Origin of the sequence: Bacillus sp. FSL M8-0071 (genome assembly GCF_037975455.1) — a bacterium.
Taxonomy (GTDB): Bacteria; Bacillota; Bacilli; order Bacillales; family Bacillaceae; genus Bacillus; species Bacillus subtilis.
In genome coordinates this window covers 1,573,769-1,804,454 of record NZ_CP150256.1, presented here as the reverse complement: position 1 = coordinate 1,804,454, position 230,686 = coordinate 1,573,769, and the positions used below count along the sequence as shown (strand labels likewise).

Here is a 230,686-nt window from a genome sequence, read left to right as displayed (position 1 = left end):
ACGCCAGCCGTTCGTTCATCGCTTCCCGGCCGACTTGCAGCGTATAGGCAATTCGGTGTAAATCTGCTTCAACATATGTTTGTTCACGAATGGCATGCAGCAATCGCTCCGCGCGTTTCTGAAGTCTTTCCTCATTTTTTGCTGAGAGCACAATGACAGCCGGCTGTTTCCTCGCTGGTAAACGTTCCTCCACAGGTTCCGGAGCATACTCTTCTATTAAAATATGGGCGTTCACACCCCCGGCACCAAATGAAGAGACTCCTGCGATTCTCGGTAATTCGATGTCTTTGCCATTGACACTGATGATCGGCCTCTTCCACTCTTCTAGCTCTTGCTGTACTTTAAACGGCGAGTTAAGGAAATCAATATTCGGGTTCAGCACGTTTGAATGCAGGGAAGGCGCAAGCTGCCTGTATTTCATTTGGAGCAATACCTTCGTTACTCCTGCGATACCTGCCGCACTTTCACAGTGCCCGATATTTGATTTGGCTGACCCTATTGCACAAAATTGTTTGTCATCGGTTTCTTGCGTAAACACTTTGGACAGCCCTGTGATTTCAATAGGATCACCGAGAGAGGTTCCCGTGCCGTGGGCTTCGATGTAACTGACTGTCCGCGGATCAACCTTCGCTTCCACAAACGCCTTTTTGATGACATCTGCTTGGGCATTCGGATTGGGCACTGAGTACCCGTTTGTTTTTCCCCCGTGGTTGATGGCTGTCCCCTTAATGATTCCATAAATGTGATCACCATCTTCAACTGCTTTAGACAATGGCTTCAGAAGCACTGCTCCAACGCCTTCCCCCGGCACATAGCCGTCTCCGCCCTGTCCGAAGCTTTCACACCGGCCTTTGCTGGACATAAATTTGTTCTGCCCGAGCATCAAATATTTATTTGGATGGATTGACACATTCACGCCGCCCGCGAATGCCGCCTCACACTCTCCGCGCTGCAGGCTTTGGCAGGCCAAGTGGATAGCCGTTAAAGAAGAAGAACACATGGTGTCTAATGCAATACTCGGTCCGTGAAAATCAAAATAATAAGATACCCGGTTCGCGATGGATGATGGATTTCCCGTTAAAGCCAGAGACCTTCCCCGCACCTGCTCTTGTGCCCCGTACAGCTGATATTCTTCGTACATGACACCGACGTAAACACCGACGCTTCCGCCAAGCTCAGCATCACGCTTACGGCCGAGGTGCTCTCTTGTATAGCCTGCGTCTTCCATCGTTTCATACACGCACTGCAAAAATAAACGCTCTTGCGGGTCCATTAATTTTGCCTCACGCGGCGATATATGGAAAAACTGCGGATCAAACTTGTCTACATCCTTCAAGAAGCCTCCCCACTTGCTGTAGGTTTTTCCAGGCTTGTCTTTATCTTCATCATAATAAAGACTGTGATCCCAGCGGTCTGCAGGAATTTCAGTAATACAGTCTCGACCGTCTCTCAGGTTTTCCCACAATTCATTAATGTTGTCTGCCTGCGGATAGCGACCTGAGATACCGATGATCGCGATTTCTTCCGTTTCCTTCTCTCTTAACTGCTTCTGCTCTTTATCTCGCAAAGGAAGAAATCCAGACTTTCTTAGGGTAACTGGGATTTCTTGTTTTTCAGGTTCTGATTTTCTTTCAACAGAAGGTTTTCCTGTTTCAATTCCCAAGATGTCCAGCAGTTTTTCTCTGCGGGAATCAATAAAATACCGTGTTAATGAGCGAATATCCTGATATTCAAAGAACAACGTCTTGGACAAAGAACCGAATACTTTTTCTAATTGACCCGTTACATGCATGATCATGATAGAATCGATCCCGTAATCCTCGAGAGGAGCTTCAGCATCAATCTGGCCGGCTGGCAGCTTAATCACCGAAGAAAGCACCTGTTTAAAATAGTTCTCCGCTTTTTCTCTTAGTATCTCTTCATCAATTTCCCCGATCATGTCTGCTTTTTCTGCCTCCTGATTGAGACTGCTTTTTTTGATATCGTGAGATTGGCCTTTGCCATGTCCCGTTTCATGTAAAAATGCACGAATCCGATCAGTAACACCGGAAGCAACTAACACTTGCGGCTTTCCTGACGTCCAGCCATGATATAGCGCCTGAATCCCACGATCTGTTTCCATGGCCACCATGCCTGTTTCTCTTTTCAGCATCCTTGCAGTTTCCGCATCAATTTGCATGCCCCCGTCTTTCCACAGCGGCCAGCACACTGAAAGAGTTTTTCCGTAACGCTTGTGCAGCTCTGCTTGGCCATTGCGATATTCGCTGAATGCATTCATAAATGCATTGGCCATTGCGTAATCAGCCTGTCCCGCGCTTCCTACTGCTCCGGCACCTGAGGAAAAAAGGATAAAGAAATCGAGCGGAATATCTTTCGTTGCTTCGTCAAGGTGAATCAGTCCTGCTACCTTTGGAGCAAGAACGGTTTGAACCTCTTCTTTCTTTTTCTTCATAATGAAATTATCTTTTATTAAACCGGCGCTGTGAATGATGCCATCTAAGTCTCCATAAACGTTTTGGGTTTCTTTTAATAAGGCATCAACCGTTTGTTTGTCAGCCAGATCAGCTTGTCTGTAAATCGCTTGGATGCCAAGTTTCTGTAAGGCTTTAAGCTTCTTCTTCTTCCTTTCATCAAGCGGAGAGCGTCCTGTCAGGATCACAACCGCATCATTCGTTTGGTTTGCAATTTCAGTTGCAAAGATGGATCCAAGACCGCCCGCACCGCCTGTGATCAGATACACGCCTTTATCCTTCCATGGCATGTCAGCACTTAGGTGCTCACCAGACACTTCTTTCCACTTGCTTACAAATCGCTTCCCTTGCCAGTGCCGGATATGCGTGTCACGCGGATAGCGTCTGTTTTCCTCCAATATTTCGAATAGGTCACCAGCTGACATCCCGGTTTCTATTTCGATCAACTGTCCTGTCAGTTTTGGATTTTCCAGTTCAGCCGTTTTGAGCAATCCAGTTAAGCCGCTTAATAGCTGAGGCTCGTCCAACGCAGGCACCGCCACTTGAATGAATGTATGTCCCCCTGTTTTTGAGTGCATTAGCTGTTTGATTTCTTCAAATAACTGTATGGCATAACCTTCAAACCGTTCATCAATTGTCTCTGTATCATGCTGCAGAACTGTACAGTCAAGATGATTTTGGAGGCTTTCCATTTGTTCTCCAACATCACAGACAACGACTTTATGTGTGTCGTACTCTATGAGCTCTTGCCTCTCTGCAGCACGTTCTTCCCAAATATGTTCGAACAATAGCGTGTCAGTCGCTTCAGAAGAACCTTCTTGATCTATTTCTAACACTCTTGCAGAATAGCCCGTCAATCGCACGCAAACCTGCCCCTCTTCATTGCATAAATCGATATCAAGCTTCTGCATACGATCCCCAGCTGTACTGCCCTCGCTATATGTGATCCGCGCCCACATAGATGCCTCGCAGCCTTTGAAGATTTGGACATCCTGTATGGCAAAAGGCAGCATTGCCTTTCTGTCTTCTAAACTCGTAGCTCCTCCCAGCCTCAAACCGATAGATGCTTGAAATGCCGAATCTATCATGCTCGGATGCAGAATATAATGGTCTTCTGTATCAGAGATTACAGGAGGCATCGTCAATTTCACTAGAACTCCGTTTTCGCCGGCATATAGGCTGTCGATCGCTCTGTGGCTGTCACCATAATGAATACCCATTTCTGTATAAGCCTCGTAGCAATCAAAAGGTGACAGCGTCCGGCCATTATAGCTTGCCTTCAATTCTTCAATGTTGATAACCGGATTTTCACCAGCCTCACAAAGCACTGCACTCCCTTGCCCATATACAATCGGCGACTCCTCTGCGCTTTCAGGGTCCCGGCAGATTTCAAATGTAATCTCACCATTGTCCTCAGGATATAGACGTACGTCTATATCTTTCTGCTGTTCCGTGACGGCGAACGGCCGGACCCAGACGATATTCCGGAGCCGGAATCCTGTCGGGAACTGATCCGCAGCTGCCCTTTCCACAGCTTCCCGAACCATCTCCAATAAAGCTGCGCCAGGTAAAACGTGTTCGCCCTTTATGACATGATCCTTCAAGAAAAATTCACGGCCTGTAAACGCTGAACGGAAGCGGACACCCGATATGTCGGACACATTTTGATGCAGAAGAGGATGCAGGATGTACCGCTCCTGTATTGAACGATCAGTCTTTTTCTCCGCTTTCGGCACCCAATAACGCACCCTCTCAAATGGGTAAGTCGGCAGGCTGATCCGCTTTGGTTTGTTTCCCTCGTAAAGCAGCTTCCAGTCAACACCAGATCCGTTCGCCCACTGCTCCGCAATTTGATCAAGTTTTCTTTGCTCCAGCAATTTATGTACCGATTCGGCGGGACGCGATGGTTCGCTTCCTCTTGACACGCGGCCCTTCCAGCAATGCTGAATGGTTTTTCGTCCTTCTATAAAAGCCTTCAATTGGTCGCTCAATTCTTGAATTCCGGATGCTAAGAAAGAAACCCGTTCTTCCATCGGTTCACGGCCTACCTGCAATGTATACGCCAAATCTCTAATCTGAATCCCATCATGAAGAAAATCCAAGAGACGTTTTGCATATACACGAAGACGTTCTTGATTACGGGCAGAAAGCGGAATAACTGCGGATATGTCAGAATCTGAGGACAAAGAAACGTCCTGCTCCGCTGTTTGAGGAATATGTTCCTCAAGGATAATATGTGCGTTTGAACCAGTTGCTCCGAAGGAACTGATACCCGCCCGCCGCGGATAAGGGACCTCTTCCCCATTCTCCTTGATAACAGGCTGCTTCCACGTTTCTGTTTCATGCTGTACATAAAATGGAGACTTTTCAAAATCAACGTACGGATTCAGTTCTTCCGAATGCAAAGAAGGCACAAGTTTTTGATGGTGAAGCTGAAGGGCAACCTTGCTTAAACCGCTGATCCCCGCGGCGGATTCGGCGTGCCCAATGTTTGACTTTACAGAACCGATTGAACAGAACTGCCGATCCTGCGTATATTGGCGGAACGCTTTCACTAATCCCTGTATTTCGATCGGATCTCCTAAGGACGTGCCGGTTCCATGGGCTTCCACATAACTGATCGTCCGCGGGTCGATTCCCGTTTTCTCCAAGCATGTCTCAATCAGATCAGCTTGAGAAACAGGGCTCGGCACTGAAATGCCGCTTACAGTGCCCACATGATTCACAGCACTTCCTTTAATAACTGCATAAATGCGATCTCCGTCTTTCTCCGCCTGGCGCAAAGGCTTTAATAAAACCGCGCCTATACCCTCGGCAGGCACATAACCGTCCCCATCCTTTCCAAACGTACGGCAGTGCCCGTCAGTGGAAAACATATCCCAGACCCCGTATGTCATATATTTATTCGGGTGCAAAGACAGGTTCACTCCGCCTGCTAACGCAACATCGCACTCACCGTGACGTATGCTTTCCAACGCCAAGTGCACTGCGGTCAAAGAGGATGAACATACCGTATCGACAGCCATACTCGGACCGTGGAAATTACAAAAGTAAGAAACACGGTTGGCGATTTGCGCATAGTTGAGCGAGAGAGGAAACACGTTTTCTGCTGATGCTTCTTCAGCTCCGACTAATGTATAATCCTTGTGCATGACACCGGCAAAAACTCCTACATGCTGCCTTTTATTTCGTCCTTTAGGCTTCGCCAACGTCTTTGGCGTATAGCCCGCATCCTCAATCGTTTCCCAGCATGTTTCTAAAAACAGCCGCTCTTGAGGGTCCATTGTCTCCGCTTCTCTTGGCGTGATTCTGAAAAATTGAGGATCGAAGCAGTCGGGGTCATCAATAAATCCTCCCCATTTGGAAATGTCCTTACCCGAAGGAGATGTGATTCCTTCAAGTCGCTGCCAATCCCAGCGCGACTCAGGAATCTCGCTAACACAGTCCTTTCCCTCTTTCAGATTGTTCCAAAATTCATGAATATTGGCTGCCTTCGGATACCTGCCCGCCAAGCCGATAATCGCAATATCGCCTGCTGCCTCAATAGGTGCAGGACGAGAGCCTTCAACAGTCTTATGGTCGTTTATGCTGTCGGAAACGCGTGCTCTTTCATTCTGGCCAAGAGAACCAGCGGCACTAAAATGCTCAGCATATTCCTCGGCAAGAAACGCTGACAGTTCCGCTATGGTGGTATGCTCAAACAGAAGAGTCGGCGAAAGGCTCTCACCGATCTTATCACTGATCGTTTCTACCACCTCAAGCAAGCCCGATGAATTCAGTCCCATTTGGTAATAACCGACCTGTTTTTCAACTTGTCCTACCGGCTTATTGATTTTCTCTGCGATTAATTGGCTTACGAACTGTTCAGCCTCACTATAGGAATTAACGGGAGAAGATACCATGTCAGCAGGTTTATCACGCTCAGCAGTGTCCGCTCTTGTCATCTGTGTCTCCTGTGCACCTTGATGTTTTCCGCTAATCAGCTCCGCTTCTCGCACCAATTTGCTTGTAAAGTTCTTCAACTCAGCCACTTTTTCTCCCGACGCATTAAAAAATTCAAGTGTTACATAAATCAGCTCTTTTTCCCGCCGGACGGAGGAGCGCTTAATTCTCGTCATGCAATCCGACTGCAAAAGTGCAGAAGCGGAAAAGGATTCATAGAACAGAGGCAAATACAGCCTCTGTTCTCCTTTAAGCAAAGATGTGAGCAAATGATTGGCACCCACCCCGCTCCCGTCTATGAGAGTCGGGTGAAACATAAAGCCTTCTGCGTGAAGCATGGCTTCCGAACCGAGAGAAAGCTCAAGAAGGACGCCATCTTCCTCTTCATAGATGCAGCCACTTGCTTTCATATATTCGCTGTGCACCAATTCCTGACGTCTGCATTGTTCATATACATCATCAAGCTGAACAACGTTCTGTGCAGATGCTTTGATTTGACTGAGATCCAGTGTTTCTTCAAATATGGCTGGGGAGTCTGCGTGCATGTCAGCCTTCATATAGAGCTTTTCTTCTGAAACTTCTTTCCCATCACGTTTTTCAATTCCCTTGGCTGTGATTTGCCACTTTCCTTCTTTTTTCTCCGCGCATTGGATATTCAGAACAATTACTGCATCCTGTTCCGCCCTCAATGGCTGATAGATGGATAAATTCCGCAGCTGAAGCTCTGAGCAGGAGAAGCCGTGTTCTCTGAATATCTGGTAGATTATATCGATATAAGCCAATCCCGGCAGGACATTTTGTCCGTAAACCACATGGTGATAAATAAACGGATTTTTTAACGATAATGTGAGTTGTTTCGTTATCTTTTTCACGTTAGACCTCCACCTCATAAGTATCCCATATGTTTGCCGCAGTCATTTTCGAAGTCTCCGCTTCCAGCTTTGTCTCGCCTGGCGAAAGCATTCGTTTCTTTAATTGAGGAGGCGATTTTGGACTGCGCTTGATGGCGTGTTTTTCATCTTTTTCCCACGCCTCTACGATGACATGGACATTCGTCCCCCCATCGGCAAAGCAGTTAATAGCCGCAGTAGGCTGCGAATCTGTCCATTTTTCCAGGGCTCGGCTGAACGTGATGTTCGCTTTCTGTTGATCGAAATGCGCCATCTCTTTTTCACCTGATAAAAATGGGACAAAGCGGCGCTCTTTCAGCATCAGCACAACCTTAATGAAGCTGGCGATCCCTTCAGCACATAGCGGATGCCCGATGTTCGGCTTGATTGAGCCAAGAGAAAGAGGCGATGAGTGCCCAGAACGGTACACTGATTGGATCGCTTTTAGCTCAAGGAGATCGGTTACGATTGAACCTGACCCGTTTGCCTCAAGGTAGCTGATGTCCTCTGGTTTTTTTCCGCTTTTGAAAAGCGCATCTTTCATGACTTCCTTTTGCGCCTCAAGATTAGGTGTTGCAGGCCCCGCCGTTCTTCCGTCGTTATTGACCGAGGCCGCTTTGACGACAGCATATATGGTATCTCCGTCTTCCAGTGCCTGTTTTACGGTTTTTAGCATGACCATTCCGACGCCTTCACCTAACACAACTCCGTCAGCACGCTCATCAAACACATGGAAGGATGAATGCTTGCTTAAAATGCCGCGCCGGTCAAACAGCCTGTGAGAGGCATCTGAGCTCAGCAAACTGACACCGCCGACTATGGCGGATTGAATATCTCCGCCACGCAGCGCCTGAATGGCCATATTCATGCCGACCAAAGCTGACGAGCATGCAGTGTCAACTACAACACTTGGGCCGCGGACATCAAAAAATTGTGAAAGATTAGCGGCTAAATAATTTTGGCCGACTGTCACGATCGGATTCTTGGCATGATCAAGGCTGTCTTCATCAGGTTTGTGCTGGCTTCTGCCTCCGATATAAACACCGACGGGCTTGCCCTTTATTTCCTCAGGTGTATAACCGGCGTGATACAAGAGCTTCAGACACTCTTCCAACACGAGCAGTGCTTGCGGATCCATCGCCCTTACGTCTTCTTCGTGAAGCAAAAAGAAATCAGGATCAAAATAGCTGACGCCATCAATCACGCCGGCATAATATGGTGTCTTACAGCCCCAACGCTCTGCCGGAATCGGGCCGATTGACGAACGCCCCTCGGATAGTAACGACCAATATGACTCCAATGTCTCTGCCCCAGGGAATCGGCAAGAGAGTCCGACAACGGCAATACCTTCTGCATGAGAGTCCGGTGACAAAATCGCTGGTGCCTGAATCTGAGGTGTAAGAGCTCGATCCTTCGCAGGAACAGGTGCCTCCACCTCTATTTTGTTCTCCAAAGGTGCTGATGCATCCGATATCCTGCCTCCGAATAAAGCGGACAGCCTTTCGGAATAAGAACCGATCAGCCAATCTGTGAATCTTTGAATTGTCGGGTATTCATATAGAATCGATGGATCGAGCGCTGCCTCTAATTTGCGGTTTATACGCTGGAGCACCTGTGCCAAAATGATCGAATCCACGCCATAATCCTGAAACAACCCGTCAATCTCGAAGTCTTCACGATCTATTCTCAGCTCTTCGGTAAACAGATCAATAAGCCAAGACTGTGTTTCAGATAATAATCCATCACATTTGGAAACTTCATCGGCCTCTTCAATGTCTCTGGCTGGCGGGCTCTGTAAAGCAGCTTCCTGCAAACCGCCCTCATGCGGTTTCCTCCTCTTCATCAGCAGTTCCGGCTCCCAGTTTGTTTGATTCGCCATTGCAGGGAGAACAACCGGTCCGAACATTTTCGATACAATTTGATCTAGAAAACGTAAGCCTTCTGAATTCGTAATGCTGAACAAGCCGCTTTCCCGATACGCTTGATTTGTCACTTCACCCATACCGGTTTCTTTCCAGTTCGGCCACTGAACACTGATGATCGGCACATGTTTCTGATGTGCTTCTGCAAAATAATCCATATAGCTATTGGCCATCGCATAGTCAGCTTGTCCCGCCGAAAGCTCCGGAATAATGGCTGAAACAGAAGAAAATAAGACAAAAAACTGTAAAGGCTCGTTACACACATGGCGATATAACGTTGTAAGACCTGACACCTTAGGTTCCATCACCCGCTGGATATCATCTGAAGTTTTTCGGATAAATGCCAGCGTATCCATATCCGTCAGACCTGCACAATGAATGACACCGCCAATCGGTCCTAATGTTCGCTTGATATGTTGCAGCGTTTGCTCAACCTGAGCATCATCAGATAACGTCAGCGACAGCATCTCCACCTGTACACCCTTCGCTTCCAGCTCCCTCACTGCCTGGATTTTCTCTGCCAATGATGTGTTTGATGTCTTAAAACGCGCCCACTCCTCTCGCGGAGGAAGCTGTTCTCGTCCGGTCAGCACCAGTTTTTTCACTCCATAGCACTCTGCAAAATGACGGGCGCATAATAGTCCGATGCCTCGTGTGCCGCCTGTAATGAGAAGCACATGATCTTTCGGGAAGACCGCGCTCTGTTCCGTGGCCTTACCTGTTTCCGGATGAGCTTTTAGAAAAGATTGATACCGTAAACCATCCCTGTAGCAAACCTCCGCATCATAAGATTCGGAATAAAACTCATCAGCGATCAACTTCGCGAGACGGGGATGATCAGTAACCTCCTCAGCATCCATATGCCTTGATATAAGATGGCTGTACTCGCATTGGAGCATTCGATACAACCCAGCCCGTGAGGCGCCAGCCATCCGGACAGATGTGTTTTGAAACGATTCGAGCCCCTTCGTCACACAAAGCAGCCTGAGCCCCTCTTTATGCCCGAATTCAACCAGTCTTTGCACCCATTCAATCCAATCCAGCCGGCCCTCATCATCCCAACCGCATCCGATGACATCCACTAGGCCGTCAAACTCTTTCCAATCAATGTCTGACTGATCATTTTCTATCCGGCTCACATCTATTAAGAGATGATTCGGAAAATACGAAGACACTTCTGCTGCTAAATCTGCTGTCTCTTGACAGCACAGGATGGCAACAGTTCTTGTCCCCGGCACTGCTGATCCAATTGGACTCAAACTCCATTGTTTCGTCAAAAAGCATGCGGCGCGATCTTCAATCGCATTAACCAGTTCTTTTTTGTCTCTTTCTGAATGTTCCTTTGCCGGCACCCAATAGTGATCCTTCGCAAACGGATATGAAGGGAGGCTGATCAGGCGCGGTTTGGTCTCTCCGTATAATGTGTTCCACTGGATTGAGACCCCTTTGACCCATAAATCAGCAAGTTTGGCGTATTTTCTTTTTCTGATCCAAGCATCAAGTGCCAACGCCATATCTTCATCCGCTGTAAAAATAGTCTGGGTCTCTTTATTTCGATGAGACTGTCCCCGGAAAAATTCGTCTGTTTCTTCCTTACCGTCAACAAACGCCTGCAGTTTCTCTTCAAGTTCCTGCATCGTCCCCGCAACACACGCCAGACGCTCATCCATTTCCTCGCGCCCGACCTGCAGGGTGTAAGCGATGCGGTGCAACTCCTGATCTGTATATTTTTTATTGCGAATCGCCTCAAGCAATTGCGAAGCACGATCCATCAGCCTGCTTTTATTTTTAGCCGACAGTACAATCACGTTTGGCTGTTCTGTAGCCGTGTGTTCTGAATTGGCTTTTGGCATATATTCTTCAACCACAATATGCGCGTTTACTCCGCCAATCCCAAACGAACTGATTCCCGCACGGCGTGGAAGCTCGTTTCCGTCACAATCTGTGACAGACTTCCATTCCTGTTTTTCCTGAACGATGTAAAACGGACTGTCAGTCAGCTGAAGATAAGGATTAAGCGTCTCGCAATGCAGGCTTTTCACTAACGTTTTATGCTTCATTTGCAAAAGCACCTTGATCAAACCGGAAATACCTGCTGCTAGCTCTAAATGACCGATATTGCTTTTAACTGAGCCGATGCCGCAACGGTGATCCGGAACATCCGGCTGGCTCTCGCCTCTCATATTGGATAGTTCCTTAAACGCGGCTTTCAGCCCATTTATTTCAATCGGATCGCCCAATTCCGTCCCTGTTCCATGTGCTTCGATATATGTGACAGTGCTTGGATCTATGCCTGCTTGGCGATATGCACGCACCAACAAATCAGCTTGTGCTTTCGGATTAGGCGATGTCAGGGTATTGGCTCTTCCGCCGTGATTTTCCGCTGTCCCCCGAATAACGCCGTAAATATGATTTCCGTCGCGCTCGGCATCTTCCAGCTTTTTCAACATGACCATTCCGACCCCTTCGCCTCTGGCATAGCCATTCGCATCGGCGGAGAAGGTTTTACACCTGCCGTCTTTGCTGAGCATACCCGCCTTGCTGTAGCTAATATGCGCCTCCTCGGTTAAGATCGTATTCACGCCTCCAGCGATCGCCATCTCACAATCACCGTTTTGCATCGCAGTCACAGCACGGTGAATGGCTACAAGAGAACTGGAACAGGCCGTCTCTACTGGTTCGCTCGGACCATGAATATTTAAAAAATAACTCATTCTATTCGGGCCTACCGAAGGAATCATATGACCTGTAGCAGCATGGCCTTCAATTGGAAGATTCGCTCTATGGAATAGATCTTTATAACCGGTGTTTCCCGTACCGATAAAGATACCGGTCCCTGTACCCGAAAGGCTTTGCGGCGAGCAACCCGCATCTTCCAGTGCCTTCCACACGTATGTCATTAACAAGCGCTGCTGAGGGTCTACATAATCAGCTTCTCGCGGCGAAATACCAAAAAACAACGGATCAAACTCAGCGACACCGTCAATAAATCCGCCCCATTTGATGTCGGTTTTATTGACGTCAGTGTCTGGGTTTCCATAATGCTCCCGCCAATCCCATCGATCTTTTGGAACTTCTGTGATGCTGTCTTTCCCTTCTTCTAGGTTTTCCCAAAATTCATCTATATCCATAGCGCCAGGGAATCGGCCGCTGATGCCGACTATTGCAACCGGCTCAAAATCGGCAGCCTGCTTTTTGTTTCTTTCTGCTTTTGCAATAACAGGCTGTGTAAAGCGGCGCTTTCTACGTGATGTGATTTTCGGCGCTTCAGGGGATTTTGTCTGTAACTCTTCCTGCCCCTCTGGTTTTTCGCGCTCCTGAACCAGGGTGTCCTCATGTTCAGCAGTCAAATACTCAGCCAGGCTTTGGATACTTCCATATTCAAAGAAAATGGTCGGCGTTAGCTCCAACTGAAATTCTTCGTTAATCTTGTTTGTAAAGACCGTAAATGTAACGGAATCAAATCCGTATTCACTCAGCTCTGTATTGACATCAATATCTTCACTATTTACTTTTAAAATTGCACTGACCATGTTGCTTAATGATGCCTCCAGGCTGTTTAAACTGTGCAATGAGTTTGTTCTTTCATCTATGCCTTTAGCAGTAGCATCTTGATTCCATTCGCCCTGATACGCAGCAACTACATATTCAGCCAGGCTTTGGACGCTGCCATATTCAAAGAAAATGGTCGGTGTTAGCTCCAACTGAAATTTTTCGTTGATCTTGTTTGTAAAGACAGTGAATGTAACTGAGTCGAATCCGTACTCACTCAGCTCTGTGTTGACATCGATATCGTCAGTGTTTACTTTCAAAATTGCGCCAACCATTTGGATTAAGGCTGCTTCCAATTTTCTAGTTTGTCCTTGATCCTGATCCGCCTTTCTCTGATCGTTCCGCTTGGCTTTCGATCCTGCGGAAAGCAGTTTTTGCTTCATTTTCTGAAGCTGTCCTTCCATCACAAAAACTTGCGGCTTATCAGATACTATCCCTTGATAAAATGCTTTCAAGCCACTATCTGTCGGCATCGGGACCATTCCCGTGGTTTTCAGCATTCTCTTTTCATCTTCAGCGCCGACTTGCATACCGCCTTCTTCCCATAACGGCCAATTGAAGGAAATGGTGGAGCCGAATCTCTTTTTTGATGCCGCAAGAGAACGGCGGTATTCAGCAAATGCATCCATAAACGAATTGGCTGCCGCATAATCGGCTTGTCCAGCGTTTCCTAAACATCCCGAAACAGATGAGAAGAAAATGAAAAAGTCCAATGGGAAATCCTTGCTGCATTCGTCTACATGTAACAACCCGCTCACTTTTGGCTGCAACACTTCTTGAAACTCTTCATTCGTTTTATGAATGATGAAGCGATCTTTAATGCTGCCTGCACCGTGAATAATTCCATTGAGAGTGCCATATCTTTCTTTGATTTCCTCAAAAAGATGACGAGCCGCATGCTGATCACTTACATCAGCCTCTCGATAGACAACCTCCGCTCCGATGCTTCGAAGAGCCTCCAGTTCGTTTTCCTTATCCTCACTTAAAACAGATCGTCCCGTCAGCACAATAGTAGACCGGCTAGTTCGATTGGCAATTTCCTTTGCAAACAGAAGGCCTAAGCTTCCTGCTCCGCCTGTGATTAGATAAACACCTTCGTCTCTCCACGGCATGTGAAGCGTATCAGCTGAAGGAAGCACCATTTCCCTCCAGCCTTTCACAAAACGGTGTCCAGCCTCATATCGAATCTGTTTGTCAAATGGTCTCCGGCTGTCGTCTTTCAGCTTGAGGTGAAGGTCTATCATCTCTTCAGGTTTCTCAATTTCGATGATCTGAGCAGTCAGTTTGCTGAACTCTATTTCTGCTGTTTTAAACAGACCGGAAACGCCGGCAAACAATTGCTTCTCTTTTTCCAGCGGAACAATCGCTTGAATGATGATACGGCCTGCAGAAAGCTCACGGACCTTGCTTTGCAGGAGTTCAAAAATGTTCTGAGTGTAACATTGATAACGTTCAGCAATATGTCCTACAGCTTCGTTTAGAGTAATCACACGGGCATCTTTCATGTGGGAGGCAATGCTGTCTGTGACACTTCGTTCAGTTTCGAAGAGAACAATGATATGCTCCGTGTACGAAGGATCTTCGTCCTCTCGTTCTTCATTCTGTTTTTCCCACACCGGTTCAAGCATTAAGCGTTCGTGCCGTGTTGAAGGCTTTGAAGGATGAACCTCCCCTTCTAATACTCTCGTTGAGAATCCTTTGATCCTGACACATACGCTTCCACCCTCGTCAATGACATCGATATCCGCTTTCTGAACAACCCCTCCGGAGTGATCGCTGTCACTTAAGCGAGCATAAGCCCACATAGAAGAAGAACACCCTTTGATCACCTCAAGCTCCTCAAGCGCAAATGGCAAAATCAGCTTTTGATCCGTCAATTCCTGCATGATGCATATTGTTGCTGTCTGCAAGGCGGAGTCCATGATACTTGGGTGCAGCACAAACTGTTCATTCGTTCCAGAAACGATTTCTGGAAGCTGCAGCTGCGCCAAAACCTCTCTGTTTCCTATATTCACATTCTTAATTCCTTGAAAGGCCGGGCCATGGAACATTCCTCTGCTTCTGCCTTCTTCGTAAAATTGATCAGGCGACATCTTTCCTTTGCCGCAGCGGCGTGATATTTCAATGAGATCTGCGACTGGCGTTTCGGCAGCAGATGCCAGCTCCGCACTGCCTTGACTATGAATAACAGGGTCGTCCCCGTCTTCCTGTATACTGTAAATGTCAAAGGTGATTTTTCCATCTTCTTCAGGAAAGAGACTGATATCCACTTGAGCTGAATGTCTGTCAACCACAACAGGCTGAACCCAGACTGTATGATTCAATCTGATTCTGACATCTTGGCCAATTTCACTTCCTGCCGCCTGGTTTATAGCCGCGTACACCATTTCAAGGTACGCAACACCAGGAAGCACAGGCTTTCCTCTTACCACATGGTCTCTCAGGAAGAATTCGTCACCAGTGAAAACCGAACTGAATTTCTGTTCAGAAAAATCAGATGTATTCTGATGAAGCAATGGATGAATAGAGCCGATCCCTGTCTGATTTCCGGATATCTGCGCCACCGGTTTGCGGTCATCCTGCGACGGCCAATATCGTTCCTTTGCAAATGGATAAGTCGGCAGACTCATTCTGTTTGGGCGCTCACCCTTGTAAAGCTGCATCCAATCTATATGCGCTCCCTTGCTCCACATTTCTGCAAGCTTGTTTACTTTTCCTTTGGCCATCCACTTACGTATGAGTTCAGCGCTGTCCTCATCCTCCGTCAGCCATGAAACCTCCCTGGCATTGTGCTTACTTCCTTGAAAACAGCCTTCAATCGCTGTTTTTCCATTGATAAAATCTGTGAGCCTCTGTTTTAACTCATTTACATGATCGGCAATAAAGACAACGCGATGCTCCATCGCTTCGCGCCCCACCTGAAGGGTATACGCAAAATCAGGCAGCTGGCTGTTCTCAAGCCCTCTTCTTTCCAAATAGGCCAGAATGTCTTCTGCATACTCTTGCAGCCTCTCTTTATTTTTCGCCGAGATCGGGACGATGCAGGTTCCGTCTATCTTTCTCTTATCTGAATCCCTTTTGAATTGTTCAAAAATGGCATGGGTATTTGTCCCGCCAAGCCCGAACGAGCTAAGTGCAGCCCTGTGCGTTTTGATCTCACGGCTTAACGTTTTCTTTTGATCGACGACGTAAAAAGGAGAGCTGGCTAAGTCTGTATTTGGATTCGGCTCCCTATAATTAATACTCGGTGCAAGCTCTTGATGATAAAGACTCATCACGACCTTAATGCAGCCCGCAAGACCGGCGGCTGTATCTAAATGTCCGATATTGGTTTTCACCGACCCAATGCCGCAAAATTGCGTTTTATTTGTATATTGCCTGTAAACGTTTGTTAAAGCCGCCAGCTCGATCGGGTCCCCCAGCTTCGTTCCGGTCCCGTGTGCTTCTACATAGCAGATGGATTCAGGCTGTACCTTCGTTTGATTCATGACCTGTTGGACCACGTCAGCCTGGCCTTTAACGCTTGGAGCATAAAAGCCGACTTTGTCAGCGCCGTCGTTATTTACACCAATGCCTCTCAGCAAGGCATAGATATGATCCCCGTCCTTTACTGCATCAGCTGCTTTTTTCAGCAATACAACAGCAACGCCCTCACCGCCTATCATTCCGTCAGCTGAAGCGTCAAAAGCTTTAATATGTCCATCACTCGAAAAGTTCAGCCCCGGCTGATGCACATATCCGATATTTGACTCGGTATGCAGCGTTGCACCGCCAACTAAAGCATAATCAGATTCACCCGACAGGAGGCTCTTATAGGCAGAATGCAATCCAATCAGAGATGATGAGCAGTTGGCATGAACGAAATAGCTTGGCCCTCTCAGCCCGAGCTTATGAGAAATCATTGTCGGAATCGTCCCACTCTGTGCAAGCACCCACGAAACATAGCCGTCCGGCGTCTCCAAGCTCTCTGTTGTATCTGACGGCAGCAGCGCGCGATAAGAATTATTGCTTGCCGACATAAAAACACTGGTTTGCGGAATCTGCCTCGCAGCATAACCGGCATCTTCTATTGCTTTCCATGAATGAGTCAGCAGCATCCGAAGCTGAGGGTCCATAAATTCAGCGTCTTTAGGAGAGATTTGAAAGAAGCTTGGATCAAATCTGTCTTTCCCCTCAATTGAAGCTTTAGCAGGGACATAGTCGGCATTCTCCGCTATCTCCTTTGAAATGCCAAAGCGCTGAAGCTCTTCTTTATTGAAAAACGCAATGCTTTCCTTGCCGTCTCTGAGGTTCTCCCAAAATTCATCATGATTTTTTGCCCCTGGAAATTCACACGATATGCCAATAATCGCCACACTATCGTCATAATAGTCCGGGAGATCACTCATCTCGTTAGACTGATCTTCTATATGAGCTGGCGGTTCTATCGGCACATGGTCACTTGCATCGCCCATTCGCTGTTCAGTGATGTACTGGCTGATATTTTTAATCGTTGAATACTCAAACAGGTCTGTGACAGAAAACTCACAGGATAGTTCATGTTTGATGCGATCAGCCATATTGACCGCGAGAAGCGAATCCCCGCCCACATCGAAAAATCCGTCATCCCATTCAATGTCACTCGTTTTCAGCACTTCCTGCCAAATGGTAAAAACAGTATCCTGAATGTTCTTAGGAGAGGTCTGCCTTTGCTTTAGCTGCTCCCCTGATAAATCGATATTCTTAAGGCTGTTTCTATCTATCTTTCCGTTCGGAGTTAACGGCATATGATCAAGCTGAATAAAATAAGAAGGCACCATATAGGCAGGCAAAGCGTTTTTCACAAAATGACGCAGCTCTCTCGCTGTGAGAGAAGCATTTGCATGTTTAGCTGTATAATAGGCAGCTAGGTTATCCATATCTGCGACCACAACGCATTCCAGAATGCCGGGATGCTCACTAAGCCTGCTTTCAATATCACCAAGTTCAATACGGAATCCGCGGATTTTTACTTGATTATCGATGCGGCCTATATATTCAATTCGCCCTCCCGGAAGCCAGCGGGCCATGTCTCCCGTTCTATAAAGCTTAGACCCAGGCTCAAAAGGGTTGTCAATGAATCTAGAATCCGTTAATTCTTCCTTTTTGTAGTAGCCCTTCGCCACACCGTCTCCTGCAATGCACAGCTCACCTGGGACACCTGCCGGCACTGGCGCGAGCTGAGAATCCGTAATATAGATTTGTGTATTGGCGATTGGCCTTCCTATCGTGGCATGAGAGCATTCAACGTTAATGCGCTGAACCGCTGACCAGATAGTTGTTTCGGTTGGCCCAAACATATTCCAGGCTTCGCTGCCCGTATCTAAGAAATATCGTTTTAATGTCTCAGGCAATGCTTCGCCACCGCATAAAATTTTCACGCTCTCTTCATTTTCCCAGCCTGAATAAAAGAGCATCTTCCACGTAGCGGGGGTTGCCTGCATCACTGTCGGTTTGATCGTGCGGATGTCCCGTTTCAGTTTTTCAACGTCTTTTGTATGCTCCGTTTGACAAATATAGCAGTGTGCGCCCTTTATTAAAGGCAAAAATAATTCCAGAGCTGCGATATCAAAACAGTAGGTTGTGACAGCAAGCATTTTATCCTCTGCCGTAAGACCTGGTGTTTCCCCCATCGAAACGAGAAAGTTTGTCAAAGCTTTATGCGGTATCATGACACCTTTTGGCTTTCCTGTGCTGCCGGATGTATAAATGACATATGCCAAGTTCTCTTGCGTGACAGTGCGTGTAAGCACTTTTCGATCAGAGGCTGTTTGAGCAATTTCATCCCAATCTTGATCTAAAAGAGCTGTTGTGACACCGTTCCAACTCAACGTATTTACTAATTCCGATGTCGTCAGTGTAATGAAAACTTCACTGTCCTCAAGCATGTATTCTAATCGTTCAGCCGGATAGGACGGGTCTAGCGGCACATACGCTCCCCCAGCCTTGAGGATCGCTAATAAACCCACTAGCATGTCCAGCGATCGATCCACATAGATCCCCGCCAGACGGTCAGGACCCACTCCATGCGCCTGCAAATAAATGGCCAGCTGTGTGCTTCTTTCATCAAGCTCCCGATACGTCAATGTTTGACCTTCATAGCTGACAGCCGCTCTATCAGGCGTCTTTTTCGACTGCTGCTCAAACAACTCATGAAAAGTTATATATGGATACGTTTTTCCTGTGGCGTTCCATGTTTTGAGAATCATCTGCTTCTCTGCCTCAGGTAATAAAGAATACTCTTTTAAAGGCTGAGAAGGATTCAACATCGCCTGCTCTGTTACATAAACAAAATGGTCGAACATGGCGGATATAGAAGCCGCATCAAACAGCCCAGTATTGTACTTGATGTTCAGCTCCATTTTTTCTTCTGTTTCCCACAGTTCAAATACTAATTCGTATTCGCCCTCTTGGTGAATATACTCAACGAAATCGACAGAAAAGAAGTCAGCATAGCGGCTCAGCAAGCTTTGATAGCTTCCGGATTGAAGAAAATTCTGATAGAAAAAAGCGGTTTGAAATACCGGTGAACCTGCTTGACTGCGAGGAATATTCAGATCCCTCACCATTTTTGGAAAAGGATATGCTGCATGATCAAGCCCATCCAATATCGTTAATTGCAATTTTGATATAAAGCTAGAAAAAGTGTCTGCCGGGTTCAGCTCACTCCGAATCGGGAGCATATTGAGAAAATGTCCAATGGCATCATCAAATCTTTCTTCCGGCCTCACCATGGCCGGCATGCCGACGATCTGTTCCTTTTGGCCGGTGTAACGGCCAAGCAGCATCATATAGCAGCTTAAGAATACCGTCGTGACATTTACAGAATGCTCTTTCGCAAACATTCTGACCTGATTCATGAAGCCGCTGGACAGCCGCCTGGTGTATGTATCCTCTCTAAACTCAGACACTGAACTTGCGCTGACCTTAGGCAGCTGAAGATTCGGCAAAGTTCCCGATAGCTGTTTCTGCCAATATGTACGATGCTTCACACCGTCTTTGCCGGCAAGCATGTTTTTCTCCCATGCCGCAAAATCATGATAAATGGCAGGAGAAACAGCTATTTCCGGCTGCTGTCCTTTTAAAAGAAGCTGATAGGTATCAAACAGACTGTGTATAAATGTGACAGACGAAACTCCGTCAAAAATCAAATGGTGAATGACAACTAATAAAAAATGCTCTTGTTCAGATCTGGAAAAGCTCATGACACGCACTAACGGGCTGTTTTCCTTTACATACGGTTCCTTTACTTTCTTTCTAAGAAAAGCAGGAATATCAGACTCTTTCATACTTGAGATGTTTTCTGTCTTGATTTCAATTGAAAGTGCTGGCTCATTTTTAAGAAATGGCACTCCGTCTTTCTCTTGGATGACGTGCTTTAAGATTGGGTGCTGATTCAATACAAGGCCGAAAGCCTGCTGTAATGTTTCAAGGTGAAGCCCTGACGAAAATTTAAAACAGAGAGGTACGTGATATGCACTTTTTTCGGGTGACATTTTTTGCAATGTCCATAATCCTTTTTGAACCTCAGAGAGAGGCTGAAAAGTTGCCTGACTCCTTTCCGGTTCGGTTTTATATGTATCCGTGCCCTTTTTGTCAGCAGACAAGCTGCTGAGGTCTTCATGTTCTGATAGATAGCTGGCTAAGCGTTCAATTGTAGGATATTGATGTATCTCTCTGGCTGTTAGTTTGATATGGTAGTTTTTCTCGATCGATCGAATGAGCTTCATCAACTTGATAGAATTCACACCAAGACTTTGGATATTTGCATTTGGCTCCACCCAATCGCGGGAAACGTGCAGCTCCTCAGTCAAACAGGTGAGCAGATGCTTCTGTATTTCTTCCCTTACTCTTTTCACCTGGTCTGCTTGCTGTATCTCCTCATCCTGGACCGCATCGTTCATCCGATTGGGTTTATGTAGCAAGCGGTCGAACTCTCCATTTTCAAATGAAGTTTTTAGCTGGGTGCGCTGGATCTTTCCGATAGCCGTTTTTGGAATCTCTTCTTTTTGTACAGGCAGCAAATATTCCGGGGTGACTCCGATCACCTGTGAGACATGGGATTGTATGTTTCTAAGAAGCTGAGACATCTGCTCATCATTTAATTTTGCGGAAGTAACAAAGAAGATAGCCAGCTGATCTGTTGAATTCTGGCCCAGACGGACAGCGCAAGCAGCAGTATAAGAAGTTTCAATTTCAGATAATTCTTCAACTGCAGACTCAATTGCATGACTGTAATAATTAATGCCGTTAATGATAATTGCATCTTTCGTACGGCCTGTTATGGTTAAGCGCCCGTTTCGCAAAAAGCCAAGATCTCCGGTTTCAAACCAGCCGTCTTCTGTAAACACACTCTCATTCAAATCAGGTCGCTGGTAATAACCGCTAGTAACAGAAAGACCCGAGACTTGAAAACGGCCGATCTCGCCCTCTTCAACCAATTCATTATGGTCATTCACAATTCTCATAGAGAAGCCGGGGATTGGAGAGCCTATTTCAACAAAATGATCATCATCACTTGTTCCAGCCCGGGTAAATTCCTGAGAAAAAATAACACCCGATGAAGTTTCGGACATTCCCCATGCAGGTCGGATGGCGTCAGCAGGCAGTCCATGTGGTTCTAAAAGCTCAAGTATTCTGCGCCCTACCTTGGCTACCATTGCTTCACCGCCATTGAGCATGTATCGCATTGAAGACAGATTCCATTTCCTATCTTTTATTTCTTCTGCAAAATCAGTAACCAGACCAAACGCAAAATTCGGCGCCCACGTAACAGAAGCACGGTAATGATCAATCCAATCCAGCCATTTTAACGGCTCCATTAAGATTGTTTCACTTGAGACGTTAATTTCCTGACAGCCAAGATAAACATCCCGCAAATGTAGCATTCCGATCCCTCCGACATGGTCAAACGGCATCCAGTTAAACGTAATATCCTCTCTGGTGAAGCCTTGCATTTGAATAATCCCTTTCACCATGCTCATAATGTTACGATGATTAAGCATAACTGCTTTGGGCGTACCCGTACTGCCTGAAGTCAGCAATAAAAGCGCTAAGTCTTCAGGACTGGATTGATGCCAATCTGAGTCCGCTTCAGCGCTGAGCAGATCCTCTACAGCAATTGCCCTGAACCCTTCAAGCCCTTGTTCTTTTGCCCAATCGAGCATTTCCTGGTGTATCCCCCGGTCCGTAATCACCGCCGGCTTGTCAAGAAGCGTCCATGCGTCTTTCAGCTTTTGAGTGCCGCTGCTCGATTCAGCATACGTTGGCGGAACGGCTAACGGAGCCGGAACAATCCCTGTTAACACACACCCCCAGAACGCAGGGAGAAGCTGTGAATTGTCACCAAGCTGCAAAATCACGTTTTGTTTTGCTTTCAGGCCTGATTGGCGAAGCCCCTTCACAATGCGCAGTCCATCATCCCATAATCGTCTGTATGATTGGTAAACTTCAGTTCCATCCGGCTGCAAATAAATGATTCCCTTTGTATCCCCAAGCTCCGCCGCCGTTCTGTATAAAACTTCAGGTATTGTTGCCGGCTGCTTTTCAGATATATGTAAAGGCTCACCATGACTGACAGAAGGATTAGCTAATATGCGGATATTATCATTATTTCTCATCACGCTGCCTCCATTTCACCTGCAAAATTTATATATATTTTCAGTTAATTACCATATAAACCTTTGATTCTACTTTTGACTTCTTCATGATGAAATGTTTTCTCATGCATCATCAATTCCTGTTCAATGACGCGCGGCAGCTGATCGCGAAGCGGGGCAACCAAATGATCTTTCAGTGTAACCAGTGAGTTTCTCGGCTTTTCCGCCAATTCTTGCGCCAGCTCCACTGCATAATCTAACACTTCTGCACGGGGCAGCACCTTAAAGGGAACCCCTCTTTTTTCAAGATCAGCTCCACGGTAGCTGCCCGCATTCAATAATATTTCCTGGGCCAGGCTGAAACCCAGTTTTTTAGGAACGATAAAGGTAGCGCCCATTCCAGGAGTAAATCCGTATTTCATAAAATTAGCCGTATACACGCTTTCCCTGCTCAGAATGACTATGTCAGCAAAGAGCCCCATGACAAAGCCGCCTCCAATTCCATGGCCCTGCATTGCCGCAATAACTGGAATCTCACAATCCAGCGCCAGAGAATAAAGATTGTCATCAGTGAACTTGGTCAATCCCTGTTGAATTCGAAGCAGTCCTTCTTGCGTTCCTCCTGAAGCAAAATAATTATCATATCCTGTCAAAATAACCGCTTTGTATTTGGGGTTCTGCCGTATGTATTCAAACGCTTGAATTAAACCATCTGTAAGTTCTTGTGAAAACGCGTTTTTATGAGTGCGATCTTGCATCTTTACCTGAATAATGGCGGATTCAATTTCGATAAGCTCTACAACAGAATGCGTCATGATGTCCTCCTAATGGTTCTGATTGAAACGGTTACTGATCCTCCCATGGGAATTGTCCTGTTTCAACATACCTGATGATTCCCATTTGGTTTTGAGGATCAGAAAACATATTTTGATTTGCAGTTAAAGCGGTGGCTTTCGCACGACTGACTTGATGATCAAGTGAGCTCATAAACTGTTTATAATGTGCGATTCCTTTTTTATTCAGCCTCCGCAAACGCAATAAATGCTTTCTCAGCAGCACGTCACTTTCAGCATCAAAAGCATCTATTAACCCCCATTCACTGGCTTCCTGAACGGAAATCGGCTTTGTCATAAGCGTCATATAATGCGCTTTCTGCCGGCCGATACGGCGGATCAGAAACGGTAAAACACAAGCAGGGTACAGGCCGAATAGCAGCTCAGAGAGACTGAATGACGCCGTCTGATCAGCAATGGCAATATCTGTGGCAGATACAAATCCAAGACCGCCGGCATTCACTTTTCCCCTGACATGCGAAATCGTGACATAAGGGCCGGTCTGCAATTTCATCCACAAATCATAGAGAGGCTCTTGGGAGCTTGCCTGTTTTCTGCCCCTTTTCATTTCCTGATAGATTTCTTGAAAATCCGCTCCGAAACAAAACACCTCGGGAAGCCCCTCTAAAACGACAACCGTCACCGTTGATGTTTCACATTGGTTTAACACTTGCATGCATTCTTCTATCAGCGTGTCATTAATCGTATTATTCGCTTCAGGACGGTGAAAGGTAATATAGCAAACCGACGCTTGAAAGCGGACCTTTATCGTTTGATAGGTCACGAGATCCACCTGTACTTCCGATGAAACTCAGAAATTTCTTCTAAAAACAAGCGCGGCTTCTCTTGAGTGGACTGCATGATGCCCGGTATCATCTCAAAGTCCAGCTTTACATTGCGCGTCCCAAACCGCACCATCCCGCTCCCCTTAAACAATAGCTCATACTCTTCCATGGAGAGCTGATACCGGCGATCCAAATGCTTCTCAATACCAAATGTTCGCTGACGCTCCTGGCCTTGCGGAGTTGTAATTCCGCTGTAAAATTCAGAACAGCAGCCGGATCCGTAGGAAAAACAGCCAATTCGTTTAGGCGTATCAAATCTCCCTTGGTCTATCGTGCTGGCCAATGCCAGAAACAAGGCTGCCCCCATAATATTTCCAACTCGTTGACAGTAGTTTAAACCTGGTTTTACCCGAGTTAAAAAATCCGTCTCAATCCCGGATGTTTTCACCTTCGCCACCTTACGCATCATTGTCCGGTGCGCACCTTTCACCATCCCGCCAAAGGGCGTATGGTAAGCAAGATATTGAAACGTGTCCTGATAATTGGCACCCGGTACACGCTTTTGATATTCCAGAAAGGTCTGTTCGCAGCAATCCAAATATGACATTAAAGACAGATCAGAATCTCCCGCTTCACTGTCGGGAATGGGGCGGCACGTGTCCATCACTTCATAGCCGTAATAACCATTTGCTCCGGGATCTATTTGAAACACCTCGGGATTTTCGCCAACTAAAACGGCCACCGCTCCCGCTCCGGCGCTCGGTTCCGCATAAGACCAATCTTCGCTTAAAGCGTCTCCGCCCTCAGCGATTAAAAAACGTGAAATATCACTGGCGATAACCAGTGCTTTGGCACCCGGAGAAGTTTGGGATAATATAAAATTCACCGCCATCTGAAATCCCGCTGTCCCTGAATAACACGCCTGTTTAACCTCAAACAAACGGCAGTTGCGGTTGAGACCTAAATATTCATGGATATATGTACTTAACGATTTCCCAAAGTCGATCCCGGATTCAGAGCAAGTGATCAGCAATTCAATCCGGTCCTTCTCTGCTTCAGATAAAGCATCAATAATCGGCTTAGCTGCATTGACTCCGAAGGTCACGGGATCTTCATAAGGCAGTGCTACCGCTTTTTCTTTCATTAATAAGTTTTCAAATCTCGCAGTATCTAAGTGTCTGTATTTGGCCAGCTCCATGACATCAAGGTATGCCGTTCCGCCAAAGACATTCATCGCTTCTATTCCGGCTGAAACCATTTATGATTCGCCTCCACATTTCTCAATGTTTTGTATACAAACCGCGGTGTTCATTCCGCCAAACCCCATGCTTAAACTCAGCGCATTTTTGATGCGGTATGAAATCGATTTCTCATTTACCCAATGAAAGGAATCATCGATTGGATGATCCAAATTCCTGCTCGGATGCAGGGCAGATTTTTTCATTTGCAGCAAAACAGAAATAATCTCTACGATGCCCGCCGCACTAAGCCCGTGTCCGGTTATCGATTTTGTTGCATTGATATAAGCATGGGAAAGCCGGCATGCACGGAGCGCCTTTAATTCTATTTCATCTCCAATAAAAGAGCCTGTTCCATGAGGATTAATATAATCAATATCTTCTGGTAAAAGCCTGGCACGCTCCAGTGCCTTCTGGATGACATGAATCTCTCCTTCTAATGAAGGATCAGGATTCCGGTTTCCGTCCAGTTTGATTGACCAGCCAGACAATGCTGCATAAGGTTTGAGACCTCTTCGTAAAGCCGTCTCCTTTCGTTCTATTACCAATGCACCGCACGATTCTCCATAGATAAACCCGTCTCTGTTTTGATCGAAGGGACGGCACGCTTTTTCAGGTTCATCAGCATATTTGTCCGTCCCCATAGCGCCTAAAGCCCTTAGCGCCTCGCATTCCATATAAGAAAGATCCATTAAAGCACCAAGTGCAATGCAAGTATCAACTTCGCCTGAAAGGACTTGCTGAATCGCATGAATGACCGCTAACTGGCCGCTGGCCGAGGCTCCTCCCACCGTATATGCTAATCCCGTGATGCCAAACTGATCTGTACATATCCCGCAAAGATCGCTGTCCATGAAAGACAGGCCATACGCCGGAGAAATAAAACCGGAGCGGTCTTGATACCTTTCATAAACTTCAAAGTTTTCTCTCTGCTGAAAATTTGACCCACCAACAACCAGTCCGATACGTGAGGAATCTGCATCGTCCAATTCAGCCTCCTCCCAAGCTTCTGTGAGAGTTACCAATGCAGCGCGGCTGGAGAATGATGCTTTTCGCAACATTTTTTTAGAGAGTCGGTCAGGATAAGACAATGACGCAATTTCGGCTCCGATAAACCGGCTGTCTTTTTGTCTGCCTGAACGCTTCATGACATCAAAGGCATGTCTGCCGGACAGCAGCGAGGAAGCAAAGTCCTCTTTCCCTTGACCGATAGAGGCCGTAACGCCTACACCGGTCACCACCACCTCAGGCAGATTGCACTTTGTCATAAAGCACCTCAGCTAATTCACCGATGTTTTTCACCCCGGATAGCTCAATGCGAGGGATTTTTAGCGATAAATCCTCTAGCACCATCGTGATAATTTCAGCTCTGTCTACAGAGTCAGCTCCTAGCTCAACTAACTGATCTTCAGGCTCAAATCTGTGTCCGTCTAATTCAGGAAGCACCTCGCAAATATTGGTGATTAGTACTTCAAAGATTCTCTGTTTATCCATAATGCGCTCTCTCCTTCGAGGGATGATTTTTATAGGTATATTTTCATAATATTCAAACTTTTATTTTTATGTTGTCTGTTGCATGCGACGGCTGATACATCGATTGCATCCGTTCATGAAGCAATACTGCCGTTTCTGTCATTAATTTTTTCCCGATTTCATCCACATGGCGGTTTCGCCAATTTTCAAATTGCGACCCTTTAACCCATTGATTAAAGGCTCCCAGCGCGGGACCGCAGTGAATTTGATAATCGACCTTCGAATGTTCGCTTCCGCTGATTGCCAATTTTGAGCTGTATCTGAAGTACCATCGGAAAATCAAAGCCATTTTATGCTTCGGGTTTTGTTCAGCCTTCTCAATGTCTGCCGCGGGATAATGCAATGCAATATCTTTATATATGTCTTCTATACTGCGTTTAAAGTATTTCTCCTCAAGCTGCGCCAGCATCTTTGCATCCAGCTCACGTATAGACCCATACCGCTGGTACAGTTCATATAACTTGTTTGCCCGTGCGGGAAAGAACACGCCTTTCTTTAGCACCTGCACTTTACTGCCCGATTCAAACATATCACCTGCAGGCGCATAGGCTGTATCTTGTACATTCATCTGCTGAAGCAAATCCTTTACTTTATCACTTGTTGCCGCCTCAACCGTACATTGATTGATTGAGCCTGTTAGAATAAAATCAGCCCCTAGCATAAAAGCCGCCATCGCTGCCTCAGGTGTTCCAATTCCTCCAGCTGCACCAACTCTTATTTTTTTCCGGTATTGATATTTTTTCATCATTTCATCTCTTAAAGATGTCATCGCCGGCATCAGGCTGTATGCCACACCGCCATCTGTATGACCGCCTGAATCAGCTTCTACACAAATATCGTCAGCCATCGGAATGCACCGCAACAACTCAGCTTCGTTCATAGTGATTTTATTTTCTCCTAAAAGCTTTTGCAGCATATTCTCAGGCGCAGGACTCAGAAATGATTCTGCAACTTCCGGCCGTGATATTTTTGCTAAGAGACGATTTGAGCATATAACGTCACCATTTTGATTTCGTTTCACTCCTTTTGCGCGGTACCTTACTAATGCAGGAGTGACACTTAAAAATGCTGAAGCCTCCACAATGCTCACTTGATTCCTCAATAAAAGATCGATCATTTTTTCTTCTGATTCAGCATGTTTCATATTGTGGACCAGATTGATGCCGTAGGCTTGTCCTTCCCCTAATTCACCTTGTATAGCATGGATCGCATCTTCAACCTCTTTCAGGCTCAGACCTCCTGTGCCAAAGAACCCCATCATTCCCGCTCTTGACAGCTTTACTACCATTTCTTTCGAAGCAATGCCGCGGTACATTCCTCCTGCAAGATAAGCATATGTAAGATGATAATCTTGTTTAAATTCAGCACTTCCTAAAGATTCTGCCGTAATCCCGGCTTGAACATTGCGTTGCTCCTTTAGATGCGCACTGATCGCGGGGTTCTTTTTCGGTATATATGTCAATGGTTCAGCTTCATTTTTAATCCGATGAATGAGACCGGTTAAAACAGTTCCAGGCCCAATCTCTTCAAATTCCATTTCTCCTCTTCCCATCAGGAAACGAATGCTGTCCGTCCATTTCACTGTGTTGTCCATTTGTTCAGATAATGTATCTTTTAATCTGTCTTGATGGTATGGCTCTGCGTAGACATTGGAGATAACCGGGATCGCCAAAGGTGCAAACTGGAATGAGTCAATATATTGCTTAAATACCTGTTTGGCTTCATTCATATATCTGGAATGAAAAGCTCCGCTCACATTTAATGGATGAAACAGCTTTACATCCTTGGTGTTTTCAAAAACAGCCCGAGCTTTTTCAATCTCTTTTTTCGGGCCAGAAATCACAATTTGCCGGGGCGTATTTTCATTTGCCACATCAATGTCATGAAGACGGTGCTCTTCTAAAACGGCTGTAACTTGTTCCTTACTCAGGCCGATCACAGCAGCCATTCCGCCCCCTGTAATTCGTCCCATCAATTCTCCTCTTTTTTTGACGAGCCTTAATCCGGTTTCAAAATCAAATGCACCGGCTGCCATCAGCGCATTGTATTCTCCTAAGCTGTGTCCTGCCGCAAAATCAGGTTTTCTGCCGGTCTCCTCCACTCTCTTCAAGTAACTGAGTGCATTAACAACGTACAAAGCCGGCTGCGTGTATTCAGTATGATTTACATCCAGATATGATTTTTCGGTACATAGCTTCTCTATTGAATAGCCCAATATTTGATCTGCTTGATCAGTCAAATGCTGATATTGTTCAAATAGGCCTTGTCCCATCCCCTTTTGCTGGGAGCCTTGCCCTGGAAAGACATATGTAATCATCTTGTAAACTTCCTTTCTGGTGTACGGAAATACTCAACCGTATTCAGATTTTTCAGCTCCTGATGAAATGGTGTTATGATTGAGCAGCAACGGTCAGCTGAATCACCCGGAATCAGCTGTTTCACAAAAGCAGCTAAGGTGCCGGATGGCCCTAAATCGATAAACTTGCATGTATGCTGGCTTTCCAAATATCGAATCGCTTCACGAAACATCATTGGCTTTCTGACCGCATTCCAAAAGAAATTCTCGTCCATTACGTGAAGGCAGCTTCCCGTTAAGCTCGATACAATCGGTATTGACGGTTTTTGAAAAGATTTTGATCTTAAAAATTCTGCATAGGCACTCTCTGCCGGATCAATAAGCGAAGAATGAAAGGCATAGGACACAGGAAGCAGCTGGCAAAGAATCTGCTTCTCCTTTAAATCCTCCATAATCTTCCTTATATGATCTTCTTCACCAGAAATGACGAAGTGCGAATCATAATTGATAGAAATGAGTTCACTATTTCCAAACAGTTGCGGATGATCATTCAACAATTGCGGTTTGTCAAGAATGGCCAGCATTTTTCCTTTATCGCAGGAATTCTGGATGATAATAGCCTGTTCAAGTATGCAATCCAGTATATCCTCTGCGTCTGACACACCAGAAACTGCCGCTGCTGCGAATTCTCCCAGACTTGATCCCAATACGTAATCAGGATAAATTCCCCTGTCTTCCAAAACCTTATATAAGGAATACTCAATCATAAAAATGGCGGGGTGGGAAAAAAGAATACTGTCAAACGGATCTGACACACGTTTACCTGGATGGTAGATTTCTTCAACAATGGATGTGCCGATTCGCCGTGCTGCAATGGCATCCATTTCAAGCATTGATTGGCGAAACACGGTATTTTCCTTAAATAGTTCTTTCCCCATGTGATAGTATTGGGAACCTTGCCCGGAAAACATAAAAACAAGCGGTTCATTCATGTGTATAACCTTCTTTTTTTATATTTATGACGGCTATTGGATTTCTTATTTCCATGTATGTTGTAAAAGCACATAGCAGCGATTGAAATGAAATTAATAAATGGAAAAGACATATGTGAAAAAGTAAAGGAGATTCAACTTGGAAGGATTGCTATTGGTGCTCTGGATGCGGTTCATTTATGACGTGATCGTAGATGTATGTTGATATCTCAAAATTGATGTAACATAATAACAGGATCAGCAAAGAACATCGACTCTATGATTGGTGGGTGCGGTTAAAAAATGGACCATCTAGATGTGGGAGCGATGGTTTGACAGACCGGCTGACATAGTTCAAATGTCTAACTTAATTTATCAGCCTCTTTATGTAACAGTATATAAAGTTATTCAATTAGAAACAGTGTCAATCGAACGATTGAATCTTTAAAACTTTATACCCTAAATGAAAGGAAATCTGTGTTTAAACCTGATTGATGAGGTACACGGCCATAGGGGCAAATGCTTTAGCGGGGCATTGCTTCCGCATCTTTCTTTATGCGATGAATTAACCCAGTTAAAACATTTCCAGGCCCTACCTCCTCAAACTCCATATGGCCTTTTTTCATTAAGTAGCTTATGCTGTCAGTCCATTTCACTGAATGATTAATTTGATCAGCCAGCGTCTGTTTCATGAATTCGTATGTATACGGTTTGGCATACACATTAGAAATAACCGGGATAGACGGAGGCGAAAAATAAAAGGCATGAAGGAACTCATCGAATTCTTCTTTTGCTTTATTCATGTATCTGGAATGAAACGCGCCGCTTACGTTTAAGGGGAGTACCATTGTAACTTCAGTCATCGTTTCAAAAAGAGATGCGGCTTTTTCAATCTCATCTTTTTTTCCTGAAATTACAATTTGATATGGGGCATTCACATTAGCGATATCAACATCATGTAAATGATATTTTTTCAGAGCCTTTGCAACCTGCTCTTCATTTAGTCCCATAACAGCTGCCATACCGCCGTTGCTTATCAGACTCATCAGCTCGCCTCTTTTTCTGACAAGCTGTAACCCTGTCTCAAAATCAAAGGCTTCAGCTGCAAATAACGCATTGTATTCACCCAAGCTGTGCCCGGCGACAAAGTCAGGTTTAACTTCTTCATCCTTGATTTTTTTCAGATAGCTTAGTGCGTTTACCACATATAACGCCGGCTGAGTAAATTGCGTTTTGTTTAAATTGGAATAAGGATTTTCCAGGCAAAGACGTTTGATAGAATATCCTAAGATCTCATCTGCCTGATCCGTCAGTTCTTTAAATTCATCGAATAGGCCGCTGCCCATTCCCTGTTTTTGTGAACCCTGACCTGGAAAAACATATGTGATCATTCTCTCAAAGCCACCCTTCCGATTAGTAAATGTGTTTCACTTCTGTATGATTTTATAATAGTGATGACCGGATAAATAGTAGCATGTTCATGTTGATGGTAACCTCTGTAAATATTATCCGTCAAGTTAATTTTTCCTACAGTTTGCTCCATTGTTTTTCTGCTTTTTTCCATTGAGGAATAAAGGATCAGGAGATATAACAGAACATAAGAAAAAAGACCCGGATTACGTATAGGGCGCCATATCATGATAATACGCTTCATTTTCTTTCAAATGAGTTTTCAAAATAAATAACACCTTCTATATAATCATTTTCGAAAATAAAAATCATTTAGATATTCGAAGAAAAATAGGATAATAGATTCAGAAGGATTATTTAAAATCAAAAATACCTTTTTGGTTTTTACGAGTGCGAAATTTCACAAAATATTCTTTCTTATCAATTTGAAAGTAAATATTATGCTGATAAAGATCCTTTATCGAATGGCCGGGCGATTTGCCAAATGAGTGACCAGGATACACCCGTACATGGGGTGAAACCTCCGACTTTATTCTTTGAATACTATCAAACATCTCTTCCGCAGAGCTGCCATCATCCTCACATATGCCGCACCCTTCTGTAAACACCGTATCTCCGGTAAAAATACTCTCAGAAAACAAATAACACATTCCGCCGGCTGTATGCCCCGGTGTGAGAAGGCATTGTGCTCTTGTGTTTCCTATGCTGATTGTCTGATGATCATCTAGGCTAATTAAATTTCTGCATCGGAATTGATAATAATCAATTTCTTTTTTTGACATATAAACTTGAGCGTTAAACATCTTCGTCAGCGGGTCTACCAGATTTACATGATCATAATGAGAGTGTGTCAATGCGACTGCCTTTAATTCCGCTTCAAGTTCGGAAAGTGTAGTGGTTATCTTACTCAATTCCCATGAGGGATCAACAACAATTGCAGATCTGCTTACAATATCTTCAATGATATAGCAATAATTCGTCCAGCCCTGATACCTTGTTTTAATTGGATGCACCTTGTAAGTAAGATTCATTTATACCATCCCTATCATGTAAAGTTCTTAAACGATGGACCAGTGTTCATCCCTCAGTCCGTCTTTCATTCCACTTTACCAAACAGCATGATTGTTTTCCATTTTTTTCAGAGATCCTTGTTCTTTGAAAATAAAAAAGCGACTCTTTTGGACGCATGCCCAACAAGAATCGCTTTTCGCACTAGTGCCTTAAGGATGTCGTTTTTGTGTCTCACGTGTATCTTCCACGCAAATTGACTCTACATGCTGCATAATGACCCGCTTAATTCGGTCTTTATTCACTCGCACAGGGTCAAGCATGGCATGTAAAGCCAAGCCGTCAACAAGCGCGTAAAGTCTCTCAGTTTCAATGTCTTTATCAGCATTCTGCTTCAGTAAATCGGATTCATCTAAATAGGCAATCAGATTCCGCATGCCGCTGAAAATCCCGTCATGATTCGCATCAAACATATCCTTTTTATGTCTGGCGTAAGCAGTAAAAGCAAACCAAACCTCCATCTCTCTAATCGTTTCTTCATTCGTTGGGACCATTTCAAGCAAAATTTGCAACACTTTTTCCTTAGGGAGCAAATCCCTCACTGTAATGTCCTTAATTCGGGCCGTCACCTTTTCTTGGACAAGTTTCATTGCAAAAGCAAGCAATTCATCCTGTGTAGAGAAATAATGGCGCAGCGCACCTAATGACAATCCTGCTTCCTTTGCAATATTTCTGGCTGATGCTCCCTCCATTCCTCGTTCTAAAATGACGCGCCACGTTGCTTCTGCAATTTGTTTTCTTCTTTTCTCATGGTCAATTTGTTTTGGCATAGCTTTATTGTAACAAGAAAAAAATGAGAGAGCAATTTTTATAATACAGTTGTGTTACAAAAACAAAGATGGTAACATATTATTTAAATAATACAACTGTATTGAAAAGAGGGGAATGGATTGAACGGTATCGCATGGATGATTGTTTTCTGTGAAATTGCGTTTTGGGTTGTCATTGTTTTGGGGCTTGCTGTACGCTACGTATTCAAACGACATACATTAGGACTGCTATTCCTTGCCTTAACTCCAGTTATTGATTTGATCTTGTTAGCGGCAACTGGTGTGGACCTTTACCGCGGAGCCTCAGCGACCGCAGCCCATGGGATTGCAGCTGTTTACATCGGTATATCGATCGCTTATGGGAAACAAATGATTCAATGGGCAGATGAAAAATTTCAATATTATGTGACAAAAAAAGGCGCAAAACCGCTGAAACGTTTTGGAATGGACCATGCCAAGCACGGTGCGAAAGGCTGGCTAAGACATGTGCTGGCCTACTTAATTGGTGCGGGACTATTGGCAGGGATGATCTATTTTATCAATGACTCTGCCCGAACCGAAGCATTGAGCGGCATTCTTAAACTGTGGACTGTCATTATAGGAATTGACTTTCTCATTACAGCCAGCTATTTTATTTGGCCAAAAAAAGAGAAAGCTTCGGCGAATCTCAGGAGTTAACATGATGAAAAAGGCCCTTCCCCAGTGGAAAGGGCCTTTTTTGGTTTTGTTAAAATATGCTATACTATTTTCGTCAGAAAACAGACTTATAGATATTTTGGGCTGATTCAAGGGTGCTGTTTGTATGAGTAAGCAGGTGAAGGGAGTGTCATACATGAACCAAAAAGAACAGAACGAGCACTCTAAAGATTTTAACCTGAGATCAAAATTAATCGGAATTGTATCTATTACTTTTATCGCGGCCATCGCGCTTGCAGTCATCTTCGGCGGCTTTTTCTTCGGGATGAAAGGCTTATTCTCCATACTTGGCATCACATACGCTTCCAATCAAACATTAGCTTTATTTATTTTAGCCTGCTTTGCTGTAGGTTTAATCATAGACCCACTCACAAAGATTATCTCTATCATTTTGGCAAAATCACTTTCATTGAAAAAGACTGCACTTTTTGCTTTTATACTGTATTTTATCAGCAATCTTATAACGATCTGTTTTGCAGATTACTTTATGCAGTCTATTTATATTCCAGATGTCTTGCTTGTTGTGATATCAGCTTTCATGGCTATCATTGAACTTGCTTTTGAAAACCAGCCTAATAGAGAAGCAGCTTAAAGCCGATGGCAGATATGGAAAATTCATAACACCCTATATTTGGACATCACCAGTTATATAAACGAAAAAATCTCCCTGTTCACACGAACAGGGAGCAAAACACAATGTTGTAATTTAAATTCTGCATTCTAAAATGATTCTCACATTTGGATCATCAAGTTCATCCAAAAAGATAATGATCTTCGGACCACATGCCATATGTTTCCACCCCCTCACCCAAAATATACATTAATCCCAATTGCCTGTAAATGGAAATTTTGTTATACGGAGGAACCATGAAGTATAATGCGTTAACACTGCTCACACGTTTACAACCGTTTCTTATAATCTGACACTCGAAGGAGTACAAAAAAAGCATTGATCCATTCAGAGAATGGATCAATGCCTACCACCCCCGCTACATCACGCGTTTGAACATCTTTTCCATCTCATATGTCGAGTGGTGAATGATGATCGGGCGGCCGTGCGGGCATGTAAATGGGTCTGATGTGCTTCGGAGGTCGTCCAGAAGCGCTTTGATTTCATCGTTTCTGAGGTGGCGATTTGCTTTGATGGAGCCTTTGCAGCTCATCATAATCGCCGCTTCCTCGCGAAGTTTTTTAATATCTATATTTTTGGAGTCGAGCACCTGCTGAATGATTTCTTCTATGAGCTCTGCTTCTTCTCCCTTTGGAAACCAGGCCGGGTGGCAGCGGACGATGTAACTGTTAGAGCCGAATGACTCTAAAAAGACACCGACGCTTTCGAGCTCTTGTTTGTGCTGTTCAATAATCAAAGCCTCATTTGTGGAGTAGTGGAACGTCAGCGGTACAATCATATCCTGTACCTCAGGCTCAACCTCCCCCACCTTTTCACGAAAGTACTCATATTTAATACGTTCTTGGGCGGCGTGCTGGTCAATAATATACAAGCCGTTTTCGTTTTGTGCCAATATATAAGTCCCGTGCATCTGGCCGATCGGGTACATAATCGGAACCCGCTCAGACGCTGGCTGCTGCGGTTCCTCATGGCATTCCTGCTCAAATGTTTCAGGCAGTTCTTCTGAAACATCGGACACCTCAAGGGTTTGTTCCTGATCAACGATAGGAGGAGCATCAAATTGGAGAGGAGGCAATTCTTCCTCCGCATCAATCGGCTCTTTCACGACTGAGCTGAGCTTCATTGGTGAATAAGATGGCGCATGCGCTTTTTCCGGTACTTTTCTTTCCGGAGGCTTTTCATCAAAGGTTATGAACTGCTGCTCATTTTTGATAACAGGTGGCGATTTTTTCGGAAGCTGGGCACTCGGAATCAGCTGCTGCTGTTTAAATACATCTTTAATTCCGTCACGAATTAAGTCATGAAGCTCTGTTTCCTTGCTGAGCCGGACCTCAAGCTTCGATGGATGCACATTGACATCGACTAAAATCGGGTCCATCGTAATTTCTATAAAAGTAATCGGATGGCGTCCGATCGGCAGAAGCGTATGATAGCCTTCATGAACCGCTTTGACGAGCGGGAAATTTTTAATGTAACGGCCATTGACCACAGACGACATATAGTTCCTCGACGCCCGTGTAATCTCTGGGAGGGCGATATATCCCTTTACTTCAAAATCCAAGGAGCTCACATGCAGCGGAAGCATTTTTTTGGCGACAGCCGTGCCGTAAATCGCTGCCAGTACATGGCGCACATCTCCGTTTCCGTTCGTTTGAAGCAGGTTTTTCCCATGATGGCGCAGGCGGATCGATACCTCTGGATGCGCCAGAGCAATACGGTTAACCACATCCGTAATGTTTCCAAGCTCTGTATGAACGGTTTTCATATATTTCAAACGGGCCGGTGTGTTAAAAAACAGGTTGGAAACGACAATTTCAGTTCCCTTCCTGCTTGAGGAACGCGATTCGGAAATGATGTTTCCTCCTTGGAGGACGAGCTTCGTCCCAGCTCCTTCACCAGTGCTTGTTGTAATCTCCAGATGAGAGACTGACGCGATACTCGGCAGGGCTTCTCCCCTGAAACCGAGCGTTCTCACCCTGAATAAATCATTTTCATCTTTTATTTTACTCGTTGCGTGGCGGCGGAAAGCACGCTTACAATCTTCATTCTCCATTCCTTCGCCGTTATCCAAGACCCGAATGGATGCAAGGCCTGCTTCCTCAATATCGATTTCAATGACTGTGCTGTCAGCGTCGATCGCATTTTCCACCAATTCTTTGACGACTGAGGCGGGCCGTTCCACAACCTCGCCCGCCGCTATTTTATTCGAAAGCTCATCTGACAGCTGGATGACTTTTGCCACATTCATCACCCCGTTTTAATGTAATTTCTTTTGCAGCTTGTACATTTCATTCATCGCTTCAAGCGGTGTCATATCCAGTATATTAAGTGATTTGAAGGCATCGATCACTTGCTTTTCTTTTTTTGAAAGCTTTGGTGTTTCAGCCGGCTTTTCCGCTTCGTCAAAAAAGGACAGCTGTGCCGGCTCTTCTTTCACCTGAGGTTTCTGCACCGGCACTTCCGGTTTGTTTCCTGAATGCTCAAGCTCTTTTAAAATATCTTGGGCGCGGGCAATCAGATCTCCCGGCAGTTCGGCAAGCTGAGCTACATGGATACCATAGCTTTTATCAGCGGCACCTTCTTTGATTTGATGAAGAAAGACAACCGTTCCGTTATATTCTTCAGCGCGAACATGAACGTTTTTCAGCTGGGGCAGCTTGTCCTCAAGAACGGTCAGCTCGTGATAGTGTGTGCTGAACAGCGTCTTGGCGCCGATATGATCGTGAACATATTCAATAATCGCCTGTGCCAGCGCCATGCCGTCATAAGTGGACGTTCCCCGCCCGATTTCATCAAACAGAATGAGGCTGTTTTTCGTCGCGTTGACAATCGCATTTTTCGCTTCAAGCATTTCTACCATAAATGTACTTTGTCCGGAAATCAAATCATCTGCAGCGCCGATTCGCGTAAAAATTTGATCGAAAATCGGAAGCACCGCTTTTTTCGCGGGTACAAAGCAGCCGATTTGCGCCATAATGGAAATGAGCGCGATTTGTCTCATATACGTGCTTTTCCCTGACATGTTTGGACCTGTAATGAGAAGCATTTGTCTGTTATCGCCCATCATACAGTTGTTCGGGACATATTCCTGGCTGTCCATGACTTTTTCAACAACCGGGTGTCTGCCTTCAATCACTTCGACTTCATCTTTAGAGAACTCCGGTTTCGTGTAGTGACGATTTTCACTGATTGTCGCAAAGCATTGCAGTGCGTCCAGCTCGCTCATCTGTTTTGCAAGCTGCTGTAGCCGCGGAATATACTGCTTCACCTTCTCGCGCAGCTCGGTAAACAGCTCGTACTCCAGTTCACAGATGTTATTTTCCGCCTCTAAAATGAGCGCTTCTTTTTCTTTTAATTCAGGTGTAATGTAGCGCTCTGCATTGGTTAACGTCTGCTTCCGCTCATAACGCCCTTCCTCAAGCAAGTGCAAATTTGCTTTTGTCACTTCAATGTAATAACCGAAAACTTTATTAAAGCCAACCTTTAAAGAACGAATGCCTGTGTATTCCCGCTCCTGCTGTTCCAGGCGGGCAATCCAGTCTTTTCCGTTTCTGCTTGCATCACGATATTCATCAAGCTTTTGATTATAACCATCTTTAATCAGATTCCCTTCTTTTACCGATAAAGGAGGGTTTTCGTACAGCGCTTCTTCCAGCAGTTCAAGTACATCCCCGCAAGGGTCAATGCGCTCTGCACGTTCCTTGGCCTTGTCATGAGCCAGTGAAGCAACCAGCTGTTTGATGCCAGGAACTTGCTTTAACGATTCCTTCAGCTGAATCAAATCCCGGGCATTGACATTTCCGAATGCAACGCGTCCGGCAAGGCGTTCTAAGTCATATACTTCTTTTAAACGTTCACGCAGATCTTCCCGTTCAAAGAAATGGGACATCAATGTTTCCACCATTTCTTGGCGCTCTTCGATTTGATTGACTCTGATAAGCGGCCGGTCAATCCACTGTTTAAGCAGCCGGCCTCCCATTGCCGTTTTTGTTTCATCCAGCAGCCACAAAAGGGAGCCTTTTTTATTTTTCGAACGGATCGTTTCGGTCAGCTCCAGATTACGCTTTGAGTACAAGTCAATTTTCATCGCTTCCTCAAGCTCATACACCTGCACGGGCTGAAGATGATCAAGGCTGCGCTTTTGGGTTCTTTTCAGATACGTATATAAGCGCAGAAATGTTTTTGTTATATCTTCATTATTTAAGTGCTCAATGATCGTTACGTGTTCGTCTGTTTCTCCGTCTTCAATTGAAATCGTTGCACCGCACCGCTCTCTCAGCTGTGCCACTGTATCGGCATCCAAGCTTCCTGAAACCACGATTTCCCTTGCGCCGACTGAATAAATTTCTGATATGACGTCTTCAAGCCGTTCAATCAAAACAGCCAAATTTTCTCCCGTTGTTAAATCAGACAGCGCAAGTCCGTATCCGTTCGAGCAGGCTGAAACAGATGCGATAAAGTTATTTTCCGATTCATGGATGCCTTTGCCGTCCATTACAGTTCCGGGCGTAATCAGCTGAACCACTTCTCTTTTCACAACGCCCTTTGCGGCTTTCGGATCTTCCGTCTGTTCACAGATCGCCACTTTGTATCCTTTTTTAATAAGCTGTTCGATATACGCGGAAGCAGAATGATACGGCACACCGCACATCGGTATTTTTTCAGCCGCACCGCCATCTCTGCTCGTTAACGTAATTTCCAGCTCTTGTGACGCTTTTTTGGCGTCCTCAAAAAACATTTCATAAAAATCACCCAGGCGAAAAAATAAAAAGGCATCCTGGTGCTCTGCCTTTATTTTTAAATATTGCTGTATCATAGGCGTATAACCGGCCATTGTTTAATCCCTCACTATGTATCAACGTTTCTATTTTCCAACCTTCATTATAACATAAACAAAAAGTGATAAAAGAATGATATATCAATATAAAAAAGAGACTTGGGGGTACTGTCTCCCCTAGTCCCTTTTTTATTCTTCAGGATCTCCCACTAAAAACTCCGGGTTGATGTCTTCAAGCTCTTCATCAAGCTCATCTTCCCAATCTTCCTCGTCATCCTCTTCCCAGTCAGGATTGACCTCAACAACTACCTTTGTTTCCCCTACCACTTCCGCCAAAAATTCTCTTTCTGCCTGCACAACGATTTTATTTCCATTCGGCGAAATGGTCACTTCAAGGCAGTTTGGCTGCTGAAGCACTTTGGCAATCACTTCATGCTCATCATCTAAGTAATTATTGTCTCTGTATCTGAGTTTAATGACATCTACATATTTTACCCGTTCTGTGACAACCTCTGTCTTTGTGTTGTCCGCGTAAGAGTACCATACGTTTATATCATAATACCCTTCAATTTCTACCGTTTTTCCAATTTTTTCAGCGTCATACTTGTGGTTAATAATCCAACCACCCAAAATGCTGCTCGGTTTTTTCTCAGGCGAGATGGTGTTGGTGCATTGGGTGAATTTTCGGCCTTTCGCTACTACTGCCTTCGTAATAATTTCCCTGTATTCAGACATTCCGGCATGCCTCCTTGTTCTTCTTCGTGTTATCTTATGCTGGGCATTTGTCTAGTGTGCATTTTTATAAATAAAATATAAAAATACAAAGTTTCTGTTCCATTGTATGCAGGGGTGCCTAGAAACTTTACTTATAAGTGCGATAAAGTTTATACGCGGCTGAGCACAGAAAAACCAATTGAACATTTGGTACATAGATTATTTAGTTCATTTTTAACCGCACAAATGATAAAAAAACACGGGCCTGTAAAGGCACCGTGTTTAGAGAGAACAGCTGTTATTTGAATGCTTCACCTTTGAACCGGTTTCCCCTTTCAGCAGGTCGCCTCCGGTTGATGTGATGATTTCATTTGTGACTTGGTTGGAAATGGTGTGTGCAACGAGCTGCAATAGGTCATTTACTTCCATCTGCGAGTCTCTGAATTCCTGGATAACAGGAATCTCTTCAAGCTCTTCTTGCAGCGCGTCAATTTTTGCTTCTACTTGTTTGAGCGCTTCATGCTTTTCATAATGCTTCAGATTGACAGCCTGCTTTTGCAGGGCTTTAATCTGATTAACGATTGTGGACACTTTGTCATTCTCATTGATTTGCGCTTCAGCCCGTTTGAAAAAATCAACCTCTTCTGTTTCAGAAATCATTTTTGCAAGGTTTCGAGCCTGCTGCACAATGTCTTTTTTTGAGTAGAGCGTCATCTCATTTCACCTCGATTGCTTCTCCTACCATTTCTCCGTCAAGCGACCATGTTTTCGCTTGCTGGATTTTCACGCGGACGATTTTGCCGATGGCTTCCTTCGGCCCTTTGAAATTGACAAGCTTGCTTTTTTCAGTATAGCCCGCAAGAATATCAGGGTTATTTTTGCTTTCACCCTCAACTAATACTTCGACAACCTTGCCTTCGTATTCCTTCATTTTTTTAGCAGAAATTTCATTCACCAGTGCGTTTAGACGCTGCAGGCGTTCTTTTTTCACACGCATCGGTACATTATCTTTCATCTTAGCAGCCGGAGTGCCTTCACGCGGAGAGTAAATGAACGTATAGGCGCTGTCAAACTCCACTTCACGGTATAGAGAAAGCGTTTCTTCAAACTGTTCGTCCGTTTCATTTGGAAATCCGACGATAATGTCCGTTGTCAAAGAAGCGTTTGGCATTGCTTCTTTAATTTTTCGCACCAGCTCCATGTAACGCTCTCTGTCATATTTGCGGGCCATCAGCTTGAGAACTTCTGAGCTTCCTGATTGAACCGGAAGATGAATGTGATCAAGCAGATTTCCGCCTTTTGCCAGCACTTCAATGAGGCGGTCGTCAAAGTCGCGCGGATGACTCGTTGTAAAACGGATTCTCGGGATATCGATTTTTCTCAGTTCATCCATCAAATCACCAAGTCCGTACGTCATATCTTCAAAGTCTTTTCCATACGCGTTTACGTTTTGGCCTAACAGAGTAATTTCCTTATAGCCTTCACTTGCGAGCCTTCTCACTTCCTGAATGATATCCTCAGGGCGGCGGCTTCTTTCTTTTCCGCGTGTGTAAGGCACAATGCAATACGTACAGAATTTGTCACAGCCGTACATGATATTGACCCAGCCCTTAATTTTTCCATTTCGGACTTTCGGAAGGTTTTCAATAACGTCCCCTTCCTTAGACCAAACTTCTACAACCATTTCTTTTGAAAGGTATGCTTCTGACAAAAGCTCCGGCAGGCGATGAATGTTATGCGTTCCGAAAATCATATCGACAAACGGATGTTTTTTCAAAATACGGTTCACGACTGATTCCTCTTGGGACATACAGCCGCACACACCTAAAATCAGATCGGGATTGTTTTTTTTCAGTGCTTTTAAGTGCCCGAGCTCACCAAACACCTTGTTCTCAGCATTTTCACGGATTGCGCATGTATTTAACAAAATGACATTGGCATCGTCAACAGAGTTTGTCGCTTCATAACCTAGCGCCATAAAGATCCCTGCCATAACCTCTGTATCGTGTTCATTCATTTGGCAGCCGTACGTACGGATATAGAACTTTCTTCCGTCTCCCAATCCTTTAAATTGTTCAGAAATTTTAAAGTCATTATGATAAGTAACGGCTTCCTTGCCTCGTTTTTTCGCGTCTTTTAAAGAAGGCGGAATGTAAACAGCTTCAAAGTACTTGCTGTAATCCTTCTCGGATTTTTTGTCCGATGGATTAACTTGTCCGCTCTCTAATTTTTGTTTTTCATTCATGTCATATTTTCTCCTTTCAAACCAAACTTCCACCCTTCAGTATAAAGGTTATTGAAGCTCTGCACAACTGGCAACCTATCATTGTACACTCATTGAGAATAATAATCAATAAGGAATCAAAAGAGGAAGAGTAAACTCTTCCTCTTGTTACAATAGCTGGAGCTCCTTTGCCGTCTTTTCGATGACATCAAGCGCCTGATCCAGTTCATCCTTGGTGTGCTCTGCTGTTATAATCGTGCGAATTCTGGCTTTTCCCTTTGCTACAGTCGGGAAAACGATACTTTGGGCAAAAACACCGTGAGAAAGGAGCTGATCTGAAAATTGCTTTGCCACACCTTCATCACCTATTAAAATAGGAAGAATCGGCGTTTGACTCTCTGTGAGAGTCAAACCCATTTTCACAAGCATTGCTTTAAAATAGGCAGTATTCTCCCTCAAGCGCTCCATATGCTCCGGCTCTTCAAGCAAGACATCAATCGCTTCCATACAAGCTGCAGTGACAGCCGGCGGATGAGATGTGCTGAATAAAAATGGACGGCCTTTATGGCGCAAATAATCGATCAGCACCTTTGAACCTGCAGCGTAGCCGCCGAGCACTCCGATTGCCTTGCTTAATGTTCCGACCTGAATATGCACTCTGCCGTCAAGACCGAAGTGATTTACCGTTCCCCTGCCTTTTTCGCCAAGTACTCCGGATGCATGGGCGTCATCCACCATCACAAATGCGTCATATTTCTCAGCGAGCTCTACAATATCAGGCAGAGGAGCTATGTTGCCATCCATGGAAAATACACCGTCTGTCACAATCAGACGCATCCGATAATTCATTGACTTTCTCAGCACCCGCTCTAAATCACTCATATTGACGTGCTGATACACCTTTTTATCCGCCTTTGTCAGTCGAATTCCGTCAATAATAGAGGCATGGTTCAATTCATCTGAGATGACAATGTCCTCTTTTGATAGAATACTTGAAAGTACGCCTTGGTTTGTTGTGAAGCCTGATTGGAATACAAGTGCCGCCTCCGTTTTTTTAAAGGCTGCCAGCTTTTTCTCAAGCTCTTGATGCATTGTAAATGTACCCGCAATCGTTCTCACTGATCCGGTGCCGGCTCCATACTGCTGAACGGCCTCCTGTGCGGCGTTGATGAGTCTAGGATGTGAAGTGAATCCGAGGTAATTATTAGAAGATAGCTGAATGACTTTTTGGTGATTCACTGTGACAGATGGGCCCTGCATAGATTCAAGCTGTTTTATGTCTTGCCATGTATGGTTTTCTTTCATACTATTAAGCTCTGCTTTTAAAAACTCAAATTCCTTCGTCATGTTTATCCCCCTTTATGGAATTAAAATTACTTTTCCGCACTGCCCGCTTCTCATCAGTTCGAAACCTTTTTCAAACTCCTCTAATGGAAACTGATGGGTAATAACAGGTGCAAGATCGATCACGTTTGAACTGATCAACTGAGACACCTGGCGCCATGTTGAAAACATTTTTCTTCCTGTGATTCCTTGGATGGTAAGCCCTTTAAATACCACTTTATTCGTCAAATCAATTGTCACCGGATGTTCCGGCAAGCTGAGAATATGAAATCTTCCGCCATTCGCAGCCATCGCAAGACCTTGGGCAATCGCTGAGGGATGGCCCGACATCTCACAAACAAGATCTGCTCCTTCTCCACTCGTTAAAGCGCTTACAATTTTGAGCGGGTCTTCTTTTTCAATAGAAACAGTACAAGTCGCTCCCATTTGTTTTGCAAGCCTCAGCCTGTATTCATTCTTATCAATCGCTATCACCTGAGAAGCTCCTGCTGCTTTTGCAACCGCAACAGCCATAAGACCAATCGGTCCGCATCCAATGACTGCAGTCGTTCCTCCTGCAGGCTGGCTCTCGAGTACGGTATGAACTGCATTTCCTAAAGGCTCTTGAATGGAAGCAATCGACGGGTCCATATCAGCGGGATTTCTCCAAATGTTATCAGCTGGAACTTTTACATACTCCGCAAAACAGCCTGCCGTGTCCACTCCGATTATAGCAGTATTGGTACACACATGAGATTTTCCTGTTAGGCAAGGGACACATTCACCACAGACAATGTGTGTTTCCGCAGACACATACTCTCCCACTTTTACACTGCTGACATTCTCTCCCACGCCCTCTACGATGCCGCTGAACTCATGGCCGAAAACATAGGGTGTTTTGATTCTCTGACGTGCCCATTGATCCCAATTATAAATGTGGACATCCGTGCCGCATATGGAAGCGGCTTTCACTTTTATGAGGACTTCATGTTTATCAATCTCAGGAATGGGAACTTCAGTCAGCACAGCACCGAACGCCCCGTCCTTTTTCATTAGAGCTTTCATCTTTCCACTCTGCATGTACAATCCTCCTTGAAAAATTCTTGTTATATTCGGATTGTACCATGATATGGAATAAGCGTAAACAGAACTGTCTTTTCCAGAAGGACAAAAGTATCTGTCTTGAAAAATGGGCGGAAATTTTTTTTGAAACGTTTTAGCTCATTTCTGATTTTGTATATTCGCTCATTTATGTGCTAAAAATACTATCGGGAGAAAATATCACAATAAATGAAAAACAACCTGTTTGCATTACGCAAACAGGTTGAGAATGCTTTATTTGTTTTTAGCGAGGCTCCACGATTAATTTAATCGCTGTTCTTTCTTCCCCATCGATTTGAATATCTGTAAAAGCCGGAATACAAATCAAATCAACGCCGCTTGGCGCCACAAATCCCCTGGCAATCGCCACAGCTTTTACAGCCTGGTTTAATGCACCCGCTCCGATCGCTTGAATCTCGGCGGCTCCTCGCTCTCTCAACACGCCTGCAAGCGCACCTGCCACTGAATTTGGACTCGATTTTGCTGAAACTTTTAAGATTTCCATTTCTGCTCCCCCTTAGTTTTACAATGGATAAGTGAGTGTTCATTAGAACAATCATTATTAGATGTTGCTATCCAAAAAGCCATCCCCACAATGCTTTTCAAAAATAGCGGGCTACCTTCCATTTTTACTATATTCACTAAGGAGTTGCTATATTCCTGCTTTTCTTTTTAATATTTTTATAAAATAACCATATGTTCAACTATTCAAAGAACATGTGATCATCGTTGATTAAAATACGCTCAATTTTCACGGCTTTTTTCGTTTGATCGTCAATGTCAATGACAACTCCGCTGAGCGTTGTTTTTCCTTCAGCGACAGTAAACCGGACTGGAAGGTTCGTTTTGAATCGCTTAATAATCGTCTCTCTGTCCATCCCCAGTATACCGTCATACGGGCCAGTCATTCCCACATCAGTAATATATGCCGTTCCCTTCGGCAAAATGCGGTTATCCGCTGTTTGCACGTGTGTATGAGTTCCTACTACAGCCGATGCCCGTCCATCCGTGTACCAGCCAAGTGCGAGCTTTTCACTTGTCGCTTCGGCATGAAAGTCAATAAAAATGTACGGTGTTCTTTTCGCAGCTTCTGCGATCAATTCATCCGCTTTTAAAAACGGGTCATCAAGCGGCGGCAAAAACGTACGTCCCTGCAAATTAATGACTGCTAGTTCTTTGCCGTTTGCTTTCACATATGTGATCCCTTTCCCCGGTGTTCCTTCAGGAAAGTTTGCCGGGCGAACCAAGTTCGGAACGTCATCTATAAAATCAAATATTTCTTTTTTGTCCCATGTGTGGTTCCCCATTGTGATTGCATCTGCGCCGGACTGGATTAAGCTGTGATAAATTTTTTCCGTCAGGCCTTTTCCATGTGCGGCGTTTTCACCATTAATAATGGTAAAGTGAGGCTTATATTTTGTTTTTAGCTTTGGTACATATTCTTTGACCATGTCACGGCCCGGTGAACCGACAACATCTCCGATAAATAAAATTCTCATTTTGTAAATCCTTTCTTCTTGAAAATTCCTTGCCGTCAAAAAAATAAAGTGATGCTTAGCGCATCACTTTATTTTGCATACTCTACGGCTCGAGTCTCTCTGATTACTGTCACCTTAATATGACCTGGATAATCGAGCTCGTCCTCAATTCGCTTGCGGATATCTCGCGCCAGTCGATGAGCCTCAAGATCATTAATTGAATCCGGCTTCACCATAATTCGCACTTCGCGTCCAGCCTGAATGGCAAATGATTTTTCAACACCTTCGTAGGACTCAGAAATTTCTTCGAGTTTTTCAAGTCTTCGAATATAATTCTCGAGCGTCTCACTTCTTGCGCCAGGTCTTGCAGCGGAAAGCGCATCTGCTGCAGCTACCAGTACAGCAATAATGGAAGTCGGCTCCTCGTCCCCGTGGTGTGATGCAATACTGTTAATCACGACTGGGTGCTCTTTATATTTGGTCGCAAGCTCTACCCCGATCTCAACGTGGCTTCCTTCTACTTCATGGTCAATTGCTTTCCCGATGTCGTGAAGAAGACCCGCACGTTTAGCAAGCTTTGCGTCTTCACCAAGCTCCGATGCCATTAGACCGGCCAAGAATGCGACTTCCATGGAATGCTTAAGCACATTTTGACCGTAGCTTGTACGGAACTTTAAGCGGCCGAGGATCTTGATGAGATCTGGGTGGAGGCCATGAACGCCAACCTCAAATGTCGTTTGCTCACCCATCTCACGAATATAGTCATCGACCTCGCGGCGAGATTTTTCAACCATTTCTTCAATCCGTGCCGGATGAATACGGCCATCCTGAACGAGTTTATCAAGAGCAATTCTGGCTGTCTCACGTCTGATCGGATCAAATCCGGAAAGAATGACAGCTTCAGGCGTATCATCAATAATCAGGTCAATTCCTGTCAGCGTTTCAAGCGTACGAATGTTACGCCCTTCCCGTCCGATGATACGTCCTTTCATCTCATCATTTGGAAGATTGACAACTGATACCGTTGTTTCGGCAACGTGGTCCGCTGCGCAGCGCTGTAAGGCGAGTGAAAGAATGTTTTTCGCTTTCTTATCCGCCTCTTCTTTCGCACGGTTTTCAGTTTCTTTTGTCATGATGGCGATGTCATGTGAAAGCTCGTTTTCAACCCGCTCAAGAATGATTTGTTTCGCTTCGTCACGAGTTAGACTCGAAATTCGTTCCAACTCAGACTGCTGCATACGAATCATCTCATCCACTTTGCTTTCCATCTCTTCAATATGTTGTTGTCGTTCATTCAGAGAATGATCTTTCTTCTCCAACATCGCTTCCCGTTTATCAATTCCCTCATGTTTGCGATCAAGGTTTTCCTCCTTTTGGAGTAAACGGTTTTCTTGTTTTTGAAGCTCATTTCGTCTTTCACGAACTTCCTGTTCAGCATCTATTCGAAGTTTGTGGATTTCATCCTTTGCTTCAAGCAGAGCTTCTTTTTTCAGTGCTTCAGCATCACGCTTCGCATCTTCAAGAATTTGCTCGGCTGCACCGCGTGCGCCCGCAATTTTCGCTTCGGCAATGGTTTTACGAACAAAGTAGCCAACAACTAAACCGAGTAGAATCAGCAAAATGGAGATGAGAACCATCATAATTGGGGTCATACTTTCACCTCCTCTTGCTATGAACTTGGTTGTTGCTTAAAAAGTGTCGGCATGTACATTGTCTAGTTTTCTCAACATACAGAACCTTCACAGGGAATGAGTGTGTTCATCGCCCTTGTCAAGTTTAAATGGTTTAACAATCATGTTAAAAAAACAAATGTTACAACTTCATTGTAAATGTGTCGGAAATACTTGTCAAGCTTGCCATCTTAACGTTTGCAGGCCAGTCTTCTTTTCACGTGCCGAATGCAATTCATCCAAAAGAAGATCGCCAATCATTCTTGATTTAGAAGCTGGTATATTTTATTGTTCACTTGGCCCAATTTAGCATTATTTTGAATGTTTGAGAACAAAATAACAATGGTTTGCCCAGATTTGCTAAAGCTGTTCAAGATATTGAAGCCCGGCATAACACCATGGTTTGAATAGCTTCCTGGAGCAACATAAAATCCCATGCCGTATGTGGAGCTGCTCCCTGGCGTAAACATCTTTTCATAGCTTTTTTGCGAATACAGTTTTCCGTCTATCAGCGCTTGGTCAAATTTGTACATATCTATAGCGCTCATATAAATATCACCCGCTCCATACAGCTGGGATAAATCAGGTATATACGGTGTAACTGTTTTGCTGCCCTCCATCTTATACCCGACGGCAGGATAAGGTTCTTTTTCATATGTTTTGTAAAAGCCTGCATGCGTCATTCCCGCAGGTTTAAAAATATGATTCTTTATGTACTGTTCATAGGGCTCACCGCTTACTTCAGCAATAATATAAGCAAGAACAGAATAGTTGGAATCCTTGTAGTCCCATACGCCCGGCTGACGTTTGATTCCCTGAAGTTCTATATCTTTTATTAAATCGTCCGGAGTAATGGCGCCGTTTCCTTCAATATGTCCGTTTATCCCCGATGTATGTGTAAGCAGATTCTTCAAAGTAATCGTTTGTCCGTTGGGAAAATGAGGTAAATACGTGCTTACCGGATCACTTGTCTGAAGTTTCCCCTTTTCCTCAAGCTGCAAAATAGCAGTTGCAATCAGCGCTTTTTGTGATGAACCGACATAAAAAGATGTCAATGGATTATTTTGAATGTAGTGTTTACGGTCAGCATAGCCAAAACCTTTATTTGTTACGATTTCTCCATTTCTGACAATCATGGCTGTTCCGCTGAAACCGATCTCTTTTAAATAATTGCTGATTTTTTGGTTTCGATCCACTGTTTTGATTTGTTCCTCTGATTTTTTGGCAGTTTTCTTTTTGACCTCTTTTTTCTGATCGGTATTTGAAACCGCTGCAGTTTCTTGAGATGGTTCGTTTTCTTCACTATTTCGATGAAGAGCATTCCAAATCGTAATGCAAACCATCACTGCTAAAAGACCAAACAACAGTTTTCCTCTTTTATTTAGTTTTCTCCGTCTGCGTTTCGCAGTTCTTCTGCGGGTTGGGCTTGTCATTCATTTTTTCCTCCCAAAATAAATTCCATTTTGCACACGTTTTGTTAGACGAATAAAGCCCTAAAAAAGTTGTCAAAAAAAGCAATATTTTTATCATTTTTTTGCAAAATACAAAAAAGCTGAGTTTTTCACTCAGCCTTTTGTATCATTTGAAACTTATTTTATTTTTATTCTTCAAATTCGAGTTCTTCTTGTGTCTCTTCAGCTTGCTGCTGCACTACTCCGTTATTATCCAAGCCGTAATGTTCGCGAATTTGCTCCTGGATCATCAGCATGATATCTTTATTTTCTTTCAGGAATTGTTTTGCATTTTCACGGCCTTGGCCAAGACGCTCTTCTTCATAAGAGTACCATGAACCGCTTTTTTGCACGATATCAAGTTCAGTTCCTAGATCAATGATTTCGCCTTCTTTTGAAATGCCTTCTCCGTACATAATGTCAACCTCGGCTGTACGGAACGGCGGAGCCACCTTGTTTTTCACGACTTTGATTTTCGTTTTGTTCCCCATTACGTCGTTGCCTTGTTTCAGCTGTTCAGCACGGCGCACTTCAAGACGCACGGAAGAATAGAATTTCAACGCACGGCCGCCAGGTGTTGTTTCCGGGTTCCCGAACATAACACCGACTTTTTCACGAATTTGGTTAATGAAAATCGCGATTGTCTTCGATTTGTTAATGGCCCCTGAAAGCTTACGAAGCGCTTGAGACATTAAGCGTGCTTGTAAACCGACATGCGAATCTCCCATGTCGCCTTCAATTTCCGCTTTCGGAACGAGAGCGGCTACAGAGTCGACAACGACAATGTCAACTGCCCCGCTTCGAACCAATGCTTCCGCAATTTCAAGCGCCTGCTCGCCTGTGTCAGGCTGAGACAGTAAAAGCTCTTCGATGTTAACACCGAGCTTTTGCGCGTATACCGGATCTAACGCATGCTCCGCATCGATAAACGCGGCTTGTCCGCCCTGCTGCTGAACTTCAGCAATCGCATGAAGCGCCACAGTTGTTTTACCTGAGCTTTCAGGACCGTATACTTCAATAATCCGTCCGCGAGGATATCCGCCAATTCCCAGTGCTGTATCAAGAGCGAGGGAGCCGCTTGGTACAGTAGAAATTCTTGTATCTGTCTTTTCTCCCAGTTTCATAATGGAACCTTTGCCGAACTGTTTTTCTATTTGTTTAAGAGCCATATCTAAGGCTGCCTGACGATCACTCATTCTATTTTTTCCTCCTTTATGTTACCACTACATATACTATACCCTGTTTGAAGGGATTTGCCAAGAAAAAAGCGAACGCATATTCGGATTTTTTCTTGGCGTGATTCCTATCAAAATATCATAATGTATCAGAGAAATCATGTTTTCTTAGGAGGATAATGTGCTGAAAATATTATTTTTGCTCTAAAAGCTTTAAGATTAAATGGCAGCCGTATTTAGCGCCGCGTTTTCTGATCCCCGTTCTGGAGCCCGCAAAGTGAAACTCGTGAACCTCTTCTTTACCATTTGCGGAAATGCCGATAAACACATGCCCAGGCTCATGCCCTTCTTGAGCATCAGGTCCTGCTACACCAGTAAAGCTAATGCCGATATCGCTGCCAGTGAGTTTTTGAACACCCTTAGCCAGTTCGGATGCGCACTCCTTGCTGACCGCCCCAAAACGATCTAATGTTTCCTTCTTGACACCAAGCACATTCTGCTTCACGTCGTTTGTATAGCAAACAACGCCCCCGGCAAATAATTTTGAGGCACCGCTATGATCCGTCAGCCATTCAGAAAACAGCCCTCCGGTAAAGCTTTCTGCCGCAGAAATTGTTATGCCTTTTTCCTTACACGCTATAGATAGCTCTTTTACAAGAGAAGTATCATCGTAACCATAGAAAAATTCACCGACACGCTCTAAGATAACGGCCTCTGTTTCTTTTAACAGACGCTCTGTTTCCTTTTCATCGGCGTGTTTGGCTGTCAGACGCAGCGTCACCTCTCCATCAGCCGCCAAAGGCGCAATTGTCGGATTGGTTTGTGCATCAATAATATCTTCCAAATCGGCTTCAAGCTGAGATTCACCGATACCGAAAAAGCGAAGAACAGTTGACACAATTTTTTCATTTGAACCCATCTTTTTCAGCAGAAGAGGCTTTGCCTCGTTTTCAAACATTGGACGCAATTCGCTCGGCGGTCCAGGAAGAAGCATATAATAGCGCGATTCATGCTCTGTGAGCATTCCCGGGGCCATTCCAAAGTGATTCGCCAGCACGTCAGAGCCTTCGATCACAAGCGCCTGTTTTCGGTTATTAGGTGACATCGTGCGTTTTGTTCGTTTGAAATAGTCCTCAATGGATTGGAATGCCTCATCATTTAACACAAGCGGACGTCCCAGCGTATTTGCAATCGTTTCTTTCGTCAGATCATCTTTTGTGGGTCCAAGCCCTCCTGAAAAAATAATGAAGTCAGAGCGTTCTTCAGCAATGCGGATGACCTGCTTCAGCCGCTCCGGGTTATCTCCGACCGCTGTATGATAAAATACGTTGACCCCGATTTCAGCGAGCTGTTTGCTGATAAATTGAGCATTTGTATTGGCGATTTGACCAAGCAGCAACTCTGAACCGACTGCAATTATTTCTGCTTTTTTTGGAAATTCCATGACGAAGTCCTTCTTTCTTAGTTAGATGTTTTTAACGCTTCCCAATTTTTAGAGAAATATTCCCAGCCTGAGACGACAGTAAAGAAGACGGCTACCCACAGCGCCAAGTCTGCAAACGGGAATGACACAAGTTCAAATGGAAGATTATGAAGAAGCAATGCAGATACCGCAATAATCTGTGCCCAGGTTTTGATTTTACCAAGCATGTTAGCAGCTACGACTTCTCCTGTTCCGGCTAAGACAAGCCTTAAACCTGTCACGGCAAACTCCCTGCTGATAATCACAATGACCATCCAAGCTGGAGCGAGATCAAATTGAACAAGGATAATTAACGCTGCGGATACGAGCAGTTTGTCCGCAAGCGGATCAAGAAATTTCCCGAAGTTTGTTACGAGATTTAATTTTCGGGCATAATACCCGTCCACCCAGTCTGTTGTAGATGCAATAATAAATAGAATGGCCCCCGCCAAATGTGCGACCGGGATGGATTCGTCTCCAACTTCGAGCCTGCCCCAGTCAAACGGCGCCAGCATGATAATCATGAAGATTGGGATTAATGCGATTCTAGCTAGTGTGATTTTATTTGGTAAGTTAAACATAAAGCCCCTCCAATTTCATACTCGGACGTGAAGAAAAGTCATCTGGTAATTAAGATGACTTTTCTTCCTTTTTATTTACAATCTTTATGGTTTGTGCCATCACTTTTTTCGGATCAAGTTCATATGAAAGAACCTTACCGTTGATTTTTATTTTCAGATTAGGTGCATATCCGGTGCGGATATCAACTTGTTTCTGATCAGTTATGTCTTTTTTATAGGTTTCGTCTTTTTTCAGCGTTCCTTCTTTTAAAGAGCTGCTGTTTTCATCGCGCACTCTAATCCAGGAGCTGTCTGATGCCTTCAGTTCCAGCTCGATTTTATCAGCGCCGGACACTTCATAAGTCGTTAACGATCCTTCAGTGCCAGCAGCTTTAATCTCCAGCTTCTCACTGTCATTTTCTTTTTTCTTATCTTCGTTTTCTTTCGTTTCTTTTTTAGTGTCTGTCTCTTTTTCAGAGCTGTTATTTTGATTCTCTTTCAGCGTTGAATCTTTAGGGATTTCGTACTTGCTCTCACTTTGCGTAATTGCTTTTTCTGATGCCGCATTGTGATCATCACTGTTTTTGTGATTGGCAAATTGAATGATCGCGTACACAATGGCAATCACGACAATCACGCCGAGAATAACAAGTATTGTTGGCAGCAGCTCCAGCGCCTTAGATGCTGGCTTTGGCATTTCCTTTTGAAGATTCATGCCGGAGATCTTTTCAGACACATCATCATGATACGTATTAGGGATATCTTTTTTATGCTCCTCAAACAGCTGATCCGCATCAAGCCCAACGGCTTCTGCATATTGCTTGATGAATGCCCGAACATAAAACTTCCCCGGAATAATGTCATAGTTTCCTTCCTCCAAGGCGGTTAAATACCTTTTTTGAATCTTTGTTGCCGCTTGGAGATCATCCAATGACATTGCTTTTTCCTCTCTGGCTTCTTTGAGCCGGATTCCTAGTTCAGTCACAACAAACACCTTCCAATTTTAAAAATCAAAGCTTGAAAACCCGGATTGATCAAACATTTGGGGTTCCTCGGCATGTTCATATGTAATAACCTCATCAGGGTCATTTCTCAGTTCAATAATATAATCAAAGTCATCTAGTGTATACTCTGTATTTTGAACGAATATGTCCGGATGCTCCACCACTTTTGTTGCAGGCAGCCGCATGATTTCTCGGACCAGCTGGAGATGGCGTTCTGACCCTCTTCGTGTTGACACAATTCCGTCAACGATAAAGACATTTTCAGTGCTGTATTCATCGGCAATCAGCTGGCTTCTTATCGTCTGCTTCAGCAAGGTTGATGACACAAACAGCCACCTTTTGCTCGCACACACACTAGAGGCTACAATCGATTCCGTTTTCCCGACACGCGGCATACCTCTGATTCCGATTAATTTATGGCCTTCTTTTTTGAACAATTCGGCCATAAAATCGACTAATAAGCCAAGCTCGTCCCGTTCAAAGCGGAACGTTTTCTTGTCATCGGCATCCCGTTGAATATAACGGCCGTGGCGTACGGCAAGACGGTCGCGAAGCCTCGGTTCTCTAAGCTTCGTTACTTTAATTGTTTCCATCGTTTTTAAGATTGATTCTAATCGTTTAATTTGATCTATATGGCGGCACCTGAGGAGCATTCCCCTTCTGGAAAGATCGACGCCGTTTATCGTTACGATGTTGATAGAAAGCATCCCAAGAAGAGATGAAATATCCCCGAGCAGTCCGGGGCGGTTCACTTGAATTTCATATTCAAAATACCATTCGAGCTTTGCCAAATGATATACCCCCTTCATTGTGGCAAAATTTTACCTTCCTTTATCATAAAGCATTTTTCTCTAATTAGAAAGAAGAATGTTGCTGTGATGAGGAAAACATAAAAAAGAGAGGAAAAATCCCCTCTCTTCCTAGTGAGTGCTGTTATTTTCAACAAGCTTAACCATCATATTGGCAATGGCGTGCTGTTCATCTTTTGATGCTACACTCCAAAGATCTGCCAGCACTTTTTCCTGCTCGTTCTTAGATTCCACTTCATTAGCCAAGTAGCTGCCGATTTCTGTCGCAAGATCTGTAATCGTATCCTGGCTCATACCTTTATCTTGCGCATAGTTCAGACGGTCGCCAAGGAAGTTTTTCCAGCTATCCCAGTTTTCTAATACTGACATGCTTGTTTCCTCCATTTCATGTGAAGTTACAAGATTATTGTGTCCTTCGCAAAAGAAACTATACACCGAATATTTTCGGATCAGCAGTGCCAGCCGCCATTCACCGACAGAATTTGGCCGGTGATATATGACGCTTTTTCAGACAGGAGAAAAGCTGTTGCATCCGCAATTTCTTGCGGCCGGGCCAGCCGGCCGATCGGAATCTCATCAGCGATCTCTTCTTTTTCAGCCGGGGTAAATTGATTCATCATATTTGTATCAACTGCACCCGGCGCTACGGCGTTTACTCTGATTCCGCTTGGCGCCAGCTCCTTAGCCAATCCTTTTACAAATGAATGCTGAGCTCCTTTTGCCATGCTGTACAACACTTCACAGGATGCTCCAGTCTCTCCCCAAATCGAGCTGACAGCCACAATCGCTCCCGATTTATTCCGAATCATGCCTGGCAGAAGGTTTCTCGTCAGCATATACGGACTCGCCACATGAAGCTGAACCATTTCCTGGACCGTTGCGTTATCTACATCCGTAATCAGCCCAAAATGGCTTCGTCCGCTGTTTAAAACAATCGCATCAATCGGCTGAACAATTGAACTTGTCAGCTTATCTGCTCCATCTTGCGCGGACAGGTCAGCTTGTAATATCTCCGCATTTACGCCAAACATCTGACTTAGTTTTTCAGCAAGCTCCGCTGCCGCGTTTTGATTTGTATTGTAATGCAGCAGCAGATTGTATCCTCTAGCTGCAAGGGTTTCGCTGATGCTTTTGCCAATGCCGCCGCTTGCTCCGGTGATTAGTGCTGTTTTGTTCATCCTCTTTCCTTCTTTCCGCAGAAAAACACCCCTCACACTGGAGGGATGTTTTGTTTATGATTTAGGAACAACCTTGCAGACAGTCAGTCTGTCTGCAGCGATTTCCTCTTGTATTACGTTCTGGACATCCTCGAGGGTAATCTGCTCGAGTACCGTTACAACATCAAACAGGCTCATATCCAAGAACGCATAACGGGTAAATTGATTGGCGATGTATTCAGGGGAATTCAGCGCTTTTAAGAATGTGCCGATCTTTTTCTTTCTGGCAAGTTCAATCTTTTCAGCAGTAATCAGTTCACCGGCGCGCAAAAGCATGCTTGAAATGTCTTCAGCCAATTGATCAGGCTCAGGCGTATCTCCGCCGATCGCCGCAAAACCGAACCCATATTCAGCAGTAAAATCAAAGCTGAACGTTTCGTCAATATATCCTTTTTCATAAAGTGATTCATACTGGGCAGAGCTTTTGCCAAAAAGAGCTTCAAGCAATAAGTTCATTGAAAGTTCATGCTTTAAGAGCTCTTTGCCTAATTTAAACGGATTTTTGGATTTCAGCCCAACAAGACATTTCGGTCCCTGCACGTTCATTTTGATCTCTTTTTCTTTTCGGAAAACCGCTTCTTGCTCTTTCACTTCTTCTCGTTTGATCTCCGGCTGATCAGTATACGGCTTTTTCCCCTGGTTTTCTCTTACCTGAGAAATAATCGCTTCAGGATCTACAGGGCCGACAATGAAAAGGAGCATGTTACTCGGGTGATAAAACGTTTCATAGCATTCATAAAGAAGGTCTTTTGTAATATGTGAAATGCTTTCCACTGTTCCCGCTATGTCAATTCTGACAGGATGCTCTTTGTACATGTTTTCAATGACCCCGAAGTAAAGCCTCCAATCAGGGTTATCGTCGTACATATTAATCTCCTGCCCGATAATCCCTTTTTCCTTTTCAACCGTTTTTTCAGTAAAATATGGGTCCTGTACGAAATCGATAAGCGTCTCTAAATTGCGTTCAACATTTGATGTGCTTGAGAAAAGGTAAGCCGTTCTTGTAAATGACGTAAACGCATTGGCAGAAGCCCCCTGTTTGCTGAAATCTTGAAAAACGTCTCCGTCCGCTTTCTCAAACAGCTTGTGCTCAAGAAAGTGCGCAATCCCGTCCGGCACGTGAACCATCTCGTTTTTACCTAAAGGGACAAACCGGTTATCTATCGAGCCGTACTTTGTTGTAAAGACTGCATATGTCTTGTTGAAGCCTTTTTTCGGCAAAACGTAAACATCAAGGCCGTTGGACATTTTTTCATGGTACAGCGTCTCCTGAAGCTGTTCATATTCGATTGGTTTGATCAAGATGCACCCTCCGTCCCTTTTAAGAAATAAGTCGTATCAAGCTGAATCTTTTCGCCGGCTTTAATGATATCCTCTTTTGTGACATTCTCAATATTGGCAAGAAAGTCTTCGATAGGAATCTCGACTTGAGCAGCGGCCTGCTGATATAAAAACTCAGATAAACCGTATGCTGTATCAATCGTTTCCAGCACTTGATTTCGAATAACGGCCTTTGTCTGTGCTATATCCTGCTCATTGAAATCGCCATTTTTCATTGCCTGGAATTGCTCAGCAATAATCGAAACAGCCTGTTCAAAATTTTTCACTTCAATGCCTGACATCACCATTAACAAGCCTTTAAAACTTTCTATACGCGAAGCCGCGTAGTAAGCAAGACTGGCTTTTTCCCGAACATTAATGAAAAGTTTAGAATGAGAGAATCCGCCGAACAATCCGTTAAACACTTGTAAAGCAGGATAATCCTGATCTGTATAAGTGATGCTGGTGCGGTAGCCGATATTCAGTTTTCCTTGCTTGACATCCTCTTCATCAATTACTTCTTTTGGCTGAACTTTTTCATCAGCGTGATTGTTTTCAATCGTGCCAAGAGTGCGCTCTTCTGTTTTGAAATACTTATCAATTGCCGATTGTACCTGGTTACTGTCCACGTCGCCAACAACATATAGATCAAGCTGGTCTTTTTGGATAGCGCTTTGGTATGTTTCGTATAATTGCTCTGCCGTAATGTCATCAACATCGTCGATTTCACCATTGACATGAAGCGCGTAAGGCTCATTTTTGCACATTTCCTGTATCAGCCTTAAATTCGAATAGCGCATTTTATCATCATAGACGGCTTGGATTCTTTGCTTAAGCGTCCGTTTTTCTTGAGCCACATATTGTGACTGAAAAGCGTCTCCCTCTAAAGCAGGTGAAAAGACGATTTCTGCGAGAAGCTGGAGCCCTTTCTCAAGTAGCGGCGTTTGGTCTTTTAAATATTTTTCATTCGGAATTTCAAGCCTGAACGTAATGACGTGCCGCTCTCCTTTTTTCGTAAGATCAGCCGATACTGACGTGCCGTACAGCTCATCCAAGTATGAACGCAATTCTGCGGTTTTCGGATGGCTTTTCGTTCCGCGAAGAAGCACATGCGGGAGAAGCGCTCTTTTGGTGACTTGATCCTTTGTCAGCGGCGCAAGCATCTTAAAAATAAGCGAGACGGTTTTGAATTTTTCTGTTTTTACAATATGTGCGGTTAAACCGCCGTGCTTTGATTTGAGTTCATTAACATATGACATATGGAACCTCCTTCGTTCATTTCTTAATTAGTATGTATTATGACCAATTTTCAGCATCCGCAGAAACACTCTTTCATGTAATTATAGCAACTGTAGGATTTATAAGGAAACAATAACCTCCGCATGCTGTATAGGTACAGTTGTAAACTGTGCAAGGAAGCGCAAAAAAAAGACGGCTGGCTAGACCGTCCCTAAGTTTTTTTCTTCTTCTTCACTTTTTTTAGCATCTACAGTAAAGAGCACTAAAAATAAAGAAACGATGCTGCAAAACGCCGAGAGTATGAAAATAATCCAGTTTGCATTAGACATTAATGCAGCAAAAACAGGTGGACCGAGAGCTACTCCTATAAAGCGCATGCTATTGTAGAAGGAGGAAATGGTTCCGCATTGTTCACTTTCAATCCCTTCGGTTATTAATGCATCTAAAGCAGGAAGAGCCATTCCAATCCCAATCCCGCCAAAGCTTAAAAAGACAAATAAAAAATAAAAACTGTGGTTCCACCACAAGGCAATAAACGAAAGGGTTAACAGAATCATTCCTGTAACAACGCAAAATTTCATTCGGCCTTTATCTTTACCGATCTTTTTGCCAGCTATAAAAGAACTGGTTGACAAAAACAAAAGTGGGATTGCCAGTAATCCGCCTTTAGCTACTCCGTCAATAGCATACTTGTTCTCCAGCGTATCTGATAAATAAAATAATACGCCAAATAACAAAAACATAATGACACACCCGATAATGAAGACCGTATAAAGCCAGCGACCATCCTGTTTAAAAATTTTCTTCACACTCTTAATAAACTCAGAAACAGCAGGCGCATCTTCATCTTCTTCAGGCTTGGCCACCAAAAACAATACGAGCAAAAAGCTGATCAAACAGAAAAACGGAATAAACCAAAATGGTACAAACCAATACCAAGAAGCCAGTAAGGCTCCAAGTATGGGACTCAGTACCTTCCCTGACGTGTTGGCGGTTTCAATATCGCCAAGACCCGCGCTGACCTTTTCATCGTCTCCTTTAAACAGGTCGCCGATAAACGGCATGACAATCGGAGCGGCACCTGCAGAACCAATGCCTTGAAGAACCCGCCCCGCCAAGATCATAGCATAAGGATTTTTCATATAGGTCGAGGCAAAAGCAGCTACGGCTCCCCCCAATCCTGCAATGAGGAGGCATGGAAGCAATATTTTTTTTCTCCCGAAACGATCCGACAAATATCCGGCAATCGGAATGCAAATAATTGCTACTACTGAGTATACAGTAATGATTAAAGACACTTGAAATGAAGTCACAGACAGCTTTTTCTCCATCATCGGAAGAACAGGAATCAGCATGGAGTTCCCGAGTGTCATCACAAGCGGGACGGAAGACAATGCAATAATATTTTTCATTCCATTTTTCTCTCTCAACATTTTCACCCATTCACTTTCTTGTCATCTCTTATATATTGCGTTAACCGGAATGAAAGTATGTACAAAGAAACATGAATCAGTGCAAATAAAAAAACAGACACATACAGGCGTCCGTTTTTAGAATCGTTTACGCAAAACATGAAATCTGAATTTATCCGCTCTAAAATAATTTAAAGAATAAAGCACCGGTTTATCGTGCTGATCGTAATGGGTTTGTTTTAACAGCAAAAGAGCTGTTTCCGGATCGCATTCAAGCACTGGAGAAATGGTATCGTGATAGCCGATCGGTTCTATATCAGTTACTGCATAGCTGATTACGGAGCCTGAATTTTTCTCAAGCAGGTCAAACATAGATTCTTGCTGATGAGAAAAAGAATTCGGCAAAATATTCATCGGAATTTTGTCTATACAATACACAATCGGCTGTCCGTCAGCTGTCCTGACTCGTTCAAGGTAAAAAAGTTCTTGCCCTTCTGCCAAGTGAAATCTCTTCGTATCATCTTCAGACGGCATAAGCACTTGTGATGATAGAAAAATCGTGCCAGGGGTCATATTCGCCTGTTCTATCATCTTGGTTACACTGTTCAGCTGTTCAATACCCGAAAGAAATAACGGCTTAGAATGGACAAAAGTGCCTACACCATGCCTTCTGATAATCACATGCTCTTCTTCCAGTATCCGCAAGGCTTCTCTTAGCGTCGCTCTGCTGACACCAAGCTTTTTGGAAAGCTCAAATTCAGAAGGCAGCTTTTCCTTCTCAGTGTAGATCCCATTTTTTATATCCTCTTTAATTCGTTCAATTACTTTCAAATACAAGTGCCGATTATCAGCTTTTGTAGACATGTTTCCCCTCCGTAAACCACTTTCGATAAAAATTATTGAACAATTGGGACAACTATATCATGTTTTGTCGAAAAAATAAATAGAAAGGTGATCAGTTTACATAATATCATTATTGACAACTATAGAAAGCGGAACTCCCTTCATTAAGAAGAGAGCTCATCATATTTCTCTTTTGATAATAATACTTCCCTAGGTTTGCTGCCTTCATACGGTCCGACAACACCGCGTTCCTCCATTGCGTCAATCAGGCGCGCCGCTCTCGTATAGCCAATTCTGAATCTTCTTTGCAGCATTGAAACAGATGCCGTCTGCATGCCGACGATTAATTCAACAGCTTCATCATAAAGTTCATCAGTAACCTCGGAATGAGTTTCCGTCGTCTCCTCAGGAATCATTTCTTCTTGATATTGCGCTTTCTGCTGTGTAATCACATGGTCGACGACCTTCTCCACTTCGTCATCCGACAAAAATGCTCCCTGCACACGGACAGGTTTGTTAGCCCCTACAGGTAAAAACAGCATATCGCCGCGGCCAAGAAGCTTCTCAGCGCCACCCATGTCAAGAATGGTCCTTGAATCCGTCTGTGAAGATACGCTGAACGCGATTCGTGACGGAATGTTCGCTTTGATCACCCCTGTGATAACATCCACCGATGGCCGCTGTGTCGCAATAATAAGATGGATGCCGGCAGCCCGCGCCATTTGGGACAATCTCGTAATCGAATCTTCCACATCAGATGAAGCGACCATCATGAGATCGGCAAGCTCGTCCACAATGACAACAATATAGGGCAGCTCTGGCTGTTTCGCTCCTTCTTCATTGTTGGCGCGTTTTATATAATCATTGTATCCTTCAATATTTCTTGTACCCGTATGAGAAAATAATTCGTACCGCCGCTCCATTTCATTGACAACCTTTTTCAAAGCCTGCGACGCTTTTTTCGGATCGGTTACAACAGGAGCAAGCAAATGCGGAATCCCGTTGTAGACATTTAGCTCTACCATTTTAGGATCGATCATCATCATTTTCACTTCATGCGGTTTCGCCCGCATTAAAATACTTGTAATAATGCCGTTGACACAGACACTTTTCCCGCTACCGGTTGCGCCTGCGACCAAAAGGTGGGGCATCTTGTTTAACTCAGCCAATACAGCTTCACCTGAAATATTGCGGCCGAGTCCAATTAACAGCTTCGCATCCGGTCTGTCATTCAATTTAGACTCCAGCACTTCCTTCAGCGAAACCATTGCCACTTCTGCGTTTGGAACTTCAATTCCGATTGCTGATTTGCCTGGTATAGGCGCTTCGATCCTGATATCCTTCGCAGCAAGCGCAAGCGCTAAATCATCGCTTAAATTGACAATTTTGCTAACCTTCACTCCGACATCAGGATATACTTCATATTTTGTTACGGCCGGTCCGAGATGAACCTGTGTGACTTTCGCCTTTACGCCAAAGCTTTGGAATGTGCGTTCAAGCTTTCTCGCATTTTCATAAATATTCTTTTTATCAGCCTGCTGGCCGGTATGCTTCGGATCTGCCAGCAAATCCAGTGACGGCATCTCGTAATCCTTATTTTCGAGCTCTGTAAAGGTCATAGGAGGAGCAGAAACAGTTTCCTGATCACCTGTCTCCGGTTGGATGTCCTGAAGCGGCTTCGACACAGGTTCGGCGCGCTTTTCTATAACTGGAGACTCTTCCTCTTCATTACGATCAGAAAAGCTTGAGATAATCGGCTCTGAATGAATAAGAGGCGATACTGTTTCATAATCCCCCTCTTCATCAGGAGGCTCCGGTTCCATTTGCTGTTTTTTGCGGGCCGGTTTTTGTTTTTTGCTCGGCGCTTTCGTTTTTTTCGATGACTGCATATTTGATTTGAAGGATTTCATATCATCAATAAATGCTAACCATTGTTCTTTTATAAAACGTCCAATCGGGCTCATCCACTTTTTTAGCGTTTCTTGTAGCGAGCGTCCTGTTACTAAAATCATTCCGATCAAAATCATGACAATTGCCATGATCTGAGAACCAGTCGACGCAAACAAAAAGTGTGAAGCCGCAAACAGCAGCGCACCGATCATCCCTCCGCCTAAATCAGGTGAAGCAGAGCTGCCATTCATGTCCATTAAAAATAATTCCCACGTATTGCGCACCACGCTTGCAGACTCAATAGACCCTTTGTGCGTCAAATTTTTAAATAGCTGCACGTGAGAAAGCAGCAATATGCTTGCGATAATACAGTACAACCCGGCCTTTCGTCTCGTTAAAAGGCTTGGGGTTTTTTTCTTCCAAAACAGTGAGACTCCTAACACCAATAAACCTAACAAGCATAAAATAAACCACTCTCCAGCAAAAAAGCGGAACAAATAGATAAACGTTTGCCCGACTACCCCCAGCTGCAAGATTGCGATAATTGAAATGGCTATACACAGCAATCCGTTGAGCTCGTATTTTATATTGAGCTGTTTCGCCTGTTTTTTTCTTGATTTTCGTTTTTTCTTTGCCACACTCATCACCTTACTGCGTTAAAAAATGTAAGTTCATACATAATGAAGAAAGCAGCCGTTTACAGGCTGCGTTTTTTCTGTAGGATTCCCCTATTATAGCATATTTTGCCCTTAAAAAAGGGTTGGATTCTTATACGTTTAATTTCAGCTTTTGTCCCGGTGAAATGTCCGGATGCAGAAAATGCATTGGATTGGTGCTCATGATTTGAATGACTTCCGCTTCATTCCCTTTCATTTCGACTAGAAGCGGTACACCTTTATATTCAATTTGCTCATGTGCGCTTTTCTCTTGGTTCTGTTCTGCAAACACAATTTCCTGCGGCATCACGGTATAAAGAATCATTGAATCATCCGTCCTTCTTCTTTCCTTGCTTCATCGATGAGCTCATTCAGTTTATTGATTGCCTGTCCGACACCGCCTGCGTGATCGATCAATCCGTATTTAACTGCATCCTTACCGACCACATTTGTTCCGATATCGCGTGTTAAGTTTCCTTTTGAAAACATTAGCTCTTTAAACTTCTCTTCGGTTATATTGGAATGGCTTGTCACAAATTTAACAACTCTTTCTTGCATCTTATCCAGGTATTCAAACGTTTGCGGCACCCCGATGACCAGCCCGGTGAGCCTAACTGGATGAATCGTCATCGTTGCTGTTTCGGCGATATAGCTGTAATCACAGGATACAGCAATCGGAACGCCGATGGAATGTCCCCCGCCAAGCACGATAGAAACGGTCGGTTTCGATAAAGATGCAAGCATTTCCGCTATGGCAAGACCAGCTTCAACATCTCCTCCGACAGTATTTAATATGATCAGCAAGCCTTCAATTTTAGGATTTTGTTCAATTGCCACAATCTGCGGGATGACATGTTCATATTTTGTTGTTTTGTTTTGCGGAGGAAGCTGAACATGGCCTTCAATTTGTCCGATAATGGTCAGACAATGAATATTTGTATCTTGGGGCAGCTGCGGAAGCGTCGTTTCACCAAGCTGCTGTATTTTATTCATAATGCTGTCCTTCGCATCATTTTTTTCAGGACGCTCTTCTTCTGTGTTTTCCATACGATGATCCATCTCGCTTTCATCCTTTCCGAGTTTCTCTTTGTATTATGAACAAAGATACTTCATTCAATCCCGGCTTGAAGGACAAAAAATAAAGACCGGAGCAGCTCCGGTCTTTAGTCAGTCATTATACTTCCATAATAATTGGGATGATCATCGGTTTACGTTTCGTTTTTTCATAAAGGAATTGGTTCAAAGCATCCCGCATTGCCTGCTTCAACGTTGACCATTCGACATTTGATGTTTCAGTCGCTTCTGTCACGATGGACCGAACAAGCTCAGTAGCCTGTACGATAAGACCTTCAGACTCTCTTACATAAACAAAGCCGCGAGTGATAATTTCTGGTCCTGATACAAGATGTTTCTTTTGTTTATCAAGTGTAATGACAACGATTAAAATTCCGTCCTGTGAAAGCAAGCGGCGGTCTCTCAATACGATATTGCCGATATCACCGACACCTAAACCATCAATTAAAATATTGCCGTAAGGAACTTTATCCCCAATTTTTACGTTTTGGCCGCGGAATTCAACGACGTCGCCTTTTTCAATTAAGAAGATGTCACTGCGCTTCATGCCGGTTTCTTCAGCGATTTTTGAATGAGCTTTTTGCATTCTGTATTCGCCGTTTACAGGAATCAAATATTTTGGTTTAAGCAGGTTGATCATCAGCTTTAACTCTTCTTGTGAGCCGTGGCCTGATACATGAACACGCTTTTGGGCAAAGATGACTTGTGCACCGGCTCTCGCAAGAAGATCTACTGTTTTAGAGTAAATGAGTTCCTGCCCGGGAATCGGAGTTGACGCAATGACCACCGTATCCCCTTCTTCAATGTTCAGCTGTTTGTGAGCTTTGTTTGCCATTCTTGTCAAAGCAGCTAATGGTTCACCTTGGCTTCCGGCTGTAATAATAGCCACTTCGCGCTTCGGATATTTTTTGACATCCTGTACAGAAATAAACAATTCATCATCTGCTTCAATGTATCCTAACTTTCTCGCCAGCTGCAGGACAGATTGAAGATTTTTTCCGGCTACGGCAATCTTTCTGCCATTTTGAGCCGCTGCATGAATGACTTGCTGAATCCGGTTAATATTGGATGCGAAAACAGCAATAATCACCCGGTTCTGTGAATTATACAGCGCATCCGAAATTTCTCCGCTGACAGCCGCTTCCGAAGGGGTGTAACCCGGCCGTTCCGCATTTGCACTGTCAGAAAGCAGAGCGAGCACGCCGCTATTGCCGATCTTGGCGATCTCGCCAATGTCGCACGTCTGATTAAGTGCAGGTGTTTGGTCAAATTTGAAGTCTCCCGTGCATACAATAGATCCAAGTGATGTTTTAAAGCTCACACCTACAGAATCAGGAATGCTGTGAATCGTTCTAAAGAACGATACTTTTGTTGATTCAAATGTAATGACAGATTTGGAGTGAATTTCTCTTAAATCAGTTTTTCGGTTATGTCCGTATTGTTTTAATTTCTCTCTTAACAGTGCAAGCGTCAATTTTGTTCCGTACACTGGAACGGACAGCTTGTTTAATAAGTAAAAAACGCCGCCGATATTTTCATCGTGCCCGTGCGTTAAAAAGATTGCCTTGACGCGGTCAGCCCGTTCAATCAAATATGATATGTCAGGAATCACTACATCAATACCGAGCATTTCGTTTTCTGGATGCATAAGGCCGGCATCAACGACAAATATGTCTGAGTCAATTTCAATGACATAAAGGTTCTTCCCAATCTCTCCGACACCGCCAAGGGCGATAATTCTAACGTTTTCTGTATTTTTCTTTTTCAAAATCTATATCCTCCTAGTCTCATACCCGTCCATCATCACTTGTTCCTATTATAACTGAAAGTAAATTTAGAAAACAAGATAAAGCAGAAGGTTTAGGGAAAACCAATATGTAAAAGAAACGGTCAAACTCAGCTGAATGTGAGAATGACCGCGTTTGTTTCACTGTATGAAATTTTCTTACAGTTCGCTGATCGTGCTGCTTAAGCTCAGACGTTCATCCTCAGTTAACGGGACTAGAGGCAGACGCACAGAACCGACATCAAGACCTCTCAGCTGAAGCGCTGTTTTGACTGGAGCAGGATTAGGCGCTTTAAACAGTTCCTTCATAATCGGCAGCAGTTTCTGATGGATCAGTGCCGCATTAGCTGTTTGCCCATTCGTATAATTTTTGATCATTTGCTGCATATCAGAGCCTGCAATATGGCTCGCCACTGATACAACTCCTCTTCCTCCAACTGAAAGAATAGGAAGCGTCAGAGCGTCATCCCCTGAATAGACATAGAAGTCTTCCGGTGTTTCTGCAATAATTTTTGTAATCGCTTCTAGGTCTCCGCTCGCTTCTTTAATCGCAACCACATTCGGAATGTCCGCAGCCAAACGAATCGTCGTTTCAGGAGCAAGAGAAGCAACCGTACGGCCAGGAACATTATAGAGCATAACCGGAAGAGATGTCTCTGCCGCAATTGCTTTAAAATGCTGGTACATTCCCTCTTGAGAAGGTTTATTGTAATACGGGGTAACAAGCATAACAGCGTCCACGCCCGCTTCCTCAGCTTTTTTTGTCAGCTTAATGGAATCTTTCGTGTTGTTGCTTCCAGTACCAGCGATAACGGGCACCCGTCCGTTTACTTCTTTTACCGTATATTCAAAAAGCGCAATTTTTTCTTCAGTTGAAAGGGTCGGAGATTCTCCAGTTGTTCCCGCTACTACTAAAGAATCCGTTCCGTTTTTCAACAAGTAATCAATCAGTGTAGACAGTTTTTGAAAGTCTACGTTCCCTTTATTGTCAAAGGGTGTAATCATCGCTGTAGACACATTTCCGAAATTCATTTTATTCACCTCATCATGATTCAATCACATTTACTTCGAAAGTTCAAACACTTCATGCAAAGCGTTTACAGCAGGAACCATATCCGCTTCATGGACGAGCACCCATATCGTCGTATGGCTGTCAGCCGACTGAAGGATCGGAATTTCTTTTTCTGAAAGAGCCGATACAATTTTGGACGTAACACCGGGAACACCCATAATGCCCGCGCCGACCGCCGATACCTTCGCGCAGTTTCTCGTCACCATTGGATCATAGCCCATATCCATTAAAATACGCTGAGCTGTTTCTGTTTTATTTCCGGCTACCGTATAGACGATTTCACTAGGTGTAATGTTAAAGAAATCGACACTGATTCCAGCGTTTGCCATAGCCTTGAACACTTCAGTCTGAACGTTATACTGGCCGATTTTCGCAGGCACTTTGAACTGCGTGACATCTTTGACATGGGCGATTCCCGTAATCAGCCTTTCAAAAACATCACTGCCGACCTTGGAAGAGTGATGTGATGTCACCAATGTACCTTTATCATTCGAATAAGTCGAACGGACGCGGATCGGAACCTTGGCCTGCATTGCGATTTCCACAGCACGTGGATGAATGACCTTGGCCCCCTGATACGCCAGGTTGCAGATTTCCGTATACGTCACAACAGGAAGCGGTTTTGCATTTTCCACCACTCTTGGGTCAGCAGTCATCACGCCTTCTACATCGGTGAAAATATCGATGTATTCCGCATCAACAGCTGCTCCGAGTGCGGCTGCAGACGTATCGCTGCCCCCTCTGCCGATTGTTGTTGTATCACCCTTTTCAGTTGCGCCCTGGAAGCCTGCGACGACTACCGCATCATGATTGGCGAGCACACTGAATAAACGCTCCGGTTTCATTTCAATGATTTTCGCATTGGTATGCTGATCATTCGTTAAAAAGCCAGCCTGAGCCCCTGTCAGCGCAGCTGCTTTCACACCGTTATCAAGCAGCATGCTTGTAAAGACGACAGAGGAAATAGTCTCTCCGCAAGATAAAAGCAAATCCTGCTCCCTAGGAGAAATCGCTGACTGATCGCCGTAAAGCAGCCCGAGCAAAGAATCTGTTGCATACGGGTCTCCTTTTCGGCCCATCGCTGAAACGACAACGACAACCTTATATCCTTCACTGATTGCTTCTTTAATATGCCCTAAAGCCAGTTTGCGGCCTTTATCATCTTTTACTGATGTTCCGCCGAACTTTTGAACAATTATCTTCACTGTTTTCACTCCAAATTATTCGGACGTAACAGAAGAGAGCAGGCTGATAGCGCCTTACTCTCTTCTATTCGTCTTTAGAAAATTCTCTCTTTTATACGAGGTTTAGTTTTTTCAGGCTTTCTGCAATTTGAACAGAGTTCCATGCCGCGCCTTTTAATAGGTTATCAGAAACAACCCATAAATGAAAACCGTTTGCTCTGTCCAAGTCTTTGCGGATGCGGCCTACAAACACATCGTTTTTGCCGACAGCATCAGCAGGCATCGGATAAAGCTGCTGGCTTGGATCATCCTGAAGTGTCACGCCCGGAGCTTCTTTCAATAGATTTTTAATATCTTCAACTGTAGCGTCATCACGGTCTATTTCGATGTAGACGGACTCTGAGTGCCCAGTTTGGATTGGCAGTCTCACACATGTAGCCGCTACTTGAAGGTCAGGCATGTGCATGATTTTTTTCGTTTCATTTATCATTTTCATTTCCTCAAACGTATAGCCGTTATCTTGGAATTTATCGATTTGCGGAATCGCGTTGAAGGCGATTTGATAGTGTTTTTTGTCACCTTTTACAGGCATGATCTCAGGCTCTATTTCTTCTTTATTTAAAATCGCCTGTGTTTGGCTGTAAAGCTCTTTTACAGCTTCATTACCCGCTCCTGATACTGCCTGGTAAGTTGATACGATGACCTTGTTTAAGCCATATGCTTTGCGGATCGGTTCAAGTGCCGCAACCATTTGGATTGTAGAGCAGTTTGGATTGGCAATAATGCCGTTGTGTTCATGCAAGTCTGCCTCATTCACTTCTGGCACAACAAGCGGTGTATTTTCATCCATGCGGAACGCACTCGTATTATCTATAACAATAGCGCCGCGTTTTACAGCTTCTGGTGCCAATGCTTGTGATACGCTTCCGCCGGCGCTGAACAAAGCAATATTTACCCCTTCAAAGCTCTCAGGAGAAGCTTCCTGAACAGTCAGCTCTTGGCCTTTAAACGTGACTTTTGTCCCCGCAGAGCGTTTTGAAGATAGCAATGTAAGTGTGTCCATTTCAAAGTTTCTGTCTTCAAGTGTTTTAAGCATTTGTTGTCCCACAGCCCCTGTCGCTCCGACAACAGCTACGTGTAAACCTCTTCCCATCTGTAAAACTCCTTCCGCCAATCAGCTTCATTGAATTGATTTGACTATGATTTTACGTTTTATTTTACCATAGAATATGCGGGTGATGACCGAATTTTTTAGTTTGGGAAAGATTTTCTGTAAATTTAGTCATTTCCCTGATAATTCTCAACTAGAATCGGCTGAAGCTGCTGGTGCATGAGTGCCTTTTCAATCGTTTGCGGAAGCAGATCCATTTTGGCTACCATTGAATTCGGTTTTTTAAATGGATCATCTTGCCCGAATGGAATAAAAAAGATATTTTTTGTTGACATGAGCCTCATTAAATTTGTTCCGTTTAAACCAAGAGCATCATTTGTCGAGATACCCAGAACGACAGGCCGATTGTTCCGGATTGTCGCTTTTGCCGCCATCAGCACCGGGCTGTCCGTCATGGCATTTGCCAGCTTGCTCATTGAATTGCCTGTTAAAGGCGCAATGACCATGCAGTCAAGGGGCAGCTTCGGCCCAAGAGGTTCTGCCTTTACAATCGAATCAATGGCCTCATATCCAGTCAGGTCTTCAATTTTTTTAACCCATTCTGCGCCCTCTCCAAATCGGGTATTTGTAGATTTTACATTAAATGTGACAACCGGACGGACTTCAGCTCCTTCGTTGACCAACTCCTCAATTTGCGGGAAAACCGCTTCATATGTGCAATGCGACCCGGTCAGCCCAAACCCGATTCTTTTTCCTTTTAATGACGACATCCTTATTTCCCCTCCTCAGCTTGTATTTCAGCCAAAAGCTTGCTCAAGACGTTTGCAAGGATTTGCCCAGCTGTTTTAGGAGCGACAATCCCTGGAAGCCCGGGAGCAAGAAGTGCTTTAATCCCTTGTTTCTCGGCATATTTAAAATCCGTTCCCCCGGGACGTGAGGCCAGATCCAATATTAAGGTTTTTGGTGTCATGCTAGAAAGTACCGTTTGATTTAAAATCATACTCGGTATGGTATTAATGCAAATATCTATATCTTTTACATGCTCTTTCAGCTCATCGGTATGAAAAGGAACGAGCCCCATTTCAGTGATACGTGCCAGATGCGCTGAACTTCTTGCCCCCACTTTTACATTCGCCCCGAGCGCGGCAAATGTACGGGCAATCGTCATCCCGGTGCGCCCCAGACCGAGAACGGCCACCTGTGATCCGTGTATCGTATAATCCGTGTGCTGAATAGCCAGCATGATCGTTCCTTCTACTGTCGGAATAGAGTTGTATATCGCAATGTCATCCCGCTCAAACAGTTTTACAAGTTTTCTTTTTGCCTGAGCTGCAATGTTTTCTAAATAGGCGTTAGAAATTCCTGAGAAAATGACACAATGTGCAGGCGTTCTGTCGAGATGGTCCTGTTTTAACACAACTTCTTCATTAGAAAATACAGTTGATACGACACCTTCTCCTGTTGTCGCGGATACTGGAAGAATGATGCTGTCTATTTGCTGAAAAGGAATTTCATCAATATTGCATTTTACTGCCCCGGTAAAACCGTGATCCAATTGGTCAAAACCGACAAGATAGATGTCAGCCTGCTGTTCAGTGAGCTTTCTTATAATTTCGAGCTGTCTTGCGTCACCGCCGATAACTGCAATTTTCAATCCGGTTAACATTCTAAACGTTCACCTTCTTTGTATATACTGGATCTCTAGTTGTTAAGCTCCCCTTCATCTTATGATCAAAAGGAAATACCGGTGAATATAAAAGATGCGCTTTTTCCATATAAAAAAACATCGGCTCCGGCAGCCGATGTTTCAGATGTTTTCTTTAGAGCCCGCTTCACAGGCAATTGGGCTATTTACTCTTGTCGAGGAGGCATTTCCTCAGGTACATCTAATATAATCATATCTGAACCGATCTTTTGAATATGGTGCCATGGGACACGAATGTCATGACCTTGCTTTCTCAAACCAAACCACTTAACTGTGGGAATGAGGAGTGCTGTAATCTGTCCATCCTGTTCATTGATTTCCAAATCGGTCTGGCCGAGCACTCCGAGCCGTTCAGCTCTTTTGATGTCTACAATTTCCTTTCCTGATAATTCACTGAGCCGCATGTCTGTCACCCCCTTGTACTATGTATGATGAAAGGGATTAAAAAATGCCTGCTCCATTATGGAGCAGGCTTTCCTTTTTAAGACGGCATATTGCCGGAAGGGCTGATAAGTGCTAATGCATAGTCTTCGGTAAACAATTGTCTGGCAAGGCCGTTAACACGCTCTAAGTTCACGGCGTTTAATTCATTGATGATTTCATCTAATGTTTTATGTTTGCCGAGCAGCAGTTCATTTTTTCCGTTTCGGCTCATTTTGCTGTTTGTGCTTTCTAAGCTCAGCATTAAGCTTCCCTTCATTTGCTCTTTGCTGTTTTCCAGTTCTTTCGAGGTAATGCCGTCACGTTTTAATGTGGCAAGGGTTTCTTGAATTGTTTCCGACAGCTGCTGAAGCTGATTTGCCCCCGTTCCGCCGTAAATCGTTAGCATTCCGCTGTCCTCATATGAGCTGTGATAGCTGTAAACAGAATAAGCAAGTCCTTTATCTTCACGCACATCTTGGAACAGCCGGCTGCTCATGCTGCCTCCGAGCACATTATTGAGGACGATTAAATCATAAATACGTTCATGGCCAACCTCTAAGCCTTTAAATCCAAGGCACAAATGAGCCTGCTCTGTTTCTTTTTTTCTCGTCAGTTTTTCCGTGTGGAACTCAGGCTTCTCAAGGCCTGTTGCTTTACCTTTCGCCTCGTATGACCCGAACCATTTTTCTACATCTTTGATAAAACTGTCAGATATATTGCCCGCTACCGAAATCACCACTCGGTCCGGCGTATAGTAATCATGCATGTATTGTCTGAGAGAGTCACCGTTAAAGGAAGCAAGCGTTTCTTCCGTGCCTAGAATTGGGTAGCCTAAAGAATGATTGCCGTAAGTGGCTTTGCTCAATAAATCATGTACAATGTCGTCCGGCGCATCTTCATACATTTTAATTTCTTCATATACTACATTTTTCTCTTTTTTCAGCTCGTTTTCATCAAACGTTGAATGAAAGAACATATCTGCTAATACGTCCAGCGCGTAATTCGCATGCTCGTCAAGCACCTTTGCATAGTAGCAGGTATATTCCTTTGAAGTAAACGCATTGACCTGGCCGCCAATACGATCAAAAGATTCTGCTATCTCGCGTGCAGATTTTGTGCTCGTCCCTTTAAAGAACATGTGCTCTAAAAAGTGAGAAATTCCGTTTATCTCCGGCGTTTCATGTCTCGAACCTGTGCCGATCCATACGCCGATCGCAACAGAACGGACTGTCGGGTTATTTTCCAGCACAATTCTTACACCATTTTGACACGTATATCGTTTAATCAAATTTGTTCCTCCTATTCAAAGACAAGCTGCCTTCATCTGTTACTTCAATAGTCTTGTTTCATCCATTAGTTCAGTGACTGTTCCAAGCGCATACCCTTTGTCTTTTATCTTTGTAATCAGCGCTTCAAGACTTTCCGCCGTAGGGTCAGTCGGATGCATTAAAATCATAGCACCATTATGTATCTTGCTTAACACTCTCGTCTGAAGTACAGACGGAGCCGGCTTTTGCCAATCGATTGTATCAACTGTCCACATGACTGTTCCCATCTGTTTCTCTGCTGCAATGTCGATAACCGCTTTTCTGAAACTTCCGCTCGGCGGAGCGAACCACTTTGGCTTAACGCCGATCGTTTGTTCTATTTGTTCATTAGTCTTGTCGAGCTGCTCGGAAATTCTTCCTGTAGTCAGTTTGCTCATATCCGGATGATTGTATGAATGATTTCCGATTTCATGTCCGTCTTTTGCAATCTTCTTAGCGAGCTGTACATTGTTTCTCACCCAATTGCCTTCTAAAAAGAACGTAGCTTTAACCTGGTGCTTTTGCAGAATAGGGAGCATTTTTTCCAAATACTCATTTCCCCATGCCACATTGATTAAAAAAGCCACCATCGGTTTGTCAGGATTTCCTTTATAAATAGGCTCAGGCTGAAGTGACTCAAGATGAACACTTGGTTTTACTTGACTGTACACCAAATCTTTTTCCCGAAACTCACCATGCTTTTTCATTTTTTTATATGATTGTTCAATATTGACCTTTAATCCATTGTAGCCTGGAATGCTTTTCCACACTTTATCAATTCTTGCATTCTGGGGCTTAACTTCGTATTCCGGCGCTTTTTGAAGCAATTCTTCATATAATTGGTCTTTTGACGCCGTGACAGTCACCGTATCTTTTTTCATTGCCCCTATATAATCAAGTGCATGCGGATTTTCCATCATCTCAAATGAGACAAAAAAAAGAAATAAAAAAACGGCAAACGGTACAAATTTTTTGTACATGTTCTGTCCCCCCTCATTTCACATTATGAAGGAGAGGGACAAGGTAGAACCCGCCTGCTTTTGAAAAGCTTCAAAATAAAGAAGCCGGGTCTCCCAGGCTCCTTTTATGTTTTCATTTAAGATTGTTGTTCTTCTTTTTCTTTCTCTTCACGGAGCACCGCTTTGCGGGATAAATTCACTCGTCCTTGTTTATCAATTTCAGTGACTTTGACAAGAATCTCGTCTCCGATTTTCACAACATCTTCAACTTTCCCTACGCGTTCAAGCGCAAGCTCTGAAATGTGCACCAAACCGTCTTTTCCGCTGAAAATTTCAACGAAAGCCCCGAATTTTTCAATCCGTTTCACTTTACCTAGGTAAAGTTGGCCGACTTCAACCTCTCTAACAAGGTCTTCGATGATTTTTTTCGCTTTTTGGTTGCCGCTTTCATCTGTAGAGGAAATAAAGATTGTGCCGTCCTGCTCAATATCAATTTTAACACCGGTTTCTTCGATGATCTTATTGATTTGTTTCCCGCTTGGTCCGATGACATCGCGGATTTTATCAGGATTAATGGTCATTGTTAAGATCTTAGGCGCATATCGAGAAAGCTCTTTTCTTGATTCGCTTAATGTTGCAAGCATGCTGTTGAGGATTTCCATTCTGCCCTTTTTCGCCTGCTGAAGCGCTTCTTCAAGAATCTCTCTGGAAAGGCCTTCAATTTTAATGTCCATTTGCAGGGCCGTTACGCCTTTTTCAGTTCCCGCTACTTTAAAGTCCATATCTCCGAGCGCGTCTTCCATGCCTTGGATGTCAGTCAAGACAGTGTAATGTTCGCCTGATTTGACAAGACCCATCGCAATACCAGCAACTGGCGCTTTAATCGGTACACCGGCATCCATCATTGCAAGTGTGCTTGCGCAAATGCTTGCTTGAGATGTAGAACCGTTTGATTCAAGCACTTCTGAAACAAGACGGACAGTATAAGGGAAGTCTTTTTCAGACGGAATAACTGGCTCAAGCGCACGCTCACCCAGTGCTCCGTGTCCGATTTCACGACGTCCCGGTCCGCGCATCGGTCCTGTTTCCCCAACGCTGAATTGCGGGAAGTTGTAATGATGCATAAACCGTTTCGACTCTTCGACACCTAAGCCGTCAAGGATTTGCACATCTCCCAGAGCACCTAGCGTACATACGCTGAGGGCCTGAGTTTGTCCCCTTGTAAATAGACCTGAACCGTGCGTTCTTGGCAAGAGGCCAACCTCTGAAGAGAGCGGGCGGATTTGATCGACACCGCGGCCGTCCGGTCTTACTTTCTCTTCAGTAATCAGGCGGCGAACTTCATTTTTCACCAGCTTGGATAAAATCTGCTTCACTTGCTTGATTGTGTCTTCATCATGTTCTTCATCCTCGAATTTTGCCACAACTGCGTTCTTCACTTCGTTAATGGCATCTTCACGGGCATGCTTTTCATGAACTTGGATGGCTTTCAGCAGATCCTCTTCTGCCAAAGCTTTTACTTTTTCATTAAGCTCTTCATCAATTTCAAAGAGCTTAATTTCAGATTTCTCTTTGCCGACTGCTGCAACAATTTCTTCTTGGAATGCAATCAGGCGTTTAATCTCTTCATGGCCGAACATAATGGCTTCAAGCATGATTTCCTCAGGAACTTCGTCCGCTCCCGCTTCTACCATGTTAATCGCATCTTTCGTGCCGGCAACGACAAGATTGATGTCGCTTTTTTCAAGCTGATCGACTGTCGGGTTAATGATAAATTGATCATCAATGCGTCCGACAGTAACCCCTGCAATCGGTCCTTCAAACGGAATATCCGATACAGAAAGTGCAAGAGATGAACCGAACATGGCAGCCATTTCTGAAGAGCAGTTTTGGTCAACACTCATGACAATGCTGATGACCTGAACTTCATTACGGAATCCATCGGCAAACAAAGGACGGATCGGACGGTCAATTAAACGGCTGGCAAGAACCGCTTTTTCACTTGGACGTCCTTCTCTTTTAATAAATCCGCCCGGAATTTTCCCTACCGCATATAATCTTTCTTCATAGTTTACAGTAAGAGGGAAGAAATCAAGCGGTTTAGGTTCTTTTGAAGCGGTTGCTGTACTAAGTACTGCTGTATCACCGTAGCGGATCATCACAGCACCATTTGCCTGTTTGGCAAGCTGGCCGGTTTCAACAGTTAGCGTTCTTCCGGCCCAATCTATGGTAAAGACATGTTTTTCTTGTCCCATACAATTACGAACTCCTCTCTTCGTTGTGTGAAATAATCAATTACTCCTATTATGAACGAAATGAATTGAACATATCAATGTCAAAGTAGTATGTAAAAGGATTTCAATGATTTGTTATAAGAAATTTCGCTTTAATACGATAAAAAAGCGGGAATCCTCCCGCTTTTTACGATTATCGACGTAAGCCTAGTTTGTTAATTAACTCACGGTAACGAGTTACGTCTTTATTACGCAGATACGTAAGAAGATTACGACGCTTACCTACCATTTTAAGAAGACCGCGACGTGAGTGGTGGTCTTTCTTGTGAGTACGTAAATGCTCGTTCAAGTTGTTAATTGAGTCAGTTAGGATAGCGATCTGAACTTCTGGAGATCCAGTATCAGATTCGTGTGTTTTGAACTCATTGATGAGTTGGTTTTTACGCTCTTGAGTAATTGCCATCCTGTTTCACCTCCAAATCATATTTAGCCCCAGTTACCTAGCAACCGTCGGTGACTTCGGATTGCCAAGCAATGGTTTTAAGACTACGAAAACTATCATACTAAAAATCGTGCCTATATGCAAATATTTTAGAATAAAATTTGCGTGCGTTGCAAGTTATTTCCGCAAATTGCTGAAATAACGAATGGCTTCCTGCTTATCTTTCTCAATTTGCTCAGTTAATTCTTTGATGCCATTGAATTTCCGCTCGCTCCGAATCCGTTTATACCATTCGATTTTTATAGCGGCTCCATATACCTCCTGATCGAAATCAAACAGATTGACCTCGATGGAAGGCTGCTCAGGGCGCTTTTCATAAAACGTCGGCTTATAGCCAATATTGCAAACACCATTGTAAACTTCGCCGTTCACTTCCGCTTTTACGGCATATACACCTGTGGGCGGAACGATATAGCTGTTATTTAAACCCACATTTGCTGTCGGAAACCCGATGGTCCGCCCTCTTTTATCACCATGAATGACAATTCCTTTAATAAAATAAGGCTGTCCAAGCAAGACATTCGCCAATTCAACATCTCCGTTTTGAAGCGCGGTACGGATATACGAAGAACTGATTTTTTTATCCTGCTCCGTCAATTTTTCTACCATTGTGCACCCAGCTTTTCCGTCTAAATCATCCGGCATGGTCTCCATTGTCCCCTTGCCGTATTTGCCGTACGTAAAGTCAAAGCCTGCCACTGCGTGCTGCACATTAAGACCGATAATATACTGGTCTATAAACTGCTTAGGAGAAAGAGAAGCAAACACTTCATTAAATTTAACGACATACAGAACTTCTGTGCCTAATTGTTCAATTTGGTTTATTTTGTCTTCAAGAGGCGTAATCAGATCCTTTGGTTCCTTATCTCTGCCCAACACGTGGGAAGGATGGGGGTGAAAGGTCATCACAGCCAATGTCAGACCTTTTTCTTCGGCTATTTGCTTCGCTGTGCCGATTACCTTTTGATGCCCGAGATGAACGCCGTCAAAATATCCTAACGCCATCACTGATTTTGCCTGCTCCTCTTTTATTAAATGATGAGGATGTGTAATATGTATCGTCTTCACAGAACGGTCACCTTTTTTCTATTGTTCGCTTTTTTGCATCAATACTTTTGCCGGCTTTAACAGCCCTTTTTTTGCAGGATGAGGGAAATAGATCGCCAAACAGGTTCCGGATTCAGTAAAGACGGCGATACGGTCTTCACTTGTCATTTCAGAAAACTGCTCGGGCGTCTCAAGCAAAGCCCCATTTTCTACTTTCTTAGCTAATGTATCACTTATGATCCATTTCGGCAAATGATTGAGCGCACGTTCAATAGGAACTGTATGCTCTTCCACGGTTCCGGATTGGGCCTGTGCTTCGAGCTCATCAAAAGTAAAGCATTCGTCGAGAGAAAAATCTCCGGATGCCGTACGGATTAAATGAGACATATGAGCCGGATATCCGAGCTTTTCTCCGATCATGACCGCCAGCGTCCTTACATAGGTCCCTTTGGAGCAAGTCACTGTAAACCGGAAGCTTGCGGTTTCTCCATGATGTTTAATCTCTGTCGTCAGGGCAATGTCTTCAATGGTTATCATACGTTTCGGACGTTCTACTTCAATCCCCGCTCTTGCGTATTCGTATAATTTTTTGCCGTTTACTTTTACAGCGGAATACATGGGCGGAATTTGTTCTTGTTTCCCCTTTAAACTGTTTAAAACCTTTTCTACATCCGCTTTATCAATGTCGTGATTGACAGGCTTTGTTTCCACCGTTTCTCCGGTTTGATCCTCTGTTGTGGTTGAAAAGCCAAGCGTTATTTCTGCATCATACGTTTTAGATTTTTCAGTTAAGTATTCGACTATTTTTGTCGCTCTTCCTACACAAATCGGAAGCACGCCTGACACTTCCGGATCGAGCGTTCCTGTATGTCCTACTTTTTTTGTTTTTAACAGCTTTCGGATCTTCATGACACAGTCGTGCGATGTCATGCCAACAGGTTTATGTAAAAGGAGAAATCCGTTAACCATTTGCCTTTCACTCCTTCTTTTTTAACTTTTTTCTTTTAAACGAAGAAAGAGGACAGACGATATACGCCTATCCTCTCATTTTTTATTCAGATGGTTTCTCTGAATGTAATTCGTGAATCAGTGTTTCGATCCGATTCCCGTAATCGATTGATTCATCGAACTCAAATTCAATTTCAGGCGTTTTTCGAAGTCTGATGCGGCTGCCGATTTCGGATCGGATAAATCCTTTCGCTTTTGCCAGTCCTTTCAGCGCTTCTTCCCGTTTTTTCTCGTCACCGAGAACCGAGATATACACCTTTGCAATTTGCAAATCACCTGATACACGTACATCCGTTACTGTCAGAAAACCAATTCTCGGGTCTTTCAGCTTGCGGCTGATAATATCACCGAGTTCTTTTTTCATCTGCTCGCCGACACGGTTTGCTCTCATACTCAATTCAATCACCTCTAAGTTAAAACCACTCTGTCCTAGTGATCGTCCGTTCAATTTCAGGAAAAGAATCGATAAACGCTAGGACGCGCTGCAGTTCTTTTTCTGTTTGAACGCGAGAGGAAGAAACAGCGGCGATTCCGAAGCTGGTTCTTTGCCAGGTGTCCTGATAGCCAATCTCCGAAATCGAAACATTGAACTTGTTTTGAACCCTGGTTAAAATCCGCTTCAGAACGGCACGCTTTTCTTTTAGCGATCCTGCATCATAAATGATGCATTCACACTCCGCAAATCCGATCACGTTCTTTCAATTTCTTGCATGACAAACGCTTCTAGGATGTCACCTTCACGAATGTCATTGTATTTCTTAATTGTAATACCACATTCATAGCCTTGTGAAACTTCTTTCACATCGTCTTTAAAGCGTTTCAGAACATCTACTTCGCCTTCAAAGATGACGACGCCGTCACGAATTAAACGGAGGCCGCTGTCGCGCGTAATGGTTCCTTCAGTAACATATCCGCCGGCAATTGTACCGATTTTAGATACTTTGAATGTTTGGCGTACTTCTACTTGACCAATTACTTTTTCTTCATATTCAGGATCAAGCATACCTTTCATGGCAGCTTCAATCTCGTCGATTACTTTGTAAATGATACGGTGAAGTCGAATATCTACATTTTCAGCTTCAGCCGTACTCTTAGCATTTCCGTCCGGTCTCACATTAAACCCAATAACAATTGCATTGGAAGCAGATGCCAAGATAATGTCAGATTCAGTAATCGCACCAACGCCTGTATGGATGATTTTCACTTTAACGCCTTCTACTTCAATTTTTTGAAGCGCAGCCGTTAAAGCTTCAGCAGATCCTTGAACGTCAGCTTTTACGATGAGGTTGATGTCTTTTACATCACCTTGCTTAATTTGCTCGAATAAATCATCAAGACTGAGCTTCGCTTTATCGCTGCGCTGCTCTTCAAGCTGTTTCGAAGCACGGGCTTCACCGACAGAACGAGCTGTTTTTTCATCCTTAAAGACAAGGAATTGGTCTCCCGCTTGAGGGACATCATTCAAACCGGTAATTTCAACCGGAGTTGACGGGCCGGCAGTTTTCACACGGCGGCCAATGTCGTTGACCATTGCACGGACACGGCCAAATGTATTGCCGACTACGATCGGATCACCGACATGCAGTGTTCCAGTCTGTACGAGCAACGTCGCAACTGACCCTCTGCCTTTATCGAGTTCAGCTTCAATAACCGTTCCTTTTGCCTGACGGTTCGGATTCGCTTTCAGTTCCTCTACCTCACTGACAAGCAAAATCATTTCAACGAGCTCATCAATGCCTTTTCCAGTTAAAGCGGAAAGCGGCACAAAAATGGTTTCTCCGCCCCAAGCTTCAGGGACAAGTCCGTATTCCGTCAGTTCTTGCATTACACGGTCAGGGTTTGCAGATTCTTTATCTATTTTATTCACAGCAACGATGATTGGAACCTCTGCTGCTTTTGCATGGTTAATCGCTTCAACTGTTTGCGGCATGACACCGTCATCGGCAGCTACGACAAGAATCGTAATATCAGTTACTTCTGCACCGCGTGCACGCATTGTTGTAAATGCGGCGTGGCCCGGTGTATCCAAGAACGTGATTTTCTTGCCGTTCTCTTCAATTTGATAAGCGCCGATATGCTGAGTGATTCCGCCTGCTTCTCCTTCAACAACCTTTGTTTTACGGATGCTGTCAAGAAGCGTTGTTTTCCCATGGTCAACGTGGCCCATGATTGTCACGACAGGAGGACGAATTTCAAGATCCTCTTCATTATCAGGCTCTTCGTATTTTTCCAGCTCTGTTTCTTCAAGCACAATGACCTCTTCTGTTTCAACACCATATTCTGATGCAATGAGTTCGATTGTGTCTTTATCAAGCTCTTGGTTAATGGTTGCCATTACGCCAAGAAGCATCAGCTTTTTAATGATTTCTGAAGGCTCTTTGCCAAGCTCTTCAGCAAGTGCGCCAACTGTTAAAGTGCCAGAGAATGTAATTTTCTCAGGAAGCTCTTTTTTCGGCTTTACAGGCTTTTGCTGATGTTGGTTTTTATTATTGTTGTTGTTGCGTTTATTTTTTTTGTTGTTGTTATTCTTCTTGTTTTTGTTAAATTGATTATTCTGCACGTCATTCTTCTTTCCGTCTCGAATTTTATTTGGTTGATTTCCAGCTGATTGCTGATTAACCCCTTGTGGCTGTTTGTTTTTGTTCGTTTCTGCTGGCTTTTGAGATTTAGCAGCTGCGCCGCCTTTTTTATATTTGGCATCTAGCTTTTTAATGGCCTTTTCTTCAAGCATGGCCATGTGATTATTCACTTCTAAATCCATGTTCTTCAGTGCGGTCAAAATTTCCTTACTTGAAACATTTAACGCTTTTGCATATTCGTATACTCTCATTTTAGCCATTCGTTCACCCCCAAAAATATTAATCGAGCAAGCTGATCAGCTTATTCGCAAAACCTTGGTCAGTGACGGCGACAACGACACGGGCTTCTTTACCGATAGAGCGTCCAAGAACCGCGCGACTCTCGACTTTTTTATAAGGGACTTTATAATAATTGCACTTGTCAGTTACTTTTTTTGCTGTGTTAGATGATGCATCCTCTGTAAGCAGGACAAGCTTTGCACGCGCATTCCTGATTTCTTTTATTACCAAGTCTTCGCCTGACACGACCTTACGAGCTCGATTGGCCAGACCCAGCAAGGGAAACCATTCCATTCCAGACATTTTATTTTTTCACCTTTTCCGCCAGTTCCAGCAATTCATCGAAAATCTGGTCATCGATTTGTGATTGAAATTGATTTTGCAAAGTGTTTTTCTTTTTTGCTGCTAAGATGCACTCTTTATCCAGCGTTAAATAAGCACCCCGCCCATTCTTTTTTCCGGTCGGGTCTACTGAGATTTCGCCTTCTTTCGACCGTACAACTCGGATCAGTTCCTTTTTAGGCTTCATTTCACCAGTCACTACACATTTGCGTAATGGGATCTTTTTGTGTTTATTCACCTAAAGTCACCTCTTATTCATCCGATTCAGCAGTTTCAGGCTCCGTAAAGAGCGGCTCATCATCTTCTTCAAGTTCTCTCGGATAGATTCCAAGTTCTCTTGCGTCCGTTTCGCTCTTAATATCAATCTTCCAGCCTGTCAGTTTAGCAGCTAAGCGTGCGTTTTGTCCTCTTTTGCCAATTGCCAGAGACAGCTGGTAATCAGGAACAATAACAGTTGTCGCTTTTTCTTCTTCATTAACAATGACATCAAGCACTTTGGAAGGACTGAGCGCATTCGCGACAAATTCTACAGGATCACTGGACCAGTTGACAATGTCAATTTTTTCACCTTTTAATTCATTGACGATTGCTTGCACACGCTGGCCTTTAGGCCCTACGCATGAACCGACAGGATCAACGTCAGGATCATCTGTGCGAACAGAAATTTTTGAACGGTCGCCGGCTTCTCTGGCAACAGATTTTAGCTCGACAGTTCCATCATAAATTTCAGGCACTTCAATTTCAAACAAACGCTTTAACAGGCCTGGATGTGTTCTTGACACATAAATCTGCGGGCCCTTCGTTGTTTTTTCTACTTTTGTGATATATACCTTAATGCGGTCATGGGGCTTGTAGCTTTCATTCGGCATTTGCTCATTAACCGGCAGCAAGGCTTCTATTTTGCCTAAAGACACGTAGATAAATTTATTGTCCAGACGCTGGACGATCCCTGTCATGATGTCTTCTTCACGGTCGATAAATTCAGAATAAATCACACCGCGCTCAGCTTCGCGCACACGCTGTGTGACGACCTGCTTCGCTGTTTGAGCAGCTATGCGCCCGAAATCCTTAGGTGTAACTTCGATTTCGACGACATCGCCGACCATATATTCCGGATGGATGCCCTGTGCCTCTTCAATTGAGATTTCTAATCTCTGGTCGTATACTTCGTCAACGACATCTTTTCTTGCAAATACACGGATGGAGCCAGTTTCACGGTTTAGATCCACCCGTACATTTTGCGCTTGATTAAAATTCCGCTTATAAGCAGAAATTAACGCAGCTTCGATTGCTTCGATGATAATTTCTTTACTGATGCCTTTTTCTTTTTCAAGAATCGTGAGAGCATCTAATAATTCACTGCTCATTTAACGGTCTCCCCCCTTAAAACATTTGTATTCATTAGAATGTAACAGCTAATCTTGCATTAGCTATCTTTTCATACGGAATATTGATCCGTTTCTTTCTTGTTTTGATCGTGATCTCAACTGTCACTGTTTGTCCATCAAATTCAGCCAGTTCACCTTCAAACACTTTTACGCCGTCAATAGGCTCATACGTCTTAATGTATACGTTTTTTCCTAGTGATTTTTCGAAATCGGCTTTTTTCTTTAGCGGACGCTCAGCTCCTGGAGATGAGACTTCAAGAAAGTAATTTTGGCTGATTGGGTCTGCTTCATCAAGCTTTTCGCTTAAAGCTTCGCTTACTTTGGCACATTCCTCAATATCCACACCGTCATCGGAATCAATAAACACGCGAAGGAACCAGCTTTGGCCCTCTTTGACAAATTCAATGTCAACGAGTTCCAGCTGAAGGCTGTCTACGATTGGCTGAGCCATTTCTTGAACGGTGTCAGTCACTTTTTTGCTCATGTTCTTCCTCCTTGTGCTGTCGATCTCATATTCGTCTCGTCACTCTGCATAAAAACCCTGCTTCAAAAGAGCAGGGGCTAAAAAGTAAACGATGAACATGTCGAGACAAAATTCTCCTGTTCAATACAAAAGAGCGGGTTTCCCCACTCTTTGCCTCGGTAATCGTTAGCATTTCCAATAAAACTATACCATAACCATATTTTTATTGCAAATGGATATACGCTTACCTTCATACCTAAGCAAGTGACAGAAACTCTAATATTACGATGGCACTTTTTGCGCTTATGTATGCATAGAAGCAGAATTTCTGAGAAATTCTGCATTCCATATTAGAACAGTGACAATTGGTTTTGATCAGGCAGTGATTCCAGACAGCCGTGGCGATCTAAGTACTCTAAAATCGTTTTTGATACTTTCCCTCTCTTTTGCAAATCTTCTTTTGAGAGGAATTCGCCTTCTTCGCGAGCTTTTACAATGTTCAAAGCAGCGTTCGTCCCTAACCCTGGAATAGAGTTAAACGGCGGAATTAGACTGTTGCCGTCAATAATAAACTCTGTGGCGCTGGAGCGATATAAATCGACTTTTTGGAATGAATAGCCTCTCTCACACATCTCAAGCGCTAATTCTAAAACAGTCAGAAGGTTCTTTTCCTTCGGTGAAGCATCAAGTCCTTTAGAGTTTATATCCTCCATTACCGCTCTGATTGCTGTAGAGCCCTTGATCATTGTATCGATATCAAAGTCATCTGCACGAACGGTAAAATAAGCCGCATAATACAAAAGAGCATGATGCACTTTAAAGTAAGCAATGCGGACTGCCATTAAGACATATGCCGCGGCGTGGGCTTTCGGGAACATGTATTTAATCTTTTTACAGGAATCAATATACCAGTCTGGGACATTGTTATTTTTCATTTCTTCTTCCCATTCAGGCGTTAATCCTTTTCCTTTACGCACGAATTCCATGATTTTAAAGGCAAGGGACGGTTCAAGGCCTTGATAGATTAAATAAACCATAATGTCATCACGGCAGCCGATAACCTCACTCAGCTCACAAATATTATTGTGGATGAGCTCCTGTGCATTGCCAAGCCATACATCAGTTCCGTGAGACAAGCCTGAAATCTGAACGAGCTCAGAAAAAGTGGTCGGCTTTGTATCTTCAAGCATCTGCCGGACAAATCGGGTTCCGAATTCAGGAATTCCAAGAGTGCCCGTTTTACAGCCAATCTGTTCTTCAGTCACACCGAGTGATTCGGTTCCCTGGAAGATCTTCATCACTTCAGGATCATCCGTCGGAATTGTTTTCGGATCTATTCCGCTTAAGTCTTGAAGCATCCGAATAACAGTCGGGTCATCGTGTCCGAGAATATCAAGTTTTAACAGGTTGTCATGGATGGAGTGGAAATCAAAATGAGTCGTTTTCCACTCTGAACCTGTGGCATCTGCCGGGAACTGGATCGGTGAAAAATCATAAATATCCATATAATCCGGAACTACGATAATACCGCCAGGGTGTTGTCCAGTTGTACGTTTTACACCTGTGCATCCCTGTACGAGCCGATCTATTTCGGCACCGCGCATATGAAGATTGTTGTCTCCGGCATAGCCTTTTACATAACCGTAGGCTGTTTTTTCTGCCACCGTGCCTATTGTTCCCGCACGATATACATTGTCTTCTCCGAACAATACTTTTGTGTAATTGTGTGCTTGCGGCTGATATTCCCCTGAGAAGTTCAAATCGATATCAGGTACTTTGTCCCCTTTAAATCCTAAGAACGTTTCAAATGGAATATCATGGCCGTCTTTTTTCAAAGGCGTTCCGCAATGAGGACATGTCTTGTCAGGCAGGTCAAAACCAGAACCGACAGAACCGTCATTAAAGAACTCAGAATGCTGACACTCAGGACAAACATAGTGCGGCGGCAGCGGGTTTACCTCAGTAATCTCAGTAAGTGTCGCAACTAATGAAGATCCTACGGAACCACGGGAACCAACGAGATACCCGTCATCTAGTGAACGTTTTACAAGTTTGTGAGAGATCAAGTAAATAACAGCAAATCCGTGGCCAATAATACTCTTTAACTCTTTTTCAATCCGCGCTTCGACAATTTCAGGCAGCTCTTCCCCGTAAATGCTTCTTGCACGCTGATAGCTCATTTCTCTGATCTCTTCATCGGCGCCTTCGATTTTCGGCGTATATAAATCATCTTTAATCGGCTTGATGTCATCAACTAAAGAAGCAACCTTTTGGGTATTGGTGACTACGATCTCCTTCGCTTTTTCTTCACCTAAGAAAGAAAAAGCTTCAAGCATTTCGTCTGTCGTTCTGAAATGCACTTTCGGCAGTTCATGCCTATTCAGCGGATTTGCCCCGCCTTGTGAGGATATTAAAATCTTTCTGTAGATTTTATCCTCATCATTCAAGTAATGAACATTTCCCGTAGCAACAACCGGTTTATTAAGCTTTTCCCCCAGCTTCGTGATATTCGCAATAATTTCTTTCAGCGCTTTTTCATCACGGACCAGTTCAAGCTCCAGCAAGTGACGATACACTTCAGGCGGCTGAACCTCAAGGTAATCATAGAATGACGCGATATCTTCCACCTCTTCAGGCGATTTTTGCATCATTCCCTCAAAAACCTCTCCCCTGTCACAGGCAGAACCGATCAGCAGCCCTTCCCTGTATTTCTCAAGCTGAGATCTCGGAATACGCGGCACTCTGTAAAAATAATGAATATGAGAAAGTGACACAAGCTTAAATAAATTTTTAAGTCCCGTGCTGTTCACGGCAAGTAATGTTGCATGATACGGTCTTGATCTTTGATAAGCATTGGACTGACCCATATTTTCATTCAACTCATCATGGTACTGAATGCCTTTTTCAGCTGCGTCTTTCAGCATTTTCAGAAGCAAATAAGCGGTTGCCTCAGTATCATAGATCGCACGGTGATGCTGTGTGAGTTCGATATCAAACTTTTTACAAAGTGTGTTCAACCGGTGGTTCTTAAATTCCGGATAGAGAAAACGTCCAAGTTCAAGCGTATCAATGACTGGGTTTTTAGCTTTATCGACTTCAAGAAGCTTTTTATAGGCTACATTTAAGAATCCCATATCAAAGCTTGCATTATGAGCGACAAGGATATCATCGCCAATCCATTCTCTGAAATCTCTTATTACATCTACGACATCCGGAGCGTCTTGTAGCATATCATCAGTGATCCCTGTCAGCTCTATGATTGTGGCGGAAAGCGGACGATGCGGGTTCGCAAACGCCTCAAATTTATCAATAATTTCTCCGCCTTTTACTTTTACTGCAGCCAGCTCAATAATGGTATCGTATACAGCAGACAATCCTGTCGTCTCAACGTCAAAAACAACATATGTTTCTTCTTCGAGCAGACGATGTGCGGCATTATAAGCAATTGGCACGCCATCATCCACGAGATTCGCTTCCATCCCGTAAATCATTTTAATTCCATGCTTTTTTGCCGCAGAATACGCATCAGGAAAGGATTGAACGACAGCATGGTCAGTCAAAGCGATGGCCTCATGCCCCCATTTTTTCGCCTGTTCGACAAGCTTTCCGATACCCGTAACAGCATCCATTTGGCTCATTGGGGAATGAAGATGCAATTCCACTCTTTTTTCTCCTTCAGGTGCTGAATCTTCACGGGTTTTTGCTTTTATTTCGTTTACGTCATTTGCGATCATGACAAGGTCTCTGACAAATGTATCATTTTGAATGCTTCCGCGTGCTTTTACCCACATTCCTTTTTTCAGAGACTTCATCAGTGCCGCATCTTCTTTTTCACGTGCAAACATTTTGATCAAAATACTATTTGTATAGTCTGTAATTTTGAAGATACACAGCGTGCGCCCGCTCTTCAGCTCGCGCGTCTCCACATCAAACACATAACCTTGGACCGTAATTCTCCGTTCTTCGTCCATGATGCTGTCAAGTGTCCGGATTTCCTCGTTATCTTTAATTTGATAACCGATAACAAGAGGACCAGATGGTGCTTGGTCTTCATCACTTTCTTTATCTTTCTTCTCCATTTCAATCAAGGCCTGCATCGCCCGCTCTTGGTCTTCCGCAAGCTTTTGTTCCCGAAACTTTTGAACTTCCTGCTCGGATACAAATATTTCAGCATCAAGCTGAAGATCCGGAAAGCCAAATTGACGGTAGCCTGCTTGAATCATGGAACTGTATTTGTTTTTTAGCGCAGCCGCTTCTGTATCCGTTTTGGTTTTGACAATCAGTTTATTGCCCTTCAGCTTCGGTTTTTGCTGGTTTAAAAGACTGATAATCGGCGGCGAAATGCCCTGCAGTTCTTCAATGCAGCGTGACCAGTAGTCTTGAACGATACTTTCACTGACCTCGGCATCCTGAACTTCAATTGAAGATGTCACTTTTGCTATGTGGGCAAACGATTGCGTCAGCCTCGTTGTTAATGTGTCATATATTTGAAAAGGCAGCAAAGATTTAAATTGAAAATGAAAATGCCAAGACTTAGAAGCTTTGTGAATTGTCAGCTTTTTAATCTCGCCATGTTCAAAGTATGTCATGAAGGTATCATCTGTCATATTAATCTGCTGCAGAAGAATTTGAAACTGCCTTCTGTTTACTGATAACTGTTCCATTAAGACAGTATCCCTCCCTAAAAACATCATAAGTGAAGGTACCTCAGGCAATGAGGTACCTTCTATTATTTCTATTTTAACATGTTTTTTGATAAATCGTTATGGTGATTACTGCTTGCTGATAAACGCAGATAATTCGTCTACTGAAATCTCAGTTGACTCACCAGTTTGACGAATTTTCACTTCGACGATTCCTTCGTCAGCTCGTTTTCCGACAGTGATGCGGATTGGAAGGCCGATTAAATCTGAATCAGCGAATTTTACGCCGGCACGCTCAGCACGGTCATCATAGAGCACTTCATAGCCTTCCGCTTTTAAATCGGCATACAGCTTTTCAGCAAGCTCTCTTTGCCCATCGTTTTTCATGTTCAAAGCAAGAATATGAAGATCGTACGGCGCAACGCTTTTTGGCCATATTAAGCCTTTTTCGTCGTGATGCTGTTCAGCAATAGCAGAAAGCGTTCTTGACACACCGATTCCGTAACAGCCCATCAGCATTGGCTGCGCGCGTCCGTTTTCATCTAAATATGTCGCATTCATCGCTTCTGAATAGCGTGTTCCGAGCTTAAAGACTTGTCCGACTTCGATTCCCTCAGCAAAACGGATCGTTCCCTTGCCGTCTGGTGAAGGATCACCTTCTTTAATAAAACGAAGATCAGCAAATTCTTTAATTTGCGCGTCACGATTCACATTGACATTTTTATAATGATGATCTCCTTCATTTGCCCCGGCAACAGCATTAACCATTGCTTTCACAGCTTGATCGGCATATACTTCCACATCCTGATGAATACCGACAGGGCCTACAAAGCCTGGCTCTGTTCCGAGCTGCTGAATGACCTCTTCATGTGTAGCAAGCTCTACAACTTCTGCATGAAGCAAGTTTTTCACTTTAATATCGTTAACTTCATGATCCCCTCTTACAAGCACTAAGACAAAACGGTCATCAGCTTTAAACAATACTGACTTAATGCACGCTTCAGCCGAAACCTGTAAGAACGCAGTCAGTTCTTCGATTGTTTTCACGTTAGGCGTATGAACCTTCTCTAGAGCTTTAGGCTCTTCATCTGAAGGAACTTCCTGGTGAAGAACTTCAGCCATCTCGATATTAGCCGCGTACTGTGATTCATCAGAATACGCAATCGTATCCTCTCCGATCGCAGAAAGTGCCATAAATTCGTGCGTATCCTTTCCTCCCATTGCGCCTGAATCAGCGATAACAGGTCTTACATTAATGCCGCAGCGGGCAAAAATATTAGAATAGGCCTCGTACATTTTTTGATACGTTTCATCCAGGCTCTCTGCAGATGCATGGAAAGAGTACGCATCCTTCATAATAAATTCGCGGCCTCTTAACAAACCGAAGCGAGGACGTTTTTCATCTCTGAACTTAGACTGAATTTGATAAAGAGTCAGAGGGAGACGCTTATAAGATTTAACCTCATCGCGAACAAGCGAAGTGATAACCTCTTCATGCGTTGCCCCTAAAGCAAATTCACGGCCATGACGGTCTTTTAGTCTCATCAGTTCGGGACCATACGTATACCATCTGCCTGATTCCTGCCATGTCTCTGCCTGCTGCAATGCGGGCATGAGCATTTCTACGGCATCAATTTTCTCCATTTCCTCTCGAACAATCTGCTGAATGTTTTGAATCACCTTATACGCAAGAGGCATATAGCTGTATACCCCGCTCGTATTCTGTCTGATAAATCCTGCTCTCAGAAGAAGCTGATGACTTTTTGCTTCGGCATCAGCTGGAACTTCACGGAGCGTAGGAATAAGCGTCAAGCTTTGTCTCATTTCTTCGCACCTCTGATTGATTTACTTTTCGTTTACAAAAACAGCCGCTGGATATCGTTCCATGTGACAACCAGCATAAGAAGCATTAAGAAAGCTACGCCGATAAACACAACAAATGCTTCTTTTTCCCTGTTAATCGGTTTGCCCCGAATCGCTTCAATAAATAGAAACAACAGTCTTCCTCCGTCAAGTGCCGGAATCGGAAGCAGGTTGACAATCCCAAGGTTAATGCTTAAAAACGCCGCAAACTGAAATAAGTTCACTATCCCTGTTTTCGCCACTTGGTCTGTCATGTCATATATGCCGACAGGACCTGACAGCATATCGAGTTTAAATTGGCCTGTTACTAATTTGCTCAGATTGGTTAAAATGGCTTTGGTGACATCAACTGTTGATGTCGCGCCGTAAGCAACCGCTGAGAGTACGCCTTTTTCAGTCGGCGCATAGGAACCGAAACGTCCGATTGTTTTTTTGTTCTCATCTTTAACAGCTTCCGGAGTCACCGAAATATGAAGCGTTTTGTTATCTCTTTTTACTGCAACGTCCATTTCTTTCTCCGGGTTTTCTTTTACAGCGGAGACAATGTCAGTCCAAGACCTCATTTTCTCTCCGTTAATGCTTTGGATATAATCCCCTTCTTTTAGCCCTGCTTCAGCCGCCCGTCCATTGTCTGTCAGCTGCCCGAGCATAGGTTCATTTGACGGTACGCCTTGAATCAGCCCAAGCATCACTAAAATGACGTAAGCTAAAATAAAGTTCATAATCGGCCCTGCAGCAATTGCTTTAATCCGCTGCCATACAGGTTTGGAACCAAATTGGCGATTATACGGCGCAATCTGCACTTCTTCTCCGTCTACAATAAAAAAGGATGTTTCGCTGACAGTAAAGCTGGAAAGTTCGTCCTCTTTCCCCTGTTCATAACCGGTGATCTTCATGTCATGCTCTAGATCCGCTGTTTCCACTTCAATGACTAATGCATCCGGATATTTTTCCTTTTGATTGATGATGACTTTCTCAACTTGATCTTCCTTATTAAACAGAAGCCCGACCGTGTATCCGGGTTTCACCTCAATCATTTCCGGATCTTCGCCGGCCATACGAACAAATCCGCCGACCGGAAGCAGCCTGATCGTATAAACTGTTTCATTTTTTTTGAAAGAAAAAATCTTTGGACCGAAGCCGATCGCAAATTCACGGCAGAGAATTCCCGCTCTTTGGGCTAGCAATAAATGGCCCAGTTCATGGAAGAAAACGAGCGTTCCGAAAATAATGATAAACGCTATAACTGTATTCACGAACATACCACCTTATGTGAGTATTGAATTGACGTATCCCCGGGTATCTTTGTCCACTTCTTGAATGTCCGCCAGGCTCGGTTTTTTCAGTAATTGATGGCGGGTTAGTGCCTTTTCGATACAGTCTTCAATAGCCAAAAACGGTATCTTGCCAGCTAAAAAGGCAGCGACAGCTACTTCGTTTGCCGCATTTAGCACTGTCGGCATTGTTCCTCCTATTTTACCTGATTCAAAAGCAAATTGTAAGCATCGGAACCTGTCAAAATCAGCTTTCTCAAAATGAAGGCTGCCGATTTCCCATAATTCAAGCCTTTTCGCATCTGGTAATGGCAATCGGTCAGGATAAGTGAGCGCATATTGAATGGGGACTCTCATATCCGGAGTTCCGAGCTGTGCGATCACACTTTTATCATGGAACTCAACCATTGAATGGATGATGCTCTCCTTATGTAAAACCACATCAATTTGTTCATAAGGTATATCGAAAAGCCAGTGTGCCTCGATCACCTCTAATCCCTTATTCATCATTGTAGCCGAATCAATTGTAATTTTTGCACCCATTGACCAGTTTGGATGTTTTAATGCATCTTCAACTGTTACTGATTCGAGCTCCTCCCGCGTCTTGTCCCGAAAACTTCCGCCGGATGCCGTAATGATGAGGCGTTCAATGTTTTTAGCCTGTTCGCCTTGAAGAGCTTGAAAAATGGCTGAATGCTCACTGTCAACAGGCAGCAGCGGAACATCATATTTCTTAGCATGTTCTTTTACTATATGCCCTGCAGTGACAAGAGTTTCCTTATTTGCAAGCGCAATTGTTTTTTTCTGTTCAATTGCCTTTAATGTCGGGATAAGACCGACGCTTCCAAGCAAAGCGTTGACAACAATGTCAACCTCCTCCATCACTGCTGCTTCTATCAGTCCTTCTTCTCCCAGCCCGATTTGGCATTCAAAAGAAAAAGACATTTGTTTTAATTTATGATATGTATCCAGATCACCGACAGAGACAAACTTCGGCTGAAAGACCTCAATCATTGGAACGGCCTTATCAATATTTCTGCCAAACGACATAGATACCAGCTGAAATTGGTCTTGATGTGCACGCAGTACATCAAGAGTCTGTTCGCCGATTGATCCTGTTGCTCCTAAAAGACAAATATTTTTCAAAGTTGCCACTACTCCTATTCTTATTGCTGCATGATCAGTCTCATATTCATATTAGACTTTTTTATGAAAAAAGGGCAAGCAGAAAGTACAAGAAAGGCATGACAAACAAGAAACTGTCAAAACGGTCTAATATACCGCCATGCCCGGGAAGAATATTCCCAGAATCCTTTACATCGTAATGTCTTTTCAAGGCGGATTCCACTAAATCTCCCAGTTGTCCAAAAACAGACAAAAACAGCGTGATCAACAGCAGATAGATATACGGGATCGGAAGTTGTGCAACAAGCTGAAAAATCGTCGCCAATACAAGTGCGATGACAATTCCGCCTGCAAACCCTTCCACTGTTTTATTCGGACTGATTTCAGGCCACAGTTTCCGCTTTCCAAGCGATTTACCGACAAAATAGGCACCGGAATCGGTGGACCAAATGACAACACACGCATAAAAAATGTATGTTAATCCGTATTGGTCAAGATTTCTGATTTCGATAAAATAATGAAAACACATTCCGATGTAAATTGCTGCAAGCGTAATAAACCCGACTTCATCAAAAGTAAAGGTGTTCTTGACCAACACTGTGTAAGTCAGCAATAGCAGTACCGCAAATAAAGCTATTTCCATTTTGGAAATCCCGTCCGCTTCAAAAAACGAATACTGGCTTGGCAATAAGAACATCCACAATAATAAAAGACCGATCAAACCAGGCAGTGAAACCAGCTTCAGCTTTTTCATCCGTAAAAGTTCAAAAAGCGCCACACTGCTCATAGCATAAATTAATATGGTGAACGGCAATTTCCCGACAATAACCAAAAATAAAAATACAATTGCTGCCAGAACACCTGTCAAAATTCTTTGTTTCATGTCCACCATCCTCTAAATTCCGCCAAACCTCCGGCCTCTCTGCTGAAACTCTCCTAACGCCTGCAAGAAGTGATCTTCTTTAAAGTCAGGCCACAAGACGTCAGTAAAGACAAATTCACTGTAGGCAACCTGCCATAGCATAAAATTACTCAGCCTTATCTCGCCGCTCGTTCGAATTAAAAGTTCAGGATCCTGCAAAGATTCAGTCATCAAATAAGTAGAAAAAAGCGATTCATCAATGTCTTCAATATTCAAAGAGCCTTCCTTCACTTTTTCCGCGAGTGATTTTGCAGCACTGACAATTTCAGTACGGCCTCCATAGTTAAGAGCAAAATTAAGGATCATTCCGTCGTTTTGCGCCGTGTCCTGTACAGCTTTTTCAATCGCACGTAATGTGTGCGCCGGCAAAGCCGTTTCATCCCCAATGATCCGAACCTGTACATTTTCCTCAACAAGCTCTGGAAGATACGTATTCAAAAATTCTTCCGGAAGCTTCATTAAAAAATCGACCTCCATTTTCGGTCTTTTCCAGTTTTCTGTTGAAAATGCATACAATGTCAGTACTTTGACACCTAATTCGTTTGCGAGCTTCGTGGTCCTTTTTACCACCTTCATCCCTTCATGGTGGCCTGCAATTCTGGGAAGAGAGCGTTTTTTAGCCCAACGGCCATTTCCATCCATGATAATGGCGATGTGTTCGGGAATTTCTCCCTTAAGTATGTCTTCTTTTGTATAACGTTCTAAGTTGGAAGCCGCAGTTTGCTGATTCTTCCAATTTTTGAGTATGTTGAGCATGAGATTCCTCCGTCACCCAAAAAGGTTACATTCCCTGCTGATAATCAATGTAATCAACAGTATTAACAAAAAAACCCCCTGTAAACATGAGAGGGTCTTTTCACTATTATCTATTGTACATAGTTTTTCATTAAACTTCCATGATTTCTTTTTCTTTGTCTTTTGTGACACTGTCAATTTTTGACACATATTCATCTGTCAGTTTTTGAACGTCTTCAGTGGAAGCACGCAGTTCATCCTCAGTAATGTCTCCGTTTTTCTCAAGTTTTTTGAGATCATCGTTAGCATCACGGCGAACGTTACGAACAGCTACTTTTGCTTCTTCAGCATATTTTTTTACAACTTTCACTAATTCTTTCCGTCTCTCTTCTGTTAGTGCCGGAATTGCAATTCGAATCATATTGCCGTCACTTGTTGGTGTAAGACCTAAATCAGCTTTTAAAATCGCTTTTTCGATATCGCCGATTGCTGTTTTATCGTATGGTGTGATAACGAGCATACGAGCTTCAGGCACGTTAATAGAAGACAACTGATTTAAAGGTGTCTGCGCTCCGTAATATTCAACCGTTACTTTATCTAATAATGATGGATTTGCACGGCCTGCGCGTACAGTAGCCAATTCGCGCTGATAAGCAGCAATTGCTTTTTCCATTTTTTCTTTTGTTTGAGTTAATACTTCTTTTGACACGTTATTTCCCCCTCACGATCGTTCCGATTGATTCACCGATAACGGCACGTTTGATATTTCCTTCTTCCATAATAGAAAAGACGATAAGCGGAATGTCATTGTCCATGCATAAAGAGGAAGCTGTTGAATCCATGACTTCCAGGCCGTCTTTAAGAACGTCAAGATAAGAAAGTGATTCATACTTAACAGCTGATTCATCTTTTCTAGGATCAGCATTATACACACCGTCAACGTTATTTTTAGCCATTAAAATAACGTCTGCCTCAATTTCAGCAGCCCGCAGTGCAGCTGTCGTATCAGTTGAGAAATATGGGTTTCCTGTGCCCGCAGCGAAAATAACGACACGTTTTTTCTCTAAGTGGCGTATCGCTTTTCTTCTTATGTACGGTTCAGCAACTTGTCTCATTTCAATGGATGTTTGCACTCTGGACTGGATTCCGAGTGTTTCCAAGCTGTCTTGAAGAGCAAGCGAATTCATTACTGTCGCCAGCATTCCCATATAGTCAGCAGTCGCGCGGTCCATGCCCAGATCACTTCCTGTTTTTCCGCGCCATAAGTTGCCGCCGCCTACAACAACAGCCACTTCGACTTCAAGCTCAGCGATTTCCTTCACTTGCTTTGCAATGGATTGAATGACAGTCGGGTTAATTCCATTTCCCTGTTCTCCTGCCAATGCTTCCCCGCTAAGCTTTAATACGATACGTTTGTATTTTGGTTTTTCCATGATAACCTCCAAGTGTAAACATTGCCGTTTTCTATTATGCAAGAGAAAAAAAGGTTTGTAAATATAGTTTTAAAAATAGGGAACACAAAATGTGTCCCCTATACTGCCTGAAAAGACGCGACTTAGCCGCGAAATCTTTTCACCATTATTTTTTCACTTGGTTCATTACTTCTTCAGCAAAGTTTTCTTGACGTTTTTCGATGCCTTCTCCAACTTCATAGCGGACAAAAGTTTGAACAGTAGCGTTTTTCGCTGCAATAACTTGTTTCACTTTTTCATCTGGGTTTTTAACGAACGCTTGGTCTAATAGACAAATTTCTTCGAAGAATTTGTTCAGACGGCCTTCAACCATTTTCGCTACGATGTTTTCAGGTTTGCCTTCTTGGAGGGCTTGCTGAGTTAAGATTTGACGCTCATGATTTGTTTCTTCTTCAGATACTTGATCACGAGAAATGTAACGAGGGTTAACTGCAGCAACGTGCATTGCGATATCTTTCGCAGTTTCTTCATCAGTTGTACCGTTGAGAACAGTTAATACACCGATGCGGCCGCCCATGTGAAGGTACGCACCGAATGCAGAGCTGTCGTCTTTTGTAAGAACTGTAAAGCGGCGAAGAGTGATTTTCTCACCGATTTTAGCAACTGCGCTTGTGATGTACTCTTCAACAGTTGAGCCATTTTCCATTTTTTGGCCCATTGCTTCTTCAACATCAGCTGGCGTGTTTGCAAGAAGGTGGTCAGCTAAAGTGTTAAGAAGCTCTTTAAAACCTTCGTTTTTCGCAACGAAATCAGTTTCAGAGTTTACTTCTAGGATAACGCCTTTGTTGCCGTCAGTTTTAATAAGAGTAGAACCTTCTGCTGCGATACGGTCAGCTTTTTTCGCTGCTTTTGCAATTCCTTTTTCTCTTAAAAGGTCAATTGCTTTGTCCATATCTCCGTCAGTTTCAGTTAACGCTTTTTTACAATCCATCATGCCCGCGCCAGTTTTTTCACGCAGTTCTTTTACTTGCTGTGCAGTAATTGCCATTTGTATTCCTCCTTATATGTTTAAACAAGAGTATGTATATTACACATTTTTCTTGAAAAAAGGTGATAAAAGGCAGTCCCTCTTATCACCTTTTGAATAGGTTACGCAGTTGTTGTTTCTGTTTCTGGTGCAGTTTCTTCAGCAACTTCCGCTTCTTCTTCGCCTTGCTTCGCTTCTAAGATTGCATCTGCCATTTTAGAAGTTAGAAGTTTAACAGCGCGGATAGCGTCATCGTTCGCTGGGATAACAACATCGATTTCATCTGGATCACAGTTAGTATCTACGATACCGATGATAGGGATGTTTAATTTGCGAGCTTCCGCAACAGCGATGCGCTCTTTGCGAGGATCGATGATGAATAATGCATCAGGAAGATCCTTCATATCTTTAATTCCGCCTAGGAATTTTTCAAGACGCTCTAATTCTTTTTTCAATTGAACGACTTCTTTTTTAGGAAGTACATCAAACGTACCGTTTTCTTGCATTTTTTCAATGTCTTTAAGACGTTTAATACGTTTTTGGATTGTTTCAAAGTTTGTTAATGTACCGCCCAACCAGCGTTGGTTGACATAGTACATGCCAGAGCGTTGAGCTTCTTCTTTAACAGAATCTTGAGCTTGTTTTTTTGTTCCGACGAAAAGGATTTTTCCGCCTTCAGCAGCAAGATTTTTAGTGAAGTTGTAAGCTTCCTCTACTTTTTTGACTGTTTTTTGAAGGTCAATGATGTAGATTCCGTTACGCTCCGTGAAAATGTAACGCTTCATTTTTGGGTTCCAACGGCGTGTTTGGTGACCGAAGTGAACACCAGCTTCAAGCAATTGCTTCATAGAAATGACTGACATGTTATTTCCTCCTAATATAATGGTTTTTTTCCTCCGCTTAGGTCATTTTTGTGCAGAACTGCCGCCTGCAGCACCCTCTGCATAAATCGTTAAGCGTGTGTATTTAACACCAAGACATAATATAACACAGCTTTATCCGACAATCAAGAATCCTTTACACCTTTGGAGCGAAATTTTAAAAATAGCTCGATTTCTGTCTTTCCGCTCTTCATTTTCTGGGCAATTTGACTTGCCGAATATCCCTGTTCATATAATTCTATGACCTGGTCTTCAAATGATTGGACCTCACTGTTTACGATCTCTTCCCGACGGACAACCTCTGTAATCAGACCTTCAATATGTTCAGGAAGATTCTCTGCCTCTTGAACTGGATCCCGCTCTTGATATGTTTCAGAGTGCTGAAGGCCTGGCTTTTGGGATTCTTCATCTGATTGACTTGCAGATGAAGCTTTATTTTCTATCAGTTTCTCATTTTCTTCTTTTAATTCAAGCAGAAATGCCGCCAAGGTGTTTTCCGTCTCTTCAAGTATCTGTTTTTGCTGTTTTTCTGTTTCTTTCACTGCAGCGAGCCTCGTATACAGGATAATGACAGCGTACAGAAGAACGCCGTGGAGCGTAAAGCTTAAAAGCCATAATAGTGTTGACATGTTTTTCACTCGCTAACCATGAAATTCATTATTGTATCACTTTTTCCAGCAGATTCTTTAATTTAAATAATGCCTTTGAATGGATCTGAGATATGCGGGACGTAGAAAGATTTAATACTTGTCCGATTTCTGTCAGTGTCAACTCCTCTTTGTAGAACAAACTCACAACCAGCTGTTCTTTTTCAGAGAGTTCGTGAATTTTTTCCGCAAGCTGTGCAATCAGTTCATCCTTCATAATCTTTTCTTCAGGCGGAACATTTTTGTCATCTCTGATCATGACTTGAATGTTTTCCCCATCATCTTGATCATGGAGCTTTTCATCAATTGACAGCAGATTTGCAAAAAAACCTTCATTCATTGTTGACACGACATCCTGTACCGTCATTCCGAGTTCCTCTGCAATTTCCGCGGGCGATACATTCCGAAGATACCGCTGTTCAAGCTTTTCAATTGCTGCTTCAACCTTTTTTGTTTTTTCGCGCGAGGTTCTGGGCAGCCAATCTTCTTTACGAAGCCCGTCTATGATTGCGCCGCGAATTCTAAACGAGGCGTAGGTATCAAATTTTAAGTCCCGGCTGGGGTCAAATTTTTCAAGGGCATCATATAAACCAAGCATACCAAGGCTCATAAGATCGTCTTTATGCACTGATTTCGGCAGCCCGACAGAAATTCTGCCTACATGATATGTGACAAGCGGCATGTAACGGCGCATTAAGTCGTCACCGGCTTTAGGATCTTTCCACTCTTTCCAGCGCGTCCAAAGCACCTGATCTTCATAATTCAAGGATTGCATTGTTATCCCCCTAATACCTTAATTAAATCGTTTTTTCACCTTGTTTAACAGTTCGAATATGCAGCATGCAGGACTTCGGTTCAAATTCTATCGTCCGGCCGCTTGAGCCGCCCGTATCTTCACTAATAATAGGAATATTAAATAAAGACAGCTGTTCTTTTATCGCTAATACATTTCTCGGTCCGATCTTCATCAAATCATTTGTCGATTTAAATTTAAACATCTCTGATCCGCCGGCCAGCTTTGCTTTTAATGCAAATTTCCGGCATCCCGCTTCTATCAGCATATCAATCGTGGTCTTTACGGCGGTGTCAGCGTACTTAGCCCGGTTGAGCTCGGCAGTTTTCGATAACGTCGAATCCGGAAGCATGACATGAACAAGACCCGCCGTTTGCTTTTCTTTATCATAAAGCACCAGCCCCACACATGAGCCCAAACCAGAGGTCCGGATGGTATCCGGGAAGCGGGCGATCTTCACGTCAGCAATCCCAACCTTTATAACAACAGCCTCAGTTGTACTCATAATGATGCACCTAAGGCGACAAAGAGCTTTTCAAATGAATCATAGTCCGGCAGCATAAACATATGCGCTTTCAGCTCCTGCTGATGGCTTTGGTCAAAAATTGACGTGTCGACAACAATGGCGTGTTCTCCAACCTGACTGAGCTCCATCAGCCCTTCGCTGATCACTGCTCCGAACATGTCCAATGAGACTTCAGGAACACTTGGATAGAGCTGGAGTTTCGTCAAATCCGCCAAAGCTGTTAAATATGACCCCGCTAAAATATTGCCCAGTTCATGCAAAGCGGATGAGCTCATGTGGTCTTCACCTAAGTCCTCTATGTCAAAATCGGGGTTTCCAATCAGCTCTCTGATAAACTGCTCCGCCTGAAAAAAAGGCATTATAAAGAACATTGAACCCGTTAAATCGCCTTCCATTCTTAAAAAGATGCTGGCAACCGGGACATCGGCGCCGCCGAAAAAATCAACAAGCTCATCAAAAGACAGCAGCTTTGCAAATGGGACTTCCATATCTATCTTTCTATTTAACAGCTGGGCCATTGCAGAGGCGGAGTGGCCGGCGCCTATATTGCCGACTTCCCGCAAAATGTCCATCTGCTCTTCTTTGATTCCATTAAAAACACTCATGTCATAACCCCTTTAAGATTAAGCTTGATCGGGCACAGCGGACTGAGATGATTCTTTATCCAAAACCGCGTTCGCATCAATAATATTTAAGAGTCTGTTCTCTTGTTTCACAATCTGTTCGATCGACACATCCGTATCTTTCTGAACGCCTTCTGGAGCAGATTCTATTTCACTTTCGTGTACGGTAATCACATCATTCGCTTCATCCACAATCCAGCCGACTTCAATATCACGATAAGCAATAATGATAATTCGTGTTTCATCTGTAATTTCATACTCTGGCAAATTCAGGCGTTTTCTTAAATCAATAACCGGAGTCACCACCCCGCGTAAATTGATTACCCCGCAAATATATGGTTCGACGCCAGGTACCCTCGTTGGCTTTTGCCATTTTTCAATTGATTTCACCTGAGTGACGGAAATGGCATATTCTTTGCCATTTACCATAAAGACTATCATTTTTTCGCCTGTTTTAATTTCTGCAGTCATGTGAGACACCTCCTCGAATGGTTAAATAATCAGTGCATTACAATCAATAATGAGCGCTACTTCTCCGTCTCCTAAAATAGTAGCTCCGGAAATTGCAAAGACGTTTGTTAAATAATCTCCGAGTGATTTCAGCACAACTTCCTGCTGGCCAATAAAGGAGTCCACCACAAATGCAGTAGGTTTGTCGCCTTTTTTCACGACAATGATATGGAGCTGTTCCGCATCTTTTCTTGTATCTTCTATTTTAAACTCTTCTTTTAAATAAACGACAGGGACAATATGCCCTCTAAAGTCAATCACTTCACGGTCATGCGTTTGCAAAATGTCTTTTCTGTCAATAACTGCTGTCTCAATGATTGAAGAAATCGGAATGGCAAATGTCTCTTCTTCCAACTTAATCAGCAGAACTGAAATAATAGACAAGGTAAGCGGCAGCTGGATGCTGAATAGAGAGCCTTGACCCTCGGCTGATTTCACACTGACTGAACCGCCAAGAGACTCCAGTTTGTTTTTTACAACGTCAAGTCCTACACCGCGGCCGGAAATATCAGAAATTTGGTCAGCAGTTGAGAACCCCGGAGCAAAAATCAATTCGTAAATTTGGTTGTCTTCTAAGGTTTCAGCTTCTTTTTCCGTTATGACCCCGCGCTCAAGCGCTTTTTCCAGAATTTTTTTTCGATTAAGGCCTGCGCCGTCATCCTCTACTTCGATAAAGACATGGTTGCCGCTGTGATAAGCTTTAAGCACAACTTTTCCTGATTCCGGTTTTCCCTTTTGCAAACGTGTTTCCGGCGCCTCGATACCATGGTCAATACTGTTTCTGATCAAGTGAACGAGTGGATCTCCGATTTCATCAATTACTGTACGATCCAGTTCAGTTTCCGCACCGATGATCGAGAGTTCAATTTTTTTATTCAGCTCTTTCTGAAGCTGGCGAATCATTCTCGGGAATCTGTTAAAAACAGTTTCAACCGGGACCATTCTCATATTCAGAATAATCGATTGCAAATCTCCGGAAATTCTCGTCATTCGTTCAACCGTTTCAGTCAGTTCATTATGCTCAAGCTCTTTCGCAATCTGCTCGAGACGCCCGCGGTCAATGACAAGCTCTTCAAATAAGTTCATTAAAGAATCAAGCCTGTCAATGTTGACACGAATTGTTTTAGATCCGCCGGCTGAATGCTTCGCCTGTTCATCGTTTTTAGCAGGCTGTTTTTGTTTCTCCTGCTTCGCAGGTACAGCTGCTGCTGGTGAATCTTCTTGCTTAGATTCTTCAGGCTTTTCAGCTGATGTTAAAGGAGCCCCTTGAATGACTTCAACATGCTCAATTTCCGACACGCCATTGATTAATTGTTCAATGTCTTCCGCTGATTGATGTGTTAAGAAACAAACTTGAAAGTCAGTTCCAAAATCTTCTGTTTCAAGCACTTCAGCACTTGGAATTGTTTTGGCTACTTCTCCGACTTCATTTAGTTTTTCAAACACCATATAGACACGAACTGCTTTTAACATACAGTTTTCGTTCAGAGAAATCTTGATTTCATATCGTTTGAAGCCTTGCTCCTCCGCTTCTTGTATAACTGTGCGTTCAAATTCATCATATTCCCAATCAGATGCTGAACTCTGTGCTTCTGCAGGTTCAGCGGAGGCAGCGGATTCAGCGTGCGCACCATTCACATCAAGCTTGGCACTCACTTCTGAGATATCTCTTTTACCATCCCCGCCATCAATAATAGACTGAACCATTGCTTCCAGGTGATCCAGAGCTTCAAACAAAATATCCAGCCAGTCTGAGGTGACTTCCATGTCTCCGTTTCGGATTGCATCCAGCACGTTTTCAAGCAGATGGGTAAGATGTGCTAAATCCGTGTAGCCCATCGTTGCGCTCATTCCTTTTAATGTATGGGCAGCCCTGAATATATCATGTACGAGCTGAAGATCAGTCGGGTCTTTCTCTAAAAGAAGAAGCTTTTCATTACATGTTTGTAAATGTTCTTTACTCTCATCAATAAAGACATCTAAATACTGATTCATATCCATTTGAATCACACCCTCTCTTTTTTCACACAGCTTGTGATGGATGCTGCGATATCTTCCACATGTTTAATCTCATGAATGAGACCCGCTTTAACAGCAGCTTTTGGCATCCCGTATACGACACAAGATTCTTCAGACTCCGCAATGGCTTTCACATTGCCGGCTGTTAGCATGTCCTTTAGTCCAGCAGTGCCGTCACTGCCCATTCCGGTCATGATAACCGCTACTTTTTCATAATCTGTCAGTTTCCCGACAGAACGGAATAAATAATCAGCAGATGGTTTATGACGGCTTGGTGTGTCATGGTTATCAAGCACAACCTGGAGTCCTTCGCTGTTTTTAATAACGGATATGTTTTTTCCGCCCGGTGCTATGTAAACACAGCCGTTAAGAGCTGCTTCACCATCTTTTGCTTCTTTTACCTGAATGTCAGATAAATGATTCAGCCGATCAGCCAAAGAAGCAGTAAACCCTTCAGGCATGTGCTGAACGACAACCACTGGTGCGTTCAAATCCTTAGGGAGCTTCGGTATCACCTTTTGTAACGCCCGTGGACCGCCTGTTGATGTGCCGATACACACAATTTGTCTGCCCGTGCCAGGTTTCGGTTTGCTTAATTCAGGCTTAACGACAGCACGCACAATAGGTTCGGGCCGAACTGTCTGGGAAACAGGACGTTTCCGCTTGCCGGAAAGTCCTGCCGCGACGACACGCTCAACTAGTTGTTCTTTAATTTTGTATAGATCCAGAGATATTGAGCCTGATGGCTTTGTGATAAAGTCAAAGGCACCGATCTCCAAACAATTAATTGTGCATTCTTTACCTTTCTCGGTCTGGCTAGACACCATAATGACCGGCAAGTTATAAATCTCAATAATTTTGCGGAGCGTATCTGTCCCATTCATGACCGGCATTTCAACATCAAGAGTAATAACATCCGGTTTTAATAATTCAATCTTCTTAAGCGCTTCTTCTCCGTTTCTCGCAGTTCCGATTACTTCTATCTGCTTTTCTTCGGTCAGAAAATCACTTATCATTTTTCTCATAAAAGCTGAATCATCAACTACAAGCACACGAATCAAATTAAGCCCTCCTCATTAAAAAAGAAGATAATTTCTCAATAAATGTCTGTTTGTCTTCTTTGTGTCTCGTTTCTTCTCTTTCAAACAAGGCGTCCGCTAAAATACGGACTGACCGGCTGGCTTTTGCCTGAGGGCTTTTTATGAAAAAAGGAACCTGTTCGACAACCGCTTTGCTCACGATCACATCGTCAGAAACGGAACCGGCAAACTGAACCTGAACATCCAAAAACATATGAATTGTACGGGAGAGGCGGGCAAAAGCGTCAAGCCCTTCCTTTTGGTCACGGCACCGATTGACAGCCACCTTCATTGAAAGCTTATTTTCTGTCAAAACCAAGTGCTTGACAGCGCTGTATGCGTCCATAATGGCCGTCGGCTCGGGAGTTGTAATAATCAAAATATCTTCTGCTGATAAAATAAAAGGCAGTTGATCTTTTGATAAGCCTGCTCCCATGTCAAACAGCACATAATCGAACTGGCTTAATGCATGAGAAAGTTCATGGGCAAAAAACGTCCATTTTCTCTGATCGAGCTGAAACATCACATCAAGACCGGTTCCCCCTGATATATACCGCAAACCCTTTGGGCCAACGGATAATGACTGCAGCAAAGGCTTACGATCGGTTAAAACATCGATTATCGTGGCAGACGATGAATTTCCTATTAATATATCAATGTTCCCCATCCCGATATCAAGGTCGATGAGCAGCACCTTCTTACCTTTATCCTGCAGCGCAAGTGCCATATTTAAGGTAATATTGGATTTTCCGACACCGCCCTTGCCGCTGATGACAGCAAGTGTCTTCGCTTTTTGTGAATAAACCATTGGCAGAACGCGCTCACGTTTTTCCATTTTCGCCCGTAAAGTTGCTGCTTGGTCATATCTGTTCATCTGCACAGCATCCTCACAAAACCAAGTGGAGATACAGTCTGTATATCCTCAGGCACATTCTGGCCGTTAGTCATAAACCCGACACCTATTTTTGATTCTGCCAGTATATTAAATACAGAACCTAAGGAAGTCGTTTCATCTATTTTCGTAAAAATATACTGATTGACAGGGACGGATGAAAACCGTTTGACAATATGCTTCATATCTTCATATTTTGCAGTCGCGGATAAAACAAGAAATGACTGAATGCTGCTCTCAAAAGGAATCGTTTCTTTCAGTTCATCAATGTATTGCGGGTCTTTGAAGTTTCTTCCAGCTGTATCAACAAACACATGATCATACTCAGAAAATAGCTCCTTCGCCTGCTGAAATTCTTCTTTTGTATAGCAAACTTCCAGAGGAGCCTGCAGCAGTTCAGCGTATGTTTTCAACTGTTCAACAGCTGCAATACGATACGTATCTGTTGTAATAAAAGCGATTTTTTTATGTTTTTCAAGCATAGATATGGCTGCGAGTTTAGCCAGTGTAGTTGTTTTACCAGCCCCTGTTGAACCAAAGAGAACGATATATTTTGAATGAATTGGCTCCTGCCACTTGTCTGCTGAGGGCAGCATATCGCATAGTATTTCCTGAAGTTTGCCGACAACATTTTCTTCAGTCAAGCCGCCTGCTTCAACAGAGAAGCGAAGCAATTTTTTCAGAGTGTTCGTTTTCGTAGACTCTTTGATCCCTGTTTCTTGCAAAAGCTTTTCTGCTTTTCGCAGCGGCTCAGGAAGTACAGATTGATATGCTGAAAAATCACCTAGCTCCTGTTGCGCCGGAATTTGAGGGGGATATGTTCTCTCCTCTATTTTTGGACTGCTGACCGGAGTTTTTAATGTTTGTTTCGGTTCAGCTGCCTTCTGAGGCGTTTTTTTCTCAAGAAAGTCCTGATCCAATACGGCGATTACTTCAACAGCAGGCTTGTTGACGAGGCCAAACCATTTTCGCTTTTTAATTTTTTTCGAATTTAATATGACCGCTTCATTACCTAACTCTTTTCTGATGAGAAGTGCCGCTTCTTGCATTGAAGCAGCAGTAAATTTTTTTATTTTCATTAAATATCCACCACTCCAATGCTTTGTACCTCAACATTCGCCTCAAGTTCGTTATAAGAGAGTACCGGAAGATCAGGGAAGTACCGTTCCAGAAGCTGCTTCACATACATTCTGACAGGCGGCGAGCAAAGAAGAATCGCGGTTTCCTGACGTAATGAGAGCTGTTCAGCTTCTTTGGCGACAGAGCGCACTATACTTTCTGAAATATCTGGTTCAAGTGATAAATAGTTCCCGTGTTCCGTCTGCTGCACACCGTCTGCTATTGCTTTTTCTACACGGCCGGAACAAGTAACAACCTTCAACACTTCATTTTCTTTGGCAAACTGGGCTGTAATTTGTTTAGCAAGCGCTTGTCTTGTATACTCTGTCAAAAGATCAGAATCTGTTGTTAATTTCCCATAGTCAGCAAGTGTTTCAAAAATCGTTACTAAGTTTCGAATTGAAACTTTTTCTTTTAAAAGCTTAGCAAGCACTTTCTGAATATCACCGACAGACAATGGATTCGGCGTAACCTCTTCAACCAGGACTGGATACGATTCTTTCAAGTGATCGATCAGCTGTTTTGTCTCCTGCCTTCCGATCAATTCGTGGGCATGCTGCTTAATTTTCTCCGTAATATGCGTTGAAACGACTGATGCAGGATCAACTACTGTATAACCAAGCATGTCGGCTTCATCCTTTACCGCTTCGCTAATCCATTTAGCCGGCAGCCCGAATGAAGGCTCCACTGTTTCAATCCCTTCAATGAGATCGTCCTCAGGAGTAGGCGACATCGCTAAATAATGATCAAGCAACAACTCGCCTTTTGCTACTTCGTTTCCTTTAATTTTCAATCGGTATTCATTAGGCTGCAACGCTATATTATCTCTGATTCGCACGACAGGAATGACAAGCCCGAGTTCCAAAGCCAACTGACGGCGTATCATAACAATTCGGTCTAATAAATCACCGCCTTGATTGGCATCAGCAAGCGGTATCAGGCCATATCCAAACTCAAATTCTATCGGATCTATATGCAGAAGCTGAACAACACTTTCAGGGCTTTTAAGCTCGTCCACCTCAGCCTCTTCCTCAAGAATCTCATCCACTTCTTCTTTTTCCTTACCTGATTTAGATAGTGTATATGCGCCAAAAGCAAGCAATCCCGCAAGCGGCCCCGTCAGAAGGATGCCGATCGGAGTGAAAATACCTAAAAGCATGATCGTAGCTGCTGCGACGTATAAAAGCTTTGGATACGCAAACAGCTGGCCTGTAATGTCATGCCCTAAGTTTCCTTCAGAGGCAGCTCTTGTGACCACAATACCCGTAGCCGTAGAAATTAACAGTGCCGGGATTTGCGAAACAATTCCATCCCCTACAGTCAGCATCGTAAAGTGTGAAGCAGCCTCTTGAATGGACATGCCCTGCTGAAGCATCCCGATCACGATTCCGAAAATAATATTGATCATCACAATGATGATTCCGGCAATGGCGTCACCTTTTACAAATTTACTGGCACCGTCCATTGCTCCATAAAAGTCTGCTTCTCTTGCCACTTTTTCGCGGCGATGCTTCGCTTCCTGTTCGGTAATCATCCCTGCGTTTAAATCAGCATCAATACTCATCTGCTTCCCAGGCATTGCGTCCAGCGTAAACCTTGCTGCAACCTCGGAAACACGTTCAGCACCTTTTGTAATGACGATAAACTGAATAATAATAAGGATGATAAATACAACGAGTCCAACTAATACATTTCCGCCGACAACGAAATTTCCGAAAGTCTCGACGACTTTACCTCCTTCACCGTGTGAAAGAATTGAACGGGTAGTTGAGACGTTCAAGCCCAAACGAAATAGGGTCAAAAGCAGCAACAGTGACGGAAAAATCGAAAACTGAAGCGCTTCCTGCATATTCATTGTGGTGAGAAGCACGATCAACGCAAGAGAAATATTAATAATGATCAAAATACTTAACAGCCATGGAGGAAATGGAATCACCAGCATCGCCACAATGAGGACAACACTTATTAAAACGGATAAATCTCTTGTTGACATGCTGTTTTTTCTCTCCTTTTAAATCGAAAAATTCAATATACTTTTTGTTTTGTTTTATATACGTAAGCCAGAATTTCTGCTAAAACTTTAAAAAATTCTTCCGGCACTGCCTGGTCAATTTCCACCTGATCATATAACGCACGGGCAAGCGGTCTGTTTTCTACCATCATGACATCATGCTCTTTAGCAATTTTCCTGATTTTTAACGCAAGGTGGTCGACGCCTTTTGCAACAATATAAGGTGCGTCCATTTTTTCTTCATCATATTTCAAAGCAATCGCATAGTGAGTCGGGTTTGTGATAATGACATCTGCTTTTGGAACTTCCTGCATCATCCGCCTCATCGCCATTTCCCGCTGTCTTTGTTTAATTTTAGACTTGATAATCGGGTCTCCTTCAGATTTTTTGTACTCATCTTTTATATCTTGTTTTGACATTTTGATATTTTTCTCATAGTCAAATCTCTGATATAAATAGTCGAGACCAGCAAGAATCAACAATGCACCTGCACCGCTTAGTCCCATCCACAAAGTGAGTTTTGAAACGAAAGAAAGTGCCTCTTCGGGTGTCAGGAGAGGAAGCCGGAGAATTTCTCCATAATGCAGCCAAAGCACAGCAAAAGCCGCAAAACCAACGACTACGATTTTCAAAATTGATTTAATCAGCTCTACAATCGCCCTCATACTGTATATTCGTTTAAAGCCTTTGATCGGATCCAGTTTTTCAAGCTTAGGCTGTATCACTTCAGCAGAAAATAAGAACCCAACCTGCATATAGTTGCTTACGACTCCTGCAACAAGAGCAACAAGCAAGATCGGTGCGAGTATCATGCCCATATCCTTTAATAAGCTGACAAACAATGTATGCACATTTGATTCTGAGAGCTTCATTGTGAGCGATTCGGTATAAAATGTTTCTATGAATGACAGCAGCCTGTCTCTCATATACGGACCAATTGCAATAAGCGAAAGGAATATTACCAGTAAAGAAACGGCGGTATTGACATCCGAGCTTTTGGCTACTTGCCCTTTTTTTCGCGTATCCTTCCGTTTTTTCGGAGTGGCTTTTTCTGTCTTCTCTCCCGCAAAAAACTGCAGGTCAACTCTAAGCTTCATTAAGAAACACCGACCAATGCTAAAAGATTCCGCATCGTTTCAATCGTTAAACTGAAAACATTCCGGACAACGACGAAGATAACGGACATACATACAATGAGCATAATGAAACTGACAGCGATCTTTAAAGGCAGACCGACCACAAATACATTTAACTGCGGAACAGTTCGAGCCACGATACCTAATGCTAAATCAACTAGAAACAAACTGGCCACAACCGGCGCTGACATTTGAAAAGCGATAATAAACATTGCATTAAAGCTTTTCGCAATAAAATAGGCAAACTTTTCATCGCCGAAATTCGGAAATGCTTGATCAACTGAAATATACTGAAAGCTGTAGTAAATACCGTCCAGCAGCAAATGGTGGGCATTGACACTCAGCATAAACAAAAGTGCCATCGTATAGATAAACTGGCCAATCAACGGACTTTGTGCACCGGTTTGCGGATCAATTACGTTTGCTATTGAAAACCCCATTTGAAAATCAATAAACGAGCCGGCAATCTGCACTGCGGCAATCATCATATAAGCAATTAAACCCAGACATAGGCCGACCAAAGCTTCTTTAAACGCCAAGAGCATATAGTGCTCATCTATCTCCAAAGAGGGCGGTTTATCAATGGTGCTGAAACAAATGACCGCAAGAAAAAAAGCAAAACCTATGCGATGAACAGCTGGCACATTTCGATGTCCAAATAGCGGAATCGTTACAAAAAAAGCAGAGATTCTAATAAAAACCAATAAAAAAGCAGGAAATAAGTCAATAATTGAATTCATCTCTACATTACCCTGCAAAACGATTTAAATTAGAAAACAGCTCTGTTGTAAATGAAAGAATCGTCGACAGCATCCACGGACCAAAAAAAATGAGAGCCAGGAGAACCGCCACGATTTTCGGAATAAACGCCAAAGTCTGTTCCTGGATTTGAGTTGTGGCCTGAAATATGCTGACAATTAAACCGACCAGTAAAGCAATAGCCAATAATGGCCCGCTGATCATCAGCGTTACGTATACGGCTTTTTCCGCCATAGAAATTACAAATTCTGAACTCACGTTTAGCACCTACCCTAAAAGCTCTGAAGCAAAGATTTCACAATTAAATACCAGCCGTCTACCAAAACAAAAAGTAATATTTTAAAGGGCAGAGAAATCATAACTGGAGGCAGCATCATCATCCCCATTGACATCAAGACGCTCGCCACTACCATATCTATAATTAAAAAAGGGATAAAAATCATAAAACCTATTTGAAATGCTGTTTTAAGCTCCGATATGGCAAAAGCCGGAACCATTGTTGTTAACGGAATATCCTTTAATGATTCAGGTTTATCCATTTTCGCGTAATTCATAAACAGCGCCAGATCCTTCTGCCTTGTGTGTTTACTCATAAATTCTTTAATCGGTTCCTCAGCTTTCGTATACGCTTCATCCAAGCTGATTTTGTTGTCCATTAATGGGGTCAGCGCTTCTTTATTAATTTCTGAAAAAGTAGGAGCCATAATAAAAAATGTTAAGAACAGCGCAAGCCCGATAAGAACCTGGTTTGGGGGCATAGATTGCGTCGCAAGTGAAGTTCTGACAAATGACAGAACAATGACGATGCGAGTAAAACAAGTCATAAGAATCAATATTCCAGGCGCCACTGAAAATACAGTTAACAATAATAGTAATTTAACAGTTGAACTTACGTTTTCCGGATCGCTTGAACTGAAAATATTTATAAACTCATTCATGATGACGTGGGCCTTTCTTCTTTCCTTCAGAACGGTTTTGTTTTAACTCTTCAAGTTGCTCTTTTAATGCTTTTGAAAATGAAGGCAGTTTTTGCTGCGGCTGATGTTCAGAACTCTTAAGCGGCTTCACAAACTTTTGCCACTCTATTTTGCTTGACATTGCCTCTTCATGCTGACTGAGAATGACTTCAATCTCTTTTTCATCCTCAATTTCTTTCAGCAGCTGGATCGTCTCTCCTACACCGACGACGAGCACACTTTTCCCGACCTTGATCAATTGTATGGATCTGTTCTGGCCGACCGATGTGCCGCCAATATTTTCAACATATTGAAAAGGCTTTAGGAGCCGATTTCTTTTGTTCATGAGCTTAACCAGCCCGTAAATCAGCACGATAACAAACAGTAAAGCGAAAATCATCTTTACAAAATCAAAAGCTGAGACAGAAGGAGCAGCCGCTCCCTCCGTCTCATCAGCAGTTTTTGTTGTTTTTTCTTTCTTTTGCTCTGATTGATCTGCAGTTTTTTCATCTTTCTTTTGAAACCATTCGTTTACAGTTGAATTATCAGAGTCTGCCGCGGCAGCAGCAATCGGATGTACACTAAATAAAACGAAAAAACAAATAAAAACGATAAAATATTGACTCTTTTTCAACAGTCGTACACCCTTTAACTTAATGTTTTGTTGATTGCTTCAAGCACACGGTCAGCCTGGAAAGGTTTCACAATGAAATCCTTAGCGCCGGCCTGAATGGCATCAATAACCATTGATTGCTGTCCCATAGCAGAACACATGATGATTCTTGCCTGCGCATCAATTTGTTTAATTTCTTTTAATGCTGTAATACCATCCATTTCTGGCATCGTGATATCCATAGTAACAAGGTCAGGTGAATGCTCTTTATATTTCTCTACCGCTTGTGCTCCATTTTCAGCTTCCGCCACAACTTCAAAACCATTTTTAACTAAAATATCTTTAATCATCATTCGCATAAATGCTGCGTCATCTACAATTAAAATTCTATGTGCCATAATCTATCTCTCTCCTTGTGTTTCGTTATTTTAAATTATTAATGCGCTCTGCCTGGCTTAAAATGTCAGTGACTCTTACTCCGAAGTTTTCTTCAATGACAACGACCTCGCCTTTGGCAACGATACGCTGATTAACTAAAATATCTACAGGCTCACCGGCTAATTTATCAAGCTCGATAATACTTCCGGCAGAAAGCTCTAAAATCTCTTTTACGCTTCTCTTCGTTCTGCCAAGCTCAACAGTAATCGAAAGCGGGATATCCAAAAGCATATCCAGATTATGAATAGGGGCTTGTACAGCTTCGTTTGGATCAAACGCGGAAAATTCCACCGGTGAAACCTGAACTGGCGCTGCTTTTTTTGCTGTTCCCTGCCTTTTTGGCTGCTGCTGCTGTTGCTTCGGTTCAATACGCGGCTCTGGCGTCACAGGCTCTTTCGGCTGTTCGTATGTAACTTCAGGCTGCACCGTTTCTTCTTCCTCTGCACTTTCTGAGTTCATAAGGCTTGAAATTAAATCTTTCGCAAATGTCAATGGGTAAAGTTGCATAATGCTGGAGTCTATTAATTCTCCCACCTTTAAGTTGAAAGAAACTTTCACCAGCATTTCATCATCAGGAATACGGTCTGTACCCTTTTCTTCAGTAACATCCAGCAATTCAACCCGAGGAGGTGAAATATCAATTTTTTTACTGAATACAGTAGACATTGATGTGGCAGCCGATCCCATCATTTGGTTCATTGCTTCTTGAACCGCACTTAAATGGATTTCATCCAGTGAAGGGTCCGCACCTTTTCCGTCTCCCCCGATCATTAAGTCCGCAATGATCGCCGCGTCACTTTGTTCCACGACTAACAGGTTGCTTCCGCTGAAGCCCTCCGTATAATTCACTTCAATCGCTACATACGGTTCAGGAAACGCATCGCTGATTTTACTTCTTGGAATGACCGTTACGCTTGGAGTCGTAATATCGACCTTTTGATTTAAAAGCGTTGACAGTGCTGTCGCAGAACTGCCGAATGAAATATTACCGATTTCACCGATCGCATCACGCTCCATTTCCGATAAGTCATCTACTTCCGGAATCTCTGGCTCATCAAGCGTGCTGCCAGTACCGTTAAGAAGCGCGTCAATCTCATCTTGAGATAATCTATTATTCTCCATCTTGTTCACCTCTTATGTCGTGATCTAAAATTTGCACTGCCTGTTTTCGATTCACCCGGCCGGCTTGTCCTAAAAATTTCGGCTTATCTCCGACCAATACAGTAAGAGGATCCGTGACTGATTTGTCCAAAGTTATGCAGTCTCCGACTTCTAAACTTAAAAACTCTTCTATCGTCAGTTCAGATGTGCCGAGCTCGGCCACGACAGGTATTTGTGCTGTCATGATACGTTTTTCAAGCGACTTTGTTTCCTCAGGCTTTGGCTCATTTCGGTCTGATTGCATCCAATAGTGGACTGAAAGCTTCGGTATGAGCGGCTCGAGTACAATATGCGGGATACAGAGATTAATGACACCGCTGATTTCACCAATTTGAGTATTGAGCGAGATCACCACGACTGTTTCATTAGGAGATACCATCTGAACAAATTGCGGATTCACTTCAAACTCAGTCATTTCCGGTTCAATATCAGCAATTGACTGCCAAGCTTCTTTATAATTACCCAGTGCATTTTCAAATAAATTAGAAATGATTTTTGTTTCAATTTCTGTCAAACTGTCAACCTTGTTATGACTGATTCCAATCCCGCCCATGACTCGATCCATCATCGTATAAGCTATCGTGGGGTTGACCTCCATCATAATTCTTCCTTCCATCGGATGAACATCAAATAGATTCAGAATCGTCATGTTTGGAATCGATCTGATAAATTCCTCATACGGAACCTGATCAACAGAACTGACAGATATGTGAATATAGGTTCTGAGCTGAGCAGAAAAATGAGTGGTAAGAAGTCTTGCAAAATTGTCATGAATTCTCGTTAAACTGCGGATCTGATCCTTAGAAAACCGCAGCGCACGTTTGAAATCATAAACCTTGACTTTCTTCTCTTTTTCTTCTTTTTTCAGCTCTTCAGCGTCCATTTCACCAGTTGATATTGCAGAGAGCAGTGCATCTATTTCATTTTGGGAGAGAACTTCTCCTGACATTTTCCTCACCTCCGTATTCTGTCAAATTATGCTTTATTGCAGATTAAAGGAGGTAATATACACTTTTTCTACTTTTCCTTCTTGGAGGTAGCTATTTATTTTATCTTTTAGTTCCTTCTTAAAGGTTTCTTTTCCCTTGTCTCCCTCAATCTGATCAGCATTCGTATCAGCCAGCAGTGATATAACAGCGTCTTTCACTTGGAAATCACGTTTCTCAAGTTCTTCTTTTGATTTATCAGAATCAGTTTCAAGTTTAATAGCAAGACGGATAATGTTATCAGACTTTAAATTTGTTGTGATCTCTTCTACATCAACAGAAGACGCAACGATTTCATCAATACTTTTTTTCGCTTCACTTTTTTCGGACTTTCCGCCTAAAACAAAATAAGCCGCCGCCCCGAGAGCACCAATTACGATAAGAATAATTAGTAATATGATCATTAACTTTTTCTTCATTCCGGTTCCTCTATTCCTTGATCCATTGCAAATATTTGTATTTTTCGGTAGAAAGCTGCGATCTTTTCCAGAACAGCTTCTTCATCTTCTTTTACTACAAACTTCTTACCATTTGACAGAGTAATTGTAGTATCCGGAAAACATTCAATCTGTTCAATAAATAGCGCATTCAGTGTAAAGGGCTGCCCGTTCAAACGGGTTACTTTAATCATAAAACAGCGGAGAAGCGATTACTCGCCTCCCCTCCCTCCTTAACGTTTAAGGTTAACCAGTTCTTGAAGGATTTCATCAGATGTTGTAATAATTTTTGAGTTTGATTGGAATCCGCGCTGGGCTACGATCATTTCAGTAAATTCGTCAGTTAAATCGACGTTAGACATTTCGAGAAATCCTGATTTAAGAGCACCAGTTCCGCCGTCACCAGGCTGGTTCGCTGCACTGGCCGTTCCAGAGTTTAAAGATTCACGGTATAAGTTGCTTCCGATTTTATCCAATCCATCACTGTTGGCAAAAGTAACAATCCCGATTTGTCCCCCGTCTTGTGTTTTCCCCTCAGCATCAACAATTGACACCTTTCCATCAGAACCAATGCTAAAGCTTTGAGCATCAGTAGGAATTTTAATTGTTCCGCCATTCATATTTAGTACATGGTAGCCATCACCTGTAACCAGTGTTCCAGTATTATCTAAATAGAAGTTCCCTGCTCTTGTATAAGCTGTCCCGTCACCTGTATCAATTCGGAAGTAACCGTCGCCGTCAATTGCTAAATCAAGTGTTCTTCCTGTGCTTTGTGTCGCGCTTGTTGAATGAATTGTATCAATTGTGCCAGATGATGAACCTAAACCGATTTGCTTAGAGTTTGTTCCGCCGATTGTTGCACCAGCAGCAGAACCGCCGGCAATGGTTTGGCTTACCATATCTTTAAAGGTCACACGGCTCTTTTTGAATCCTACTGTATTTACGTTGGCAATGTTGTTACCGATTACGTCAAGCTTTGTTTGAAAGTTCTTCATACCGCTGATTCCAGAATAAAGTGAACGTAACATAATATATTCCCCCAGATGTTTTTATTTAGATGATTGTCCCACAGACATGACATTCGCAGGACTGATCTCGGTCCCATCATCAAGAACGAGATAATAATTTCCTTTAAAATGTTTAACAGAGCTTACTGTGCCTGTTTTATCTGTTGCACTTTTACCATCAGTCCAAGATACTTCTTTTCCCATCCAATCAACATACGTTGTAAACGGATCTTGGTTTTCAACGAATTGAGTCATTGTCGTATTCAGATTCATCATTTGCTCCAAGCTTGAAAAAGTCGCCATCTGGCTGATAAATTCTTTATCGTCAATCGGGTTAAGCGGATCTTGGTTTTGAACTTGAGTCATTAATATTTTTAAAAACTCGTCTTTCCCCAAGCTGCTGTTGTTCGTCGACACAGTGTTCGTTTTTTCAGGCAGTTTATATTCTGAACTTATAGAAGTCATTCTTCTTCCTCCATTTCAACCATCGACACTTCATCGAGCAGATCGCCAAAATCATTTGATTGCTTTTTCTGTCTTTGCTGTCTCTGCCCCTCTTGCTGCTGTTTCTGTTCATCAGCAAGCTGGCCGTATATCGGCTGATCCCCGCTTTGGACCGGAAGAGTAAAACGGTCAATTTGGACGGCCATATTCGGCAATGATTGCTTCAGCTGAGGAAGATGCTGTTCAAGCAATTCTTTTGCTGATTGGCTAGATGCTATGATTTTACTCTGAAACATTCCATTTTCATTTGTCAGCTTGATTGTGACAAATCCTAAATGTTCAGGGTTCAGCCGAATAGTGAAACTTCCCGTCGATCTGCCGAAAGGCGTATATTTCATCTGCTTCCACGCATTAATCACTTGATCAGCCACCGTTTTTGTTTCGGCATTTGGTATATCAGATGACATCTGCTGCAGATCAAGTGTTTGAACTCCTCCTATGCCCCGATACCCCGAAAACAGCATTTGGAGTCCTGATTTACTATCTACAGGCTGAATACTTCCAGAAACATCCGATGCATTTTTGCTGGATGAACTCTGCGAGAGCGGTGTGAGAACACTCTTCCCAAAGTCTTGTGATGATTCGGATGATTTCGATAACAAGAAGGCTTTCAGCTGGCTTTCAGCTAAACTCCATTCTTTGGTCCCTTTTTGAGGAAGCATAGACATTTGATCCATTAAGCTTTGAAAACTTTTCAGCTCTGACGCTGTCATCGAGTAAAGTTTTGAACTTGACTCAGCTTTAGTGAATATTTGCTGTTTAAGATCCTGAATTAGTTGTTGAGATACACCCTTCTTTTCTAATGCAGAAAGGAATTGATCTCCATTTTGGTAAATGGCATGAGCTTCATTGCCATTCCCGCGATCAGTCAGCTTATTCCCTTCTACGAGCTGGCTAATGAACATCTGGATATAGATAAGCTCTTTAGCAGGCTCGGATACTTCATTTTCCTGATTTGATTGCTCTGTATCAGACTTCAGTGCTCCATTAATGTCAGAAGCAGAAGCATTGGCACTCAGAGCCGTTTTAGCTTCTGAAAAGATTTTCTCCGTTTCTGTGAGCAATTGATCCGTCCCGCCTGACATTTTTGATTCAACTGCTTGCAAAAGATTTTGCAACATTTGCAGAGCATTCGCATCCAATTGCTTCCCTGTCAGTTTGCTTAATGTTTGCAAAAGATCCGCATTTTGTTTGTCTTGATCTTCAGGACTTGCATTTAGCCAGTCACCGATCTTTTTAAGCGCATCTGCTAAAAGCTGATCTTCGGAATTAGGAGTACCCTTTCCTTGTTCTGAAAGTTCCTTCAATCCAGCCTCAGACATAAGCCAGTTTTGAAAAACTCCTTGGCTACTTTTCATGTTTTTAGCGGCAGAACCCGTTGTGGTTTGCAGCAAAGGTCCGGCTAATTCAAGCAGCTTCACCTTTCATTCCCCCTATTCTTGGCTGGCAGCAATTTTTTCTGTATAGGTTGCTGCTTGCTCAGGAGTCATTTTCGCCAATATGTCAGCAAGCTGCTTTTTGCTTAGGCCATTCAATATTTTCAGTGCTTCTTGCTCCTTTAATTGGGCAATAATTTTAGCAGCCTTTCCGCTGTCCATGCTTTTGTACACACTGATCACTTTGTCATTTTCAGAAGAAGCTTTCGAGTCTGCTGATCCTTCAGTATGATCTTCTGATGACTTTTTTTGATCCTCAGCCGTCTTTTCAAGTGAACGGATCTTTTGATTGAGCCTATCGATTTCTGATTTACTTGTTTCTAAATCTTTATTCAATATACTGATTTCACTTTTTTGATCCTTAATGGTCTTTTCCAGAGCTGCCGTATTACCGCTATCCTTACTTGATGCTGCGCCTTTTTTATTTTCGGTTTCAGGGACCAATTCTTTAAGAACCGGCGTTTTTGCCGCAGCATCCTGTATCGGCTTTATGACATTGATACCAGCAGCCCAAAGAACAATCCCCCCTGCGATTAATAGAAACATCAGCGGGAGGATAATGATAAGCAAAACCGAACGGAACTTACCTGATTCTTTCTTTTTGCCGGACATTACATTCGCTCCTAATGGCCTTGAATCATAAACTGCTTAATCGAAATATCGTCCATTTCTTTCATTTCTGCAGCTTTATCTTCAAGAGCAAACATTTTAAACTGTTTTTCACGCATTTTTTCAAACTTTTTCACTTCAATGTTTTTCTCTGTCAAAATTTCTTGTTTTTGATTCATTTGATTTCTTTTTATAATGACAAGCTTTTGATAGTGATAGATCGTATTATCAAGATTTGAGACAAATTGTTGGTAGTGCCTCATTTCTTGTACACTCATGCCGCTTTTTAATTTCTTTTCCTTATTTTGTTCCAGCAATTCCTTTTTGCTCATATTCTCATATAATTTTTCAGCAACGTTTTCAAATTCAGAAACTGATTGCTGATACTCGGATAAGGATTGGTCTTTTTCATTTTCTTTTAGTTCCAGCAGCTTTTGGAATCTAAATTGATAAGCCACGTTTATTCCTCATTTCCTGTCAAACTAGTTAATGCAGCAATGCTTTCTTCCAATAAAGCCGGTTCGTCTGTTCCCTGCTTTAAAAATTGAATAAGCTGCGGATAAAATTGTATCGCTTCATCAATTTCTCTGGATGATCCTCTTTTGTAAGCTCCGATATTAATGAGATCTTCCGAATTTTGATATGTCGATAAAAGTTCACGGAATTTATTTGCCGCATCCAGATGCTGTTTTGTTGAAATGTTTGACATCACCCTGCTGATGCTTTTTAGTACGTTAACTGCAGGAAACTGGCCTTTATTGGCAAGCGCCCTGTCCAACACAATATGTCCGTCTAAAATTCCGCGTACAGTATCGGCAATCGGCTCATTCATGTCATCCCCGTCTACCAACACTGTATAAAATGCCGTAATGGTTCCATGCTCGTTTGCACCTGTTCGTTCTAGTAAACGAGGTAAAATAGCGAACACTGAAGGTGTATAACCTTTTGTCGTCGGAGGCTCTCCTGCAGCCAGTCCAATCTCTCGCTGCGCCATTGCCACCCTTGTAACAGAATCCATCATAAACATGACATTTTGGCCTTTATCTCGGAAATACTCGGCAATTGCAGTCGCTGTATATGCCGCTTTCAATCTCATTAATGCTGGCTGGTCTGAGGTGGCAACGACTACAATCGATCGTTTCAGCCCCTCTTTCCCCAGATCTTTTTCAATAAACTCCCGAACCTCTCGTCCGCGTTCTCCGACAAGTGCAATGACGTTTAAGTCAGCCTCTGTCTGCTTGGCGATCATCCCCATTAAGGTGCTTTTTCCGACACCGCTTCCTGCAAAAATTCCAATCCGCTGGCCTTTACCGACTGTCAGCAAGCTGTCAATTGATCTGACTCCAACACCCATCTTTTCACGGATAGGCGGCCGTTTCATCGGGTTGGGCGGTGATTGCTCCGTTGATACAGGCGAAAGCCCTTTAGGCAGAAGTTTTCCGTCAAGCGGTTCTCCAAAAGCATCGATGACTTGTCCAATCAGTCCGGTTCCAACTTTAACCCGAAGTGATTCCCCAGTAGCTTCTACAATGCTGCCAGGTGCAATGCTCGCAGCCTCTAAATAAGGCATAAGCAAAATATTTTCTTCCTGGAAGCCGACTACCTCAGCTTTAATGACTTTCCCAGATTGTCCTTTTGCATAAATCAGGCACACGTCGCCAATTGAGCTTGCTGGCCCTTTTGATTCAATCATCAGGCCGATGACCCGCTTGACTTTTCCGTACCGTTTATACGAGTCTGTCATTTCTATACAATCTATCAGACTCTGTGTCTTCATTCAGCTGCACCTGCTTCCAGCGCTGTCAGAAGTTTATCTTTCAATTGCATCAATTGTGTGTCAACACTCGCATCTACCCTGCCAAAAGGAGTTTCAATATAACAGGTTCCTTTTTGAGCTTTTTCATCAGCATATATGCCAAGCCGACATTCTTTATAAAGAAGCTGCTGGATTTCATCTTTTTGCTGAAAGATTGTCTCATAGTAATATGGATCAACATAAATTGATATATCGTCATATTCCTTCACTTCGTTTATAACCTGTTGTACAAGCAGGAGGAAAGCCTCTTTATCATCAGACTTTTGCTGCCAAACTTTTTTTGCTAGGGCAACGGCAAGCTCAACGATTTCTTCATTAGCGTCTTCAAGCTTGTCCTCAACAGCTTTTCTGGACATTTCAGTTATACTGTTTGCTTGGCCGATCAGTTCTGCATACTGTTTCATTGCCTCAGCTTTGCCCAGCGCTACTCCTTGTTCAAAGCCCTCGGCTTTTGCTTCTTCAATAAGCTTCTGTTTTTCAGCCGCCCAATCGTTTTTCTCCTGTTCAATTTGACGGCGAATATTTTCTATATGACTGTTTGCCTGCTCAGAAATCCGATCAGCTTCCTCTTTCACTCGGGCCATAAGCGCCTCCGGGTTCTCTTCAGCCTGCAAAAGGTGAGAATGATCAATACGCACCTCTTGTATAGAAAGTTTTCTTTTTTCCTTTTGTGGAGAAATAGATGATTCTTGTTTAATGATATTAGACAATAATATCATCCCCTCCGCCTCTTGCTATTACAATTTCACCGGCTTCTTCAAGCTTTCTGACGATACTTACAATTCTCGATTGAGCTTCTTCTACATCTTTCAAGCGTACAGGGCCCATAAATTCCATTTCTTCTTTGAAGGTTTCAACCATACGCTGTGACATATTGTTGAATACAATTTCTTTGACTTCCTCGCTTGCAACCTTTAATGAAAGGAGCAAATCGTCGTTCTCAACATCGCGAATGACTCTCTGAATGGCACGGTTATCAAGTGTGACAATATCTTCGAAGACAAACATCCGCTTTTTAATTTCTTCAGCAAGATCGGGATCCTGAATTTCCAATGAATCCAAGATCGTCTTCTCTGTCCCTCTGTCTACCCCGTTTAACACTTCCACAACAGCTTCAATTCCGCCTGTTTGTGTATAATCCTGAGTAAATGCAGAAGATAATTTTTGTTCCAGAATCCGTTCTACCTCATTAATTATTTCTGGAGATGTTCTATCCATAACCGCGATTCTTCTCGCAACCTCAGCCTGTACTTCAGGATTCAGCTCGGATAAAATCTGCCCAGCCTGCACTGGATCTAAATAAGACAAGATTAACGCCATCGTCTGCGGATGCTCTTGCTGGATAAAATTCAAAATTTGTTCAGGCTCCGCTTTTCTGGCAAAATCAAATGGTTTAACCTGCAAAGAAGAAGTCAGCCTGTTTAGAATGTTCTCCGCCTTATCCTCTCCAAGCGCCTTTTCCAGAACTTGTCTTGCATAGCTTAAACCGCCTTGAGAAATATAATCTTGCGCAATGGCTATATTATGAAATTCTTCTATGATTTCATCCTTTTTTTGATGATCGACGCTTCGAACACCTGATATTTCCAGAGTAAGCCTTTCAATTTCTTCATCGGTTAAGTGCTTATAGACAGAAGCTGACACATCTAACCCCAAGGAAATCATGAGAATGGCTGCTTTTTGTTTTCCTGTAAGCTTATCTTGATCACGTCTCGCCATTTCTAATTCCTCCTAATCCTCGGCCAGCCAGCTTCTCAGCAGTTTTGCAAAATCTTCCGGCTTGTCTTTCGCCATCTTTTCAAGCTGTTTTCGTCTGACTGATTCCGCTGTTTCATTTTCCTCTTCGTTGATATCAGGCAAATTGATTGGTTCTTGAGGAACCTCATACTCATATTCCTCAAATTCATCCTCTTGCGCCCGTTTCTTTCTGATAAGCATAATGATCAGAACAATGATCGCTGCGATTAAAACACCGCCTACAATATATGCCCACAGCGGGATACCTGAGGATTCTTCCGTATTTGTATCCAAATTGACTTTTCCGTCGAATGGCTGAACGGAAACAACAATCTTATTATTGATATCAGCATCAGATAAATTCTGATTTTGCGTTTCATCTTTATCCAAAGATGTTCTGACTACAGTTGAAAGGATTTTTTGTATATCATCCTGTCTTTCAGTTGATAGCGACGCAGTGTTTTTGGCATCAGGCGGCTCTACCATTACTTGAATCCCTAAATCTCTGACCTTATAAGGACTTTCAGCGATTTCTTTATGAATTCGGTTAACCTCGTAATTGATTTTGTTGCTGTTTTTTTCATAGTTCCCGCTTTCGGTATTTTCACCGTCAGCCTTATAATTTGTAACATCTTCCTCGCCGGTTCCGGCAGTTCCGCCGTTGGCTGCACCGTCGCCCTGATATGTTTCAGATACCTTTTCAGCGCTGACTGCAATACCTTCCATGTTTTCTTTATCCACAGGCTCGACAATGTCTTCTGTCCGATTTTCTTTTGTGAAATCAATGTCTGCTGTAACGGAGACAACGACTTTATCTTGGCCCATCATCGTACCCAGCAATGACTGTACATGTTTTTGAATGTCTTTTTCAACTTGAGACTTAATTCCTTGCTGAGAAGAATAACTATCCGCGTAGGACCCTGCATCGCTGTCTGATTTGTCGTAGTATGTAGAATTTTGGTCCATGATGACGATGTTATCTTCTTTTAGGTTTGGCACGCTTTTAGATACCAGATGATATAATCCGTTGATTTGGCTTTGATCAAGTGTATAACCCGGTTGAATCTGCAAAACGATTGATGCAGATGCTGCAGATTGCTCCTCACCGACAAACACAGCGTCTTTCGGGAGATTAATCATTACTTTTGAATTTTTAATACCGTCCATTTCATTGATCAAGTTTGACAGTTCTGTCTGTGTAGCTTTCACTTTCACCATATCAAACTCATTGTCTGTCAAACCAAAGCCGGCATTCTGTCCAAAAAACGAATAATCAATTGATCCCGTTTTAGGAAGTCCTTCTGCAGCCATCTGCACTTTCAAAGAATCAACCTGATCCTCCGGAACACTAATCACTGTACCGCCATTCGAAAGTTCGTTTGGCACTTTTTTTGCATCCAATTCTTCTTTGATTTGTCCTGCTTCTTCGGCAGACAAATCTTTGTACAGCGGCGCCATTTTAGAATTCGAAGCAAAAACACTAATAATAATTCCAATAATAATAATTGCCGCTAAAGCACTAACCATTAAAATCTTTTGTAATTTAGATCTATTTTTCCAAAACTCACTCGTTTTGTTTTTCATTTGCATTAGAGTACGATTCATGTTAACCCCCGGTCATTCCACTCTTTCTCTAAATCGTCAGACCCCCTACATTTGCATTCTCATAATCTCCTGATAAGCTTCCACAGCTTTATTGCGGAACTCTGTTGCTGCAGTTAGAGAGATGCTGGCTTTTTGAGCAGCGATCATGACCTCATCAAGATTTACATCTTTTCCTGCAGCCAAGGCATTAGTCATGTTGTCAGAAGCTACTTGGGACTCATTTAACGAACTAATAGAGTTTTTTAAAAGCTCCGAAAAGCTTGTTTGATTTGAGGAATCTGTTTTTTGGCTATTGTTTACTTGATTTGTTGCATTTTGAGTGTTTTGAGTATTTTGAACCTGAAAAGGAGAAATTGCATTAATCACATTCATTCACCTACTTTCCGATTTCTAACGCCTTCATCAGCATTCCCTTTGTGGCATTCATCGCCGTGACATTCGCCTCGTATGATCTGGTGCTGCTGACAAGATCAACCATTTCCTTTAATGGATCAACATTAGGCTTTTGTACATATCCTTCAGCGTTTGCATCAGGGTCTGTCGGATCATAGACAAGATTAAAATCTGAATCATCCTCCGTAATTTTTGAAACCTTCACACCGTTTCCAGCATTCCCGCTTCCGCTCATTTGAGAATTGAGAATAGAAGAGAACGATTCACCTTTTGACTGAAGGGAAACCATTTTTCTTCTGTAAGGCACCCACTCTCCATTCACCTGCTTAGCTCTTGTCGTATCCATATTTGCTAAGTTAGATGATACAACGTCCATTCTGACTCGCTGAGCTGTTAAAGCCGATGCTGAAACATTTAAGCTATGAAAAGCTGTCATCATTTTCCTCCTGTTAATACGGTCTTCAGCGAATTAAATTTACCGTTCATTCTTTCAACCAAAGCTTGATAGTTGATTTGATTTTGCGCCAATTCTGTCATCTCTTTGTCAACATCAACATTGTTTCCGTTTTGCTGATACGATGTATCTCCGCTCGCAACAATTGAATAATTCGAATCAGTATCAGAAAAATCAACATGACGATAGTCTGTTTTTATCGCTTCAAGACGCGAGGATTCTTGATCTAATAAATTTTGGAAAGAGACTTTTTTTGCCTTATAGTTCGGTGTATCTATATTGGCGATATTATTAGTTATGACTTTTTGCTTAATATCCGCTCTACTCAAGGCATTTTCAAGATTTTGTATCGTTCCAGAAAATAAGCTCAAATCCACTTACCTCCATTTCAGTTTTTTTCACCCTCAATATCCTTGTCGAGAATTGTAAAACTATATGCTTATTGTAAGAAATAACAGGCATAAAGTCTATGAAGTTCGTGTAAAAAAATGTCCTCACAATTATCTATTTTGCAACTAGGTATAAAGTCCTAGATTGTTAGAACTACATTTCTCGCCTTGATATAAGCCTGAAAATAGCAGAATTTCTGTTTTTTCTCCTTTCTTTTCGGCATTTTTGAAACTTTTTGAAGAAAAATGCAAAATTTATTAAAATTATTACATAGAAAGACTTTCAACCCAGGAAATAAAGCTTATTGATTTCCTTTATTTGAAATAAAAAAAGAACCCTCAAAAAGGGTTCTTTTTGTGATTAATGAGATTTTAGATTTTCTAATTCAATTAGGAATTTGTTGTTTAGTACCTTGATATAAGTACCTTTCATTCCTAATGATCTAGACTCGATAACACCGGCGCTCTCCAGCTTTCTGAGTGCGTTCACAATAACAGAACGGGTAATGCCGACACGGTCAGCAATTTTACTTGCAACAAGAAGACCTTCATTTCCGTCAAGCTCCTCAAAAATGTGCTCAATTGCTTCAAGTTCACTGTAAGAAAGCGAGCTGATAGCCATTTGTACGACAGCTTTGCTTCTTGCTTCCTCTTCAATTTCTTCTGCTTTTTCTCTTAGGATTTCCATTCCGACAACTGTTGCGCCGTATTCAGCTAGAATTAAGTCATCGTCATTGAATTGATCTTGTAAACGCGAAAGAATAAGTGTTCCTAATCTTTCCCCGCCTCCGATGATCGGCACAATTGTTGTTAAACCAGCTTGAAACAGGTCTCTGTTCTCAACAGGGAAAGCAGTATATTCACTATTAATATCCAAGTTAGAAGATGTTTCAGGGACATTAAACAGATTTTTCGTATATTCTTCAGGGAATTGACGATCCTCAAGCATTTTTTTCATACGATCATTTTCAATTTGCTGGTTAATAGAATACCCAAGGAGTTTCCCTCTGCGGCTTACAACGAAAATATTGGAATCAATTACATCCCGCAGCGTCTCCGCCATTTCCTTGAAGTTTACCGGTTTCCCTGCCGCAGCTTGCAGCATGGAGTTAATAATTCTTGTTTTTTGTAATAAAGCCATGATAAATAATCCTCCTAAACATTCCTCATATTAAATTTTTCACAATATAAATTGACTTAAATCTTTGTTTTTGGCTATCGTTCCGAGCTTTTCTTCGACATACTGTGGTGTAATCGTTATTTTCTCCATCGTTACATCTGGAGCTTCAAACGACAAATCTTCTAATAGGCGTTCAAGTATTGTATGAAGGCGTCTCGCACCGATATTATCTGTGTCCTGGTTCACATGATAAGCAACTTCAGCAATCTTATGAATAGCTTCGTCAGAAAATTCAAGAGATATACCTTCTGTCTGCAATAATGCCTGATATTGTTTCAGCAGCGCATTATCCGGCTCAACCAAAATTCTCACGAAGTCGTCTACCGTGAGTTTGTTCAGTTCTACACGAATCGGGAAACGCCCCTGCAGCTCAGGAATCAAATCAGACGGTTTGGCCATATGAAACGCTCCTGCTGCAATAAATAATACATGGTCTGTTTTTACAGAACCATATTTTGTGACAACGGTAGAACCTTCAACAATCGGAAGGATATCCCGCTGAACGCCTTCTCTTGAAACATCGGCAGAAGAAGATGCACCGCCGTTCTTTGCGATTTTATCAATCTCATCGATAAAGATAATCCCGCTCTCTTCTGCTCTCTGAACAGCTTCCTGGCCGACTTCATCCATATCGATGAGTTTGCTTGCTTCTTCATTCGTCAGGACTTTTCTGGCTTCTCTGACTGTCATTTTGCGCCGCTTCTTTTTCTTTGGCATTAATCCGCTCAGCGCATCCTGCATGTTCATACCCATCTGCTCCATACCCGAGCCCTGCAGCATGTCAAACATAGAAGGCTGCTGCTCTTCGACTTCTACTGTTACATAGTAGTCTTCGAGCTCTCCTAAAGCCAGCTGATGCGCCATTCGTTTTCTTTTTTCTTCGATGTTTGCTTCTTCCTGGCTCTCCGCCTCATCTTCACCATTCGGCTGGCTGCCTCCAAAAAACATTTCAAACGGATTTTTAACGCCAGATTGTTTTTTCTTCCCAGGAACTAACAGACGAACAATGCGTTTGTTTGCATTTTCTTCTGCCTGTTCCTTTACTTCATTCATTTTCTCTTCTTTTATAAGCCGAACAGAAGTCTCCACAAGATCTCTGACCATTGATTCAACATCTCTGCCTACATAGCCGACTTCGGTAAATTTAGTAGCTTCAATTTTGATAAATGGCGCACCTGAAAGCTTAGCGATTCGTCTGGCAATTTCAGTTTTCCCGACGCCGGTAGGACCCATCATTAAAATGTTTTTCGGAACGACCTCGTCCTTCAGCTTTTCATCCAGAAGACTTCTTCTATAGCGGTTTCTTAATGCCACGGCGACAGCTTTTTTCGCATTTTGCTGACCGACAATATATTGGTCTAACCGATCTACAATCTGTCTAGGAGTTAACGGTTTTTTTTCCATGCGCCTCAAGTCCTTTCTATTCAAGCTCTTCCAGTATGATTTGATCGTTCGTGTAAACACAAATTTCGCCTGCTGTTTCTAACGCGGCTCTGGCAATCTCACTTGCAGACATGCTTTCACCGGCATGCTTTTTCAGTGCTCTTCCCGCTGCCAAAGCGTAATTGCCTCCTGATCCAATCGCGAGAATGCCGTCATCTGGTTCGATCACCTCGCCTGTTCCCGATACGAGAAGCAAAGTATCCTGATTCATAACAATCAGCATGGCTTCGAGCTTTCTTAGCACTTTATCACTGCGCCATTCCTTCGCAAGCTCAACAGCCGCCCGTTTTAAGTTGCCGTTATATTCTTCAAGCTTAGCTTCAAACTTTTCGAATAAAGTGAAAGCGTCTGCAACAGATCCCGCAAAACCAGCAAGAACTTTGCCGTTAAACAGTTTTCTCACTTTCCGTGCCGTGTGTTTCATGACAACAGCCTGACCAAATGTTACTTGGCCGTCTCCGGACATAGCGCTTCGTCCTTTATGCTGTACGGCAAATATTGTGGTCGCATGAAAAGATGACATAAAGGGCCTCCTTTAATTTTTCTTAAATGCTCTTGGATGGTGAGACATATATGTGTTTCTCAACATTTCCTTCGAAACGTGCGTGTATATCTGTGTAGAAGACAGATTGGAATGCCCGAGCAGTTCTTGAACGCTTCTCAAATCCGCTCCTTCATTTAACAGATGCGTGGCGAACGTATGTCGAAGCATATGCGGATGGATATGTAAAGTGCTTGACGCTTTTTGAACAAGCCCGCTTAAAATATGTCTGATGCCACGGGCTGTAAGCGGTCCGCCTCTTTGATTTACGAATAATAGATCATGAGGTTCTTTTGCCTTCATCAGCAAGCACTGTCTTCCGCTATTCATGTATACCTTCAACGCTTCGCGGGCATAAGACCCAAAGGGGATATAGCGCTGCTTCTTGCCTTTACCGTGAACAAGCACAGTGTCCATAAATAAATCAACGTCGTTAATAGTTATGGAACAGCATTCACTGACCCTCATTCCAGTGGCATAGAGCAGCTCTAACAGCGCTTGATCCCTCATTCCGGCCGGCTGGCTTATATCTGAAACTTCAAACAGCTCCTCAAGCTCTTTTTGATATAGAAACTTCGGTATCCGTTTCTCCTGTTTTGGCAGATGAACAAGCTGAAACGGATTTTCTTCAATAAGCTTTTCCCGCATCAGAAACTTATAAAAGCTTCTTAATGCAGATATCTTTTTGCTTATTGTTCTTCTCGATAAACCTTTTTCATAGGCTTCTGTCAAAAAAATCCTAGTATCTTGATATGATGCTTCTTCAAATCCATTTATACCTTGAACGCGCAGGAAAGTCTCGAATTCTTCAATTGAATCCACATAATTCACAATAGTATATTGTGAATAATTTTTTTCAATTTGTAAATATTCAACGAATAACTTTACGAAATTCTTAACATTCTCCATGCCTAATACCTCCCCAGGAAGGGCTTTTAAATGGTATCACAAATCGCGCTCAGGTTGCAATCAATACCTATATTGTTTTCGAAATTGTTTGAATTGTTTCAATCGCACGGTTCGCGTATTGTTCATTTCGTTCTTTTTTATTTTTAATTTTAACTGGCAATTCTTTCAAAAGCCCAAAGTTTGCATTCATCGGCTGGAAGTTCTTCTGGTTTGTTGTTGTAATATAATGTGCCATACTGCCAATTGCTGTTTCCTGAGGGAAGATCACAAGCTCTTCTCCCAATACAAGCTTCGCCGCATTAATGCCTGCTACAAGTCCTGAGGCAGCTGATTCCACATATCCTTCTACTCCCGTCATTTGGCCTGCAAAGAACAGATCACTGCGGTTTTTAAATTGATAAGTCGGCTTTAACAGGCTTGGAGAGTTAATAAATGTGTTTCTGTGCATCACGCCATATCTGACGATTTCTACATTTTCAAGTCCTGGAATCAACTTGAGAACTTCCTTTTGGTCTCCCCATTTTAAATGAGTCTGGAATCCTACAATATTATAAAGTGTTCCCGCAGAATCATCCTGTCTGAGCTGAACGACGGCATAAGGGCGTTTTCCTGTAACAGGATGCTCTAGACCAACCGGTTTCATCGGACCGAAAAGCATTGTTTTCTTACCCCGTTTTGCCATAACTTCAATCGGCATGCAGCCTTCAAAGAAAATCTCTTTTTCAAATTCTTTTAACGGCACTGTTTCTGCTGATGTTAATGCTTCATGAAAACGGTCAAACTCTTCTTCTGTCATCGGGCAGTTCAAATATGCTGCTTCACCTTTATCATAACGGGATTTTAGGTACACTTTATCCATATCAAGGCTGTCTTTTTCTACAATTGGCGCCGCTGCGTCATAAAAATATAAATAGTCCTCTCCAGTCAGCTCCTTCAGCTGGGCAGACAGCGATTCAGATGTTAACGGACCCGTTGCGATGATAGTAGGGCCTTCAGGAATTTCAGTCACTTCTTCATTAATAACGGTTACGTTTGGATGATTTTTCACCCGATTTGTCACACTTGCGGCAAATTCATGACGGTCTACTGCAAGAGCGCCCCCGGCAGGCACCGAACATTCGTCAGCCGCAGCGATAATGGCTGAATCAAGCGCACGCATTTCTTCCTTTAATACACCGACAGCGTTAGCAAGTGTATTAGAGCGAAGAGAGTTGCTGCAGACAAGCTCAGCAAATTTATCTGTATGATGCGCAGGCGTTTGTTTAACTGGCCGCATTTCATACAATTTGACTTGAATCCCACGTTTGGCAAGCTGCCATGCTGCTTCACTTCCTGCGAGTCCGGCTCCGATTACATTCACTGTTTGTTGGTTCATCTTTCACATCTCCTAGTTTATTATTCAAGGCCTTCTTTTAACACACAAAGAAGGTGAGCAAGACCCTGCTCACCGCTACTTCTGTGGTTCTTCCTTATAATCGCATTCCACGCATTGGACTTGTATGCCTTTTTTGAGTTTTTTCTCGACGAGCATTTTTCCGCATTTCGGGCATTTTCGTTCAATTGGTTTGTCCCATGATACGAATTCACAGTCCGGATAACGGTCACAGCCGTAAAACACCCGTTTCTTTTTCGATTTTCGCTCAACAATGTTTCCTTCTCCGCAGCTCGGGCACTTCACACCGATTTGTTTCACAATCGGTTTCGTGTTCCGGCAGTCAGGGAAGTTGGAGCAAGCTAAGAATTTACCGTACCGTCCCATTTTATATACCATTGGAGAACTGCACAATTCACAATCCTCTCCAGCATACTCAGGTTCAATCTCAACTTCCTTCATTTCCGATTCGGCTTTTTTCACGCGTTTTTCAAAATCGGTGTAGAAATTATCGATAATCTTGACCCATTCGGTATTTCCTTCTTCAACATGATCAAGATCTCGCTCCATTTTAGCTGTAAACTCAACGTTAATGATCTCAGGGAAAAACTCCATGATCAAGTCAAGAACGATCTGACCTAATTCAGTCGGAACGAAACGTTTATTATCCAATGCCACGTAGCCGCGCCGCTGAATAGTATCAAGTGTCGGAGCATATGTGGATGGACGGCCGATACCGCGTTCTTCAAGGGTTTTAACAAGCCGGGCCTCAGTATATCGCGGAGGCGGCTGGGTAAAATGCTGCTCAGGTTCTATATCTTTTGATAATACCGTGTCGCCTTCTTGTAAGTCAGGCAGCATCCGGTCTTTTTCTTCCATTTGATCGTCTTTTCCTTCAACATACACCTTCATAAACCCGGAAAACTTGACTTTACTTCCATTTGCACGAAATGTCAAACCGTTGTTTGTCAGGTCGACACTCATTGTATCGAGAACAGCCGGTGCCATTTGGCTGGCAACAAAACGCTCCCAAATTAATTTATACAGTCTCATTTGGTCTCTGCCGAGGACTGCTTTTAATTCACTTGGTTTTCTAAGAACTGATGTCGGCCGAATTGCTTCGTGGGCATCCTGGGCATTTTCATTCTTTTTCGCAGGCTTCCGTTTTCCGCCTAGGAACTCTTTTCCATATGTCTGATCAATAAATGCAGCTGCTTCATCAACAGCCGTATTTGAAATACGGGTTGAATCCGTTCTCATATACGTGATCAGACCAACCGTTCCTTCTCTTCCTAAATCAATTCCTTCATATAATTGCTGTGCAATCATCATCGTTTTCTTCGCTCTGAAATTGAGCTTGCGAGCCGCTTCCTGCTGCAGGGTAGAAGTGGTAAAAGGCAAAGCAGGATTACGTTTGCGTTCCTTTTTGGTTACTTTTTCAACTGTATATTGATTCCCTTTGAGCTGAGAAAGAATCTCTTTTACATCAGCTTCACTATTTAAAGGAAGTTTTTTGCCGTTTTTCCCGAAAAAGCTCGCTTCAAAGGTTTCTTGACCTTTTAAGAACGTACCGTCAATTGTCCAATATTCCTCAGGCTTAAAGTCGTTAATCTCTTTTTCACGGTCAATAATCAAACGGAGGGCAACGGATTGCACGCGTCCTGCGCTAAGCCCTTTTTTGACTTTTTTCCATAAGATTGGACTGATTTTATATCCGACAAGCCTGTCTAAAATACGTCTCGCTTGCTGTGCATCCACTAAATCCATATTGATCATGCGGGGATGCTTAAACGATTCCTTAATAGCGTCTTTTGTAATTTCGTTAAACACCACACGGCAGTCTGAGTTGAGATCTAAATCAAGACTGTGTGCCAAATGCCATGCAATCGCTTCCCCTTCTCTGTCGGGGTCGGCTGCGAGATACACTTTTTTGGCTTTTTTCGCAGCCGTTTTCAGCTCTTTTAATACCGGGCCTTTACCTCGAATGGTAATATATTTCGGTTCAAAATTCTGTTCTATGTCAACTCCCATTTGACTTTTTGGAAGATCCCGGACATGTCCCATTGATGCTTTTACTTTATATTTTTTACCTAAGTAACGTTCAATCGTTTTCGCCTTAGCGGGCGATTCCACGATGACTAGATAATCAGACATTTTCATCCCCCTCAAGAGGTGTTCTCTCTCTTTTCAAGATATTTCAATTTTATTTTTGCAGCTGTCTTTATTTGGCTTTCAACATTTCATTCTTTATCATGAACGTCATTAATTAAATAGAAAACAATATGCAACTTTAAATCCTCACTATTATTAAATATTTAAATACCGTTTGTCAAACGATAATTCAAAAGGGTTCCGTATATTGAACGTTTCTCTCAGGAAGTTCCTCGAAAATATCCTCTGCTGACCATATGGCTTTAGCCCCCTGCTGGATCAGTTTTATAGGACCTCCGGCGTAAGGGTCAAACAATGAACCGGGTACGGCAAATACCTCTCTCCCTTGTTCCAATGCTTGATAGGCAGTAATCAGCGAACCGCTTTTTTCTTTGCCCTGAACGACAATAACGCCTTCACTTAGTCCGCTGATAATACGGTTTCTCATAGGGAAATGCCATTTTTGGGGTTTAGTTTCAGGTGGGTGCTCTGACAGCAGGATATGGTGTTTAGCCATGTGATCTGCTAACTGAAGGTTTTCTCGGGGATAAATGTGTTGAAATCCGCCTGCAATGACGCCAATTGTCCGCCCCTTCGCCTTAATACTTGCAGCATGGGACATTCCGTCTATCCCAGACGCCAGTCCGCTGACAATCACCCAACCTTTACGACAGATCTCTTTTGTAAGATGATTGACAACTTGTTTCCCATAAGCTGTTGGATTTCTTGTGCCTACAATTCCAATTTTTCTCCCTTTCGAAAGAAGAGTCATATCACCTTTTGCAAACAGTACGGCAGGGGGATCATAAATGCTTTTAAGCCAGAAAGGATATTGCTTTGAAGAAATAGGGATGGTGTTAATGCCTTGCTCACGATAAGCAGCAAGTACACGCGGGAGCTTTGGATAAAATTGTTCTATTTCGTTTTTTAATGCAGCTGCTTTTATTTGATCACGAGTAACCGTTTGTAACACGGGTGATGTCAGCGACATAGACGGATCGGCTTTCCACCATTTTAATAGAAGGGATGGGGATAATAATTGATTGATTCTGCAAATCGTTAGGCAGACAGCGGCCTGATCCAATAGATTGACCTCCTTTTGTTAGAAAAAGCAGGAACAGCCTTGACGGCTGTCCCTTTTTTATTAATGCGTTTTACAAGTTTCGAACAAGTTCTTCTCTTTCAGCACCTTGATTAAGGTTTCACCCATGACAGAAGGTGTCTCTGCAACTTCGATTCCGCATGCATTAAGGGTTTTGATTTTTTCATCAGCTGTCCCTTTCCCGCCGGAAATAATGGCGCCTGCATGCCCCATGCGCTTCCCAGGAGGTGCTGTTTTACCGCCAATAAAACCGACTACCGGTTTTGTCATGTTGGCTTTTACCCACTCTGCCGCTTCCTCTTCGGCCGTACCGCCGATTTCGCCAATCATGATGACTGCGTGTGTGTCAGGATCTTCGTTAAACGCTTTTAAAACGTCAATAAAGTTTGTTCCATTTACAGGGTCGCCGCCGATTCCAACAGCTGTAGATTGCCCTACACCCGCTTCTGAGAGCTGGTGCACCGCTTCGTATGTTAATGTTCCTGAACGTGATACAACGCCTACATGACCCTTTTTATGGATGTATCCGGGCATAATGCCGATTTTACATTCTTCAGGCGTAATGACACCAGGACAGTTCGGCCCTATCAGTCTCGTTTTCTTGCCTTCCATGAAGCGTTTGACCTTCACCATATCCAAAACCGGGATATGTTCTGTGATACAAATCACGAGATCAAGCTCCGCATCTACCGCTTCCATAATCGCATCAGCTGCAAACGGTGCGGGCACATATATAACAGACGCGTTAGCGCCGGTTGTTTGAACTGCTTCAGCCACTGTATTAAATACAGGAACACCTTCCGCTTCTGTTCCGCCTTTTCCAGGTGTTACACCGCCAACGATATTTGTGCCGTATTCAAGCATCTGCTTCGTATGAAATAAAGCGGTAGAACCTGTAATCCCTTGCACAATAACTCTTGTATCTTTATTAATGAAAACACTCATTATTTGGTCCCCTGCCTTTCATTCTTTCTTAAACTAAGGATACGATTTTCTGCGCGCCGTCAGCCATTGATTCCGCAGATGTAATGTTTAATCCTGATTCACTAAGGATTTTCTTCCCTAGATCCACGTTTGTGCCTTCAAGACGGACGACAAGCGGCAATGTCAAACCAACTTGTCTAGTCGCTTCAACAACCCCTTCTGCGATGACATCACATTTCATAATGCCGCCGAAAATGTTGACAAAAATCCCTTTAACGTTTTGATCAGAAAGAATGATTTTAAATGCTTCCGTGACTTTTTCCGCGGTTGCACCGCCGCCCACATCAAGGAAGTTGGCCGGTTCTCCTCCATAATGCTTGATAATATCCATCGTAGACATTGCAAGTCCCGCGCCGTTTACCATACAGCCGATATTTCCATCAAGGGAAATGTAGCTTAGATCATATTTGGACGCTTCAATTTCTTTCGGATCTTCTTCATCCAAATCTCTGTATTCCATAATGTCCTTTTGTCGGTACAACGCATTGCTGTCAAAATTCAATTTTGCATCAAGCGCCATCACATTTCCGTCGCCAGTCACAACAAGCGGATTGATTTCGGCGATTGAGCAGTCTTTCTCAACAAACGCTTTATATAGTCCAAGCATAAATTTAGCAGCTTTTCCCACGAGCTCTTTTGGAATATTAATAGCGAATGCAATTTCTCTGGCTTGATAGCCTTGAAGGCCAACAGCCGGATCAATGACAGCTTTTTTGATTTTTTCTGGTGTTTTCTCCGCAACCTCTTCAATTTCCGTTCCGCCTTCTTCAGAAGCCATCAAAACGATTCTTGAAGTGGCGCGGTCAAGCACTAGACCGATGTAATATTCTTTTTTAATATCGCAGCCTTCTTCAATAAGTAAGCGTTTTATTACTTGGCCGTCCGGACCCGTCTGATGTGTAACTAGGGTCTTCCCTAATAGTTCTTCGGCATACGCTTTTACTTCGTCTAATGATTTTGCTATTTTTACCCCACCAGCTTTGCCTCGACCGCCAGCATGAATTTGAGCCTTTACGACATAAACCGAGCTGGATAAGCTCTTTGCACTCTCAACTGCTTCTTCTGCTGTAAAAGCCACTTTACCTTCAGGAACAGATACCCCATATTTTCTGAGGACTTCTTTTCCCTGGTACTCATGGATATTCATTTCCCATCCTCCTAACTTATGTAACAAAACTAAAATAGACTGCGCTTTCATTCTATAATATTACTGGAAGAATTGTCTACAGTTCGATGCAAAATCTTTTAATCCTTCTAAACATTCAAACTTTTACTTTATTAAAAACATAAATTTCAAAGGAGGATGGGGAATATTTTAGCTATTTTTTGTTTTTTACGCTTTCGTCCAATTTGTAAATGAATGAAAAAATCTCGGCTACCGTTTCATAAAGAGCTTCAGGAATTTGATCATCTACCGTCAAATGGCGCATTAATTCGACAAGAGTCCGATCTTCTTGAATCGGGACCCCTGCTTTTTTTGCTTCTTTGATAATGTTGTCAGCTACATGGCCCTTTCCTGTGGCAATCACTCTCGGCGCCTTGTCTTTTTGTTCGTCATAATGGAGAGCAACAGCTTTTCTGATCGGTGTCTGCTCTTTCATATTTTCACATCCACTTCCTGATCACTGATACTTGTTATATATTGATCGATTGAAGCCTTTTCTTCGGTGTGAACCCTTTTTTTAGCGTTTACCCCTGAAAGGCTGTACCCCATTTCCTTTAGCCCCTGTTTAAGCGCGGGCACCATCGGATCGATCGCAGCCTGCAGCTCGAAATCAGTCTCTATTGTAATGGTCATGACTTTTTGCTGTACCAAGCAATCAACGACGGTTTCTTTTAGTGTATCAAGCTGCAGCAAAAACAAAAGGCGGCAATGGGAAGGATCAAGCTTTCCATCCGCTTCTTTCTTTCCTTTAAACAGAACAGTCATGTCCTGAACCCCTGACTTCGAAAACATCGGAAATGACATTACAATTTGGCTGTATGATGGATGGTCCTGCTGCATGAAAAGCTGGCCATTTAATTTATGAAAAACCTGATCGGCTTCTTGTTTGACTGGTTCGGCTACCTCATGCGATGCTCTTAAGGCAGAAAGAGCCAGCTTGATGGATTGCATTTCGCCAGATGTGACTGCACTTCCTTGTTCAAACGCTTTAATGAACGCAACCTCGTCCCTTGCACCGATTGCCGTTTTCACTTTGGATAAGAAAGAAAGAACATCTGCTTTATCCGCCAAATGAGGTGCTGTCTGCTGAACAGCCTTAAAAAAGACTTCGGCTTCCTGGTCTGTGACTTGTGCCGCCTGTAAAACAGCTGAAGCTGCAAGTGACTTACTATCACCCGATGAAGCAGCCGCTTTAATCCAATTTGCTGCTTCTTTCACAATTTGGAGACTGTTTTTTTCAGCAGATTCCGTCAGCTTCATCAGCAGCTGGCGGGCTTCTTTAATTGGAATGTCTGCTGCTGTTTTAACAGACTCTTCTTGTATGCTTCTCTGTTCTGCTGTGTGATTTGCAATCGGCAGGCTGGCTTTTCCGGGGGAGCCAGCTGGTGTGCTAAGCTCCCTGCTTCCAGCAGTATTGGCCGGAGAAGGTGCTTTCGTATTGTCGGTTAAAGAAATAAGCTTATCAATCAGCCGTTCTGCATGGACATCGATTTCACTATTTAAAAGCACCGTAACTGCTTCCTTTAGCTTTGACATCATTTGGCTCTGCTGAGGGTTTTGGTCGATTGCCTGAAGCAGCTGGAATACGTGCTGATGCAACGGAACAGGCGATTTCACTGCGTGAACACCATTCAAAATCTCGGAGTGAATGGGAAGATCACGCTTTAAAGCGAAGAGAACCGTTTCAACTGCTTTTTTTGTGTCTTGCGAAGGCAGCGTGTCCATCCACCGGACAGCTGTTTTGATATCATTTTCTGTTACGGGTGTTTTGCTTTTCAGCATCGCTCCTGTCATCATGAGAGCTGCGTTTGACGTCTTCACTGACATGGCATTTAAAAGCTTGCCAGCTGCATCCTGAATGGTTTTAGGATTTTGATCAAAGCTTTGAACGACCTGAAGACGGCCTGTTTGCTCTGCCGTTTTTTTTTCGTAGGAAAACCAATAGTATGCCTGAGGACGAAGCTGAGTTTCAAGTTTTCCCTGAACAGTTTGATTGCCGACTTGGATCAGGGCATGCTGATCTCCTAGTAAACGAAGCACTTTTCCTAAGAGGAGACGCTTCTCCCCGTTTAGCGCTTCGTTTACTTTTGATGTTTCCTGCGGGACGGCTGTACGCCCGAAAAGGTGCTGCAGCGCCTTTTGCACATCATTTCGTATGTTCATTTTAAAAAGGTGCCTCCTTGTCCATGGTGATTTATCTGAAAGATTGAACAGGAGCGAAAGTTTTGCGGTGCAATTCAGTTGGGCCGTATGCAGCGAGAGCTTCCAAATGTTCTTTTGTCCCATAGCCTTTATTTTTTTCAAAGCCGTACATGGGATACGTTTCGGCATAAGCGCTCATCATTCGGTCCCTCGTCACTTTTGCGATACACGCACCTGCCGCAATAGACACGCTTTTGGCATCGCCTTTTATAATTGACGCCTGAGCCGTGTCGAGCGGAAGTGTCATTGCGTCAACAAGCAAATAATCAGGTGTATCCGACAAATCCTGTATCGCTTTCACCATTGCCATTTTTGAAGCTTCATATATATTGATCTCATCAATCACAGTAGCTTCTACAATTCCTATCCCGACCGCCAGTGCTTCCTTCATAATAAGCTCGTAATATTCCTCACGCTTTTTTTCTGAAAGCTTTTTGGAGTCTGTCAGCCCAAGTATTTCACATTCCTCTGGAAGGATGACTGCGCTGGCGACAACTGGTCCTGCCAATGGTCCCCGGCCGACCTCGTCAACACCTGCAATCAAGCGAAATCCCTTGTTTCTTGCCAGCCTTTCATAGGAAGTCATATTCACCCATTGTTCTTTCAGCGCTTTTTCTTTCGCTTGCTTTTTAAGCCATTGCTCTACAAGCGTTTGAACGCTTTTTCTCGGGTCGTTTTCGCATTGGGCAATAAATGGGTCTTGTGCATCCTTCACTTCCTGCAAACGGTCTTTAATGTCCTTTACGGTTAATGTATTCACTTTCTCTTCTCCCTTACTGTATGTATCGGTTCAGCCAAGAAAAAATAAAGACCCGCATTTCTGCGCGCCTTTACATCGTCGGCTGTTCAAATGACAGCCTGCCGAACTTTTCAGTGCGAATATCGCGAATGATGACTTCAGTCGTCTTATCATAGTTAATGAGCCCACCGCTCATGAGACAGCCGCGCTTTTCACCTATTGCATCAAACAGCTCGGCAATGTCCTCTGGGATCTCATCAAGGCCATAACGCTCTTTAAGCCGTTCTGGGTAATGTTCTTCGAGAAAACGAAGACCAAACACGGCCACGTCCTGCAAATTGATAATCGAGTCTTTAATAGCCCCGGTAACTGCCAGTCTCAAACCGACAAGCTCATCCTCAAATTTAGGCCACAAAATTCCCGGTGTATCTAATAGCTCTAATTCTTTCCCAACTTTGACCCACTGTTGAGAAGTCGTAATACCAGGTCTGTCTCCCGTTTTTGCTATGTTTTTCTTTGCAAGCCGGTTGATGAGCGTTGATTTTCCGACGTTTGGAATGCCGATAATCAAAGCGCGAATCGCTCTCGGCTTCACACCTTTCGCCCGCATCCGGTCAAATTTTTCTTGGAGGATCTCTTTTGATGCAGGCACAATTTGATTTAAACCTTGCCCGTTTACAGAATTAATGGACAGAGAGCGGATCCCCTGGTTCTCAAAGTGCTCTTTCCACCGCTGTGTAACTGCCGCATCTGCTTTGTCAGCCTTGTTTAACAGCATAATTCGCGGCTTATTTTTTAGAATATCTTCAATCATTGGGTTTCTTGATGACATTGGAATTCTGGCATCTACCAATTCATATACGATATCGATTAATTTTAATTTTTCGGTTACTTCCCTTCTTGCTTTTGCCATATGGCCCGGGAACCATTGAATTGTCATGTGACACGAACACCGCCTTTATCTTCAGTATGCATGATTCATTGTTGTCCTTTATGTATTTTACGATGCCTGTCCGGCATTTTCAAATTCTGTATAAAAAAAGAGCTTGTTACAGGTAACAAGCTCTTTTCGTTCGTTATCATTATCGTCTGATCTCTTTAATACGAGCCGCTTTTCCGCGAAGTTCACGCAGGTAGTAAAGTTTAGCACGGCGTACTTTACCGTAACGTACAACTTCGATTTTCGCGATTTTTGGTGTGTGTACAGGGAAAGTACGTTCAACGCCAACACCGTAAGAAATCTTACGAACTGTGAACGTTTCGCTGATTCCACCACCACGACGCTTAATCACAACACCTTCAAAGATCTGGATACGCTCACGGTTACCCTCAACAACTTTAACGTGTACACGTAAAGTGTCACCAGGACGGAACGCAGGAAGATCAGTACGAAGCTGTTCTTTTGTGATATCTTCAATTAGTTTTTGCATCGTTTTCAACTCCTTCCAACAGATGCTCTTGGCCACAAAAACCGGCACAGCGGAACATCGTTTTCAAGCTTGCAGCGGATAAGCCCGCTTAAGCCACAAGTAGTATCTTATCACAATTTCATAGCCTATGCAATAAAATCTATTCTTTTTCCCATTCAGAAATCCACTTTCTTTGCTGCTCTGTAAGCGGGTAGTCTTTCAACAGATCCGGACGTCTTAGGTAGGTCCTTCTGATCGATTCTTTATTCCGCCATTCTTCAATTTTTGCATGGTTTCCTGACAAGAGTGTTTCAGGCACTTTTAAACCTTTGTAATCTGCCGGTCTTGTATAATGCGGGTGCTCTAAGAGTCCGGTGCTGAATGAATCCTCAATATGGGAAGCCTCTTTACCCAGTACACCCGGAAGCAGTCTGACCACACTGTCTGCGATCATCATTGCAGGGAGCTCACCGCCCGTCAGAACAAAGTCGCCAATTGATATTTCATCCGTTACCAAGTGCTCGCGAATGCGTTCATCATAGCCTTCATAGTGGCCGCAAATGAACAGCAAATGCTCTTCCTTTGCTAATTGTTCGGCTTTTTTTTGGGTAAAACGCTCACCTTGCGGGCATACGAGGATAATACGCGGAGCAGCGGCTGCCTTTGATGTCAGGTCCTCGACCGCGTCAAAAACAGGCTGAGGCTTGATAACCATGCCTGCGCCGCCGCCATAAGGATAATCATCAACAGTGTTGTGCTTGTTATCAGAGTACTCCCGGAAATTTACGACTTGAAACTGCACCGCATCTTTTTCCTGGGCTTTTTGAAGAATCGATGAGCCGAGCACACCTTCAAACATTTCGGGAAACAGCGTCAAAAAGTCGATTTTCATTCGTCTATTAACCCTTCCATTAGTTCAATCTCAATTTTCTTTTCCCTGACATCGATATGTTTGACCACTGATTCAATGTAAGGAATGAGTACGTCTTTTTTTCCTTTTCGTCCGATGACCCAAACGTCATTGGCCCCAGGCGTCAAAATTTCTTTGACCTTTCCGATGAGTTCGCCTTCTTCAGTAAATACTTCACACCCAATGATTTCGTGGAAATAAAATTCACCCTCATTCAGCTCTCCTAATTCTTCTTCAGGAACTTTAATGATTGCGTTTTTCAGCTCTTCTACTTCATTTAGGTTTTGTCTTTCTTTAAACTGCAGGAGATGAAATTGCTTATGCAGTCTATGTGTGTTTACCGTTACCTCCACTGGTTCGTTACGGCCGTCCATAAACAAATACAGCGTGTTTCCCGGCTTGTATCGTTCTTCGGCAAAATCTGTTTTTGAAATCACCCGCACTTCGCCTTTGATTCCGTGGGTATTTACGATTTTGCCTACATTAAACCATCGCTTTGTCATATGATCACCTCTGGCGAATTTCAATTACTTTTCCATCTTTTATGACGATGGTGTTCGCTGCTGTTTTCTCATGCCAGTCATCCCCGGCTTCAATCGTCAGCAGCGCATCGACTTCCTTTTCTTTCAGCTCACTGCCAAGCGGCAATGTATGTACTTGAGCAATTTGAAAATCGATGATTTTTATATCATCTTTTCGCTTTTCTATTGCCTTTTTAAATTGTTCAATCATATCAGGGTTTTGCTGTTCTTTCTCATGTTTTCTAAGCTGAAAATAGAGCTGGCTGCATTCTCGTTCAAGCATTTGTTTCTTTTCGGCAAAAGAAGCTAAAAGCTTTTCTTTACTGCGCTCGGTTAAGACTTGCATAACGGCTACACGGTGAATAATTTGCATCGCACCAAGCTCCCCGCTTTTAAAACTTTTACTCGCCCAGGCTTTTCTATTTTGCCTAAGCTTCTATCAGTTTACCCTTTTTTTGCGTGTAAAAAAAGGGGAGGTGCCGGCCCTCTCCCTTTTAGTCAAATATTTCAAATTGAACTTTCTTAGAAGACTGTGCGCCAGCTGCAAATACAGCTGTTCGAATCGCTTTTGCAGTCCGGCCTTGCTTTCCGATAACTTTACCGGTATCTGACTTATGGACAGATAAGCGCAGCGCAATCTTTTGATCGGTTTCTTCTCTTATGACGCGAATGTCATCTGGATGATCAACAAGCGGCGTCACAATGTGGACAATCAAATCTTCCAAGTGTTGATCAGTCATTACTTGCCTTGTTTAGCGTTGTGGAATTTTTCCATGATTCCTTGGCTAGAGAACAAGTTGCGAACTGTATCAGATGGTTTCGCTCCAGTTTGAAGCCATTTAAGAGCAAGCTCTTCGTCAATTTTTACTTCCGCTGGTTTTGCAACCGGGTTGTAAGTTCCGACTGTTTCGATGAAACGGCCGTCACGTGGTGAACGAGAATCTGCTACAACAATACGATAGAAAGGAGATTTTTTTGCTCCCATACGTTTTAAACGAATTTTTACTGCCATTTTACTAGCACCTCCGAAAATATTTCAACAAGATAGTATATTAACAATGATAAAAGTGTTTGTAAAGTGTTTTTTCTTAACAACGGTTTTATCATGTATAACCGATTACATAAAAGGTAGCTTAAACCCTTTTTTCTTGCCTTTTGACATGTTTGTCATCTGCTTCATCATTTTTTTCATTTCATCAAACTGCTTAAGCAGACGGTTGACTTCCTGTACGGATGTCCCGCTTCCTTTTGCAATCCGCTTCCGCCGGCTGGCATTGATAATATCCGGCTGTTCTTTTTCAAGAACAGTCATTGATTTGATGATTGCTTCCACATGATTCAGCTGTTTTTCATCAACTTGGATGTTTTTCAGGCCTTTCATTTTACCTGCACCCGGCATCATTTGCAGAAGCTCATCAAGCGGCCCCATGTTTCTGACTTGCCCGAGCTGCTCCAGAAAATCGTCCAATGTGAAGCTCATCGTTCTCATTTTTTGTTCCAGCTCTTTGGCTTTGTCTTCATCAACGCTGGCCTGTGCTTTTTCAATCAATGTCAGCACGTCGCCCATGCCGAGAATCCTTGATGCCATGCGTTCAGGATGGAACGGCTCTAACGCATCAAGCTTTTCGCCCAAACCTGCGAACTTAATTGGCGTGTTTGTGACAGCGCGAATAGAAAGCGCTGCCCCGCCGCGTGTGTCTCCATCCAGCTTAGTCAACACAACACCGGTTAAACCGAGCTGTTCATTAAAGCTTTTGGCAACATTCACAGCGTCCTGACCGGTCATGGAATCGACAACCAAGAAGATTTCTTCCGGATTCGCGATTTCTTTGACGTTGGTCAGTTCATCCATCAGTTCATGGTCGATATGCAAGCGGCCTGCCGTATCCAAAATGACATAGTCATAATGTTCTTCCTTGGCTTTCTCAATAGCCTGTTTAGCTATTTCTACAGGACTGACCTGATCGCCAAGAGAAAAAACAGGCATATCAAGCTGTTTGCCGAGTGTTTCCAGCTGCTTAATTGCGGCTGGGCGGTAAATATCGGCAGCAACCAGCATCGGTTTGCGATTATGCTTTTTGCGCAGCAGATTCGCAAGCTTACCGCTTGTTGTCGTTTTACCGGCACCTTGGAGACCGACCATCATAATAACAGTCGGCGGCCTTTTTGCGACGGCGATTTTGCTCTCTTCGCCGCCCATCAGCTCAGTCAGTTCCTCTTTAACAACTTTAATGACCTGCTGGCCGGGCGTCAGACTTTTCATGACGTCTTGGCCTACAGCGCGTTCACTTACTTTTTTGACAAAATCTTTGACTACTTTAAAGTTAACGTCAGCCTCAAGCAGCGCAAGACGAACCTCACGCATCATATCTTTTACATCTTGTTCGCTGACTTTCCCTTTTCCGCGGATTTTAGAAATCGTCTGCTGCAGTCGGTCGGCTAATCCTTCAAATGCCATAGTTTGCCGCCTCCTAATCTAATTTCTCAAGCGCTTCAATCAGAGCTGTAATTTCTTCCTCTTCTTTTGAACCGGAAGCAAGCTCCTTCAGCTTATTAAACATCTCTTTACGCTCCTGAAACTTTTTCAAAAGGAGCAGCTTTTCTTCATATTGTTCAAGCATCGCTTCTGTTCGTTTGATGTTATCATAAACAGCTTGTCTTGAAACCTCATATTCTTCGGCTATTTCGCCTAGGGAGAAATCGTCCAAATAATAAAGCGACATATAGCTCTTCTGTTTTGACGTCAACAACGACTGATAAAAATCAAACAGATAATTCATTCTCGTTGTCTTTTCGAGTGACATTTGAGCTCTCCCCTTTGTTAAGTCAAATCCCTTTACGATAACTTAGTTTACACGGTTTTAATGACACTGTCAAGTTTTTATCTTGTCAAAGCGGCGATTAACTTTTTCCAAAATACGCTAAATATCATCCAATTTATTCCGATATTGTATATGAACCCTATTTTAAGGAGGATTTTTATGAAAAAAATCAGTTTATTATTTATGTTGTGTCTGGCAGCCCTGTTTACAATAGGTTTCCCGGTACAGCAAGCAGACGCTGCTGAGGCACCTTATAAGGCCTCAATCACAAATATCAGCACAGATGGAGGGGTATACGGTAAAATCAATTACGGACAAGGTCAATATTGGCGAGTCAAGTACAATATTACAGTAAGCGGCAAATTACTCGACCAAAACGGACAGCCAGTGCCAAACGCGCCCGTAAGATTTGAAGCGGACACGAAGGTCGGAAACACAACACAAACTGCTTCAGGAACGACTGATGCAAACGGAACATTTGAGGTTCCGATGTATTTGGGGCCAGCTGCTGGTTACTATACGTATTACACATCTGTTTCCGTTCATTACTATGACATCATCCCATTCAGAGTTTTTTCTGGTGAGGCAAGACTGGTATCCACTGATAACAGCCTTTATCATTTCGCCTATCAAGTAAGAAGATAAAAAAGAAAAGGCCCCAAGATGTTGGGGCCTTTTTCTTAATCGTCGGCTTTTTCCACTAAATCTGAAAAGAGTCCGTACACATAGGATTCTGGATCAAATTCCTGAAGATCATCAACTTTTTCTCCTAAACCGACTAGTTTAACCGGGATGTGAAGCTCGTTGCGAATCGCAAGGACGATACCGCCCTTTGCCGTACCGTCAAGCTTCGTTAAAGCAATGCCGGTAACATTTGTTGCTTTAGAGAATTCTTTTGCCTGAGCCATTGCATTTTGGCCGGTCGTGGCATCAAGGGCAAGCAGCACCTCATGCGGAGCTTCAGGAACTTCTCTTTCGATAACACGTTTCACTTTTTCAAGCTCTTTCATGAGATTTACTTTGTTTTGGAGACGCCCTGCCGTATCACAAATTAATACATCGGCATTTCTTGCTTTCGCAGCATGAACAGCATCGTAGATGACAGCTGCCGGATCGCTTCCGGCCGTCTGCTTAATGACAGGCACTCCTGTACGCTCTCCCCATACTTCCAGCTGTTCAATGGCTCCCGCTCTGAAAGTGTCTCCGGCGGCAAGTACGACAGATTTTCCTTCTTGTTTCATTTTATGAGCAAGCTTTCCGATCGTTGTTGTTTTCCCGACACCGTTTACACCTACCAGAAGGATTACGTTTAAACGCCCATCCTGGATGTTCAGTTCTGAAATTTGCTCATCTCCGCTGTTATAAATCTCGACCAGTTTCTCAGAAATCACTGACTGGACTTCCTTTGGATCTTGAATATTTCTGCGTTTGACTTCTTTTTTCAGCTCATCTATTAATTCCATAACGGTTGTAAAACCGACATCCGCGCTGATAAGAACCTCTTCAAGCTCTTCGAAGAAATCCTCATCCACTTTACGGTAACGGGATACAAGATCATTCACTTTGTTTTGAAAGGAGTTTCTTGTTTTTTCAAGGCCATCCTTAAACTTTTCAGATACGGAATCTGTCTGTTTTGTGATTTTCTCTTTTAATTTTTTAAAAAAGCTCATCTTTTAACCTCTTTCCTCGTTACTGAACGAATTCTTTTGTTTCTTCCAGCTTAACGGAGATTACCTTGGAAACACCGGATTCCTGCATGGTTACGCCATAAAGCACATCCGCTTCCTCCATCGTTCCTTTTCTGTGGGTAATCACAATAAACTGGGTATCACTGCTGTATTTTTTTAAATACTGCGCAAACCGGAACACATTCGCTTCGTCGAGCGCAGCCTCTACTTCGTCAAGGACGCAAAACGGCACTGGACGAACCTTTAGGATTGAGAATAAGAGCGCTATAGCAGTAAGCGCACGCTCTCCGCCTGACAGGAGGTTTAAGTTTTGCAGCTTTTTCCCCGGCGGCTGAGCGATAATCTCGACTCCTGAATGAAGCAGATCGTTAGGATCGGTGAGCCTCAGTTCAGCTCGCCCTCCTCCGAATAAGGAGCGAAAAACTTGATCAAAGTGTGAGCGGATTTGAACGAATGTGTCGTTAAAGCGCTTCGTCATTTCTTCATCCATTTCTTCAATCACTTGGAACAAGGTATTTTTCGCTTCTGTTAAATCTTCTTTTTGTTCCGACAGAAACTTGTACCGTTCGTTGACCCTCTCAAACTCATCTATGCTTCCGAGGTTCACGGTACCCAGCTCTTCAATTGCGAGTTTAATCAGCTTCACGCGCTTTCTGGCTTCCTCTGGATCAGTTTCAAGCTGATATTTCTCTTTTGCCCCCTCAAAGGACAAGCTGTATTCCTCCCGTAAATATTGGAGTAAATTATCAAGCTCGACTTCCATTCGTCCGAGTTTGACTTCTTCGTCTTTTAAGAGCGTTGTTTTTTGTTTATACAGGCGTTTCATTTCTTTCAGCTCACGCTCATACGTATCAAGCCCATGCTGAAGCTTGATGCGCTGATCGCGCCTTAATGCAATCAGTTCGATCGTTTTCGTTTTGTCACTCAATTTATGTTTTGCTGCTTCTTCCAGCTTTTCTTCGCCGCTGGTGCTAGATGACATCTCTGACGTTAAGAAGCTTAAGTCTTCTTTTGCTTCTTTTAACGCAATCTCTGTTTCAGTGAGCTCTTTCTTTAATCTGGCAAGGTTGTCCTCTTCCCCCTTGCATGCCTGCTCTTTTTTGGCCGCAGCGATCTTCAGCTCAGTAAGCTCGTTGGAAAGAGACTCTTTCGTTGAGGATTGCGTTTGTTTTTGTTTTGTCAGTTTGTCTATGTCCTCTTCAAGCTGTTTCATCTTTTCAGATACGGCAGAGAGCTCTTCTTCAAGCTTGCGTTTGCGCGCTTTTTTCTCTTCATCGCTTTCTGACAGAGCAGATTTTTCTTGGTCATAGAGCTCTAAATGGGTATTGATATTTTTCTCGGCAACTTGAAGTTCGTACAGCTGGCCTTTCACATCCTGCTGCTTTAACCTTAAGCCTTCCCCGGTTTCTCTTAAGTCAGCCAGTTTTTTCTCCATATCCTGAATGGATTGTTTAAGGGTTTTGACCTCTTGTTCAAGCAGAGCTGTTTTCTCTTCCATTTCAGCGAGCCGTTTCGTCACATCTTCTAGCTCCCGGCTTCTTCCGAGGAGGGAGTTATTTTTCTTTTTAACCGCGCCGCCCGTCATTGAACCACCGGGGTTCACAACATCTCCCTCAAGGGTTACGATGCGGTACCGGTGCCCGAGAAGCTTCGCAAGCTCGTTTGCACCCTTTAAGTCCTCTGTGATCAGAACGGTTCCAAGAAGATTCTGGATGACGCTTCGATACGCAGGATCAAATGTGACAAGTTCACTTGCAACCCCGAGAAATGATGAATGCCGGGCGGCTGTTTCCGCGTCACGGCTTTGAAGCTGGCGGTCTCTAATAACAGAAAGAGGCAGAAACGTCGCCCGGCCGAAGGAATTCTGCTTTAAATATTGAATCGCTTTTCGGGCAGATTGTTCATCGTCGGTCACGACGTGTTGAGCAGAAGCGCCGAGCGCTATTTCAATGGCCGTTTCATACTTCTGTTCTGTAGAAATCAGCTCAAGAACCGCTCCGCGAATTCCGCCAAGGCGCTCTTTCGCTTTTAGCACTTCTTTAACACCTTGATAAAAGCCGGAGAAATCTCCCTGCATCGTCTCAAGCATGTCCTTTTTTGATCTCGCTTGCTGAACGTATTGGTATGCCTGATACAGAGCGGATTCATTTTTTTCGTATTGGCGCTTTTTCTGCTCATATTTTGTCTGCATATCACGATATGCACCGACTTGACTGTGAATCTCCTGCTCAATTCGGGCAAATTCCGTTTCACATGCGGCTTTACGCGCAGAAATATCACGCCGTTCCTGCAGGTGCTTTTCATTGTTGTCCGCGAGTCTCTGCAATGTGACAGCGGATTGGGACATCTGGTCATCAAGAAGCTGGAGTTCGTTGCGTATCGAAGCCTGGCTGTTTAACAGCTCAAAATAATCACTTTTCAGCTGCTCGATTTTCTCTTCGACATTTTCATTGTGAAGACTGAGAGCCTGCTGTTTTTCTTTTACTTGCGCCCTTAACTGCTTCACCTCAGCCTGAAGCGTTTCGAAGACAGCTTCCTGCTTCGAAAGCTCTTCTTTCAGAACCGTTTCTTTTTGCTGGAACTGAACGATGGCTTCTTCAAGCTGTTCTTGGTTTTGCACAGCGTTTTTCTTTCGTTCTTTCAGGACTTCTTTACGGCCTTCAAGCTTTTCCAGCTCTTCACTAGTTACCAGTAAAACTTGCTGGAGCTCATCTACTGACTCATCAAGCGCTTGTATTTTGTCCCTTGTATCCTCAATCTTTGCTTCTTTCGCAGAAATAGCAGACGATTCAGCAAGCTCTTCTTCTTTTGCCATCTGCACTTTCTCTTTAAGAGTCGACCATTTACCATGCAGCTCTTCGATATCATAGGCAGTCAGCGCAATTTCAACATGCTCCAGCTCTTTCTTTTTCTCAAGGTAGTCTTTCGCTATTGAAGCTTGAATTTTAAGAGGTTCAACCTGTCCTTCAAGCTCATGTAATATATCTTCTACCCGATTTAGATTGTCCTGTGTCTCAAACAGTTTATTTTCTGCTTTTTTCTTTCTCGTTTTATATTTAAGCACCCCGGCCGCTTCTTCAAAGATACTGCGGCGATCCTCCGCTTTGCTGCTCAGGATCTCTTCCACTTTCCCTTGGCTGATAATAGAAAATGCTTCTTTACCAAGGCCAGAGTCCATAAATAAATCAATAATATCCTTCAAGCGGCACGGCTGATTGTTAATCAGAAACTCACTCTCACCTGATCTGTACACACGTCTTGTGACACTCACCTCGTGGAAGTCAATTGGCAAGAAATGATCATCATTATCAAGAGTAAGCGTAACTTCAGCTAGATTTAATCGCTTTCTTGAGTCACTCCCGGCAAAAATGATGTCTTCCATTTTTCCGCCGCGAAGAGAGCGTGCCGATTGTTCGCCGAGAACCCAGCGAATGGCATCCGTGATGTTGCTTTTTCCGCTTCCGTTCGGCCCGACAACTGCTGTCACGCCTTTAACGAAGTCTACGGAAATCCGTTCTGCAAATGATTTAAATCCTATAACGTCTAAACGTTTGAGGAACATAGCGATCCTCCTTATGTAATAAGTATTTCAATTCTATCATAAACATTGGTCAAATAAGACGGCATACATACTGAAATCCCCCTGAGTCATAAGGGGGATTTTATTGTTTCGTATGGTGTTTTTGCAATTTAGCTAAAGCTTCCTGAGCAGCGTGCTGTTCGGCTTCTTTCTTTGAACGGCCGTTTCCGACTCCGAGTGGTTCACCTTTTAGAGATACGATGGCTTCAAATTCACGGTTGTGCGCAGGTCCTTTTTCGTTGGAGATTTTATACTCCAGAGAGCCTTTGCCGTCCCGCTGCACGTATTCCTGCAGCTGGCTTTTGAAATCCATCACATGAGAAAAAGCACCATCGTTAATTTTAGGGAACACATAAACTTTTAAGAAACTTTCGACCGGCTCTAATCCTTGGTCAAGGTACAAGGCTCCGATAAATGCCTCAAAAACATCCGCCAATAGAGCAGGACGCTTTCTTCCGCCTGTCATTTCCTCGCCTTTACCCAACAGGACAAGATCGCCGAATGACAGCTCGTGAGCCAATGAAACGAGAGACGGTTCGCAAACAATTGCGGCTCTCAATTTCGTCAAATCTCCTTCACTCATAGCCGGGTATTTGGCAAATAAGAATCTGGAGATCGTCAGTTCCAAAACAGCGTCACCTAAAAATTCAAGCCTTTCATTATCTTCATACGGCTTTTTCCGATGCTCATTCACATAAGATGAATGTGTAAATGCTTGATACAAAAGCTTTTCATTTTGAAAGTGAACCGAAATCCGTTCTTGAAACTCTTTAAATTGTTCTACTTTTTTATAGAACTTTTTTTTATCTTTATAATGTGAGTGTTTTGACATAGTAACCTCCATAGGCACATCAGGTTCACCGCGCTTCTCTGACTAAACCGGATACAGCGCGCGTAAAAGCGGCATGCTGTAATAACTGCACGAATAAAGGGCTAAAGCCCCGCGTTTCGGCGGGACTTTTAGCATCAGCTTATTGCTGGTTTTGTATGTAGTTCACAGCGTCGCCGACTGTTGCAATCTTTTCAGCATCTTCGTCAGAAATCTCCATATCAAACTCGTCTTCAAGTTCCATAACAAGCTCAACTACATCTAGGGAATCAGCACCTAAGTCTTCCTTGAAAGAAGCTTCAAGTTTGACGTCTGCTTCATCAACGCCAAGGCGATCTACGATGATTTTCGTTACACGCTCTAATGTGTCTGCCATAGCAATTCACCTCCCCTCAAGTATTATAGTGGATTCGTTTTTAAAAAACTAGAGAAACTACGATGAAATTTTCGAGAAAAAACTTACATCACCATTCCGCCGTCAATATGAAGCGTTTGGCCTGTCATATAACGGGCTCCCTCTGAAGCTAGGAACGTGACAACACTGCTGACATCGCTAGGTTCACCAAAGCGCGCGAGCGGAATTTGTTTCAGCATTTCGTCTTGAACGTCTTTTGCAAGTTTATCTGTCATATCAGTTGAGATAAATCCTGGCGCTATTGCGTTTACCGTAATATTTCGGCTGGCGAGCTCTTTAGCAGAAGATTTGGTTAAACCGATGACGCCGGCTTTTGCAGCCACGTAGTTGGCTTGTCCAGGGTTTCCGCTGACGCCGACGATAGACGATACGTTAATAATGCGGCCTGAACGCTGTTTCATCATTTGTCTTGTAACAGCTTTTGTGCAGTTGAAAACACCCTTCAGGTTAATGTTAATGACGTCATCCCATTCGTCTTCTTTCATTCTCATGATGAGATTGTCTCTTGTAATTCCCGCATTATTAACCAGAATGTCAATCGTAGAAAAAACAGACAATGTTTCTTTTATCATGTTTTGTACATCTTCGGGATTTGATACATCCGCTTTTACAGCAATTGCTTTTCTGCCCATTGATTTGATTTCATCTACCACTTCATTTGCTTTCGCTTCATTGCCGGAGTAGTTCACGACAACATTTGCTCCGCTTTTTGCCAGATCAAGGGCGATTGAGCGGCCGATTCCGCGGGATGCGCCAGTGACAATAGCCGTTTTATCATTAAGCATTATCATTCTCCTCCTTAAGCGTTTGAATTGCCAGCTCGATCGTTTCCGGATCTGATACAGCAATTGTTTTTAACCGTCTATTCACTTTTTTCACAAGGCCTGAAAGCACTTTTCCGGGACCGATTTCAATAAAAGTCGTAACACCCTCTGCGATCAGCTTGTTAATGCTTTCCTCAAAACGAACCGGAGAGTAAAGCTGCTCAATAAGTTTTTCTTTGATATCTGCTTTTTCAGTCATCACGTCAGCAGAAACATTTGAGATGACCGGAACGTCAGCGTCTTTTATGTCACAGGCGTCCAATACCTCTTTCAGCTTTTCAGCAGCCGGTTTCATCAGTTCGGAATGGAACGGACCGCTTACTTCAAGCGGAATTGCGCGTTTTGCTCCGTTCTCTTTTGCCAGTTCAGATGCAAGCTCAACCCCTTTAGCTGTTCCGGAAATGACGATTTGGCCAGGACAGTTGAGATTCGCAAGCTGTACAAGGTTGCCTTCCTCTGTGACTTTATCGGTTACTTGCTTTAATGCTTCAGCATCCATGCCGAGAATCGCAGCCATTGCTCCTTCGCCAGCCGGCACTGCTTCATTCATAAACTCTCCGCGCTTTCTGACGGTATAAACAGCATCTTTGAAAGACAGAGCGCCAGCCGCAACCAGTGCAGAATATTCACCAAGGCTGTGTCCTGCTGTGAAATCAGGTGTAATGCCAGATTCTTTAAATTTCTCAAGAACAGCGATGCTTGTCGTAAGCAAAGCAGGCTGCGCATTGTATGTAAGTGTTAATTCTTCAGCAGCCCCCTCAAAAATAAGCGAGCTGAGTTTTGTTTCTAACGTTTCATCGGCTTCATCAAACAGACGCTTTGCAGCAGGCACCTGCTCATAAAGCTCTTTTCCCATGCCGATAAATTGTGATCCCTGACCCGGGAATAAAAATGCAATCTTACTCATGATGTAAAAACCTCCAGACTACTCATCTGTTTTTTCTTCTTTCACTTCTTCCTGAATGAGCGCAGCCACATTTTGGCTGACCATCTCTCTTGCTTGCCGAATCGCATGGAATACAGCATTTGAATCTGAAGAGCCGTGCGCCTTGATCACAGGCGCTTTTAAGCCAAAAAGACTTGCTCCGCCATAATTCGAATACTCCATTTTCATTTTCATTTCTTTCAATTTTGGTTTCAGCACAGCTGCTGCAAGCTTGGATGTCAAAGTAGACGTCATTACGTCTCTCATCATTTTAAAAATTGACAACGCAGAGCCTTCCAGCGTTTTGAGTGTAACATTCCCGGTAAAGCCGTCTGTTACTACAACATCCGCCACATCATCTAAAATGTCTCGCGCTTCCACGTTTCCGATAAAATTGATGTTTGCTGTTTCTTTTAAAATTTGAAACGTCTGCTTCGTCAGTTCGTTTCCTTTTTTATCTTCTGTTCCGACATTTAAAAGTCCGACTCTCGGTGAAGTGACACCGCGCACTTGCTGAGAATAAACAGAACCCATGATGGCATATTGAACGAGGTGCTCCGGTTTGGCATCGACATTGGCGCCGACATCAAGGAGAAGAAATCCGTCTCCCGAAACAGTCGGAAGTGTCGGGGCAAGCGCCGGACGGTCAATTCCTTTAATTCTTCCGACAATAAAGAGACCGGCTGTCATTAATGCACCGGTATTTCCTGCGGAAATGCAGGCGTCAGCTCTGTTTTCCGCAACCTCCTGCGCCATAAGAACCATAGATGAGTTCTTTTTTCTTCGCACGGCACGGACAGGTTCATCCGTAGGCTCAATCACTTCATCTGCGTGCAGCACCGTGATGCGATCTGATGTAGTTGTTAAATGTGATTCTATCGTTGTTTTGTCACCGACAAGTGTGATATGGAGATCATCAAATGCCTCTATACCTTTTATAACTCCGTCAATAACAGCTTTGGGAGCGTGGTCTCCTCCCATTGCATCTACAGCTATTCTCATGCATGCTCCACCTTTATGAATGTTTTGAACGATACATGTCAAAGCGTCCAGAAAAAACAATTTCTTCGCCAACGTAGCTGTTCACTTCGACAACCGTTCTTCCTTTTTCTTTTTCGACAGCCGTCACTTTCGCTTTTGCTACGACACGTTCACCCTGCTTTACCTGTCTTGTAAAGCGGATGTCTGCACTTGCAGTCAGCGCCAGCTCGTCATCAATGACTGCAACGGCCAAAGAATTCGCCTGTGCAAATAAATGGTGTCCTCTCGCAATCTGATTCCGGCTGAACACGTGCTCCTGTTTTATTTCTAAAATGGATATCGCCTGATCATCCAGCTCAAGGTCAATAATTTCTCCGATAACTTCATCAAGTGACAGGGACTTCACTTCGTCCTCAAGTGTTTTCTCTGCCACGTTCTTAATTCTTTCTCTCAGTTCAGGTATGGAAAGCTCTAAGCGGTCCAAACGTATCGTCTGGATGCTCACCCCGAATTTACCCGCTAATTCTTCATCTGTAATAAAGGGGGTTGCTTGAATCGTCTGCTGAAGTAATTCCTGGCGTTCTCTCTTATTTCTTCTCATATCTAAACACCATCCGGACAATTAAGACTAGGTACTAATAGTAGTATATAATTTCATAGATTGGAATGCAACGATTGTTTCTGGCTGAACACCAAAAACTTCTGATACTCAGCTTAATTTTTCCCCGTCCATTACTCCGCTCTTCAGCAATTCATCTCTTAACACAGCGTATTCCGGCTCCTTCCAGAACGCGTCAGAAGCCACAAGATTCGCAGCATCCTGCCTTGCCGTTTCAAGCGCTCTGTAATCATGAACCATGTCCGCCACTTTAAATTCCGGCATTCCGCTTTGTTTTTTCCCGAAGAAATCACCGGGACCTCTCAGTTCCAGATCCTTTTCAGACAGCTCGAAACCGTCATTGGTCTCCGACATGATCCTCATCCGTTCTTTCCCTGTTTCTGATTTTGGATCAGCCATCAGAATACAGAAAGATTGATGCTCACCCCGTCCAACACGGCCGCGCAGCTGGTGAAGCTGTGATAGCCCGAAACGGTCGGCGTCATAAATCACCATAATTGTTGCATTCGGAACATTCACGCCAACCTCCACAACAGTGGTTGATACGAGAATTTGACAGTGATTTGCGCTGAATTCTCTCATGACCTGGTCTTTTTCATCGGAATGCAGCTTTCCATGCATAAGGCCGACATTCCATTTCCCCCGAAAAATATCAGAAAGCATATTGTACACGTCAATGGCGTTTTGCACATCAAGCTTGTCTGATTCTTCAATCAGCGGACAGATGATATAAGCCTGCCTGCCTTGCTTTAATTCTTTTTCGACAAATGCCAATATACGATCCAGCATGTCATGTTTTACCCAATAGGTTTCGATTCTCTTTCGTCCAGCCGGCATCTCATCGATGACAGATACATCCATTTCACCGAACACTGTGATCGCTAATGTTCTTGGGATTGGAGTGGCTGTCATAAAGAGAACATCGGGATCCTGCCCTTTGTTCCGAAGCTTTTTGCGCTGCTCAACTCCAAATCTGTGCTGTTCATCAGTAATAACGAGACTCAGCGCCTTAAACTCCACCTCGTCTTGGATTAAAGCGTGGGTTCCTACAAGAATATCAATCTCACCCGCCGCAAGACGCTCAAGCAGTTCTTTTCGCCGCTTCCCTTTAACAGAGCTTGTCAAAAGAGCAACGCTGACGTCCCATTTTTCAAATAGCGAAACGAGCGAATCAGCATGCTGCTCGGCCAGAATTTCTGTCGGCACCATGAGCGCTCCTTGGTATCCGGATAGGATCGCGGCATACAGTGCAATGGCGGCGACTGCCGTTTTTCCTGATCCAACGTCCCCTTGAAGAAGACGGTTCATTCTGTATGGAGAAGACATGTCTGCTGTTATTTCGCGAAGAACGCGTGACTGGGCGTTTGTGAGGGGAAACGGGAGGCTTTTGATAAATCTCATGAGTTCTTCATTTGAAAAACGCTGCCGTATCCCTTGTGTCTGCTCTCTTTCCGCCTTTCGGAACGCCTGCATTTTCAACTGAAACAACAAAAATTCTTCATAAACAAACCGCCGTCTGGCAAGCTTTAATGCTTCCCTTGTTTCAGGCTGGTGCATTGCTTTTAACGCTTGATAATAGTCAGGCAGTTTATAGCTTTTTCTTAGCTTTTCCGGAAGAGGATCAGGAAGTGAGTCTGCATATTGGGTCAGCGCCTGCTGAATAAAGCGCCTCATCATTTTGACGGTAACATTTTCTTTCACAGAATACACTGGTTCAATGCTTTTGTCTTCTTGATGCGGCCCGTTTTTCAACTCCTGAACAGAGATGGTTTGGCGGTGCTTGTCCCATTTACCTGAAACCGTCACCACAGAGCCGAGCGAAAGCTTCTTCTTCAAATAAGGCCGGTTAAAACATACGGCTGTGATTAAATAGTGGCCGACCAGAAGCCTGAATGTCAGCCTGTTTCGTTTTTTTCCGTAATAGGTAAGAGAAGGCTCTGAATGAACCTTCCCTTCGACTGTGACTCTTTCATCATGCTTTACTTCTTCTAAATCCCTCAGCTCGTAGTCATCATAGCGATAAGGGAAATAATTCAGAAGATCAGAAATGTCATAAATACCGAGTTCGTGTAATGTTTTTTCTGTTTCCGGCCCAATACCCTTAATGTTAGCTATACTAGTTTGCTGATGTTGTTTCACGTGAACCTAGCGCTCCTCCGAAAATTTTTTTCTCTAATTCTCTTCCTGTCGGTGTTGCCGCTAAACCGCCCTGGCCTGTTTCTCTAAGTGCAGTTGGCATCGTTTGGCCTATTTTATACATGGCATCGATAACCTCATCACATGGAATACGGCTTGTAATGCCCGCCAATGCCATATCAGCGGCAATCATCGCATTTGACGCGCCCATCGCATTCCGTTTCACGCAAGGCACCTCAACAAGCCCTGCAACAGGGTCGCACACGAGGCCTAGCATATTTTTTAATGTAATGGCCATGGCTTCCGCGCTTTGTTCGGGTGTTCCTCCTGCCATTTCAACAATAGCCGCAGCCGCCATGCCTGAAGCTGATCCAACCTCTGCCTGACATCCTCCGGCGGCGCCGGAAATGCTTGCGTTATTGGCCACGACAAATCCGAAAGCCCCGGCTGTAAACAAAAAGCGGATCATTTGTTCTCTTGTTGGATTCAGCTTTTCTTTTACAGCAAATAACGTACCGGGCACCACACCGGCAGAACCTGCAGTCGGTGTCGCACAGATGGTTCCCATGGCTGCATTTACTTCATTTGTTGCAACGGCTTTCGATACAGCATCTAAAATCAGCGGGCCAGACAGGCTTTTTCCTGATCGAATATAGGCCTGCAATTTAACGGCATCTCCGCCTGTTAAGCCCGTTTGGCTCGTAACTCCCTCGAGTCCTTTCTGAACCGCCGCTTCCATAACAGACAGGTTATGATCCATCTGCTGAAAAATGTCCTCTTTTGTTTTTTCTGTTACTTCCATCTCTTGAGCTATCATCACATCAGAGATCAATATTTGTTTTTCTTTAGTAATCTCAATTAATTCTTTTACATTACGAAACATAACTGGCTCCTCCTGACCCTTTTCGCTAGTCAGCAATCTTTGTCACTTGAATAATATTCGGCAGCTTCGACAGCTCGTCGAGAATGTGGTCGTCAATATTTTGATCGACCTCTATTGTCATCAGCGCAAGCTGGCCGATATCTTTCCGGGCTACTTCCATATGTCCTACGTTGATTGAAAATTTCGCCAGAACATTGGCAACACCGGCAATTGTGCCAAACTTGTCATTATGAACAACTAATATGGCCGGATGATTTCCTGACAGCCGGAGCTCAAAACCATTCAATTCTGTGATTTCAATCTTTCCTCCGCCAATCGAAATACCCGTCAGTTCCAGCTCACCCTTTTCATCAGAAATGGTGATTTTTGCTGTGTTCGGGTGGACCGGGACTGCGTCTTCTACCCGAAACTCTATATCAATTCCTTTAGCTTCTGCAATTTGTATAGCGGTTTTAATCCGTTCATCGAATGTATCAAAATCAAGCAATCCGCCGATAATCGCGACATCTGTGCCGTGGCCCTTATACGTTTCCGCAAACGAGCCGTAAAAAGATACAATGATGCGCTCAGGCTCTCTGCCAAATAAACTTCTGGCCACTCTCCCGATTCTAGCAGCTCCCGCTGTATGAGAGCTGGACGGACCGATCATAACCGGGCCGATAATATCAAAAACGCTTCTGTATTTCATGCTATTCCTCCTTATGAACCAGAGCTTATTAGCGCTTTGCTTCTAGACTAATTGATCAGATATAAAATGGCAAGCGGGCGCGTTACAGCGCTGCCGCACTTAAAAGCAGACATAAGAATAGAAGGGCAAATTGCCCTTCTATTCTGCAGAAACTATATACGAATACAGAGGCTGTTTCCCATTGTGGATCTCAACCTCAATCTCCTCGTACTTTTCACTGAGAAACGCTTCAAGCTGCTCAGCTTCTTCCTGAGACGCATCCTCACCATATAGAATGGTCACGATTTCATCATCTTCTCCGATCATTTCTGACAGCAGCATTTTCGCGGCTGACAGCTGATTTTCAGAAGTGCCGATAATCGTTCCATTCAGAATGCCCATAAAGTCGCCTTTTTTAATATCTTTACCGTCAATATGAGTATCTCTGACTGAGAACGTCACCTGTCCGCTTTTTACTTGCTGAATGGCGCTTAGCATATTGGCCTCGTTCGCTTCAGCTTCTTGATCCGGGTTAAAAGCCAGCAGGGCTGACATCCCTTGCGGAACCGTTTTAGCAGGAATGACAAAAACCTGTTCATCCACTACGCTGGCCGCTTGGTTAGCAGCCATGATAATGTTGGAGTTGTTAGGCAGGATAAATACCGTATCTGCATTTACAGACTTCACGGCATCAACAATATCCTCAGTGCTTGGGTTCATGGTCTGGCCGCCTTCAATCACAACAGAAGCGCCAATGCTTTTGAATAGGTCTGAAATTCCTTCTCCCATCGCCACAGTCACAATGCCATACGGCTGTTTTGCCGGCGGTATTTCGTTGTCTGCAGGTTTGCTTTCTTGACTGATGATAGAGGTATGCTGTTCTCTCATATTTTCTATTTTTATTTTGATCAATTCACCGTAATGCTGGGCGTAGTTTAACACGTTTCCCGGCTCTTCAGCATGAATATGAACCTTCGCCAGCGATTCATCCGCAATCACAAGCAGAGAATCTCCGAACTGGCTGAGGTCTTGCCTGAACGTGCCTTCGTCGAACTCTCTTTTTGTCTGATCAAGCCTAACCATCACTTCGGTACAGAATCCAAATTCAATATCTTCGGTATTCATCATGCTTTGCGCGCTCTTGTGATGCTCTGCGCTGACCATGTCGTCAAGTGACGGAAGAACTGCTTTCTGAGGTACAGTTTCACCTTTTAATGAAGCAAGGAAACCTTCATACACACAGAGCAGGCCTTTGCCCCCGCTATCGACAACTCCTACTTCCTTTAGGACAGGTAGCAATTCAGGGGTGCGGTTTAAAGACGCCTCTGCTTCTTCTGTCACTGCAATCATCAGCGCAGTGATATCGGTTTCTTTTTCTGCTAAGATCATCGCTTTTTTTGCAGCGTCTTTTGCAACTGTTAAAATGGTGCCCTCTACAGGTTTCATGACAGCTTTATACGCCATGTCTACACCTGCTTGCAGCGCAGCGGCAAACTCAAGTGCATTAATTTCTTTTTTCGTTTCAATGCTTTTGCTAAATCCGCGGAACAATTGGGATAGGATAACTCCTGAATTTCCGCGTGCTCCCATGAGCAGCCCTTTAGATAACGCGGAACCCACCTTCCCGATATCATCCGTATCCATTTGTTCAACTTCTCTTGCTCCGGAAGTCATCGACAGGTTCATATTTGTTCCCGTATCACCGTCCGGCACCGGAAACACGTTCAGTGCATCAACTGCACTGGCGTTTTGAGACAGATTCTGCGCTCCCGCAAGAATCATCTCGGCAAAGGTTCTGCCGTTTAATGTTCTGATAGACAATCCTACTCCTCCTAACTACGGGTTCGTCACTCGTACGCCTTGGACATAAATATTGACAGAGTCCACTGCCAGTCCGATGGTTTGATTTACTGTGTACTTTACTTTTGTTTGGACATTATGTGCCACTTCAGAAATTTTCGTGCCGTAGCTGACAATGATATACATGTCGATATGTATCTGTTCTCCTTCTTGGCGAACTTGGACACCCCTGCTGAAATTCTCTTTCCGAAGGATTTCAGTCAGTCCGTCTTTAATCTGGTTTTTAGAGGCCATGCCGACAATGCCGTAACAGTCAACCGCCGCGCCTCCTGCAACCATCGCGATGACTTCATTAGATATATCAATCTGTCCGTACTTCGTTCTTAATTCAATGGACACACTAGTTCCTCCTTCGAATGCATAGAGTTACAGCTATTCTACTATATGGTTTCCATTATGAAAAGACCAGGCAATAATCGCTGGCCGTACCTCTACATATACTATAGCGCTGCTGTTTCCGCAAGATGTCAAGTGAATTTTCTTGAAAGATGATGAAACAATAGTTGCAAACGTTTTTTAGCTGTGGTAAATTATTTAAAGTATCCATATCGAAAGCATCTAAGATTATATGAATGTTAAAAAGTAGATGTTTTGTGCAAGTGAGGAGGGAAACAAATGGCACGTAAATGCGTTATCACAGGTAAAAAAACAACAGCTGGGAATAACCGTTCTCACGCAATGAACGCTTCTAAGCGCACTTGGGGCGCGAATCTTCAAAAGGTTCGTATCCTTGTGAACGGAAAACCTAAAAAAGTATATGTATCTGCTCGAGCTTTGAAATCCGGTAAAGTTGAGCGTGTATAACAAAATGAACGCCTGCCCCGATATGTGGCAGGCGTTTTTATGTGGTGAAAGAGGGCTTTGAACCCCTGGGCATTAATCTTTTCTAAATGAGCCCAGCATCGCCCGGACAATTCCTCCTAAAAACTTCGGCAATTTAATGGTGTAAAATTTCATTTTTGTCCCCTCCTATAACGTCCCGTAACCGCCTTGTTCATTGTTTTCAGCAATTGAATGAAAGCACATGCTTAATCCGTGCTTCTTATCATTATTAATATGCCTTTTGCAAACGAAAAAGTACCTCGTGAATGAATGAGTTCGTTACTAATACATAGTGTTGAACCGAGCGTAATATGACAATTATTTAGAGGATATTTAAAACCGGTCAGGGTCAGCTCATGTATGTCTTCGGAAAACGGTATGAAGGAGATATATCGCTTATTTTCATCCTTCTCAATATCATATTCACCAGGAGGGAACATTTGAATATGATTTTGTTTGTCTATCAGCCTAATTTTTATGTTCGTTTTTACACCTTTATACAGAAGCTGAATGTTTCCTAAAAAATGATCAGCTCTGCCGCCTGTAATGCCGAAAATCTGAATAATATCCGGCTGCTTTTCCAGCGCCCAATCAAGGGCGAGGTCTAAATCTGTTTGATCTTTTTCTGCTTGATACACATGAAGGGCGGGAGCGGCTTTTTCTATTCGCCGGCGTTCTTGCTCCGTTATGCTGTCAAAATCTCCGAAGGCTTCAACAGGAATGATCCCGGCATCTAAGAGAGTGACGGTGCCTTTGTCAACACCGATCCAAAGCGTGTGTTCATCCGTATAGCCGGTTAGATCGGGAATGAGATTTTTCGGGCCTCCCGCAACGATATTAATTGTTTTCATCTCTGATTCCTTTCTCTGCATACAGGAAAAAGAGCTTAGGCTATTGTATGCCCAGCTCTTTTCTAAAGCTGCTTATTTACTTCCTCTGATTTCAGAAATTGCTTTTTTGCGGTCAGGCTGGCCATAAACAGCTGAACCGGCAACGAGTAAATTTGCGCCCGCTTCAATGACGAGCGGAGCGGTTTCTTTGTTGACGCCGCCGTCTACTTCAATTAACAGATCTTTTTTTCCTTTATCATCCGCCATTCGCTTAACCTCTTTTATTTTAGGAAGGACTGAATGAATAAATTTCTGCCCGCCGAAGCCCGGGTTCACCGTCATTAAAAGAACAAGATCAAGATCGTCGAAAACATGCTCGATGACTTGAACAGGAGTATGCGGGTTTAGAACTACTCCGGCCTTCACTCCTTGCTCTTTAATGAGCTGGATGGTACGGTGCAGGTGCGGACATGCCTCAGCATGCACAGACAGGATATCTGCGCCTGCTTTCGCAAAAGCCGGGATATAACGATCCGGCTCTTCTATCATTAAATGGACATCAAGCGGCAGATCCGTTACCGGCCGGACTGCTTCTACAATCAGCGGACCGATTGTGATATTCGGGACAAAATGGCCGTCCATAACATCAATATGAATACAATCGGCTCCGCCTTTTTCTACATCTTTAATCTCATTGCCTAAAGCGGCAAAATCAGCGGAAAGAATAGATGGTGCAACCTTTATCATTATGCTAATACCTCGGCTTTCTGTCTTTAATCTCCGTCATAAATTCAACATAATGGTCATAGCGATACTGCTTTAATTCCCCGTCTTCAACAGCTTGTTTCACCGCACATTTCGGCTCTTTCAGATGTAAACAGCCTCTAAATTTGCATGAAGCGCTTTTTTCTCTGATATCAGGGAAGGTATAGCCCAGCTCTTCTTCCTCAATGTCTGTAAATTCAAGCGAGCTGAATCCCGGTGTATCTGCAACCAAACCTCCGGACGTGTGAATCAGCTCCACGTGGCGGGTTGTGTGTTTCCCGCGGCCCAAATGCTCGGAAATCTCGTTTGTTCTTAATCCGAGCTCCGGACTGATCGCGTTGAGAAGCGAGGATTTCCCAACACCGGACTGACCGGCAAATACCGTTGTTTTATCCTGAAAATGCGGGATGATGTCCGCTAAACTATCTTGGTCCTTAGAGGAGGTAAGGTATACGTCATAACCAATATTCCGATAGTCTTCTGCATAGGCTCGTATCGTATCTTCTGTATCTTGATCTTCAATCAGATCCATTTTAGTAATGCATATAATCGGCTGAATATCATTGGCCTCAACGAGAACCAGGAAGCGGTCGAGCAATGCCGTGCTAAAAGAAGGCTGAACCGCTGAGAAAACAAGGACCGCTTGATCAACGTTGCAAATTGGCGGCCTGATAAGCTCGTTGGTTCTTTCTTTAATTTCCATTAGATATCCTTCTTTGTCATTTTCAGCTTGATACACAACGTAATCACCGACAAGAGGGGTAATTTTGTTTTTTCTGAAAATGCCTCTTCCTCTGCATTGTATTACTTTATCTGAATCCTCTGATTCATCCAGTACATAGTAAAAGCCGCTTAGCGCCTTAATAATTTTGCCCTCAGGCATATTTTCCCTCCTTGTTATTCATCTTTCGGATACTCAATGGTTTTGTAGCTGACAACTTTATTGTTTACCATTACTTGATAGTACCCTTTTTGGCCGGGTTCAATCTTTAGTTCGATCGTTCGTTCAGTCGGCTCTTTTATCTTAAATTCTTCGTAAGTGTCAGAGATGCTGTGATCCGCATCGTCAACCGCGATTTGCACTTGAAGCTCGTCCCCTTCATTTTCTGGTTCATAGGGGATCTTGACCTTTTCTTTCACTGTTTTCGCAGGTTTTTTCTCTGGTCCGAGAGAGAATGTCACTTCAACTTCGTTTCCCGGCTTTACTGCCGTACCTGCTGCTGGTTTTTGTTTGACAACCTGTCCTTCTGGAACATCATCTGAGTATGCTTCTTTTTCTACAAGCTTCAATCCGTTGTCTTCCAGATATCCAGATGCTGCTTCTTTGCTGTAGGTTTTCAAGTCTCTAAGCGTAATGTCTTCGGGTCCGATACTGACTGTAAGTTTGACTTGATCTTCACTCGGGACAAGCTCAGTCCCTGCTGAAGGATTTTGGTCAATGACAGTGCCCGCGTTTTTCTCGTCATTCACTTCATTTACCGTTACATGTTTAAACCCTTGGTCCTTCAACGCTTTTTTTGCCTGGTCGACCGTTTGGCCTGTCACATCACCGATCTCCGTTTTTGCTTTTCCGGTGCTCTTATAAAGGGTGACCGTGGCGCCTTCTTTGACTGTGGTATCCGCTTTAGGATCCGTTTTTACCATCAGGCCCTCTTCAATTTTTTCATCTGAGATTTCCAACACCTCGGAATCAACCTGTAAACCTTCTTTTTCCAAGAGCCCTGCGGCTTTTTCGTATTCCATTCCGGAGACATCAGGTATTTTGACATCCTTAGGCATGAAAAGCGACGGAAAAACAGTGACAGCAAGAATTCCAGCTGTGATAAAAACGAGGCATATCGTGAGCAAAACCCACGGCCACTTTTTTCTTTTGCCGTTCTTCTTTGTTTTGTTTTCTTGTGCGGTTGTCACTTCAGCTTCTTTTTCGCCAGCAGCTTTAGCGAGTTCTTCATCTTTAATGATAGGTATCGCTTTTGTCATTTCTTCATCTTCTTGAATCGTAAATCTCTTTTCATTGAGTCTGTCGGCATCAAAAGCTGTTTTTATGTCTGCTTCCATGTCTTCAGCCGTTTCGTAGCGATGAAAAGGATCTTTGGCAGTTGCCTTGAGTATGATGTTTTCAACGCTTTGGGGGACCGATGGATTCCACCTTTTTGCCGAAGGAGTTTCCGCTTGAAGATGCTTCAAGGCGATGCTGACTGCTGACTCTCCATCAAACGGAATACGGCCGGTTAAAAGCTCAAATAGAACGATTCCAAGCGCATAAATATCCGATTTCTTTGTGGCTAAGCCGCCTCGGGCCTGTTCAGGTGATAAGTAATGGACCGAGCCCAGAACTGAATTGGTATGGGTGATTGTGGTCGAACTTAGTGCCGTCGCAATTCCAAAATCCGTTACTTTGATATTTCCCATATGATCAATCAAAATGTTATGCGGCTTGATGTCTCTGTGAACAATCTGGTTTTGATGGGCATGAGCGATGGCTGAGACAATTTGCTCCATGATGTTCAGCGCTTCTTTAGGGTGAAGCGGCCCATTTGCTGTTATGTATTCTTTAAGCGTCATGCCTTCAACGTATTCCATGACAATATAATAAATATCATCTTCCTCGCCCAAATCGTAAATGCTGACAATATTCGGGTGATCGAGGCTTGATGCGGATTGGGCTTCTCTGCGGAAACGTCTGATAAATTCATTGTCATTTGCATAGTCAAACCGCAGGATTTTAATTGCGACTTCACGGTCTAGAATGATATCCTCAGCTAAATACACGTTGGCCATTCCCCCGCCACCTATAACGCGGAGAATTTGGTAACGCCCGCTGATCCGCTTGCCGATTAGCACTGATCTTCACCCTCTTCAACTTGTAAAGCAAGCTCAAGCAAAACTGCTGTTATGTTGTCTTCTCCGCCATTCTGATTGGCTTTGTCCACAAGCAGGTTTACTTTTTCCTGAGGAGCTGAATCGCTTTGCAGGATGTCTTTTAACTCAGTGCCTTCCACTTTATTCGTCAGTCCGTCAGAACATAGAAGCAGTTTGTCTCCGGGTTCTATATCAAAGGAACGGGTGTCAATGCTGACTGACTGGTCTGTTCCAAGCGCCTTCGTCAACACATTTTTTCGCGGATGATGTTCAGCGTCTTCTCTGGAAATCTCTCCAGTGCGAACCAGTTCATTTACAAGCGAATGGTCTTCTGTCACTTGAACGAAATCATCTTCCTGAAGCAAATAGCATCTGCTGTCTCCGATATGGGCAACAGAAACCGTTTTCCCCGTAAAAAGCGCACATACAATCGTCGTCCCCATGCCTTGGCATTCTTCGTGGGCTTGAGCGTGATCGTATATTTTGCTGTTTACCGAAAGAATCTGTTCAATGAGCCATTTTTCACATTCCGAGGGCGCAGTTGGAATCGTCTCTGCTTCATTCCATTTCTCCCCCATGGCTTTCACAGCCATCTTGCTCGCAACATCTCCAGCAAGATGGCCGCCCATGCCATCAGCGACAACCGCTAATATAAATTCATCTTTCCCCTTGAATATCCCCGCATCATCTTCATTATGCTGGCGGATTTTTCCTGTATCTGTTTTTAAGGCTGTTAACAACCCTCATCACCTCGTCTCGTCTTGACGCTCCTTCGCGCGAAGCTGACCGCAGGCTGCGTCAATGTCATGTCCTTGCTCTCTTCGGATTGTGACATTTACTCCGCGGGATTTCAGCGTTTTTTCAAAAGCAAAAATCTGATCACGCGGTGTGCGCACATAGTCCCGTTCAGGCACGTAGTTTACCGGAATCAAGTTCACGTGGCATTTGACTCCTTCCAGCAAGTCGGCAAGCTCTTCGGCGTGTTCCACCTGGTCGTTTACGCCTCCGAACAGCCCGTATTCAAAGCTGATACGGCGTCCTGTTTTATTAATATAATATTTAACGGCTTCCATTAGATCAGGCAGTTTATATGCTCTGTTAATCGGCATCAAACGGCTTCTGATTTCTGTGTTCGGCGCGTGCAGAGAAATTGCAAAGTTAATCTGCATTTGCTGATCAGCAAATTCGTAAATTTTCGGGATGATTCCACTCGTAGAGACCGTAATATGGCGAGCACCGATATTCAGGCCCTTGTCATGGTTAATGATTTTCAAGAAAGCGAGCATTTCGTTAAAGTTATCAAAAGGTTCGCCGATTCCCATGATCACGACAGAGCTGACGCGTTCATCCGTTTCATCAAGAGCTTTTTGCACTTTGACTACTTGAGCGACAATTTCCCCTGCTTCAAGGTTTCGTTTTAAGCCTCCAAGCGTTGACGCGCAGAATGTGCAGCCAATACGGCAGCCGACTTGTGTCGTTACACATACAGAATTGCCATACTCGTGTCTCATTAAAACGGTTTCGATGGTATAACCGTCATGAAGCTCAAACAAAAACTTCATCGTACCGTCTTGAGAGGTTTGTTTAACAGCCGTTTTCAGCGTTGTTAACACAAAGTGAGTGTTTAATTTCTCACGCAGATCCTTTGAGAGGTTTGTCATATCTTCAAAAGAAGATACGCGTTTTTCATATAGCCATTCAAAGATCTGGGCTGCACGGAACGGTTTCTCTCCATTGTCTGTCAGCCATTGTTTGATTTCATCTAATTCAAAAGAATAAATAGACGGACGCTCTGTCCGCAATTCTTTTCTTACTTTTGTTTTATTAAGTTCTGCCATTGCTTATCCCTTCTTTCTCATGCTGCAAATAAAGAAACCATCTGTTCCGAAATAATGAGGAAGGATTTGAAGCCTTCCATCCCGAACAAAGGGTCTCACCTTTTCAGGCAGCCGCTTTTCAAGAGACAAATCGGGTTCAAAATCAGGATGTTCTTGTATAAACGCATGTATTACTTCATCATTTTCTGTCCGGTCCATTGTACACGTACTGTAGACAAGAGTGCCACCTTTTTTTACTAATGGTGCGATTTCCCTCAAGATCGACAGCTGGATTTCAGCTAGACGGGCGCTGTCGTCAGGTTTTTTCGTGTATTTCATGTCCGGCTTTCTTCTGATAACACCGAAACCTGAGCACGGGGCATCGACCAATATTCGGTCAAACTGTTCGTTTTCAAACGTTTCCCCCGCTTTTCTAGCATCCATTGTTTCCGCATGAATGATTGTCAGGCCAAGCCGATCTGCCGCTTCTTTGATCAGCTTCACTTTATGTTTGTGAAGATCAAGCGACGTAACGCTCCCCTTGTTCTTCATTAATTCTGCGATATGAGCCGACTTTCCGCCAGGCGCCGCACACGCGTCAAGCACTGTTTCATCTGACTTAGGATCAAGGGCGCGGGCGACGAGCATGGAGCTCTCATCCTGGATAGAAACTTCGCCGTTTTGGAAGAAATGAGTTCCGGCAATTGTTCCCTTTAAGAGCTTCACAGCATCTTCAGCGAGGTCGCCTTTTTCAACTTCGATTCCCTCAGCAGCCATTTGGTCAAGCAGCTCAGCTCTGTCTGCTTTCATTTGATTGACACGCAGCGTCTGTTTCGGCGGAATGAGATGGATGCGGCAAATCTTTTCCGCAGCTTCAAATCCATACGCATCCGCCCACTCTTTCACAAGCCATTCCGGATGGCTTGTTTCTGTCGCCAGCCGGCGGACAGGATCTTCGATCGCGTCAAAGGATGGAACACCTTCGCGCTGAATAGAACGGAGCACGCCGTTGACAAATGAAGCAATGCCTTTGTGTCCGCGGATTTTAGCAATCTCAACCGCTTCATGAATGGCTGCCCTGTCTGGAATCTTCTCCAAATACTCCATTTGATATAAGGATAGGCGAAGAAGCTGAATCACCCACGGCTTTACCTTTTGAGGCTTATTGATAAACGGTTTAAGCATATAATCAAGCGCGATCTTATTTTGTAATGTACCATAGACAAGTTCAGTCAAAAGCCCTCTGTCCTGATCACTCAGTTCATTTGATTTAATGACCGATTTCAGCAGCAGGTTGCTGTATGCCTGGTTTTGTTCTAATTTGATCAGCGCCTCAAGGGCGATGTCACGAACACTAGTTTTTTTCATTGTTTACTCCTAACACATCACCGGCTTCAACATGAGCGCCTCGCACAAAGTCTTCGCCTTTCATTCGTTTTTTGCCTGCCGGCTGGAGTTCGGTTAATAACAGAGCCGTCTCGTTACCTGTGGCAACGATAATTCCTTCCTTTTCAACTGCAACGACTGTGCCGGGCTCAGCTGTTGTTGGTGCCGCTATTTTTTTCGACGCCCATATTTTCAAGTTTTGTCCGTTTAGAGTCGTATAAGCAACAGGCCATGGATTTAAGCCGCGGATCTGGTTGTAAAGCTCTTCGCCCGTTCTGGACCAGTCGAGCAGCTCTTGCTCTCTTTTAATGTTAGGCGCGTACGTCGCTTTCTCTTCATCCTGCTTTTCAGGTGATATGCTGCCGGCAATAACGTTTGGAACCGTTTCAGACAATAGCTTCGCGCCAGCAACGCTTAATTTATCGTGCAGTGTTCCGACATTGTCGGTTTCTTCAATGTCCACTTCCACTTTTGAGATCATATCGCCCGCATCCAATTTTTCTACCATATACATAATGGTAATCCCGGTTTTCTTCTTTCCCTGCAGAATGGAATAATGGATCGGAGCACCGCCGCGCAGTTCCGGCAAAAGGGATGCGTGAACGTTAATGCAGCCGTATTTTGGACTGTCGAGAAGCTCTTTAGGCAAAATTTGTCCGAATGCCGCCGTTACAATCAGGTCAGGCTTTAATGCCAGCACTTTTTCAATTTCTTCTGTCAATCTGACTTTTTCCGGCTGAAGAACCGGGATGCCGTGGCGCAATGCCTCTTCCTTTACCGGAGGAGGTGTCAGTACTTTTTTTCTGCCCTTCGGACGGTCCGGCTGTGTGACGACCCCCACTACTTCATATCCGTCCTCTATCAGGGTTCTTAAAACAGGAACTGAAAAATCCGGCGTTCCCATAAATACGATTCTCGTCATCAAATCATCCTTCCATATCCGCTAGTTCATCTTCTGTATAGTATTTACTTATTTTAGATGTAAACAGCACACCGTCTAAGTGGTCCATTTCATGCTGCACGGCTCTTGCTAAAAAGCCTCGCGCTTCCAGAATGAACGGTTTTCCCTGACGGTTAAACGCACGCACTTTGACATAATCGGCACGTGTGACATCACCATAGACGTTAGGAAAGCTCAAGCATCCTTCAATTCCGGTTTGCTCGCCGCTTTTTTCTAAAATTTCAGGATTAACGAGATCAATTCTCCCTCTGTCATCCCCGATATCTACGACGGCCGCTCTTTTTAAAATGCCGATTTGCGGCGCTGCCAGTCCGACACCATCCATTTCAAGCATGGTGTCGTACATATCATCAAGCAGTTTTTTTAGCTTTTTATCAAAAACAGTCACGGTTTCCGCAGGTGTTTCCAAAACCTCCGCAGGATGTGTGACGACCTTTTTTACTGCCAATTTGTTACCCTCCAAGACGTGAGATCTTACATCATCATATAAGGATTCATATCAATTGAAATCATTACATGTTTTTGTTCAATTTCGCGTTTATAATGTTCCAGTATCTTCTTCAATAAAGCGGATAACTGGGTTTCCTGTTTGTATTTTATCACGCATTGATAGCGATATCTATCTTTGATCCTGGCTATCGGCGACGCGCTTGGTCCGAGAATTTTCGTGTCAGCTCCGCAGTTTGCTTTCAAAAAATGAGCGATCTTTTCAGCTGTAACCGCTGCTTTCGCCACTTCCTCATGAGAAACAGTCACAAGAGCCAAATAGTAGTATGGCGGATAGGATTGCTCTCTCCTGTGCGCCATTTCATGCTGATAGAACGTTTCATAATCGTGTGTTTTCGTCAGCTGGATACTGTAATGAGACGGTGTATACGTTTGAATGATGACATGGCCGGGCTTTTCATGCCTGCCTGCCCGGCCGCTGACTTGCGTTAACAGCTGAAATGTTTTTTCAGCCGATCTGAAATCAGGAATATGAAGTGTTGTATCAGCACTTAACACTCCGACAAGCGTGACATTCGGAAAATCAAGCCCTTTCGCGATCATTTGCGTTCCGAGAAGAATATCCGCTTTTCCTTCTCCGAAAGCTGACAGTAATTTTTCATGGGCGCCTTTCCGTGATGTCGTGTCAACATCCATCCGAATCACCCTCGCACTTGGCAGCACTTTTGTCAGCTCTTCCTCCACTCGCTGTGTTCCCGTTCCGAAAAAGCGGATATGCTCGCTTGCGCATTCAGGACAAGTGTGCGGAACAGGCTCTTCATGTCCGCAATAATGGCATTTCAGCCTTTGGCCGTAACGATGATACGTCATGGAAATGTCGCAGTGCGGGCATTGCGGGACATAGCCGCAATCCCTGCACATCACAAAGGAAGAATAGCCCCTCTTATTTAAAAACAGCACCGCCTGCTCACCCTTGGCAATCGTTTCTTCAAGCTTTTCCATCAATTCAACTGAAAACATCGAGCGATTGCCGTTTCTAAGCTCCTCTCTCATATCGACAAGCGAAACCTCAGGCATCACCCGGTGGTTAACACGGTGCTTCAGTGAAAGAAGCTCGTATACGCCCTTTTGCGCTCTAGCATATGATTCTAATGTCGGCGTAGCACTCCCTAATACAACCGGGCAGCTGTGATGCTCAGCCCGCTTGATTGCCACCTCTTTCGCATGATAGCGCGGCATTTCTTCCTGTTTATAGGAAGACTCGTGCTCTTCATCGATGATTATCATTCCGAGATTTTCAAACGGAGCAAAAATGGCGGATCTGGCACCGACGACAAGCCGTACTTCCTTCCGGTGGATTTTACGCCACTCGTCATATTTTTCTCCTGTGGATAAACCGCTGTGCATGACTGCCACCTGGGAGCCGAAGCGGCCCTTGAAGCGGTTGACCATTTGCGGCGTCAGCGATATTTCCGGTACGAGGACGATGGCTTCTTTTCCTTTCGCCAGTACTTTTTCAATTGATTGCAGATAAATTTCGGTTTTTCCGCTTCCTGTCACGCCGTGAAGGAGGAACACTTTATGCTCATCGCTGTCCAATGTCTCGCGTATGGGCTCGAAGGCAGCCCTCTGTTCGTCTGTCAGCGGCAGGGGCTCTGTTTTTTTGAACATTTTGTCCTGATAGGGATCTCTGTAAACCTCTTCATAGCTTTCCTTCAAAAGCCCTTTTTGGATAAGGGTTTTGATGGTTGCAGAGCTCGTGTCCGTTTTTTTGCACAATTCCGCCGCAGGAATTTTCACACCTTCCGGCTCAGAGATGAGAAAGTGAAGAATCGCCTGCTGTTTTGCTGCTTGGCGGGACAATCCCTCAGCCTGCTTAGCAAGCTCTTCTTTACTCGCATTTGCCTGAATATGCCTGACCATTTTTTTATTGGTTTTTTGTGCGACTTTATACGTCACGTCAATGTCCCCTTTTTGAACATGCCTTTGAATCAGTTTCAGCGTCTCATGATCGGGTATATCTGAATACAGCAGCGTCTTTGTTTCAGAAAACAGCCGTTCCACTTGCGGCGGAAGATCGGCTCCGTGTGCAATTTTTAATTCTTTTTCATATTTCGCCTTTAAGGCGGCAGGCAGCATTGCTTGAAGCGCCGTTATTTTAAAAGACAGCGTTTTGTCTGACAGCCATGATGACAGAATCATAAGCTCCTCTGTCAGAACAGGTGTAAGATCTAATAAATCCTCTACTTCCTTGACAGATTTTCCCGATAGGTCAGATGCTTCTTTGACTGCTGTCACAAACCCTTGAATCTTACGGGGGCCAAACGGAACAATGACCCGCATCCCCGTTTTGATCATGCCCTTCAGATGGTCTGGGATTTTATAATCAAAAGGCCTGTCTATATTTTTGGTGCTGACATCAACGATGACTTCTGCAAAATTCATGAGCGCTCTCCGATTTGTTTTGAGAGGGCTGCGATCTCCTGAAGGATTTCAAAAGAAACATCGAGCTTAGACATGATCGGGAGTTCGCGTTTATGCCCGTCTTTGAAAAAGATTGTCACGATATTCGTATCAGCACCAAAACCGGCCCCATTTGCTTTCACATCATTTGCCACAATCAAATCAAGGTTTTTAGCGGCGAGCTTTTTACGTGCATAGTGTTCAATGTCTTGTGTTTCGGCGGCAAATCCGACCAAAATCTGCTCTTTCTTTTTCTCGCCCAATTCTTTCAAAATATCGACTGTTCTTTTCAGTTCTAAGGTCATGCCGCCGTCTTGTTTTTTCATTTTATGGTCAAATACTGTTTTCGGCGTAAAATCGGCTACCGCAGCTGTTTTAATGACTATATCGCTTGCGTCATACACAGAGAGCACAGCTTCGCGCATATCCGCAGCCGATTGAACAGGGATAAACTCAGCAAGACCTTTAGGCTGATCAAGTGAAACAGGCCCAGAAATTAAGGTTACCCGTGCGCCGAGCTGAACAGCAGCCTCCGCTAGTGCGTAGCCCATTTTGCCCGTCGATTTATTGGTAAAAAACCGGACAGGATCAATCGCTTCCCGCGTTGGGCCGGCTGTAATGACCACATGCTTGCCTTCTAAAGGAGCGGATGTTTCTTCAGCAAAATGTTTTTCGGCCAGCTTTACGATGTTTTCCGGCTCTTCCAATCTGCCTTTTCCTACGTAACCGCATGCTAAATAGCCCTCACTTGGCTCAATAAAACGATAACCGTCCTGATAAAGAACAGAAATGTTTCGTTTGACTGCCGGGTGGTCATACATATGAACGTTCATCGCCGGCGCGATCCAAACGGGAGCCGTTGCTGCCAACAATGTTGTCGTCAGCATATCATCAGCGATGCCGTTTGCCAGTTTTCCAATCACATTAGCCGTAGCCGGCGCTACGATAATCAAGTCGGCCCAGTCTGCGGCATCAATATGAGAAATAACGCTTGGATTTTGTTCTTTAAATGTATCTGTATAGACTTCGTGGCGGCTCAATGCCTGAAATGTCAGCGGTGAAACGAATCGGCAAGCGGACTCAGTCATAATCACTTTGACATTTGCTCCTGCCTGAACCAGCTTGCTCGTTAACGCACAGGCTTTATAAACAGCGATGCCTCCGCTCACGCAAAGTAACACATTTCGATTGTTTAGCAATGAATTCTCCCCCTCTGCACTTTACAAAACCGCACGGAAAAAAATAACAACCTACATGTGATATAGGTTGCTACTTGTGCTACTATTCGCGGTCTTCCTTTTCAAACGAAAGCAGGCCTGCATCAATTTCTTCTAAAGCTTTGCCTACATATTTGTGTGAAATCGTATGTTCAATCATTTGGTCTTTTTTGATTTGCATTTCACGTGCGCGTCTCGCAGAAACAGTCACCAGCGTATATTTTGAATCTAATTTATTCATTAAAGAATCAATTGACGGATCTAACATTGATTATTCAACCTCCAGCATTTTCTTATATCTTGGTGCAACGCGTTCACGCTTCAAATGTTCAGCAAGAACGATTGCTTTGATTTTATCGCAAGCCGTTTCGACATTATCGTTTTCAACGACATAGTCATAAGCATCCATCATTTCGATCTCAGCTTTTGCGGCTTTCATTCGATTTTCAATCAGAGCGTCTGTTTCTGTGCCTCGTGTCACGATTCTGTTTTTCAGTTCAGAAAGGCTTGGAGGCGCAAGGAAAATAAACAGGCCTTCCGGGAAAGCATTTCTCACTTGAAGAGCCCCTTGAACTTCAATTTCTAAAAAGACGTCTTTTCCATCTTGAAGCGTCTGTTCAACATAATCGACTGGCGTGCCGTAATAATTGCCGACATACTCTGCCCATTCAAGCAGCTTGTTGTCCGCAATCATTTGTTCGAATTCGTCTCTTGTTTTGAAAAAATAATCGACTCCGTTCACTTCGCCCTCTCTTGGACTTCTTGTGGTTACTGAAATCGAATATTCAAATTTTGTGTCTTCCTGCGAAAAGATCGCTTGTCGAACCGTTCCTTTACCAACTCCTGAGGGACCTGAGAGAACGATTAATAACCCTCTTTCTTTCATGCGGCAATTACCCCTGCCCTTCATCCATAATTTCTTCTTTAACAGAAAGTCTGTGTGCAACTGTCTCAGGCTGGACGGCAGATAAGATAATGTGATCACTATCCATGACGACAACTGCACGGGTTCTTCGTCCGTATGTAGCGTCAATTAGCATTCCGCGGTCTCTTGCATCCTGAATCATCCGTTTGATTGGCGCAGACTCCGGGCTGACAATCGAAATCATCCGATTGGCGGAGATGATATTGCCAAATCCGATATTAATCAGTTTAATCGTCATCTTCTACGTTCCCCCTGTAAAATAGACGTCTCTAGTTTAGCCTAGTAAGACCGTCTGTAAACAATACGCACAGTCACTATTCTATATTTTGCACTTGTTCTTTTATTTTTTCAATAGAACTTTTCATTTCAACGACAAGCTTTGTGATCTGATGATCATTTGCTTTTGAGCCGATCGTATTTGCTTCCCGATTGAGCTCCTGAACAAGAAAGTCGAGTTTGCGCCCGACAGCTCCGCCACTAGCTAATATATCACGAAACTGGGCGAAGTGGCTCTTCAGCCTTGTAATCTCTTCAGTGATATCAGAGCGGTCTGCAAAAATAGCGCATTCTGTTACAAGCCGGCTCTCGTCTAATACGTCTTCAGTCCATTCTTTGATTCTGGCGTACAGCCGTTCCCGGTAACGAGATACGACATCTGCAGCCAGCAATTCAGTTTCTCTCACCAGCTCTTCAAGCTGATCAATATGCATCAGGCAGTCTTTCGCTAAGAGCAGCCCCTCTTTTTCACGCATTTCACAGAGACCTTTTACCGCTTCTTCTGCAGCATCGATGATCAACGCCTCCAGCTTGTCATTTTGCGTCTGTTCTTCATGAACCTGGACGACATGATCAAGCTTAAAGAAATCCATTACATCGGGCTCTGCAGACAATTGATACCGCTTCTTCATATCTCTCGCGGCTGCGACAAACTCATCGAGCAGCGGCCAATCAATTTCAAGCCTTTTCTCAACAAGCATATCGCTGTCAACGGATAAGAAAAGCTCAATTCTTCCGCGCTGAATATGCTGCAGAATGGTCTGTTTCAGCTTATCTTCAAAATATAGCAAAGGCCTTGGCAAACGAGCGTTCACTTCTTTAAATCTGTAGTTCACAGATTTAAGTTCAACGCTTACAGAGAGATCGTCTTGTGTTTTGCTTGCACTGCCGAAGCCTGTCATACTTCGTATCATTTTAAAACACCCAATTCTTCCCTGTTCTCATAATAAAAGGGCAATAGACACGCTATTACCCCTAAGATTATATCATATGAATTTATTTTTTTCTTGTTAAAAGTGACCCCGCCAGCAAAAAAGTAGGGATGGCGGACATACCGATGACGAGCATCCAGTCCCCCGGCGTGATGGCTACAGTATGGAAAATCGGCTGAAGCGGCGGATAGTAGATTACTACAAGCATCAGCAAAATGGATGACAATACCGCGCCGATTAAATACAGGTTTTGAAACGGATTTCTAGAGAAAACAGAAGTTTCGCTGCGGCAGTCAAACACGTGAATAAGCTGAGCGAGCACCAATGTGGCAAACGCGATCGTCTGGGCATAAGCTAAGTTTTCCGGATTGCGGTGGTACACAATGATAAACGCTAAAATAGTGGCAACTCCGATTAAAAATCCTCTGGAAACGACCTTCCATCCTAGCTTGCGGGCAAATACCCCTTCTTTCGGATGACGGGGCTTGCGCTTCATGACGTCTCCTTCCGGCTGATCCATGCCGAGCGCCATTGCCGGCAATCCGTCCGTCACCAAGTTGACCCACAAAATCTGAATCGGAACGAGCGGTAAAGGAAGGGCGAGCAGCATCGCAAACAGCATGACAAGGATTTCTCCGACGTTAGACGCCAGCAGGTATCTGATAAACTTCCTGATATTTTCGTAGATGTTCCTGCCTTCTTTTATCGCCGATTTAATCGTCGCAAAATTATCATCCACGAGAACAAGAGATGATGCTTCTTTGGCCACATCTGTCCCGGTAATGCCCATAGAGACGCCGATATCAGCTTGTTTAATGGCAGGAGCATCATTGACGCCGTCTCCCGTCATCGCCACAATATGCCCGTTCTCCTGATAGGCTTTTACGATTTTTAGTTTATGTTCAGGGGAAACGCGGGCAAATACATACACATCCTCCACCACATGAGAAAGCTCTTCTTCAGAAAGTTCATTCAGCATCTTGCCGTCCATGATTTTGCCGCTTTTCGGAAGGAGGCGCAAGTCTTTCGCTATCGCTTTAGCGGTTTCTACATGATCACCTGTAATCATAACGGTCTTAATTCCTGCTTCACGGCATTCTTTTATCGCCTGCCTGACTTCCGGCCGCGGGGGATCAATGATACCTGAAAGGCCAAGCATGGTCAGATCTTTTTCCGCCTGCTCCATTGACGGTGTTTCGCCTGCTTTTATCGGCCTGTAGGCGACCGCTATCGTTCTGAGTGCCTGTGATGCCAAATGTCTTAATACCGCCTCTGTTTCTGCTTTTCTTTCATTTGAAAAAAGAGCCGCTGAGCCGTCATAATAAATACGGGAAGATCGCTGCATCAGTACATCCGGTGCACCTTTTGTAATGATATAGCGCTTTCTGTCTTGATCCTCTACGATGACAGTCATCATTTTCCGTGCAGAATCAAACGGAAATTCTTCGACCACCCGGTAGTTTGATTCAACAAACTCCTTTGAAAAACCGCCTTTTCTTGCCGCGGTGAGCAGCGCTCCCTCTGTCGGATCTCCGTCAAGCACATATTCGCCGTCTCTTTTCTCAATATTGGAGTTGTTACAAAGCGCTCCGAACAGAAGCATCTGCTGAAGCGGCTTATGTTCATTGACACTGATCTCTTTTTCGTTTAGTGTGAAGCTTCCTTTCGGTTCATAGCCGGCCCCTGCCACTCTCCATGTTTTCCCTCCGGACCAGACATGTGTCACCGTCATTTTGTTTTGGGTCATTGTCCCTGTTTTATCTGAACAAATGATAGACGCACACCCAAGCGTTTCAACAGCAGGAAGCTTTCTAACAATGGATTTTTGTTTAATCATCCTCTGTACACCAAGCGAAAGCGCCACTGTCACAATCGCCGGCAGCCCCTCCGGAATAGCGGCTACCGCTAACGAGACACCTGCTAAAAACATACTGTACAGATCATGACCCTGAATAACACCGACAGCAACGACAAGTACGGTCAGAAGCAATGCAACAACAATCAAAATCTTCCCGAGCTGCTCCAGTCTTCTTTGCAGCGGGGTTGACAATGTCCCTGCTGATTCAAGCATGTCGGCAATTTTCCCCATAGCCGTATTCATTCCTGTCCCGACGACAACCCCCACACCGCTGCCGCGGGTCACAATCGTACCCATAAATGCCATATTGGTAATATCGCCAAGTGAAACATCCGGTTTTTTCAATTTATCAGCATGCTTCACAACCGGGATTGATTCCCCGGTTAGCGCTGATTCTTCTATTTCAAGGCTTCTCGCTTCAACAATTCGAACGTCTGCGCCAATTCTGTCCCCGCTCGTAAATTTCACAATATCACCCGGCACCAGTTCCTTAGAAGGAATCTTTGTCCAGCTTCCTTCCCTGAGTGCCATGACGTGCGGTGTTGAAAGCTCTTTTAAAGCCTGAAGAGATTGCTCAGCACGCCTTTCTTGAAAGAAACCGAGTATGCCATTCACAAACACAATCGCAATAATCGCAACCGCATCTACATATTCACCAAGAAATCCTGAGATTAACGTTGCCGCCAGAAGCACAAGCACCATAAAATCTTTGAACTGCGCGAAAAACAAGAGAAGCGCTGAAGTTTTTTTCCCTTCTTGCAGCTCGTTTGGTCCATGCTTGTCAAGGCGTTTTTTTACCTCTTTTTCTGTTAATCCTTGTTTCATGGACGTATTGGTTGCCTCTAGTAAATCTGTTTGTCCCATTTCATGAAACTTCATTCCGCTCGTCCACTCCCCTGCTCTCTTATAGAGATATCACTCTATAAGCATGCTTATTCTGACTCGTCCCATTTCATGCTATAATTATCGAATGCAGGAAGAATGAGAGGGTGTATTGCATATGTCGTTTGATGGCATGTTTACATACGGAATGACACACGAACTTAACGAGAAAATAATGGGCGGACGAATTACAAAAATCCATCAGCCATATAAGCACGATGTGATTTTCCACATCCGTGCCAAGGGAAAAAACCAAAAACTATTATTATCGGCACATCCGAGCTATTCACGGGTGCATATCACGGCACAAGCTTATGAAAATCCAAGCGAACCGCCAATGTTTTGCATGTTGCTGAGAAAGCATATCGAAGGCGGATTCATTGAGAAAATTGAACAAGCGGGCTTAGACCGCATTATGATTTTTCATATCAAAAGCCGAAACGAAATTGGCGATGAAACCGTACGAAAGCTTTATGTAGAAATTATGGGCCGCCACAGCAATATCATTTTGACTGACGCAGCAGAAAATGTGATCATCGACGGACTTAAGCATTTATCACCGTCAATGAACAGCTACCGTACAGTACTGCCCGGCCAAGATTATAAGCTTCCGCCTGCTCAGGACAAAATATCGCCTCTTGAGGCGTCAGAAGATGATATTTTGCGTCACCTCAGCTTTCAAGAAGGAAGGCTTGATAAACAAATTGTCGACCACTTTTCAGGCGTGTCTCCGCTTTTCGCCAAAGAAGCGGTTCACAGAGCAGGCCTTGCCAACAAAGTCACACTGCCAAAAGCGTTGCTGGCACTGTTTGCCGAAGTGAAAGAGCACCGTTTCATTCCCAACATTACGACTGTAAACGGAAAGGAATATTTTTATTTACTGGAGCTGACTCATCTAAAGGGCGAAGCGCGCCGTTTTGATTCATTAAGCGAACTGCTCGACCGTTTTTATTTCGGAAAAGCTGAACGAGACCGGGTCAAGCAACAGGCTCAGGATCTTGAGCGTTTTGTTGTGAACGAACGGAAGAAGAATGCCAACAAAATCAAAAAATTAGAGAAAACCCTGGAGTATTCGGAAAACGCGAAGGGGTTTCAGCTTTACGGAGAGCTTTTAACCGCTAATTTATATATGCTGAAAAAAGGTGATAAACAGGCTGAGGTCATCAATTATTATGATGAAGAAAGCCCGACAATCACGATTCCTTTAAACCCAAACAAAACGCCTTCTGAAAACGCACAGGCCTATTTCACGAAGTATCAGAAAGCGAAAAATTCGGTCGCAGTTGTCGAGGAGCAAATCAGGCTGGCACAGGAAGAGATCGAATATTTTGATCAGCTGATTCAGCAGCTTTCGTCCGCTTCTCCCCGGGATATCAGCGAAATCAGGGAAGAGCTTGTTGAGGGCAAATATTTGCGCCCTAAGCAGCAAAAAGGCCAGAAAAAGCAAAAACCGCACAATCCGGTGTTAGAAACATATGAATCCACCTCAGGCCTGACAATTTTAGTGGGTAAGAACAATCGTCAAAATGAATATTTAACGACCAGAGCGGCGGCCAGAGACGATATCTGGCTTCACACGAAGGACATTCCCGGCTCCCACGTTGTGATCAGAAGCAGCGAACCTGATGAGCAAACAATCATGGAAGCCGCGACAATTGCAGCTTATTTTTCAAAAGCTAAAGATTCAAGTTCAGTGCCTGTAGATTATACAAAAATCAGGCATGTCAAAAAACCAAACGGCGCGAAACCCGGTTTCGTCACTTATGACAGCCAGCATACCGTCTTTGTCACGCCTGATGCTGATACTGTCATCAAGCTCAAAAAAAGCTGAGCCGCATAAAGAAAAGCCAGAGCATTTGTATGCTCTGGCTTATTTCTTTCTTCTCACCTGATAAAGCCTGTTCACTTCAGCAACAAAATCGCCGTCAATCAGCTTATCCACGTTTTCAGCAAGCTCTTTCGTGTGCTTTGGACTGGCTCCGCTTGTAGAAACAGACACAGTGACATGCCCTCTTTTTACGATTTTCGGCATATATACATTGCCAAGCTCAGCGTCACTGACACAATTGACAAGCTGAAAAGGCGAAGCGGATTGGGCAATTTCTTTGTTCACTGCCGCATTATCCGTCGCAGCAATAATGAAGAAAGCATTGAGATAATCTTCTTTTTCAATTGTCCGTTTTTCCCATTTGATACGCCGCTCTTCTGCCATTTGCTTGATTTCCGGTTCCACATCCGGACTGACAAGCGTTATATCAGCTCCCTCAGAAATCACCGTTTTCAGCCTTCTGAGAGCGATGCTTCCGCCCCCCGCAATCACAACCTTCTTCTTTTCCAGGCTAATGTGCAGCGGAAGCATATGAACCTCCATCAAAATCAAATTGTCCCTCAGAATTTGCCGCAGTTTCTCTCACACGGTTCAAAAATGCGTTTTTCACATGAGGATGAAAACCGATATAGGAAGAGAGGTAGACGTTCGGATTATGGGCTTTTAATTTCTGAACCTCTCGTTCGATTTCATTCATCAGCATACCCGTAAAAAGCAAATATGGAACGATAAAGGTTGTTATGCCGTCATCTTTTTTAAGTTCTGAAAAAACCTCTTTGTAATTCGGGCCGCATGCTGTCAAAAAGCACGGAATGACTTCCTTCACTGGAACCATTTCCTGAAGAAGATTAGCAATTCCGGTTACGTCTCTTTTGACATCTGGATCTGAACTTCCCCTTCCGATGAGCACCACTCTGGCATTTTCATACGGAACACCTATGTCTTTCATTCGGTGATATACAGCCTTGACTACTTCTTTGTCAATCCCGATCGGCTTTCCGTATGAAATACGGACTGATGGATATCGAGATGCAACACGGACAATTTCTTCCGGAATATCATGTTTTGCATGCGCAGCTGTTAAAAGAAGCAGAGGCACCACTGCGATATGAGTGGCGCCTTGCTTCACACATGCTTCAAATCCTGTCTCAATTGTCGGCTCCTGAAGCTCTAAAAAGCTGATTTCTTGTACTGGCACAGAGATGTGGGCCTTGCATCCTTCCAAAAAGGCTGCGGCTTCTTGCTGCGCTTTTTTGACCCGGCTGCCGTGGCCGACATATAAAATTGCTTGTTTCATTTTTACAACGCCTCGCTTAAATCTTGTTTTTTCAGTTCAGATTCAAACCATTCCAGCTTATAGTGATAATTTACAACATTTCCAATGACAATTAAACTCGGATTTGTAATGTTTTCTTTTACCACTGTTTCTGAAAGGGTGTCAACTGTACAAAAAACAGATTTTTGCTTGTCCGTTGTTCCCCAATGAATAAAGGCTGCCGGCGTAGAACCGTCCCGGCCGTTTTCAAGGAGTTTTCTTTCAATCTGCTTCACGTTTTTGATACCCATATAGATGACAAGTGTATCAATTCCTGTAGCCAGCGCTTTCCACTTTTCCTCAAAATCTTCTTCTTTTTTATAATGACCCGTTACAAAAGCGACGTTAGAGCCCGCCTCCCGATGAGTAACAGGAATCCCGGCATAAGCGGCTGCCGCGATTCCAGACGTAATGCCGGGGATGATTTCAAACGGAATTCCGTTTTCAGAGAGACATTCCGCTTCTTCTCCCCCCCTGCCGAACACAAAAGGGTCTCCGCCTTTCAGCCTGACAACGGTTTTCCCTTTTTGCGCATACTTTACAAGAAACCGATTGATGGTTTCTTGCTTCATCGTATGAAAATCTGGAAGCTTCCCGCAGTAGATCAGGTCTGCTTGCTCTTTGGCATATTGTAAAATCTCTTTATTTACTAATCTGTCGTATAAGATGACATCAGCTTTTTCAATGGCTTTCAGCGCTTTAATTGTCAGCAGATCAGGGTCACCGGGACCCGCTCCTACAATATATACTTTCCCCATCGTATTTCCCCCGATCTATTCGAGTTCTTCCAGAGCATTCGCTGTGATGATGTTCTCGCTTGCATTCCGGCATCTGAGAAGAACGCAGCAGATCATATTCAGCTCAATTTTTGTTTAACAAACTCGATCAGCTGATTTTTACACGCTTCACGGTCATGCTGTCCTGAATCAAGAACGAGCTCTGGAGCTTCCGGTTCTTCATAAGGTGAATCAATTCCTGTAAAAAACGGAATCTCGCCGTTTCTTGCTTTTTTGTAAAGTCCTTTCGGATCTCTTTGTTCACAAATATCAAGGTCGCATTTAATGTAGACTTCATTAAATTCGCCCGCTTCCACAAGCTCGCGAACCTGTTGCCTGTCCTCGCGGAAAGGAGAGATAAAAGCAGTAATCACAATGGTTCCCTGCTGAACAAAAAGCTTTGCCACCTCTCCGATTCGGCGGATGTTTTCTTTTCGGTCTTCATCAGAAAAACCAAGATCCTTATTTAAGCCGTGACGGATATTATCCCCGTCAAGCACAATCACTTGGTAGCCTTGCTCAAACAATTCTCTCGCAGCGGCGTTGGCAATCGTTGATTTGCCTGAGCCGCTTAACCCTGTCAGCCAGAGAATGGAGCTTTTATGCTTGTTTTTTTGCTGGTACTCTTCTTTTGTGATAGAGGCTTCATGCCATACAATATCGCGATTTGTCACTGCCAGTCCTCCTTAAGATACGCCTACTTCTTCTTTTTTCTTCATCCCTTTGATTAACACTTCTACGACTTCTTTTCGACTGAATTCAGCAGGCGGCAGCACACCGTCTCTCAGCATACCTCTTACCTTAGTGCCTGATAAAATGACGTGATGCTCTCTGCCATGAGGGCATGTTTTCGCTGTTCCCATATTTCCGCATTTTTTACAGAAGAAGCTGTGCTCAAATTTCAGCGGTGTAATTCCGAGTTCTTCAGGTTTAAATGTGTCAAACAGCTCCTGTGCTTCGTATGTTCCGTAATAGTCGCCTACACCTGCATGATCACGGCCGACGATGAAATGTGTGCAGCCGTAGTTCTTTCTGACAAGCGCGTGGAAAATTGCTTCTCTCGGGCCTGCATAACGCATCGCCGCTAAAAAGACACCAAGGAAAACGCGATCTTTCGGGTAATAATGATCAAGAAGCACTTGGTAGCTTTCCATCCGTACATCAGCTGGAATGTCATCAGATTTTGTTTCACCTACTAACGGATTCAAGAACAAGCCGTCTACTGTTTCAAGAGCCGTTTTTTGAATATATTCATGAGCTCTGTGAACAGGGTTTCTTGTTTGGAAACCGACAATGGTTTCCCAGCCTTTTTCCGCAAACTGGCGTCTCGTTTCTGACGGTTCAAATGTAAATTCAGGGAACTGTTTTGAAGCTTTTTTAATCAACGTAATCGGTCCGCCGACATATGTATTGCCGCGGCTGAACAGCTTTTTAACACCAGGATGCTCCTGTTCATCTGTTTTGTACACATTGACAGCTTCTTTTTGTTTGTCAGGCACGTACAGGTCTTCGATTTGGATAACGCCGTATGTTTCTCCTTCATACGTTAACTTTACCGTTTCACCAACTGACAGTTCCGCCGCTTTTTGCGCATCGACCGGAAGCGTGATTGGAAGAGACCAAACAACACCGGAAGAAAGACGCATGTTTTCGACAACAGATACGTAATCTTTTTCATTAAAGAAACCTTCAATCGGGCTGTATGCACCGATACCGATCAATTCCAAATCCGCGAAAGAAATTAAATCAAGTTCAATTTCTTTTTGAGTGCCGCTCACATCATATGATTCATCTACTCTGTTTACTAATGTTCCTCCGTGTGGTGCTAAGCTCATAACATCCATCTCCTCCTAGTTAACTTATAAAATTACTCAGATTAATGATCAGATTCCCCCGCCTTGTTCGTGGACTGAGCGTCTCTCTTTACGAATGGCCTTTGTCAGGCTGACGGCACCGCCCGCCGCTAAAAGCACACTTACCATGATAAAGATCGAATAATAATCTGCTTTTAAAAACAAGGATACAAGCAGATAAGAAATCGATAAAGATAAAAACGGCGATACGATCCATACCTTCAGCATCGTTTGAACAACTTGTTTATGGAACACGTTCGGACCGTTTTTTGCCATGCCTATTCCGATAATAGACGATGACGTGACTTGCGCCAAGGGCACCGGCATCCCAAATACAGAACTGATGATCACAAGTCCTGCTCCTGTACCGGATAAGAGAATGCCTTCCCCTTTGGAGAATCTCGTAATTTTCTTCCCGTTTGTTTCTAGCACACGCCGGCCTAATAACAGTGCGCCAAGAGCAACAAAAGCTCCTCCATACAAGGTTCCTTTTCCGACATCAAGCACATCGGCAGCTACTAACGGGCCAACAGCATTCGCCACGTTATTCATGCCGGCAGAGAATGCTTCGAAAAATCCGGCAACTAGCAAAACAATGCCGAGGATTTTTTGTTTTTTAGAAGATTTTACTTCAATCTTAAAATAACGAAACAGCTTAGATACGAAATAGGTGAAGCCGAAAGCGAACAGCGGGACAAAAACCCAAAATGACACAATGATCAGAAGATTGTTCACAAACAATACTTTATAAGCCACTCCCACGCCGACAACCGCGCCGACTGTTACTTCACTTGTCGACAAAGGAATGCCGAGCAGATTAGCAGTAAAGAGCGACAGGGCAGCAGCTCCAATAATGATGCAAACAATCGTCAGTGTAATCGTCTGCTCAGGAATAATGCCGGAGCTGATTGTTTTTACAACCTCGCCTCCGCCAATGACCGCCCCGGCAAAGACACCGACTGCGCATAGGATCAAAGCGTAGGTTTTCTTTTTGATGGCTCCGGAGCCGTAAGCAACCCCCATCGAAGCTGCAGCACCGCTTGCACCAATATTCATCGCGAAAAACAAGCTAAATAAAATAGCGGCTAATTCCATTTTGCAGCTCCTTATTCATGCAGTCCGCATTCTGTTTTCGCCATACCATTCCATCTGCCTGAGCGCAAATCCTCTGCTGTAAAAGCGGGAGCAGTGCAAGGCGCACATCCAATACTTGGATATCCTTGGTCATGAAGCGGATTGTAGTCCAGTTCATTCCGGGATGTGTATCTCCAAATGTCTTTCCAAGTCCAATGGATAAGCGGGCAAACTTTTACTGACTTGAATTTTTCATCTTTGTTTAAGAAATTCGTATTGGCACGGCTTGGCCCTTGATCACGGCGCAGGCCGGAAAGCCAGGCTGGATGTCCTGAAAGCGTCTCTCTTAAAGGAACAACCTTTCTAAGATAGCAGCACTGATTCGGCTCTCTTTCCCACAGTTTGTCACCATGTTCTTCGGCTTGTTCCTCAAGGGTGAGATCTGGTTTTTTCAGGATGATATTAAGACCCGGATAACGCTCTTTCACTCGTTCAATTGTTTCATAGGTTTCTTTAAAATGAAGTCCTGTATCAAGAAACACAATCTCTGCGTCTTTTTTCACTTTATAAATTAAGTCAATCAGAACGATTCCCTCAATTCCGAAACTGCAGGCATAAACAAGCTGATCGCCGTAATGGCCGTATGCCCATTTTAAAACTGACAGCGCTCCTTTATAAGGATCGTCTTCCGGAAATGTAATCGTTGGTTCTTCCCAATTATCATACGTTAACATTTCTTCTTTCCTCCTTTCGGAGACAAACAAACAGTAGCTTTCTGCCGGTTGTCTTTTCCCATGTAATGTGATTCGCGGCTGCTGATATACAGATAGCCTTTTTACCTCTTAAAATAAAAAACTTTCAATCCGGCGGAAAGAAAGACAGGAACAGCATGTAGCCCTTATCTTTCAAAATGGAATTCATTTTGCTGGAAGTAGCACCTTACAAACTTTGCAGGTTGCCGGGCTTCATAGGTCCAGTCCCTCAGCCGCTCTTGATAAGTTTTTAGATTTGTAGTAAATTTTAGCACAATTCTAACATAAGTCAACCCGACTTTTTTTATAGGATTAATAAAAAAACAGGCCTCACAGCCTGTTTTCAAGTACATCAAGGCTTTGAAGCCTCTTTATATCATTTGAATTTATTTTTTATTTTTTAAACCAATCTTTTGACTCGGGATTTCGTTTCCATGTTTGCAGCTTTTTTAGATCATCTGAATGAATATTTCCGTTTTCAAGCGCGACCTCTGTGAGCGTATCATAATCAGTTAATGAGTAGTATGGCAGTTCTGCCTTTGCGAAGGCTTCCTCCGCTTTAGGAAGTCCGTACGTAAAGATTGAGACGACACCAAGCACTTCACAGCCGGCCGCTTGTAAAGCTGCACAAGCTTCAAGCACACTGCCTCCTGTGGAAATTAAGTCTTCAATGACAACTGTTTTTTGCCCTTCTTGCACAGCTCCCTCAATCTGATTGCCTTTTCCGTGCGCCTTCGGCTTGCTCCTCACATAACACATCGGAAGATTCAAACGGTCAGCCGCTAAAGCAGCATGAGGAATACCGGCGGTTGCTGTTCCCGCAATCATTTCAGCTTCAGGAAAATGCTCTTTGACAAGGTTGCTGATACCTGAAGCAACATCGTTTCTGACCTCTGGGAAAGATAGCGTAAGGCGGTTGTCACAGTAGATTGGAGATAAAATGCCGCTTGCCCATGTGAACGGCTCGTTCGGGCGTAAAAATACAGCTTGGATGTCTAATAGATGTTTTGCGATGATTTGTTTCAAGATTTGATTCCCTCCCATTCAAGTCTGACAGCCTTATAGGCTTTTACCGGGTCTTCCGCTCTTGTAATCGAGCGTCCTACTACAATCGCTGATGAACCTTTCTCTCTTGCAATAGCAGGCGTCGCTACGCGGACTTGGTCATTCGCAGCGTCCTCAGACATTCTGATCCCCGGAGTGACAGTCAGAAATGAAGGCGACACCGCTTGGTAAATGGCTTTTGCTTCATGAACAGAGCAGACCACTCCATCCAGTCCGCTTTCTTCCGCCTGTTTGCTGTAGTGCACAACCGTATCAATCAGAGATTTTTCGATCAGCAGTTCATCTTTCATGATTTGTTCAGATGTGCTTGTCAGCTGGGTTACCGCGATAAGTGACGGACGTTTTTTTCCGGCCGGCGTACCTTCTTCTAAGCCTTCGAGAGCTGCCTGCATCATTTTTTTGCCCCCGGCAGCATGAACATTGACGAGGTCTACGCCAAGACTGGCAAGGCGCTTCATCGCTTTGTTTACAGTAGTCGGGATGTCATGGAGCTTGAGATCTAAAAACAGCTCGCAGTTTCTTTCTTTTAATTGTTTCACGATCGATGGTCCTTCTTGATAAAAAAGCTCCATTCCAACCTTTACAAATAACGGTTCTTGCTGAAAAGACGCTAAGAACGCAAGTGTTTCTTCAGCTGATGCAAAATCAAGCGCGATGATGGGCAGGTTGTTTTTCATGATTCCAGCTCCTTCCGATGCATTCTTCAATTGATTGATAGCCGTATTGGCGCAAAACAGATGGGAGCTGTTCAATAATCTCTGGACAGGCAAAAGGATTCACAAAGTTTGCTGTTCCGACAGCGACTGCGCTTGCTCCCGCGAGAAGAAATTCCAGGGCATCTTCAGCAGTCTGCACGCCTCCCATTCCGATAATCGGGATGTTGACCGCCTGGCTGACTTCATACACCATGCGAATGGCAACCGGCTTCACAGCAGGGCCGGAAAGCCCCCCTGTTTTATTCGCTAATATCGGTTTGCCAGTTTTTAAATCAAGTCTCATGCCGATTAGTGTGTTGATCATCGTAAGACCGTCCGCTCCCGCTTCCTCGATCGCTAATGCAATTTCTGTGATATTAGCCACGTTCGGGGATAGCTTCACATAAACGGGCACATCCGAAACCTCTTTCACCGCTTTTGTCAAATCGGCAGCCATTTCAGGATTCGTGCCAAAAGCGATTCCGCCTGTTTTCACATTCGGGCAGGAAATATTCAATTCAAGTGCATGGACATTAGGCGCTTTGCTGATATGTTCTGCGACTTCAACATAATCATCGACTTGAGAACCTGCGACATTGGCAATGATCGGTGTATCAAACTGCTCAAGCCACGGCAGCTCATTATGCAACACACTATCCAGCCCCGGATTTTGGAGACCGATCGCATTGAGCATTCCAGCACCAGTCTCAGCTACCCGCGGCGTCGGATTCCCAAAGCGTGGCTCCTTTGTCGTAGCCTTAATCATGATGGCTCCAAGACAAGACAAATCATAAAAACGTGAAAATTCTTTTCCAAAACCGAAGCAGCCTGATGCAGGAATGATTGGGTTTTTCAAATCAAGTCCCGGCAATTTCACCTCTAGCATTACAGCGCCACCTCCTGAGCTTTAAATACAGGCCCGTCGAGACATACTTTTACATAGGACGTCTCACTTTCGTTTGTATGGCACACACACGCGAAGCATGCGCCGATTCCGCAGCCCATTCGTTCCTCCATGGACAGATATACTTCTTTATGAGCATATTCCTGTTTTAACGCCTTGAGCATCGGTGTCGGCCCGCAGCTGAGGAGGATATCAAACTCTAGATTTTTCCGTTTAATCACATCTGTGACAAATCCGGTTTCCCCGTAGCTTCCGTCAGCTGTTGCCACATACGTGTCTCCGTACTGCCGGCATTCTTCCTCGTAAAATACATCCTTTGCCGATTGGAATCCTAAAACGTGGATGACATTTACCCCTTTTTCAATCAAGCGTTTCGACAGCTCTTGGAGAGGCGGCACACCTACTCCGCCTCCTACCAGCAAAGCCGTCTTTCCGGGTTGAACTTCATTAACAGGAAAGCCATTTCCCAAAGGCCCGAGGACATCCACAAGTTCTCCCTGCTGCTTCAGTGACAAGAGTCTTGTCCCTTCACCATCTACCCGATAAATGATGGTGACTTCATTTTTTTCAAAGTTGACGTCTGCGATGCTGATCGGCCTTCTCAAAAGAGGCGTAACCGCTTCGCTCACTTTAAGATGAAGGAACTGTCCAGGGGTTGTAAACCCTTGGACAAGCTCCCCTTTCAGAACCATTTGAAACACCCGGTCTGCAATTTGCTGGTTAGAACATACTGTCAAATACGCTTTTTTCATATAGTGACTGCCGCCTCCTGATTTGTGTTGACTGCCGGCATTTGATCAGCACGGAATGTCATGCTTTCCAGCACTCGCAATATCGCCTCTGCCGTATCTAAAGATGTTAGGCAGGCAACACCATTTTCTACTGATTCACGTCTGATTCTAAATCCGTCTCTTGCCGGCTGCTTTCCTTTTGTCAGCGTATTGATGACAAACTGCGCTTCTCCGTTTCTGATGACGTCAAGCAAGTTCGGGCCATCCTGACCGATTTTTCCGACGACCTTCGCTGGAATGGAAGCTTCTTTCAGGTAGCCTGCCGTTCCTTCCGTCGCTAAAATGTTGTAGCCGATCGCGTGGAACCGCTTAGCAATGGCAAGCCCTTCTTCTTTGTCCTTATCAGCTACTGTTAAAAGCACGGAACCGTAGTTCGGGATTTGAATACCTGAAGCAATCAAGGCTTTGTAGAGCGCCTTTTCAAGTGTCGAATCTTTCCCCATGACTTCACCTGTTGATTTCATTTCAGGCCCTAACGTAATGTCCACTCTTCTCAGCTTGGCAAAGGAGAAGACCGGCGCTTTTACAAATACACCTTGCTGTTCAGGCTGAAGGCCCTCTGTATAGCCAAACGCAGCCAGCTTTTGACCAAGAATGATTTTTGTTGCGAGATTCGCCATCGGGATACCCGTAATTTTGCTTAAAAACGGTACGGTTCTGCTTGATCTCGGATTCACTTCTAGCACGTACACCTCGCCTTGCGACAGGACGAATTGAATATTGAGCAAACCGACAATATTCAGCCCTTTAGCCAATGCGATCGTGTATTGTTCAATTTTTTTCTTAATGTCCTCTGTGAGAGACTGAGGCGGATAAACAGCGATCGAGTCTCCGGAGTGAACGCCCGCACGTTCAATGTGCTCCATAATTCCCGGAATGACGACTGTTTCACCGTCGGATACTGCATCGACTTCAATTTCTTTTCCAGTCAAGTATCTATCAATTAATACAGGGTGCTGCGGATTGATTTTAACTGCGTTTTTCATGTAATGAAGCAGCTCTTCTTCATGATACACAATCTCCATTGCCCGGCCGCCAAGTACATAGGAAGGGCGTACCAGTACCGGGTAACCGATATCGCTCGCGATGCTTACCGCCTGATCAACTGATGTGGCTGTTTTGCCAAGCGGCTGCGGAACACCAAGTTCTCCAAGCGCTTGTTCAAATTTATCCCGGTCTTCTGCACGGTCTAAATCTTCTAATGAAGTTCCAAGGATTTTCACTCCGCGCGCAGAAAGCTCGTCAGCAAGGTTAATCGCAGTTTGTCCGCCGAACTGTACGACAACGCCCATTGGCTGTTCGAGGTAAATGATGTGCATAACATCTTCAATCGTAAGCGGTTCAAAATACAGCTTGTCTGAGATGCTGAAGTCTGTTGAAACGGTTTCCGGGTTGTTGTTGACAATAATGGCTTCATAGCCTGCTTGTTTAATTGCCCATACAGAGTGAACCGTCGCATAGTCGAACTCGACACCCTGACCGATTCGAATCGGACCCGAACCAAGCACCATCACACTTTTCTTATCTGTAACGACAGATTCATTTTCTTCTTCGTATGTGCTATAGAAGTATGGCGTTTCTGACTCGAATTCCGCCGCGCACGTATCTACCATTTTGAATACCGGCGCAATCCCCGCTTGTTTTCTCAAGCTGTAAAGCTCAGATTCTTTCATTTTCCACTCGCGGCTAATGTACTGATCAGAGAAGCCGAGTTCTTTTGCCCGTCTCAGCACATCCGTATTGCCCGCATTGGCCTTCAATTCTTTTTCAAACTGTACGATTCCGAACAGCTTATGCAAGAAGAAGACATCGATAGCGGAAAATTCATGGAGGTCTTCTACCGTGTAGCCTCTTCTGTACGCTTCAGCTAAGTAGAATAAGCGTTCATCACCGGCCTTTTTAATTCGCTTTTCAAGAAGCTCATCTGAAATGTCAGCGGCGTCCTTCAATTCAAGATGATACACATCCGCTTCCAGCGAACGCACTGCCTTCAGCAATGACTCTTCAAGCGTGCGGCCGATTGCCATGACCTCACCTGTCGCTTTCATTTGCGTGCCAAGCTTTCTGTTTGCTGATTCAAATTTATCAAACGGCCAGCGCGGAATTTTGGATACGACATAGTCAAGAGCAGGTTCAAATGCTGCATATGTTTTTCCTGTCACCGGGTTCATCATTTCATCTAATGAAAGTCCGACTGCAATTTTAGCAGCGAGCTTTGCTATCGGGTATCCCGTTGCTTTTGATGCAAGAGCAGATGAACGGCTGACACGCGGATTTACTTCAATAATGTAATATTGGAAGCTGTCTGGATCTAAGGCGAGCTGGACGTTACATCCGCCTTCGATCCCAAGCGCGCGAATCAGTTTTAACGATACATTCCGCAAGAGCTGATACTCGCGATCGCTGAGCGTTTGGCTCGGCGCGACAACAATACTGTCTCCAGTATGGATTCCAACTGGATCAATGTTTTCCATGTTACAAACGACAATGGCGTGATCCTGGCTGTCTCTCATGACTTCATACTCGATTTCTTTATAGCCGGCGATGCTTTTTTCAAGAAGACATTGGTGTACCGGGCTTAATTTCAAGCCGTTCTCAACGATTTCTTTTAGCTCTGTTTCATTCGAGCAGATACCTCCGCCTGTTCCGCCTAATGTATATGCCGGGCGGACAATGACAGGGAATCCAATTTGACTGACGAATTTTTCTGCTTCTTCAAGGGAGTGGATAATCTCACTTTCAGGCACCGGTTCATTCAGTTCATTCATTAATGTTCTGAACAAGTCACGGTCTTCAGCTTGCTGAATCGCAGACAGTTTCGTGCCAAGCACTTCGACGCCGCATTCTGCCAAAACGCCTCTTTCAGAAAGCTCAACCGCAAGATTCAAACCGGTTTGGCCTCCGAGTGTAGGAAGAATGGCATCCGGGCGCTCTTTTCTGATGATTCGTGTCAGGAATTCAGGTGTGAGCGGTTCGATGTAAACCCGGTCAGCCATTTCTGTATCTGTCATGATCGTTGCAGGGTTTGAGTTGACAAGGATGACTTCATAGCCTTCTTCTTTCAAAGCAAGACAGGCTTGTGTTCCCGCATAGTCAAATTCTGCTGCTTGGCCGATGATGATCGGTCCAGATCCGATTACTAAAATTTTGTTAATGTCTACGCGTTTTGGCATACCGCTTCCCCTTCTTTCTCTGTTGTTTCGATCATTTCGATGAATCTGTCAAATAGATGGTTGGCATCCTCAGGACCAGGTGAGGCTTCGGGATGATATTGAACCGTAAATGCCGGCAATGTTTTATGCTTCAGCCCTTCAATCGTATCGTCGTTAATTGCGATATGCGTCACTTCCAGTTCTGTTTTACTGATAGACGAAACTGTATATCCATGGTTTTGAGATGTTAAGGCAACTTTTCCTGTAGCCAGCTCTTTTACCGGGTGGTTTGAGCCCCTGTGGCCGAATTTCATTTTTTCAGTATTCGCCCCGCACGCCAGCGCGAATAATTGGTGGCCAAGACATATTCCGAATAATGGCACTTTTCCAAGAACACCTTTAATCATTTCAATCGCTTCAGGCACATCCTTCGGGTCTCCAGGTCCGTTAGAAAGCATGATACCGTCCGGTTTCAGCTGAAGCACCTCTTCCGCTGTAATGTTGTAAGGCACAACGATGACGTCACATTTCCGTTTGTTCAGCTCTCTTAGAATCCCGTGTTTCGTGCCGAAGTCAACCAAGACAATGCGTTTGCCTCTTCCCGGGCTCGGATATGCTGTTTTTGCTGATACTTGGGATACTTGATTTCTTGGCAATTCCGTTTCGTTCAGTCTTTTCAGCACTGCTTCGATATCTTCATCAGATGAAGCGAATGTTCCTTTTAGCGCGCCTGCCGTGCGGATCATTCTTGTCAGCTTCCTTGTATCAATCCCCTGGAGTCCGGGAATGTTTTTCATTTTTAAATACTCGTCTAAGGTGTATGCTGAACGCCAGTTGGAAGGCAGCTCACATAATTCTTTGATGATCAGCCCTTTTACAAAAGGGGTAATGGATTCAAAATCATCACGGTTAATGCCGTAATTTCCGATAAGCGGGTATGTTAATGTTACGATCTGTCCGCAGTAAGAAGGGTCAGATAAAATTTCCTGATAGCCTGTCATCCCAGTATTAAAAACGACTTCTCCCATGTTGTGTTCTAAGCTTCCGAAGGCTTCTCCCTCGAATACCGTTCCGTTTTCCAGTACTAATCGTCTCTTCATTTGACAAGTCTCCCCTCTTCATAAGCAAGCTTCCCTGCCGCAATTGTAGCGACCGGCCAGCCGGTGCAGCTGATGCCGTTGAATGGTGTATTTTTTCCTTTTGATAAAAATGTGTCTTTGTCTATAACTGCTTCTTTTTCTAAATCGATTAACGTAATGTCCGCAGCTTGCCCCGTTTGTAATGTTCCATATGGGAGACCGAACGCTTCGCATGGCCTGATTGTCATGTAGTCAATCAGCTGCTTCAGCGACCAGCTGCCATTTTTGACAAAGTGTGTGTAAAGAAGCGGGAATGCTGTTTCTAAGCCGACAATTCCGAATGGCGCCAGTTTCATTTCTGTGTTTTTCTCTTCTTCCGTATGCGGTGCATGGTCTGTTGCGATAAAATCAATTGTTCCGTCTAAAAGACCTTCAATTAAAGCAGCTCTGTCTTCTGCACTGCGGAGCGGCGGATTCATTTTATAGTTTGTGTCCAGCCCCGGGATATCCTCATCACAAAGCAGCAAATGATGCGGCGACACTTCTGCTGTCACTCTGATTCCCGCTTTTTTCGCATCGCGTACAACTCTGACAGATTCTTTCGTGCTGATATGGCATACATGATAATGGCAGTTTGCCGCCTCAGCCAGCAGCACATCGCGGGCAATATGAACCGATTCACACACAGAAGGAATGCCGTTTAGCCCGTTCGCTTTGGAGAATGTCCCCTCATGTACGCTTCCTCCGTAAATTAAGGAGTTGTCCTCGCAATGTGCAACAATCGCCTTGTCAATTGCGGCTGCCCGTTTCATCGCTTCATACATCATGCCTGCTGTCTGTATACCAACGCCGTCATCTGTAAAAGCAAATGCCCCGGCTTCTTTTAACGCTTCAAAGTTTGTCATTTCATCGCCGATTTGCCTGATCGTAATGGATGCATATGGAAGAACTCTGACGCATGATGTTTCTTTAATTCTGTTTTGCACCCATTCCATCTGCTCCTTTGTATCAGGAACCGGCCGCGTATTCGGCATTGCTGCTACTGTAGTATAGCCGCCGCGTGCCGCTGCTTTTGCCCCGGTTTCAATAGTTTCTTTTTTTTCTCCGCCCGGCTCTCTGAAATGCACGTGGAGATCAACAAACCCAGGTGAAACGAGCAAACCTTTTGCATCAATTACCGTTTCATTATCCGTTGCATCAAGCTTGCCGATTGCGGTGATGGTTTCTCCAGTCACTCGGATATCCGCTTCTGTTTTTTCACCATTTTCGTTTAGTATCCAGCCGTTTTTAATGAGATATGACATACGCTGCTTCTCCTCTTTTCACATTGGTTTGTAAGGCACGCTGTATCACTGCCATTCTGATAAATACGCCATTTTGCATTTGCTTGAAGATTCTTGATTTTTCGCTTTCTACTAAGCTGTCATCAATCTCCACTCCTCTGTTTACCGGAGCAGGATGCATGATGATCGCATGCCGCTTCATACGCTCAGCCCGTTCTACGGTCAAGCCGTATTTGTTTAAATAGCCTTCCTGGCTGACAGCGGACTGATGTCGTTCATTTTGAATGCGCAGCAGCATGACAACATCGGAAGACTCAACTGCTTCATCCATTGAGACATACGTGCCGAATGTATTTTCTTCATCCTGCCATTCCGAAGGGCCGGAAAATAGGACCCGGGCACCCAATCTTGTCAACACTTCCGCATTTGACCTTGCCACTCTGCTATGCTTGATGTCGCCGTGAATGGAGACGGTAAGCCCTTTGAACGTATTGAACTCTTCATAAATCGTCATTAAATCAAGCAGTGATTGTGTTGGATGCTGGCCGCATCCGTCTCCCGCATTCAGAATCGGAATGTTCACCTGGCTGACAAGCTCTTCATAATACTCATCCTCACTGTGCCTGATGACGCAGACGTCCACACCTATTGATTCGAGCGTCCGGATCGTGTCATATAAGGTTTCGCCTTTTTGCACGCTTGTGCTTGTTCCATCAAGGTTTAGCACATTCATGCCCAGCTTTTTTTCTGCGACCTCAAAGCTGAACCGCGTTCTCGTGCTCGGTTCGAAAAATAGGTTTGCGGCAAACTTTCCTGTAAGCTGATTGTCTGTTTTTCCGCTTTTGAGCTCTTGTGCTGTTTGAAGCAAATCTTTGATTTCCTCAGTGCTGAGTTCACTCATCGTCGTTAAATGCTTCATGTTCTTTCCCCTCTCTTTTCAACTTAAGGCTGAAAAAAAACCCCGGTCTAAGATAGACTCGGGGTATGGTTAAATAGAGGGCAGCATTGAAGCTTCCTTCTCTTCATAACCCTTCCAAGCCTCTCTGGACTTTCATTAAAAGGTTTTAGATATGATGTTGTTCAGATGTGTCTGCCTGCTCTTCCTTCGCCTGCGGAAGAATCAGGTTTAAGATGACACCGACAATTGCGGCAAGCGCCATTCCTGACACTTGGAATCCGCCTTGAGATACTTGGATAAAAGCGCCTCCTACACCGATGACAAGGATTACTGATGTAATAATGAGGTTTCTGTTGTTTTCATAATCAATTTTGTTGTCAATCAGCATTCTCAGGCCGCTTGAAGCAATGATTCCGAACAGCAGGAAGGAGACGCCTCCCATGACCGCTGACGGCACTGAACTGATCAGCGCTGAAATTTTGCCGATAAAGCCGAAGCAACAGGCAATCACTGCCGCTCCTCCGATGACAAAGACGCTGAATACTCTTGTGATGGCCAGCACGCCAATGTTTTCTCCGTAAGTCGTTGTCGGAGGGCCGCCGATCAGAGAAGCAAGAATTGTCGCCACGCTGTCACCCATAATGGAGCGATGCAGTCCCGGCTTTTTAATGAAGTCTTGTCCGACAACCTTGCTCAGCACCATTTGGTGGCCGATATGCTCTGACATTGTGACAAATGCGACAGGAACCATTGCGGCTGCGATGCCGAGTGTAACTGACGGTGAATAATCTTTGAACGGAATGATAAATTCAGGCACTGCAAACCATTTCGCGTCAAGCACCGGCTGGAAGTTGACAATCCCTTGAGTAAGGGCGAACAAGTATCCGCCGATGATTCCGATCAGAACCGGAATCAGGCTTAAAAATCCTCGTAAGAAAATCGCACAAATAATCGTGATTGCCAGCGTAACTCCTGCGACACTAAAGTGCTTTAAGCTGTAGACCAACTCACTCGCGTTTGGATCAGCATACATCGCCATGTTTACCGCAGTGCTTGCCAGTCCCAGCCCGATGACGATAATAACAGGCCCTACGACTACAGGCGGGAGAATCTTCATCAGCCATCCTGTTCCAAGCTGCCTAATCAATAAGGCAATCAGCCCGTACACCAGCCCTGCAAGAAACGCCCCAACCATTGCCGCTCCCGGCCCGCCGGTCGCTTTTACCAGAATGATCGGAGAAATAAAGGCGAAGGACGAACCGAGATACGCCGGAATTTGCCCTTTCGTAATAAGAAGGTACGCCAGTGTTCCGATGCCGCTTGTCACCAACGCCACAGCAGGACTCATTCCGACGAGCTTCGGAACCAAAATGGTTGAGCCAAACATGGCAAACAAATGCTGAAGGCTGAATGAAACCCAAGAGAAAGGTGTCGGGACATCCCTGACCCCTAAATTTACTTTTTTCTTACTCATGATGATTTCCCCCTGATTGTTGACTTTCATTTTAGGATGACTCAATGACTGTATAAAAAAACCTCTTTGCATTTTTACGCAAAGAGGCATACAAAGACCTGCCGAATACTTTTTGGGCCTTTGTTGTGCACCTCTTTGCAACCTCTCTGGATTGCCCTTAAAAAGGTGATCTATTATTCGTTTTCATAAATGGCGACGAGATCGTTTTGGTCTACCTCATCAAGCTGAACCATAACCTTTTCTGACTTTGATGTCGGGATGTTTTTCCCGATATAATCCGCTCGGATCGGCAGCTCCCGGTGTCCTCTGTCCACAAGCACTGCAAGCTGAATGGAGGAAGGTCTGCCTACATCAACAAGCGCATCCATTCCTGCTCTGACTGTTCTTCCGGTATACAGAACATCATCAACGAGAATGACTTTTTGATCTGTGATATCTACCGGAATATCTGCACCTTTTACAAGCGGTTCATCGTTGCTCGTTTTTTTAGAAAGATCGTCTCTGTAAAGAGTAATATCAATTTCACCGACTGTAACAGGATTTCCCTCAATCTGTTCAATGCGTTCCGCAAGGCGTTTTGCCAGGTAAATCCCTCTTGTCTTAATGCCGACAAGGATGCAGTTATTCATTCCTTTATTGCGTTCGATCATTTCGTGAGCAATCCTGGTCAGCGCCCGTCTGATTGCCTGTTCGTCGAGAATGACAGCTTTTTGATTCAATGTGTGACACCTCACAGTTCATATAGAAGAAAAAACCCCTCCTGCCAGAGCATAGAGGGGTTTTAGGACAAGGTGCGCGCCTATACACGCATCCCGTCAATCCGTTATCCTTCTCAGCCTCTCTGGACTGTTTTAAAGAATCTATTCAGCTTCGTTTATTATTTCAGAAAAGAAACCCTCTGTCAACCGTTTTTTCTGAGGTTTTCGATTAATTCTGCCATATCCTCAGGAAGCGGCGCTTCAAATTCGACATATTCTCCTGTTCGTGGATGGTCAAAACCTAAAACTCCCGCGTGAAGCGCTTGGCCATTAAAGTCAATTGTTTTTCTTGGGCCGTATTTCGGATCGCCTGCTAATGGGAATCCGATATATTTCATATGAACACGAATTTGATGGGTTCTCCCTGTTTCAAGCTGGCATTCCACTAACGTAAAATCCTGAAAACGCTCTAGTACATGAAAATGAGTGACAGCGTTTTTGCCATCACGTGTCACAGTCATGCTTTGACGGTCTTTCTTATCTCGTCCGATCGGCGCGTCAATTGTGCCATCATCGTGAGAAATAAGCCCGTGGACAACTGCCGTATATTTCCGCGTGACCGTTTTGTTGACCAATTGGTTTACAAGTGACTCGTGCGCCATATCATTTTTCGCCACCATTAATAAACCGGACGTGTCCTTATCGATTCTGTGAACAATACCCGGACGCATCACGCCATTTATTCCGGAAAGGTCTGTGCAATGAGCCATAAGGCCGTTTACAAGTGTGCCCGTAAGATGCCCGGGTGCTGGGTGAACAACCATTCCGCGAGGTTTATTGACAACCAGCACATCCTGGTCCTCATAATAAATATCCAGATCCATAGGCTCTGCCAGGACGTCGAGCGCTTCCGGTTCGGGTACAGTGACGGTCACCTGATCACCCGGCTGAATTTTATAATTCGCTTTCACCGCGCTTCCGTTCACGACAACCTGTCCGTCTTTTACCCATTGCTGAACCTGGGTTCTTGACCAATCATTCTCAGTCGATGCCAAAAATTTATCAATCCGCTCACTTTTTTGTTCTTCTGAAGCGGTTATATCAATTTGATTCATGCTATTGCTCCTTTTTCTTTTTCCTGCTGTCCAACAGCATTTGTATAAATAAAAGCATTACGCCGACACATAGTGAAGAGTCCGCGATGTTAAATATCGGATAATTGTAATTGACAATAATAACATGGATAAAATCCACAACTTCCTGTCTGACAGCCCGATCGATAAAGTTGCCGATGGCACCGCCAAGCATAAGTCCGAGGGCAACGCCAAGAAGCCTTTGTCCCTTTGTATAACGCTGTATGTAATAAACAATACCAATAATAACAGCGGTTGTTATGAGGTAGAAAAACCACATCTGACCCGCTAATATCCCCCATGCAGCACCCGTATTGCGATGGGAGGTGATATAGAATACCTGATCAATGATCGGAATGCTTTGGCCAAGTTCCATGTTCTTAACAACTAGCCATTTTGTCAATTGATCGGCTGCAATAATAAGTAGTGCAATCATATAATACAGCACAAACGTTCCTCCAGTTTACGGTTACTTTAATCCATTATGCATTTTATCAATAAAAAGCACTGGAGTAAAGAAATATCAGGCATAATAACCGGCCAGACACTGTTATTCATACAGTGCCTGACCATATTCGATATCCGTTGATTTCCATATCGGAAGCGTTTTTTTCTCAAATTGGACAGAATAAAGAAAATCGTTTGCTGTTCGGGCCGTCGGCAGCACTGCCAGCTTTGAAAGAGGAATGGGAGCCCCGGTTTCTTCACAGTATCCGAATGTGCCGTTTTCGATTTTGGACAATGCAAGGAGAACGTCTTGAAGCTCTTCTTTAATATGATAGATCAGAGTTGCTTTTTGTTTATGATTGATTGCTGCTTGCGGGCTTGTAGAAACCTGAAAGCAAGAATACTCAAATAATCTCGACTGTAATTCTTCTTTCATCAGAAGAAGTTCCGTATAAATTGCGGTCAGTTGATCATTCATTCTTCACAACTCCTGCTCTTAACGTAGTACCTTTATTGTTGCCTATGAATGATGATCTAAAGCCCATAAGATTTTTCCTTTCGTTCTAAAGGATGTCACTCTTGGCACAAAAAAAGCCCGGCTTTTACGCCGGGCTCTTTTGCATTATTTTTGATAGTATTTTTCAACGATTTCAGCGTTGCGTAATGAAAGTGTAGGATATTTCGGATTTGCCCCTACATCTTTTGAAATCACACGAGATCTCTCACACATTTCGCCTTCCGCTTTCTCGACAGCGATTTTACCCGTCGCAAAGCTTTGCGCATCGTTCGGCGCTTCATTTTCTTCGCTGATTGTCAGTTCAGACACAATAAACAGCTGAGAAAGGTTTTCTTTTATGGAAGCCAAGAGCTCCTTGTTTTCTTTGTTTGGATACAACTTCAGGTTTGCTTCCAAAGATTTACCGATAATTTTTTCATTTCTCGCAGTTTCTAATGCTTTTAACACGTCATCACGAAGAGCCATAAAGCGGTCAAATTTTTCTTCAGTCGCTTCACTGTTTGGAACCGCGATTGTTTCCGGCATATCGGTCAGCTGAACGCTCTGCTCTTCAACAAATGTTAAATGAGACCACAATTCGTCTGCCGTATGTGGAAGGATAGGCGCTGAAAGCTTCACTAATGCAAGAAGCGTTTCGTAGAATACTGTCTGCATGCTGCGTCTATCCGGATGATCCGCATGCTCGATGTAGACAATATCTTTTGCAAAATCAAGGTAGAATGAGCTCAATTCGATTGTGCAGAAATTATGAATGCTGTGATACACAACCGCAAATTCGTACTCATCATACGCTTTTTTCACTTTATCAATCAGCTTGTTCAGCTTAATCAGCATATACTGATCCACTTCACGAAGATCTTCGACAGCCACCGCATTTGTTTTTGGATCAAAATCGAAAAGGTTGCCGTGAAGGAAACGGAACGTGTTGCGGATTTTACGATATACTTCCGCAACCTGCTTTAGAATGGCGTCAGACACACGAACGTCCGCCTGATAATCCACTGAAGATACCCATAATCTTAAGATGTCGGCACCAAGCTGTTTCATGACTTTAGCCGGAACAACAACGTTACCGATTGATTTACTCATCTTGCGTCCTTCTCCATCCAGTGCGAACCCATGGCTGAGCACTCCTTTATACGGCGCTTTCCCTGTTACCGCTACTGCTGTAGAAAGAGAAGAGTTAAACCAGCCGCGATATTGGTCAGATCCCTCTAGGTATAAATCAGCCGGGCGAACGAGGTCATCACGTTCTTCAAGCACTGCTTGATGTGAAGAGCCTGAATCAAACCAAACATCCATGATATCCTGTTCTTTTGTAAATGTGCCGTTCGGGCTGCCAGGATGCGTAAAGCCTTCCGGAAGAAGATCCTTTGCTTCTTTTTCAAACCAAATGTTTGATCCGTGCTGTCTGAACAATTCAGAAACATGTTCAATGGTTTCATCTGTAATAATCGGTTCTCCGTTTTCAGCGTAAAATACCGGAATCGGCACACCCCACGCACGCTGTCTGGAAATACACCAGTCTCCGCGGTCCCGAACCATGTTGTGCAAACGCTGCTCGCCCCATTCAGGCACCCATTTGGTTTCTTTAATGGCATCCAGCAGGTCTGATCTGAAATCTTTAATAGACGCAAACCATTGCGCTGTCGCTCTGAAAATGGTTGGTTTTTTTGTTCTCCAATCATGCGGATAAGAGTGAGTAATGAATTCAAGCTTCACAAGTGCGCCTTTTTCTTCAAGCTGCTGTGTGATCGCTTTGTTTGCATCATCATAGAACATGCCTTCAAAGCCAGGAGCTTCGCTTGTCATTACACCTTTTTCATCGACCGGGCAAAGCACATCTAAACCGTATTTTTGGCCGATGATAAAGTCATCTTCCCCATGTCCTGGCGCTGTATGAACACAGCCTGTTCCGGCATCAGTTGTTACGTGTTCACCAAGCATAACGAGAGAGTCTCTGCCATATAGCGGGTGTTCAGCGATAATGTTCTCAAGGTCTTTTCCTTTGACCGTTCTTGTCACTTCATACTGATCAAATCCGCATGCCGATGCAACATTTTCGACTAAGGCACTTGCTACGACAAAGCGGTCTTCACCTACTGCAATCACGCTGTACTCAAGATCAGGGTGCACTGAGATTCCGAGGTTCGCCGGAATTGTCCAAGGCGTTGTTGTCCAAATGATGATGCGCTCGCCGTTTTCAAGAACGCCTTTTCCGTCTTTTACACCAAAAGCGACGTAAATAGATGCTGAACGTTTGTCTTGATATTCGATCTCGGCTTCAGCCAGAGCAGACTCACTTGAAGGCGACCAGTTAACCGGTTTAAGGCCTTTGTAAATGTAGCCTCGTTTTGCCATTTCACCAAATACGCGGATTTGCTGCGCTTCGTATTCCGGTTTTAATGTCACATATGGGTTTTCCCAGTCACCGCGGACACCAAGACGTTTGAATTGCTCACGCTGTCCCTCGATTTGCTTCCAAGCGTACTCTTCGCACAGTTTGCGGAATTCCGCTACTGACATTTCTTTGCGGTTGACCTTTTTGTTTTTTGTCAGAGCTGTTTCAATTGGCAATCCGTGTGTATCCCAGCCCGGCACATACGGTGCGTTGTAGCCGCTCATTGATTTATAGCGGACAATGAAGTCTTTTAAAATCTTGTTAAGTGCATGGCCCATATGGATGTCGCCGTTTGCATACGGAGGTCCGTCATGTAAAACAAATTTCGGGCGGTCTTTCGTCCGTTCCTGAACAAGACGGTAGATATCTTCTTCCTCCCATTTTTTTTGAATGTCAGGCTCACGGTTTGGCAAATTTCCACGCATCGGGAAATCTGTTTTCGGCATTAAGAGCGTGTCTTTAAAATCCATTTTCATTCCTCCACTGCATTTTTTCAGAAAATAAAAAAAGCCCTCTCATCCCATAAGGGACGAGAAAGCTTATCTCGCGGTACCACCCTTTTAGAAAAAGCAAGCATACACTTTTTCCTCTTGAGCATCGTAACGTGATGAACGTCCTAACCTACTGTGAGTTCAGCAAGGAAACTAAAGGGCTGATCTACATGATTCCGGCCATCCCGGACTCTCACCATCTCCGGGTCGCTATGAAGGCCTGAAGGAAACATGACTGTCCCTTTCAACCGTTTTTTCATCTGAATTTATGAACGTATTATATTCGACAAGCTAAGAAAATGTCAAGATAATCAAAGAATTTATTCCTTTTCCTCAAATACAGCGTCGACTTCATACTCAAGGAGATGATCCCAATCGTCATTTTTCAGAAGATCAAGCTGAGCTTCAATCAGCATTTGGAAACGTGTTCTGAACACTTTAGACTGTTTTTTCAGCTCTTCAATTTCCATTGCAATTTTTCTTGATTTTGATAACGATTCGTTGATAATGCGATCAGCGTTTTTCTCCGCTTCCCGAACGATCAGCTTTGCTTCTTTTTGAGAATTGCGTTTTACGTCTTCAGCCGCTTCTTGAGCAACTAAAATTGATTTATTCAATGTTTCCTCAATATTGGCAAAGTGTCCGATTCTTTCATCAAGCTCATTGACTTTCGCTTCAAGCTCAGTTTTCTTGCGGAGAACAATTTCGTAATCTTTTCTGACTTGGGCTAGGAATTCATTTACTTCATCTTCATCATATCCGCGAAAACTTTTTGTAAACGTCTTGTTGTGAATATCATTTGGCGTTAATGGCATGATGCCACCTCCATTTTTACATTTCAGTACGGTTATCTAGTTCACATTATAAAACAAATTTCGCACAGATGGAGAAAAAAACTGAAAAACCGACTATTTTTGTCGTTCAAACGTAACTCTCCATTTGTCTTTTTTGGTTTTTCCTTCGATTTTTGTTAAGCTGCACCGGCCAAAACCTCTGATTGACAGCATGTCCCCTTCCGCGACTATGTATGAAGGATCTTCAACCACCTTCCAGTTCACTTTCACAAGGCCGTTTTTCACAAGCGTCTGTGATTTCTGGCGGGATTGCCTGCTCATAGAGGCGCAGACGGCGTCAAGCCTTAAAGAAGAAACCGTGTCATCTCTTATTTCGACATCAACTGCTGGAATGTTAAGGTCTGACAAGTCAATTTTCTCTAGGCTGACCGCCGCTTTGCCTGCTTGGGTCAGCTGTGCAGCCACAAAATCAGCGGTATCGGCTGAGACAATCAATTGCACTGCTGTCTCAGAAAACACGATGTCACCGAATTTTTGCCGCTTTAATCCTATGCCCATTAATGCACCAAGCAGAGAACGATGATCTACTGAGACAAACTTGTCAGCATAACGGACGTTAAACGCCTGCAATTCAAAATCCGATTCTTCCGGAGTAATGTACTCTGGATACAGAATCGCCCGTTTCCGCTCCGCTCTGTTATAGCCGCCGGAAAAAGCAAGCCCGACGTCAGCCTGTCCCGTAACAGCAGAGAGGATGACCTGCTCTCGGGGATCTAAAAAGTCGGTCAGCTTCATCCGGTACTGCTCCTGGACAATTCTTTTCCATTCGAGCGCCTGATCAATAAAGGCCCGCTCGTCTTTTCTGAAGTGCTGATATATATCGCTCATCGTCTTTCCCTTCTATGTAAAGAGGCTTGGCTGCTGCCAAGCCCCTATCAAACTGTCACATTAAAACGCAATCATGCGATAAAGTCCCCACAAGCCGGTTGTCGCAAACCGAAGCACAAGTATTGCTACGATTGGTGAAATATCCAGCATTGCAATCGGAGGGATGATTTTTCTGAATGGTTCGAGATATGGTTCACAAATCGAAGCCAAAAAACGCCCGACTGCTGTTTCCCTCGTACTCGGCACCCATGACATAAAAATATATATGATCAGGGCAAATGAGTATATTGTGATTAATAAGCTTAAAACCGAAAAAACTTGATAAAGGATCATCTCGCTTTACCACCTCTGATGTTCGTCTTCAGATATGAGCTCAGAAATTGTGCCTGATACATCTACGTTGTCAGGCGTGCAGAGGAAAATATCTGAGCCGATTCTTTGAATATCGCCGCCAATGGCATAAACGGTTCCGCTTAAAAAGTCAACAATCCGCTTCGCCTGGTCATGCTGTATCCGCTGAAGATTGACGACAACTGCCCGCCGGTTCTTCAAATGGTCGGCTATTTCCTGCGCCTCCGCATAAACGCGCGGCTCACTCAACACCACTTTAGAGGATTTCTGAACACTTTGCAAGCTCACTACATTCTGTTTGCCCGCAGGTTTATTCCCGTTGTAAGCCGGCTTTTCTTTTTGCTCATGCTCCTCATGAGATTCCCGCTCTGTCTCAATATATTCATATTCGTATTCTTCATCTTCCATTGAGAAAAAGTTTTTCAGTTTATTTTTCATACTCATTGCTGTACACCCCCTGTTTCATTTCCGACTAACGATGAGCCGATTCTAATATAAGTAGCTCCTTCTTCAATTGCAATTTCAAAATCATTTGACATGCCCATCGACAGTTCAGTACACGGAGCGTTCGGCTGGTTCAGCTTCTGAACCTGGTCACGGAGTTCTCTCAGCGACCTGAAACAGCTTCTGATCTGATCTTGATCATCAGTCAGCGGAGCCATTGTCATCAGCCCGGCAACAAGGATATGTTCGAAACCGGAAAGCTCCTGTATGAATGGAATGACTTCTTCTTTTTTCATGCCGTGTTTAGAAGGCTCAAGAGAGGTATTGACCTGCACAAAGCATCGTACAGTACCTTCAGCCCGTTTTTCAATTTCTTTCGCTAATGAGAGCCGGTCTAGGGAATGGATATAGGAAACCGCATTGACGACAGATTTTGCTTTTCTTGATTGCAGACTGCCGATAAAATGCCATTCCGGATTCCCTTTCATCAATTCCTGTTTGCGGAGCAGTTCCGCATCCCGATTCTCTCCGAGGCAGGTGATGCCAGCATCTACTGCCTCCTGTGCTCTTTCAGGCGATACATATTTAGTGACTGCAATAACCGTAACTTCATCGGAGCTGCGGCCCGATCTGTTACATGCTTCGTTTATTCGTTCGTTTATATGTCGTAAATTATCAACAACACGCAAGATCTTTTATGCCTCCTTCATTCCGATAAAGGACATCATCCGTCCAGTTTTCCCCTGATCGCGGCGGTGAGAATAGAAAAGAGACGGCTCGCTTTCCGTGCATAAACCGCTGACAGAAATTTGTTCACTTGCCAAACCGCTGTCCATCAGTATAAGACGGTTCAGCTCTTTCAGATCAAGCTGATATTGTGCCTTTGCCGTCTGATTAACGACAAGGTCTGCTGAAACCGGCAATGCGCGGACAGCATCCATGACGCGGTCGTCTACCGTATAGCATGCTCCGCTGATAGACGGGCCAATAACAGCGTAAATATCTGAGAGATTTGAACCTTCCTTCTCAGTCCATTGCTTCACCATTTCTCTGCCAATCTGTTTGACGGTGCCTTTCCACCCGGCATGGGCGACTCCGACAAGCGACTTAACCGGATCATAAAAGAAAAGAGGCACACAATCAGCAAAGCATAATGCTAAAAATACATTTTTTTCATTTGTATAGAGCCCGTCCGTTGCTTTTAGAGCCGTGTGATACTCACGGGCGCCTTTTCCCCTATCCCTCTGCGTCACTTTCTGAACGCGATTATCATGTGTCTGATCAGCGAATACCCAAGACTGCAAATCAGTATTAAACATATCGGCAATATATTCACGATTTTTAACTACATCTGCATCTTTGTCATGAACGTGCAATCCTGTATTTAACGATTCAAAAGGCTTTTGGCTGACACCGCCGTTTTTTGTCGTAAATCCGGCAATGACCTCTTTGTTGTTTTGATTCGTTTGAGCCCAGTCTTGTATCATGAGTGTCGAGGGTGTGGTAAGACTGAATGGGTGATATGTATTCATGATGATCCAACCTTTCGACAAACATTTAAAAAAGCGGAATTTCCCACTTATTTTACCACATCTTACTGCATTCGTTGAGCGCCGATTTGCATATTTCTAAATGAAATGTGCCGGAAGAATCGAGACTTCCGGCATTTGCCAATCTGCGGCAGACAAGCAGGTTTATGCATGCGGTTCACTTAATCGGACTAAGATTACATCTTCCCCGATTTTTACTATATTTCGCCATGGAATGACCAATTCCTCTTCTTTTCCAAAAAATCCGAGAACTTTCCCATTTCCTCCGAGTATGATCGCCTGAATTTTTCCAGTGGTCACATTGATATCAATATCACCAATACTCCCCAGCTTTTTTCCGTTTGAGACATTGACGACATCCTTTACCTGAAATTCTGAAATGCTGATCATTCCATCACGTCCTTTTTCCGTCCTTTTGTTCAAGTATATGAACGGGCAGGCTGAACCTTGTCAGCAAGAAGAAATTTTCATGTCATTGTTCTTTTTTCCGGCTGCACCAGCTGATGATAAAATCGAGTAAAATTTTTGTATACTCTACTAGCTGCTCAATCGATACCTTCTCGTTCACAGAGTGTGCACTGTGCAGATCTCCAGGACCGTATATTACGCATGGAATACCGGCATCATACAGCCATCCGCCATCTGTAACTGATTGAGAAACGTCAATAATTGGACACTCCCGTTTCACTTTCTCATGAGAGGCAGTTAGCGCTAAGACGCCTGGGTGGCCAGGGTCAACTTCCAATGCCGGAAAAATTTCTCCTCTGTCTTCTATCATAGATGAGCCTCCCCACTTGAATACAGGGCGGTTTTCCCTAAGCCAAATATCACTGTCACTCAGCCGATTGACGTAATCTTCTATTTCCGCTGCCACTTGGTCATGGGTTTCATTCGGATAAAAATGGACTGTGATCCACAACCGGCATTCGTCCGCTATAAAAGCCGCATGTCTGCCGCCTTCTATAACTGCCGGGTTAATCGTATTTGTGCCTGGTTTAAAACCGGGATAACTTTTCATAATAGACCAGTGGCGCTCAAGTTCACCGAGCCCCGCAATGATTTTTGCCATTTTTTCAATTGCGCTTGCTCCGAATGTTCCTCCGCCTGCGTGAATCATATTCCGTCTCGTTCCATCATGAAATGTTTGACTGCTTTTGATTTCGATCCAGCCTGTAATGACACCCCCTTGGCCTTGAATATGCATATCGCTCGTATCCGCGACAATTGCAAAATCAGCGTGGTAGCCCCTCTTGCAGCATTCAAGTGTGCCGGCTTCTCCAACTTCCTCCCCAATAACCGATTGCAGAATCAGATCACCTGGAAGCTCAATGCCGGCTTCACGAATTAATTTGACAGCAAACAGCACACAAGCCATTCCGCCCTTCATATCGGAAGCGCCTCGCCCGATTAAGAGACCGTTTTTTTCAATGGGATGAAACGGATCGTGCTTCCATTCTTCATCCTCTTTTACCTCTGCCACATCTACATGACCATTGATAATCAGGCTATAATAATCTGCTGAATCTGTTCCCTTTAGCTTGCCGACAACATTGGGATCTCCAGGGTACACATCCCATTTGTCGATCGAGAATCCCAATTCATTTAAAAATCCCGCAATCCATGACTGAATGCCCTCTGTATTTCTTGCAGGCGGAGCGGGTGTTTGATAAGAAATCAGTGTTTTAGCAAGCTGAATAAGCTCCTCCTTTTGTTCTTCCACTTTTTTTTGCAAAGAGTCTATTTGTTGATCCAATGTAAATCCGCTCCTATTCTTTAAAATCAAAAAAGCCGTTTCAAATGTGATGAAACGGCTTAATAAAAACAAACGAAGTCCGATGTACTCCGCTTTTCACCGCTTCCCTCCGCTGGCATGATCCAGATCAGGTCAAAAGGGTTGAGACAAAGTCTCTCTCAGCTTCGCAAAGCACCCCTAGGATGAATCTATATATGTTTGTCAGGCATTCGTTATCGGCTCAGCTCTTGTTAAAAACGGCCGATCCTGATTCCATAATACATGGATTGGCGTATCAAAAAAAGCGGAAAGTATTTGATCAGTAAGCATTTCCTTTATTTCTCCGGATCCAAAGACCTCTCCCTGTTTTAATAAAAGGGCTTTATCAAAGACAGGCAGAATTTCTTCAGCATGATGAGTCACATAAAGGATAGATGGTGCATTTTCTTTGTTTGCAATGTATGTAATCGTATCTAACAACTTTTCCCGGGCAATAAAATCCAGCCCTGTGACTGGTTCATCCAGTATCAGCAACTCCGGATCGGCCATTAGTGCTCTAGCAATCAACGCTCTTTGTTTTTCCCCTTGAGAAAGGGTTTCATAGCGGCGATCGGCATATTCAATTGCTCCCAAGTCCTCTAACAAACCAATCGCTTTTTCCCTGGTTTCCTTACTTGGCGTTTCATATAACCCAATCGAAGCGTAAGCTCCGCTCAAAGCAATTTCAAAGGCTGAATCTGCCGGATACAATTTTTGCTGAAGAGCTGCTGAGACGAGGCCAATTTTACGTCTGAGCTTTTCCCCAAGCTCTGTTTTGCCAAATTCATGGCCAAGCACCTGCATCTCGCCTGATGTTGGAAAATAATATGAGCAAAGCATATTTAACAGCGCTGTCTTCCCGGCGCCATTTAGGCCGTAAAGCACCCAATTTTCCTTTTCTTCCACCTTCCAATGAATATCTCTCAGTATCCATTTCCCATTCCGTTTTAGTGAGACATTGTCAAGCTGCAAAATCATCGTGGTCCTCCTCTTTATTGCCTTTTATAATTGTTTTAATTTTCATAAAACTTTGTACGAACTAGGATACCTTACTTTTTCCAAAACGTAAACCATCCGTAATCAATAGAAAAGCCTTTAAAACAACATCGTTTTAAAGGCTTTTCATTATTGATGAATATTTTTATTCATTTGTTTGATAGCCGCTTTTTCAAGTCTGGACACCTGCGCCTGAGAAATTCCGATTTCCTCGGCGACTTCCATTTGGGTTTTCCCTTGGAAGAATCGCTTTCTCAAAATCATTTTTTCCCTATCATTCAGCCTTCTCATGCCCTCTTTTAAAGCCAGCTCTTCAATCCATTGTGAATCTGTGTTACGCTCATCACTGATTTGGTCCATCACATAGATCGGGTCTCCGCCGTCGTTATAGATCGGTTCAAATAGAGAAACCGGATCCTGGATGGCATCAAGCGCAAATACAATTTCCTCATGCGGTACTTCAAGAACTTTTGCGATGTCTTCTGCAGTCGGCTCCTTGCTTGTCTCACTGATTAACCGCTCTCTTACCTGAAGCGCCTTGTAAGCGATGTCCCGGAGTGATCTTGAGACACGGATCGGGTTATTATCGCGTAAATACCTGCGGATCTCTCCGATAATCATAGGTACAGCGTATGTTGAAAACTTAACATTGTGGCTTAGGTCAAAATTATCAATGGATTTCATTAGTCCGATGCAGCCGACTTGAAATAAGTCATCAACATACTCCCCTCTGTTATTAAATCGTTGAATGACACTTAAGACAAGACGCAAGTTCCCGTTTACAAGCTTTTCTCTTGCTGAATCATCGCCTTCATCCTGCAGCTGCCTAAACAGCTTTCTCATCTCTTCATTCTTGAGTACTGGTAATTTGGAGGTATCCACCCCGCAGATTTCGACTTTATTTCTCGACACTTTTTTCCCTCCCTACAGGAGCTGCTGTACAACGTTAAGTATCTCCTTGGGTGGGAAAAATATGCACTGCACTCAGACCGAAAAACTGTCGAAATCAGGAAATCCCTGTAAAATCAAGGGGTTCTAACCATAAAATTTTTTACACCATTTTGTTGAACTCTTTTCTCAACCTTTTTATAATTCTTTTCTCAAGCCGCGAAATATAAGACTGAGAAATCCCCATCATATCCGCTACATCCTTTTGGGTTTTTTCTTCTTCACCGACAAGCCCAAACCGCAGCTCCATGATTTGCTTTTCTCTCTCATTAAGCTGTTCAAGCGCTTTTTTCAAAAGCTTTTTATCGACGTTAGCTTCTATGTCTTTAGTGATGATGTCATCGTCAGTGCCGAGCACATCAGAAAGCAAAAGCTCATTGCCGTCCCAATCAATATTAAGCGGTTCATCAAAGGAAACCTCTGAACGGATTTTGTTATTTCTTCTTAAATACATCAGGATTTCATTTTCTATACACCGGGAGGCATAGGTAGCAAGCTTGATTTTCTTTTCTGGATTGAATGTATTCACAGCTTTGATTAGACCGATGGTACCGATGCTGATTAAATCCTCTATATTAATTCCCGTATTTTCAAATTTACGGGCGATATATACGACCAGACGCAAATTGCGTTCAATTAGAATGGCGCGCGCCGCCTGATCGCCGTTTGGGAGCTTCATTAACAAAACCTGCTCCTCATCTTTAGATAATGGAGGCGGCAGGGCTTCACTCCCGCCTATGTAATAGACTTCATCACTTTTCAGCCCAAGTTTCATCAGCAGCTTATACCAGAGGTGCGTCAACCGTAATTTCAGTTTTTTCATCTTCCTCTCCCTTCTAAATGTCACGCCATTTGAGTATGATAAGTAACGGACATTTGCGAACATTATGAAACGTGTTTTACAGCCTTGCCCGAAAGCATTTTCGGATGAATAATCGCGTCAAACTCTCCATCTGCCGACAGCTTTGTTGTGCTGATACCGATTAAACATTTATCTGCAGAAATCATTTCTTCTTTTGTCATAATCGTTACGTGATCCGGTTTAACGCATAATAAAAATTGATTTTGCTGACCAACTCCCCTGTATGGAATCAACCTCATTTTATCTAAAAAGCGAAAGGAATCATCGAGCTGTTCGATGGCTTCCAATGGGTCTGTGTTTCGAATGATCATCGTTTCGGCTGTTCCGAAAATCGGCTCCAATTTATCAATGTAAATGATCATTACCGGTGTTTTTGTAAGAGGATCGTACAGCTGATTACCGGAATCAATCAGGCCTCTGACATGAAGTGTTTGGCTGCCCAAATCTGCCTGCACGCTGACTCGTTCCTCATATTGAATGTTTTTTGTTTCAATATCTTCAATTCTTCTTTTAGAAAAAAACCATAATGCTGGAAAGCCACCAACAATAAACAACCAGCTGATCGGGTCTCCAAACCCTGTTTGATTGGTAATCATGACACCGTTTTGAACAATAGAATTTGACTGCAGCAAAGAATGGGCTCCTATAATTCCTCCCCCCATTAAAAAAGTGGCAAAATAAAAGGAAAACAAATTTTGAAAGAAAAACCGAAATCTTTTAAAGCCAAATGTCACCACCACAATCACAACTGAAAAAGCTAGCTTCCCAGCCGGATGTTCAACAATCGGCGAAAAAGGAGTAAACATCAAAAGGACAATACTGGAACCGATGAACGCTCCGCCTACCAGTCTTCTTTTTTTTACATGCCTTTTTAAAATAAATGCCGTGAGCAAAAGCAAAAGTGCATCAAAACAAAAGTTTAACAGCCAAATGACATCTAAATAGATTTTCACATCTGACTCCTTTCTTTCTTGCCTCACGCTGTTCCCCTGCTTGCTTCATAAGTATAAAGCAAGCTCTGTGGGAAAGTCTGTCAATTAATGTTGAGAGGAAAATACAATTTTTCAGGGAAATCTGCTTAATTTGTCGAGGAAGTGTAATGAGAGGATATAAAAAAGCTGCCAATGACGGCAGCTTTTTTCCACTTAATTTTCTGTGTTGATATTAAGTTTTCCATTCGCAGTTTTTCTAGTTTCATTTCCATAATCATCTCGTACGATCACTTCTACTTTTGCTCCTTTTGCTTTAATAGAAGAAGTGGCTGTCCAATAGCCTTCATATCTCCCCGGAGAAATTTCTCTTAACGGGAGCTCGGTGGCGTTTTGCACACTCGCTCTTGCATTCGTCAGCGGCATACGAATGATAAACGTTGCATCCAAATCCTCAGCGCTTGAGAAAGCGATTTTCACAGATTCACCGACTTTTAAGTTTTTATCCTCTCCCGGAATTAAGCCGGAAATGACAGGCTTGTCAAAGTTCACATCAATGACTGTCTTTTTCGTGGTTTTGTTGCCTGCCAAGTCTGTAGCAATCACCTTGATTTCATTTCTTCCATTTTCCAAAAGAATACGGGCTGAGTATGAACCATCAGCTACTGTTGCTTTTTTGCCATTCACCTTGACGTCTTTCAGATTGTCATCGGATACAGCCCCTTTGACAGTCAGCGTTTCTTTATTTGTTTTCCCGCCATCCTTTGGATTGTCCAGCGTTAACTCAGGCTTTTCTTGATCAAGCGTGACCGTGATTGGGCTGGAGGCATCTGTTGTTCCGTTGTCAGTTGATGCAGTTGCCGTCAGCTCATTTTCACCCTTGTTGAGTGTGATGCCTGCATGGAACGTGCCATCCGCAGCGGCTTTCGTTTCTCCTGCCTCTTTCTCTCCATTATAAATGTGTACCGTTGTACCAGGAGAAGCTTTTCCTTTTACAGTGACGCTATCCTTATTTGTGTATGATTTGTCTGTCGGTGAAGTAATCTCAGGTACAGCAGCTTCGTAATCAACTAATGCGCGAATCATATAGTTGCCGTCTGCTTTGTCACCCGGCTCCCATTGTCCACCTATATACTGCCAGTTGCGGCCGGAATTCTTGCCGGTTTCATCCATTGCCAGTCCAGGTGAATACGGGTCAGGTTTCGACTGGATATATACGAGATAAAAGTCTTTATCGACCATAATCCCTTTTGAACTGAGATCTACCTTAGTCCACTCGCCATTGCGAAGAGCTTCAGCGTTAAATGGCCCGGCAATTTTCTTGCCCGGTGCTCCGTCTTTTCCTGTGGCATCGTATACCTCAACCTTAAACTCTGTGCCGCCCGGATCTGGGAACTCTGTATCCCAGAATCTAAACAGCCCTCCTGTAAGCATGCCTTTGTCCTTGCCGTCAGCGAGCGTCATTTTTACCGCCCATCCGTTACCGGCAGCAAAATAGGAATTGGCATTCTCCGCTGTTCCGTCATCATATGCAATTTCACCCGGATAACCGACGAAAGGCTTCAATGCAGTTTCTTTTGTAACATCACCTTTTAACTCAACGGAAAATTCATCACTGTAATAACCCGGTGCAGCGACTTTAATCGTATAAGCGCCTTCATAGGCCTCCAGCGTATATTCACCTTTGTCGTTTGTCATAGCCGGTTCCACAGCAGCATCCTCTACAACATAAACGGAAGCGCCTGTTACCGGCTCTCCTGTCGTTTTATTGATGACCGTGCCTTTTAATGTGCCCTTCTTCATCTCTTCTAACGTAAAATTAGCTTGTGTCGTCTGATCCGTCTTTAAAGATACTTTTTGTGTTTTCGACTGATAACCATATGCTTCTGCCATAAGCGTATAGTCTCCCGCTTTGTGCTTCAGCGTGTACTGCCCTGTGGATTGATCTGAATATGTTGATTTTCCTGTTTCCACTACACTGACTTGTGCCCTGAGCGGCAAAACTTGAGGCTGTATAGCCTTGTTCTGATGTTTTACCGCTGTGTTTGCAGATGGCTTAGCCTTTTTCGGATTTACTGGCTTTTTCTTTTGCTTTCCAGACGGCTTTTCGACGCCCAGCTTATTCTTTTTGACTGTTTTTCCGGCTGATTTGTCAGAAAGCACTACATCATCAATATACCAGCCCTCTTTTGCAATGCTTTCATCAGATTGAAGGTTAAACATCACTTGAATGTTTTGGCCTTTATAAGCCGATAAATCAATTTCTTCGTCCGTCCAGCTTGATGTCTTTCCGTTATAGACACCAGCCTGCTCCCAATTCTTTTCACCTTCCGGAAGAACAAAAACGTAGCCGTAATCAAAATCATCCTCTAAATTGTGCCAGCTTTTAAATTGAAGGAACAGACTTCCTGAATCAGGTGCTTTAATAGGAGGCATAACAAGGTTCATGTTTGCTGAGTTGGCATAATTTCCTGTCAAATTCGTTCCATATACTTTTTCTCCGGATGCTGCTGTATTTGGGCCAGTTGACGGAACTCCCCATTCCCAGTTATTATTTGTTCCGCTCGCAACCCAGCCGCCGGGTGCAGTTTCAAAGTCCTGCTTATATCCCGCCGTGATGCTTGGTTTCACTGTTACATCGTATACGTCAGACGAAACGACATGACCGCCAAAATCGTGAATCATCCACTTATAGCTTAGTTTAGTTCCTTTTATATCTGGGATCTCTGCCTGATACGTTCCTTTTAGATGATCACCGCTGATTCGTTTAGCCGTTATTTCTGTCCATTCACCTTGATCAAGCTTGTAGGACAGCTTTACAGATGTCACACTCACATTGTCTTCAGCTGTCAAAGTCAGTGGCAGGCTACCACCTTCATAAGCTTCAGTTACTTTCTCATGCTGATAGACAGGAGGCTCTTGGTCATCCCCCTCTACAGAAACTTGTCCTTCCGCTTTGCCTAAACCATCTGTAACAGCGGATACAGCATCAAAAGCATTCACCAGACCATGGCCATATCCGTTATTCGGTGAATCAGGAAATGTTGAATCCGTGAGCGGTTCAGCCGTGCTGGTTAATATATCCTCCATCTCATCAACAGAAAGTGAGGCATTCGCCTGTTTCAGCAGTGCAGCAACAGCGGATACATGCGGCCCTGCCATTGATGTGCCGTCCCAACCATCCTCATATGTCTGACCAGGAACGGATGAACGAATATTAACGCCCGGTGCAGATATTTCCGGCTTTATCTCATCATATGGAGATGGCCCTTGAAGAGAAAAGTCAGCGAGCTTTTTATTGATATCAGTCGCTCCAGTTGCAAACGATTCTGGATAGTTTGCCGGATTTGCGATAGAACCAGGCCCGCCGGGAATAAAGAGATCCGTATTCCCCGCTGAAAACTCTGGGAAAATATCGGCCGCACGCCAGGCATTGACCATGTCTCTGTACCATTCATCAAGTCCAGAACCCCCTCCCCATGAGTTATTGACAACATCAGGAGCCATTTCCGGGTGGGGATTTCCTTCCGCGTCCTTTGGTGCTAAAACCCATTCACCAGCTTCCAAAATGTCAGCATCAGTGCCGCCATCTTCAGAGAACGCTTTAACAGCAATCCATTTTGCGCCAGGCGCTACACCGATTTGATTTGTTCCATCAGGTTCAGAGCCCACCATCGTGCCTGTCACATGGGTTCCATGAGCCAAATCATCATAAGGGCTTGCCTCGCCTGCTACGGCATCATACCAGTTCATTTCATTTTCAGGCTCATTAGGATTTTCCGGATTATATCCGCGATATTTCTCTTTTAATGCCGGATGATTCCATTCCACCCCGGTATCAATGGACGCAACAACCGTGCCAGTTCCATCATATCCAAGTGCCCAAGCTTTTGGAGCTTCGATTTGGTCTACATTCCATTCCACACCGTCAGTTGCTTTAACAGCTTTCTGTGCTTTTTTCATATTAAATGGGGAGGATGACTTAAAAAGCTGCCGTTTCTCATTAGGAAGCACCTTTTCCACTTCGGGAAACTGCGCCACTTTTTCCATAACCTCTTTTGAGGCATGAACAGCAATCCCGTTCACCACATAATAAGAATGAATTTGGTCTGCATTTCCTTTATCTTTCTGGGTGTTCAAGTATTTTAGGACATCTTGCTGGGATTCATCGGCTGTGACTTTTAAAGCTGACACAACAGCAGAACGCTTTTGATATTCCGCCTTAGCGGCAGACAGCTTCTTCGATTTCGCTTTTTTAACAGCCGCTTTTGCCGCTTTTTCTGTGTTAGCCTGATCTTTAAATTTAATCAGAAAAGTCGTTTTTTCTTTCTTTTTAAAGCTTTTCTTTAATGAACTCGAAATCTTGTTTTGAATGGATTCCGCAGATTGAAGCTCCTTTTTAACAGAAGGTGAGGTGACTTTACTGCTTGCCCCGGCTGATCCCGGAAACAGCAGTGAACTGATGACAACTGTACTTAAAACAGAGCTGATGAGTCTGTTTTTCGTTTTTTTCTTCATTTTCATCCCCCTTTTTCAACATGCTTTTTAAAAAAAGTGTCGTCCCTCCTTTTAATAATGAATGGTTTGTCAGAACATCGCTGTATATTAACTGTAGACAATCTGAATTACAGATATTGTCGTTTCATGTCATTCGATTTCCATATATATGAAAATGATAAAAATGTCACGAAAATAAATAGGTCTAATTATCTGTTTTGTTACTAAGCGAAGGAAGCAATAGGGAAAAAGACTTTATAAGAAGGAAAGTGTGAAGAGAAAAACAAAAAAGGACAAAATCGAAAACGATTTTGTCCTTTACATTAGCCGCGTTTATTACGGTTTCTTAAGAATGTCGGGATGTCAAGCGTATCATCAGCCGGCTGTGAAGTATGACGGCTTACTGTGTTCTGCTGCTGAGGCTCCTCACGTTTTTGCTCACGCTTCGGAACACTTTGATTGTGTGTTTTGATGCTTTGATTTAAGCTTGGACGCTGAGGCTTCGTCACGTCCTTCTCTTGTTCGATAAAGCCGGTTGCAATCACTGTCACCACAATCTCATCTTTTAGATTTTCATTAATAACAGAACCGAAAATCATGTTTACGTCTTGATCAGACGCCGAAGCGACAATGTCTGCTGCTTCTTGAACCTCATATAGGCTGAGGTTTGTTCCTCCAGTGATGTTCATGAGGACGCCTTGCGCACCGTCAATGGCCGCTTCAAGAAGCGGGCTGGAAATTGCTTTTTTTGCTGCCTCTGCCGCGCGATTTTCCCCAGTAGCAATACCGATACCCATCAAAGCAGATCCTTTGTTTGACATGATTGTTTTCACATCAGCAAAGTCAAGGTTGATAAGACCAGGTGTAGCAATCAAGTCAGAAATACCTTGAACCCCTTGGCGAAGTACGTTATCCGCTTCACGGAATGCTTCAAGCATCGGTGTGTTTTTATCAACAATTTCAAGGATACGGTCGTTCGGGATCACGATCAGTGTATCCACCGCTTCTTTCATTGCCGAGATTCCGCCTGCAGCCTGAAGCTGTCTTTTGCGTCCTTCGAAGGTAAACGGTCTTGTCACAACGCCGACAGTTAATGCGCCTAAGTCTTTCGCGATTTGTGCGATAACCGGTGCGGCACCTGTTCCTGTTCCGCCGCCCATACCAGCTGTCACGAATACCATGTCAGCACCTTTAAGTGCTTCTTCAATCTGCTCTTTGCTTTCTTCAGCGGCTTTTTTCCCGACTTCCGGATTCGCACCTGCTCCCAATCCTCTAGTCAGCTTTGCGCCGATTTGCATTTTCACTTCTGCTTTTGACAGGTTAAGAGCTTGAGCGTCCGTGTTTACCGCGATATACTCTACTCCTTGCACTTCATTTTCAATCATTCGGTTAACGGCGTTGTTACCGCCGCCTCCTACTCCGATTACTTTAATTGATGCTAAGCCGTCTATGTTTGTTTCGAACTCCAACATGCTAAATCCTCCTAATCTGCCGAATGACTATCTATCTATTCCCAAAACATGCTTAATAGTTTTTTCATTTTGCTCTGTTTATTATGTTCGGCTTGTGTTTTTTGTTTTCCTTTTGGCCGCTGCTGCACCTCATTTTGGTGATGATGCTGCTCTTGTTCCTCAGATGATGAGACTGCGATTTCCTGTATCGCTTCTTCAGGCATCTTAAAGCCTATTTTTCTGCCTTGGATTCTTGCATTCCGGCAGGCGAATTGGATCAGGCCCACTCCCGTCATATATTGAGGATCTCTTACACCGATATAATTCGGGCTTGCCACTCTGACATTGTTTTGCAGCACATCCTGTGCCAAAGACATGACACCCGGCATAGCTGCTTGTCCTCCTGTCAGCACGAAGCCTCCCGGCAGATCGGTAATTCCCATACTGCGAAGCTCTTCTGAAACAATTTCAAGAATTTCTTCTACTCTCGCTTCAATGATATTCGCTGCTTCTTGCTGTGTAAATGTTTGTTTTTGATTGGTGCCTATAACGGTTACCTCAAATATTTCATCTTCCGAGGCTTCGTCATAGTAGGCATGTCCAAATTGCTTTTTCACGCGTTCTGCTTCTTCTGTTGACGTTCTCAATCCGATGGAGATATCTTTGGTGATATTTTCGCCTCCGAGAGGAATGACACGGGTAGAAGTGAGATGTCCGTTCTGGAATACGGCAATGGTTGTTGACCCTCCCCCTATATCAATGAGAGCCACACCAAGGTTTTTCTCGTCCTTTGATAATGCAGCAGAACCGGCTGCCAGCGGCTGAAGGCAAATATCAGTTATTTCAATACCAGCTCTTTCAACGCAGCGGAGTAAGTTATGTAAGATTGTTTTTGAACCGGTGATCAAGGTGCCCTCTACTTCTAAACGCACACCCAGCATTTTTTTCGGGTCGGTGATTTCATCTCTTCCATCTACGATAAACTGTTTAGGAATGACGTCAACAATCAGCTGTTCGTGCGGTACTGAAACAACCTGTGCCGCCTCCATGACACGGCGTACATCTTCAACCTGAATTTCTTTATTTTCACTGGAAACTGCTACAACACCGTTTGTATCTTGAATATTGATATAATTTCCATTAACGCCGACAATAGCTTTTCTAAGCGGAAAACCTACCATTCTTTCAGCTTGGTCAAACGCTTTTCTTATAGAATGAACGGTCTCATCTATATCAACGATTGAGCCTTTTTTCAACCCTTCAGACGGTACATTTCCCACACCGATAATATTAAGGGAATCATCTGTCATTTCTCCGACGATCACTTTTGTATTGGACGTACCGATGTCAAGACTGACGTAAAGTTCATTGTTGTTCATTCTATGGCACCTCCTCACATTTCGATCATTTCTATTCTATTATTTGCGGAACAACAATACAATGAATGTGGCTTTACAAGTGTGTAACAAAAAATAACAACAGAATATTTTTATGTGCTTTTCACATTTTATGTTTATTGAAAATATTCGTTATATCCTATGTATATCCTCTTTTATATCACATTTTTTTTATTTTTTTTAGAAAGAGTCCACTTTGTTAGTAGATTTCTTCTGATAACGGCTATATTCTGAAATAATCTGACTCCAAATGCGAATATACCTGCTAAATACAAGTCTACACCAAGATGGACTCCCAGAAAAGCTAAACTTATTGCCAATATAATATTAAAAAAGAAACCGGAAACAAATACCATTTCATCATATGTACCTTGTAAATGCGCCCTGATTCCGCCGATTAATGTATCAAGTGCGGCAAGCACCGCAAGCGATAAATAGTTTGAGTATTCACTCGGTATCGTTAAGTTTGTCATTAGTCCAATCGCTATTCCGAGCACCAGTCCCAACACGGGCAGCCACATGACAATTCTCCTCCTTTTCAGTCTTTAAGCAGTTTCAGCTGTTGTACGTCCAGTGGTCTGTCATATGCTTTTAATGTTAGTTTGCTTTCAGATTTACCGGCTTTTAATGCTAAATTTTCAGATGCAAAAAGATCCTCAAGGCCTGACCCCTTCACTCTGCTGTGTAACATGTCCGGATCTTTGGCAAGCACTTTTACTGTTAAAGGATAATCGTCAAGGGCGTATCCGTCTATTTTTGTAGTGCCGTTTATATCTCTGATGACTGTATGATTCACAACTCTTCGCTCGTTAATCGAGATATGCTCTGCACCGTATGAGTTGAGTTCATTAATCAGCTTTTTCAGCAAATCCGGAGGCGGATTTTCGACCGGCTCTCCTGTTAAGCTTTCAGAAAAAAGCGGGGAAATCGTAATGACAATTCCGCTACCTGTTATATCGGTCATGCCGGCTGTTTTTTTTAAGGATTGCAAGGTATTATTTAGCGCGGTTTCTTTTGTCATTTCTTTCGTTTGCGAATAGCTATTCAGAAGTTTGTCATATTTGTTTATTTCAGACAGCAGCTTTTCCTGCTTCTTCTGCTCTGATGTCAGCTCTTCCCTAATATCCCACATATCTCTTGTATCCCGGACTTTGGGGTGCTTTAACGAATTAAACTGAACAGATATCATCAGGCCGAAGATGACCATAAGCACACTGATGCTTATGAAGGAACGCTTTATTTTCAATCTATTTCACCCGCTTTTTCAGTCATTCCTTCGTTTTCAGAATCGGTTTCATTTGTACGTTTTTCTCTTTTTCTGCCGAAACAGAAATATGATCCATTGACAGCTGATCAATTAGGCCTCCAGCGATATTTAACGAGGGCAGCAGGACATCTGGATCTCCAATAGCGGATACCGTAAACGGAGCGGGATGCTGCACCCCGTCTACCGTTACCACAGGACCATTGCATTTGATATACGAATCATGCGTCAAACGCTGCCCATTAACGGCGACAGCCGCCGCTCCTGAGATATACAGTTCGTTTACTACTTGGAAGATATGGCTTTCGTGAACGATGTAACTATTCACATTCTCCCCTTCCGGTATGTATGATGCATCTTCCAATGTTACCTCAACGCCTTCTCCCTGCACACCGACTTCCCCAATATACATCCTGTATTTTTCTGTATCTTCGAGGACATTATAGTATTCCGTCTTCTCTTTCTTCAGCTTATTTTCCGCCTGGCGGACTTTGTTTTGCTTTTGATATAATTCTTTTTCAAGCTTCTTATTTTCTTTCTCTTGTTTCAGAAGTTCATCTCTCAGCGCATATTCTTTTTTCCACTCTTCCGTCTCAGCCGCGCTTTTGTTGTTTTCTTTTGTCATTTGAAAAGAAAATGAAATCAAAAAGCCTGCGATAAGCATAATCAAGGAAAGAAGGACTGCTGATTTGCCCCTCAATTTTCATCTTCCTTTTTAGCAGCTTTATCGTTTTTTCCAAACTCTTCAAAATAGGTGGCAACTTCTAAATGAATGATTCCTTTTTTATTGCTGCTTAGCTGTGAGATGATAGAAGGATACGTCTTCATTCGGTCTGCAAACGTTTTAATAGATGCAGTGACAACATAACCGTCGTTCATGTACAACTTAATACGGTTTTCATCCATTTTTACAGGCGTATAATAAATTTCTGAAATCGACTGTTTTAACGAATTTGACAACGCATCGAGCTGCTTGGCCATTTGAGACCGCTTCTTCGCGTTTGTCCAATTCACTAAAATCGGTCCGGCATCATCCGGCGTTACTTCGTTTGGCAGAACTGAGCCGTTTTCAAGCACTTCATAGTACACATCGTCTTTTTCTAAATAAGCAATCGCTTTATATTCTTCGATTGCAATGTTGATTTTATTAGGAAGCGATTTGCTGATCTCCGCTTTTTTCACTAATTTATTTTGCTGAATCTTCTTTTCTGTTTTTTGCTTGTCCAAACTCCAAAACTCAGTATCTCCGCTGTTAATATCGGAAAGGTCGATAATTTCCTTTTTTGATACATTTTCATTCCCTGTAACAGAGATTGTTGATACTTTACTGATTGGTGTTTGCAGGTACACAATGATCAGCACCATAATAAAAAAGAGCATAATAAATGAAATGAGACGGCGGTTTGCCTTTTGTTTCCTCTGCTCTTTAATTTTAGGGATCCGCTCTTCAATGTTAACGATTTTTTCTCGGTCTTGACCCGGGTTCATTGCCTGTTCACCTCATTCAAATGAAACAGCTGTTAAAAGTCTGTCTATTCCAAAACAAACGGCATACTATGATGCCGTTTGTCGTTTGCTTACAGTATATCATATGAACAGCTTCAGTCAGAACTTGAATCAGCGATTTCCGCCGATGATTTCAACCTCTGTGTGCATATCAATCTCGTATTTTTCACGGATTGTCTTTTTCACATGGTCAATGAGATCAAGCACATCTTTTGCTGATGCTCCTCCCGCATTGACGATGAAGTTTCCGTGCATCTCCGATATCTTTGCACCGCCGATTTGATATCCTTTCAAGCCTGCTTTTTCTACAAGGTTCCCGGCATGATTCGGAAGCGGATTTCTGAATATGCTTCCCGCACAAGGGCTTGAATACGGCTGTGTATTTTTTCTATAGTCTTTATTGCTTTGCATTTGCTGAACGATTGATTCCTTATCCTTCTGCTCCAGCTGCAAAACAGCTTCAAGGCAAACGCCCGGGCGTTTCTTTTGCAGTACAGATGTCCTGTAGCTGAAATCCATCTGCTCATTTGTCAGCCACTCAATCGTTCCGTCTTCAAACAAAATATGCGCTTTGACGAGGATCTCGCTCATATCAGAACCGTGAGCGCCGGCATTCATATAAACCGCTCCGCCGACTGATCCTGGAATGCCGGCAGCAAATTCCAAACCGGACAGGCCTTTTTTGCTCAATGATGTAGCAAGGCGGACCACTGAATAACCGCCTCCGACTGTTACTTGTTCCCCTTCAAGCTCCAAATGGTCAAGACCCGCCCCCAGCTTGATCACTACGCCTCTAATTCCTTCATCTAAAACAAGAAGATTTGATCCGCGGCCGATGACTGTCCACTTCACATCATATTTTTTAATCACGTCCATGATGTCTTTAACAGCATCTATACTGCTTGGAATGACCAATACATCCGCAGGTCCGCCGATTTTCATCGTTGTATGATTCGCGAGCGGTTCATTTGCAAGAACCTTGCCGACTTCGCGTTCTTTTAATTCCTGTATCACTTTCTCCATCGTAAACCTCCGCATTCCATTTGCTTTTCTACTATTTTTTTAATTCCTCGAGTACGCTGTATAAACGGGCAGCCGCGTCAGGAACACCGAGTGACTTTGTTCGTTCGCTCATTTCCTTTAACGTTTGCTCATTCAGTACAATCCGGTCTAGCGCTTCAATCAGCTTCTCCCCGCTGAGCTCTGTTTCTTTCAGTACAATCGCCGCATTATGCTGGCCAAGAGATCTCGCATTGACCTCCTGGTGATTCGCTGTCACATATGGACTTGGGATCAGAACACTTGGGATTCCGAGAGCAGTAATTTCGGCAATCGTTGTCGCACCGGCTCTGGCCACAATGACATCAATGGCCTTTAAATACTCAGGCATTTGATGAAGAAACGGCTTTGTGACCATATTATCAGCGGCACCCTTGCTTTTCAGCTCATTCATTACTTTTTCATAGTGAACTTCACCGGTTATATACAGCACTTGATAGTCTCTTGTTTTCAGCGCATCCTGCATGTCAATGACAGCGCGGTTAATCGGTGCAGCGCCTCGGCTTCCGCCGAAAATTAAGACCGTTTTTTTGTCTTCAGAAAGCCCAAATTCAGCCATTGATCGTCCCGTCTTTATTGAGACGACTTCAGAGGCTCTCGGGTTTCCCGTAAATACAACTTTCTCGCTAGGAAAATGTGATTTCGCTTCTTCAAAACAAATCGCTACTTTATTAACATATTTTGAAAGAAACTTATTCGTGATGCCCGGCAGGCTGTTTTGTTCATGGACAATAGTCGGAATTCCCATTTTCGCAGCGGCATAGACAACCGGCCCGCATACATAACCGCCCGTTCCAATTACGGCATCGGGCTTAAATTCCGCTAAATACGATTTACTCTTTTTGACGCCCTTCAGAAAACGCATCACAGTCTTGACATTTTCAAATGACAATTTTCTTTTAAATCCTGTAATTTCAATTGAACGAAACGGTATATTCTCCCGCTCAACAATTTTTTTCTCCAGCCCGTTTTCTGTTCCGATATATAAAAATTCCACATTAGGATGACGTCTTTGCACTTCTTTAATAAAAGCAAGCGCAGGATAAATATGTCCCCCTGTACCGCCTCCGCTTATTGCAATTCGCATTTCTTTTCCCCCAGTCTAAGTTTCTCTATAACATAACGATAACCCTGTTTTGTTGGACAGGGTTATCGCATCAATTGTTTCCAAGCTTCATGTTAGACAGGAGGCTTGGAAATACATTCGTTAATACCTCGAGTAGCGGCTTACATTCAGCAGCACACCAACTGCCATCAGCATTAGAGTCAATGAAGAGCCTCCGTAGCTCAGAAACGGGAGCGTGATGCCTGTTACAGGAATCAGGCCCGTGACTACGCCGATATTGATCATGACTTGAATGGCAATCATTGAAATAATGCCGACTGCGACAAAGCTTCCGTACAGATCAGGCGCACCAAGCGCAATTCTGATTCCTCTCCACAGCAGGACGCTGAAGAGGAGCAAAATAAGTGTTCCCCCGATAAAGCCCAGCTCCTCTGACAAGATGGCGAAAATAAAGTCTGTTTGCGGCTCAGGCAGATAAAAGAACTTCTGTCTGCTTTGTCCGAGCCCCATTCCGAACAACCCGCCGGGCCCCACTGCATAAAGCGATTGAATGATCTGAAATCCGCTTCCGAGCGGGTCTTCCCATGGATTTAAGTATGAGGTAATCCGCTTTATCCGATATGGAGCCGATAGTACGAGCCCGACAAATCCGCTGAGGCCGATCAGCCCGAGAAAGACGAAATGGGCGATCCGTGCGCCGGCTACAAAAATCATGACAATACAAGTTCCGACCATAACTGTCCCCGTTCCGAGGTCAGGCTGGCACATGATAATCAAAAATGCTGAAAACACGATGCCAAGTGCAGGGACGAACCCCCGTCTGAACGATGTGATGTTTTTTTGTTTTTCAGAGAGAAATTTAGCAAGGAATGCAATCATCGCAAGCTTCATAAACTCTGAAGGCTGTATGCTGAATGCTCCGACTCCGATCCAGCTTCTTGAACCGTTCCGCACCATTCCGACGCCCGGTATCAAAACAAGCACCAGAAGGAAAAAGCAGATAACCATCAGCAATTTGGACCATGTCCTCCAAGTCCAATAATCAACATTCATGATAAAAAACATAGCAATGACGCCGATTCCCGCAAACAAAAGCTGCCGTTTCGCGAAAAAGAATGAGTCGTCAAATTTATAATCCGCCCATACCGCACTCGCACTGTACACCATAATTAATCCGATTGTTAATAATAATAACGTAATGATGACCAATAACAAATCAGGCGATGTTTTTTTAGTAGTCAAAGCAATCGACACCCCAAGCTTAAAGTCATTAGGGCTGCCGATTTACTTCAAGACAAGCCCTTACTTAAGCATATGCACGGCATCTATAAACATGTCACCGCGTTCTTCAAATGTTTTGAATTGATCCCAGCTCGCACACGCGGGTGACAGCAGGATGACATCTCCTTCATTTGAGAGCGCAAACGCCGCAGATACTGCTTGTTCAACATTATCGACACGTTTGACATGTTGTATTCCCAGTTCATTGCCGAGTTTCTCGAGTTTTGGCGCCGTCTGGCCAAATGTAAGCACTGCTTTGACATGCTTCATATAAGGTTTCAAGTCATCAAAACCATTTCCGCGATCCAGTCCGCCCGCAAGCAGAATGACCGGCTTATCAAAAGCTGAAAGCGCCTTGCTTGTCGCCAGAATGTTTGTTGCTTTACTGTCGTTATAAAATTTGCGGCCATTCACAGTTGTGACATATTGGAGGCGGTGCTTCACACCAGTAAAGCTTGTCAGCACCTTTTTAACCGCCTCATTGGATGCTCCTGCCGTTTTCACAACTGCAATAGCTGCTAAAATGTTCTCCAGGTTATGAGCACCGGGCAGTACAACCTCTTCCAGAGGAAGAATGGCTTCGCCGTTAAACATAATCATACTGTCTTTTACATATGCGCCCTGTTCAAGCGTTTTGCTGACTGAAAATGGGACGATTTCGGCTTTTCCGGCTTCAGCAAGACGCACGACGGTTTCATCATCCTGGTTGACAATAGCTTTATCTGAAGCAGTCTGATGAAGGTACACTTTCTGTTTCGCTTTTTCATAGTTTTCGCGCGTATGGTGATAATCCAGATGGGCGTCAAATACATTTAAAATCAGGCTGATTTCCGGTCTGAAAGCGTGTGTTCCCATCAGCTGAAACGAAGACAGTTCAGTAACGATCCATTCATCTCCATCAGCATGATAGGCAACCTCACTTGCGACTGTGCCGATGTTTCCGGCAATCAGTGCTTTTTGCGAGCCAGCTTTGAGCATTTCGTAAATTAGCGTTGTCGTGGTCGTTTTACCGTTCGATCCGGTAATCCCAATAAACTTGGCGCTGGTCAGGTAGTAAGCGAGCTCAATTTCCGTCCAAACCGGAATGCCTCGTTTCTCCGCTTCCTGAACCATAATATTTTCATAAGGAATTCCCGGGTTTTTGATCAGAATCGTGATTTGATGCTGATCGAACAGAGAAACTGGATGCTCTCCGCAAACAACTTCGATTCCTTTTTCAGAAAGCTTTTGTGCCGGTTCATTTTCTTCAAAAGGCTTTTGATCATTGACTGCAACATAAATGCCTTTTTCATGAAGAATGGAGGCCGCCGCATATCCGCTTTTCGCAAGCCCAAGGATTAAAAAATGCTGTTTCTGTAAAAATTGATCATTTTCCACTTATAACCACACCTCGATGTAAATTCCTAAAACGGCAAGCAAAAGTCCCGCAGCCCAAAACGTCACGACTACTCTCCATTCAGACCAGCCGACAAGCTCATAATGGTGATGAAGCGGACTCATTTTAAAGATTCGTTTACCTGTCGTTTTAAAGCTGATGACCTGCAAAATAACGGATAATGTCTCGATAACGAATACACCGCCGATGATAACCAGCAGGATCTCTAATTTCGTTAAAATGGCAATGGTAACGATGGCTCCTCCCAATGCAAGCGATCCCGTATCTCCCATAAAAACTTTGGCCGGATGAGCATTAAATACAAGGAAGCCCAGAACTGCACCGACAACGGCAACTGAGAAAATCGCTACGTCATATTGAGACTGATTCCATGCCAGAATGGCAAAGGCGCCAAAGGCAATCGCCGCAGTACCGGATAATAACCCGTCAAGGCCGTCAGTCAGGTTAACTGCGTTTGATCCGCCGACTAGCATAAAGAGCACAAGAATAAAGTAAGCCCAGCCAAGATCAAATGATAAGTCAGTTCCAGGAATGCGAATATCCGTCGCAAAATTGTAGTAATGATACACGGCGTAAAATACAACCGCAATAATAATTTGTCCGATCAGCTTTTGCTTTGATGTCAATCCAAGATTGCGCTTCATGACAACCTTGATGTAATCATCTAAAAAGCCAAGCAAACCGTAGCCTAGCGTAACAAACAGAAGCAGCACCATTTCGGGGCTTATTTCTGAAAACTTCTGTGTCATAACAATTGTTGTCACTATGATAGAAAGTATGATCATGACCCCGCCCATTGTCGGTGTCCCTGATTTTTTCTGATGTGATTTCGGTCCTTCTTCTCTAATACTCTGGCCGAATTTTAATCTTCTTAAAAACGGAATAAGAATCGGAGAGAGCAGAACACTAATTAAAAACCCCATTAAAATTGTAAACAGAATGACTTGCTCAAGCATTGTCCTTTTCTCCTCCTGTTTCTTTCAAACGACATACGTAGTTATCATATTCATGATTTTTTTCCATATGAAAAATCTTTTCAAGCTCCATTATTTAGTAACATCTCTTTCCTATGAATTCGTCTTATTCTTATTGAGTTCAACAATGGCTCTCGCCGCTACTTCAGCATCATCAAAATCGAAAGTTTCATTTCCGATCTGCTGATAGGTTTCATGTCCTTTTCCGGCAATGAGGACAACGTCGCCTTTTTTGGCATTGGCAATTGCGAAAAAGATCGCCTGCTCGCGGTTTGCAATACTGTGATAGTATGCGTTCTCTACTCCGGCTTCCATATCTCTTAAAATCGCGCGAGGATCTTCGCTTCTCGGGTTATCTGACGTGAAAATCGGCTCGTCAGCCAGCTCCACAGCAATTTTAGCCATTTTCGGGCGCTTCGTCTTATCTCTGTCTCCTCCGCAGCCGACAACGACAAATAGCTTTCCTTCCGTCATGTCTCTGCATGTCTCCAGCACATTTTCAAGGCTGTCCGGTGTGTGCGCGTAGTCTACAATGACTGGAAACTCCTGCTGCTGATTGACCAATTCAAAACGTCCTCTTACACCATGCAATTCTTCAACAGCTTCAGTGATGATTTCAAACGGTATGCCTGCTGCAATACATGTCGCAACAGCGGCCAGCACGTTATACACATTAAATTGTCCGACGAGAGACATCGTGATGTGCTTCGTGCCTTTGTTTGTCACGAGATCAAAGCTTGTGCCCTGTGCAGTGATACTGATGTTCTTCGCCATCACATCAGCATCGTTTTTAATTCCGTATGTAGAGATATGCGCAGCTGTTACCTTTTCAAAATAAGCGCTCGCCTCATCGTCAGCATTCAGGACGGCACGCTTTGGATGTTCATGGTTGAAAGCCCCGCCAAGTTGGGAAAAGAGCAAGCTTTTTGCATGCCGGTACTCATCCATCGTTTTATGATAGTCCAGATGGTCCTGTGTTAAATTCGTAAACACGGCAATATCATAATCACAGCCATGGACGCGTCCTAAAGACAAAGCGTGGGAAGAAACCTCCATGATTGCAGTGTCAACATGCTTGTCATTCATTTTCTTAAACGTTTTCTGCAGCGTGACGCTTTCCGGAGTCGTGTTTTTAACAGGAAGTGTTTCGTCTCCGATTTTCATGTACATTGTACCGATCAAGCCTGTGCGTTTTCCCGCTTTTTTCAGAATCTCATCGACCATGTGGGTCGTTGATGTTTTGCCGTTTGTCCCTGTTATCCCAATCAGCTGAAGCTTCTTCGTCGGCTGTCCGTAAAACGCATCAGACAAAACGCTGAGCGCGCGAAGTGACTGCCGGACAATAATAACAGGAACATTCACATCGACCTCTCTTTCTGCCACAATAGCCGCTGCACCGTTTTCTACTGCTTTTTGCGCAAAATCGTGGCCATCCACCGTATACCCTTTTACACATACAAAAAGACTCCCTTTCTTTACTTCCCTGGAGTCCATCTCAATTGAAGTTATTTCAGGGTCTTGTGAGTCGTTTACAGAAGGTTCGGTTGTTAAGTATGTAAGCAGCTTTGTAAGTTTCATCGTATCAAACCTCTCAACATTCTAATTCGTTCTTTTTATCATTGAAGTCACATCAAATGATGTGGTAATGATTTTAAGCATACAGTTCATATTTTAGCGTAAATAAAAGGATACATCCAGCTAATCTTGAAAGATATCAGCATTTTTTCTGCAATAAAAGAATAGGCAGCCCGAATCAATCGGCTGCCTCCTTTTCATCTTCTTCAGTCAAATACACGCGTATCTTTGAGCCTTCTTTTACTTTCGTTCCGGCAGCTGGCGATTGTTTAACGATTTTGCTCCCTTTCCCGGAAGCATCCACATTGAGATTCACCAATAGTGACTCAAGATCTGAGACAGACATCCCTACAACATTCGGAACTTCTATTGTTTTTGTGTCGTTCCATTGGTATTTTTTCTCGATTTGATTTTTCCGGGGCTTCACACCAAGTTCCGGCAGACTGTCTCTCATAATATTTCCGACAATAGGCGCTGCCACCGTTCCGCCAAACTGAATCGTGCCTTTCGGGTTATCCACCGCAACGTAGACGACTAGACTCGGATCATCAGCTGGCGCGAAACCGATAAATGATACAATATGGTTGTTTTCAAGATATTTTCCATCTTTAACCTTTTGTGCAGTTCCCGTTTTTCCTCCGACACGATATCCTTCTACAAATGCATTGCGGCCGGTTCCTTCTGCGACGACGCTTTCTAGAGCATAGCGGATTTGTTTGGATGTTTCCTCAGAAATGACTTGTTTCTTTGCGATTGGTGATTGTTTTTTGACCGTTTTCTTCGTAACAGGATCGATCCATTCCTTTGCAATATAAGGTGTATAGAGCGTTCCTCCGTTTACAGCGGCGGATACTGCTGCAACCTGCTGAATCGGCGTGACGGATACTCCCTGTCCGAAAGCCGTAGTTGCTTGCTCCACCGGGCCCACTCTCTCAAGCGGGAATAAGATGCCTGTTCCCTCGCCTTGGAGATCAATCCCCGTTTTTTGTCCAAAACCAAAGTCTTTGATATATTTGAAAAGCTTTTTCTTTCCTAAGCGCTCGCCTAATTCAACAAACCCCGGGTTGCAGGAGTTCTGCACAACTTCCAGATACGTCTGCAGCCCGTGCCCGCCTCTTTTCCAGCACCGCAGTCTCGCTCCGTCCACTTCAGCATGCCCTTTATCATAAAATTGATCCCGTTTCAAATTTACTTTTTGCTCTTCAAGGGCTGCTGCAAGTGTAATAATTTTAAAGGTAGATCCCGGTTCATACGTGCTCCATACTGGCAGATTTCGATTGTAGACGGACGGATCAACAGATTGGTAATCAGCAGGGTCGAAGTCAGGCCTGCTAGACATCCCCAAAATTTCTCCGTTTTTCGGATTCATGGCTACGGCAATCATGCCGTCCGGATGATATTTGGCCTCAGTGTTATCAAGCTCTCTTTCCATTATCGTCTGAACCTTTGAATCAACCGTCAGCTTCATATCAAGCCCATCCTTAGGCGGCGTATAGTCATCCGCTTCATCAGGCATTTTTTTACCCTTGGCATCTGTATAAAACTTGACAGAACCTTTTTCCCCTTTTAAATCATCGTCGTAATAGGCTTCCAATCCAAGGAGTCCTTGGTTGTCAATTCCTGCAAATCCAAGCACATGAGATAAAAAGCTGCCGAACGGGTAATGACGGATACTGTCCTCCGCAACATACACACCTTTTAAATCAAGCGCTTTAATTTCCTTCGCCTTCTCATTTGAAATTTTTCTCCCTTCAGGAGTGATCTTTTCGATTGACGCTTTTTTTGTCACATGTTTATATACTTTTTCTTCT

The 230,686-nt window shown here is 43.7% G+C and carries 203 protein-coding genes, 2 riboswitches and 1 other annotated feature (2 of these 206 cut by a window edge); of the genes, 5 read left to right on the top strand and 198 right to left on the bottom strand.

From position 1 onward, the window contains the following. From pksL to MKX71_RS09150, 13 genes are all read right to left on the bottom strand, one after another. Positions 1 to 7,303, bottom strand: the 5' portion of a protein-coding gene (gene pksL / locus MKX71_RS09210; RefSeq protein ID WP_339231976.1) for a polyketide synthase PksL. It extends 6,326 nt beyond the left edge of the window; the window shows 7,303 of its 13,629 coding nt (coding positions 1-7,303); the start codon lies at positions 7,301 to 7,303; its stop codon lies off the left edge, out of view. Then, positions 7,287 to 22,415 carry a polyketide synthase PksJ gene (pksJ, locus tag MKX71_RS09205; protein WP_339231974.1) on the bottom strand — a complete coding sequence of 5,043 codons (15,129 nt, stop codon included), beginning with the start codon at positions 22,413 to 22,415 and terminating at the stop codon, positions 7,287 to 7,289. The genes pksL and pksJ overlap by 17 nt, the downstream gene beginning before the upstream one ends. A gap of 44 nt (positions 22,416 to 22,459) precedes the next feature. After that, the gene (locus MKX71_RS09200; protein ID WP_015715915.1) at positions 22,460 to 23,209 is read right to left on the bottom strand and encodes a polyketide synthase; all 750 of its coding nucleotides are present in this window, start codon (positions 23,207 to 23,209) and stop codon (positions 22,460 to 22,462) included. A gap of 31 nt (positions 23,210 to 23,240) precedes the next feature. Further along, positions 23,241 to 24,020, bottom strand: coding sequence for an enoyl-CoA hydratase/isomerase (locus MKX71_RS09195; RefSeq protein WP_339231973.1), 780 nt, complete (start codon positions 24,018 to 24,020; stop codon positions 23,241 to 23,243). Next, complete coding sequence (gene pksG, locus MKX71_RS09190) at positions 24,008 to 25,270, bottom strand: polyketide biosynthesis 3-hydroxy-3-methylglutaryl-ACP synthase PksG (RefSeq protein WP_003231805.1); 1,263 nt, start codon at positions 25,268 to 25,270, stop codon at positions 24,008 to 24,010. The genes MKX71_RS09195 and pksG overlap by 13 nt, the downstream gene beginning before the upstream one ends. Continuing rightward, positions 25,271 to 26,518, bottom strand: coding sequence for a polyketide biosynthesis malonyl-ACP decarboxylase PksF (pksF, locus tag MKX71_RS09185; RefSeq protein ID WP_029726473.1), 1,248 nt, complete (start codon positions 26,516 to 26,518; stop codon positions 25,271 to 25,273). It lies immediately after the preceding gene. Beyond that, complete coding sequence (locus MKX71_RS09180; RefSeq protein ID WP_003231809.1) at positions 26,496 to 26,744, bottom strand: acyl carrier protein; 249 nt, start codon at positions 26,742 to 26,744, stop codon at positions 26,496 to 26,498. The genes pksF and MKX71_RS09180 overlap by 23 nt, the downstream gene beginning before the upstream one ends. A gap of 52 nt (positions 26,745 to 26,796) precedes the next feature. Next, positions 26,797 to 29,100: an ACP S-malonyltransferase gene (gene fabD, locus MKX71_RS09175; protein WP_326132075.1), complete on the bottom strand. Its 2,304-nt coding sequence runs from the start codon at positions 29,098 to 29,100 to the stop codon at positions 26,797 to 26,799. After that, positions 29,097 to 30,071 (bottom strand): acyltransferase domain-containing protein, encoded by a 975-nt coding sequence (locus tag MKX71_RS09170; RefSeq protein ID WP_134155506.1) that lies wholly within the window; start codon positions 30,069 to 30,071, stop codon positions 29,097 to 29,099. Before MKX71_RS09170 ends, fabD (MKX71_RS09175) begins: the two co-directional genes overlap by 4 nt. A gap of 503 nt (positions 30,072 to 30,574) precedes the next feature. Beyond that, positions 30,575 to 31,441, bottom strand: coding sequence for an ACP S-malonyltransferase (gene fabD, locus MKX71_RS09165; RefSeq protein ID WP_339231971.1), 867 nt, complete (start codon positions 31,439 to 31,441; stop codon positions 30,575 to 30,577). Continuing rightward, positions 31,438 to 31,704 (bottom strand): hypothetical protein, encoded by a 267-nt coding sequence (locus MKX71_RS09160; protein WP_015252067.1) that lies wholly within the window; start codon positions 31,702 to 31,704, stop codon positions 31,438 to 31,440. The genes fabD (MKX71_RS09165) and MKX71_RS09160 overlap by 4 nt, the downstream gene beginning before the upstream one ends. A gap of 109 nt (positions 31,705 to 31,813) precedes the next feature. Further along, on the bottom strand, positions 31,814 to 32,491 hold the full coding sequence (locus tag MKX71_RS09155; RefSeq protein WP_003231824.1) for an MBL fold metallo-hydrolase: 678 nt from the start codon (positions 32,489 to 32,491) through the stop codon (positions 31,814 to 31,816). A gap of 189 nt (positions 32,492 to 32,680) precedes the next feature. Beyond that, positions 32,681 to 33,298, bottom strand: coding sequence for a TetR/AcrR family transcriptional regulator (locus MKX71_RS09150; protein WP_106073927.1), 618 nt, complete (start codon positions 33,296 to 33,298; stop codon positions 32,681 to 32,683). 120 nt (positions 33,299 to 33,418) lie between these two features. Here MKX71_RS09150 and MKX71_RS09145 point away from each other — a divergent pair, with 120 nt between their 5' ends. Both MKX71_RS09145 and MKX71_RS09140 read left to right on the top strand, forming a co-directional pair. Next, on the top strand, positions 33,419 to 33,976 hold the full coding sequence (locus tag MKX71_RS09145; protein WP_038428985.1) for a hypothetical protein: 558 nt from the start codon (positions 33,419 to 33,421) through the stop codon (positions 33,974 to 33,976). Between the two features lie 154 nt (positions 33,977 to 34,130). Next, entirely contained in the window at positions 34,131 to 34,586 is a 456-nt protein-coding gene (locus MKX71_RS09140; RefSeq protein WP_339231970.1) for a regulatory YrvL family protein, read from the top strand. A 397-nt stretch (positions 34,587 to 34,983) separates the two neighbouring features. Here MKX71_RS09140 and mutL read toward each other — a convergent pair whose 3' ends face one another. The 108 genes from mutL to MKX71_RS08600 form a co-directional block, all read right to left on the bottom strand. After that, the gene (mutL, locus tag MKX71_RS09135; RefSeq protein WP_015252069.1) at positions 34,984 to 36,867 is read right to left on the bottom strand and encodes a DNA mismatch repair endonuclease MutL; all 1,884 of its coding nucleotides are present in this window, start codon (positions 36,865 to 36,867) and stop codon (positions 34,984 to 34,986) included. A 15-nt stretch (positions 36,868 to 36,882) separates the two neighbouring features. After that, on the bottom strand, positions 36,883 to 39,459 hold the full coding sequence (mutS, locus tag MKX71_RS09130; RefSeq protein ID WP_003231832.1) for a DNA mismatch repair protein MutS: 2,577 nt from the start codon (positions 39,457 to 39,459) through the stop codon (positions 36,883 to 36,885). Between the two features lie 132 nt (positions 39,460 to 39,591). Beyond that, positions 39,592 to 40,137, bottom strand: a complete 546-nt coding sequence (gene cotE / locus MKX71_RS09125; RefSeq protein ID WP_003231833.1) for an outer spore coat protein CotE — start codon at positions 40,135 to 40,137, stop codon at positions 39,592 to 39,594. Between the two features lie 261 nt (positions 40,138 to 40,398). Beyond that, on the bottom strand, positions 40,399 to 40,830 hold the full coding sequence (gene ricA, locus MKX71_RS09120) for a regulatory iron-sulfur-containing complex subunit RicA (protein WP_003231834.1): 432 nt from the start codon (positions 40,828 to 40,830) through the stop codon (positions 40,399 to 40,401). Position 40,831: 1 nt separating this feature from the next. Next, a complete protein-coding gene (gene miaB / locus MKX71_RS09115; protein ID WP_014664026.1) occupies positions 40,832 to 42,361 on the bottom strand; it encodes a tRNA (N6-isopentenyl adenosine(37)-C2)-methylthiotransferase MiaB in 1,530 nt (509 codons plus the stop codon). 147 nt (positions 42,362 to 42,508) lie between these two features. After that, complete coding sequence (locus MKX71_RS09110) at positions 42,509 to 43,687, bottom strand: glycine C-acetyltransferase (protein ID WP_339231968.1); 1,179 nt, start codon at positions 43,685 to 43,687, stop codon at positions 42,509 to 42,511. 12 nt (positions 43,688 to 43,699) lie between these two features. Continuing rightward, positions 43,700 to 44,743 (bottom strand): L-threonine 3-dehydrogenase, encoded by a 1,044-nt coding sequence (tdh, locus tag MKX71_RS09105; protein ID WP_181217077.1) that lies wholly within the window; start codon positions 44,741 to 44,743, stop codon positions 43,700 to 43,702. A 265-nt stretch (positions 44,744 to 45,008) separates the two neighbouring features. Then, the gene (gene spoVS, locus MKX71_RS09100) at positions 45,009 to 45,269 is read right to left on the bottom strand and encodes a stage V sporulation protein SpoVS (protein ID WP_003154135.1); all 261 of its coding nucleotides are present in this window, start codon (positions 45,267 to 45,269) and stop codon (positions 45,009 to 45,011) included. 199 nt (positions 45,270 to 45,468) lie between these two features. Further along, complete coding sequence (gene ymdB / locus MKX71_RS09095; RefSeq protein ID WP_003245138.1) at positions 45,469 to 46,263, bottom strand: 2',3'-cyclic-nucleotide 2'-phosphodiesterase; 795 nt, start codon at positions 46,261 to 46,263, stop codon at positions 45,469 to 45,471. Positions 46,264 to 46,331: 68 nt separating this feature from the next. Continuing rightward, on the bottom strand, positions 46,332 to 47,894 hold the full coding sequence (rny, locus tag MKX71_RS09090) for a ribonuclease Y (RefSeq protein ID WP_003221010.1): 1,563 nt from the start codon (positions 47,892 to 47,894) through the stop codon (positions 46,332 to 46,334). A 275-nt stretch (positions 47,895 to 48,169) separates the two neighbouring features. After that, positions 48,170 to 49,345 carry a serine hydrolase domain-containing protein gene (locus MKX71_RS09085; RefSeq protein ID WP_003245877.1) on the bottom strand — a complete coding sequence of 392 codons (1,176 nt, stop codon included), beginning with the start codon at positions 49,343 to 49,345 and terminating at the stop codon, positions 48,170 to 48,172. A gap of 167 nt (positions 49,346 to 49,512) precedes the next feature. Then, a complete protein-coding gene (gene recA / locus MKX71_RS09080) occupies positions 49,513 to 50,559 on the bottom strand; it encodes a recombinase RecA (RefSeq protein ID WP_003245789.1) in 1,047 nt (348 codons plus the stop codon). Positions 50,560 to 50,731: 172 nt separating this feature from the next. Beyond that, a complete protein-coding gene (locus MKX71_RS09075; RefSeq protein WP_003231847.1) occupies positions 50,732 to 51,982 on the bottom strand; it encodes a competence/damage-inducible protein A in 1,251 nt (416 codons plus the stop codon). A 17-nt stretch (positions 51,983 to 51,999) separates the two neighbouring features. Next, positions 52,000 to 52,581, bottom strand: a complete 582-nt coding sequence (gene pgsA, locus MKX71_RS09070) for a CDP-diacylglycerol--glycerol-3-phosphate 3-phosphatidyltransferase (protein ID WP_003244753.1) — start codon at positions 52,579 to 52,581, stop codon at positions 52,000 to 52,002. Between the two features lie 49 nt (positions 52,582 to 52,630). Next, positions 52,631 to 53,497 carry a cell shape determination protein RodZ gene (rodZ, locus tag MKX71_RS09065; RefSeq protein ID WP_010886511.1) on the bottom strand — a complete coding sequence of 289 codons (867 nt, stop codon included), beginning with the start codon at positions 53,495 to 53,497 and terminating at the stop codon, positions 52,631 to 52,633. Positions 53,498 to 53,563: 66 nt separating this feature from the next. Continuing rightward, positions 53,564 to 54,355 (bottom strand): YmfK family protein, encoded by a 792-nt coding sequence (locus MKX71_RS09060; protein WP_003220998.1) that lies wholly within the window; start codon positions 54,353 to 54,355, stop codon positions 53,564 to 53,566. A gap of 129 nt (positions 54,356 to 54,484) precedes the next feature. Continuing rightward, positions 54,485 to 54,742, bottom strand: coding sequence for a DUF3243 domain-containing protein (locus MKX71_RS09055; RefSeq protein WP_003245199.1), 258 nt, complete (start codon positions 54,740 to 54,742; stop codon positions 54,485 to 54,487). Positions 54,743 to 54,822: 80 nt separating this feature from the next. Continuing rightward, positions 54,823 to 55,551 carry an EF-P-5 aminopentanone reductase gene (efpI, locus tag MKX71_RS09050; protein WP_003244676.1) on the bottom strand — a complete coding sequence of 243 codons (729 nt, stop codon included), beginning with the start codon at positions 55,549 to 55,551 and terminating at the stop codon, positions 54,823 to 54,825. A 54-nt stretch (positions 55,552 to 55,605) separates the two neighbouring features. Next, positions 55,606 to 56,892: a pitrilysin family protein gene (locus MKX71_RS09045; RefSeq protein ID WP_003244823.1), complete on the bottom strand. Its 1,287-nt coding sequence runs from the start codon at positions 56,890 to 56,892 to the stop codon at positions 55,606 to 55,608. Next, complete coding sequence (locus tag MKX71_RS09040; protein WP_014479812.1) at positions 56,889 to 58,169, bottom strand: pitrilysin family protein; 1,281 nt, start codon at positions 58,167 to 58,169, stop codon at positions 56,889 to 56,891. The genes MKX71_RS09045 and MKX71_RS09040 overlap by 4 nt, the downstream gene beginning before the upstream one ends. Before the next feature lie 180 nt (positions 58,170 to 58,349). Further along, the gene (gene bcbE / locus MKX71_RS09035; protein WP_031600514.1) at positions 58,350 to 59,561 is read right to left on the bottom strand and encodes a bacillibactin exporter BcbE; all 1,212 of its coding nucleotides are present in this window, start codon (positions 59,559 to 59,561) and stop codon (positions 58,350 to 58,352) included. A gap of 138 nt (positions 59,562 to 59,699) precedes the next feature. Then, a complete protein-coding gene (locus tag MKX71_RS09030) occupies positions 59,700 to 60,425 on the bottom strand; it encodes a GntR family transcriptional regulator (protein WP_003245732.1) in 726 nt (241 codons plus the stop codon). 143 nt (positions 60,426 to 60,568) lie between these two features. Further along, positions 60,569 to 62,932, bottom strand: coding sequence for a DNA translocase SpoIIIE (spoIIIE, locus tag MKX71_RS09025; RefSeq protein ID WP_003245350.1), 2,364 nt, complete (start codon positions 62,930 to 62,932; stop codon positions 60,569 to 60,571). A 130-nt stretch (positions 62,933 to 63,062) separates the two neighbouring features. After that, complete coding sequence (tepJ, locus tag MKX71_RS09020; protein WP_047182622.1) at positions 63,063 to 63,275, bottom strand: TepA modulator TepJ; 213 nt, start codon at positions 63,273 to 63,275, stop codon at positions 63,063 to 63,065. Then, entirely contained in the window at positions 63,272 to 64,009 is a 738-nt protein-coding gene (gene tepA, locus MKX71_RS09015; RefSeq protein ID WP_003245712.1) for a translocation-enhancing protein TepA, read from the bottom strand. The genes tepJ and tepA overlap by 4 nt, the downstream gene beginning before the upstream one ends. Positions 64,010 to 64,124: 115 nt before the next feature. Then, the gene (gene rnjB, locus MKX71_RS09010) at positions 64,125 to 65,792 is read right to left on the bottom strand and encodes a ribonuclease J2 (RefSeq protein ID WP_003231875.1); all 1,668 of its coding nucleotides are present in this window, start codon (positions 65,790 to 65,792) and stop codon (positions 64,125 to 64,127) included. Positions 65,793 to 65,969: 177 nt separating this feature from the next. Further along, positions 65,970 to 66,842 (bottom strand): 4-hydroxy-tetrahydrodipicolinate synthase, encoded by an 873-nt coding sequence (dapA, locus tag MKX71_RS09005; protein ID WP_014476832.1) that lies wholly within the window; start codon positions 66,840 to 66,842, stop codon positions 65,970 to 65,972. A gap of 30 nt (positions 66,843 to 66,872) precedes the next feature. Next, positions 66,873 to 68,087 carry an aspartate kinase gene (dapG, locus tag MKX71_RS09000; RefSeq protein WP_015483233.1) on the bottom strand — a complete coding sequence of 405 codons (1,215 nt, stop codon included), beginning with the start codon at positions 68,085 to 68,087 and terminating at the stop codon, positions 66,873 to 66,875. Between the two features lie 91 nt (positions 68,088 to 68,178). Beyond that, a complete protein-coding gene (gene asd, locus MKX71_RS08995; RefSeq protein WP_003244674.1) occupies positions 68,179 to 69,219 on the bottom strand; it encodes an aspartate-semialdehyde dehydrogenase in 1,041 nt (346 codons plus the stop codon). A 125-nt stretch (positions 69,220 to 69,344) separates the two neighbouring features. Beyond that, positions 69,345 to 69,947, bottom strand: a complete 603-nt coding sequence (gene dpaB, locus MKX71_RS08990; protein WP_003244650.1) for a dipicolinate synthase subunit B — start codon at positions 69,945 to 69,947, stop codon at positions 69,345 to 69,347. Positions 69,948 to 69,949: 2 nt separating this feature from the next. Next, a complete protein-coding gene (gene dpaA / locus MKX71_RS08985) occupies positions 69,950 to 70,843 on the bottom strand; it encodes a dipicolinic acid synthetase subunit A (protein ID WP_003231888.1) in 894 nt (297 codons plus the stop codon). 185 nt (positions 70,844 to 71,028) lie between these two features. Next, a complete protein-coding gene (locus MKX71_RS08980) occupies positions 71,029 to 71,286 on the bottom strand; it encodes a YlmC/YmxH family sporulation protein (RefSeq protein WP_003231890.1) in 258 nt (85 codons plus the stop codon). Positions 71,287 to 71,363: 77 nt separating this feature from the next. After that, a complete protein-coding gene (locus MKX71_RS08975; RefSeq protein WP_003245717.1) occupies positions 71,364 to 72,593 on the bottom strand; it encodes a pitrilysin family protein in 1,230 nt (409 codons plus the stop codon). A gap of 39 nt (positions 72,594 to 72,632) precedes the next feature. Then, positions 72,633 to 73,592, bottom strand: coding sequence for a polysaccharide deacetylase family protein (locus MKX71_RS08970; protein WP_003231894.1), 960 nt, complete (start codon positions 73,590 to 73,592; stop codon positions 72,633 to 72,635). A gap of 116 nt (positions 73,593 to 73,708) precedes the next feature. Beyond that, positions 73,709 to 75,826 (bottom strand): polyribonucleotide nucleotidyltransferase, encoded by a 2,118-nt coding sequence (gene pnp, locus MKX71_RS08965; protein ID WP_003231897.1) that lies wholly within the window; start codon positions 75,824 to 75,826, stop codon positions 73,709 to 73,711. Positions 75,827 to 75,998: 172 nt separating this feature from the next. Continuing rightward, entirely contained in the window at positions 75,999 to 76,268 is a 270-nt protein-coding gene (gene rpsO, locus MKX71_RS08960; RefSeq protein ID WP_003220957.1) for a 30S ribosomal protein S15, read from the bottom strand. A gap of 156 nt (positions 76,269 to 76,424) precedes the next feature. After that, positions 76,425 to 77,375, bottom strand: a complete 951-nt coding sequence (ribF, locus tag MKX71_RS08955) for a bifunctional riboflavin kinase/FAD synthetase (RefSeq protein WP_014476827.1) — start codon at positions 77,373 to 77,375, stop codon at positions 76,425 to 76,427. 18 nt (positions 77,376 to 77,393) lie between these two features. Further along, positions 77,394 to 78,323, bottom strand: a complete 930-nt coding sequence (gene truB, locus MKX71_RS08950) for a tRNA pseudouridine(55) synthase TruB (protein ID WP_339231967.1) — start codon at positions 78,321 to 78,323, stop codon at positions 77,394 to 77,396. 82 nt (positions 78,324 to 78,405) lie between these two features. Then, on the bottom strand, positions 78,406 to 78,759 hold the full coding sequence (gene rbfA, locus MKX71_RS08945) for a 30S ribosome-binding factor RbfA (RefSeq protein ID WP_009967251.1): 354 nt from the start codon (positions 78,757 to 78,759) through the stop codon (positions 78,406 to 78,408). 16 nt (positions 78,760 to 78,775) lie between these two features. Continuing rightward, positions 78,776 to 79,054, bottom strand: coding sequence for a DUF503 domain-containing protein (locus MKX71_RS08940; RefSeq protein WP_003220950.1), 279 nt, complete (start codon positions 79,052 to 79,054; stop codon positions 78,776 to 78,778). Further along, the gene (gene infB, locus MKX71_RS08935) at positions 79,051 to 81,201 is read right to left on the bottom strand and encodes a translation initiation factor IF-2 (protein ID WP_014479801.1); all 2,151 of its coding nucleotides are present in this window, start codon (positions 81,199 to 81,201) and stop codon (positions 79,051 to 79,053) included. The genes MKX71_RS08940 and infB overlap by 4 nt, the downstream gene beginning before the upstream one ends. Positions 81,202 to 81,220: 19 nt before the next feature. Beyond that, the gene (locus MKX71_RS08930) at positions 81,221 to 81,523 is read right to left on the bottom strand and encodes a YlxQ family RNA-binding protein (protein WP_003220946.1); all 303 of its coding nucleotides are present in this window, start codon (positions 81,521 to 81,523) and stop codon (positions 81,221 to 81,223) included. Between the two features lies 1 nt (position 81,524). Beyond that, on the bottom strand, positions 81,525 to 81,800 hold the full coding sequence (gene rulR / locus MKX71_RS08925; protein ID WP_009967250.1) for a glucose-induced regulator RulR: 276 nt from the start codon (positions 81,798 to 81,800) through the stop codon (positions 81,525 to 81,527). Between the two features lie 13 nt (positions 81,801 to 81,813). Continuing rightward, positions 81,814 to 82,929: a transcription termination factor NusA gene (nusA, locus tag MKX71_RS08920; RefSeq protein ID WP_003231912.1), complete on the bottom strand. Its 1,116-nt coding sequence runs from the start codon at positions 82,927 to 82,929 to the stop codon at positions 81,814 to 81,816. Positions 82,930 to 82,963: 34 nt separating this feature from the next. Further along, on the bottom strand, positions 82,964 to 83,434 hold the full coding sequence (rimP, locus tag MKX71_RS08915) for a ribosome maturation factor RimP (RefSeq protein ID WP_003231915.1): 471 nt from the start codon (positions 83,432 to 83,434) through the stop codon (positions 82,964 to 82,966). 329 nt (positions 83,435 to 83,763) lie between these two features. Further along, positions 83,764 to 88,077, bottom strand: coding sequence for a PolC-type DNA polymerase III (locus MKX71_RS08910; RefSeq protein WP_029726487.1), 4,314 nt, complete (start codon positions 88,075 to 88,077; stop codon positions 83,764 to 83,766). Between the two features lie 108 nt (positions 88,078 to 88,185). Beyond that, complete coding sequence (proS, locus tag MKX71_RS08905; protein WP_003231918.1) at positions 88,186 to 89,880, bottom strand: proline--tRNA ligase; 1,695 nt, start codon at positions 89,878 to 89,880, stop codon at positions 88,186 to 88,188. A 32-nt stretch (positions 89,881 to 89,912) separates the two neighbouring features. Then, the gene (gene rseP / locus MKX71_RS08900) at positions 89,913 to 91,181 is read right to left on the bottom strand and encodes an RIP metalloprotease RseP (protein ID WP_010886508.1); all 1,269 of its coding nucleotides are present in this window, start codon (positions 91,179 to 91,181) and stop codon (positions 89,913 to 89,915) included. A 6-nt stretch (positions 91,182 to 91,187) separates the two neighbouring features. Next, on the bottom strand, positions 91,188 to 92,339 hold the full coding sequence (gene dxr, locus MKX71_RS08895; RefSeq protein WP_003245155.1) for a 1-deoxy-D-xylulose-5-phosphate reductoisomerase: 1,152 nt from the start codon (positions 92,337 to 92,339) through the stop codon (positions 91,188 to 91,190). Between the two features lie 61 nt (positions 92,340 to 92,400). Next, positions 92,401 to 93,210, bottom strand: coding sequence for a phosphatidate cytidylyltransferase (gene cdsA / locus MKX71_RS08890; RefSeq protein WP_015252087.1), 810 nt, complete (start codon positions 93,208 to 93,210; stop codon positions 92,401 to 92,403). A 3-nt stretch (positions 93,211 to 93,213) separates the two neighbouring features. Further along, positions 93,214 to 93,996 (bottom strand): isoprenyl transferase, encoded by a 783-nt coding sequence (locus MKX71_RS08885; RefSeq protein WP_003231925.1) that lies wholly within the window; start codon positions 93,994 to 93,996, stop codon positions 93,214 to 93,216. Positions 93,997 to 94,126: 130 nt separating this feature from the next. Further along, positions 94,127 to 94,684, bottom strand: coding sequence for a ribosome recycling factor (gene frr, locus MKX71_RS08880; RefSeq protein ID WP_003231927.1), 558 nt, complete (start codon positions 94,682 to 94,684; stop codon positions 94,127 to 94,129). Between the two features lies 1 nt (position 94,685). Further along, positions 94,686 to 95,408 carry a UMP kinase gene (pyrH, locus tag MKX71_RS08875; protein ID WP_003220923.1) on the bottom strand — a complete coding sequence of 241 codons (723 nt, stop codon included), beginning with the start codon at positions 95,406 to 95,408 and terminating at the stop codon, positions 94,686 to 94,688. Between the two features lie 145 nt (positions 95,409 to 95,553). Further along, complete coding sequence (tsf, locus tag MKX71_RS08870) at positions 95,554 to 96,435, bottom strand: translation elongation factor Ts (RefSeq protein WP_003231929.1); 882 nt, start codon at positions 96,433 to 96,435, stop codon at positions 95,554 to 95,556. A gap of 101 nt (positions 96,436 to 96,536) precedes the next feature. Beyond that, positions 96,537 to 97,277 carry a 30S ribosomal protein S2 gene (rpsB, locus tag MKX71_RS08865; protein WP_003220918.1) on the bottom strand — a complete coding sequence of 247 codons (741 nt, stop codon included), beginning with the start codon at positions 97,275 to 97,277 and terminating at the stop codon, positions 96,537 to 96,539. Positions 97,278 to 97,420: 143 nt separating this feature from the next. Then, positions 97,421 to 97,924 carry a swarming motility protein SwrB gene (gene swrB, locus MKX71_RS08860; RefSeq protein ID WP_339231965.1) on the bottom strand — a complete coding sequence of 168 codons (504 nt, stop codon included), beginning with the start codon at positions 97,922 to 97,924 and terminating at the stop codon, positions 97,421 to 97,423. Positions 97,925 to 97,952: 28 nt separating this feature from the next. After that, on the bottom strand, positions 97,953 to 98,717 hold the full coding sequence (gene sigD, locus MKX71_RS08855; protein WP_003220911.1) for an RNA polymerase sigma-28 factor SigD: 765 nt from the start codon (positions 98,715 to 98,717) through the stop codon (positions 97,953 to 97,955). Positions 98,718 to 98,739: 22 nt separating this feature from the next. After that, positions 98,740 to 99,240, bottom strand: coding sequence for a chemoreceptor glutamine deamidase CheD (gene cheD, locus MKX71_RS08850; protein ID WP_014476818.1), 501 nt, complete (start codon positions 99,238 to 99,240; stop codon positions 98,740 to 98,742). After that, positions 99,237 to 99,866 carry a CheY-P phosphatase CheC gene (gene cheC, locus MKX71_RS08845; RefSeq protein ID WP_339231964.1) on the bottom strand — a complete coding sequence of 210 codons (630 nt, stop codon included), beginning with the start codon at positions 99,864 to 99,866 and terminating at the stop codon, positions 99,237 to 99,239. Before cheC ends, cheD begins: the two co-directional genes overlap by 4 nt. An 18-nt stretch (positions 99,867 to 99,884) precedes the next feature. Further along, positions 99,885 to 100,355 carry a chemotaxis protein CheW gene (cheW, locus tag MKX71_RS08840; protein ID WP_003231938.1) on the bottom strand — a complete coding sequence of 157 codons (471 nt, stop codon included), beginning with the start codon at positions 100,353 to 100,355 and terminating at the stop codon, positions 99,885 to 99,887. Positions 100,356 to 100,376: 21 nt separating this feature from the next. Beyond that, positions 100,377 to 102,395 carry a chemotaxis protein CheA gene (gene cheA / locus MKX71_RS08835; protein ID WP_014476817.1) on the bottom strand — a complete coding sequence of 673 codons (2,019 nt, stop codon included), beginning with the start codon at positions 102,393 to 102,395 and terminating at the stop codon, positions 100,377 to 100,379. 5 nt (positions 102,396 to 102,400) lie between these two features. After that, positions 102,401 to 103,474 (bottom strand): protein-glutamate O-methylesterase CheB, encoded by a 1,074-nt coding sequence (gene cheB / locus MKX71_RS08830; protein ID WP_003245823.1) that lies wholly within the window; start codon positions 103,472 to 103,474, stop codon positions 102,401 to 102,403. A 1-nt stretch (position 103,475) separates the two neighbouring features. Then, positions 103,476 to 104,372, bottom strand: a complete 897-nt coding sequence (gene flhG, locus MKX71_RS08825) for a flagellum location/number ATPase FlhG (RefSeq protein ID WP_305090446.1) — start codon at positions 104,370 to 104,372, stop codon at positions 103,476 to 103,478. Then, complete coding sequence (gene flhF / locus MKX71_RS08820; protein WP_003231945.1) at positions 104,363 to 105,463, bottom strand: flagellar biosynthesis protein FlhF; 1,101 nt, start codon at positions 105,461 to 105,463, stop codon at positions 104,363 to 104,365. Before flhF ends, flhG begins: the two co-directional genes overlap by 10 nt. Then, the gene (gene flhA, locus MKX71_RS08815; RefSeq protein ID WP_003231947.1) at positions 105,463 to 107,496 is read right to left on the bottom strand and encodes a flagellar biosynthesis protein FlhA; all 2,034 of its coding nucleotides are present in this window, start codon (positions 107,494 to 107,496) and stop codon (positions 105,463 to 105,465) included. Before flhA ends, flhF begins: the two co-directional genes overlap by 1 nt. 32 nt (positions 107,497 to 107,528) lie before the next feature. Continuing rightward, a complete protein-coding gene (flhB, locus tag MKX71_RS08810) occupies positions 107,529 to 108,611 on the bottom strand; it encodes a flagellar biosynthesis protein FlhB (RefSeq protein ID WP_003231949.1) in 1,083 nt (360 codons plus the stop codon). Continuing rightward, complete coding sequence (gene fliR / locus MKX71_RS08805; RefSeq protein WP_003245510.1) at positions 108,611 to 109,390, bottom strand: flagellar biosynthetic protein FliR; 780 nt, start codon at positions 109,388 to 109,390, stop codon at positions 108,611 to 108,613. The genes flhB and fliR overlap by 1 nt, the downstream gene beginning before the upstream one ends. 7 nt (positions 109,391 to 109,397) lie before the next feature. Further along, the gene (gene fliQ, locus MKX71_RS08800; protein WP_003220888.1) at positions 109,398 to 109,667 is read right to left on the bottom strand and encodes a flagellar biosynthesis protein FliQ; all 270 of its coding nucleotides are present in this window, start codon (positions 109,665 to 109,667) and stop codon (positions 109,398 to 109,400) included. Positions 109,668 to 109,681: 14 nt separating this feature from the next. Continuing rightward, positions 109,682 to 110,347 (bottom strand): flagellar type III secretion system pore protein FliP, encoded by a 666-nt coding sequence (gene fliP, locus MKX71_RS08795; protein ID WP_003245692.1) that lies wholly within the window; start codon positions 110,345 to 110,347, stop codon positions 109,682 to 109,684. After that, positions 110,340 to 110,999: a flagella biosynthesis regulatory protein FliZ gene (fliZ, locus tag MKX71_RS08790; protein WP_003231958.1), complete on the bottom strand. Its 660-nt coding sequence runs from the start codon at positions 110,997 to 110,999 to the stop codon at positions 110,340 to 110,342. Before fliZ ends, fliP begins: the two co-directional genes overlap by 8 nt. 14 nt (positions 111,000 to 111,013) lie before the next feature. Continuing rightward, positions 111,014 to 111,376, bottom strand: coding sequence for a chemotaxis protein CheY (gene cheY, locus MKX71_RS08785; protein WP_014476812.1), 363 nt, complete (start codon positions 111,374 to 111,376; stop codon positions 111,014 to 111,016). Between the two features lie 25 nt (positions 111,377 to 111,401). Next, positions 111,402 to 112,538: a flagellar motor switch phosphatase FliY gene (fliY, locus tag MKX71_RS08780; protein WP_339231963.1), complete on the bottom strand. Its 1,137-nt coding sequence runs from the start codon at positions 112,536 to 112,538 to the stop codon at positions 111,402 to 111,404. Beyond that, positions 112,528 to 113,526 carry a flagellar motor switch protein FliM gene (gene fliM / locus MKX71_RS08775; protein WP_003220879.1) on the bottom strand — a complete coding sequence of 333 codons (999 nt, stop codon included), beginning with the start codon at positions 113,524 to 113,526 and terminating at the stop codon, positions 112,528 to 112,530. The genes fliY and fliM overlap by 11 nt, the downstream gene beginning before the upstream one ends. 33 nt (positions 113,527 to 113,559) lie before the next feature. After that, a complete protein-coding gene (gene fliL, locus MKX71_RS08770) occupies positions 113,560 to 113,982 on the bottom strand; it encodes a flagellar basal body-associated protein FliL (RefSeq protein WP_003231964.1) in 423 nt (140 codons plus the stop codon). Beyond that, entirely contained in the window at positions 113,979 to 114,194 is a 216-nt protein-coding gene (gene swrD / locus MKX71_RS08765) for a swarming motility protein SwrD (protein WP_003231966.1), read from the bottom strand. The genes fliL and swrD overlap by 4 nt, the downstream gene beginning before the upstream one ends. A 39-nt stretch (positions 114,195 to 114,233) precedes the next feature. Next, the gene (gene flgG / locus MKX71_RS08760; RefSeq protein WP_003231968.1) at positions 114,234 to 115,028 is read right to left on the bottom strand and encodes a flagellar basal body rod protein FlgG; all 795 of its coding nucleotides are present in this window, start codon (positions 115,026 to 115,028) and stop codon (positions 114,234 to 114,236) included. A 21-nt stretch (positions 115,029 to 115,049) separates the two neighbouring features. Then, positions 115,050 to 115,472, bottom strand: coding sequence for a flagellar hook assembly protein FlgD (gene flgD, locus MKX71_RS08755; protein ID WP_003231970.1), 423 nt, complete (start codon positions 115,470 to 115,472; stop codon positions 115,050 to 115,052). Beyond that, positions 115,469 to 116,932, bottom strand: coding sequence for a flagellar hook-length control protein FliK (locus MKX71_RS08750; protein WP_015715887.1), 1,464 nt, complete (start codon positions 116,930 to 116,932; stop codon positions 115,469 to 115,471). The genes flgD and MKX71_RS08750 overlap by 4 nt, the downstream gene beginning before the upstream one ends. 12 nt (positions 116,933 to 116,944) lie before the next feature. Beyond that, positions 116,945 to 117,559: a MotE family protein gene (locus MKX71_RS08745; RefSeq protein WP_339231962.1), complete on the bottom strand. Its 615-nt coding sequence runs from the start codon at positions 117,557 to 117,559 to the stop codon at positions 116,945 to 116,947. Between the two features lie 11 nt (positions 117,560 to 117,570). Further along, entirely contained in the window at positions 117,571 to 118,014 is a 444-nt protein-coding gene (gene fliJ / locus MKX71_RS08740; protein WP_021479292.1) for a flagellar export protein FliJ, read from the bottom strand. Between the two features lie 2 nt (positions 118,015 to 118,016). Continuing rightward, the gene (fliI, locus tag MKX71_RS08735; RefSeq protein WP_015715886.1) at positions 118,017 to 119,333 is read right to left on the bottom strand and encodes a flagellar protein export ATPase FliI; all 1,317 of its coding nucleotides are present in this window, start codon (positions 119,331 to 119,333) and stop codon (positions 118,017 to 118,019) included. Then, positions 119,330 to 120,082 (bottom strand): flagellar assembly protein FliH, encoded by a 753-nt coding sequence (gene fliH, locus MKX71_RS08730; protein ID WP_003244804.1) that lies wholly within the window; start codon positions 120,080 to 120,082, stop codon positions 119,330 to 119,332. Before fliH ends, fliI begins: the two co-directional genes overlap by 4 nt. Further along, positions 120,075 to 121,091, bottom strand: coding sequence for a flagellar motor switch protein FliG (gene fliG, locus MKX71_RS08725; protein WP_003231981.1), 1,017 nt, complete (start codon positions 121,089 to 121,091; stop codon positions 120,075 to 120,077). The genes fliH and fliG overlap by 8 nt, the downstream gene beginning before the upstream one ends. A gap of 12 nt (positions 121,092 to 121,103) precedes the next feature. After that, a complete protein-coding gene (gene fliF / locus MKX71_RS08720) occupies positions 121,104 to 122,714 on the bottom strand; it encodes a flagellar basal-body MS-ring/collar protein FliF (RefSeq protein ID WP_010886506.1) in 1,611 nt (536 codons plus the stop codon). Between the two features lie 45 nt (positions 122,715 to 122,759). Next, the gene (gene fliE, locus MKX71_RS08715; RefSeq protein ID WP_003238544.1) at positions 122,760 to 123,080 is read right to left on the bottom strand and encodes a flagellar hook-basal body complex protein FliE; all 321 of its coding nucleotides are present in this window, start codon (positions 123,078 to 123,080) and stop codon (positions 122,760 to 122,762) included. Between the two features lie 10 nt (positions 123,081 to 123,090). Then, a complete protein-coding gene (flgC, locus tag MKX71_RS08710) occupies positions 123,091 to 123,543 on the bottom strand; it encodes a flagellar basal body rod protein FlgC (RefSeq protein WP_003245521.1) in 453 nt (150 codons plus the stop codon). Then, a complete protein-coding gene (gene flgB, locus MKX71_RS08705; protein ID WP_003245656.1) occupies positions 123,543 to 123,932 on the bottom strand; it encodes a flagellar basal body rod protein FlgB in 390 nt (129 codons plus the stop codon). The genes flgC and flgB overlap by 1 nt, the downstream gene beginning before the upstream one ends. Positions 123,933 to 124,311: 379 nt before the next feature. Next, positions 124,312 to 125,091 (bottom strand): GTP-sensing pleiotropic transcriptional regulator CodY, encoded by a 780-nt coding sequence (gene codY / locus MKX71_RS08700; protein ID WP_003220850.1) that lies wholly within the window; start codon positions 125,089 to 125,091, stop codon positions 124,312 to 124,314. A gap of 39 nt (positions 125,092 to 125,130) precedes the next feature. Further along, on the bottom strand, positions 125,131 to 126,543 hold the full coding sequence (gene hslU, locus MKX71_RS08695) for an HslU--HslV peptidase ATPase subunit (protein ID WP_256683486.1): 1,413 nt from the start codon (positions 126,541 to 126,543) through the stop codon (positions 125,131 to 125,133). 7 nt (positions 126,544 to 126,550) lie between these two features. Beyond that, complete coding sequence (gene clpQ / locus MKX71_RS08690) at positions 126,551 to 127,096, bottom strand: ATP-dependent protease subunit ClpQ (protein WP_003238555.1); 546 nt, start codon at positions 127,094 to 127,096, stop codon at positions 126,551 to 126,553. A 12-nt stretch (positions 127,097 to 127,108) separates the two neighbouring features. Beyond that, positions 127,109 to 128,023, bottom strand: coding sequence for a tyrosine recombinase XerC (xerC, locus tag MKX71_RS08685; protein ID WP_326227810.1), 915 nt, complete (start codon positions 128,021 to 128,023; stop codon positions 127,109 to 127,111). Positions 128,024 to 128,090: 67 nt separating this feature from the next. Further along, positions 128,091 to 129,398, bottom strand: coding sequence for an FADH(2)-oxidizing methylenetetrahydrofolate--tRNA-(uracil(54)-C(5))-methyltransferase TrmFO (gene trmFO, locus MKX71_RS08680; protein ID WP_327842763.1), 1,308 nt, complete (start codon positions 129,396 to 129,398; stop codon positions 128,091 to 128,093). 75 nt (positions 129,399 to 129,473) lie between these two features. Then, a complete protein-coding gene (gene topA / locus MKX71_RS08675) occupies positions 129,474 to 131,549 on the bottom strand; it encodes a type I DNA topoisomerase (RefSeq protein ID WP_003245599.1) in 2,076 nt (691 codons plus the stop codon). A 187-nt stretch (positions 131,550 to 131,736) separates the two neighbouring features. After that, complete coding sequence (gene dprA / locus MKX71_RS08670) at positions 131,737 to 132,630, bottom strand: DNA-processing protein DprA (protein ID WP_003245871.1); 894 nt, start codon at positions 132,628 to 132,630, stop codon at positions 131,737 to 131,739. 60 nt (positions 132,631 to 132,690) lie between these two features. Continuing rightward, on the bottom strand, positions 132,691 to 133,593 hold the full coding sequence (gene sucD / locus MKX71_RS08665) for a succinate--CoA ligase subunit alpha (protein WP_003238566.1): 903 nt from the start codon (positions 133,591 to 133,593) through the stop codon (positions 132,691 to 132,693). 28 nt (positions 133,594 to 133,621) lie between these two features. Then, the gene (gene sucC, locus MKX71_RS08660) at positions 133,622 to 134,779 is read right to left on the bottom strand and encodes an ADP-forming succinate--CoA ligase subunit beta (RefSeq protein WP_003244732.1); all 1,158 of its coding nucleotides are present in this window, start codon (positions 134,777 to 134,779) and stop codon (positions 133,622 to 133,624) included. A 172-nt stretch (positions 134,780 to 134,951) separates the two neighbouring features. Beyond that, positions 134,952 to 135,233 (bottom strand): FlhB-like flagellar biosynthesis protein, encoded by a 282-nt coding sequence (locus tag MKX71_RS08655; protein ID WP_003232001.1) that lies wholly within the window; start codon positions 135,231 to 135,233, stop codon positions 134,952 to 134,954. Continuing rightward, a complete protein-coding gene (locus MKX71_RS08650; protein ID WP_339231961.1) occupies positions 135,230 to 136,960 on the bottom strand; it encodes a hypothetical protein in 1,731 nt (576 codons plus the stop codon). The genes MKX71_RS08655 and MKX71_RS08650 overlap by 4 nt, the downstream gene beginning before the upstream one ends. Before the next feature lie 31 nt (positions 136,961 to 136,991). Continuing rightward, positions 136,992 to 137,759, bottom strand: a complete 768-nt coding sequence (gene rnhB, locus MKX71_RS08645) for a ribonuclease HII (RefSeq protein WP_003245658.1) — start codon at positions 137,757 to 137,759, stop codon at positions 136,992 to 136,994. Between the two features lie 70 nt (positions 137,760 to 137,829). After that, positions 137,830 to 138,678, bottom strand: coding sequence for a ribosome biogenesis GTPase YlqF (gene ylqF / locus MKX71_RS08640; protein WP_032721550.1), 849 nt, complete (start codon positions 138,676 to 138,678; stop codon positions 137,830 to 137,832). 142 nt (positions 138,679 to 138,820) lie between these two features. Then, entirely contained in the window at positions 138,821 to 139,168 is a 348-nt protein-coding gene (rplS, locus tag MKX71_RS08635) for a 50S ribosomal protein L19 (RefSeq protein WP_003220825.1), read from the bottom strand. 139 nt (positions 139,169 to 139,307) lie between these two features. Continuing rightward, positions 139,308 to 140,039, bottom strand: a complete 732-nt coding sequence (gene trmD, locus MKX71_RS08630) for a tRNA (guanosine(37)-N1)-methyltransferase TrmD (RefSeq protein ID WP_339231960.1) — start codon at positions 140,037 to 140,039, stop codon at positions 139,308 to 139,310. Next, positions 140,036 to 140,560, bottom strand: a complete 525-nt coding sequence (gene rimM, locus MKX71_RS08625; RefSeq protein ID WP_339231958.1) for a ribosome maturation factor RimM — start codon at positions 140,558 to 140,560, stop codon at positions 140,036 to 140,038. The genes trmD and rimM overlap by 4 nt, the downstream gene beginning before the upstream one ends. A gap of 4 nt (positions 140,561 to 140,564) precedes the next feature. Next, entirely contained in the window at positions 140,565 to 140,951 is a 387-nt protein-coding gene (locus tag MKX71_RS08620) for a YlqD family protein (RefSeq protein WP_014476793.1), read from the bottom strand. A 121-nt stretch (positions 140,952 to 141,072) separates the two neighbouring features. Next, positions 141,073 to 141,318, bottom strand: a complete 246-nt coding sequence (locus MKX71_RS08615; RefSeq protein ID WP_014476792.1) for a KH domain-containing protein — start codon at positions 141,316 to 141,318, stop codon at positions 141,073 to 141,075. After that, positions 141,318 to 141,590: a 30S ribosomal protein S16 gene (gene rpsP, locus MKX71_RS08610; protein ID WP_003220815.1), complete on the bottom strand. Its 273-nt coding sequence runs from the start codon at positions 141,588 to 141,590 to the stop codon at positions 141,318 to 141,320. Before rpsP ends, MKX71_RS08615 begins: the two co-directional genes overlap by 1 nt. Before the next feature lie 105 nt (positions 141,591 to 141,695). Continuing rightward, the gene (ffh, locus tag MKX71_RS08605) at positions 141,696 to 143,036 is read right to left on the bottom strand and encodes a signal recognition particle protein (protein ID WP_014113771.1); all 1,341 of its coding nucleotides are present in this window, start codon (positions 143,034 to 143,036) and stop codon (positions 141,696 to 141,698) included. Between the two features lie 13 nt (positions 143,037 to 143,049). After that, entirely contained in the window at positions 143,050 to 143,382 is a 333-nt protein-coding gene (locus MKX71_RS08600; RefSeq protein WP_003238590.1) for a putative DNA-binding protein, read from the bottom strand. 177 nt (positions 143,383 to 143,559) lie between these two features. Here MKX71_RS08600 and MKX71_RS08595 point away from each other — a divergent pair, with 177 nt between their 5' ends. Continuing rightward, positions 143,560 to 144,045 carry an Ig-like domain-containing protein gene (locus MKX71_RS08595; protein ID WP_070548959.1) on the top strand — a complete coding sequence of 162 codons (486 nt, stop codon included), beginning with the start codon at positions 143,560 to 143,562 and terminating at the stop codon, positions 144,043 to 144,045. Between the two features lie 35 nt (positions 144,046 to 144,080). On the opposite strand, the gene ftsY is transcribed toward MKX71_RS08595, so the two are convergent. The 13 genes from ftsY to MKX71_RS08530 all read right to left on the bottom strand — a co-directional run bounded on the left by ftsY (position 144,081) and on the right by MKX71_RS08530 (position 159,146). Next, on the bottom strand, positions 144,081 to 145,070 hold the full coding sequence (gene ftsY, locus MKX71_RS08590) for a signal recognition particle-docking protein FtsY (protein WP_003232026.1): 990 nt from the start codon (positions 145,068 to 145,070) through the stop codon (positions 144,081 to 144,083). Between the two features lie 19 nt (positions 145,071 to 145,089). Next, positions 145,090 to 148,650, bottom strand: coding sequence for a chromosome segregation protein SMC (smc, locus tag MKX71_RS08585; protein ID WP_015252105.1), 3,561 nt, complete (start codon positions 148,648 to 148,650; stop codon positions 145,090 to 145,092). A 100-nt stretch (positions 148,651 to 148,750) separates the two neighbouring features. Then, the gene (gene rncS, locus MKX71_RS08580; protein ID WP_003232030.1) at positions 148,751 to 149,500 is read right to left on the bottom strand and encodes a ribonuclease III; all 750 of its coding nucleotides are present in this window, start codon (positions 149,498 to 149,500) and stop codon (positions 148,751 to 148,753) included. 139 nt (positions 149,501 to 149,639) lie between these two features. After that, positions 149,640 to 149,873, bottom strand: coding sequence for an acyl carrier protein (acpP, locus tag MKX71_RS08575; RefSeq protein ID WP_003154310.1), 234 nt, complete (start codon positions 149,871 to 149,873; stop codon positions 149,640 to 149,642). An 83-nt stretch (positions 149,874 to 149,956) separates the two neighbouring features. Beyond that, entirely contained in the window at positions 149,957 to 150,697 is a 741-nt protein-coding gene (fabG, locus tag MKX71_RS08570) for a 3-oxoacyl-[acyl-carrier-protein] reductase (RefSeq protein ID WP_003232035.1), read from the bottom strand. Next, positions 150,690 to 151,643 carry an ACP S-malonyltransferase gene (fabD, locus tag MKX71_RS08565; RefSeq protein ID WP_015383644.1) on the bottom strand — a complete coding sequence of 318 codons (954 nt, stop codon included), beginning with the start codon at positions 151,641 to 151,643 and terminating at the stop codon, positions 150,690 to 150,692. Before fabD (MKX71_RS08565) ends, fabG begins: the two co-directional genes overlap by 8 nt. Before the next feature lie 18 nt (positions 151,644 to 151,661). Continuing rightward, positions 151,662 to 152,663 carry a phosphate acyltransferase PlsX gene (gene plsX, locus MKX71_RS08560; protein ID WP_339231957.1) on the bottom strand — a complete coding sequence of 334 codons (1,002 nt, stop codon included), beginning with the start codon at positions 152,661 to 152,663 and terminating at the stop codon, positions 151,662 to 151,664. 13 nt (positions 152,664 to 152,676) lie between these two features. Then, entirely contained in the window at positions 152,677 to 153,243 is a 567-nt protein-coding gene (gene fapR, locus MKX71_RS08555; protein WP_003232044.1) for a transcription factor FapR, read from the bottom strand. A gap of 108 nt (positions 153,244 to 153,351) precedes the next feature. Continuing rightward, complete coding sequence (gene recG / locus MKX71_RS08550; RefSeq protein ID WP_029317792.1) at positions 153,352 to 155,400, bottom strand: ATP-dependent DNA helicase RecG; 2,049 nt, start codon at positions 155,398 to 155,400, stop codon at positions 153,352 to 153,354. Next, positions 155,378 to 156,280, bottom strand: coding sequence for an L-serine ammonia-lyase, iron-sulfur-dependent, subunit alpha (gene sdaAA, locus MKX71_RS08545; protein WP_003232049.1), 903 nt, complete (start codon positions 156,278 to 156,280; stop codon positions 155,378 to 155,380). The genes recG and sdaAA overlap by 23 nt, the downstream gene beginning before the upstream one ends. A gap of 25 nt (positions 156,281 to 156,305) precedes the next feature. After that, positions 156,306 to 156,968 carry an L-serine ammonia-lyase, iron-sulfur-dependent subunit beta gene (gene sdaAB / locus MKX71_RS08540; protein WP_003232050.1) on the bottom strand — a complete coding sequence of 221 codons (663 nt, stop codon included), beginning with the start codon at positions 156,966 to 156,968 and terminating at the stop codon, positions 156,306 to 156,308. Positions 156,969 to 157,106: 138 nt separating this feature from the next. After that, on the bottom strand, positions 157,107 to 158,768 hold the full coding sequence (locus MKX71_RS08535; protein WP_003232052.1) for a DAK2 domain-containing protein: 1,662 nt from the start codon (positions 158,766 to 158,768) through the stop codon (positions 157,107 to 157,109). A 15-nt stretch (positions 158,769 to 158,783) separates the two neighbouring features. After that, entirely contained in the window at positions 158,784 to 159,146 is a 363-nt protein-coding gene (locus MKX71_RS08530) for an Asp23/Gls24 family envelope stress response protein (protein WP_003232054.1), read from the bottom strand. Positions 159,147 to 159,422: 276 nt separating this feature from the next. Here MKX71_RS08530 and rpmB point away from each other — a divergent pair, with 276 nt between their 5' ends. Continuing rightward, a complete protein-coding gene (gene rpmB / locus MKX71_RS08525; protein ID WP_003221548.1) occupies positions 159,423 to 159,611 on the top strand; it encodes a 50S ribosomal protein L28 in 189 nt (62 codons plus the stop codon). 72 nt (positions 159,612 to 159,683) lie between these two features. Here rpmB and spoVM read toward each other — a convergent pair whose 3' ends face one another. From spoVM to MKX71_RS08440, 17 genes are all read right to left on the bottom strand, one after another. Continuing rightward, on the bottom strand, positions 159,684 to 159,764 hold the full coding sequence (spoVM, locus tag MKX71_RS08520; RefSeq protein WP_003221545.1) for a stage V sporulation protein SpoVM: 81 nt from the start codon (positions 159,762 to 159,764) through the stop codon (positions 159,684 to 159,686). 71 nt (positions 159,765 to 159,835) lie between these two features. After that, positions 159,836 to 160,480, bottom strand: coding sequence for a thiamine diphosphokinase (locus MKX71_RS08515; protein WP_003245470.1), 645 nt, complete (start codon positions 160,478 to 160,480; stop codon positions 159,836 to 159,838). Between the two features lie 72 nt (positions 160,481 to 160,552). Next, positions 160,553 to 161,206, bottom strand: coding sequence for a ribulose-phosphate 3-epimerase (rpe, locus tag MKX71_RS08510; RefSeq protein WP_029317791.1), 654 nt, complete (start codon positions 161,204 to 161,206; stop codon positions 160,553 to 160,555). A gap of 4 nt (positions 161,207 to 161,210) precedes the next feature. Further along, entirely contained in the window at positions 161,211 to 162,107 is an 897-nt protein-coding gene (gene rsgA, locus MKX71_RS08505; protein WP_181217069.1) for a ribosome small subunit-dependent GTPase A, read from the bottom strand. Between the two features lie 14 nt (positions 162,108 to 162,121). Then, entirely contained in the window at positions 162,122 to 164,068 is a 1,947-nt protein-coding gene (gene prkC / locus MKX71_RS08500) for a serine/threonine protein kinase PrkC (protein WP_015252109.1), read from the bottom strand. Continuing rightward, entirely contained in the window at positions 164,062 to 164,826 is a 765-nt protein-coding gene (gene prpC / locus MKX71_RS08495) for a protein-serine/threonine phosphatase PrpC (protein ID WP_339231956.1), read from the bottom strand. Before prpC ends, prkC begins: the two co-directional genes overlap by 7 nt. 6 nt (positions 164,827 to 164,832) lie before the next feature. Beyond that, positions 164,833 to 165,924: a 23S rRNA (adenine(2503)-C(2))-methyltransferase RlmN gene (gene rlmN, locus MKX71_RS08490; protein ID WP_015252110.1), complete on the bottom strand. Its 1,092-nt coding sequence runs from the start codon at positions 165,922 to 165,924 to the stop codon at positions 164,833 to 164,835. 3 nt (positions 165,925 to 165,927) lie between these two features. Further along, positions 165,928 to 167,271, bottom strand: a complete 1,344-nt coding sequence (gene rsmB, locus MKX71_RS08485; protein ID WP_015252111.1) for a 16S rRNA (cytosine(967)-C(5))-methyltransferase RsmB — start codon at positions 167,269 to 167,271, stop codon at positions 165,928 to 165,930. After that, positions 167,258 to 168,211 (bottom strand): methionyl-tRNA formyltransferase, encoded by a 954-nt coding sequence (gene fmt / locus MKX71_RS08480; RefSeq protein ID WP_003232070.1) that lies wholly within the window; start codon positions 168,209 to 168,211, stop codon positions 167,258 to 167,260. Before fmt ends, rsmB begins: the two co-directional genes overlap by 14 nt. Positions 168,212 to 168,215: 4 nt before the next feature. Continuing rightward, positions 168,216 to 168,698 carry a peptide deformylase gene (gene def, locus MKX71_RS08475; protein ID WP_029726494.1) on the bottom strand — a complete coding sequence of 161 codons (483 nt, stop codon included), beginning with the start codon at positions 168,696 to 168,698 and terminating at the stop codon, positions 168,216 to 168,218. A gap of 26 nt (positions 168,699 to 168,724) precedes the next feature. After that, a complete protein-coding gene (priA, locus tag MKX71_RS08470) occupies positions 168,725 to 171,142 on the bottom strand; it encodes a primosomal protein N' (protein WP_003232079.1) in 2,418 nt (805 codons plus the stop codon). After that, positions 171,139 to 172,359, bottom strand: coding sequence for a bifunctional phosphopantothenoylcysteine decarboxylase/phosphopantothenate--cysteine ligase CoaBC (coaBC, locus tag MKX71_RS08465; protein WP_339231954.1), 1,221 nt, complete (start codon positions 172,357 to 172,359; stop codon positions 171,139 to 171,141). Before coaBC ends, priA begins: the two co-directional genes overlap by 4 nt. A gap of 82 nt (positions 172,360 to 172,441) precedes the next feature. Then, positions 172,442 to 172,645, bottom strand: a complete 204-nt coding sequence (gene rpoZ, locus MKX71_RS08460) for a DNA-directed RNA polymerase subunit omega (protein WP_003221520.1) — start codon at positions 172,643 to 172,645, stop codon at positions 172,442 to 172,444. A gap of 3 nt (positions 172,646 to 172,648) precedes the next feature. Continuing rightward, positions 172,649 to 173,263 carry a guanylate kinase gene (gene gmk / locus MKX71_RS08455; protein WP_003232083.1) on the bottom strand — a complete coding sequence of 205 codons (615 nt, stop codon included), beginning with the start codon at positions 173,261 to 173,263 and terminating at the stop codon, positions 172,649 to 172,651. Between the two features lie 7 nt (positions 173,264 to 173,270). Further along, positions 173,271 to 173,540 (bottom strand): extracellular matrix/biofilm regulator RemA, encoded by a 270-nt coding sequence (gene remA, locus MKX71_RS08450; protein WP_003154355.1) that lies wholly within the window; start codon positions 173,538 to 173,540, stop codon positions 173,271 to 173,273. A gap of 76 nt (positions 173,541 to 173,616) precedes the next feature. Further along, positions 173,617 to 174,492, bottom strand: coding sequence for a YicC/YloC family endoribonuclease (locus MKX71_RS08445; protein WP_339231953.1), 876 nt, complete (start codon positions 174,490 to 174,492; stop codon positions 173,617 to 173,619). Between the two features lie 82 nt (positions 174,493 to 174,574). Further along, positions 174,575 to 177,247 carry a calcium-translocating P-type ATPase, SERCA-type gene (locus MKX71_RS08440; RefSeq protein WP_021479314.1) on the bottom strand — a complete coding sequence of 891 codons (2,673 nt, stop codon included), beginning with the start codon at positions 177,245 to 177,247 and terminating at the stop codon, positions 174,575 to 174,577. A gap of 121 nt (positions 177,248 to 177,368) precedes the next feature. Between MKX71_RS08440 and rqcH the strand changes: the two genes are divergently transcribed. Continuing rightward, a complete protein-coding gene (gene rqcH / locus MKX71_RS08435) occupies positions 177,369 to 179,081 on the top strand; it encodes an NFACT RNA binding domain-containing protein (protein WP_205415535.1) in 1,713 nt (570 codons plus the stop codon). A gap of 39 nt (positions 179,082 to 179,120) precedes the next feature. On the opposite strand, the gene sirC is transcribed toward rqcH, so the two are convergent. The 47 genes from sirC to MKX71_RS08200 form a co-directional block, all read right to left on the bottom strand. Next, positions 179,121 to 179,609: a precorrin-2 dehydrogenase gene (sirC, locus tag MKX71_RS08430; protein WP_015715866.1), complete on the bottom strand. Its 489-nt coding sequence runs from the start codon at positions 179,607 to 179,609 to the stop codon at positions 179,121 to 179,123. After that, complete coding sequence (gene sirB, locus MKX71_RS08425) at positions 179,590 to 180,375, bottom strand: sirohydrochlorin chelatase (protein WP_116315511.1); 786 nt, start codon at positions 180,373 to 180,375, stop codon at positions 179,590 to 179,592. Before sirB ends, sirC begins: the two co-directional genes overlap by 20 nt. A gap of 2 nt (positions 180,376 to 180,377) precedes the next feature. Beyond that, positions 180,378 to 181,151 carry a uroporphyrinogen-III C-methyltransferase gene (gene cobA / locus MKX71_RS08420; RefSeq protein ID WP_153256019.1) on the bottom strand — a complete coding sequence of 258 codons (774 nt, stop codon included), beginning with the start codon at positions 181,149 to 181,151 and terminating at the stop codon, positions 180,378 to 180,380. Between the two features lie 98 nt (positions 181,152 to 181,249). Continuing rightward, entirely contained in the window at positions 181,250 to 181,843 is a 594-nt protein-coding gene (gene cysC, locus MKX71_RS08415) for an adenylyl-sulfate kinase (RefSeq protein ID WP_015252120.1), read from the bottom strand. Positions 181,844 to 181,855: 12 nt separating this feature from the next. Next, positions 181,856 to 183,004: a sulfate adenylyltransferase gene (sat, locus tag MKX71_RS08410; RefSeq protein WP_212060498.1), complete on the bottom strand. Its 1,149-nt coding sequence runs from the start codon at positions 183,002 to 183,004 to the stop codon at positions 181,856 to 181,858. A 48-nt stretch (positions 183,005 to 183,052) separates the two neighbouring features. Then, on the bottom strand, positions 183,053 to 184,117 hold the full coding sequence (gene cysP, locus MKX71_RS08405) for a sulfate permease (protein WP_041351107.1): 1,065 nt from the start codon (positions 184,115 to 184,117) through the stop codon (positions 183,053 to 183,055). A gap of 11 nt (positions 184,118 to 184,128) precedes the next feature. Next, positions 184,129 to 184,830, bottom strand: coding sequence for a phosphoadenylyl-sulfate reductase (locus tag MKX71_RS08400; protein WP_042975738.1), 702 nt, complete (start codon positions 184,828 to 184,830; stop codon positions 184,129 to 184,131). 161 nt (positions 184,831 to 184,991) lie between these two features. Then, positions 184,992 to 185,097, bottom strand: a riboswitch (SAM riboswitch). A 144-nt stretch (positions 185,098 to 185,241) separates the two neighbouring features. After that, positions 185,242 to 185,874, bottom strand: coding sequence for an orotate phosphoribosyltransferase (gene pyrE / locus MKX71_RS08395; protein WP_044052534.1), 633 nt, complete (start codon positions 185,872 to 185,874; stop codon positions 185,242 to 185,244). Then, complete coding sequence (gene pyrF, locus MKX71_RS08390; RefSeq protein ID WP_326145203.1) at positions 185,871 to 186,590, bottom strand: orotidine-5'-phosphate decarboxylase; 720 nt, start codon at positions 186,588 to 186,590, stop codon at positions 185,871 to 185,873. Before pyrF ends, pyrE begins: the two co-directional genes overlap by 4 nt. Continuing rightward, positions 186,559 to 187,494: a dihydroorotate dehydrogenase gene (locus tag MKX71_RS08385; RefSeq protein WP_069322584.1), complete on the bottom strand. Its 936-nt coding sequence runs from the start codon at positions 187,492 to 187,494 to the stop codon at positions 186,559 to 186,561. Before MKX71_RS08385 ends, pyrF begins: the two co-directional genes overlap by 32 nt. Further along, positions 187,494 to 188,264 (bottom strand): dihydroorotate oxidase B electron transfer subunit, encoded by a 771-nt coding sequence (pyrK, locus tag MKX71_RS08380; RefSeq protein WP_014479746.1) that lies wholly within the window; start codon positions 188,262 to 188,264, stop codon positions 187,494 to 187,496. The genes MKX71_RS08385 and pyrK overlap by 1 nt, the downstream gene beginning before the upstream one ends. Continuing rightward, positions 188,261 to 191,476, bottom strand: coding sequence for a carbamoyl-phosphate synthase (glutamine-hydrolyzing) large subunit (gene carB / locus MKX71_RS08375; protein ID WP_339231951.1), 3,216 nt, complete (start codon positions 191,474 to 191,476; stop codon positions 188,261 to 188,263). Before carB ends, pyrK begins: the two co-directional genes overlap by 4 nt. Continuing rightward, the gene (locus tag MKX71_RS08370; RefSeq protein ID WP_339231950.1) at positions 191,461 to 192,555 is read right to left on the bottom strand and encodes a carbamoyl phosphate synthase small subunit; all 1,095 of its coding nucleotides are present in this window, start codon (positions 192,553 to 192,555) and stop codon (positions 191,461 to 191,463) included. The genes carB and MKX71_RS08370 overlap by 16 nt, the downstream gene beginning before the upstream one ends. Beyond that, positions 192,552 to 193,838 (bottom strand): dihydroorotase, encoded by a 1,287-nt coding sequence (locus MKX71_RS08365; protein ID WP_326237624.1) that lies wholly within the window; start codon positions 193,836 to 193,838, stop codon positions 192,552 to 192,554. Before MKX71_RS08365 ends, MKX71_RS08370 begins: the two co-directional genes overlap by 4 nt. Continuing rightward, complete coding sequence (locus MKX71_RS08360) at positions 193,822 to 194,736, bottom strand: aspartate carbamoyltransferase catalytic subunit (protein WP_015383617.1); 915 nt, start codon at positions 194,734 to 194,736, stop codon at positions 193,822 to 193,824. Before MKX71_RS08360 ends, MKX71_RS08365 begins: the two co-directional genes overlap by 17 nt. Positions 194,737 to 194,881: 145 nt before the next feature. Continuing rightward, positions 194,882 to 196,189 (bottom strand): uracil permease PyrP, encoded by a 1,308-nt coding sequence (pyrP, locus tag MKX71_RS08355; RefSeq protein WP_015483210.1) that lies wholly within the window; start codon positions 196,187 to 196,189, stop codon positions 194,882 to 194,884. Positions 196,190 to 196,362: 173 nt separating this feature from the next. Next, complete coding sequence (gene pyrR / locus MKX71_RS08350; protein WP_003232127.1) at positions 196,363 to 196,908, bottom strand: bifunctional pyrimidine operon transcriptional regulator/uracil phosphoribosyltransferase; 546 nt, start codon at positions 196,906 to 196,908, stop codon at positions 196,363 to 196,365. 182 nt (positions 196,909 to 197,090) lie between these two features. After that, on the bottom strand, positions 197,091 to 198,002 hold the full coding sequence (locus tag MKX71_RS08345) for an RluA family pseudouridine synthase (protein ID WP_003245307.1): 912 nt from the start codon (positions 198,000 to 198,002) through the stop codon (positions 197,091 to 197,093). Position 198,003: 1 nt separating this feature from the next. Next, positions 198,004 to 198,468, bottom strand: a complete 465-nt coding sequence (gene lspA, locus MKX71_RS08340) for a signal peptidase II (RefSeq protein WP_029317775.1) — start codon at positions 198,466 to 198,468, stop codon at positions 198,004 to 198,006. 102 nt (positions 198,469 to 198,570) lie between these two features. After that, complete coding sequence (gene ylyA, locus MKX71_RS08335; RefSeq protein ID WP_014476755.1) at positions 198,571 to 198,945, bottom strand: sporulation-related RNA polymerase-binding protein YlyA; 375 nt, start codon at positions 198,943 to 198,945, stop codon at positions 198,571 to 198,573. Positions 198,946 to 199,089: 144 nt separating this feature from the next. Beyond that, positions 199,090 to 201,855, bottom strand: coding sequence for an isoleucine--tRNA ligase (gene ileS / locus MKX71_RS08330; RefSeq protein ID WP_015252129.1), 2,766 nt, complete (start codon positions 201,853 to 201,855; stop codon positions 199,090 to 199,092). 52 nt (positions 201,856 to 201,907) lie between these two features. Further along, positions 201,908 to 202,134 (bottom strand) — a binding site (T-box leader). A 62-nt stretch (positions 202,135 to 202,196) separates the two neighbouring features. Then, positions 202,197 to 202,691: a septum site-determining protein DivIVA gene (divIVA, locus tag MKX71_RS08325; RefSeq protein WP_003221468.1), complete on the bottom strand. Its 495-nt coding sequence runs from the start codon at positions 202,689 to 202,691 to the stop codon at positions 202,197 to 202,199. Positions 202,692 to 202,784: 93 nt separating this feature from the next. Further along, positions 202,785 to 203,558, bottom strand: coding sequence for an RNA-binding protein (locus MKX71_RS08320; RefSeq protein ID WP_015252130.1), 774 nt, complete (start codon positions 203,556 to 203,558; stop codon positions 202,785 to 202,787). A gap of 60 nt (positions 203,559 to 203,618) precedes the next feature. Then, on the bottom strand, positions 203,619 to 203,891 hold the full coding sequence (locus MKX71_RS08315; RefSeq protein WP_003221463.1) for a YggT family protein: 273 nt from the start codon (positions 203,889 to 203,891) through the stop codon (positions 203,619 to 203,621). A 6-nt stretch (positions 203,892 to 203,897) separates the two neighbouring features. After that, a complete protein-coding gene (sepF, locus tag MKX71_RS08310) occupies positions 203,898 to 204,353 on the bottom strand; it encodes a cell division protein SepF (RefSeq protein ID WP_003244791.1) in 456 nt (151 codons plus the stop codon). Next, complete coding sequence (locus MKX71_RS08305; protein ID WP_014479734.1) at positions 204,350 to 205,042, bottom strand: YggS family pyridoxal phosphate-dependent enzyme; 693 nt, start codon at positions 205,040 to 205,042, stop codon at positions 204,350 to 204,352. Before MKX71_RS08305 ends, sepF begins: the two co-directional genes overlap by 4 nt. A gap of 6 nt (positions 205,043 to 205,048) precedes the next feature. Continuing rightward, the gene (gene pgeF, locus MKX71_RS08300; RefSeq protein WP_212060505.1) at positions 205,049 to 205,885 is read right to left on the bottom strand and encodes a peptidoglycan editing factor PgeF; all 837 of its coding nucleotides are present in this window, start codon (positions 205,883 to 205,885) and stop codon (positions 205,049 to 205,051) included. Positions 205,886 to 206,047: 162 nt separating this feature from the next. Continuing rightward, on the bottom strand, positions 206,048 to 206,293 hold the full coding sequence (locus MKX71_RS08295; protein ID WP_003232153.1) for a YlmC/YmxH family sporulation protein: 246 nt from the start codon (positions 206,291 to 206,293) through the stop codon (positions 206,048 to 206,050). 82 nt (positions 206,294 to 206,375) lie between these two features. Next, entirely contained in the window at positions 206,376 to 207,656 is a 1,281-nt protein-coding gene (gene ylmB / locus MKX71_RS08290) for an N-formyl-4-amino-5-aminomethyl-2-methylpyrimidine deformylase (protein ID WP_305090459.1), read from the bottom strand. An 87-nt stretch (positions 207,657 to 207,743) separates the two neighbouring features. Next, a riboswitch (TPP riboswitch) is annotated at positions 207,744 to 207,845 on the bottom strand. Between the two features lie 12 nt (positions 207,846 to 207,857). After that, entirely contained in the window at positions 207,858 to 208,652 is a 795-nt protein-coding gene (locus MKX71_RS08285; protein WP_029317772.1) for an ABC transporter ATP-binding protein, read from the bottom strand. A 147-nt stretch (positions 208,653 to 208,799) separates the two neighbouring features. Continuing rightward, positions 208,800 to 209,582 (bottom strand): RNA polymerase sporulation sigma factor SigG, encoded by a 783-nt coding sequence (sigG, locus tag MKX71_RS08280; RefSeq protein ID WP_009967190.1) that lies wholly within the window; start codon positions 209,580 to 209,582, stop codon positions 208,800 to 208,802. A 139-nt stretch (positions 209,583 to 209,721) separates the two neighbouring features. Beyond that, positions 209,722 to 210,441, bottom strand: coding sequence for an RNA polymerase sporulation sigma factor SigE (gene sigE / locus MKX71_RS08275; protein ID WP_003221446.1), 720 nt, complete (start codon positions 210,439 to 210,441; stop codon positions 209,722 to 209,724). A 62-nt stretch (positions 210,442 to 210,503) separates the two neighbouring features. Then, entirely contained in the window at positions 210,504 to 211,433 is a 930-nt protein-coding gene (gene spoIIGA, locus MKX71_RS08270) for a sigma-E processing peptidase SpoIIGA (RefSeq protein WP_003232163.1), read from the bottom strand. Between the two features lie 192 nt (positions 211,434 to 211,625). Beyond that, positions 211,626 to 215,927: a bacillopeptidase F gene (locus MKX71_RS08265; RefSeq protein WP_339231947.1), complete on the bottom strand. Its 4,302-nt coding sequence runs from the start codon at positions 215,925 to 215,927 to the stop codon at positions 211,626 to 211,628. A 302-nt stretch (positions 215,928 to 216,229) separates the two neighbouring features. After that, positions 216,230 to 217,378, bottom strand: coding sequence for a cell division protein FtsZ (gene ftsZ, locus MKX71_RS08260; protein ID WP_021479331.1), 1,149 nt, complete (start codon positions 217,376 to 217,378; stop codon positions 216,230 to 216,232). A gap of 35 nt (positions 217,379 to 217,413) precedes the next feature. After that, entirely contained in the window at positions 217,414 to 218,736 is a 1,323-nt protein-coding gene (gene ftsA / locus MKX71_RS08255; RefSeq protein WP_003232169.1) for a cell division protein FtsA, read from the bottom strand. Positions 218,737 to 218,909: 173 nt separating this feature from the next. After that, positions 218,910 to 219,275 carry a small basic family protein gene (locus MKX71_RS08250; protein ID WP_003238683.1) on the bottom strand — a complete coding sequence of 122 codons (366 nt, stop codon included), beginning with the start codon at positions 219,273 to 219,275 and terminating at the stop codon, positions 218,910 to 218,912. A 17-nt stretch (positions 219,276 to 219,292) separates the two neighbouring features. Continuing rightward, positions 219,293 to 220,000 (bottom strand): DUF881 domain-containing protein, encoded by a 708-nt coding sequence (locus MKX71_RS08245; protein ID WP_015252136.1) that lies wholly within the window; start codon positions 219,998 to 220,000, stop codon positions 219,293 to 219,295. 22 nt (positions 220,001 to 220,022) lie between these two features. Then, positions 220,023 to 220,718 (bottom strand): DUF881 domain-containing protein, encoded by a 696-nt coding sequence (locus MKX71_RS08240; protein WP_014476745.1) that lies wholly within the window; start codon positions 220,716 to 220,718, stop codon positions 220,023 to 220,025. Further along, the gene (gene divIB / locus MKX71_RS08235; RefSeq protein ID WP_003232178.1) at positions 220,715 to 221,506 is read right to left on the bottom strand and encodes a cell division protein DivIB; all 792 of its coding nucleotides are present in this window, start codon (positions 221,504 to 221,506) and stop codon (positions 220,715 to 220,717) included. The genes MKX71_RS08240 and divIB overlap by 4 nt, the downstream gene beginning before the upstream one ends. A 129-nt stretch (positions 221,507 to 221,635) precedes the next feature. Further along, a complete protein-coding gene (gene murB / locus MKX71_RS08230; RefSeq protein WP_033883842.1) occupies positions 221,636 to 222,547 on the bottom strand; it encodes a UDP-N-acetylmuramate dehydrogenase in 912 nt (303 codons plus the stop codon). Between the two features lie 31 nt (positions 222,548 to 222,578). Continuing rightward, positions 222,579 to 223,670, bottom strand: coding sequence for an undecaprenyldiphospho-muramoylpentapeptide beta-N-acetylglucosaminyltransferase (murG, locus tag MKX71_RS08225; RefSeq protein WP_033883840.1), 1,092 nt, complete (start codon positions 223,668 to 223,670; stop codon positions 222,579 to 222,581). Positions 223,671 to 223,790: 120 nt separating this feature from the next. Then, the gene (gene spoVE, locus MKX71_RS08220; protein ID WP_003244810.1) at positions 223,791 to 224,891 is read right to left on the bottom strand and encodes a stage V sporulation protein E; all 1,101 of its coding nucleotides are present in this window, start codon (positions 224,889 to 224,891) and stop codon (positions 223,791 to 223,793) included. A 60-nt stretch (positions 224,892 to 224,951) separates the two neighbouring features. Beyond that, complete coding sequence (gene murD, locus MKX71_RS08215) at positions 224,952 to 226,307, bottom strand: UDP-N-acetylmuramoyl-L-alanine--D-glutamate ligase (RefSeq protein ID WP_029726512.1); 1,356 nt, start codon at positions 226,305 to 226,307, stop codon at positions 224,952 to 224,954. Continuing rightward, entirely contained in the window at positions 226,308 to 227,282 is a 975-nt protein-coding gene (gene mraY / locus MKX71_RS08210) for a phospho-N-acetylmuramoyl-pentapeptide-transferase (RefSeq protein WP_003232192.1), read from the bottom strand. A 111-nt stretch (positions 227,283 to 227,393) separates the two neighbouring features. Next, positions 227,394 to 228,878: a UDP-N-acetylmuramoyl-L-alanyl-D-glutamate--2,6-diaminopimelate ligase gene (locus tag MKX71_RS08205; protein ID WP_003245326.1), complete on the bottom strand. Its 1,485-nt coding sequence runs from the start codon at positions 228,876 to 228,878 to the stop codon at positions 227,394 to 227,396. Between the two features lie 175 nt (positions 228,879 to 229,053). Further along, a protein-coding gene (locus MKX71_RS08200) for a stage V sporulation protein D (RefSeq protein WP_339231945.1) crosses the window boundary here: on the bottom strand, positions 229,054 to 230,686 show its 3' portion. The gene runs 308 nt beyond the window's last position; 1,633 of the gene's 1,941 nt are visible here — the last part of the coding sequence; the start codon falls outside the window, past its right edge; its stop codon occupies positions 229,054 to 229,056.

Coding starts and splice junctions, on each gene's coding strand:
- pksJ (WP_339231974.1), bottom strand. CDS start 22,415: ATGAGAAATAATGATAATATCCGCATATTAGCTAATCCTTCTGTCAGT.
- MKX71_RS09200 (WP_015715915.1), bottom strand. CDS start 23,209: ATGACGCATTCTGTTGTAGAGCTTATCGAAATTGAATCCGCCATTATT.
- pksG (WP_003231805.1), bottom strand. CDS start 25,270: ATGGTTTCAGCCGGAATAGAAGCGATGAATGTCTTTGGCGGAACGGCA.
- pksF (WP_029726473.1), bottom strand. CDS start 26,518: ATGACAAAGTGCAATCTGCCTGAGGTGGTGGTGACCGGTGTAGGCGTT.
- MKX71_RS09180 (WP_003231809.1), bottom strand. CDS start 26,744: ATGGATAAACAGAGAATCTTTGAAGTACTAATCACCAATATTTGCGAG.
- fabD (WP_326132075.1), bottom strand. CDS start 29,100: ATGATTACATATGTCTTTCCAGGGCAAGGCTCCCAGCAAAAGGGGATG.
- MKX71_RS09170 (WP_134155506.1), bottom strand. CDS start 30,071: ATGAATGAACCGCTTGTTTTTATGTTTTCCGGGCAAGGTTCCCAATAC.
- fabD (WP_339231971.1), bottom strand. CDS start 31,441: ATGATCACATATGTTTTTCCAGGTCAGGGTTCACAAAAACAGGGAATG.
- MKX71_RS09160 (WP_015252067.1), bottom strand. CDS start 31,704: ATGAAGCGTATTATCATGATATGGCGCCCTATACGTAATCCGGGTCTT.
- MKX71_RS09155 (WP_003231824.1), bottom strand. CDS start 32,491: ATGAATCTTACTTACAAGGTGCATCCAATTAAAACAAGGTATCAGGGC.
- MKX71_RS09150 (WP_106073927.1), bottom strand. CDS start 33,298: ATGCCAAAACAAATTGACCATGAGAAAAGAAGAAAACAAATTGCAGAA.
- MKX71_RS09140 (WP_339231970.1), top strand. CDS start 34,131: ATGAACCAAAAAGAACAGAACGAGCACTCTAAAGATTTTAACCTGAGA.
- mutS (WP_003231832.1), bottom strand. CDS start 39,459: ATGGCCGGTTATACGCCTATGATACAGCAATATTTAAAAATAAAGGCA.
- cotE (WP_003231833.1), bottom strand. CDS start 40,137: ATGTCTGAATACAGGGAAATTATTACGAAGGCAGTAGTAGCGAAAGGC.
- ricA (WP_003231834.1), bottom strand. CDS start 40,830: ATGACGCTCTACTCAAAAAAAGACATTGTGCAGCAGGCTCGAAACCTT.
- miaB (WP_014664026.1), bottom strand. CDS start 42,361: ATGAATGAAAAACAAAAATTAGAGAGCGGACAAGTTAATCCATCGGAC.
- MKX71_RS09110 (WP_339231968.1), bottom strand. CDS start 43,687: ATGACGAAGGAATTTGAGTTTTTAAAAGCAGAGCTTAATAGTATGAAA.
- tdh (WP_181217077.1), bottom strand. CDS start 44,743: ATGCAGAGTGGAAAGATGAAAGCTCTAATGAAAAAGGACGGGGCGTTC.
- spoVS (WP_003154135.1), bottom strand. CDS start 45,269: ATGGAAATCTTAAAAGTTTCAGCAAAATCGAGTCCAAATTCAGTGGCA.
- ymdB (WP_003245138.1), bottom strand. CDS start 46,263: ATGAGAATTTTATTTATCGGAGATGTTGTCGGTTCACCGGGCCGTGAC.
- rny (WP_003221010.1), bottom strand. CDS start 47,894: ATGACCCCAATTATGATGGTTCTCATCTCCATTTTGCTGATTCTACTC.
- MKX71_RS09085 (WP_003245877.1), bottom strand. CDS start 49,345: ATGACAAGCCCAACCCGCAGAAGAACTGCGAAACGCAGACGGAGAAAA.
- recA (WP_003245789.1), bottom strand. CDS start 50,559: ATGAGTGATCGTCAGGCAGCCTTAGATATGGCTCTTAAACAAATAGAA.
- MKX71_RS09075 (WP_003231847.1), bottom strand. CDS start 51,982: ATGGAATTTCCAAAAAAAGCAGAAATAATTGCAGTCGGTTCAGAGTTG.
- pgsA (WP_003244753.1), bottom strand. CDS start 52,581: ATGTTTAACTTACCAAATAAAATCACACTAGCTAGAATCGCATTAATC.
- rodZ (WP_010886511.1), bottom strand. CDS start 53,497: ATGTCATTGGATGATCTCCAAGCGGCAACAAAGATTCAAAAAAGGTAT.
- MKX71_RS09055 (WP_003245199.1), bottom strand. CDS start 54,742: ATGTCAGTATTAGAAAACTGGGATAGCTGGAAAAACTTCCTTGGCGAC.
- efpI (WP_003244676.1), bottom strand. CDS start 55,551: ATGAACAAAACAGCACTAATCACCGGAGCAAGCGGCGGCATTGGCAAA.
- MKX71_RS09040 (WP_014479812.1), bottom strand. CDS start 58,169: ATGTCATATGTTAATGAACTCAAATCAAAGCACGGCGGTTTAACCGCA.
- bcbE (WP_031600514.1), bottom strand. CDS start 59,561: ATGAAAAATATTATTGCATTGTCTTCCGTCCCGCTTGTGATGACACTC.
- MKX71_RS09030 (WP_003245732.1), bottom strand. CDS start 60,425: ATGTCTACAAAAGCTGATAATCGGCACTTGTATTTGAAAGTAATTGAA.
- tepJ (WP_047182622.1), bottom strand. CDS start 63,275: ATGATTCTTTATACCGTGATGCCGCAGGAAATTGTGTTTGCAGAACAG.
- tepA (WP_003245712.1), bottom strand. CDS start 64,009: ATGGATCATCGTATGGAAAACACAGAAGAAGAGCGTCCTGAAAAAAAT.
- dapA (WP_014476832.1), bottom strand. CDS start 66,842: ATGAATTTCGGAAATGTGTCTACAGCGATGATTACACCCTTTGACAAT.
- asd (WP_003244674.1), bottom strand. CDS start 69,219: ATGGGAAGAGGTTTACACGTAGCTGTTGTCGGAGCGACAGGGGCTGTG.
- dpaB (WP_003244650.1), bottom strand. CDS start 69,947: ATGTCGTCATTAAAAGGAAAAAGAATCGGGTTTGGGCTGACCGGGTCG.
- dpaA (WP_003231888.1), bottom strand. CDS start 70,843: ATGTTAACCGGATTGAAAATTGCAGTTATCGGCGGTGACGCAAGACAG.
- MKX71_RS08980 (WP_003231890.1), bottom strand. CDS start 71,286: ATGCGGCTCAGTGAATTATCAGGAAAGGAAATTGTAGACATCAAAAGA.
- MKX71_RS08970 (WP_003231894.1), bottom strand. CDS start 73,592: ATGTACAAAAAATTTGTACCGTTTGCCGTTTTTTTATTTCTTTTTTTT.
- pnp (WP_003231897.1), bottom strand. CDS start 75,826: ATGGGACAAGAAAAACATGTCTTTACCATAGATTGGGCCGGAAGAACG.
- rpsO (WP_003220957.1), bottom strand. CDS start 76,268: ATGGCAATTACTCAAGAGCGTAAAAACCAACTCATCAATGAGTTCAAA.
- truB (WP_339231967.1), bottom strand. CDS start 78,323: ATGGTTAACGGATTTCTCCTTTTACATAAACCTGTTGGCATGACATCG.
- infB (WP_014479801.1), bottom strand. CDS start 81,201: ATGGCTAAAATGAGAGTATACGAATATGCAAAAGCGTTAAATGTTTCA.
- MKX71_RS08930 (WP_003220946.1), bottom strand. CDS start 81,523: ATGTCTGGAATGGAATGGTTTCCCTTGCTGGGTCTGGCCAATCGAGCT.
- nusA (WP_003231912.1), bottom strand. CDS start 82,929: ATGAGCAGTGAATTATTAGATGCTCTCACGATTCTTGAAAAAGAAAAA.
- rimP (WP_003231915.1), bottom strand. CDS start 83,434: ATGAGCAAAAAAGTGACTGACACCGTTCAAGAAATGGCTCAGCCAATC.
- MKX71_RS08910 (WP_029726487.1), bottom strand. CDS start 88,077: ATGGAACAGTTATCAGTAAACAGAAGGCAGTTTCAAATTCTTCTGCAG.
- proS (WP_003231918.1), bottom strand. CDS start 89,880: ATGAGACAAAGCTTGACGCTTATTCCTACGCTCCGTGAAGTTCCAGCT.
- rseP (WP_010886508.1), bottom strand. CDS start 91,181: ATGTTCGTGAATACAGTTATAGCGTTTATCATTATTTTCGGAACGCTC.
- cdsA (WP_015252087.1), bottom strand. CDS start 93,210: ATGGTGGACATGAAACAAAGAATTTTGACAGGTGTTCTGGCAGCAATT.
- MKX71_RS08885 (WP_003231925.1), bottom strand. CDS start 93,996: ATGCTCAACATACTCAAAAATTGGAAGAATCAGCAAACTGCGGCTTCC.
- pyrH (WP_003220923.1), bottom strand. CDS start 95,408: ATGGAAAAACCAAAATACAAACGTATCGTATTAAAGCTTAGCGGGGAA.
- tsf (WP_003231929.1), bottom strand. CDS start 96,435: ATGGCAATTACTGCACAGCAAGTAAAAGAACTGCGTGAAAAAACTGGC.
- rpsB (WP_003220918.1), bottom strand. CDS start 97,277: ATGTCAGTCATTTCTATGAAGCAATTGCTTGAAGCTGGTGTTCACTTC.
- swrB (WP_339231965.1), bottom strand. CDS start 97,924: ATGTCAACACTATTATGGCTTTTAAGCTTTACGCTCCACGGCGTTCTT.
- sigD (WP_003220911.1), bottom strand. CDS start 98,717: ATGCAATCCTTGAATTATGAAGATCAGGTGCTTTGGACGCGCTGGAAA.
- cheD (WP_014476818.1), bottom strand. CDS start 99,240: ATGAGTACAACTGAGGCTGTTGTTATAAAGGTTGGGATTGCTGACGTG.
- cheC (WP_339231964.1), bottom strand. CDS start 99,866: ATGAGTGTTTTTAATGGAATCAAAGAAGAGCAGATGGACATTTTGCGG.
- cheW (WP_003231938.1), bottom strand. CDS start 100,355: ATGACTGCAGAAATTAAAACAGGCGAAAAAATGATAGTCTTTATGGTA.
- cheA (WP_014476817.1), bottom strand. CDS start 102,395: ATGGATATGAATCAGTATTTAGATGTCTTTATTGATGAGAGTAAAGAA.
- flhF (WP_003231945.1), bottom strand. CDS start 105,463: ATGAAAATAAAAAAATTTACTGCTGCTTCAATGCAAGAAGCGGCACTT.
- flhA (WP_003231947.1), bottom strand. CDS start 107,496: ATGTCAACAAGAGATTTATCCGTTTTAATAAGTGTTGTCCTCATTGTG.
- flhB (WP_003231949.1), bottom strand. CDS start 108,611: ATGAAGCTTAGAGTTGACCTGCAGTTTTTTGCGGGAGAGAAGACAGAA.
- fliR (WP_003245510.1), bottom strand. CDS start 109,390: ATGAATTCAATTATTGACTTATTTCCTGCTTTTTTATTGGTTTTTATT.
- fliP (WP_003245692.1), bottom strand. CDS start 110,347: ATGAATGAGTTTATAAATATTTTCAGTTCAAGCGATCCGGAAAACGTA.
- cheY (WP_014476812.1), bottom strand. CDS start 111,376: ATGGCACATAGAATTTTAATTGTAGATGACGCAGCATTTATGCGAATG.
- fliY (WP_339231963.1), bottom strand. CDS start 112,538: ATGGAGAATAATAGATTATCTCAAGATGAGATTGACGCGCTTCTTAAC.
- fliM (WP_003220879.1), bottom strand. CDS start 113,526: ATGTCAGGAGAAGTTCTCTCCCAAAATGAAATAGATGCACTGCTCTCT.
- fliL (WP_003231964.1), bottom strand. CDS start 113,982: ATGAAGAAAAAGTTAATGATCATATTACTAATTATTCTTATCGTAATT.
- swrD (WP_003231966.1), bottom strand. CDS start 114,194: ATGATTAAAGTAACCCGTTTGAACGGGCAGCCCTTTACACTGAATGCG.
- flgG (WP_003231968.1), bottom strand. CDS start 115,028: ATGTTACGTTCACTTTATTCTGGAATCAGCGGTATGAAGAACTTTCAA.
- flgD (WP_003231970.1), bottom strand. CDS start 115,472: ATGACTTCTATAAGTTCAGAATATAAACTGCCTGAAAAAACGAACACT.
- MKX71_RS08745 (WP_339231962.1), bottom strand. CDS start 117,559: ATGTCCGGCAAAAAGAAAGAATCAGGTAAGTTCCGTTCGGTTTTGCTT.
- fliI (WP_015715886.1), bottom strand. CDS start 119,333: ATGAAGACACAGAGTCTGATAGATTGTATAGAAATGACAGACTCGTAT.
- fliG (WP_003231981.1), bottom strand. CDS start 121,091: ATGGCGAGACGTGATCAAGATAAGCTTACAGGAAAACAAAAAGCAGCC.
- fliF (WP_010886506.1), bottom strand. CDS start 122,714: ATGAATCGTACTCTAATGCAAATGAAAAACAAAACGAGTGAGTTTTGG.
- flgC (WP_003245521.1), bottom strand. CDS start 123,543: ATGACAGCTTTTCATAGCTTAAATGTTTCAGCATCGGCTTTAACAGCT.
- codY (WP_003220850.1), bottom strand. CDS start 125,091: ATGGCTTTATTACAAAAAACAAGAATTATTAACTCCATGCTGCAAGCT.
- clpQ (WP_003238555.1), bottom strand. CDS start 127,096: ATGTCATCTTTTCATGCGACCACAATATTTGCCGTACAGCATAAAGGA.
- xerC (WP_326227810.1), bottom strand. CDS start 128,023: ATGGAGAATGTTAAGAATTTCGTAAAGTTATTCGTTGAATATTTACAA.
- trmFO (WP_327842763.1), bottom strand. CDS start 129,398: ATGAACCAACAAACAGTGAATGTAATCGGAGCCGGACTCGCAGGAAGT.
- topA (WP_003245599.1), bottom strand. CDS start 131,549: ATGTCTGATTATCTAGTCATCGTGGAATCGCCCGCTAAGGCGAAAACG.
- sucD (WP_003238566.1), bottom strand. CDS start 133,593: ATGAGTGTTTTCATTAATAAAGATACAAGAGTTATTGTGCAAGGGATT.
- sucC (WP_003244732.1), bottom strand. CDS start 134,779: ATGAATATCCATGAGTACCAGGGAAAAGAAGTCCTCAGAAAATATGGG.
- MKX71_RS08655 (WP_003232001.1), bottom strand. CDS start 135,233: ATGAAAGAGCAGACACCGATCAGAAAAGCTGTTGCTCTCCATTATGAC.
- MKX71_RS08650 (WP_339231961.1), bottom strand. CDS start 136,960: ATGAACATACGAAATGATGTGCAAAAGGCGCTGCAGCACCTTTTCGGG.
- ylqF (WP_032721550.1), bottom strand. CDS start 138,678: ATGACAATTCAATGGTTCCCGGGCCATATGGCAAAAGCAAGAAGGGAA.
- rplS (WP_003220825.1), bottom strand. CDS start 139,168: ATGCAAAAACTAATTGAAGATATCACAAAAGAACAGCTTCGTACTGAT.
- trmD (WP_339231960.1), bottom strand. CDS start 140,039: ATGAAAATCGACTTTTTGACGCTGTTTCCCGAAATGTTTGAAGGTGTG.
- rimM (WP_339231958.1), bottom strand. CDS start 140,560: ATGACAAAGCGATGGTTTAATGTAGGCAAAATCGTAAATACCCACGGA.
- MKX71_RS08620 (WP_014476793.1), bottom strand. CDS start 140,951: ATGCAAATTATTCACCGTGTAGCCGTTATGCAAGTCTTAACCGAGCGC.
- MKX71_RS08615 (WP_014476792.1), bottom strand. CDS start 141,318: ATGACTGATCAACACTTGGAAGATTTGATTGTCCACATTGTGACGCCG.
- rpsP (WP_003220815.1), bottom strand. CDS start 141,590: ATGGCAGTAAAAATTCGTTTAAAACGTATGGGAGCAAAAAAATCTCCT.
- ffh (WP_014113771.1), bottom strand. CDS start 143,036: ATGGCATTTGAAGGATTAGCCGACCGACTGCAGCAGACGATTTCTAAA.
- MKX71_RS08600 (WP_003238590.1), bottom strand. CDS start 143,382: ATGTCACTCGAAAAGACAACGAGAATGAATTATCTGTTTGATTTTTAT.
- MKX71_RS08595 (WP_070548959.1), top strand. CDS start 143,560: ATGAAAAAAATCAGTTTATTATTTATGTTGTGTCTGGCAGCCCTGTTT.
- ftsY (WP_003232026.1), bottom strand. CDS start 145,070: ATGAGCTTTTTTAAAAAATTAAAAGAGAAAATCACAAAACAGACAGAT.
- smc (WP_015252105.1), bottom strand. CDS start 148,650: ATGTTCCTCAAACGTTTAGACGTTATAGGATTTAAATCATTTGCAGAA.
- rncS (WP_003232030.1), bottom strand. CDS start 149,500: ATGTCAAAACACTCACATTATAAAGATAAAAAAAAGTTCTATAAAAAA.
- acpP (WP_003154310.1), bottom strand. CDS start 149,873: ATGGCAGACACATTAGAGCGTGTAACGAAAATCATCGTAGATCGCCTT.
- fabG (WP_003232035.1), bottom strand. CDS start 150,697: ATGCTTAATGATAAAACGGCTATTGTCACTGGCGCATCCCGCGGAATC.
- fabD (WP_015383644.1), bottom strand. CDS start 151,643: ATGAGTAAGATTGCATTTTTATTCCCGGGTCAGGGATCACAATTTATC.
- plsX (WP_339231957.1), bottom strand. CDS start 152,663: ATGAGAATAGCTGTAGATGCAATGGGAGGAGACCACGCTCCCAAAGCT.
- fapR (WP_003232044.1), bottom strand. CDS start 153,243: ATGAGAAGAAATAAGAGAGAACGCCAGGAATTACTTCAGCAGACGATT.
- sdaAA (WP_003232049.1), bottom strand. CDS start 156,280: ATGTTTCGTAATGTAAAAGAATTAATTGAGATTACTAAAGAAAAACAA.
- sdaAB (WP_003232050.1), bottom strand. CDS start 156,968: ATGAAATACAGAAGCGTTTTTGATATTATCGGCCCGGTTATGATCGGT.
- rpmB (WP_003221548.1), top strand. CDS start 159,423: ATGGCACGTAAATGCGTTATCACAGGTAAAAAAACAACAGCTGGGAAT.
- spoVM (WP_003221545.1), bottom strand. CDS start 159,764: ATGAAATTTTACACCATTAAATTGCCGAAGTTTTTAGGAGGAATTGTC.
- MKX71_RS08515 (WP_003245470.1), bottom strand. CDS start 160,480: ATGAAAACAATTAATATCGTTGCGGGAGGCCCGAAAAATCTCATTCCC.
- rpe (WP_029317791.1), bottom strand. CDS start 161,206: ATGATAAAGGTTGCACCATCTATTCTTTCCGCTGATTTTGCCGCTTTA.
- rsgA (WP_181217069.1), bottom strand. CDS start 162,107: ATGCCTGAGGGCAAAATTATTAAGGCGCTAAGCGGCTTTTACTATGTA.
- rlmN (WP_015252110.1), bottom strand. CDS start 165,924: ATGGCAGAACTTAATAAAACAAAAGTAAGAAAAGAATTGCGGACAGAG.
- rsmB (WP_015252111.1), bottom strand. CDS start 167,271: ATGAAAAAAACTAGTGTTCGTGACATCGCCCTTGAGGCGCTGATCAAA.
- fmt (WP_003232070.1), bottom strand. CDS start 168,211: ATGACGAGAATCGTATTTATGGGAACGCCGGATTTTTCAGTTCCTGTT.
- priA (WP_003232079.1), bottom strand. CDS start 171,142: ATGAATTTTGCAGAAGTCATCGTTGATGTCAGCACCAAAAATATAGAC.
- rpoZ (WP_003221520.1), bottom strand. CDS start 172,645: ATGTTAGATCCGTCAATTGATTCTTTAATGAATAAATTAGATTCAAAA.
- gmk (WP_003232083.1), bottom strand. CDS start 173,263: ATGAAAGAAAGAGGGTTATTAATCGTTCTCTCAGGTCCCTCAGGAGTT.
- remA (WP_003154355.1), bottom strand. CDS start 173,540: ATGACGATTAAACTGATTAATATCGGATTTGGCAATATCATCTCCGCC.
- MKX71_RS08445 (WP_339231953.1), bottom strand. CDS start 174,492: ATGATACGAAGTATGACAGGCTTCGGCAGTGCAAGCAAAACACAAGAC.
- MKX71_RS08440 (WP_021479314.1), bottom strand. CDS start 177,247: ATGAAGTTTCATGAAATGGGACAAACAGATTTACTAGAGGCAACCAAT.
- rqcH (WP_205415535.1), top strand. CDS start 177,369: ATGTCGTTTGATGGCATGTTTACATACGGAATGACACACGAACTTAAC.
- sirC (WP_015715866.1), bottom strand. CDS start 179,609: ATGCTTCCGCTGCACATTAGCCTGGAAAAGAAGAAGGTTGTGATTGCG.
- sirB (WP_116315511.1), bottom strand. CDS start 180,375: ATGAAACAAGCAATTTTATATGTCGGCCACGGCAGCCGGGTCAAAAAA.
- cobA (WP_153256019.1), bottom strand. CDS start 181,151: ATGGGGAAAGTATATATTGTAGGAGCGGGTCCCGGTGACCCTGATCTG.
- sat (WP_212060498.1), bottom strand. CDS start 183,004: ATGAGCTTAGCACCACACGGAGGAACATTAGTAAACAGAGTAGATGAA.
- cysP (WP_041351107.1), bottom strand. CDS start 184,117: ATGGAATTAGCCGCTATTTTATTTAGCTTGTTTTTCGCGATGAATATT.
- MKX71_RS08400 (WP_042975738.1), bottom strand. CDS start 184,830: ATGTTAACGTATGATAATTGGGAAGAACCAACGATTACATTTCCGGAA.
- pyrF (WP_326145203.1), bottom strand. CDS start 186,590: ATGAAAAACAACCTGCCCATCATCGCGCTTGATTTTGCATCAGCTGAA.
- MKX71_RS08385 (WP_069322584.1), bottom strand. CDS start 187,494: ATGCTAGAGGTGAAATTGCCGGGACTTGATTTGAAAAACCCAATCATT.
- pyrK (WP_014479746.1), bottom strand. CDS start 188,264: ATGAAAAAAGCGTATTTGACAGTATGTTCTAACCAGCAAATTGCAGAC.
- carB (WP_339231951.1), bottom strand. CDS start 191,476: ATGCCAAAACGCGTAGACATTAACAAAATTTTAGTAATCGGATCTGGA.
- MKX71_RS08370 (WP_339231950.1), bottom strand. CDS start 192,555: ATGAAGAGACGATTAGTACTGGAAAACGGAACGGTATTCGAGGGAGAA.
- MKX71_RS08365 (WP_326237624.1), bottom strand. CDS start 193,838: ATGTCATATCTCATTAAAAACGGCTGGATACTAAACGAAAATGGTGAA.
- MKX71_RS08360 (WP_015383617.1), bottom strand. CDS start 194,736: ATGAAGCATTTAACGACGATGAGTGAACTCAGCACTGAGGAAATCAAA.
- pyrP (WP_015483210.1), bottom strand. CDS start 196,189: ATGAGTAAGAAAAAAGTAAATTTAGGGGTCAGGGATGTCCCGACACCT.
- MKX71_RS08345 (WP_003245307.1), bottom strand. CDS start 198,002: ATGAATCAAATTGATATAACCGCTTCAGAAGAACAAAAAAGTGAGCGG.
- ylyA (WP_014476755.1), bottom strand. CDS start 198,945: ATGAATGATCAACTGACCGCAATTTATACGGAACTTCTTCTGATGAAA.
- ileS (WP_015252129.1), bottom strand. CDS start 201,855: ATGGATTTTAAAGACACGCTCTTAATGCCGAAAACAGATTTCCCGATG.
- divIVA (WP_003221468.1), bottom strand. CDS start 202,691: ATGCCATTAACGCCAAATGATATTCACAACAAGACGTTTACAAAAAGT.
- MKX71_RS08320 (WP_015252130.1), bottom strand. CDS start 203,558: ATGAGCGATATATATCAGCACTTCAGAAAAGACGAGCGGGCCTTTATT.
- MKX71_RS08315 (WP_003221463.1), bottom strand. CDS start 203,891: ATGATCCTTTATCAAGTTTTTTCGGTTTTAAGCTTATTAATCACAATA.
- sepF (WP_003244791.1), bottom strand. CDS start 204,353: ATGAGTATGAAAAATAAACTGAAAAACTTTTTCTCAATGGAAGATGAA.
- pgeF (WP_212060505.1), bottom strand. CDS start 205,885: ATGAATACATATCACCCATTCAGTCTTACCACACCCTCGACACTCATG.
- MKX71_RS08295 (WP_003232153.1), bottom strand. CDS start 206,293: ATGATCAGCATTTCAGAATTTCAGGTAAAGGATGTCGTCAATGTCTCA.
- MKX71_RS08285 (WP_029317772.1), bottom strand. CDS start 208,652: ATGATTTTGCAGCTTGACAATGTCTCACTAAAACGGAATGGGAAATGG.
- sigE (WP_003221446.1), bottom strand. CDS start 210,441: ATGAAAAAACTGAAATTACGGTTGACGCACCTCTGGTATAAGCTGCTG.
- MKX71_RS08265 (WP_339231947.1), bottom strand. CDS start 215,927: ATGAAGAAAAAAACGAAAAACAGACTCATCAGCTCTGTTTTAAGTACA.
- ftsZ (WP_021479331.1), bottom strand. CDS start 217,378: ATGTTGGAGTTCGAAACAAACATAGACGGCTTAGCATCAATTAAAGTA.
- ftsA (WP_003232169.1), bottom strand. CDS start 218,736: ATGAACAACAATGAACTTTACGTCAGTCTTGACATCGGTACGTCCAAT.
- MKX71_RS08250 (WP_003238683.1), bottom strand. CDS start 219,275: ATGTGGCTGCCCGTGTTGGGACTGGTGCTCGGAATAGCGATTGGACTA.
- divIB (WP_003232178.1), bottom strand. CDS start 221,506: ATGAACCCGGGTCAAGACCGAGAAAAAATCGTTAACATTGAAGAGCGG.
- murB (WP_033883842.1), bottom strand. CDS start 222,547: ATGGAGAAAGTGATACAGGAATTAAAAGAACGCGAAGTCGGCAAGGTT.
- murG (WP_033883840.1), bottom strand. CDS start 223,670: ATGCGAATTGCAATAAGCGGAGGCGGTACAGGGGGACATATTTATCCT.
- mraY (WP_003232192.1), bottom strand. CDS start 227,282: ATGCTTGAGCAAGTCATTCTGTTTACAATTTTAATGGGGTTTTTAATT.
- MKX71_RS08205 (WP_003245326.1), bottom strand. CDS start 228,878: ATGAAACTTACAAAGCTGCTTACATACTTAACAACCGAACCTTCTGTA.